At 64.1% G+C, this 219,397-nt stretch carries 243 protein-coding genes, 4 tRNA genes, 3 pseudogenes and 1 riboswitch (2 of these 251 only partly in view); of the genes and pseudogenes, 129 read left to right on the top strand and 121 right to left on the bottom strand.

Annotation, left to right across the window (positions count from 1 at the left end; translation table 11 throughout):
* Both KTQ36_RS05360 and KTQ36_RS05365 read left to right on the top strand, forming a co-directional pair.
* Positions 1-945 carry the 3' end of an alpha-ketoacid dehydrogenase subunit alpha/beta gene (locus tag KTQ36_RS05360; protein ID WP_218632686.1) on the top strand. It extends 1,104 nt beyond the left edge of the window, so only the last 945 of its 2,049 coding nucleotides appear in the window; the start codon falls outside the window, past its left edge; its stop codon occupies positions 943-945.
* Complete coding sequence (locus KTQ36_RS05365; protein ID WP_218632687.1) at positions 945-2,174, top strand: dihydrolipoamide acetyltransferase family protein; 1,230 nt, start codon at positions 945-947, stop codon at positions 2,172-2,174. The genes KTQ36_RS05360 and KTQ36_RS05365 overlap by 1 nt, the downstream gene beginning before the upstream one ends.
* On the opposite strand, the gene KTQ36_RS05370 is transcribed toward KTQ36_RS05365, so the two are convergent.
* The 11 genes from KTQ36_RS05370 to KTQ36_RS05415 form a co-directional block, all read right to left on the bottom strand.
* A complete protein-coding gene (locus tag KTQ36_RS05370; protein WP_218632688.1) occupies positions 2,171-3,007 on the bottom strand; it encodes a CPBP family intramembrane glutamic endopeptidase in 837 nt (278 codons plus the stop codon). The genes KTQ36_RS05365 and KTQ36_RS05370 overlap by 4 nt on opposite strands.
* 92 nt (positions 3,008-3,099) lie before the next feature.
* Positions 3,100-3,678, bottom strand: a complete 579-nt coding sequence (locus KTQ36_RS05375; RefSeq protein WP_218632689.1) for a DnaJ domain-containing protein — start codon at positions 3,676-3,678, stop codon at positions 3,100-3,102.
* A gap of 114 nt (positions 3,679-3,792) precedes the next feature.
* Positions 3,793-3,869 (bottom strand) — tRNA-Arg (locus KTQ36_RS05380).
* A gap of 50 nt (positions 3,870-3,919) precedes the next feature.
* Entirely contained in the window at positions 3,920-4,546 is a 627-nt protein-coding gene (locus tag KTQ36_RS05385; protein ID WP_218632690.1) for an NrsF family protein, read from the bottom strand.
* Position 4,547: 1 nt separating this feature from the next.
* Positions 4,548-5,072 (bottom strand): sigma-70 family RNA polymerase sigma factor, encoded by a 525-nt coding sequence (locus KTQ36_RS05390; protein WP_218632691.1) that lies wholly within the window; start codon positions 5,070-5,072, stop codon positions 4,548-4,550.
* The gene (locus tag KTQ36_RS11340; RefSeq protein ID WP_345777670.1) at positions 5,069-5,521 is read right to left on the bottom strand and encodes a DoxX family protein; all 453 of its coding nucleotides are present in this window, start codon (positions 5,519-5,521) and stop codon (positions 5,069-5,071) included. The genes KTQ36_RS05390 and KTQ36_RS11340 overlap by 4 nt, the downstream gene beginning before the upstream one ends.
* A complete protein-coding gene (locus KTQ36_RS11345) occupies positions 5,518-6,207 on the bottom strand; it encodes an HvfC/BufC N-terminal domain-containing protein (RefSeq protein ID WP_255554286.1) in 690 nt (229 codons plus the stop codon). Before KTQ36_RS11345 ends, KTQ36_RS11340 begins: the two co-directional genes overlap by 4 nt.
* Positions 6,197-7,099, bottom strand: a complete 903-nt coding sequence (gene bufB / locus KTQ36_RS05400; protein ID WP_345777671.1) for an MNIO family bufferin maturase — start codon at positions 7,097-7,099, stop codon at positions 6,197-6,199. Before bufB ends, KTQ36_RS11345 begins: the two co-directional genes overlap by 11 nt.
* Positions 7,068-7,358, bottom strand: a complete 291-nt coding sequence (locus tag KTQ36_RS05405) for a BufA1 family periplasmic bufferin-type metallophore (RefSeq protein ID WP_218632694.1) — start codon at positions 7,356-7,358, stop codon at positions 7,068-7,070. The genes bufB and KTQ36_RS05405 overlap by 32 nt, the downstream gene beginning before the upstream one ends.
* Positions 7,359-7,372: 14 nt before the next feature.
* Entirely contained in the window at positions 7,373-7,621 is a 249-nt protein-coding gene (locus KTQ36_RS05410) for a BufA1 family periplasmic bufferin-type metallophore (protein ID WP_255554760.1), read from the bottom strand.
* Between the two features lie 174 nt (positions 7,622-7,795).
* A complete protein-coding gene (locus KTQ36_RS05415) occupies positions 7,796-9,178 on the bottom strand; it encodes an amidohydrolase family protein (RefSeq protein ID WP_218632696.1) in 1,383 nt (460 codons plus the stop codon).
* Positions 9,179-9,301: 123 nt separating this feature from the next.
* Here KTQ36_RS05415 and phaR point away from each other — a divergent pair, with 123 nt between their 5' ends.
* From phaR to glmS, 5 genes are all read left to right on the top strand, one after another.
* Positions 9,302-9,841 (top strand): polyhydroxyalkanoate synthesis repressor PhaR, encoded by a 540-nt coding sequence (phaR, locus tag KTQ36_RS05420; protein ID WP_218632697.1) that lies wholly within the window; start codon positions 9,302-9,304, stop codon positions 9,839-9,841.
* Complete coding sequence (locus KTQ36_RS05425; RefSeq protein WP_218632698.1) at positions 9,838-10,248, top strand: hypothetical protein; 411 nt, start codon at positions 9,838-9,840, stop codon at positions 10,246-10,248. Before phaR ends, KTQ36_RS05425 begins: the two co-directional genes overlap by 4 nt.
* Positions 10,249-10,316: 68 nt before the next feature.
* Positions 10,317-10,907: a hypothetical protein gene (locus KTQ36_RS05430; RefSeq protein ID WP_218632699.1), complete on the top strand. Its 591-nt coding sequence runs from the start codon at positions 10,317-10,319 to the stop codon at positions 10,905-10,907.
* 39 nt (positions 10,908-10,946) lie between these two features.
* On the top strand, positions 10,947-12,281 hold the full coding sequence (glmU, locus tag KTQ36_RS05435; RefSeq protein WP_218632700.1) for a bifunctional UDP-N-acetylglucosamine diphosphorylase/glucosamine-1-phosphate N-acetyltransferase GlmU: 1,335 nt from the start codon (positions 10,947-10,949) through the stop codon (positions 12,279-12,281).
* Between the two features lie 5 nt (positions 12,282-12,286).
* Complete coding sequence (gene glmS, locus KTQ36_RS05440; RefSeq protein ID WP_218632701.1) at positions 12,287-14,110, top strand: glutamine--fructose-6-phosphate transaminase (isomerizing); 1,824 nt, start codon at positions 12,287-12,289, stop codon at positions 14,108-14,110.
* A gap of 1 nt (position 14,111) precedes the next feature.
* Here the strand turns inward: glmS and KTQ36_RS05445 are convergent, their stop codons facing one another.
* Positions 14,112-15,005 carry a LysR family transcriptional regulator gene (locus KTQ36_RS05445; RefSeq protein WP_218632702.1) on the bottom strand — a complete coding sequence of 298 codons (894 nt, stop codon included), beginning with the start codon at positions 15,003-15,005 and terminating at the stop codon, positions 14,112-14,114.
* A gap of 163 nt (positions 15,006-15,168) precedes the next feature.
* Between KTQ36_RS05445 and KTQ36_RS05450 the strand changes: the two genes are divergently transcribed.
* The 4 genes from KTQ36_RS05450 to alr all read left to right on the top strand — a co-directional run bounded on the left by KTQ36_RS05450 (position 15,169) and on the right by alr (position 18,219).
* Positions 15,169-15,450, top strand: a complete 282-nt coding sequence (locus KTQ36_RS05450) for a UrcA family protein (RefSeq protein WP_218632703.1) — start codon at positions 15,169-15,171, stop codon at positions 15,448-15,450.
* Positions 15,451-15,549: 99 nt separating this feature from the next.
* On the top strand, positions 15,550-16,767 hold the full coding sequence (locus KTQ36_RS05455; protein ID WP_218632704.1) for a bifunctional alpha/beta hydrolase/OsmC family protein: 1,218 nt from the start codon (positions 15,550-15,552) through the stop codon (positions 16,765-16,767).
* Positions 16,764-17,132: a GFA family protein gene (locus KTQ36_RS05460; protein WP_218632705.1), complete on the top strand. Its 369-nt coding sequence runs from the start codon at positions 16,764-16,766 to the stop codon at positions 17,130-17,132. Before KTQ36_RS05455 ends, KTQ36_RS05460 begins: the two co-directional genes overlap by 4 nt.
* 79 nt (positions 17,133-17,211) lie before the next feature.
* A complete protein-coding gene (gene alr, locus KTQ36_RS05465; RefSeq protein ID WP_218633840.1) occupies positions 17,212-18,219 on the top strand; it encodes an alanine racemase in 1,008 nt (335 codons plus the stop codon).
* Here alr and nth read toward each other — a convergent pair.
* Genes nth through KTQ36_RS05485 form a run of 4 tightly spaced genes read right to left on the bottom strand, consistent with a single transcriptional unit; the run spans position 18,216 to position 20,298 of the window.
* A complete protein-coding gene (nth, locus tag KTQ36_RS05470) occupies positions 18,216-18,869 on the bottom strand; it encodes an endonuclease III (protein WP_218632706.1) in 654 nt (217 codons plus the stop codon). The two genes, alr and nth, sit on opposite strands and share 4 nt — an antisense overlap.
* A gap of 3 nt (positions 18,870-18,872) precedes the next feature.
* Positions 18,873-19,559 (bottom strand): 4-hydroxy-tetrahydrodipicolinate reductase, encoded by a 687-nt coding sequence (gene dapB / locus KTQ36_RS05475; protein ID WP_255554293.1) that lies wholly within the window; start codon positions 19,557-19,559, stop codon positions 18,873-18,875.
* A gap of 22 nt (positions 19,560-19,581) precedes the next feature.
* Positions 19,582-19,977: an acyl-CoA thioesterase gene (locus tag KTQ36_RS05480; protein ID WP_218632707.1), complete on the bottom strand. Its 396-nt coding sequence runs from the start codon at positions 19,975-19,977 to the stop codon at positions 19,582-19,584.
* A gap of 57 nt (positions 19,978-20,034) precedes the next feature.
* Positions 20,035-20,298: a hypothetical protein gene (locus KTQ36_RS05485; RefSeq protein ID WP_218632708.1), complete on the bottom strand. Its 264-nt coding sequence runs from the start codon at positions 20,296-20,298 to the stop codon at positions 20,035-20,037.
* A gap of 104 nt (positions 20,299-20,402) precedes the next feature.
* Between KTQ36_RS05485 and KTQ36_RS05490 the strand changes: the two genes are divergently transcribed.
* On the top strand, positions 20,403-21,104 hold the full coding sequence (locus KTQ36_RS05490) for an NAD-dependent deacylase (RefSeq protein ID WP_218632709.1): 702 nt from the start codon (positions 20,403-20,405) through the stop codon (positions 21,102-21,104).
* On the opposite strand, the gene era is transcribed toward KTQ36_RS05490, so the two are convergent.
* Genes era through lepB form a run of 3 tightly spaced genes read right to left on the bottom strand, consistent with a single transcriptional unit; the run spans position 21,096 to position 23,501 of the window.
* Positions 21,096-21,989 (bottom strand): GTPase Era, encoded by an 894-nt coding sequence (gene era / locus KTQ36_RS05495; RefSeq protein WP_218632710.1) that lies wholly within the window; start codon positions 21,987-21,989, stop codon positions 21,096-21,098. The two genes, KTQ36_RS05490 and era, sit on opposite strands and share 9 nt — an antisense overlap.
* Positions 21,986-22,654, bottom strand: a complete 669-nt coding sequence (gene rnc / locus KTQ36_RS05500; RefSeq protein WP_218632711.1) for a ribonuclease III — start codon at positions 22,652-22,654, stop codon at positions 21,986-21,988. Before rnc ends, era begins: the two co-directional genes overlap by 4 nt.
* 4 nt (positions 22,655-22,658) lie before the next feature.
* Positions 22,659-23,501: a signal peptidase I gene (gene lepB / locus KTQ36_RS05505; RefSeq protein WP_218632712.1), complete on the bottom strand. Its 843-nt coding sequence runs from the start codon at positions 23,499-23,501 to the stop codon at positions 22,659-22,661.
* A gap of 78 nt (positions 23,502-23,579) precedes the next feature.
* On the opposite strand from lepB, the gene pgi reads away from it, so the two are divergent.
* From pgi to KTQ36_RS05525, 4 genes are read left to right on the top strand one after another with little or no spacing between them, the layout of a single operon-like run.
* Positions 23,580-25,106: a glucose-6-phosphate isomerase gene (gene pgi, locus KTQ36_RS05510; protein WP_218632713.1), complete on the top strand. Its 1,527-nt coding sequence runs from the start codon at positions 23,580-23,582 to the stop codon at positions 25,104-25,106.
* Positions 25,103-26,440 (top strand): glutathione-disulfide reductase, encoded by a 1,338-nt coding sequence (gorA, locus tag KTQ36_RS05515; protein WP_218632714.1) that lies wholly within the window; start codon positions 25,103-25,105, stop codon positions 26,438-26,440. The genes pgi and gorA overlap by 4 nt, the downstream gene beginning before the upstream one ends.
* Positions 26,440-28,026, top strand: a complete 1,587-nt coding sequence (locus KTQ36_RS05520) for a phytoene desaturase family protein (RefSeq protein ID WP_218632715.1) — start codon at positions 26,440-26,442, stop codon at positions 28,024-28,026. The genes gorA and KTQ36_RS05520 overlap by 1 nt, the downstream gene beginning before the upstream one ends.
* Positions 28,023-29,237: a CaiB/BaiF CoA transferase family protein gene (locus KTQ36_RS05525; RefSeq protein ID WP_218632716.1), complete on the top strand. Its 1,215-nt coding sequence runs from the start codon at positions 28,023-28,025 to the stop codon at positions 29,235-29,237. Before KTQ36_RS05520 ends, KTQ36_RS05525 begins: the two co-directional genes overlap by 4 nt.
* Here the strand turns inward: KTQ36_RS05525 and KTQ36_RS05530 are convergent.
* Positions 29,234-30,025, bottom strand: a complete 792-nt coding sequence (locus tag KTQ36_RS05530) for a hypothetical protein (RefSeq protein WP_218632717.1) — start codon at positions 30,023-30,025, stop codon at positions 29,234-29,236. The two genes, KTQ36_RS05525 and KTQ36_RS05530, sit on opposite strands and share 4 nt — an antisense overlap.
* A gap of 6 nt (positions 30,026-30,031) precedes the next feature.
* A complete protein-coding gene (locus KTQ36_RS05535; protein WP_218632718.1) occupies positions 30,032-31,246 on the bottom strand; it encodes a toxic anion resistance protein in 1,215 nt (404 codons plus the stop codon).
* A gap of 239 nt (positions 31,247-31,485) precedes the next feature.
* Between KTQ36_RS05535 and KTQ36_RS05540 the strand changes: the two genes are divergently transcribed.
* Genes KTQ36_RS05540 through KTQ36_RS05550 form a run of 3 tightly spaced genes read left to right on the top strand, consistent with a single transcriptional unit; the run spans position 31,486 to position 33,738 of the window.
* Positions 31,486-32,748: a pilus assembly protein TadG-related protein gene (locus KTQ36_RS05540; protein WP_218632719.1), complete on the top strand. Its 1,263-nt coding sequence runs from the start codon at positions 31,486-31,488 to the stop codon at positions 32,746-32,748.
* Positions 32,749-32,752: 4 nt separating this feature from the next.
* Positions 32,753-33,208: a TadE/TadG family type IV pilus assembly protein gene (locus KTQ36_RS05545; RefSeq protein ID WP_218632720.1), complete on the top strand. Its 456-nt coding sequence runs from the start codon at positions 32,753-32,755 to the stop codon at positions 33,206-33,208.
* An 8-nt stretch (positions 33,209-33,216) separates the two neighbouring features.
* Positions 33,217-33,738: a TadE/TadG family type IV pilus assembly protein gene (locus tag KTQ36_RS05550; protein ID WP_218632721.1), complete on the top strand. Its 522-nt coding sequence runs from the start codon at positions 33,217-33,219 to the stop codon at positions 33,736-33,738.
* Between the two features lie 37 nt (positions 33,739-33,775).
* Here KTQ36_RS05550 and KTQ36_RS05555 read toward each other — a convergent pair whose 3' ends face one another.
* Positions 33,776-34,534 (bottom strand): enoyl-CoA hydratase-related protein, encoded by a 759-nt coding sequence (locus KTQ36_RS05555; protein ID WP_218632722.1) that lies wholly within the window; start codon positions 34,532-34,534, stop codon positions 33,776-33,778.
* 84 nt (positions 34,535-34,618) lie between these two features.
* Between KTQ36_RS05555 and fsa the strand changes: the two genes are divergently transcribed.
* The 3 genes from fsa (at position 34,619) to KTQ36_RS05570 (ending at position 36,838) form a co-directional block, all read left to right on the top strand.
* Positions 34,619-35,272 (top strand): fructose-6-phosphate aldolase, encoded by a 654-nt coding sequence (gene fsa / locus KTQ36_RS05560; protein ID WP_218632723.1) that lies wholly within the window; start codon positions 34,619-34,621, stop codon positions 35,270-35,272.
* 85 nt (positions 35,273-35,357) lie between these two features.
* Positions 35,358-35,927 (top strand): DUF484 family protein, encoded by a 570-nt coding sequence (locus KTQ36_RS05565; protein ID WP_218632724.1) that lies wholly within the window; start codon positions 35,358-35,360, stop codon positions 35,925-35,927.
* Entirely contained in the window at positions 35,906-36,838 is a 933-nt protein-coding gene (locus tag KTQ36_RS05570; RefSeq protein ID WP_218632725.1) for a tyrosine recombinase XerC, read from the top strand. Before KTQ36_RS05565 ends, KTQ36_RS05570 begins: the two co-directional genes overlap by 22 nt.
* Positions 36,839-37,046: 208 nt before the next feature.
* On the opposite strand, the gene KTQ36_RS05575 is transcribed toward KTQ36_RS05570, so the two are convergent.
* From KTQ36_RS05575 to rsmI, 4 genes are read right to left on the bottom strand one after another with little or no spacing between them, the layout of a single operon-like run.
* Positions 37,047-37,670, bottom strand: a complete 624-nt coding sequence (locus KTQ36_RS05575) for a DedA family protein (protein WP_218632726.1) — start codon at positions 37,668-37,670, stop codon at positions 37,047-37,049.
* On the bottom strand, positions 37,667-38,623 hold the full coding sequence (gshB, locus tag KTQ36_RS05580; RefSeq protein WP_218632727.1) for a glutathione synthase: 957 nt from the start codon (positions 38,621-38,623) through the stop codon (positions 37,667-37,669). The genes KTQ36_RS05575 and gshB overlap by 4 nt, the downstream gene beginning before the upstream one ends.
* A 20-nt stretch (positions 38,624-38,643) precedes the next feature.
* Entirely contained in the window at positions 38,644-38,997 is a 354-nt protein-coding gene (locus tag KTQ36_RS05585; protein ID WP_218633842.1) for a YraN family protein, read from the bottom strand.
* Positions 38,994-39,833 (bottom strand): 16S rRNA (cytidine(1402)-2'-O)-methyltransferase, encoded by an 840-nt coding sequence (gene rsmI / locus KTQ36_RS05590; protein ID WP_218632728.1) that lies wholly within the window; start codon positions 39,831-39,833, stop codon positions 38,994-38,996. Before rsmI ends, KTQ36_RS05585 begins: the two co-directional genes overlap by 4 nt.
* Positions 39,834-39,848: 15 nt before the next feature.
* On the opposite strand from rsmI, the gene KTQ36_RS05595 reads away from it, so the two are divergent.
* Entirely contained in the window at positions 39,849-40,997 is a 1,149-nt protein-coding gene (locus KTQ36_RS05595; protein ID WP_255554324.1) for a penicillin-binding protein activator, read from the top strand.
* On the opposite strand, the gene hemW is transcribed toward KTQ36_RS05595, so the two are convergent.
* Complete coding sequence (hemW, locus tag KTQ36_RS05600; RefSeq protein WP_218632729.1) at positions 40,994-42,136, bottom strand: radical SAM family heme chaperone HemW; 1,143 nt, start codon at positions 42,134-42,136, stop codon at positions 40,994-40,996. The genes KTQ36_RS05595 and hemW overlap by 4 nt on opposite strands.
* Between hemW and KTQ36_RS05605 the strand changes: the two genes are divergently transcribed.
* Both KTQ36_RS05605 and KTQ36_RS05610 read left to right on the top strand, forming a co-directional pair.
* On the top strand, positions 42,098-42,715 hold the full coding sequence (locus tag KTQ36_RS05605; protein WP_218632730.1) for a CAP domain-containing protein: 618 nt from the start codon (positions 42,098-42,100) through the stop codon (positions 42,713-42,715). The genes hemW and KTQ36_RS05605 overlap by 39 nt on opposite strands.
* A 122-nt stretch (positions 42,716-42,837) precedes the next feature.
* Entirely contained in the window at positions 42,838-43,362 is a 525-nt protein-coding gene (locus KTQ36_RS05610) for a CAP domain-containing protein (RefSeq protein WP_218632731.1), read from the top strand.
* On the opposite strand, the gene rdgB is transcribed toward KTQ36_RS05610, so the two are convergent.
* Positions 43,359-43,967, bottom strand: a complete 609-nt coding sequence (gene rdgB, locus KTQ36_RS05615; RefSeq protein WP_218632732.1) for an RdgB/HAM1 family non-canonical purine NTP pyrophosphatase — start codon at positions 43,965-43,967, stop codon at positions 43,359-43,361. The genes KTQ36_RS05610 and rdgB overlap by 4 nt on opposite strands.
* Positions 43,964-44,680, bottom strand: coding sequence for a ribonuclease PH (gene rph / locus KTQ36_RS05620; protein WP_218632733.1), 717 nt, complete (start codon positions 44,678-44,680; stop codon positions 43,964-43,966). The genes rdgB and rph overlap by 4 nt, the downstream gene beginning before the upstream one ends.
* Before the next feature lie 77 nt (positions 44,681-44,757).
* On the opposite strand from rph, the gene KTQ36_RS05625 reads away from it, so the two are divergent.
* From KTQ36_RS05625 to KTQ36_RS05640, 4 genes are read left to right on the top strand one after another with little or no spacing between them, the layout of a single operon-like run.
* On the top strand, positions 44,758-45,231 hold the full coding sequence (locus KTQ36_RS05625; protein WP_218632734.1) for a DUF6438 domain-containing protein: 474 nt from the start codon (positions 44,758-44,760) through the stop codon (positions 45,229-45,231).
* Between the two features lie 33 nt (positions 45,232-45,264).
* The gene (hrcA, locus tag KTQ36_RS05630) at positions 45,265-46,296 is read left to right on the top strand and encodes a heat-inducible transcriptional repressor HrcA (protein WP_218632735.1); all 1,032 of its coding nucleotides are present in this window, start codon (positions 45,265-45,267) and stop codon (positions 46,294-46,296) included.
* Entirely contained in the window at positions 46,293-46,832 is a 540-nt protein-coding gene (gene grpE / locus KTQ36_RS05635; protein WP_218632736.1) for a nucleotide exchange factor GrpE, read from the top strand. Before hrcA ends, grpE begins: the two co-directional genes overlap by 4 nt.
* Before the next feature lie 54 nt (positions 46,833-46,886).
* Positions 46,887-47,285, top strand: a complete 399-nt coding sequence (locus tag KTQ36_RS05640; protein WP_218632737.1) for a hypothetical protein — start codon at positions 46,887-46,889, stop codon at positions 47,283-47,285.
* On the opposite strand, the gene KTQ36_RS05645 is transcribed toward KTQ36_RS05640, so the two are convergent.
* The 3 genes from KTQ36_RS05645 to KTQ36_RS05655 all read right to left on the bottom strand — a co-directional run bounded on the left by KTQ36_RS05645 (position 47,282) and on the right by KTQ36_RS05655 (position 51,593).
* Positions 47,282-48,532 (bottom strand): FAD-dependent oxidoreductase, encoded by a 1,251-nt coding sequence (locus tag KTQ36_RS05645; protein ID WP_218632738.1) that lies wholly within the window; start codon positions 48,530-48,532, stop codon positions 47,282-47,284. The genes KTQ36_RS05640 and KTQ36_RS05645 overlap by 4 nt on opposite strands.
* An 86-nt stretch (positions 48,533-48,618) precedes the next feature.
* Positions 48,619-50,877, bottom strand: coding sequence for a TonB-dependent receptor (locus KTQ36_RS05650; protein WP_345777672.1), 2,259 nt, complete (start codon positions 50,875-50,877; stop codon positions 48,619-48,621).
* 287 nt (positions 50,878-51,164) lie between these two features.
* Complete coding sequence (locus tag KTQ36_RS05655; protein ID WP_255554353.1) at positions 51,165-51,593, bottom strand: vgr related protein; 429 nt, start codon at positions 51,591-51,593, stop codon at positions 51,165-51,167.
* Positions 51,594-51,733: 140 nt separating this feature from the next.
* Between KTQ36_RS05655 and KTQ36_RS05660 the strand changes: the two genes are divergently transcribed.
* From KTQ36_RS05660 to mltG, 3 genes are all read left to right on the top strand, one after another.
* Complete coding sequence (locus KTQ36_RS05660; RefSeq protein WP_218632741.1) at positions 51,734-51,970, top strand: acyl carrier protein; 237 nt, start codon at positions 51,734-51,736, stop codon at positions 51,968-51,970.
* A 114-nt stretch (positions 51,971-52,084) separates the two neighbouring features.
* Positions 52,085-53,341 carry a beta-ketoacyl-ACP synthase II gene (fabF, locus tag KTQ36_RS05665; protein WP_218632742.1) on the top strand — a complete coding sequence of 419 codons (1,257 nt, stop codon included), beginning with the start codon at positions 52,085-52,087 and terminating at the stop codon, positions 53,339-53,341.
* A gap of 10 nt (positions 53,342-53,351) precedes the next feature.
* The gene (gene mltG / locus KTQ36_RS05670; RefSeq protein ID WP_345777673.1) at positions 53,352-54,314 is read left to right on the top strand and encodes an endolytic transglycosylase MltG; all 963 of its coding nucleotides are present in this window, start codon (positions 53,352-53,354) and stop codon (positions 54,312-54,314) included.
* Here mltG and KTQ36_RS05675 read toward each other — a convergent pair.
* The 4 genes from KTQ36_RS05675 to KTQ36_RS05690 all read right to left on the bottom strand — a co-directional run bounded on the left by KTQ36_RS05675 (position 54,311) and on the right by KTQ36_RS05690 (position 57,106).
* On the bottom strand, positions 54,311-54,637 hold the full coding sequence (locus tag KTQ36_RS05675) for an SH3 domain-containing protein (RefSeq protein ID WP_218632743.1): 327 nt from the start codon (positions 54,635-54,637) through the stop codon (positions 54,311-54,313). The genes mltG and KTQ36_RS05675 overlap by 4 nt on opposite strands.
* Position 54,638: 1 nt before the next feature.
* Positions 54,639-55,028, bottom strand: a complete 390-nt coding sequence (locus KTQ36_RS05680; RefSeq protein ID WP_218632744.1) for a MarR family winged helix-turn-helix transcriptional regulator — start codon at positions 55,026-55,028, stop codon at positions 54,639-54,641.
* 136 nt (positions 55,029-55,164) lie between these two features.
* Positions 55,165-56,565, bottom strand: a complete 1,401-nt coding sequence (locus KTQ36_RS05685) for a leucyl aminopeptidase family protein (protein ID WP_218632745.1) — start codon at positions 56,563-56,565, stop codon at positions 55,165-55,167.
* A gap of 82 nt (positions 56,566-56,647) precedes the next feature.
* Positions 56,648-57,106, bottom strand: a complete 459-nt coding sequence (locus KTQ36_RS05690; protein ID WP_218632746.1) for a CHRD domain-containing protein — start codon at positions 57,104-57,106, stop codon at positions 56,648-56,650.
* A gap of 171 nt (positions 57,107-57,277) precedes the next feature.
* Between KTQ36_RS05690 and KTQ36_RS05695 the strand changes: the two genes are divergently transcribed.
* Positions 57,278-58,477, top strand: a complete 1,200-nt coding sequence (locus KTQ36_RS05695) for a hypothetical protein (RefSeq protein WP_218632747.1) — start codon at positions 57,278-57,280, stop codon at positions 58,475-58,477.
* Here KTQ36_RS05695 and rimO read toward each other — a convergent pair.
* From rimO to parE, 3 genes are read right to left on the bottom strand one after another with little or no spacing between them, the layout of a single operon-like run.
* Positions 58,474-59,826 carry a 30S ribosomal protein S12 methylthiotransferase RimO gene (rimO, locus tag KTQ36_RS05700; RefSeq protein WP_218632748.1) on the bottom strand — a complete coding sequence of 451 codons (1,353 nt, stop codon included), beginning with the start codon at positions 59,824-59,826 and terminating at the stop codon, positions 58,474-58,476. The genes KTQ36_RS05695 and rimO overlap by 4 nt on opposite strands.
* A gap of 54 nt (positions 59,827-59,880) precedes the next feature.
* Positions 59,881-60,924, bottom strand: coding sequence for a potassium channel family protein (locus KTQ36_RS05705; RefSeq protein ID WP_218632749.1), 1,044 nt, complete (start codon positions 60,922-60,924; stop codon positions 59,881-59,883).
* 52 nt (positions 60,925-60,976) lie between these two features.
* Positions 60,977-62,956 carry a DNA topoisomerase IV subunit B gene (gene parE, locus KTQ36_RS05710; protein WP_218632750.1) on the bottom strand — a complete coding sequence of 660 codons (1,980 nt, stop codon included), beginning with the start codon at positions 62,954-62,956 and terminating at the stop codon, positions 60,977-60,979.
* 250 nt (positions 62,957-63,206) lie between these two features.
* On the opposite strand from parE, the gene KTQ36_RS05715 reads away from it, so the two are divergent.
* Positions 63,207-63,683: an Hsp20 family protein gene (locus tag KTQ36_RS05715; protein ID WP_218632751.1), complete on the top strand. Its 477-nt coding sequence runs from the start codon at positions 63,207-63,209 to the stop codon at positions 63,681-63,683.
* Positions 63,684-63,815: 132 nt separating this feature from the next.
* Positions 63,816-64,352 (top strand): hypothetical protein, encoded by a 537-nt coding sequence (locus KTQ36_RS05720; RefSeq protein ID WP_218632752.1) that lies wholly within the window; start codon positions 63,816-63,818, stop codon positions 64,350-64,352.
* Positions 64,353-64,355: 3 nt separating this feature from the next.
* Here KTQ36_RS05720 and KTQ36_RS05725 read toward each other — a convergent pair whose 3' ends face one another.
* From KTQ36_RS05725 to KTQ36_RS05735, 3 genes are read right to left on the bottom strand one after another with little or no spacing between them, the layout of a single operon-like run.
* Complete coding sequence (locus tag KTQ36_RS05725; protein WP_218632753.1) at positions 64,356-64,574, bottom strand: hypothetical protein; 219 nt, start codon at positions 64,572-64,574, stop codon at positions 64,356-64,358.
* A complete protein-coding gene (locus KTQ36_RS05730) occupies positions 64,571-65,572 on the bottom strand; it encodes a hypothetical protein (RefSeq protein WP_218632754.1) in 1,002 nt (333 codons plus the stop codon). The genes KTQ36_RS05725 and KTQ36_RS05730 overlap by 4 nt, the downstream gene beginning before the upstream one ends.
* Before the next feature lie 42 nt (positions 65,573-65,614).
* A complete protein-coding gene (locus KTQ36_RS05735) occupies positions 65,615-66,313 on the bottom strand; it encodes a GcrA family cell cycle regulator (RefSeq protein WP_218632755.1) in 699 nt (232 codons plus the stop codon).
* Positions 66,314-66,364: 51 nt separating this feature from the next.
* Between KTQ36_RS05735 and KTQ36_RS05740 the strand changes: the two genes are divergently transcribed.
* The 7 genes from KTQ36_RS05740 (at position 66,365) to queE (ending at position 71,863) form a co-directional block, all read left to right on the top strand.
* Positions 66,365-67,189 (top strand): ABC transporter permease, encoded by an 825-nt coding sequence (locus KTQ36_RS05740; protein ID WP_218632756.1) that lies wholly within the window; start codon positions 66,365-66,367, stop codon positions 67,187-67,189.
* Positions 67,190-67,305: 116 nt separating this feature from the next.
* Complete coding sequence (locus tag KTQ36_RS05745; protein WP_218632757.1) at positions 67,306-67,800, top strand: hypothetical protein; 495 nt, start codon at positions 67,306-67,308, stop codon at positions 67,798-67,800.
* A gap of 146 nt (positions 67,801-67,946) precedes the next feature.
* Positions 67,947-69,143 carry an aspartate aminotransferase family protein gene (locus KTQ36_RS05750; RefSeq protein WP_218632758.1) on the top strand — a complete coding sequence of 399 codons (1,197 nt, stop codon included), beginning with the start codon at positions 67,947-67,949 and terminating at the stop codon, positions 69,141-69,143.
* Positions 69,143-70,048, top strand: a complete 906-nt coding sequence (gene hslO / locus KTQ36_RS05755) for an Hsp33 family molecular chaperone HslO (protein ID WP_218632759.1) — start codon at positions 69,143-69,145, stop codon at positions 70,046-70,048. Before KTQ36_RS05750 ends, hslO begins: the two co-directional genes overlap by 1 nt.
* A 50-nt stretch (positions 70,049-70,098) precedes the next feature.
* Positions 70,099-70,497, top strand: coding sequence for a DUF3617 domain-containing protein (locus tag KTQ36_RS05760; RefSeq protein ID WP_218632760.1), 399 nt, complete (start codon positions 70,099-70,101; stop codon positions 70,495-70,497).
* 33 nt (positions 70,498-70,530) lie between these two features.
* Complete coding sequence (gene queC, locus KTQ36_RS05765; RefSeq protein WP_218632761.1) at positions 70,531-71,220, top strand: 7-cyano-7-deazaguanine synthase QueC; 690 nt, start codon at positions 70,531-70,533, stop codon at positions 71,218-71,220.
* A 13-nt stretch (positions 71,221-71,233) separates the two neighbouring features.
* On the top strand, positions 71,234-71,863 hold the full coding sequence (gene queE / locus KTQ36_RS05770; protein WP_218632762.1) for a 7-carboxy-7-deazaguanine synthase: 630 nt from the start codon (positions 71,234-71,236) through the stop codon (positions 71,861-71,863).
* Here queE and KTQ36_RS05775 read toward each other — a convergent pair.
* Positions 71,860-72,060 carry a hypothetical protein gene (locus KTQ36_RS05775; RefSeq protein ID WP_218632763.1) on the bottom strand — a complete coding sequence of 67 codons (201 nt, stop codon included), beginning with the start codon at positions 72,058-72,060 and terminating at the stop codon, positions 71,860-71,862. The two genes, queE and KTQ36_RS05775, sit on opposite strands and share 4 nt — an antisense overlap.
* 8 nt (positions 72,061-72,068) lie before the next feature.
* On the bottom strand, positions 72,069-72,713 hold the full coding sequence (gene lipB / locus KTQ36_RS05780) for a lipoyl(octanoyl) transferase LipB (protein ID WP_218632764.1): 645 nt from the start codon (positions 72,711-72,713) through the stop codon (positions 72,069-72,071).
* Positions 72,714-72,802: 89 nt separating this feature from the next.
* Between lipB and KTQ36_RS05785 the strand changes: the two genes are divergently transcribed.
* Positions 72,803-73,654 (top strand): DUF7847 domain-containing protein, encoded by an 852-nt coding sequence (locus tag KTQ36_RS05785; protein ID WP_218632765.1) that lies wholly within the window; start codon positions 72,803-72,805, stop codon positions 73,652-73,654.
* Here the strand turns inward: KTQ36_RS05785 and hemF are convergent.
* Together hemF and KTQ36_RS05795 are read right to left on the bottom strand one after the other, a co-directional pair.
* A complete protein-coding gene (gene hemF / locus KTQ36_RS05790; RefSeq protein WP_218632766.1) occupies positions 73,651-74,502 on the bottom strand; it encodes an oxygen-dependent coproporphyrinogen oxidase in 852 nt (283 codons plus the stop codon). The genes KTQ36_RS05785 and hemF overlap by 4 nt on opposite strands.
* A complete protein-coding gene (locus KTQ36_RS05795; protein WP_218632767.1) occupies positions 74,499-74,951 on the bottom strand; it encodes a tRNA (cytidine(34)-2'-O)-methyltransferase in 453 nt (150 codons plus the stop codon). The genes hemF and KTQ36_RS05795 overlap by 4 nt, the downstream gene beginning before the upstream one ends.
* A gap of 158 nt (positions 74,952-75,109) precedes the next feature.
* On the opposite strand from KTQ36_RS05795, the gene petA reads away from it, so the two are divergent.
* The 4 genes from petA (at position 75,110) to KTQ36_RS05815 (ending at position 78,536) form a co-directional block, all read left to right on the top strand.
* Positions 75,110-75,682, top strand: coding sequence for a ubiquinol-cytochrome c reductase iron-sulfur subunit (gene petA / locus KTQ36_RS05800; protein WP_218632768.1), 573 nt, complete (start codon positions 75,110-75,112; stop codon positions 75,680-75,682).
* A gap of 12 nt (positions 75,683-75,694) precedes the next feature.
* Positions 75,695-76,984 carry a cytochrome b gene (locus tag KTQ36_RS05805; protein ID WP_218632769.1) on the top strand — a complete coding sequence of 430 codons (1,290 nt, stop codon included), beginning with the start codon at positions 75,695-75,697 and terminating at the stop codon, positions 76,982-76,984.
* 15 nt (positions 76,985-76,999) lie between these two features.
* Complete coding sequence (locus KTQ36_RS05810) at positions 77,000-77,923, top strand: cytochrome c1 (RefSeq protein ID WP_218632770.1); 924 nt, start codon at positions 77,000-77,002, stop codon at positions 77,921-77,923.
* A 73-nt stretch (positions 77,924-77,996) separates the two neighbouring features.
* Positions 77,997-78,536, top strand: coding sequence for an adenine phosphoribosyltransferase (locus tag KTQ36_RS05815; protein ID WP_218632771.1), 540 nt, complete (start codon positions 77,997-77,999; stop codon positions 78,534-78,536).
* Here KTQ36_RS05815 and KTQ36_RS05820 read toward each other — a convergent pair.
* A complete protein-coding gene (locus tag KTQ36_RS05820; protein ID WP_218632772.1) occupies positions 78,505-79,860 on the bottom strand; it encodes a hypothetical protein in 1,356 nt (451 codons plus the stop codon). The two genes, KTQ36_RS05815 and KTQ36_RS05820, sit on opposite strands and share 32 nt — an antisense overlap.
* A 241-nt stretch (positions 79,861-80,101) precedes the next feature.
* A complete protein-coding gene (locus tag KTQ36_RS05825) occupies positions 80,102-80,632 on the bottom strand; it encodes a MaoC family dehydratase (RefSeq protein WP_345777674.1) in 531 nt (176 codons plus the stop codon).
* 26 nt (positions 80,633-80,658) lie between these two features.
* On the opposite strand from KTQ36_RS05825, the gene KTQ36_RS05830 reads away from it, so the two are divergent.
* Positions 80,659-82,254, top strand: a complete 1,596-nt coding sequence (locus tag KTQ36_RS05830; RefSeq protein ID WP_218632774.1) for a M20/M25/M40 family metallo-hydrolase — start codon at positions 80,659-80,661, stop codon at positions 82,252-82,254.
* A 47-nt stretch (positions 82,255-82,301) separates the two neighbouring features.
* Here the strand turns inward: KTQ36_RS05830 and ychF are convergent, their stop codons facing one another.
* The 9 genes from ychF to KTQ36_RS11350 all read right to left on the bottom strand — a co-directional run bounded on the left by ychF (position 82,302) and on the right by KTQ36_RS11350 (position 87,683).
* Positions 82,302-83,402, bottom strand: a complete 1,101-nt coding sequence (gene ychF / locus KTQ36_RS05835; RefSeq protein WP_218632775.1) for a redox-regulated ATPase YchF — start codon at positions 83,400-83,402, stop codon at positions 82,302-82,304.
* 115 nt (positions 83,403-83,517) lie between these two features.
* Complete coding sequence (locus tag KTQ36_RS05840; RefSeq protein ID WP_218632776.1) at positions 83,518-84,108, bottom strand: TIGR02466 family protein; 591 nt, start codon at positions 84,106-84,108, stop codon at positions 83,518-83,520.
* The gene (pth, locus tag KTQ36_RS05845) at positions 84,105-84,671 is read right to left on the bottom strand and encodes an aminoacyl-tRNA hydrolase (RefSeq protein ID WP_218632777.1); all 567 of its coding nucleotides are present in this window, start codon (positions 84,669-84,671) and stop codon (positions 84,105-84,107) included. Before pth ends, KTQ36_RS05840 begins: the two co-directional genes overlap by 4 nt.
* A gap of 78 nt (positions 84,672-84,749) precedes the next feature.
* Entirely contained in the window at positions 84,750-85,445 is a 696-nt protein-coding gene (locus tag KTQ36_RS05850) for a 50S ribosomal protein L25/general stress protein Ctc (RefSeq protein ID WP_218632778.1), read from the bottom strand.
* Positions 85,446-85,595: 150 nt separating this feature from the next.
* The gene (locus KTQ36_RS05855; RefSeq protein WP_218632779.1) at positions 85,596-86,477 is read right to left on the bottom strand and encodes a TraB/GumN family protein; all 882 of its coding nucleotides are present in this window, start codon (positions 86,475-86,477) and stop codon (positions 85,596-85,598) included.
* Positions 86,478-86,518: 41 nt separating this feature from the next.
* Positions 86,519-86,941 carry a hypothetical protein gene (locus tag KTQ36_RS05860; RefSeq protein WP_218632780.1) on the bottom strand — a complete coding sequence of 141 codons (423 nt, stop codon included), beginning with the start codon at positions 86,939-86,941 and terminating at the stop codon, positions 86,519-86,521.
* 8 nt (positions 86,942-86,949) lie between these two features.
* Positions 86,950-87,369: a hypothetical protein gene (locus tag KTQ36_RS05865; RefSeq protein WP_218632781.1), complete on the bottom strand. Its 420-nt coding sequence runs from the start codon at positions 87,367-87,369 to the stop codon at positions 86,950-86,952.
* A complete protein-coding gene (locus KTQ36_RS05870) occupies positions 87,356-87,550 on the bottom strand; it encodes a helix-turn-helix transcriptional regulator (protein ID WP_218632782.1) in 195 nt (64 codons plus the stop codon). Before KTQ36_RS05870 ends, KTQ36_RS05865 begins: the two co-directional genes overlap by 14 nt.
* Before the next feature lie 7 nt (positions 87,551-87,557).
* Entirely contained in the window at positions 87,558-87,683 is a 126-nt protein-coding gene (locus tag KTQ36_RS11350; RefSeq protein WP_255554390.1) for a hypothetical protein, read from the bottom strand.
* 156 nt (positions 87,684-87,839) lie between these two features.
* On the opposite strand from KTQ36_RS11350, the gene KTQ36_RS05875 reads away from it, so the two are divergent.
* Both KTQ36_RS05875 and glyS read left to right on the top strand, forming a co-directional pair.
* A complete protein-coding gene (locus tag KTQ36_RS05875) occupies positions 87,840-88,697 on the top strand; it encodes a glycine--tRNA ligase subunit alpha (protein ID WP_218632783.1) in 858 nt (285 codons plus the stop codon).
* Positions 88,694-90,778: a glycine--tRNA ligase subunit beta gene (gene glyS / locus KTQ36_RS05880; protein WP_218632784.1), complete on the top strand. Its 2,085-nt coding sequence runs from the start codon at positions 88,694-88,696 to the stop codon at positions 90,776-90,778. Before KTQ36_RS05875 ends, glyS begins: the two co-directional genes overlap by 4 nt.
* 6 nt (positions 90,779-90,784) lie before the next feature.
* On the opposite strand, the gene KTQ36_RS05885 is transcribed toward glyS, so the two are convergent.
* The 8 genes from KTQ36_RS05885 to KTQ36_RS05920 form a co-directional block, all read right to left on the bottom strand.
* Entirely contained in the window at positions 90,785-91,069 is a 285-nt protein-coding gene (locus KTQ36_RS05885) for a hypothetical protein (RefSeq protein ID WP_218632785.1), read from the bottom strand.
* A gap of 134 nt (positions 91,070-91,203) precedes the next feature.
* On the bottom strand, positions 91,204-92,226 hold the full coding sequence (locus tag KTQ36_RS05890) for a type II secretion system F family protein (protein ID WP_255554394.1): 1,023 nt from the start codon (positions 92,224-92,226) through the stop codon (positions 91,204-91,206).
* A gap of 6 nt (positions 92,227-92,232) precedes the next feature.
* The gene (locus KTQ36_RS05895) at positions 92,233-93,207 is read right to left on the bottom strand and encodes a type II secretion system F family protein (RefSeq protein WP_218632786.1); all 975 of its coding nucleotides are present in this window, start codon (positions 93,205-93,207) and stop codon (positions 92,233-92,235) included.
* Positions 93,208-93,266: 59 nt separating this feature from the next.
* On the bottom strand, positions 93,267-94,535 hold the full coding sequence (locus KTQ36_RS05900) for a CpaE/TadZ family protein (protein ID WP_218632787.1): 1,269 nt from the start codon (positions 94,533-94,535) through the stop codon (positions 93,267-93,269).
* A gap of 1 nt (position 94,536) precedes the next feature.
* Positions 94,537-95,169 carry a CpaD family pilus assembly protein gene (locus tag KTQ36_RS05905; RefSeq protein WP_218632788.1) on the bottom strand — a complete coding sequence of 211 codons (633 nt, stop codon included), beginning with the start codon at positions 95,167-95,169 and terminating at the stop codon, positions 94,537-94,539.
* Positions 95,170-95,191: 22 nt separating this feature from the next.
* Positions 95,192-96,634 carry a type II and III secretion system protein family protein gene (locus KTQ36_RS05910; RefSeq protein ID WP_218632789.1) on the bottom strand — a complete coding sequence of 481 codons (1,443 nt, stop codon included), beginning with the start codon at positions 96,632-96,634 and terminating at the stop codon, positions 95,192-95,194.
* A gap of 1 nt (position 96,635) precedes the next feature.
* The gene (cpaB, locus tag KTQ36_RS05915) at positions 96,636-97,646 is read right to left on the bottom strand and encodes a Flp pilus assembly protein CpaB (protein ID WP_218632790.1); all 1,011 of its coding nucleotides are present in this window, start codon (positions 97,644-97,646) and stop codon (positions 96,636-96,638) included.
* Positions 97,647-97,691: 45 nt separating this feature from the next.
* On the bottom strand, positions 97,692-98,162 hold the full coding sequence (locus KTQ36_RS05920) for an A24 family peptidase (RefSeq protein WP_218632791.1): 471 nt from the start codon (positions 98,160-98,162) through the stop codon (positions 97,692-97,694).
* Between the two features lie 51 nt (positions 98,163-98,213).
* Between KTQ36_RS05920 and KTQ36_RS05925 the strand changes: the two genes are divergently transcribed.
* A complete protein-coding gene (locus KTQ36_RS05925) occupies positions 98,214-99,317 on the top strand; it encodes an NAD(P)/FAD-dependent oxidoreductase (RefSeq protein WP_218632792.1) in 1,104 nt (367 codons plus the stop codon).
* Here the strand turns inward: KTQ36_RS05925 and rnhA are convergent.
* Entirely contained in the window at positions 99,314-99,760 is a 447-nt protein-coding gene (gene rnhA, locus KTQ36_RS05930; RefSeq protein ID WP_218632793.1) for a ribonuclease HI, read from the bottom strand. The two genes, KTQ36_RS05925 and rnhA, sit on opposite strands and share 4 nt — an antisense overlap.
* Before the next feature lie 5 nt (positions 99,761-99,765).
* Positions 99,766-100,713 carry a 4-hydroxy-3-methylbut-2-enyl diphosphate reductase gene (ispH, locus tag KTQ36_RS05935; protein WP_218632794.1) on the bottom strand — a complete coding sequence of 316 codons (948 nt, stop codon included), beginning with the start codon at positions 100,711-100,713 and terminating at the stop codon, positions 99,766-99,768.
* A gap of 87 nt (positions 100,714-100,800) precedes the next feature.
* Between ispH and KTQ36_RS05940 the strand changes: the two genes are divergently transcribed.
* The 9 genes from KTQ36_RS05940 (at position 100,801) to KTQ36_RS05980 (ending at position 108,672) form a co-directional block, all read left to right on the top strand.
* Positions 100,801-101,433 carry a hypothetical protein gene (locus tag KTQ36_RS05940; protein ID WP_345777675.1) on the top strand — a complete coding sequence of 211 codons (633 nt, stop codon included), beginning with the start codon at positions 100,801-100,803 and terminating at the stop codon, positions 101,431-101,433.
* A gap of 108 nt (positions 101,434-101,541) precedes the next feature.
* Positions 101,542-101,641, top strand: a riboswitch (glycine riboswitch).
* A gap of 147 nt (positions 101,642-101,788) precedes the next feature.
* Positions 101,789-102,886 carry a glycine cleavage system aminomethyltransferase GcvT gene (gene gcvT, locus KTQ36_RS05945; RefSeq protein ID WP_218632795.1) on the top strand — a complete coding sequence of 366 codons (1,098 nt, stop codon included), beginning with the start codon at positions 101,789-101,791 and terminating at the stop codon, positions 102,884-102,886.
* Positions 102,887-102,906: 20 nt separating this feature from the next.
* On the top strand, positions 102,907-103,278 hold the full coding sequence (gene gcvH, locus KTQ36_RS05950; protein WP_218632796.1) for a glycine cleavage system protein GcvH: 372 nt from the start codon (positions 102,907-102,909) through the stop codon (positions 103,276-103,278).
* Positions 103,278-104,027 carry a class I SAM-dependent methyltransferase gene (locus KTQ36_RS05955; RefSeq protein ID WP_218632797.1) on the top strand — a complete coding sequence of 250 codons (750 nt, stop codon included), beginning with the start codon at positions 103,278-103,280 and terminating at the stop codon, positions 104,025-104,027. The genes gcvH and KTQ36_RS05955 overlap by 1 nt, the downstream gene beginning before the upstream one ends.
* Complete coding sequence (gcvPA, locus tag KTQ36_RS05960) at positions 104,027-105,394, top strand: aminomethyl-transferring glycine dehydrogenase subunit GcvPA (protein ID WP_218632798.1); 1,368 nt, start codon at positions 104,027-104,029, stop codon at positions 105,392-105,394. The genes KTQ36_RS05955 and gcvPA overlap by 1 nt, the downstream gene beginning before the upstream one ends.
* The gene (gcvPB, locus tag KTQ36_RS05965) at positions 105,391-107,070 is read left to right on the top strand and encodes an aminomethyl-transferring glycine dehydrogenase subunit GcvPB (protein ID WP_218632799.1); all 1,680 of its coding nucleotides are present in this window, start codon (positions 105,391-105,393) and stop codon (positions 107,068-107,070) included. Before gcvPA ends, gcvPB begins: the two co-directional genes overlap by 4 nt.
* Positions 107,070-107,510 (top strand): ABA4-like family protein, encoded by a 441-nt coding sequence (locus KTQ36_RS05970; protein ID WP_218632800.1) that lies wholly within the window; start codon positions 107,070-107,072, stop codon positions 107,508-107,510. Before gcvPB ends, KTQ36_RS05970 begins: the two co-directional genes overlap by 1 nt.
* Positions 107,507-108,163: a DUF938 domain-containing protein gene (locus tag KTQ36_RS05975; RefSeq protein WP_218632801.1), complete on the top strand. Its 657-nt coding sequence runs from the start codon at positions 107,507-107,509 to the stop codon at positions 108,161-108,163. Before KTQ36_RS05970 ends, KTQ36_RS05975 begins: the two co-directional genes overlap by 4 nt.
* A 95-nt stretch (positions 108,164-108,258) precedes the next feature.
* A complete protein-coding gene (locus KTQ36_RS05980) occupies positions 108,259-108,672 on the top strand; it encodes a PilZ domain-containing protein (RefSeq protein WP_255554769.1) in 414 nt (137 codons plus the stop codon).
* Positions 108,673-108,750: 78 nt separating this feature from the next.
* Here KTQ36_RS05980 and KTQ36_RS11490 read toward each other — a convergent pair whose 3' ends face one another.
* The 3 genes from KTQ36_RS11490 to folK all read right to left on the bottom strand — a co-directional run bounded on the left by KTQ36_RS11490 (position 108,751) and on the right by folK (position 110,137).
* On the bottom strand, positions 108,751-109,392 hold the full coding sequence (locus KTQ36_RS11490; protein WP_218632803.1) for a PilZ domain-containing protein: 642 nt from the start codon (positions 109,390-109,392) through the stop codon (positions 108,751-108,753).
* A 154-nt stretch (positions 109,393-109,546) separates the two neighbouring features.
* Positions 109,547-109,622, bottom strand: a tRNA-Lys gene (locus KTQ36_RS05990).
* Positions 109,623-109,645: 23 nt separating this feature from the next.
* Positions 109,646-110,137: a 2-amino-4-hydroxy-6-hydroxymethyldihydropteridine diphosphokinase gene (folK, locus tag KTQ36_RS05995; protein WP_218632804.1), complete on the bottom strand. Its 492-nt coding sequence runs from the start codon at positions 110,135-110,137 to the stop codon at positions 109,646-109,648.
* A 26-nt stretch (positions 110,138-110,163) separates the two neighbouring features.
* Here folK and KTQ36_RS11365 point away from each other — a divergent pair.
* Together KTQ36_RS11365 and KTQ36_RS11370 are read left to right on the top strand one after the other, a co-directional pair.
* Positions 110,164-110,820 (top strand): annotated as a pseudogene (locus tag KTQ36_RS11365) (uracil-DNA glycosylase); the annotation flags it as partial.
* A 48-nt stretch (positions 110,821-110,868) separates the two neighbouring features.
* Positions 110,869-111,333, top strand: coding sequence for a GNAT family N-acetyltransferase (locus KTQ36_RS11370; protein WP_425600737.1), 465 nt, complete (start codon positions 110,869-110,871; stop codon positions 111,331-111,333).
* Here the strand turns inward: KTQ36_RS11370 and aguB are convergent.
* From aguB to rpsD, 3 genes are all read right to left on the bottom strand, one after another.
* Positions 111,330-112,181 (bottom strand): N-carbamoylputrescine amidase, encoded by an 852-nt coding sequence (gene aguB, locus KTQ36_RS06005; RefSeq protein WP_218632806.1) that lies wholly within the window; start codon positions 112,179-112,181, stop codon positions 111,330-111,332. The two genes, KTQ36_RS11370 and aguB, sit on opposite strands and share 4 nt — an antisense overlap.
* Positions 112,178-113,140: an agmatine deiminase family protein gene (locus KTQ36_RS06010; RefSeq protein ID WP_218632807.1), complete on the bottom strand. Its 963-nt coding sequence runs from the start codon at positions 113,138-113,140 to the stop codon at positions 112,178-112,180. The genes aguB and KTQ36_RS06010 overlap by 4 nt, the downstream gene beginning before the upstream one ends.
* Before the next feature lie 70 nt (positions 113,141-113,210).
* Positions 113,211-113,825, bottom strand: a complete 615-nt coding sequence (rpsD, locus tag KTQ36_RS06015) for a 30S ribosomal protein S4 (RefSeq protein WP_218632808.1) — start codon at positions 113,823-113,825, stop codon at positions 113,211-113,213.
* Between the two features lie 170 nt (positions 113,826-113,995).
* Between rpsD and KTQ36_RS06020 the strand changes: the two genes are divergently transcribed.
* A complete protein-coding gene (locus KTQ36_RS06020) occupies positions 113,996-114,304 on the top strand; it encodes a chorismate mutase (RefSeq protein WP_218632809.1) in 309 nt (102 codons plus the stop codon).
* Here the strand turns inward: KTQ36_RS06020 and KTQ36_RS06025 are convergent.
* Positions 114,301-115,272 carry a TauD/TfdA family dioxygenase gene (locus KTQ36_RS06025; protein ID WP_218632810.1) on the bottom strand — a complete coding sequence of 324 codons (972 nt, stop codon included), beginning with the start codon at positions 115,270-115,272 and terminating at the stop codon, positions 114,301-114,303. The two genes, KTQ36_RS06020 and KTQ36_RS06025, sit on opposite strands and share 4 nt — an antisense overlap.
* Positions 115,273-115,337: 65 nt before the next feature.
* Between KTQ36_RS06025 and KTQ36_RS06030 the strand changes: the two genes are divergently transcribed.
* Positions 115,338-116,384 (top strand): hypothetical protein, encoded by a 1,047-nt coding sequence (locus tag KTQ36_RS06030; protein WP_218632811.1) that lies wholly within the window; start codon positions 115,338-115,340, stop codon positions 116,382-116,384.
* On the opposite strand, the gene KTQ36_RS06035 is transcribed toward KTQ36_RS06030, so the two are convergent.
* Genes KTQ36_RS06035 through rpiB form a run of 4 tightly spaced genes read right to left on the bottom strand, consistent with a single transcriptional unit; the run spans position 116,381 to position 119,292 of the window.
* Entirely contained in the window at positions 116,381-117,094 is a 714-nt protein-coding gene (locus KTQ36_RS06035) for an RNA methyltransferase (RefSeq protein ID WP_218632812.1), read from the bottom strand. The genes KTQ36_RS06030 and KTQ36_RS06035 overlap by 4 nt on opposite strands.
* 9 nt (positions 117,095-117,103) lie before the next feature.
* Positions 117,104-117,553 (bottom strand): transcriptional regulator NrdR, encoded by a 450-nt coding sequence (gene nrdR, locus KTQ36_RS06040; protein ID WP_218632813.1) that lies wholly within the window; start codon positions 117,551-117,553, stop codon positions 117,104-117,106.
* Between the two features lie 3 nt (positions 117,554-117,556).
* Positions 117,557-118,858 (bottom strand): serine hydroxymethyltransferase, encoded by a 1,302-nt coding sequence (gene glyA, locus KTQ36_RS06045; protein ID WP_218632814.1) that lies wholly within the window; start codon positions 118,856-118,858, stop codon positions 117,557-117,559.
* Positions 118,859-118,866: 8 nt separating this feature from the next.
* A complete protein-coding gene (gene rpiB, locus KTQ36_RS06050) occupies positions 118,867-119,292 on the bottom strand; it encodes a ribose 5-phosphate isomerase B (RefSeq protein WP_218633847.1) in 426 nt (141 codons plus the stop codon).
* A gap of 79 nt (positions 119,293-119,371) precedes the next feature.
* Here rpiB and KTQ36_RS06055 point away from each other — a divergent pair, with 79 nt between their 5' ends.
* Complete coding sequence (locus KTQ36_RS06055) at positions 119,372-119,809, top strand: DUF3429 domain-containing protein (protein ID WP_218632815.1); 438 nt, start codon at positions 119,372-119,374, stop codon at positions 119,807-119,809.
* Between the two features lie 9 nt (positions 119,810-119,818).
* Positions 119,819-120,214: a hypothetical protein gene (locus KTQ36_RS06060; RefSeq protein ID WP_218632816.1), complete on the top strand. Its 396-nt coding sequence runs from the start codon at positions 119,819-119,821 to the stop codon at positions 120,212-120,214.
* On the opposite strand, the gene hemA is transcribed toward KTQ36_RS06060, so the two are convergent.
* On the bottom strand, positions 120,211-121,431 hold the full coding sequence (gene hemA / locus KTQ36_RS06065) for a 5-aminolevulinate synthase (RefSeq protein ID WP_218633848.1): 1,221 nt from the start codon (positions 121,429-121,431) through the stop codon (positions 120,211-120,213). The two genes, KTQ36_RS06060 and hemA, sit on opposite strands and share 4 nt — an antisense overlap.
* 93 nt (positions 121,432-121,524) lie before the next feature.
* On the bottom strand, positions 121,525-122,307 hold the full coding sequence (gene murI, locus KTQ36_RS06070; RefSeq protein WP_218632817.1) for a glutamate racemase: 783 nt from the start codon (positions 122,305-122,307) through the stop codon (positions 121,525-121,527).
* A gap of 76 nt (positions 122,308-122,383) precedes the next feature.
* Here murI and plsY point away from each other — a divergent pair, with 76 nt between their 5' ends.
* From plsY to topA, 3 genes are read left to right on the top strand one after another with little or no spacing between them, the layout of a single operon-like run.
* The gene (gene plsY / locus KTQ36_RS06075) at positions 122,384-123,019 is read left to right on the top strand and encodes a glycerol-3-phosphate 1-O-acyltransferase PlsY (RefSeq protein ID WP_218632818.1); all 636 of its coding nucleotides are present in this window, start codon (positions 122,384-122,386) and stop codon (positions 123,017-123,019) included.
* Complete coding sequence (gene dprA, locus KTQ36_RS06080; RefSeq protein WP_218633849.1) at positions 123,004-124,086, top strand: DNA-processing protein DprA; 1,083 nt, start codon at positions 123,004-123,006, stop codon at positions 124,084-124,086. Before plsY ends, dprA begins: the two co-directional genes overlap by 16 nt.
* 55 nt (positions 124,087-124,141) lie before the next feature.
* Positions 124,142-126,625 (top strand): type I DNA topoisomerase, encoded by a 2,484-nt coding sequence (topA, locus tag KTQ36_RS06085; RefSeq protein WP_218632819.1) that lies wholly within the window; start codon positions 124,142-124,144, stop codon positions 126,623-126,625.
* Here the strand turns inward: topA and KTQ36_RS06090 are convergent.
* From KTQ36_RS06090 to ubiE, 5 genes are read right to left on the bottom strand one after another with little or no spacing between them, the layout of a single operon-like run.
* Entirely contained in the window at positions 126,622-127,359 is a 738-nt protein-coding gene (locus KTQ36_RS06090) for a HesA/MoeB/ThiF family protein (RefSeq protein WP_218632820.1), read from the bottom strand. The two genes, topA and KTQ36_RS06090, sit on opposite strands and share 4 nt — an antisense overlap.
* A complete protein-coding gene (dut, locus tag KTQ36_RS06095) occupies positions 127,356-127,799 on the bottom strand; it encodes a dUTP diphosphatase (protein WP_218632821.1) in 444 nt (147 codons plus the stop codon). The genes KTQ36_RS06090 and dut overlap by 4 nt, the downstream gene beginning before the upstream one ends.
* Positions 127,796-128,986, bottom strand: a complete 1,191-nt coding sequence (gene coaBC / locus KTQ36_RS06100; protein WP_218632822.1) for a bifunctional phosphopantothenoylcysteine decarboxylase/phosphopantothenate--cysteine ligase CoaBC — start codon at positions 128,984-128,986, stop codon at positions 127,796-127,798. Before coaBC ends, dut begins: the two co-directional genes overlap by 4 nt.
* A gap of 4 nt (positions 128,987-128,990) precedes the next feature.
* Complete coding sequence (gene ubiB / locus KTQ36_RS06105) at positions 128,991-130,523, bottom strand: 2-polyprenylphenol 6-hydroxylase (RefSeq protein WP_218632823.1); 1,533 nt, start codon at positions 130,521-130,523, stop codon at positions 128,991-128,993.
* A 6-nt stretch (positions 130,524-130,529) separates the two neighbouring features.
* The gene (ubiE, locus tag KTQ36_RS06110; protein ID WP_218632824.1) at positions 130,530-131,264 is read right to left on the bottom strand and encodes a bifunctional demethylmenaquinone methyltransferase/2-methoxy-6-polyprenyl-1,4-benzoquinol methylase UbiE; all 735 of its coding nucleotides are present in this window, start codon (positions 131,262-131,264) and stop codon (positions 130,530-130,532) included.
* A 57-nt stretch (positions 131,265-131,321) separates the two neighbouring features.
* On the opposite strand from ubiE, the gene mutM reads away from it, so the two are divergent.
* The 3 genes from mutM (at position 131,322) to dnaA (ending at position 134,333) form a co-directional block, all read left to right on the top strand.
* Positions 131,322-132,134: a bifunctional DNA-formamidopyrimidine glycosylase/DNA-(apurinic or apyrimidinic site) lyase gene (gene mutM, locus KTQ36_RS06115; RefSeq protein WP_218632825.1), complete on the top strand. Its 813-nt coding sequence runs from the start codon at positions 131,322-131,324 to the stop codon at positions 132,132-132,134.
* Positions 132,135-132,244: 110 nt separating this feature from the next.
* Positions 132,245-132,508, top strand: coding sequence for a 30S ribosomal protein S20 (gene rpsT, locus KTQ36_RS06120; RefSeq protein ID WP_218632826.1), 264 nt, complete (start codon positions 132,245-132,247; stop codon positions 132,506-132,508).
* 421 nt (positions 132,509-132,929) lie between these two features.
* On the top strand, positions 132,930-134,333 hold the full coding sequence (gene dnaA, locus KTQ36_RS06125) for a chromosomal replication initiator protein DnaA (protein ID WP_255554397.1): 1,404 nt from the start codon (positions 132,930-132,932) through the stop codon (positions 134,331-134,333).
* Positions 134,334-134,443: 110 nt separating this feature from the next.
* On the opposite strand, the gene KTQ36_RS06130 is transcribed toward dnaA, so the two are convergent.
* From KTQ36_RS06130 to secB, 4 genes are all read right to left on the bottom strand, one after another.
* Positions 134,444-135,166, bottom strand: a complete 723-nt coding sequence (locus tag KTQ36_RS06130; RefSeq protein ID WP_218632828.1) for a DUF4136 domain-containing protein — start codon at positions 135,164-135,166, stop codon at positions 134,444-134,446.
* Between the two features lie 100 nt (positions 135,167-135,266).
* Positions 135,267-136,262 (bottom strand): tryptophan--tRNA ligase, encoded by a 996-nt coding sequence (gene trpS, locus KTQ36_RS06135; protein ID WP_218633850.1) that lies wholly within the window; start codon positions 136,260-136,262, stop codon positions 135,267-135,269.
* A gap of 20 nt (positions 136,263-136,282) precedes the next feature.
* A complete protein-coding gene (murJ, locus tag KTQ36_RS06140) occupies positions 136,283-137,851 on the bottom strand; it encodes a murein biosynthesis integral membrane protein MurJ (protein WP_218632829.1) in 1,569 nt (522 codons plus the stop codon).
* Between the two features lie 22 nt (positions 137,852-137,873).
* On the bottom strand, positions 137,874-138,425 hold the full coding sequence (gene secB / locus KTQ36_RS06145; protein ID WP_255554398.1) for a protein-export chaperone SecB: 552 nt from the start codon (positions 138,423-138,425) through the stop codon (positions 137,874-137,876).
* A 209-nt stretch (positions 138,426-138,634) separates the two neighbouring features.
* Between secB and KTQ36_RS06150 the strand changes: the two genes are divergently transcribed.
* From KTQ36_RS06150 to KTQ36_RS06160, 4 genes are all read left to right on the top strand, one after another.
* Positions 138,635-139,279, top strand: coding sequence for a Tim44/TimA family putative adaptor protein (locus tag KTQ36_RS06150; protein WP_218632830.1), 645 nt, complete (start codon positions 138,635-138,637; stop codon positions 139,277-139,279).
* A 2-nt stretch (positions 139,280-139,281) separates the two neighbouring features.
* Positions 139,282-140,412, top strand: coding sequence for a murein transglycosylase A (mltA, locus tag KTQ36_RS11375; RefSeq protein WP_255554399.1), 1,131 nt, complete (start codon positions 139,282-139,284; stop codon positions 140,410-140,412).
* Entirely contained in the window at positions 140,393-140,923 is a 531-nt protein-coding gene (locus KTQ36_RS06155) for a Smr/MutS family protein (protein ID WP_345777676.1), read from the top strand. The genes mltA and KTQ36_RS06155 overlap by 20 nt, the downstream gene beginning before the upstream one ends.
* Before the next feature lie 139 nt (positions 140,924-141,062).
* Positions 141,063-142,736 (top strand): putative bifunctional diguanylate cyclase/phosphodiesterase, encoded by a 1,674-nt coding sequence (locus KTQ36_RS06160; protein WP_218632832.1) that lies wholly within the window; start codon positions 141,063-141,065, stop codon positions 142,734-142,736.
* On the opposite strand, the gene dapE is transcribed toward KTQ36_RS06160, so the two are convergent.
* Both dapE and KTQ36_RS06170 read right to left on the bottom strand, forming a co-directional pair.
* Positions 142,733-143,854, bottom strand: a complete 1,122-nt coding sequence (gene dapE, locus KTQ36_RS06165; protein ID WP_345777677.1) for a succinyl-diaminopimelate desuccinylase — start codon at positions 143,852-143,854, stop codon at positions 142,733-142,735. The two genes, KTQ36_RS06160 and dapE, sit on opposite strands and share 4 nt — an antisense overlap.
* Positions 143,851-144,516, bottom strand: a complete 666-nt coding sequence (locus KTQ36_RS06170) for a glutathione S-transferase family protein (RefSeq protein WP_218632834.1) — start codon at positions 144,514-144,516, stop codon at positions 143,851-143,853. The genes dapE and KTQ36_RS06170 overlap by 4 nt, the downstream gene beginning before the upstream one ends.
* 34 nt (positions 144,517-144,550) lie before the next feature.
* On the opposite strand from KTQ36_RS06170, the gene KTQ36_RS06175 reads away from it, so the two are divergent.
* Complete coding sequence (locus tag KTQ36_RS06175; protein ID WP_218632835.1) at positions 144,551-146,074, top strand: glycosyltransferase family 39 protein; 1,524 nt, start codon at positions 144,551-144,553, stop codon at positions 146,072-146,074.
* Here the strand turns inward: KTQ36_RS06175 and yihA are convergent.
* From yihA to KTQ36_RS06230, 10 genes and pseudogenes are all read right to left on the bottom strand, one after another.
* Positions 146,071-146,700 carry a ribosome biogenesis GTP-binding protein YihA/YsxC gene (gene yihA / locus KTQ36_RS06180; RefSeq protein ID WP_218632836.1) on the bottom strand — a complete coding sequence of 210 codons (630 nt, stop codon included), beginning with the start codon at positions 146,698-146,700 and terminating at the stop codon, positions 146,071-146,073. The genes KTQ36_RS06175 and yihA overlap by 4 nt on opposite strands.
* The gene (gene yidC / locus KTQ36_RS06185; protein ID WP_218632837.1) at positions 146,700-148,421 is read right to left on the bottom strand and encodes a membrane protein insertase YidC; all 1,722 of its coding nucleotides are present in this window, start codon (positions 148,419-148,421) and stop codon (positions 146,700-146,702) included. Before yidC ends, yihA begins: the two co-directional genes overlap by 1 nt.
* An 18-nt stretch (positions 148,422-148,439) precedes the next feature.
* A complete protein-coding gene (gene yidD / locus KTQ36_RS06190; protein WP_218632838.1) occupies positions 148,440-148,652 on the bottom strand; it encodes a membrane protein insertion efficiency factor YidD in 213 nt (70 codons plus the stop codon).
* Complete coding sequence (gene rnpA, locus KTQ36_RS06195; RefSeq protein ID WP_255554400.1) at positions 148,652-149,005, bottom strand: ribonuclease P protein component; 354 nt, start codon at positions 149,003-149,005, stop codon at positions 148,652-148,654. The genes yidD and rnpA overlap by 1 nt, the downstream gene beginning before the upstream one ends.
* Positions 148,975-149,109, bottom strand: coding sequence for a 50S ribosomal protein L34 (gene rpmH / locus KTQ36_RS06200; RefSeq protein ID WP_218632839.1), 135 nt, complete (start codon positions 149,107-149,109; stop codon positions 148,975-148,977). Before rpmH ends, rnpA begins: the two co-directional genes overlap by 31 nt.
* Positions 149,110-149,198: 89 nt before the next feature.
* Positions 149,199-149,519 carry a hypothetical protein gene (locus KTQ36_RS06205; protein WP_218632840.1) on the bottom strand — a complete coding sequence of 107 codons (321 nt, stop codon included), beginning with the start codon at positions 149,517-149,519 and terminating at the stop codon, positions 149,199-149,201.
* A 65-nt stretch (positions 149,520-149,584) separates the two neighbouring features.
* Positions 149,585-150,504: pseudogene (locus tag KTQ36_RS11380) on the bottom strand (homocysteine S-methyltransferase family protein).
* A 63-nt stretch (positions 150,505-150,567) separates the two neighbouring features.
* Positions 150,568-150,652 (bottom strand) — tRNA-Leu (locus KTQ36_RS06220).
* A gap of 57 nt (positions 150,653-150,709) precedes the next feature.
* Positions 150,710-151,354: an SGNH/GDSL hydrolase family protein gene (locus KTQ36_RS06225; protein WP_218632843.1), complete on the bottom strand. Its 645-nt coding sequence runs from the start codon at positions 151,352-151,354 to the stop codon at positions 150,710-150,712.
* 44 nt (positions 151,355-151,398) lie between these two features.
* Positions 151,399-152,898, bottom strand: a pseudogene (locus KTQ36_RS06230) (YifB family Mg chelatase-like AAA ATPase).
* Between the two features lie 109 nt (positions 152,899-153,007).
* On the opposite strand from KTQ36_RS06230, the gene KTQ36_RS06235 reads away from it, so the two are divergent.
* From KTQ36_RS06235 to KTQ36_RS06245, 3 genes are all read left to right on the top strand, one after another.
* Positions 153,008-154,189 (top strand): AI-2E family transporter, encoded by a 1,182-nt coding sequence (locus KTQ36_RS06235; RefSeq protein ID WP_218632844.1) that lies wholly within the window; start codon positions 153,008-153,010, stop codon positions 154,187-154,189.
* A 78-nt stretch (positions 154,190-154,267) separates the two neighbouring features.
* Positions 154,268-154,344, top strand: a tRNA-Asp gene (locus KTQ36_RS06240).
* A 138-nt stretch (positions 154,345-154,482) separates the two neighbouring features.
* The gene (locus KTQ36_RS06245; RefSeq protein WP_218632845.1) at positions 154,483-155,484 is read left to right on the top strand and encodes a cytochrome D1 domain-containing protein; all 1,002 of its coding nucleotides are present in this window, start codon (positions 154,483-154,485) and stop codon (positions 155,482-155,484) included.
* Here KTQ36_RS06245 and KTQ36_RS06250 read toward each other — a convergent pair.
* The 4 genes from KTQ36_RS06250 to KTQ36_RS06265 form a co-directional block, all read right to left on the bottom strand.
* Entirely contained in the window at positions 155,481-155,702 is a 222-nt protein-coding gene (locus KTQ36_RS06250) for a DUF2842 domain-containing protein (RefSeq protein WP_218632846.1), read from the bottom strand. The genes KTQ36_RS06245 and KTQ36_RS06250 overlap by 4 nt on opposite strands.
* Positions 155,702-156,280 carry a 5-formyltetrahydrofolate cyclo-ligase gene (locus KTQ36_RS06255; protein ID WP_218632847.1) on the bottom strand — a complete coding sequence of 193 codons (579 nt, stop codon included), beginning with the start codon at positions 156,278-156,280 and terminating at the stop codon, positions 155,702-155,704. Before KTQ36_RS06255 ends, KTQ36_RS06250 begins: the two co-directional genes overlap by 1 nt.
* 151 nt (positions 156,281-156,431) lie before the next feature.
* Positions 156,432-156,758: a cell division protein ZapA gene (locus tag KTQ36_RS06260; protein ID WP_218632848.1), complete on the bottom strand. Its 327-nt coding sequence runs from the start codon at positions 156,756-156,758 to the stop codon at positions 156,432-156,434.
* The gene (locus KTQ36_RS06265) at positions 156,755-156,943 is read right to left on the bottom strand and encodes a hypothetical protein (RefSeq protein ID WP_218632849.1); all 189 of its coding nucleotides are present in this window, start codon (positions 156,941-156,943) and stop codon (positions 156,755-156,757) included. Before KTQ36_RS06265 ends, KTQ36_RS06260 begins: the two co-directional genes overlap by 4 nt.
* Positions 156,944-157,098: 155 nt before the next feature.
* Between KTQ36_RS06265 and tkt the strand changes: the two genes are divergently transcribed.
* The 4 genes from tkt to KTQ36_RS06285 are packed head-to-tail and all read left to right on the top strand — an operon-like array spanning position 157,099 to position 161,710.
* Entirely contained in the window at positions 157,099-159,072 is a 1,974-nt protein-coding gene (gene tkt / locus KTQ36_RS06270; RefSeq protein WP_255554401.1) for a transketolase, read from the top strand.
* The gene (gene gap, locus KTQ36_RS06275; protein ID WP_218632850.1) at positions 159,065-160,069 is read left to right on the top strand and encodes a type I glyceraldehyde-3-phosphate dehydrogenase; all 1,005 of its coding nucleotides are present in this window, start codon (positions 159,065-159,067) and stop codon (positions 160,067-160,069) included. The genes tkt and gap overlap by 8 nt, the downstream gene beginning before the upstream one ends.
* Positions 160,070-160,073: 4 nt before the next feature.
* Positions 160,074-161,276, top strand: coding sequence for a phosphoglycerate kinase (locus KTQ36_RS06280; protein ID WP_218632851.1), 1,203 nt, complete (start codon positions 160,074-160,076; stop codon positions 161,274-161,276).
* 5 nt (positions 161,277-161,281) lie between these two features.
* Positions 161,282-161,710, top strand: coding sequence for a hypothetical protein (locus KTQ36_RS06285; protein ID WP_218632852.1), 429 nt, complete (start codon positions 161,282-161,284; stop codon positions 161,708-161,710).
* Here KTQ36_RS06285 and KTQ36_RS06290 read toward each other — a convergent pair.
* Positions 161,707-162,471, bottom strand: a complete 765-nt coding sequence (locus KTQ36_RS06290) for a flavodoxin family protein (protein WP_218632853.1) — start codon at positions 162,469-162,471, stop codon at positions 161,707-161,709. The genes KTQ36_RS06285 and KTQ36_RS06290 overlap by 4 nt on opposite strands.
* Positions 162,472-162,594: 123 nt before the next feature.
* On the opposite strand from KTQ36_RS06290, the gene KTQ36_RS06295 reads away from it, so the two are divergent.
* From KTQ36_RS06295 to KTQ36_RS06450, 32 genes are all read left to right on the top strand, one after another.
* The gene (locus tag KTQ36_RS06295; protein ID WP_218632854.1) at positions 162,595-163,482 is read left to right on the top strand and encodes a fructose bisphosphate aldolase; all 888 of its coding nucleotides are present in this window, start codon (positions 162,595-162,597) and stop codon (positions 163,480-163,482) included.
* Positions 163,482-164,159, top strand: a complete 678-nt coding sequence (gene thiE, locus KTQ36_RS06300) for a thiamine phosphate synthase (RefSeq protein WP_218632855.1) — start codon at positions 163,482-163,484, stop codon at positions 164,157-164,159. The genes KTQ36_RS06295 and thiE overlap by 1 nt, the downstream gene beginning before the upstream one ends.
* 53 nt (positions 164,160-164,212) lie before the next feature.
* Positions 164,213-165,334, top strand: a complete 1,122-nt coding sequence (locus tag KTQ36_RS06305) for a L,D-transpeptidase family protein (protein WP_345777678.1) — start codon at positions 164,213-164,215, stop codon at positions 165,332-165,334.
* A gap of 50 nt (positions 165,335-165,384) precedes the next feature.
* On the top strand, positions 165,385-166,008 hold the full coding sequence (locus KTQ36_RS06310; protein WP_255554402.1) for a M23 family metallopeptidase: 624 nt from the start codon (positions 165,385-165,387) through the stop codon (positions 166,006-166,008).
* A 71-nt stretch (positions 166,009-166,079) separates the two neighbouring features.
* Positions 166,080-166,643: an elongation factor P gene (gene efp, locus KTQ36_RS06315; protein WP_218632856.1), complete on the top strand. Its 564-nt coding sequence runs from the start codon at positions 166,080-166,082 to the stop codon at positions 166,641-166,643.
* Positions 166,643-167,224 carry a DUF302 domain-containing protein gene (locus KTQ36_RS06320; RefSeq protein WP_218632857.1) on the top strand — a complete coding sequence of 194 codons (582 nt, stop codon included), beginning with the start codon at positions 166,643-166,645 and terminating at the stop codon, positions 167,222-167,224. Before efp ends, KTQ36_RS06320 begins: the two co-directional genes overlap by 1 nt.
* Complete coding sequence (locus tag KTQ36_RS06325) at positions 167,224-168,036, top strand: inositol monophosphatase family protein (RefSeq protein WP_218632858.1); 813 nt, start codon at positions 167,224-167,226, stop codon at positions 168,034-168,036. The genes KTQ36_RS06320 and KTQ36_RS06325 overlap by 1 nt, the downstream gene beginning before the upstream one ends.
* A 15-nt stretch (positions 168,037-168,051) precedes the next feature.
* The gene (locus tag KTQ36_RS06330; RefSeq protein WP_218632859.1) at positions 168,052-169,329 is read left to right on the top strand and encodes an NHL repeat-containing protein; all 1,278 of its coding nucleotides are present in this window, start codon (positions 168,052-168,054) and stop codon (positions 169,327-169,329) included.
* Between the two features lie 91 nt (positions 169,330-169,420).
* Entirely contained in the window at positions 169,421-169,798 is a 378-nt protein-coding gene (gene ndhC / locus KTQ36_RS06335; RefSeq protein ID WP_218632860.1) for an NADH-quinone oxidoreductase subunit A, read from the top strand.
* Positions 169,789-170,370, top strand: a complete 582-nt coding sequence (locus KTQ36_RS06340; protein WP_218632861.1) for a NuoB/complex I 20 kDa subunit family protein — start codon at positions 169,789-169,791, stop codon at positions 170,368-170,370. The genes ndhC and KTQ36_RS06340 overlap by 10 nt, the downstream gene beginning before the upstream one ends.
* Entirely contained in the window at positions 170,367-171,239 is an 873-nt protein-coding gene (locus KTQ36_RS06345) for an NADH-quinone oxidoreductase subunit C (protein WP_218632862.1), read from the top strand. The genes KTQ36_RS06340 and KTQ36_RS06345 overlap by 4 nt, the downstream gene beginning before the upstream one ends.
* Positions 171,236-172,519, top strand: a complete 1,284-nt coding sequence (locus KTQ36_RS06350) for an NADH-quinone oxidoreductase subunit D (protein ID WP_218632863.1) — start codon at positions 171,236-171,238, stop codon at positions 172,517-172,519. Before KTQ36_RS06345 ends, KTQ36_RS06350 begins: the two co-directional genes overlap by 4 nt.
* A complete protein-coding gene (locus tag KTQ36_RS06355) occupies positions 172,519-173,184 on the top strand; it encodes a complex I 24 kDa subunit family protein (RefSeq protein ID WP_218632864.1) in 666 nt (221 codons plus the stop codon). Before KTQ36_RS06350 ends, KTQ36_RS06355 begins: the two co-directional genes overlap by 1 nt.
* Positions 173,181-173,405 carry a hypothetical protein gene (locus KTQ36_RS06360; protein ID WP_218632865.1) on the top strand — a complete coding sequence of 75 codons (225 nt, stop codon included), beginning with the start codon at positions 173,181-173,183 and terminating at the stop codon, positions 173,403-173,405. The genes KTQ36_RS06355 and KTQ36_RS06360 overlap by 4 nt, the downstream gene beginning before the upstream one ends.
* Positions 173,405-173,551: a hypothetical protein gene (locus KTQ36_RS06365; RefSeq protein ID WP_218632866.1), complete on the top strand. Its 147-nt coding sequence runs from the start codon at positions 173,405-173,407 to the stop codon at positions 173,549-173,551. Before KTQ36_RS06360 ends, KTQ36_RS06365 begins: the two co-directional genes overlap by 1 nt.
* Entirely contained in the window at positions 173,551-174,855 is a 1,305-nt protein-coding gene (gene nuoF / locus KTQ36_RS06370; protein ID WP_218632867.1) for an NADH-quinone oxidoreductase subunit NuoF, read from the top strand. The genes KTQ36_RS06365 and nuoF overlap by 1 nt, the downstream gene beginning before the upstream one ends.
* A 68-nt stretch (positions 174,856-174,923) precedes the next feature.
* Positions 174,924-175,565, top strand: coding sequence for a hypothetical protein (locus KTQ36_RS06375; RefSeq protein WP_218632868.1), 642 nt, complete (start codon positions 174,924-174,926; stop codon positions 175,563-175,565).
* 113 nt (positions 175,566-175,678) lie between these two features.
* Positions 175,679-176,476, top strand: a complete 798-nt coding sequence (locus tag KTQ36_RS06380) for a hypothetical protein (RefSeq protein WP_218632869.1) — start codon at positions 175,679-175,681, stop codon at positions 176,474-176,476.
* 112 nt (positions 176,477-176,588) lie between these two features.
* Complete coding sequence (locus KTQ36_RS06385) at positions 176,589-177,326, top strand: hypothetical protein (RefSeq protein ID WP_218632870.1); 738 nt, start codon at positions 176,589-176,591, stop codon at positions 177,324-177,326.
* Between the two features lie 28 nt (positions 177,327-177,354).
* Positions 177,355-178,233: a hypothetical protein gene (locus KTQ36_RS06390; RefSeq protein WP_218632871.1), complete on the top strand. Its 879-nt coding sequence runs from the start codon at positions 177,355-177,357 to the stop codon at positions 178,231-178,233.
* 119 nt (positions 178,234-178,352) lie between these two features.
* The gene (gene nuoG, locus KTQ36_RS06395; protein ID WP_218632872.1) at positions 178,353-180,368 is read left to right on the top strand and encodes an NADH-quinone oxidoreductase subunit NuoG; all 2,016 of its coding nucleotides are present in this window, start codon (positions 178,353-178,355) and stop codon (positions 180,366-180,368) included.
* Positions 180,365-181,420: an NADH-quinone oxidoreductase subunit NuoH gene (nuoH, locus tag KTQ36_RS06400; RefSeq protein WP_218632873.1), complete on the top strand. Its 1,056-nt coding sequence runs from the start codon at positions 180,365-180,367 to the stop codon at positions 181,418-181,420. The genes nuoG and nuoH overlap by 4 nt, the downstream gene beginning before the upstream one ends.
* On the top strand, positions 181,417-181,899 hold the full coding sequence (nuoI, locus tag KTQ36_RS06405; RefSeq protein ID WP_345777679.1) for an NADH-quinone oxidoreductase subunit NuoI: 483 nt from the start codon (positions 181,417-181,419) through the stop codon (positions 181,897-181,899). The genes nuoH and nuoI overlap by 4 nt, the downstream gene beginning before the upstream one ends.
* Positions 181,900-181,908: 9 nt before the next feature.
* Positions 181,909-182,511, top strand: coding sequence for an NADH-quinone oxidoreductase subunit J (locus KTQ36_RS06410; RefSeq protein WP_218632874.1), 603 nt, complete (start codon positions 181,909-181,911; stop codon positions 182,509-182,511).
* A complete protein-coding gene (nuoK, locus tag KTQ36_RS06415) occupies positions 182,508-182,813 on the top strand; it encodes an NADH-quinone oxidoreductase subunit NuoK (protein ID WP_218632875.1) in 306 nt (101 codons plus the stop codon). The genes KTQ36_RS06410 and nuoK overlap by 4 nt, the downstream gene beginning before the upstream one ends.
* The gene (gene nuoL / locus KTQ36_RS06420; RefSeq protein ID WP_218632876.1) at positions 182,813-184,873 is read left to right on the top strand and encodes an NADH-quinone oxidoreductase subunit L; all 2,061 of its coding nucleotides are present in this window, start codon (positions 182,813-182,815) and stop codon (positions 184,871-184,873) included. Before nuoK ends, nuoL begins: the two co-directional genes overlap by 1 nt.
* Positions 184,873-186,384, top strand: coding sequence for an NADH-quinone oxidoreductase subunit M (locus tag KTQ36_RS06425; RefSeq protein ID WP_218632877.1), 1,512 nt, complete (start codon positions 184,873-184,875; stop codon positions 186,382-186,384). Before nuoL ends, KTQ36_RS06425 begins: the two co-directional genes overlap by 1 nt.
* Positions 186,381-187,823: an NADH-quinone oxidoreductase subunit NuoN gene (gene nuoN / locus KTQ36_RS06430; RefSeq protein WP_218632878.1), complete on the top strand. Its 1,443-nt coding sequence runs from the start codon at positions 186,381-186,383 to the stop codon at positions 187,821-187,823. The genes KTQ36_RS06425 and nuoN overlap by 4 nt, the downstream gene beginning before the upstream one ends.
* A gap of 21 nt (positions 187,824-187,844) precedes the next feature.
* Positions 187,845-188,552: a biotin--[acetyl-CoA-carboxylase] ligase gene (locus KTQ36_RS06435; RefSeq protein ID WP_218633857.1), complete on the top strand. Its 708-nt coding sequence runs from the start codon at positions 187,845-187,847 to the stop codon at positions 188,550-188,552.
* A 9-nt stretch (positions 188,553-188,561) separates the two neighbouring features.
* On the top strand, positions 188,562-189,332 hold the full coding sequence (locus KTQ36_RS06440) for a type III pantothenate kinase (RefSeq protein WP_218632879.1): 771 nt from the start codon (positions 188,562-188,564) through the stop codon (positions 189,330-189,332).
* Positions 189,329-190,969, top strand: a complete 1,641-nt coding sequence (locus KTQ36_RS06445; protein ID WP_218632880.1) for a ribonuclease J — start codon at positions 189,329-189,331, stop codon at positions 190,967-190,969. The genes KTQ36_RS06440 and KTQ36_RS06445 overlap by 4 nt, the downstream gene beginning before the upstream one ends.
* Positions 190,969-191,229 (top strand): DUF1467 family protein, encoded by a 261-nt coding sequence (locus KTQ36_RS06450; protein ID WP_218632881.1) that lies wholly within the window; start codon positions 190,969-190,971, stop codon positions 191,227-191,229. The genes KTQ36_RS06445 and KTQ36_RS06450 overlap by 1 nt, the downstream gene beginning before the upstream one ends.
* On the opposite strand, the gene KTQ36_RS06455 is transcribed toward KTQ36_RS06450, so the two are convergent.
* Positions 191,226-193,451 carry a coiled-coil domain-containing protein gene (locus tag KTQ36_RS06455; RefSeq protein WP_218632882.1) on the bottom strand — a complete coding sequence of 742 codons (2,226 nt, stop codon included), beginning with the start codon at positions 193,449-193,451 and terminating at the stop codon, positions 191,226-191,228. The genes KTQ36_RS06450 and KTQ36_RS06455 overlap by 4 nt on opposite strands.
* A gap of 97 nt (positions 193,452-193,548) precedes the next feature.
* Between KTQ36_RS06455 and KTQ36_RS06460 the strand changes: the two genes are divergently transcribed.
* Both KTQ36_RS06460 and KTQ36_RS06465 read left to right on the top strand, forming a co-directional pair.
* Complete coding sequence (locus KTQ36_RS06460) at positions 193,549-194,721, top strand: hypothetical protein (RefSeq protein ID WP_218632883.1); 1,173 nt, start codon at positions 193,549-193,551, stop codon at positions 194,719-194,721.
* Between the two features lie 80 nt (positions 194,722-194,801).
* On the top strand, positions 194,802-196,073 hold the full coding sequence (locus KTQ36_RS06465; protein WP_218632884.1) for a sensor histidine kinase: 1,272 nt from the start codon (positions 194,802-194,804) through the stop codon (positions 196,071-196,073).
* A 48-nt stretch (positions 196,074-196,121) separates the two neighbouring features.
* Here the strand turns inward: KTQ36_RS06465 and KTQ36_RS06470 are convergent, their stop codons facing one another.
* Together KTQ36_RS06470 and gltX are read right to left on the bottom strand one after the other, a co-directional pair.
* Entirely contained in the window at positions 196,122-197,408 is a 1,287-nt protein-coding gene (locus tag KTQ36_RS06470) for a citrate synthase (protein ID WP_218632885.1), read from the bottom strand.
* A 30-nt stretch (positions 197,409-197,438) separates the two neighbouring features.
* Entirely contained in the window at positions 197,439-198,854 is a 1,416-nt protein-coding gene (gene gltX, locus KTQ36_RS06475) for a glutamate--tRNA ligase (protein WP_218632886.1), read from the bottom strand.
* Positions 198,855-198,879: 25 nt separating this feature from the next.
* Here gltX and KTQ36_RS06480 point away from each other — a divergent pair, with 25 nt between their 5' ends.
* Positions 198,880-200,991 (top strand): ComEC/Rec2 family competence protein, encoded by a 2,112-nt coding sequence (locus tag KTQ36_RS06480; protein WP_218632887.1) that lies wholly within the window; start codon positions 198,880-198,882, stop codon positions 200,989-200,991.
* 3 nt (positions 200,992-200,994) lie between these two features.
* Here KTQ36_RS06480 and KTQ36_RS06485 read toward each other — a convergent pair whose 3' ends face one another.
* From KTQ36_RS06485 to KTQ36_RS06500, 4 genes are read right to left on the bottom strand one after another with little or no spacing between them, the layout of a single operon-like run.
* Positions 200,995-201,462 carry a VOC family protein gene (locus KTQ36_RS06485; RefSeq protein WP_218632888.1) on the bottom strand — a complete coding sequence of 156 codons (468 nt, stop codon included), beginning with the start codon at positions 201,460-201,462 and terminating at the stop codon, positions 200,995-200,997.
* Positions 201,463-201,465: 3 nt separating this feature from the next.
* Positions 201,466-202,116 (bottom strand): transcriptional repressor LexA, encoded by a 651-nt coding sequence (gene lexA, locus KTQ36_RS06490; protein ID WP_218632889.1) that lies wholly within the window; start codon positions 202,114-202,116, stop codon positions 201,466-201,468.
* Positions 202,117-202,176: 60 nt separating this feature from the next.
* The gene (locus tag KTQ36_RS06495; protein WP_218632890.1) at positions 202,177-202,764 is read right to left on the bottom strand and encodes an anthranilate synthase component II; all 588 of its coding nucleotides are present in this window, start codon (positions 202,762-202,764) and stop codon (positions 202,177-202,179) included.
* A 12-nt stretch (positions 202,765-202,776) separates the two neighbouring features.
* A complete protein-coding gene (locus tag KTQ36_RS06500) occupies positions 202,777-204,726 on the bottom strand; it encodes a peptidylprolyl isomerase (RefSeq protein WP_218632891.1) in 1,950 nt (649 codons plus the stop codon).
* Between the two features lie 142 nt (positions 204,727-204,868).
* Between KTQ36_RS06500 and tpiA the strand changes: the two genes are divergently transcribed.
* From tpiA to trxB, 5 genes are all read left to right on the top strand, one after another.
* Entirely contained in the window at positions 204,869-205,615 is a 747-nt protein-coding gene (gene tpiA, locus KTQ36_RS06505; RefSeq protein ID WP_218632892.1) for a triose-phosphate isomerase, read from the top strand.
* A gap of 64 nt (positions 205,616-205,679) precedes the next feature.
* Complete coding sequence (locus tag KTQ36_RS06510; protein WP_218632893.1) at positions 205,680-206,276, top strand: hypothetical protein; 597 nt, start codon at positions 205,680-205,682, stop codon at positions 206,274-206,276.
* Positions 206,277-206,409: 133 nt separating this feature from the next.
* Entirely contained in the window at positions 206,410-206,754 is a 345-nt protein-coding gene (gene secG, locus KTQ36_RS06515; RefSeq protein ID WP_425600729.1) for a preprotein translocase subunit SecG, read from the top strand.
* A 115-nt stretch (positions 206,755-206,869) separates the two neighbouring features.
* The gene (pyrG, locus tag KTQ36_RS06520; protein WP_218632894.1) at positions 206,870-208,507 is read left to right on the top strand and encodes a CTP synthase; all 1,638 of its coding nucleotides are present in this window, start codon (positions 206,870-206,872) and stop codon (positions 208,505-208,507) included.
* A 38-nt stretch (positions 208,508-208,545) separates the two neighbouring features.
* A complete protein-coding gene (gene trxB, locus KTQ36_RS06525; protein WP_218632895.1) occupies positions 208,546-209,511 on the top strand; it encodes a thioredoxin-disulfide reductase in 966 nt (321 codons plus the stop codon).
* Here trxB and KTQ36_RS06530 read toward each other — a convergent pair whose 3' ends face one another.
* A complete protein-coding gene (locus KTQ36_RS06530; protein WP_218632896.1) occupies positions 209,512-209,916 on the bottom strand; it encodes a hypothetical protein in 405 nt (134 codons plus the stop codon).
* Between the two features lie 63 nt (positions 209,917-209,979).
* Positions 209,980-210,279 carry an acyl carrier protein gene (locus tag KTQ36_RS06535; protein WP_218632897.1) on the bottom strand — a complete coding sequence of 100 codons (300 nt, stop codon included), beginning with the start codon at positions 210,277-210,279 and terminating at the stop codon, positions 209,980-209,982.
* Between the two features lie 77 nt (positions 210,280-210,356).
* Here KTQ36_RS06535 and KTQ36_RS06540 point away from each other — a divergent pair, with 77 nt between their 5' ends.
* Both KTQ36_RS06540 and KTQ36_RS06545 read left to right on the top strand, forming a co-directional pair.
* On the top strand, positions 210,357-211,817 hold the full coding sequence (locus KTQ36_RS06540) for an AMP-binding protein (RefSeq protein WP_218632898.1): 1,461 nt from the start codon (positions 210,357-210,359) through the stop codon (positions 211,815-211,817).
* Positions 211,814-213,034, top strand: coding sequence for a pyridoxal-dependent decarboxylase, exosortase A system-associated (locus KTQ36_RS06545; RefSeq protein ID WP_218632899.1), 1,221 nt, complete (start codon positions 211,814-211,816; stop codon positions 213,032-213,034). Before KTQ36_RS06540 ends, KTQ36_RS06545 begins: the two co-directional genes overlap by 4 nt.
* Here the strand turns inward: KTQ36_RS06545 and truA are convergent.
* Both truA and fmt read right to left on the bottom strand, forming a co-directional pair.
* On the bottom strand, positions 213,031-213,777 hold the full coding sequence (gene truA / locus KTQ36_RS06550) for a tRNA pseudouridine(38-40) synthase TruA (protein WP_218632900.1): 747 nt from the start codon (positions 213,775-213,777) through the stop codon (positions 213,031-213,033). The genes KTQ36_RS06545 and truA overlap by 4 nt on opposite strands.
* Positions 213,774-214,679, bottom strand: coding sequence for a methionyl-tRNA formyltransferase (fmt, locus tag KTQ36_RS06555; protein WP_218632901.1), 906 nt, complete (start codon positions 214,677-214,679; stop codon positions 213,774-213,776). Before fmt ends, truA begins: the two co-directional genes overlap by 4 nt.
* A gap of 57 nt (positions 214,680-214,736) precedes the next feature.
* Between fmt and recR the strand changes: the two genes are divergently transcribed.
* Positions 214,737-215,333 carry a recombination mediator RecR gene (gene recR, locus KTQ36_RS06560; protein ID WP_218632902.1) on the top strand — a complete coding sequence of 199 codons (597 nt, stop codon included), beginning with the start codon at positions 214,737-214,739 and terminating at the stop codon, positions 215,331-215,333.
* Between the two features lie 31 nt (positions 215,334-215,364).
* Positions 215,365-215,910, top strand: coding sequence for a peptide deformylase (def, locus tag KTQ36_RS06565; protein ID WP_218632903.1), 546 nt, complete (start codon positions 215,365-215,367; stop codon positions 215,908-215,910).
* A gap of 35 nt (positions 215,911-215,945) precedes the next feature.
* On the opposite strand, the gene KTQ36_RS06570 is transcribed toward def, so the two are convergent.
* Positions 215,946-216,344: a four-helix bundle copper-binding protein gene (locus tag KTQ36_RS06570; protein ID WP_218632904.1), complete on the bottom strand. Its 399-nt coding sequence runs from the start codon at positions 216,342-216,344 to the stop codon at positions 215,946-215,948.
* A gap of 129 nt (positions 216,345-216,473) precedes the next feature.
* On the opposite strand from KTQ36_RS06570, the gene KTQ36_RS06575 reads away from it, so the two are divergent.
* Positions 216,474-217,877: a DNA recombination protein RmuC gene (locus KTQ36_RS06575; protein WP_218632905.1), complete on the top strand. Its 1,404-nt coding sequence runs from the start codon at positions 216,474-216,476 to the stop codon at positions 217,875-217,877.
* Here KTQ36_RS06575 and KTQ36_RS06580 read toward each other — a convergent pair.
* The 3 genes in view from KTQ36_RS06580 to KTQ36_RS06590 are tightly spaced (at most 24 nt apart) and all read right to left on the bottom strand, a layout consistent with a single transcriptional unit that may run on beyond the window.
* A complete protein-coding gene (locus KTQ36_RS06580) occupies positions 217,874-218,272 on the bottom strand; it encodes a hypothetical protein (protein ID WP_218632906.1) in 399 nt (132 codons plus the stop codon). The genes KTQ36_RS06575 and KTQ36_RS06580 overlap by 4 nt on opposite strands.
* Positions 218,273-218,283: 11 nt before the next feature.
* Positions 218,284-219,105, bottom strand: a complete 822-nt coding sequence (locus tag KTQ36_RS06585; RefSeq protein ID WP_218632907.1) for an META domain-containing protein — start codon at positions 219,103-219,105, stop codon at positions 218,284-218,286.
* Positions 219,106-219,129: 24 nt separating this feature from the next.
* Positions 219,130-219,397: the end of a TrmH family RNA methyltransferase gene (locus tag KTQ36_RS06590; protein WP_218632908.1), read on the bottom strand. Its footprint extends 536 nt past the window's final position; the window shows 268 of its 804 coding nt (coding positions 537-804); its start codon lies beyond the right edge, outside the window; its stop codon occupies positions 219,130-219,132.

Consider the following 219,397-nt stretch of genomic DNA (forward strand, 5'->3'; position numbering starts at 1 on the left):
GCGATCCGCCGCGTGCTCGACCAGGAGCTCGAGGCCAATCCGAAGATGAGCGTCTTTGGCGAGGATGTCGGTCCCAAGGGCGGCGTCCATGCGGTGACACTCGGTCTCCAGGAGAAGTTCGGGCACGACCGCGTGTTCGACACCTCGCTCAACGAGGAAGGCATCGTCGGCCGTGCGGTCGGGATGGCGATGGCGGGTCTGCTGCCCGTGCCCGAAATCCAATTCCGCAAATATGCCGAGCCTGCGACGGAGCAGATTAACGATTGCGGCACGATCCGCTGGCGCACGCACAACCGCTTCGCCGCGCCGATGGTGCTGCGCATCCCGGGCGGCTTCTTCAAATGCGGCGACCCGTGGCATTCGCAGACCAACGAGGTGCAGTTCGTGCACAATCCCGGCTGGAAGGTGGCGGTGCCGAGCAATGCCGAAGATGCGGTCGGTCTCCTTCGCATGGCGCTGCGCGGTAACGATCCCACCATCTTCTTCGAACATCGCGCGATGCTCGACGACAGCTGGGCGCGGCGGCCGTATCCGGGCGACGGCTACGTGCTGCCGTTCGGCAAGGCGAAGAAGACGATGGAAGGCGACCAGATTACCATCGTGACCTGGGGCGCGATGACGCCGCGCTGCGAGGCGGCAGCCAAGGATGTCAGCGCCGACGTCATCGACCTTCGCACGCTGATGCCGTGGGACGAGGAAATGGTGCTCGAAAGCGTCGCCAAGACCCATCGCTGCCTTATCGTCCACGAAGATCTGCGCACCGGCGGCTTCGGTGCAGAGATCGCAGCTGTCGTCGCCGACAAGGCTTTTCTCGACCTCGATGCACCGGTCGAGCGCGTGACGATGCCCGACATCCCGTCACCGCATCATCCCAAGCTGCTCGAGGCGGCGGTCCCGTCGGTCGAAGATATTAAGGCGAAAATCATCGAAATGCTGGAGTTTTAATGTCCGTGATCGACGTCATCGTTCCCGACGAGCAGGAAGGCACCAAGGCGGTCGTCCGCTCGTGGCTGGTCAAGGTCGGCGAAGCGGTCGCCGAGAACGATCCGCTGGTCGAGCTGGAAACCGACAAGGTCACGCAGGAAGTGCCTGCGCCCGCCACAGGCGTGCTGAGCGAGATCATCCTCGATACCGATGCCGAGGCCGAACCCGGCGCATTGCTCGGAAAGATCGACGCCGATGCATCTGCGACCGCTCGTCCTGAGCCTGTCGAAAGACCGTCACCGTCTGGCGGAGAAGATGAAAAACTGGACACAGACAAGCTCGGCCCGAACAGCGTAAAAAAGGCTGAAGTCTGCAAGGAAACACGCCTGTCTCCCGCCGTGAAACGCGCTGTCCTGCAGCACGACATCGACCCCACGCATATCGAAGGCACCGGCAAGGGCGGGCGCGTGACGCTCGAGGATGTCGACCGCGCCGTGGCCTCCGCCACGGTCAGCCATGTCGGCAAGCCCAAGACCGCGCAGCCGCGTGTGATCGAGCCATTCAACGCGACCGATATTCCGCACGACCGAATGCGCAAGACGATTGCCGAAAACATGGTCAAGGCGGTCACCGACGCGCCGCATGTCACCGCGCTGTTCGAATGCGATTTCTCCGCTGTCGCCGCGCACAAGGCGGCGATGAAGGCCAAGGGCAAGATGCTCAGCTACACCGCCTACATCCTCAAGGCGGCCGCTGACGCGATGGCGGTCGCTCCCGCGATCAACGGGCGCTGGGAAGAGGATCGTATTGCGGTTTCGCCCACGATCGACATCGGGGTCGGCACCGCGCTGGGTGACAAGGGCCTCGTCGTCCCCGTCGTGCGCGACGTCGGCTCGCTCAGCCTCGAAGAGGCGGGTGCCTCGCTTGACGCGCTGACCGGCAAAGCGCGCGACGGCAAGCTCGATCGCAAGGATGTGAGCGGGGGCAGCTTCACCATTTCCAATCATGGCGTGTCGGGCAGCCTGCTTGCCTCGCCCATCATCCTGCACCAGGGGCAGGCCGCAATCCTCGGCGTTGGCAAGCTGGAAAAGCGCGTTATCGTACGCGAGCTGGACGGTCAGGATGTGATGGTCATTCGTCCAATGGCCTATGTCACGCTCACCATCGACCACCGCGTCGTCGACGGCCACCAGACCAACGCATGGCTCAGCCGTTTCGTCGAGATCCTCGAGACCTGGCCCGCGGCCTAGGCCGGGGTCGGCGTGATCCGCGCCTGTCGCTTGGACCAGCGCAGGAAGCTGATCAGGATGAGGATGCCGATAATCGGCTCGAAATAATGCACGGCAAAGCTCAGCACGGGCGAGGGGCCTGACGCCTCGTCCGGCAATCCCGTATTGACGCCCAGCAGCACCGCGTTGCTGGCGACCGTGAAGTCCCACAGCGCGTGCAGGAACACGCCCGGCCAGATGGAACGGGTGCGCAGCGCGATCGCGCCGTAAAGAATGCCGGCCAAACCGGCGTGGATGACCTGCTGGTGCGTGCCTGCCAGCGTCTGACCGCCAATGAAATTGACGTAGTGCATGATGCCGAACAGGAAGGACGAGACCAAAAGCGCGATGACCGGCCCCCATTTGATTTCGAGGCCGCGCAGCGCGATGCCCCGAAAAAGCGTCTCTTCGAAGATGCCGACGAAGATCACCAACAGCAGCGCGTTCTGCGGAATGCCGCTTTCCCAGAGAACGCCGAAGGAGACGTCATTCTCGATGGCGACGGCAAATCCGATGGCGAGCAGGCCGCCGGTAATGATTGCCGGGACCAACGCCCACCGCAGCCCCGACCAGATCGGTCGACTGGTCACGCGGGCTTCGCGCGCCCAGCCCAGCAGGAACACCAGCGCAAGGACCGAGGCGGCGAGACCGACCTCGAAGGGCAATTGCCCGAGGGGCAGTTGCTGCGGCGATTTGCCGGGCTTGTTGCCGAAGGCTCCGCTTTGGAAGAGCAGCGGGGCGGCAAGGATTGCGAAGTAGAGTAGGGCGATGCCGATGGCCGTCGCGGCGGAACGCTTCCTGAAGAACTGACGCATGATTACCCCGGCCGTTACGAGCTCGATCCCCAGACTAGCAGATGAGGGTCGATGTCCAAGCCCACGCCGCGCGAGCAGGCGCGCGATGGATTTTAGGCCAGATCGCCGTCCCCGATATCCTCTTTTTCATTTCGCTCCGTGATGAGCTTGACGGCCTTGCTGGTCTTGCTGGTCGAGATGACGTGATCCACACCCGCGACCGTGACCGCGATGGTGCCGTCCTCGATCGTGTCGATCAGCCCTTTCGAGCGCAGATACCAGACGTGGAAATCGAACTCCTCCTTCGAACAGCCCAGCATGTCCTGAAGCATCCAGGGGCCAAGGCCGGGCTCCTTCGCGCTCTTCCGACGCTGCTTGTAAAGGTTTGAAAGGATCAATTCATGCGCTTGTGCGTCGCCGAGCGCTTCATCTTCCTGCAGGCCGCTTGACGAGGCGCCGCCGCCATTAAGCGCTGCATAGGTGCGATCATACTTTGCCCGCCGCTTGGGATCCTTGAGCACCTTGTAGGCGGCAAGGATCGTCTTGAATTTTTCCGGGTCGGCCGTGTCGGCGTGATCGGGATGATATTTCTTGAGAAAGTGATGGTAGGCCGCCTCAAGGATGCGATCATCGCATCCTGGCGTGACATGCAGCAGTTCGTAATAGTCGACGAACTTCTCGTCGTCTTCCATCGCTATCCTCCTCGCGTCGCGCATTTACTTTGCGTTCATGCAAAGCGTCAGTGCAAGGCGAAATTGTCACCGTAATGACAAAAGCCCTCCGCGTGCGCGAAGGGCCTTTGGGAATGGCGCACCCGACAGGATTCGAACCTGTGGCCTCTGCCTTCGGAGGGCAGCGCTCTATCCAGCTGAGCTACGGGTGCCTGAAGCCGGTTCGAGAGCGCCTAACCCAAGCGCTTGAGTGGAGCAAGTCTTACCAGCGCAGCAGGCGCGAGACGCCCCAGCGGCCGATGGCGGCCCACAGCGCGACGATCCCGACATGCCAGATGGCGAGATGGGCGAGCGCGGTCCCCGAGCATTCGAGCGTGACTGCGAAGGCGCCGACGCTACCCGCGGCGAGGCCGGTGAGCAGCCCCGCCTTTTCGGGCAGGACCGGCGCGCCACGACGAAGGAACAGGGTGATGGCGCTTGCTGTGAAGATGCTGCCGATCAGGCCGAATGTCAGGCAACGTGCGCCGAACTCGGCGTTTATGCCCACACCATGGCCAAGCGCCAGTTCGATCGCACTGACGGCGGGCAGGATCAGGATCGCACCGAACAGCCACAGCGCGCCGGTCTGGTTGGCGCTGCCGACGGCAGGGCGGGCGAGGCGCGTTGCGGCCCAACCGGCGGCGATCGCGGTGAGGAGGAACAGGCCTGCCGTGACGAGGATCAGCGGGGCGGGGCGTCCTGCGGCAAGATCGGGGCGAATGCCGTACAGTGCGACGACACCGATGGTGGTCGCAAGCGCCACGCTGGCCGCGGCGATGCGTCCGCGCGTGAGCGACAGGATCGACGTCGGTTCGAGGTCGTCGGCGAGGGTGTCGATGAGATTGGTCATGTCAGTCGCTTTCAACGAGCGCGGCGAGTTTCTTGAGGCCGCGATGGATGTTCACTTTGACCGCGGATTCGGATTGGCCGGTCATTGCGGCGGTTTCCTGAATCGACATCCCCTCGACCTTGGTGAGGGTGATGGCGGTGGCTTGTTTTGTAGGAATGTGGGTGAGCAGGCGGTCGAGGCTGAGGCGCGCAAGAACCGGCTCTTCGGCGGAAGGGACGGGCAGGTCGGCGTCTTCGGCGGCGTCGGGTGTCCGCTGCAGTTTCCGAAGCGCGTCGATCCAGCGGAAGCGGGCGATGGCGGCGAGCCAGGGATAGAAGGGCCGCGTGGCGTCGTAGGTCGCGCGCTTGGCGTGGAGCGCCATCAGCGTTTCCTGGACGAGGTCATCGACCGACTGGGGCGCGATCCGCTTGGCGAAATAGCGCGCCAGCCAGTCCTGCGCACCGGCAAGCGCGACTCGATAGGAGGACTTGTCGCCCTCCTGCGCCCGCGCCATCAGCCGGCGAATATCGTCATCGGCGAGGATCATCTGTCGGCCAGTCTACCTGAAATGGCATGATCGAACGAGACCCGCCCGGGGCCTTGTGTCAGGATGACGAGGCCGAGGGCGATCCAGCTCATGTGCGGGCTCCACCATGCGTCGGGATAGACGAACAGCTGGATGACCAGCGTCATGGCGATGAGGCCGGCCGCAGCAAAGCGGCTGGCGAGCCCGAAGACGAGCAATAGCGGAAGCACGTGCTCGGCGGCTGTCGCAGCATAAGCGGAAAATTCCGGCGGCAGCGGCACGCCCGAATATTCATTCTCGAACAGGAAGAAGGTCGTTTCCGAAATGTCGAACCACGTGCCCTCTTCGATCTTGGTGCGCCCCGATCGCCAGAAAATGGCGGCCAGCGCGATGCGCACGAACAGGAGCACGATGTCGCGGATCAGCGGCCGCGCTGCGAATTCGGTCAGTCGGTCATACAGTCGGGTCACAGGACAAGCTCCAGCAGGGGGCGTAGCGCTCCGCTGCGCACGAGATGGGTGGCCGCCTCCGCATTGCGGGCGAGGAGGCGACCAAAAGCGATCGGCGTGGCGGCAAGCTCGAGGAGGTGGGCCTCGGCGCTGTCCGCCAGGTTGACGAGGACATCGGCCTCGGGCCGCGTGATCAGGACGTGCGTGCCCTTGCCCGAAAGGTCGGGGAAAAGCTGTTCGCCAGGCTGTTCGAGCGCGACGATGCGCGTGGTGGGATGGATCAGCACCTTGGCCTCGACAAGCTTTTCCGGGCTGACGCCCTTCAGTCGCTCGAGCAGCATGGCGGGCGCGTCGGCCGCGCCATGACTTTCGAGCCAGGCCCATTCGATACCGGCAAGATCGCGCGCCGCCGCCTCATCGAGCGTTTCGGGAAAACCATCGCCGATCAGGCGCAGCGCGTGCGAGCGCGGGTGGGGGCCTTCGAGAAAGCGGGTCGCTGCCGCGTGGAAGGCTTCGTCGCCAAGATGCTGGCGGGTGAGCGGGTAGGTATCCTCGAGCGCGACATGACGCGCGTGGCTGATCGTGTTGGCATAGGCCTTGAGCGCGCGAAATTGCGACGGGCGCGAACCTGCCAGCAGCGTGTCGGGCAGGAATGCGGGGCCGCCACGGATCGCGGCCGCCATCTGTTGCTGGAGGTCAGGCGACATATGCAAGCCTCCGCGTCAGCATGGCGTCGGCGCGCTCGGCCTCGCCGAGCAGTTCGTCGAAGTCCGGAATGTCGTTGTCGCGTTCGAGCAAGACGGGGCGCGGGCCGATGCGATCGAGCAGTCGATCAAGCAAGGTCCAGCATTCCTCGCTGACCGGCGATCCGTGATCGTCGACCGCGAGCATCTCGCCATTGCCATGATCCTCGACGCTGTGGCCGGCAATGTGGATCTCGCCAATGAGGCTCCCGTCGAGCGCGCCGACATAGTCGTTGGGGTCGATCCCGAGATTGGTGCGCGACACGAGGAGATTGTTGACGTCCATGAGGAGGCCGCAGCCGGTGCGCCGCGCGAGTGCGTGAAGGAAGTCGACCTCGCCATAGGTGTCGCCCTGGAAGGCGGTCATGCGGCTGGGATTTTCGACCAGCATGGGTCGTCCGAGCTTTTCCTGCACCAGATCGACCTGATCGGCGAAATGATCGAGCGTTTGGTCGGTCATCGGGAAGGGGAGGAGGTCGGGAAATTGTTCGCCACCCAGGCTCGACCAGCTCAGATGATCGGAGACCAGAGCGGGCTGGTACCGGTCACAGAGGGAAACGAGCTGGTCGAGTTCGGCGCGGTTGACGCCGCCCGGGTCGCCCATGGACAGGCCGACCGAATGGAAGCTGACCGGCAACGCGTCGCGTATCTGCGCCAGCCAGCGATGCATCGGCCCGCCGTCCATGAAGTAATTTTGCGGGTGGACTTCCACCCAGGTAGGAGCGGCGCCCCGCGCCGCGCAGTCCATGACAGCCTCAAAGAATGCGGGCTTGAGGCCTAGACCTGCGCGCTTTGGGGGCAGTGGCGGGACGCCGTCCATCTCGTCAGCCCTTCTTCTTGGCAACGGGCTTGGCATTGCCCTCGCGAGGCTTGAGCGACCCGCCCATCTCTTCGCAGGTGCCGGCCTCGACATATTTCCAGGCGTTGCCCTGGTAATCGACCTTGGAGGTGCCGGCACAGCTGGTGCCGGGGCCTGCCGCGCAATCATTCTTGCCGGCCTTGGCCACGCCGTAGCATTTTTCCTTGCCGGCGATGCTGGCGTCGGCGGGGGCGGCGGCGATGCCGGCCAGCGCGACCAATGCGGTCGCGGCCGAGAGAGTGGTGATGCTATTCATCGAACGATCTCCGCCTAGGCTTGGTCGGCCGGGCTGCCGACGCCGTCAAAGGCCTCGAGCTTGCCGCCCATGTCTTCGCATTCGCCCGTCGGGACATATTTCCAGGCATTGCCCTGGTAATCGACGGTCGAGGTGCCCGCGCAGCTGGTGCCGGGACCGGCGGCGCAATCATTCTTGCCCGCGAGGCTGACGCCGTAGCATTTTTCCATTTCGCCATCGGCGGCGGCTTCGGCGAGTTCGGCGTCGACCGGTTCACCGGCCATGGCGGTATCTTCCGCAGCCGTTTCGGTCGTGCCGCTGTCGCTACAGGCGGCGAGCGCGAGCAGCGCCGTCGCGGCACCAAGCGTGGATACTGTCTTCATGATGTTCTCCCTATTTACGTCGTGGGGAGCATCGGCCCGCCACTGCCCACTGGTTCGGGAGAGGGTGGTAGAAGGTTACTGGCCCTTGGAATTTTCTTTATCGAGCGCGGCGGCAAGCGCCGCGTCGAGTTCGGCCTTGGGCTTGTAGGTCCCGGAATGGACGACGCCCGCGATCGAGCGGACGTTCGAGATTTCGGCGAGCGGATCGTGGTCGAGGAGGACCAGGTCGGCAATACAGCCGGCGGCGATGCAGCCGAGGCCCTCAATCTCGAACACGCGCGCAGGCTCCGTCGTCGCGGAGGCGAGGGCCTCTCGCGGCGTCATCCCGAATTCGGTCAGATACTCGAGTTCGCGTATCAAGGAGGCACCCGGAGCAATGAAGGGATTGCCGACGTCCGTCCCCGCAAGGACGGTGACTCCGGCGTCTCGAAAGTAGTCGATGTTGCGTCCATAATACTGGAGTTCGGAAGCGCTCAATTCGCTCACGGCGCGTCCCAACGGACTGGCGGCCATTTCCATCCAACGCTCGTATAGAGGGCGGGGAAGCGAGTTCTCCTGACCTTGTGTGGCCATTGCGGTTAGTGCCATCCGGGACGCCGTATTGACGATGGTGGGGACTGAAACCGTTCCGTGCTCAGCCATCAATTCCGCGACGGCTGCGCAGCGTTCCTCGTTCCGGCTCGCATTGTCGGCGCGGCTCATGATCGCGAATTCGATGGGTCCGGAGGGGCCATCGACTTCAGGTCGCTCCGCGGCGGCGACCAGCGCATCCGCTTTATCCCAATCGCTGCAGCCATGAGACATTTCGATGCCATGCTCGATCGTGCGCTGGCCCAGTTTCACCGCTTCTTGCGTCTTGATGTCTCCAGGCAGATGTCCGTCGACCGGGAGCCCTCGCTCGTCGGCATATGCGATCAGTGCGCGATACTGTTCGGCCCGCATGCTATGATAGACCTTGATGAGATCCATGCCATTTTCGATGTGGGCATCGACCGCCGCGCGCGCATCCTCGGCGTCGAGCACCTTGATCATGCCGCCCCACTCAGACTCTTCGCCGCCAACGATGAAGCCGTTGGCGATTATGCGGGGTGCCTCGCCGCGCTCGCCCTGCGCCTTGATGTCGCGGATCAGCGCGTAGCCCTCGGCCTCGCTGGTGTGCAGGTTGCGGACGCTCGTGATGCCATAAGCGAGGAAGGCAGGCGCGTGCCAGCTCCAGTTGGTGACCGAGTGAACGTGCGTGTCCCACAGGCCGGGAATGAGATAGCGTCCGCCGGCCTCGACGATGGTCGTTTCGCCATCGGTGTCCGAGGCCGTGTCGCCGACCGACACGATCTTGCCGGCGTCGATTGCGACATGGCCCATGACGTGGGTGCCGCTGTCGACGTCGACGATACGCGCGTTGCGGATGACGAGGTCTGGCGCGGTGCCCGCCAGTGCAAGTGTGACGAGTCCGATCATCTGGATTCCCCTGCTGTCACCACCACCATAATGCTGCACCCATGTTGCGCAACATAAGTCAATGTTGCGGTGCGGCATGGGCGGGTGCTAACGATGGACAACCGCGTTTTGAGGGAGCCCTCCATGGGTAAGGACAAGGGCGACAAGGTCGTCATCAAGAAATACGCCAATCGCCGTCTCTATGACACCGAACGGTCGGCTTACATCACGCTCGACACGCTCGCCGGGATGATCCGCGAGGGGCGCGATGTCGAGGTCTTGGATGCCAAGTCGGGCGACGACATTACCCACCAGGTGCTGACCCAGATCATCGTCGAGGAAGAGGCCGGCGGGGCGGGCATGCTGCCCGTATCTTTCCTGCGCCAGATCATCTCCATGTACGGTGGCAACATGCAGGGCGCGGTGCCCAACTATCTCGAAGCCGCGATGGACGCGTTCAAGAAGCAGCAGGCGGCGATGAGCGGGGCGATGGGCGCGGGTGCGTTCGACCCCAACGCCTTCACCGAAATGGCCAAGAAGAACATGCAAATGTTCCAGTCGGCAGCCTCCGCCTTCTCGGGCGGCAGCGGCGCGTCGAAAGCGGCCAAGGCGAGCGAGGGCGATGACGTCGAAGCGCTCAAGGCCGAGTTGGCGGCGCTCAAGGCAAAGGTCGACAAGCTTTGATCCTCGCCGCGCTGTCATTGCTGGTGCAGCAGGTGCCGATGCTGGAGACGGCGAGCGGCGTGCCGACCGCCAACGGCCAGTGGCGGATCGTCGAGCAGGGGAGTGTCGTCTCGGCGCGCTTCGGCAACCTGGTCGACCTGTCCTGCTATCGTTCGAACAAGGTGCTGCGGCTGGCGGTGAGCGATCCTGCGCAGCCGCTTGCGCCGCTGCCGACGCGGCTGCTCGTCTCGACCACCTATGGCGACCGCTGGGTCGAGCATCCCGCGCCGCTCCATGTGCGCGACCCGCTGGGTGACTGGATGGCCTATTCGCGCGGACGCATCCTGCTCATGCCCGAGGGCGCGGCGCCGGTGATCGTCCCCAACCATGCCGAGGTCGCGCGCGTGATCGAGGCCTGCCGAAGCTGAATTTCGGGAACATTTCGCCAGCGTATTGGTCCTATCCTGACAGGAGTAATCGAACAGGGAGCCGGGTGATGGCGAAGGCGAAGAAAACCACGACGCGCAAAAGCACTGCCAAGAAAACGACCGCCAGCAAGGCGGCGGACAATCTGATGGGCTCGCGGGTCAGCAAGGAAATGCTTGCGGCCGGGCTCGCGGCGGCAGCGGCAATGATTGCGGCCAGCCCCAAGGCGCGCGCCAAGGTCAAGAAAGCTAGCAGCGATGCTGCCGACCAGATGAGCAAGGCGACGCAGGCGGCCGCGGAAAATGCGGCGACGCTGGGCGGTGCGATTGCCGAGGCGGTGGCCGATGCGGCGCAGCGCTTCATGTCGGGCGACTGGCTCGACGAGGACGATGCGCCTGCCAAGAAGAAACCGGCAGCGAAGAAGAAGCCCGCCGCGAAGAAGGCTGCGCCCAAGAAGAAGGCGGCGACCAAGAAGGCGCCTGCCAAGAAGAAGGTCGCGACCAAGAAGGCGGCGACGACTGCGAAGAAGGTCGCGGTTGCGAAGGCGACCGCCAAGACGGCGCGCGCGACGGCGAAGAAGCCCGCTGCCAAGAAGCCCGTTGCGAAAAAGGCTGCGCCGAAGAAGAGCACGGCCCGCAAAACGCCGCCCAAGAAGAGCTGAACGCTTGACATGCGTTAGGTGTCGGGAGACAGCGCGCGCATGAGTTTTGCAGTCGTCATCCTCGCCGCGGGGCAGGGTTCCCGCATGAAGTCGCGCACCCACAAGGTGCTCCACCCGATCGCCGACAAGCCGATGCTGATGCATCTGCTCGATACGGTCGAGGCGATGGGTTCGGCGCGTAATGTGGTCGTGGTCGGCCAGTCGCGCGAGCAGGTCGAGGGCGCGCTGGCGGATCGCGATGTCGCGATCGCGGTGCAGGAAGAGCAGAAGGGCACGGGGCACGCGGTGCTGATGGCGCGCGATGCGCTGGCCGATTATTCCGGGCCGATCGTGGTGCTGTACGGCGATGTGCCGTTCGTGGGGCGCAAGACGCTCGAGACGATGGTCGCGCGCCTGGGCGAGCGCGATGCGCCGGGCGTGGTGGTGCTGGCATCTTCGCCCGAAGACCCCAAGGCCTATGGCCGCGTCATCCTGGGCGAAGGCGACCGCATCGCCAAGATGGTCGAATATAAGGACGCCAACGAGGCCGAGCGTGCCTGCCGTCTGTGCAATTCGGGCATGATGGCGGTCGAGAGCGCTTCGTTGTGGGGCTGGCTCGACCGTGTCGGGAACGACAATGCCGCAGGCGAGTATTATCTGCCCGACGTCGTGATGCTGGCGCAGAAGGACGGGCGCACGCCGGTGGCGGTGGAGGCGGATCCTGTCGAGACGACGGGCATCAACAGCCGCATCGAGCTGGCCGAGGCCGAAGCGCAGTTCCAGCAGCTGGCGCGCGAGGATGCGATGGCGGCGGGGGTGACCTTGCGCGATCCTGCGAGCGTCTTCTTCAGCCATGACACCAAGCTGGCGCCCGACGTCATCGTCGAGCCCAACGTCGTCTTCGGCCCGGGCGTGAGCGTGGGAGCGGGCAGCCGCATTCGTGCCTTCTCGCACCTCGAGGGGGCGAGCGTCGGCGAGGGCTGCGAAGTCGGACCCTATGCGCGCCTGCGCCCCGGTGCGGTGATGGAGACCGGCTCCAAGGTCGGCAATTTCGTCGAGATGAAGAAGGCGACGCTGGGCGAGGGGGCGAAGGCCAATCACCTGACCTATCTGGGCGATGCGACGGTGGGTGCCGGCGCGAATATCGGCGCGGGCACGATCACCTGCAACTATGACGGTTTTGGCAAATACAAGACCGAGATTGGCGAAGGCGCCTTCATCGGATCGAACAGCTCGCTTGTCGCGCCGGTCACGATCGGTAAAGGTGCCATCGTTGGCGCGGGCAGCGTCATTACGAAAAATGTGGACGAAGATTCGCTGGGCGTTGCGCGCGGCGATCAGCGCGGACTGGCCGGCTGGGCCGCCAAGTTCCGCGAGAAGATGAAGAAAGAGTAGCGTACATGTGTGGGATCGTCGGGATTGTCGGCAAGGAACCGGTCGCCGAACGTCTGTTCGACGGGCTCAAGCGGCTCGAATATCGCGGTTATGACAGCGCGGGCATCTGCACGCTGACCGAGGACGGATTCGACCGTCGCCGGGCCGAGGGCAAGCTCAACAATTTGCGTGCCGAGCTCGACGCCAAGCCGCTGTCGGGCGACATCGGGATCGCGCATACGCGCTGGGCGACCCATGGTGCGCCGGTCGAAAAGAATGCGCACCCGCACATCGTCGGCAAGGTCGCGATCATCCACAACGGCATCATCGAGAATTTCAAGCCGTTGCGCGAAGAGCTCGCCGCTGAGGGGCGCGAGTTCCAGAGCGATACGGACAGCGAAGTGGTCGGCCACTTGGTCGACCGCGAGATCCAGGCGGGCAAATCGCCGCGCGATGCGGTCGCCGCTGTCCTCAGCCGCCTGCAGGGCGCGTTCGGCATGGCGTTCCTGTTCCTCGACCATCCCGATCTGATCATCGGTGCGCGCCACGGCTCGCCGCTCACGGTCGGTTTTGGCGAAGGCGAGAATTATCTCGGGTCGGACGCGATCGCGCTTGCGCCGCTGTCGCAGCGCATCGCCTATCTCGATGATGGCGACTGGGTTGTGCTGACCCCCGATGCCGTCGAGATTTACGACAAGGACAATGAGCGCGTCGAGCGCGAGATCGTCAATTCGGGCGCCAGCGCCGCGGCGGTCGAAAAGGGCAATTATCGCCACTACATGCAGAAGGAAATCTTCGAACAGCCGATCGTGGTCGCCCAGACCCTTCAAAGCTACGTTCGCCCGTTCGAGGGCAAGATCGCCTTGCCCGATATCGATCTCGATCTCGCCGGGGTCAATCGCGTGACGATCGTCGCGTGTGGGACCAGCTTCTACGCCGGGATGGTCGCCAAATACTGGATCGAGCAGTTCGCGCGCGTGCCGGTCGACATCGATGTCGCCTCCGAATTCCGCTATCGCGATCCGGTGATGGAAGATGGCGGGCTCGCGCTCTTCATCTCTCAGTCGGGCGAAACCGCCGACACGCTCGCGGCTCTGGCTTATGCCAAGGAGCAGAAGCAGGTCATCGCGGCCGTCATCAACGTTCCGACGTCGACCATGGCGCGCGAGGCGGACATCGTTCTGCCGACGCATGCCGGCCCCGAAATCGGTGTCGCCTCGACCAAGGCCTTCACTTGCCAGCTTGCCGTGCTCGCCGCGTTCGCCGCCAATCTCGCGCGTGCCAAGGGGAAGATGAGCGAAGAGGAGGAGGCCGACCTGGTCGCGCATCTTCGCGAAGTGCCCGAAACGCTCAACCAGGCGCTCGATCATGACGAGGATATCGCCTCAATGGCGCACCTCGTCGCCCCGGCGCGCGATGTGCTCTATCTCGGTCGCGGGCAGGACTATCCGCTGGCGATGGAAGGCGCGCTCAAGCTCAAGGAAATCAGCTACATCCACGCCGAAGGCTACGCCTCGGGCGAGATGAAGCACGGGCCGATCGCACTGATCGACGACAAGGTGCCGGTGATCGTGCTCGCGCCCTCGGGACCGCTGTTCGAGAAGACGGTCAGCAATATGCAGGAAGTCGCCGCGCGCGGTGGCAAGATCATCCTCATCTCCGACGCGAAAGGCATCGCGGAGGCCGGCGAAGGCTGCATGGCGACGATCGAGATGCCCGAGGCGCATCCGCTGATCCAGCCGATCGTCTATGCCGTCCCGGTGCAGCTGCTTGCCTATCACGTCGCGGTTGCCAAGGGCACCGACGTCGACCAGCCGCGCAACCTCGCCAAGTCGGTAACGGTCGAATAGGCTAGGCCGCGCCGGTTTCCTTCGCGCGCTCGATCAACAGGTCTCCCAGCCCCGTCATGACCGCCTTGATGTGCGGTTGGCGGCGGATACGGTCGTGCGTGATCAGCCAGGTGCGGTAGCCGCGCGGGTGGGGCGGGAAGAGCTGCACGAGGTCGGGAAAATGTGAAGCCGTCATCGTCGAGATGAAGGTGATGCCAAGCCCGGCGCGCGCCGCCGAAATCATGCCGGTCAGCGTATCGTAATGCAGGTCGGGTTCGACGCCCGGCGCGTATTTCTCGAGCCAGGCGTCGAAGATCCCCTCGATAGAGGCGCCGCCCCCGGAGATAAAATGGTGCCCCGCCAATTGCTTGAGCGTTTTGGGGCGCCCATGCTCGGCGGCATACTCCTCGCTGCAGTAGCAGGTCCAGGCATCGTCAAAGAGGTGTCGGACAACCAGCGCGTCGCCCTTGGGGTCCTTGGTGAATCGAAGCGCGACATCGGCCTCGCCCTTGGCGAGATCGCGATTGGTCTGGCTGTGATCGACCTCGATGCGAACGTCGGGATATTGGCGCCTGAACTTGGCGAGCAGCGGCGGCAGCACGATTTCAGCGTAAGTCTCGTTGGTGGTCAGGCGGACGACGCCGGCGACTTCGCGCGTCGCCGCATTGGCCTCGGCCTCGACCGCCGCCGCAGCCTTCGCCGTCGCGCGGGCCTTTTCGAGCAGGTCCTGTCCCGCCGAGGACAGGCGATAGCCTGACTGCCGCTTTTCAAAGAGTTCGAGGCCCAGCGCCGCCTCGAGCGCGGACACGCGACGCGCCACGGTGGTCTGGTTCGCGCCCAGCAGGCGTGCCGCCTTGAGCGTGCTGCCTTCGTCGGCAACCGCGAGGAAATATTTGACGTCGTTCCAGTCGAACATGGGTGTGAGCATAGCCTAAGCGATGCGCGATAGCTTCTGCAAATTTGCAGAATGAAAGCGCGTTCTTGTGGCTGCCGGGGGCGAAAATGTGCGCCTATTGAGAGGTTCGTCGAGACGCCGGACCTGCTCCGCGTCCACCCCAAGAACCGAAGAGGGACGAACCATGACCAAGACTTTCCTGACCGCCGCCGCATTGGCCTTTGCCACCCCGGCGTTTGCCGAACCCGTTACCGTCATCGTGCCGACCGCAGGCTATGACCTGTCGACGCCCGAGGGCCGCGCCGCGCTCTACGACCGCGCCGCCCGTCTCGCCGAGAAGGAATGCGGCGATGCGTCCGCATTCGACCTTAAGGGCAAGAAGGCGGTGCGCGAATGCCGTGAGACCGTGATGACCGCGGTTCAGCGCCACGCCGCCCAGTCGCGGCTCGTCGACGCCGCTCGCTGATCACGAACCCGCGCCGAGGGTCGCTGCCCAAGACGGGCGGCGGCCCTTGTTCGTAACTATCGCCGCCGCCATGCGTATGTAGAGGCAAGGAGGGCGGCGATGATCACGACCGAACCATATCGATTTACCGGTGCCGGCGGGATGACGCTCGACGGACGTCTCGAAAAGCCGCGTTACGGCACCCCGCGCGCGGTCGCCATTTTCGCGCATTGCTTCACGTGCGGGAAGGACAGTCGCGCGGCGACTTTCATCACGCGCGCGCTGGCGGCGCAGGGCATAATGGTATTGCGCTTCGACTTTGTCGGCCTGGGCGGCTCGGCGGGCGACCTGTCGGGTTTTGCCAGCCAGGTCGCCGATCTCGAGGCTGCAGCGAATGCGCTCGAGGCCGACGGGCACGCGCCCTCGCTGCTGATCGGGCACAGCCTGGGCGGCGCGGCGGTGATTGCGGCCGCGGGCCAGTGCGAGACGGTGCGCGCGGTGGCGACGATCGGCGCGCCGTCGGACACCGATCACGTGCTCACGCACTTGGGAGACAGTATTGAGGAGATCGAGGTCGAAGGCGAGGCGGTCGTCAAACTCGCGGGGCGCGATTTCTGCATCAAGAAGGACTTCATCGAGGATACGCGCGGGCAACGGCAGGAAGATGCGATCCGCAACCTTGGCAAACCGCTGCTCATTCTCCATTCGCCGACCGACGAAATCGTCTCGGTCGAGCATGCGCGCACGATCTACGAGACGGCGCGCCACCCCAAGAGCTTCATCGCGCTCGATGGCGCCAGTCATTTGCTCACCGATGACGAAAACGCCCATTATGCCGCCGACCTGATCGCGGCGTGGGGCTCGCGCTATGCCGAGGGCGATCGCGTGGAAGAGGAGGAGCGCCCGCTCGAGGGCGTGGTGCGCGTGACGACGGCTGGCGGCAAATTCGCGCAGCATGTGATGACGGGCACTCACGACTTCATCGCCGACGAACCCAAAAGCTATGGCGGGGAGGATGACGGGCCGACGCCCTACGACCTGCTGCTCGCCTCGCTCGGCACCTGCACGTCGATGACCATGAAAATGTATGCCGACCGCAAGGGGATGAAGCTCGACAAGGTGCGCATCGAGCTGGAGCATAGCCGCGACCACGCCAAGGATTGCGCCGATTGCGATTTCGAGAATGGCAAGCAGATCCAGGCGATCGATCGCGCGATCGAGCTGGAGGGCGAGTTGAGCGACGAAGAGCGCGCGAAATTGCTCGAGATTGCCGACAAGTGCCCGGTTCACCGGACGCTCGAAAGCGAGCTTCACATCCACACGACGGAGGTCAAATGAAGGGGGGATGCCATTGCGGGGCGGTGCGCTACGAATTTGCGGGCGAGCCACCGTTCGAGGTGCTCAAGTGCAACTGCTCGATGTGCGCACGCACGGGCTTCCTGCACCTGATGGTGCCGCATGAGGAGTTTACGCTGCTCAAGGGCGAGGATTCGCTGACCAGCTATCGCTTCGGCACGGGCGCAGCGAACCATCTCTTCTGCAAGCATTGCGGGGTGAAGAGTTTCTACCAGCCGCGCAGCCATCCCGAGGCGTGGAGCGTCAACGCCAATTGCCTCGGCGAGGAGGTCGAGCTGCGCGTGACACCGTTCGACGGAAAGAACTGGGAAACAGCATTCAAGAAACTTCCGGGGGAAGATTCTTGAAGTTGTTCGAAGGCTTCGCTCGACGACGAGGCTGGCGCTGGCTAGTCCTGAGCGCGTGACCCATCGACCGCTCCGCCTGATGCTCAACAAGAGCGCGCTCCAGTCCAACTGGCGCTGGCTGAACGACCGTGGCGGCGCGCCCGCCGGGGCGGCGATCAAGGCGGACGGATACGGGCTCGGCGCGCGCGAGGTGATGGCGCATCTCTACGAGGCGGGTTGCCGCGATTTCTTCGTGTCGACCTGGGCCGAGGCCAAGGCGCTTGGGGAGGTGCCGGAGGGTGCTTCGCTCGCGGTGCTGCATGGTCTAGGCCCCGACGACGGTGCGGCGGCGGCGGGGAGCGAGGCGCGACCCGTCCTGTGCAGCGCGGCGCAAGTGCAGCGCTGGCGGATCGCCTTTGCGGATCGCCCCTGCGACGTGATGGTCGATACCGGCATGAACCGGCTTGGCCTGTCGCTGGACGAGCTCGATGCGCTCGACGGGCTGACAATCGACACGCTGCACAGCCATTTGGCCTGCGCGGACGAGGACCATCCGCTCAACGGGAAGCAGCTGGAGCGCTTTCGCGCTGTGCGTGAGCGGGTCCCGGCGAAGCGCTACTCGCTGGCGAATAGCGCGGGGATTTTCCTTGGTGACGAATACGGGTTCGACCTGACGCGCCCGGGGCTGGCGCTTTATGGCGGAATTCCGCGCGAGGAGGCGCGTTGTAATATCACCGGCGTGGTGACACCCGAGGCGCAAATCTTGCAGCTCAGGACGCTCAAGGCGGGCGAGGCGATCGGCTATGGCGCGAAGTTCACCGCAGAGCGCGACATGCCGGCCGCGATCCTCAACATCGGCTATGCCGACGGATACTGGCGCAACCTGACGGGGCAGGGGCATGCGCGCGTGGGCGCCACGCTGCTGCCGCTGGTCGGGCGGGTCTCGATGGACCTCGTCGCGGTCGATGTTTCGCGCATGCCCGACTGGCGCGAGGGCGACTGGATGGCGCTCGATTTCGATCTCGAGCAAGTCGCGCGGCAGGCGGGGCTGTCGCAATACGAGGTGCTGACCGGGCTCGGCAGCCGCTTCGAGCGGGTGTGGCGCTAGGCTTTCTTGCGCTTGGGCGCGGGGGATTTCTTTTTGTAGGCGCACAAGTCGGCGACGACGCATCGCCAGCACTCGGGCGTGCGCGCCTTGCACGTGTAGCGACCGTGAAGGATCAGCCAGTGATGCGCGCCGAGCCTGAAGGGTTGGGGCGTGACCTTATCGAGCTTTTTCTCGACCGCGAGCGGAGTCTTGCCGCGCGCAAGGCCGGTGCGGTTGCCGACGCGAAAAATGTGGGTGTCGACCGCGAAGGTTTCCTGCCCGAAGGCGCAGTTGAGGACGACGTTGGCGGTCTTGCGCCCGACGCCGGGCAGCCGTTCGAGTGCGTCGCGGTCCTGCGGCACCTCGCCGTCATAATCGTTGACCAGGATCTGCGCGGCCTTGATTACGTTCTTGGCCTTCTGGTTGAACAGGCCGATCGTCTTGATGTGCTCCTTGAGCCCGTCCTCGCCCAGCGCGAGCATCTGTTCGGGCGTCTTCACCTTGTCGAACAGCGCGCGCGTGGCCTTGTTGACGCCAACATCGGTGGCCTGCGCCGAGAGCGCGACCGCGACGACCAGCTGGTAGGGATTGCCATATTCCAGCTCGGTCTCGGGGTTGGGATTGTCCTCCGCGAGCCGCGAGTAGAATTCGAAAATGTCGTCCTTTTTCATGGACTAACCGATGACATCTTTCATCGAATAGAGGCCGGGCTTCTGGCTGGCGAGGAAGCGAGCGGCGGCGATGGCGCCGCGAGCGAAGATGGCGCGGCTCTCGGCGCGATGCGAGAGAATGAGCCGTTCTTCGGGGCCCAGGAACATCACGTCATGGTCGCCCGCCACGGTCCCGCCGCGCACCGCGCTATAGCCGATCGAGCCAACTTCGCGGCGCAGGTCCTTGCCGCAGCGTCCCATATCGTCGAGCGCGTCCTCGTCGCGGCCCCGTTCTGCTGCGAGGCCGAGATGGAGCGCGGTGCCGGAAGGGGCGTCGGCCTTATGCTTGTGATGCGCCTCGACGATCTCGATGTCCCAGTCTTCGCGTCCCAGCACCCTGGCAGCGCGTTCGACGAGGTCGGAAAGGAGTGCGACGCCCACCGACGTATTGGGGGCGTAAAGCAGGGGGATGTCGCCCGCCGCCTCGCGCATCATGGATTCATGTCCTTCATCGAGCCCCGTCGTGCCGACCAGCAGCGCCTGCCCGGCGTCGAGCGCGCGGCTGATGCTGGCGCGAAGGCCCTCGGGCGAAGAGAAGTCGATCAGCACGTCGCCGCCGCTGTCCACGACGGCAAGATCGCCTTCGTCCTTGGCAGCATCGGCGATGGCACGGCCCATGCGGCCGTCGGGTGCGAAGAGTTCGATGTTCATGAGGGCCTTGATGGCCCAGCGGCTAGAGGTCCGGCAAGAACTTCTTTGCCACGTCACGGGCGAGGCGGGCAGGACGCTGGCTCGCCGCGTCGAGGCAGCACCAGACGCTCTTCGCCTCGGCAACCACCTGGTCGCCGCGCTTGATCACGGTCGTGAAGAAGACGCGCGCGCCCTTCATCTTGTCGGCGATCACGTCGGCGACGACATCGTCCTCGAGAAAGGTCGGGCGGCGGTAGCTGATCTCGTGCTTAAGCGCGACCCACAGGTGCTTGGCCACCGCCTCGGGCGGGGCAAGGCTCTCCCAGTAGCGAACGACCGCATCCTGCACCCATTTGAGGTACACGGCGTTGTTGACATGACCCATATGGTCGATGTCGCCTTCGCTAATGCCGATCGTATGATGATACGCGCTACCCATGATGCGATCATGACATAACTGACATTGATGTCAACAGTATGACAGCGTTCCCGGTCTTCAGCGGCTGACCGGCGGATCCGATTTCAGCCCTGCCAGCGCGACGCCGGCAGCGGCGGCGGCAGCGACCGGCAGGATGATGATCGTCTTGCCCGATGCGCCGGTTGCCGGAATGGCCAGCGCCTCGCGACACTTGCGCACGATGAGATCGGGCTGGCCGGTCAAATCATCGGGGCATTCGAACTCGACGGTGTCGTCGCGCTCGTCGCCCGCCGCGGGGTCGGGAGCGATCGCCAGAAGGGAGAGGAAAATTTTGGTCCACATGTGAGACAACCCTTGGGTTGTGGGACCGAGCAAGGCGGGACTAACATCGTTACGCGCGGCGAACAACAGCTTGCGTTGCGGCATCTCGCAGGCGACAGGATGGCATGGCCAGCGACATCTCGAACATCGTCATTCTTACCGGCGCCGGGATCAGCGCGGAAAGCGGATTGGCGACGTTTCGCGGCCCCGAAGGGCTTTGGGAAGGGCACCGGGTCGAGGATGTCGCCACGCCCGAAGCCTTTTCGCGCGACCCTGCACTGGTCCAGCGATTTTACGACGCGCGACGGGCCAACTTGGCGACGGTCGAGCCCAATGCGGCGCACGAGGCGCTCGCGCGGCTCGACGCGGGATGGGACGGCGAGCTGCTGATCGTTACGCAGAATGTCGATGATCTTCACGAGCGGGCAGGGGCGAATCGCGTGCTTCACATGCATGGCGAGCTTAACAGCGCCTGGTGCCTTGAATGCGATACTCGCACCGCGAGCCCGGCGGCATTGCTTGAGGAGCCATCATGCCCCGAATGCGGCGAGGCTGCGTTGCGCCCCGACATCGTCTGGTTCGGCGAAATGCCCTACGGCATGGACGCGATCGAGCAGGCGTTGATGGACGCCGACCTGTTCGTGTCGATCGGGACGTCGGGTGCGGTCTACCCCGCCGCCGGCTTCGTCCAGACCGCGCGCTACCGCGGCGCGCGAACGCTCGAGCTCAACCTCGACCCCAGCCAGGGAAGCATCTTCTTCGACGAAAGCCGGATGGGGCCGGCCAGCGAGCTGGTGCCCGCTTGGGTCGACGAAGTCCTAGGCTGACCAGTCGAGCCCGACTTCCTCGTAAATCTCGCGATCTTCGTCCCACTTGGGATCGACCTTCACGTGGAGGAAGAGATGGACACGGCGGCCGAGATGTTCCTCGATCTCCTTGCGCGCGGCCTCGCCAATCGACTTGAGTTTCTGCCCGCCCTTGCCCAGCACGATGCCCTTCTGGCTGTCGCGGGCGATGCGGATCTGCTGGTGGATCGAGGTCGAGCCGTCCTTGCGTTCTTCCCACTTCTCGGTGACCACTGCGCTCGCATATGGCAGTTCCTGGTGGAGCTGCGTGTAGAGTTGTTCGCGGGTCAGTTCGGCGGCGATCATGCGGTCTGTAGCGTCCGACAGCTGGTCCTCGGGGAAGTGCCACGGTCCTTCGGGCATCACGGCGGCGAGATGTTCCTTGAGGTCCATCACGCTGTCGCCATTCTTGGCCGAAATCATGAAGACCTGCTCAGGATCAAGCGTCGTGGTCAGTTCCTGCGCGAGCGCCAGCAGCTCCGCCTTGTTGGCGATATCGACTTTATTGAAGACGAGGATCTTGGGCTCCTTGCGGCCTTCCAGCCCCTCGACCAGCATCCGCGCCTTCTTGTTCATGCCAGTCGAGGCATCGATCATCACGACGAGGCGATCGGCGTCTTCGGCGCCTTCCCAGGCGGCCTTCACCATCGCGCGGTCGAGCCGGCGGCCAGGCGCGAAGATGCCCGGCGTGTCGAGCAGCAGGATTTGCGCCTCGCCATGGATGGCGATCCCCATCAGGCGGGTGCGGGTGGTCTGCGCCTTGGGGCTGACGATCGCGACCTTCTGGCCGACCAGCGCATTGACGAGGGTCGACTTGCCCGCATTGGGCGCGCCGAGGATCGCGACGAGGCCGCAAGTCTTGGTCATTTCAATTGTCCTAATAGTGTGGCGGCAGCGGCGCTTTCGGCTTCCTGCTTGGTGGTGCCTTCGCCTTCGGCCTCGCGATCACCCGCTAGGGTGACCCTGACGACGAAGGACGGGGCATGGTGGGGGCCCGAGCGGCTGACCAGTTCGTAGCGCGGGGTGCCGATCCGCATGGCCGCGGCCATTTCCTGCAGCGCATTCTTGGGGTGGACGGGAGCACTGCGCTGGGTCTCGAGCAGGTCCTTCCAGTGTGCGCGCACGAATGCGTCGCAGGTCGCGAGCCCCTCGGTGAGATAGAGCGCACCCAGAAGCGCTTCGACCACGTCGCCGACGACATTGTCGGACAGTTCGGCGCGGGCCTCGCGCGCCTGCTTGGAGAGACGGATATGGTTAGGCAGACCGATCGCGCGCCCGACCTCGGCGCAGGTTTCGCGCGCGACAAGCGTGGACAGTCGGCGGTTCATCTTGCCCTCCGGCTCGCGCGGGAATCGCTCGTAGAGCCATTGGGCGACGATCAGCCCGAGGACGCGGTCGCCGAGAAATTCGAGCCGCTGGTAATTGGCATCGTCCTGGCGGCTGCCATGGGTCAGCGCGCGTTCGAACAAGGTCGGGTCTTCGATCGTGATGCCGAACAGGCTTTCGGCGAACTGCTTCGCGTCGCGATTCATCGGGCTAGTAGCCCACGCCGATGCGGCTCCCGCGGAGCGAGGTGAACCAGGTCCAGGGCAGGAAATAATTGGCGCTGCCGTCGGTCGACCAGAAATTGAACATCGCCTTCCCGACGAGATTGTCGACTGGCACGAAGCCGACGCCGCCAAGGGCAGGACCGAAGCGGCTGTCGAGGCTGTCGTCGCGATTGTCGCCCATCACGAACACGAAGCCTTCGGGCACGGTGACAGGGCCGAACTCGTCCGCGGGCGGGACGAAGGTCTGGTCGATCGTGACGTAGGATGCGCCGCCCGGAAGCGTTTCGCGATAGGCCGGGTAGCGGCACAGGCGATTGCCGTCTGCGTCGGTCTCGATCCGCTGCTGCGCGGGCGGGATGACGCGGCAGACGCTGTTGGGCGACATGGGCAGCGCAAAATCGGCGAGCCGTTCGCGCTCGATGTTTTTGCCGTTGAGCACCAGCTGGCCGCCGCGGACTTCGATGCGGTCGCCCGGCAGGCCGATGACGCGTTTGACATAGTCCATGTCTTCCTTGCCCGGGGGGCGGAACACGACGATGTCGCCTCGCTCTGGCAGGCTCTCCATCACGCGGCCGTCGAAGCTGGGGATGCCGAAGGGAAAGCTGTATTTCGAATAGCCATAGGGCCACTTGGCGACGAACAGGTAATCGCCCACGAGCATGGTGGGCAGCATCGATCCCGACGGGATGACGAAGGGCGCGACGATGAAGCTGCGCAGGACCCAGGCGAAGACGGCGAGCCCGAGCAGGAACCGCCAGATCGAGCCCTTGGGCTTTTCCTTGGTCTCGACCTCCGGTTCGACCGGCGTTTCGTTCGTCGCTTCGTTCATTCGAGGCGCTTTCGGGCAGGGGGCGCGCAAGGTCAAGCGGGGATGGCAATTGCGGCCTGCAAGGCTAAGAGGGGGGCGATGAGCGATTCACCCAAAGCCAAAGCCGATTCCGACGCCGCGTGGAGCGCGATCGAGGATTTCGATTCACCGCCGATCGAGGCGCTGTTTGCTGCCGAACCCGACCGGGTCGAGAAGCTGGTGACCGACGTCGCCGGCATTCGTTTCGACTGGTCCAAGACGCATCTCGACAAGGACCTGGTCGACCTGTTCGTGGCGCTCGCGGATGCGCAGGGCCTGAAGGAAAAGCGCCGCGCCCTGTTCGCGGGCGAGGTGGTCAACGCATCGGAGGGACGCAGCGCCACCCATGTCGCCGAACGCGGCGAGGGCGCGCCCGAGGATAACGACCTCGCCAAGGCATTTCGCGGCCGCATGCGCAGCCTGATCGACGCGATCGAGGCCGAGGCGTTCGGAGAAATCGACGCGGTACTGCACATCGGCATCGGCGGATCGGCGCTGGGGCCGGCATTGATCGTCGACGCGCTGGGGCGTGGCGGGACGCGGCTCGACCTGCGCACGGTCGCCAACATCGACGGCGAGGCGATGGACGAGGCGCTCATCGGTCTCGATCCGGGTACCACGCTGATCGTCGCGGTCTCGAAAACGTTTTCGACCACCGAGACGCTGTCCAATCTCGAAAGCGCGCTCGACTGGCTCGACGGGGCGGGAATCGAGGATCCGATGGCGCAGGTCATCGCGGTGACCGCCAACCCGGACAAGGCGATCGGGTTCGGCATCGACGAGACGCGCATCCTGCCTTTCTCGGAAAATGTCGGCGGACGCTATTCGCTCTGGTCGTCGGTGGGCGTGTCGATCGCGCTGGCGCTGGGATGGGATGCCTACGAAGCGCTGCTCGAAGGCGCGGCCGAGATGGACCGGCATTTCAAGCTCGCGCCGCTGCACGAAAATGCGCCGGTGCTCGCCGCGTTCAGCGACCTCTATTACGCGCAGAACCGAGGCGCGGAGACGCGCGCGCTGTTCGCCTATGACGAGCGGTTGCGGCTGCTCGTGCCCTACCTCCAGCAGCTTGTGATGGAGAGCAATGGCAAGAGCGTGACTGCCGAAGGGCAGCCGCTCCAGCGCAATACCAGCGCGGTCCTGTGGGGCGGGGTCGGGACCGATGCGCAGCATGCCGTGTTCCAGCTGCTCCACCAGGGCAGCCATCTCGTCCCGCTCGAATTCGTCGCGGTGACCGAGAATGAGGACAGCCAGGACCCGCGCCAGCATCGCCAGCTTCTGCTCAATGCCTTCGCGCAAGGCGCGGCGTTGATGACCGGGCGCGATCATGACGATCCGGCGCGCGCCTATCCGGGCGACCGTCCTTCGGCGACCGTGCTGCTCGACCGGCTCGATGCCCGGACCCTCGGCGCGCTGATCGCCTTTTACGAGCATCGCACCTTCGTCGAGGCGGCGCTCCTCGGCATCAATCCATTCGACCAGTTCGGGGTCGAGCTGGGCAAGGAAATGGCGCGCGCGGTCGACGATCCCGAAGCGCGCGGCGAGTTCGACGCATCGACCCGGGCGCTGATCGAGAAGGCCGAGCTATGAGCTACGATCTGGTCGTCATCGGTGCCGGTTCAGGCGGCGTCCGCGCGGCGCGGATTGCCGCAGGGCACGGCGCGAAGGTCGCCATCGTCGAGGAATTTCGCGTCGGCGGCACTTGCGTCATTCGCGGCTGCGTGCCCAAGAAATTGCTGATCTACGGCGCACACTTTGCCGAGGATATCGAGGACGCGGCGCGCTTTGGCTGGGATATTCCCGAGCGCAAGTTCCACTGGGAAACACTGCGCGACAATGTTCTTGCCGAGGTCGATCGGCTCGAGGGTCTTTATCGCCAGACGCTCGCCAACAACGACGTCGACATTTTCGAGGCGAGGGGCGTCCTGAAGGGCGATGGCAAGGTCGAGCTGTCCACCGGCGAGACGATCGAGGGGAAGAAGATCCTCATCGCGGTCGGCGCGCGGCCGAACATGCCCGAGATCGAGGGCATCGAACACGCCATCAGCTCGAACGAAGTCTTCCACCTCGAAAAGCTGCCCAAGCGCGTCGCGATTGCGGGCGGGGGCTATATCGCCAACGAGTTTGCCGGCATTTTCAACGAGCTCGGCGCGCGCGTGTGCATCATCAACCGCTCGGACCAGATTTTGCGCGGTTATGACGAGCAAGTGCGTGATCGGCTGCTCCAGCTCTCGCTCACCAAGGGCATCGTTTTCCATTTCAACACGACCTTCGAAAGAATTGAGAAGCAGGAAGACGGCTCGCTCAAGCTCATCATGAATGGCGCCGATGACATGGTCGTCGACCAGCTGCTGTTCGCGACGGGTCGCAAGCCCAACATCGAGGGGCTGGGGCTTGAAGACGCCGGCGTCGAGATCGAGGACGGTGCAATCAAGGTCGACGACTATTCGAAGACCAGCGCCGACAATGTCTGGGCCGTGGGCGACGTCACCGACCGTATCCAGCTGACCCCGGTCGCGATCCGCGAGGGGCATGCCTTCGCCGACACCGAGTTTGGCGGCATGGACCGCAAGGCCAGCCACGACTGCGTGCCCAACGCGGTCTTTTCGCACCCGCCCATCGCGGCCGTCGGCCTGACCGAAAGCCAGGCGCGTCAGAAGTTCGGCAACGAGGTGAAGACCTACACGTCCGACTTCCGCGCGATGAAAAACGTGCTGGCCGACCGTAACGAACGCTCGCTCTACAAGCTGGTCGTCAACCCGCTCAACGACAAGGTGGTCGGAATCCACATGATCGGACCCGAGGCGCCCGAAATCCTGCAGGCCGCAGCCATAGCGGTGAAGGCGGGGCTCACCAAAGCGCAGTTCGACGACACGGTCGCGCTGCACCCGACCATGGCCGAAGAACTGGTGTTGATGCGCTGATGCCCAAGGCAGTCATTATCGGCGGCGGGCATAACGGCCTCGTCTGCTCCTACTACCTCGCCAAGAAAGGCTTCGACGTCACCGTCTACGAAGCCGCGGGCACGGTCGGGGGCGCGGCGGTCACCGACGAGTTTTCGCCCGGATTTCGCAACAGCGCCGCGAGCTACACGGTCAGCCTGCTCAATCCCAAGGTCATCGCCGATATGCAGCTCCAGGCCCATGGGCTGGAGGTGGTGCTACGCAAGATCGATAATTTCCTCCCCGGAAAGGGGCATGACTATCTGCTGGCGGGACGTGACGGGCTGACCCGGTCGGAGCTGGTGCGTCACTGCGCTGCCGATGGTCCGGCCTACGACCGCTACGTCGCCGATCTGGAAGGCATCGTCGCGCTCATCCGCAAATGGTTGCTGCGAAGCCCGGTGGAGGCAGGCGCGGGGCTTCGGGGGCTGCCCAAGCTGCTGTCGTTGGGCAAGGATTTGGTCGGGCTCTCTACCAACGAGATCGCGAAGCTCCATCGCTTCGCGACGCGCAGCGCGGGCGACATTCTCGACGAATATTTCGAAGGGGAAATGGCCAAGGCGCTGTTCGGCTTCGACGGCATCGTCGGCAATTTCGCCTCGCCCTACCAGCAGGGCACGGCTTACGTGCTGCTCCACCATTTATTCGGCGAGGTGAACGGCGTCGAAGGGGCATGGGGCCATGCCATCGGCGGGATGGGCGCGATCACGCGGGCGATGGCCAAGGCGGCGCGCGGCGCGGGCGTGGACATCGTCCTCAATAGCAAGGTCGAGGAAGTCATCGTCGATCGCGGCCGCGCGACCGGCGTGGTCGTCGGCGGCAAAGGCGTTCACGCCGACACCGTCGTCGCGGGGGTCAATCCAAAGCTATTGTTCGACCAGCTCGTGCCCGAAGGTGCGGTCGAAAGGCGGGTCGAGCGGCATTTCGCCAACTGGTCGTGCGAAAGCGCGACTTTCCGCATGAACGTCGCGCTGTCGCGCTTGCCCAATTTCACCGCCATCCCGGGACGGGGCGATCACCTGACCGCGGGCATCATCATCGCGCCGAGCCTCGACTATATGGACCGCGCCTATGCGAGCGCGTCGCTCGACGGCTGGTCGAGCGAGCCGGTGGTCGAGATGCTGGTGCCCTCGACGCTCGATCCGACGCTGGCGCCCAAAGGCAAGCATGTCGCCAGCCTGTTCTGCCAGCATTTCCGCTACAAGCTTCCAAATGGCCGATCCTGGGACGACCTGCGCGAGCAGGCGGCCGACCATGTCATCGCGACGGTCGACGCCTATGCGCCGGGCTTTGCCGAGAGCGTCATCGACCGCCAGATCCATTCGCCACTCGATCTCGAACGGCGCTTCGGGCTGGTCGGCGGCGATATTTTCCATGGCAAGATGGGGCTCGACCAGCTCTTCTCGGCACGGCCGATGATCGGTGCCGCCGATTATCGCATGCCGCTCGACGGGCTCTATCTGTGCGGGTCGGGCGCGCATCCGGGGGGCGGGATAACCGGCGCGCCCGGGCATAATGCAGCGCGGGCGGTCATTGCCGACAAACGCAAGCTGGGGAAAGTGGCATGAGCGCGCAGCCGTTGAAGGGCCTGAAAGTGCTCGACCTCTCGCGCGTGCTGGCGGGGCCGTGGTGCACGCAGCTGCTCGCCGACATGGGCGCCGAGGTGATCAAGATCGAGCAGCCGGGCGCGGGCGACGATACGCGGCACTGGGGGCCCCCCTGGCATGAGCATGGGGACGAGCGGGTCGCGGCCTACTTCCTTGCCGCCAACCGCGGGAAGAAGAGTGTGGCGCTCGATTTTTCTAGCGAGGAAGGCGCCGACATCGTGCGCCGGATGGCCGCCGAGGCCGACGTACTGGTCGAGAATTTCCGGGTTGGCGGGCTGGAAAAATACGGGCTGGACGCGGCGAGCCTGCGCAACGCCAATCCGCGCCTGATCTACGCTTCGGTGACGGGGTTCGGACAGGATGGGCCGTACGCCAGCCGTGCGGGCTACGACTATATCATCCAGGCGATGGGCGGGATGATGAGCGTAACCGGCCTGCCCGACGGCGAGCCGGGCGGTGGGCCATTGAAGGTCGGGGTCGCGATCGCCGACATCTTCACCGGCATGTACACGGCCAGCACGATCCTCGCCGCGCTGCACGAGCGTGAGCGGACAGACGAGGGTGCTCATGTCGACATGGCGCTGTTCGACACACAGCTTGCGGTGCTCGCGAACCAGGCGTCGAACGCAATGGTGTCGGGCCGCGACCCGCAGCGGCTGGGCAACGGTCACCCAAACATCGTGCCTTACCAGCCCTTCACCGCGAGCGACCAGCCGTTGGTGATTGCGGTCGGCAACGACCGACAGTTCGCCAAGCTTGCCGCTTTATGCGGCCACCCCGAATGGGCCGAGGACGAGCGGTTCGCGACCAATGCGGCGCGCGTCGCCAATCGGGACGCGATCGTCGCCAAGGTGGGGGCGGTGATTGCCGACCAACCGGCTGCATACTGGCTTGAGAAGCTGCTCGAGGCAGGCATCCCCGCCGGGCCGATCAACAAGATCACGCAGGCGCTGGACGATCCGCAGGCAACGCATCGCGGTGCCAAGCAGAAGCGTGGGGCAGGGGCGTTGGGTCCGGTGCCGATGGTCGGCTCGCCGATCCGTCTTGACGGCGTGCGCGCCGACGCCGACCTCGCGCCGCCCGCGCTTGGCGAGCATAGCGACGAGGTCTTGTCTGACTGGCTCGATGCGAATGCGCTTGCCGCGCTTCGCGACAAGGACGTCGTCGGCTAGAGCGCTTCTTCGTCCTTGCCGTAGCGCGACTGGATGAAGCGGCCTTGCGTTTCGAAGGCCTGCATGTCCGCCTTGGCGATCGTCTCGGCGAGCTCGGACAGCGCCTTGCGCCCTGCCTTGAGGCCGTCCACCAACCGTTCGTCAACGCTCATGCCTTCACCGTCGATACTGTCGCGCAAGCCCTCGGGAACATGCTCGTAGCGCTCGATCAGGCCGGGCAAATGCTTGCTCATCAAGCGCCGGGCTTCCTGCGCGTTGGGATCGAGCGTGGGAACGCGTGACAGGCTCTTCTTGAAGTCGGGCACCATCTTGTGGATCGCGTCGATCTCCGCGCGCGCGGCCTGCGGGAGGCGATTGCGCTTGCGGGTCAGGTAGCTGTCGAAGCGCGCAATCATGATCGCGTTGGAGACATCCTGCGGAAGGTCGGAAAGGCGCTCGACCTTGGGCCCGCCCCACATCGCCGCCATCGCGGCGAGGCCGATAGCCAGCCCGACTGCGCCAACGAAGCCGAGAATGCCGAGCGGAAAGAACCAGCCGAGGATAATCGCCAGGATGCTGACCGCGCCAACGGCGATGCCGGCGCGAATGAGCTTGGCGCCAAAGCCTCCCATGACGCGCTCATATTCGCGGCGGCGCGCCTCGCGGGCGGCGCCGTCATGCGCGTCGACCCGCTCCATCACCCGCTCGTAGCGGGCAAGCGTGCGGTCGGTCTTGGCCGCGACCTCGACGGCACGGTCCATTTCCAGGTTGTGCCGCTCGATCGTCTTGGTGAGGTCGGAAACGCTCATTGGAGACTACTGGCTTTCGATGGCTTCGAAGGGCGAGGGCTCGGGCGAGGTCTTGTTCTGTTCGACCCCTTCGGCGCGGGCGATGTAACCCTTCGACTTCTCGACCTCGTTTTCGAGCACGTCGACCGTCTGCTTCATATTGCCGAGCGCCTGCAGCTTGAACTGGTCGATCGTGTCCATCGTGTCATAGATGTTCTGGAATGCGCGCTGGAGCGTTTCGAGCGGGATGGTTGAACTCGCCGCCTGCTCGTGGATCTGCGCGGTGTTGGTCTTGAGCATCTCGCCAGTGCTGTCGATCATTCCGGCGGTCGTCGTGTTGAGCGCGTTGACCTGTTCGAGCACCAGCTTCTGGTTGGTCATCGCGCTGGCGACGGTTACTGCCGTGCGCAGCGCCGAGACGGTGGTCGTTGAGGCGCGGTCGACGCCCTTCACCAGCTCGACATTATTCTTCTTCACCAAATCGAGCGCCAGGTAGCCCTGCACCGTGACCGCCATCTGCGTCAGCAGGTCTTGCGTGCGCTGGCGCGTATAGAAGAGCGCGGTTTCGCGCAGCGCCTTGGCTTTGGCAGGCTCGGTCGCGTCGAGCTCGTTGGCCTTCGCCTCGAGCTGGGCATCGAGCGTCTTGGAGATGTGGATCATTTGCTCGAGCTTGTGCATCGTCTTCCACAGCCCGGCGCGCTCGGTGTCGATCGAGGCGTTGTCCATCAGCAGCTCGTCCTTGCCGTTCTGCAAGGCGGCGAGCACCGCGCTGATGTGGCTCTGGCTGGAGCGATACTTGTCGAAATAACGGTCCATCTTGCGCCCGAACGGGATGATCCCGAGGAATTTGCGTTTCGACATCCGCTTGCTGTTCTCGCTCGGATCGAGATCCTCGACCACGCGACGCAATTCGGTGAGGTCGGCGCCGATGCCGGTTTCCTTGTCGATCGCCTTGACCGGGCGGTCGAGAAAGCGCGAACTGGCCCCCGCGGCCTCGGCGATCTCGCGCCGGCCCATTGCGGTAAGCTGGTCGACCTTCTTGCCATATTCCGGGCTGTTGGGATCGAGCGCGGTCAGTTCGTCGATGAACTTGTCGACCTTGCCCTCGAGCTCGGTCTTCTCTTCGGTCTTGAGCGGGACGAGCCCGGCCGCCTGTTCGGCCTCGAGCGGCTGGAGCACGTTAGGCGGGTCCAGCGTCAGCTTGGTCTTGGTTTCGGTCGTGGTCTCGGTTTCGGTGGCCATGAAAACCTGTCCTTCAACTATCTGTGTCGTGGAACGTGGCGTGCCGAGGCACTCGGCGCAACCATTTCCGCTGTATTATCGATGTAATACGCAAGTGCTGTGTCTGCAAGTCCCGCGACCCGTTTCGGGACAGATTTCATGGTCAGTATCCCGTTAACCATGGGGCGCAACGGTTCGCTCACCCTGTTCGGTATATTCGGCCCAATGATTTGCGGCAATTTCGCCAGGAGGCAACGCGTATGAAAAGCCTGTTCAAGCGCATCTGGAATGACGACCGAGGGAATATGCTGGTGCTGGCAGGCGCCACCATGCCCATCATCGTTGGGGCCGCGGGCCTCGCGACCGATACCGTGCAATGGACCGTCACCAAGCGTCAGTTGCAGCGCGCAGCGGACTCGGCGGCCTTCGCGGGCGTCTATGCCAATATGCAGGGGCAGACTGTCAACGACGCGGTCGCGGACGATCTGGGTCATAACAACACGACTGGGCTCGCACCGGTCGGTGGGGCGCAGATTACCTATCCGGCGGATACTGCGGACTACAGCAACGCCGTGCGCGTCGAGCTCACGGTGCAGCGCCCGCTGAGCTTTACGTCGATGTTCCTGACCCGGCCGGTGTCGATCACTGCGGCAGGGACGGCGGCAATCACGCCTACTGGCGAATATTGCGTAATCAGTCTGGAAAACTCCTCGGCGACAGGGATCACCGCGTCGGGGTCGACCGGTGTCGATCTGGGCTGCGGGATGATCACCAATTCCACCTCGCTTGATGCGGCGGTGGCGCAGGGCGCCTCGTCAGTGAATGCCAGCCCGATTGCGGCAGTCGGCGGGATCGACACGACGGGGAACTGGGGCGAAGACACGCAGTTCCTACCGTTCACGCTGGCACAAGAAGATCCGTTTGAGGACGTGACGGCTAACCCGCCATCTAGTTGCGACGGTGGCCAGCTGAGAGTCAATCCGGGGGTCACCAAGAACGTCTCACAGGAGGAGGACCCGGAAGACAATTGCTACACGCTGATGGACCTCAAGGGTAATGTTACTTTCGAACCCGGTGTCTACTACATCTCGGGCGGGGACATGAAGATCAACTCGGGCGCAGTCGTGAATGCGACGGGCGGCGTAACCTTCATCCTGACCAACGTGTCGACCGCAACTAGCGCCTCGATCGGCAATACTGACTGGAACGGTGGCGCTACCATCAAGATCGAAAGTCCCGACACGGGCGATTATGCAGGTATTGCAGTCTACCAGGATCGACGAGCTACTGACTCCGGTACCGGGCCTAAGATCAATGGCGGGAGCGGAAGTGAGCTGGAAGGCGCTTTTTACTTTCCGTCGCGCGAACTTACATTCAACGGCAACGCGGGAATGACAACCAACTGCGTGCAAATGGTTGCACGTCGCGTCAAGTTCACCGGCAACAGTAATATCTCAAATTCATGCGACTCTTCGGGCGGAGCCCAAGCCTTCGAAGGTCAGCATGTTCGGTTGGTGGGGTAAGGCCATGCGTAATCTCAATACACTTCGTCGCGACGAGCGTGGGACCTCGGTCATCGAACTGGCACTTATCGCGCCGATCCTCGCAACAATGATTATCGGTACCATCGACCTGTCCACCGCTTACTCCGAAAAGCTCCGCCTCGAGCAGTCGGCACATCGAGCGGTTGAAAAGGTTCAGGCACTATCTGCCAATGGGACGACCGCAGGCACCTTGAAATCTGAGGCAGCGGAAGCCGCCGAAGTAGAAGAAGAAAACGTTACGGTGGAATATTGGCTGGAATGTGATGGTGTTAAGCAGGCTGATTACGACACGACCTGCGGAGATGGCGAAACGTACGCACGCTATCTCTCGGTCGAGATCGTTGACGAGTTCACTCCATTCTTTCCGCTCAAAACGTTCGGCGCGAATGACAATGGAAAATACGACATTTCAGGCAAGGCAGGGATCCGCACGCAATGATAAAATTCTTGAAAAAGCTACACCGCGACCATCGCGGTACCGCAGCAGTCGAATTTGCGTTCGGCGTGCCGATCTTCGTGACCTTCGTCATGGGCTTTTGGCAGGTGGGCCTGATCTATTGGGCCAATGCCGGCGTCCACAACGCACTGGGTGAAGCCGCGCGCTTCGCGACGGTTTGGCCGGTTCCCAGCACCGACGAAATCGAAGACATGGTCGAAGAGAAGGATTTCGGAACCCATAACGGGACGCTTACGACCGTCGATGCCGATCCGCGGGGCGATGGGACGATCCTGCTCAGGATTGTCTATTCGCAGCCGACCGACTTCATCTTTTTCGAAGGCCCTACCATTGAGGTCGAACGCGAAAAACTGATCTACACGCCCGACGCGACCGCGGCTGACGCCGATGACGACGCTGATGAGGGTTCGGGTGGGACTGGCGGCACCGGCGGTGACGGCGGCGATACCGGTGGCGACACGGGTGGCGATGACGGCACCTGCTGGCACCCCAATCCGAAGAAGTGCCAATAGCCAAATTGGAAAGGCGGGTCTCGGCCCGCCTTTTTTTTTATTTCTTCGCGCGCGCCGCAAAAAAGGCGGTGATGACCTCGCGCACTTCGTCGGACGTCAGGCGTTCGGCAAAGTGGCTGTTCTCCAGCGACATTCGCTCCTTCACCGCCTCGCGATCGACCTTGCGCAGCAGTGCCTGCGTCAGGCGCATCGACTGGGGCGGGCGCGAGAGGAACAGCGACTTCAGTCGATCGAATTCGGCATCGAGCCCGCCCTCGTCGGCGACATGGCTGGCGATGCCGTAGGACAGCGCTTCGTCGGCGCCGAAACTCTCGCCCAGAAGCAGCACCTTTGCCGCCACACGACGACCGGCAAAGCCCGGGATGATCATCGAGCTGGCGGCTTCGGGAACCAGGCCCAATTCGGTGAACGGCATTTTGAAGCGGCAGCCACGCTCGGCGACCACCAGGTCGCTGTGCAGCAGCATGGTGGTTCCGATACCGACCGCATTGCCCTGAACGCCGGCGAGGATTGGGACCTCGTTGTCCGCCAAGGCGCGCAGAAACCGCCAGACGGGAATGTCGCTTCCGTCGCGCGGCATTTCAGCCATGAAATCCATGAGATCGTTGCCGGCGGTGAAGTCCTGGCCCTCGCCGCGCAGGGTAATCAGTCGAATGTCGTCATTGCCCTGCGCGCTCTCGACCGCCTCGGCGAGCTTGGTGTACATTGCGACCGTAATCGCGTTGCGCGCCTCTAGACGGGCGAAGGTGATCGCCATCACACCATCGGAAATGTCGACCTTCACGTGTTCGGTCACGAATTTTCTCCTCGAATCGGGTGACGGCACTGCTTCCCCTCGCTATCGCTTGGGCGACCACAGCGCCAGACCGGGAGCCCCGAAATGAAATTCTTCGCCGACACCGCCGACACCGATGCCATCCGCGAACTTGCCGCGACCGGTCTGCTCGATGGCGTGACGACCAATCCGTCGCTGATCAAGAAGTCGGGACGCGACATCATCGAGGTCACGAAGGAAATTTGCGGCATCGTCGACGGGCCGGTGAGCGCCGAAGTCGTCGCGACCGAGCATGACGCGATGATGAAGGAAGCCGAAGCGCTCCGGAAGATCGCCGACAATATCGCGATCAAGGTACCGCTGACCATCGACGGGCTGAAGACCTGCAAGAAGCTGACCGACGACGGCACGATGGTGAACGTCACGCTTTGCTTCTCGGCGAACCAGGCGTTGCTCGCGGCGAAGGCGGGGGCCTCATTCATCTCGCCCTTCGTGGGGCGGCATGACGATATCGGCTATCCGGGGATCGAGCTGATCGCCGACATCCGCATGATCTACGATAATTACGACTTCCCGACCGAGATCCTGGTCGCGTCGGTGCGCAGCCCGATCCACATTCACGACAGCGCGAAGCTGGGTGCCGACGTCATGACTGCGCCGCCCGAAATCATCTGGAAGATGTTCAACCATCCGCTCACCGACAAAGGCCTCGCCGCATTCCTCAAGGACTGGGAAGCGACCGGCCAGAAGATCGGCTGAGCGCGGTCCGTTAAATCGCGGGAAACTGCCATCCGCGTTAACCGAAGCGACGAAGTATTAACCCCGTTCGGCCACCATGATGGCCATGGCAGAAGTGATTCGCTTTGAAGAGGTGGCCGTCGCCAAATTGCGCGATCGGCTCGGGGCGGTGGAGACGGCGAATGCCGACCTCATCGCCTATGCCCGCGGCCACCACCGCGCGACCAATGCCATCCACGATGCGGTCCTCGCCATTCTCGCCGCCGAGGGCGTCGAGGACGCGCTCCAGATGATCGTCGAGTTATGGCCGGGCCTACTCGGCATCGACCGCGCGACGGTCGCGCTAGTGATCGGCGACACGGCCTATCGCGTCGATGTTGACGGCACCTATTCGCTGGAGCCGCAATGGGTGGAGCGGGCCTTCGCGCTCGCCGATCCGGTCGCGCTGCGCACGGGCGACCACGGCGACGCATTGTTCGGCGCTGCAGCGCGCGACATGAAGAGCGAAGCGATCATCCGTATCGGTGATCGTCATTCGGGCAGCCCTTTCGGCGTGTTGCTGCTGGGTGAAGAACGCCGGCGCGAATTGCCGGGCGGCGAAGGCACCAGCCTTCTCGCCTTTCTCGGACGCTCTCTCGGCGCTATGATCGGCGGGTGGACGGGGACCAACCGCTAGAAGAGCATCCGGCTCGCGCACTGGCAGTACGCTGGGGCGATCATCTCGCGCATAATCTGAGGCGTAGTCCGCACACGGTGCGCGCCTATGTCGCCACCGCTCATCGCTTCATTGACTTTCTCGGCCGCTATCGGGGCGAGGAAATCGGCAAGTTCGGCCTGTTGGCGCTGAAGGCGCAGGATCTGCGTGCCTTCCTGTCGGATCGGCGATCGGAAGGGCTGGGCGCTTCGTCGGCGGCGCGCGAGATGTCGGCAGTGCGCGCCTTCCTGACTTTTGCCGCCGAAGATCAGGGCCATGTCCCGCAAGTGCCCAAGACGCGCGCGCCGAGGCGCCCCAAGACCCTGCCGCGCGCGGTCGCGCCCGACGAGGCGACCGCGCTCGCCGACGAAGCCGAGGCACAGGCGCTGGTCGATTGGATCGGCAAGCGCGATCTGGCGGTCCTGCTGCTGCTCTACGGCTCGGGCCTCCGCATTGCCGAAGCCTGCGGCTTGACCGGCTCGAGCGTGCCGCTCGGTCGGACGCTGCGCGTGACGGGCAAGGGCGGCAAGATGCGGGTCGTACCGATCGTGGAGAAGGTGCGCGAGGCGGTCGATGCCTATGCTACGGCCTGTCCCTATCCGATCGAAGCCAGCGAGGCGCTGTTCAAGGGCGCACGCGGCGGGCCGCTGTCGCCCGACATGGTACGCCGCTCGGTGCGCAAGGCGCGCGACATGCTCGGCCTTCCCGATACGCTGACGCCGCACGCGCTACGCCACAGTTTTGCGACGCACCTGCTCGCGGGCGGTGCCGACTTGCGCTCGCTCCAGGAACTGCTCGGCCATGCCAGCCTGTCTTCGACCCAAATCTATACGAAGGTCGATGCCGCGCGCCTGCTCGACGTTTATCGCAACGCGCATCCACGCGCTTCTTAGTGGTAAAGTTGGCCCCGATGCGCGGGGGGAGAGTGCGACATCGGGGCCTTGTTGGACACCGCCGGGACCAGCAGCGATGCGAGGAGCCCTGGACCATCGCTCGGAAGCGTCGGGCTCCTGCACATCGCGATGGCGCGGCGTGCTTAACGCGGACTTAAATGCCGGAAATGGAGGGTTTCGGACGTGATCGGCTGACGCGAGAGCGCGGCTATTCGCTATCGTTCCGGACCTTTTTCCCGACATTGCGGTGGGTCCAGAGCCGCCAGACATAGCCGACCACGAGCACCGCGATGACCGTGTTGGACACCGGACCGAGATAGGCGTCGATCTCGTCGATATTCTCGCCCAGCTTGTAACCGGCATAGGCGAGCATCGCGGTCCAGCCGAAGGTGCCGATGGTGGACGCGATGAGGAAGCTCTTCATGCGCATCTTGAGCAGGCCCGCGGGCACCGACACGAGGCTGCGCACGGTCGGCAGCATCCGGCCGAGAAAGACGAAGAAGGTGCCGTGCTGCTCGAACCAACGCTGCGCGCGTTCGACTTCCTTCCACGTGACGGTCAGCCAGCGGCCCCAGCGATCGATGAATGGCTTGAACCGCTCGATGCCCAGCGCGCGGGCGAACAGGTACCAGAGGAAATTGCCCGCCATCGCCCCGAACGTGCCGGCGACGACGACGAGCCAATAGTCGAGCTCGCCCTGGCCGGTGCGGATGCCCGCGATCGACATGATCAGTTCGGACGGGATTGGCGGGAACACCGTCTCGATGAACATCAGGAAGGCGATGCCCAGATAGCCCGCCCCGTCGATCAGGTTGACGACCCAGTCGCTCATTGTTCGGCGAGCGCCAGCCGCGTTTCGACCGCATCCCAGATTGCGGCCGCGCTATTGATGCCATCGAACTTGTCGAGCGCGACGATGCCGGTGGGGGAGGTCACATTGATCTCGGTGAGCATGCCGCCGATGACGTCGATGCCGACGAACAGCAGCCCGTTGTCCTTGAGCGTCGGCGCCAACGCGTCGCAGATTTCCTGTTCGCGCACCGTCAGTCCGACTTTTTCCGCTCGACCGCCCGCGGCGAGGTTCGAGCGGATTTCGCCCTTGCCCGGAAGACGGTTGATCGCGCCGATGGGCTCGCCGTCGACGAGAATGATGCGCTTGTCGCCCGCGGTGACGGCAGGAAGGAACGCCTGCACGATGAAGGGTTCGTCGCCGAGCGACTGGAACATTTCGACCAAAGCAGCGAGATTGGCGCCGTCGTCGCGGACGCGGAACACGCCTTCGCCCGCCTTGCCATGCAAGGGCTTGATGACGATGTCGCCATATTCGTCGTGAAACTCGCGCACCTGCGGCAGCGAGCGGGTGATCAGGGTCGGCGGCATATAGTCGGCGAAATCGAGCACCATCAGCTTCTCGGGCGCATCGCGCACGGCACGCGGGTCGTTGAGCACGAGGGCTTCACCCTGCACGCGTTCGAGCAGGTAGGTGGCAGTGATATAGCCGATGTCGAACGGCGGGTCCTGCCGCATCCAGACGACGTCGGTCTCGCGCCCGAGATCGACCATCCCGCGATGCCCCGCCTTAAAGTGGCTCTCGCCGCCCGGCGTGACGGTCACGTCGCGCGCTTCGGCGACTACGCGACCGTCGACATAGGACAGGTGGCGCGGCTGGTATTCGAGCAGGCGGTGCCCGCGCTCCTGCGCTTCGACCATCAGTCGATAGGTGGAATCCCCGGCGACCTGGATCTGCTTGATCGGGTCCATCTGAAAAGCGACGGTGAGGCTCATGGGGAGGAGGTAGCGGGGCCTCAGCCGCCTTGCCAGACATTTTCGAGGTGGCGGGGCAGGCGGCCCGGCGCGACGTAGACCGCGTCGATGCGAACGTCTTCGCCATTTTTCGCATATTCGTGGACTAGCGAACGCGCGGCATCGGCAACCCGGCGCAAGCGATATTCGTCGAGCGAGCGTTCCGCCTCGTCCATCGTCCGGCGCGCTTTCACTTCGACGAAGGCGACGATCTTGCCGCGCTTGGCAATGAGGTCAATCTCGCCGTGCGGCGTCTTCACGCGGCCATCGAGGATGCGCCAGCCCTTGGCGCGCAGCCAGGTCGCGGCATAGAGTTCGGCGCGGCGTCCGCGCGCTTCGGCTTCGCGGCGTTTCAGTGGCCGCTCCGTTCGAGCGCGCGGGCATAGGCGCGCTTTTTCTTGATGCCGAGCCGCTCGGCGACTTCGGCCGCCGCTCGGCTGGGCGAGAGGCGGGTCAGCGCTTCGTCGATCGCGGCGTCGAGATCGTCCTCTGTGGCTTCCGAGGGCGCCGCCGGTGGCCCGACGACGATCACGATCTCACCCTTTGGGCCTGTCTCGGCATAGCGCTCCGCGAGCTGCAAAAGCGACCCCGTGACCGTTTCCTCGTGCAGTTTCGAGATTTCGCGCACGACCGCGGCGTCGCGTTCGCCTATTCCCTCGGCGAGCGCTGCAAGACTTGCACCGAGCCGGGGACCGCTCTCGTACAAGATGAGGCTGGCGCGGATCGGTGCGATCTCCGCAATCACCTCTGCGCGCGCCTTGGCCTTGGCAGGTAGGAAGCCCACGAAAAGAAAACGATCCGTGGGCAGACCCGCCAGCGTGAGCGCCGCAATGGCCGCAGACGGGCCGGGAACAGTATGCACCGCGAGCCCCGCCGCCCGCGCGGCACGCACTAATTTGTAGCCCGGATCGGAGATTAGCGGCGTTCCCGCATCGCTGACCAGCGCGATCCTCTTGTCGCCGAGATCGGCCAAAACCCTTTCTCGCAGCGTGCCGTCGCTATGGTCGTGATAGGCGGTCATCGGCGTGTCGGCGCCGATATGGCGGAGCAGCTTGGCGGTGACTCGCTTATCCTCCGCAAGAATGCGATCTGCATTCTTGAGTACATCCGACGCCCTCGGGCTCAAATCGGAAAGATTGCCGATTGGCGTGGCCACGATATAGAGGCCTGGGGGGAACGTAGAATCGGACATAGGGTCAAGGACATCATGGCAATCACCCCCAAAAAGCAAGCACGGCGCAATTTCATGAAGGGTGCGCTTGCCGCGGCAGTCCTGGCATTGGGCGCCTGTACGACATCTCCCGCTCCGCGCGGCCCTGCACCCAGCGAGCCCGCGACGGCGCCGACGCCCGCACCGACGCCGGTGGCCGAGCGCAACGGCGTGGCCGTGCTTGTCCCGCTGACCGGTGACAACCAGGCGGTAGGCAACTCTATTGCCAATGCCGCGAAGATGGCGCTGCTGGACAGCGAGGTCGATACGTTGCGCCTGACCATCTACGACACGGCGGGAGGCGCAGAGGCCGCCGCACGCCAGGCGCTGGCCGAAGGCAACAAGCTGATCCTCGGGCCGCTCCTGTCGGAGAATGTCCGCGCGGTAGGACCGATCGCCGCAGCTGCAGACGTGCCCGTGATCGCCTTCTCGAATGACGAGGGCGTTGCAGACGACAATGTCTACATCATGGGATTCACCCCGACCCAGTCGATCGCGCGCTCGGTGGCCTTTGCCGCCGACAATGGCGTTTCGACCTTTGCCGGGCTCATCCCGAACAGTCTTTACGGCCAACGCGCGATCAATTCGCTGATCGTCAGCGTTGAGGATCATGACGGACGTCTGGCCGCACTGGAAACGTACGAACGCAGTCGAAGCGCGCTCGAAGCCGCGATCGGCAAGATCAACGCGCGCGACGGCATCGACGCGGTCGTGATCGGCGACGGCGGGCAGATCGCCAAGCTGGTCGCACCGCGCCTGACCCATGGCGGGTGGAAGATCGGTAACGAGCTCTGGGCCGCCGAGCGAGACCTTGGCCAGACTGCCGCGCTGCGCGGGGCAATCTACTCCGCCGTACCCGACGGGCGGTTCCAGACCATGTCAAACCGTTATCGCAGCCGCTACGGCAATGCGCCTTACCGCCTGTCGAGCCTTGGCTATGACGCGGTCCTATTAGCGGCACGCCTGTCGCGCGATTGGGAGTCGGGCGGTGATTTCCCGACCCGCCTGCTGCGCGCCGATGATGGGTTCGGCGGCGTCGACGGCATCTTTCGCTTTGAAGACAACGTAGCGATCCGCGCGCTCGAAGTTCGCCGCGTCACGCCCGGCGGGACCGAGATCCTCGATCCGGCGGCGCGCGCTTTCTAGGCCGCGATTTCCGCGAGGATCGAGTCGAGCAGGAGCCGCCCTTCGTCCGTGAGGCGAAGGCGCGGCTCTTCTCTTTCCAGCAGACCCTGCGCAATCAAGCGGTCGACGGCTGCCTCGTCGACGACCCGTTCAACGCCCAGTCGAGAGGCGAGGGCGTCGGGATCGATCCCTTCATTGAGTCGCAAGCCCATGACCAGTGCTTCGTGGGCAGCCTCGGTGGCGCTAAGCGATTCTTCCTCGCGCATGCCGTGGCCATTGCGCTGCACGGCGGAAAGGAAGTTTTCGGGCTTCTTGTGACGGAAGGTGCGCATGCCGGTGCGCCGCCCGTGCGCGCCCGGACCGATGCCGATATAGTCGCGATAGCGCCAATAGGTGAGGTTGTGACGGCTTTCCGCGCCTCGTCTGGCGTGATTGGAGATCTCGTAGGCGGGAAGGCCGGCCGCAGTGGTCTTCGCCTGTGTCATCTCGAAGATGTCGGCAGACGTCTCCTCGTCGAGCGGCACGAAACTGCCCTTTCGAACATCCGTCTCGAAGCGCGTGCCCGGTTCGATCGTGAGCTGGTAGATCGAAAGATGCTCGGTGCCCTTCGCGATGGCTCGGTCGAGCAGCGATGATACGCTGTCGACCGTATCGCCAGGCAGCGCGACGATCAGGTCGAAACTCACACGCTCGACGGCGCGCTGGGCAGCGTCGAGCGCGTCCTGCCCTTCGGCAGCGTCGTGCGCGCGGCCAAGGAAGCGTAGCGACGCGTCGTCGAACCGTTGGAGCCCAAGGCTCAAACGATTGACGCCCGCGCTTGCAAGGTCGGCGAAGCGTGCCGCCTCGGCGCTGTTGGGGTTGGCTTCCAGCGTGATCTCGACGTCCTCGGCTTGCGCCCAGAGTGTCCGCGCATCCGAGATCACGGCTTCGACGGTGCGCGGATCCATCAGGGACGGTGTGCCGCCGCCGAAAAAGATACTCGTGAGGTGATGGTCGGGCGTCAGCGCCGCCTCGTACCGCAATTCGTCGAGCAGGGCTTGCCGCCACGCCACCTCATCGACACTCTCGCGGACATGGGAGTTGAAGTCACAATAGGGACATTTGACCACGCAGAAGGGCCAGTGGACGTAAAGCGCCAGCTGGGATCGGTCGTCGGTCATGGCGTGGCGCTCTTCTTGCTCCTCTCGCTTGCGGCGTGCAGCCCTTCGCGCGTGGCGCCCGAGCCGTCAATCACCATCCCGCGCATGGGCGCACCCGAACCGCTGGTCGAGGATGGGAGCATTCGCCGTGTCATGGTAGCTCGCCACAACGAAGAACGCGCGCGCTGGGGCGCAGCACCGCTTGGTTGGGACGATGCACTGGCGGCGGACGCCAAGGCCTATGCGACACGGCTGGCGGTGCGCGAGGAAATGGTTCACGACCAGTCGATCCGCGGTGTGCAGGGCGAGAATTTGTGGAGCGGGACGCGCGACGCCTTCGGCTATGAGCAGATGATCCAGGCGATGATCGACGAACGCGCGATGTTTCGCCCGGGCCTGTTTCCCGACGTGTCGACCAGCGGCCGATGGCAGGACGTCGCGCACTATACGCAGATGATCTGGCCCACGACGACGCGGCTGGGCTGCGCGACAACGCGGGGCTTGTTTCGCGAGTATCTCGTGTGTCGCTATGCCCCCGCCGGAAATATTCGCGGTCGCCCCGTCGGCGGATTCGTTCCGCCTGCGCCCGACGAGGAATAGGCACGCTTCGTCGGTAACGGTCGTTCACCTTGTTGAATTAACCCCTCGGCGAGGCTGAAATTGTCTCAATTCGGGCCGTCGGGGGCAGGGTTTTGTTAATGCGTATGCGCCAGAGTGGCGCCATGTTTTCTCGTCTTTTCATGGGGTTGGCGGTTGTCGCGATGGTCGCGCCCGCGACCGCATCCAGCACTGCAGCGCGGGGCGAAAAGCAGTTGAGAGCAGCCGTCCTCGACAACCATAATCGCGCCCGCGCACAGCATGGCGTGCGTCCACTCGCCTGGGACAATCGGCTTGCGGCCAGCGCAATGGAGCATGCGCGCTACATGGCCCGCACCGGGCGCTACCACCATGACCGGACGCCGGGCCGCCGCAAATATCAGGGCGAAAATATGTGGCGCGGCCAGCGCGGCTTGTTCAGCTACGAAATCATCGTCGGCACGATGACCGACGAAGTCCGCCATTTCCGGGCCGGCACCTTCCCCCATGTGAGCCGGTCCGGATCTTGGCACGATGTCGGCCACTACACGCAGATCGTGTGGCCATCGACGACGCATGTCGGCTGCGCGATGGCAAGCAGCGCCACCACCGATTATTTCGTCTGTCGTTATTCGCCGCCCGGCAACAAGGACGGCGTGCGGCTCAGCTAGGCCTCGAGCCAGGCCACCAGCTTCGCGAAGGCATCGGCGCGGTGGCTCATCGCGTGCTTCTTCGCCGGCTCCATTTCCCCGAACGTAACGTCATGGTCGGTCGGCACGAACATCGGGTCGTAGCCGAACCCCTTGTCGCCGCGCGGGGGCCAGGTGAGCGTGCCGAACACCTTGCCTTCGAACGTCTCGACCCGCCCGTCGGGCCATGCAAGCGACAGTGCGCAGACGAAGTGCGCGTCGTGGCCCGCGTCGGGCCCTTCGGCCTCGACCGCGGTCCAGACCTTCTCCATCGCGCGTCCGAAGTCGCGATTTCCCTCGCTGTCCTCGGCCCAACGTGCCGAGCGGATGCCCGGATCGCCGTTGAGCGCATCGACCGCCAGCCCGCTATCGTCGGCGAGCGCGGGAAGCCCCGACAGATCGGCTGCCTGACGCGCCTTCAGCTCGGCATTGTCGACAAAGGTGACGCCCGTTTCCTCAGGATCGGGGAGACCGGCCTCGGCAGCGCCGACACACTCGATCCCGAACGGTTCGAGCAACTCGCGGATTTCGCGAAGCTTGCCGTCATTATGCGTGGCGATGACCAGTTCGTCCCCGATTTTCTTCATTTTCCGACTGCTTTCAGCTGGGCCGCGAAAATTTCCTTGCAGCCGATATCGGCCAGCCGCATCAGCCGCAGCAGGCCTTCCTGATCGAACCGGTCGCCCTCGGCACTGACCTGTGCTTCGACGATCTTGCCGTCGCCGGTCAGCACGAAATTGCCGTCCGATCCGGCATTGCTGTCTTCGGGATAGTCGAGGTCGAGCACCGGCGTCCCGTCATAGACGCCGCAGCTGACCGCCGCGACCTGTGTCTCGATCGGATCCTCCTCGATCTTGCCCTCCGCCATCAGCTTGTCGACCGCGATGCGCAGCGCGACCCACGCGCCCGAGATGGAGGCGGTGCGGGTGCCGCCATCGGCCTGGATGACGTCGCAATCGACCGTGATCTGGCGCTCGCCGAGCTTTTCGAGATCGACGACCGCGCGCAGCGAGCGACCGATCAGGCGCTGGATTTCCTGCGTGCGCCCCGACTGCTTGCCGCGCGCCGCTTCGCGATTGCCGCGCGTGTGGGTCGATCCCGGCAGCATGCCATATTCGCCCGTGACCCAGCCTTTGCCCTGGCCGCGCAGCCACGGCGGCAAGCGATCTTCGACGCTGGCGGTCACGAGCACGCGCGTATCGCCGAAGCTGATGAGGCAGCTACCCGCCGCATGCTTGGTAAAGCCGGGCTCGATCGTGAGGGTACGTAGTTCGTCGGGGGCGCGGCCGGATGGGCGCATAAAAATCTCTCCTGGGTGCAACATGATTTGACGGGGGGACTAGCCGCGCTAGGCTCGCAAGGGAAGGGAGAGGCGTCATGGTGAGGAAACTTCTGGTCTTGGGGATGGCAGCCGCGTTGGCGGGATGCGTGGGCCTTCCGGGCAGCAAGGCCCCGGTCGAAACGATCCGCTACGTCACCGGACCGTGTCTTGGCCCATGCCCCGTTTATGTCGTGACTGCGGCTTCCGACGGCATCGGCGTCTATGACGGGCGCCAGAACGTGCTCGTCACAGGCAAGCGGACGTTCGCGATGAGCCAGGCCGAATGGGAGGCCTTCAAGGCCGCGCTCCAGCCCTATCGCCCGACCGGCAACATGGAATATCGCGGCGCCAACTGCACGACCATCGCTACCGACCTGCCCAGCGTCGAGGTCGCCTGGGGCGGCGACGGACAGCAGGACATTCTCCACGCCGATTTCGGGTGCGACATGGAGAAGAACCAGGCGATGTACAACGCACTCGCCGCCGCACCGCGCCACCTCCCGATCGACATCTTCGTGGGCAGGCGTTGAGCACCGGCACCGCGCTACCTACATAAGGCAGCGATGAGCGAGACGATCCCCGACCTGACCGACCGCATGCGCGAGATTTTCGCGCAGGTCGTCGAGGCGTATCTCGACAGCGGGCAGCCGGTCGGGTCGAAAGCGCTTGCCGGCAAGGTCCAGCTTTCGCCCGCGTCGATCCGCGGGGTGATGAGCCAGCTCGAGAGCCAAGGCCTGCTCACCCATCCGCATACCAGCGCGGGGCGTCTGCCGACCGAATTCGGCCTGCGCCTGTTCGTCGACGGCATCATGCAGGCGCGTATGCCGGGGAAGCGGACGCGAGAGACGATCGCGCGCGAGCTCGACGATCGTCCGGTCGAAGAAATGCTCGAGGCGGCGACGACGACCCTGTCGGGCCTGTCCGCCTGTGCTGGCGTTATCACCGCTCCGACGCAGGAGCTGCGCCTGCGCCAGCTCAGTTTCGTCCAGCTTGATGCCACGCGTGCGCTGGCAGTGCTGGTGGGCGAAGGCGGGGAGGTCGAGAATCGCATCCTCCCGATCACGCCCGGCATGTCGCCCATGGCGCTGGACGAGATCGCGAACTTCGTCTCCGCGCGCCTTGCGGGCCTGACCTTTGCCGAAGCCGGCCGACGGCTGGTCAGCGAGATCGAAAATCGCGAGCAGGCGCTCGACCAGGCGGCCGGGAAGCTGGTCGCGCAGGGGCTTGCCGAATGGCGCCGCGACGGAGACGAGCGCCCCGTGCTGATCGTGCGTGGGCAGGCCAACCTGCTCGACGAGACGGCGACCGCCGATCTCGAACGCGTGCGCCAGCTGCTCGACGAACTCGAAAACCGGCAGGAAATCGCCAATCTGCTCGGCGCCGCGCGTGAAGCGGAAGGCTGCCGTATCTTCATCGGGTCGGAAAACCGCATGTTCGCGCTTTCCGGCTCTTCGGTCATCGCCGCGCCCTATCGAGGGAGCGATGGCAAGGTCATCGGCGTTGTCGGGGTCATCGGCCCCACGCGCCTCAATTATGCGCGGGTGGTCCCGATGGTGGACTTTACCGCCGAAGCGCTTACGAGACGGATGCAATGACAGAAGAACATCACGAAGAAGCCGAGGAAATCCGCGAGGAAACAGCGGAGGAATCGCCCGAACTGGCCGAGCATGACCGCGTGGCCGAACTCGAATCGCAGCTGGAGGAAGCGCACCAGAAGGCGCTCTATGCCGCCGCGGAAGTCCAGAACGTCCGCCGCCGGCTGGAAAAAGAGAAGAGCGACGCCGCCTCCTATGCGTCGGCAGGATTCGCTCGCGAAATCCTGTCTGTGAGGGATCATCTCGAGCGCGCGCTGGGCCATGTGCCGGACGAGGCACGCGAGGGGCGTGCCGCCAATTTCATCGAGGGCATCGAGGCGACCCTGCGCGAGATGGATGCGATCTTCGAGCGACAGGGCATCACGCGCGTCGAAGCCAAAGGGCTCGAACTCGATCCCAATCTTCACCAGGCGATGGTCGAAATCCCGACCGAGGACGCCGAGCCCGGCACGATCGTCGAAGAGATGCAAGTCGGATACCGCCTTAAGGACCGGCTCCTGCGCCCCGCGCTCGTCGGCGTCGCGAAAAAGCCCTAGGCGCTTTCCCTGACCCCGGAACTTGTCACCAGCCTGACGCGCGTCGCCGACCTAATGGAAGGCGCGCGGCAGGACTGGTGGATCATCGGCTCAACTGCCGTCGCGTTGCACGGGCGTGACCCTGGCGGGATCGCCGATATCGACGTGATGCTGTCGGTCGAGGATGCCGAACGGCTGCTCGAGCCGCGCGCGATCCTGCCCGAGAACAAGCCGCCGCATCCGCAATTTCACAGCGCATGGTTTGCGCGCTGGGACGGCACGCCCGTGCCGGTGGAGTTCATGGCGGGCTTCAGCATGTATGAGGACGGCGATTGGCAGCGGGTGACACTGGAAACCCGACAGGAGATCGATCTCAACGGTCATCGCCTGTTCGTGCCGTCGGTGGACGAGTTGCGGTCGCTCTTCCTGCGCTTCGGACGCGGCAAGGATTTGCAGCGGGCAGCCTCGCTTTAGATGACGCTGCGCGCTTGCGTGGTTTCCTTGGTGGCAAGCGTGAAGCGGGGCTGGTCCTGCTCGCCGCCCATTGCGATCTGCGCTGCCAATCGTCCGAGTGACGGCCCATGCTTGAAACCATGTCCCGAGCCCGCGCCGACCAAGGTTACATTCGGATGGCCGGGATGCCGGTCGATCAGGAAATCGCCGTTGGAGCTATTCTCATACTGGCAGACGCGGGTCTCGAGCAATTGGGCGCCGCGCAGTGCCGGGAAGACGCGATCGCGGTAGGCGACGATCTCGGCTAGGCCCTCTTTGGTGACACGGCGCGGATTGGTGTCGGGGTCGACCTCCGGTCCATGATTATCGAAGCAGATCTTGGCTCCCCGCGCCTCGATGTCGGGGAAACCGTAATGGAGATCGCCACTCTCGAAATGCGCCCAACCGGGTAGGCGTTGCGGCGCGAAGCGATCATCGCCTTCCGGTGGTGCGAAGAAGAATACCTCCTGGCGCGATGTAACGATCCGGCGATCGAGAACGTCCGGAAAACCCTGTGGCAGCCATGGGCCGAGCGCATAGATGTAGGCATCACCTTCCACCCGTTCGCCGTCCATCAGGTCGACGCCAGGGAGCGGTGAGGGACCGCGCGGCATGGGAACCGGTTTGGCCTGTCCGCGACGCCAGACAAGCCCCTCCTTGACCATTTCGGCCACAAGGGTCTGGACCGAACGGCGCGCCATGATCGCCCCGAAGTCGGGCTCGAACATGCCGATCGCCACCCCGTCAAAGTCGATCATCGGATAGCGCCGCGCCATTTGCGCGGGCGTCAGAACTTGTGTCGGGAGCCCCATCTCGCGATGGACGCGGATCGTGTCGGTGAAATAGTCGATCTCTTCGTCGAAAAAGAACAGCACGCCGTGCGGGTGGAATAGGGGCAACGCGGCGCGGTCACTGAGTGCTTTCCAGTCCTTAAGGCTATCGAGCGCCATCTTCGCATAGATGGCGTCGGCACCGTAGCCCGCCCGTGTCATGCGCGTTTCACCGGCGCTTGAAGCTCGCGCGTTGGCGGGCCCATGCTTGTCGATCAGGGTGACCCGCATACCTGCGTCCATCAGAGCCCTGGCAGTCCATGTGCCGAAGACTCCCGCGCCCACGACCACCGCGTGCCCGTCGCTTCCCAAGCTTCGTGCACGAACGATCGAGGGGGCAAGCGCCCCCGCACCGATGCCGCCGAGAATCTGGCGGCGGGTCAGCGGCCAGGTATTCATGTGCTGACCGTAGCGCACGTCCAACGCAAAAGAGAAGGGCCGGGTCCTCACAGACCCGGCCCCCACTTCTTTTCGCGATGTACCGATTAGTCGTTACGGAAATCGCGCCGTAGCGTGATGCCGATCACGCGCGGTTGGCCGATGTTGTAGGCCCGGCGCGCGAGACCGCTCAGTTCGCGATCGAACGACAACAGCGGCGTCTTGTCGAAGATGTTGTTCGCGTAGAGCGACACTTCATATCCACGGTCGAGCCTCAGGCCGAACGACAGGTTCACCAATTCGTAGCTCGGCAGCGTCAGGTCGATCGTCTCGCTATCTGCAGTGGTCGCTCCACGATAATCGAAGAAGACTGGGAAGGTGCGCGGGTTGTCTTCCTGGTCGGTGGGTTGCGTCAGGCGCGAACCGACATGTTGGACGCTAGCCTGAACGAACCAGTCCGTGTTGCGATTGAGGCGACCCTCATAATAAGCGGTCGCCGCCATCTGGAATTTCGGCACGGTCGGAAGTCGGTTTCCGTCGCGAATACCGGTACGGGCCGCAAGGTCGCCCGGCAGGGTCGTGTCGAATTCCGCCTCGACGTAACTGCCCGATACGGACACGTCGAAGTTATCGGTGATCCGAGCCGCAAATTCGGCTTCAAGACCCATGGTGTGGGCCTTCTCAGCGTTGAAAACGACGCGGCTCGAACACGTACCGGCGTCGACAGTCGTCTGCAGGTTCGAGATGTCGGAATAGAACGCTGCGGCGTTGAACGTGATGCGGCGGGTCGAATATTTCGCGCCCGCTTCATAGTTCCAAAGCGTCTCGTCATCGTAGGTCTGGAAGCCCCCGAACGCAGCGAGATCCTCATCTTCGCAGAGCGGTACGTTCAGTGGATCGTTGACGCCACCGAGACGGAAGCCCTTCGAAGCCTGAAGGTTCAGGTTGAGATCCGGCGTTGCCTCATAGGTCACGATGAGACGCGGCGAGAAGCCGTCTGAAGAGGTGGAATCCCCGATAAAGGTATCAACGCCCGAGAAGACGCCACCCGAGACAAAGTCACGTTCCTCTTCGAAGTCGTAATACCGACCACCAGCGGTGACAATCACGGGGCCGAAGGCATAGCTCGCCTCTCCGAACAACGCATACTGGGTGAAGTCGTAGGTGAGGTTCGCGGCATATGGGCTGTCCATGATGTACGGGAAACCCGAGAAGCTGCCTTCGGAAGCGCCAGCTCCAAGCGCTGCATCCACGATCGCGTCATAACCTTCCGTTGGTAGGCGTTGCGTATAAGCGCGATCGACCTTCGAGTAGAATCCTCCGATGACCCATTGCAGCGGACCGAAGCCCGTCGAACCGAGGCGGACCTCTTGCGTAAACTGCTCGAGATCCGTCGTGTCGACGAGGTTCGAAGGAATGTCCACCGTGTCTAGATCGAGACCAAGGATCGCACCGCTGACGGAGCCGGTAAGCGCTGACGCGTCACGCGAAACCACGATGTCTCGTTCAGTGTAGCTCGAAACGCTGGTCAACTCGACGCCGCCGAGGTCGTAGCTGGCCGTCAAGTCGATGATCATCGTTTCATCATCGAACCCTTCCTGTAGCAGCAAATACTGCTCGCGTTCACGAAGTCCGCCCCCGGTAAACTGGTTGTCGAAGATGATAAAATCGTCCTGACGGTTGAAACCGTTGGTCGAAATGTCCTGATACACGATGCGCGGTGTCAGGTTCAGACCTTCGGTGGGCTCCAAGAGGAACGACATACGGCCGCCAATACGCTGGCCATCATTCGTACTCTTACGACCAGCCGGACCGACATCATCAATGAACCCCGGGAAGTGGGTGAAGTAGCCAACGAATCGTCCTGCGGCATGGTCGCCGAGATCCATGTTCACCATGCCCTTGAGGCTACCGCCAAAGTCGTCTTCTGCGGCCATGTTGGCGTTGATTTCGAAGCTTGCAGCATTCACCCCGATCTCGGGCTGGTTTGTAATGTAGCGAAGCGTTCCGCCGACACTACCCGAACCGAAGAGCGTGCCCTGCGGTCCGCGAAGCGTCTCGATACGGTTGAGGTCGTAGAGGTCGACGTCGGGGGTGAACAGCGAGAGCGAGATGACGCTTTCGTCGAGATAGACGCCAACCTGTTCCTTCACGCCCGGCTGGTCGCGGACGATCTGCCCCGCGGACACGCCGCGAACCGAGACTTGGCTCTGCCCCGGCCCGAGGTTTTGCACGGTGAGACCAGCGATATTTCTCGATAGTTCTTCGGCATTTGCTGCGTTCGAGCGCTGGATGTCTTCTTGCGTCTGGGCGTTGATCGAGAAGGGGACGTCCTGAACGGTCGAGGCGCGCTTGGTCGCGGTCACGACGATTACGTCCTCGTTCGTCTCCGGCTGGACGTTGGCAGCCTGGGCTTCCTGCTCTTCGGTGGACTGGGCGAAAGCCGGCTGCACCATGAGCGCGGCACCCGCGGCTCCGACCAGCAATTTGGCGGCAAAAGCTTCACGACGTTGCATGTGAACCCCCTTTGGTTGTGTGCGTATCACGAGAGAGGGTGAATCATTCGCCCGCCCCCGGAAAGGAAAAAAGCTTAACCCTCTTTGCTTCCAATGGCGAGCGTGACTTTTGGGTGACAGTAGATTTTCGCTGGAAATCAGGCGTTTTCAGTGTCTTGGGCGAAAGGCAGGAGGCTAGCTTCGGGCGTCTCGGCCACCGCGCCCTTTCGTCGTGCGATGAACGCCCTACGCACGATTTCCGCCTGTTGCTCGAGTCCATAGCGCGGAAAGGATTTTCCGGGTTTCAGCGCATAGCCGTAGCGACAGAAAGGGTGACGCATCAGCGGCAGGTACCATTTGCCGCCCTTCTGCGCCTGCCAGACATGGGTCATCTCGTGGATGAAAAGTCCCTGGAGCGGGAGTGTGGCCTGACTGAAATCCTCCCGGTAGGCCATTGATTTGGGATGGAAATGAATGTTGCCCGATGGGGCCATGACGATCCCGCGCGGTTGGAACGGCCACCATTTGCCAAGCACGATCTCGACCGCGTCATAGTCGATGGCATTCCCGAAGACGCTGCGCGCCATCTCGATCTCGCCGGGGGTGAGGGGGCGCCGTTGCGACATCCCGCGACGCTAGGGAATCCGCGCCATGCTGTCGACAGGCTTGCCCAACGCTGCGCGTAACGCTAGGGCAGCGTCAAATTCTAACGAAAGGGAATATTTCTATGAGCGAGACCGCAGATCGGGTGAAGAAGATCGTAGTCGACCATCTCGGCGTCGATGCCGACAAGGTGACCGAAGATGCGAGCTTCATCGACGACCTGGGCGCGGACAGCCTCGACATCGTCGAGCTGGTGATGGCGTTCGAAGAAGAATTCGGCGTGGAAATCCCCGACGATGCCGCCGAGAAGATCACGACCGTCAAGGACGCGATCCAGTATATCGAGAACAACAAGGGCTAACGCCTTTGACCCTTTGCCCGGAGCTTGTCGAAGGGCCGTCCCGTTCGGGGCGCGGGGAAATCGACAGGCTCGGCCCGTAAGGGCTGGGCCTTTCGTGTTTTTAGGAGTGACAAGATGCGTCGTGTCGTTGTGACAGGCCTCGGACTGGTAACGCCGCTTGGCGGCGATGTCGAAACCAGCTGGAAGAACATCCTCGCCTCGAAATCGGGTGCGGGTCCGATCACCAAATTCGATACCGAAGGGCACAAGTGCACCATCGCGTGCGAAGTGAAGCCCAAGGATCACGAATATGGCTTCGACCCCGACAAGCGCGTCGACCACAAGGTCCAGCGTCAGGTCGATCCGTTCATCGTCTACGGCATCGATGCCGCGGGCCAGGCCATCGAAGACGCCGGCCTCGAAGACATGAGCGAAGAAATGAAGCTACGCGCGGGCTGTTCGATCGGCTCGGGCATCGGCGGGCTGCCGGGCATCGAGAGCGAAAGCCTCGTGCTTGAAAATCGCGGCCCCGGCCGTGTTTCGCCGCACTTCGTGCATGGCCGTCTCATCAACCTCATCTCGGGCCAGGTCTCGATTAAATACGGGCTGAAAGGTCCGAACCACGCGGTCGTCACTGCCTGCTCGACCGGCGCGCACTCGATCGGCGACGCCGCGCGCATGATCAAGGACGGCGATGCCGACATCATGCTCGCTGGCGGCGCGGAAGCGACCGTCTGCCCGATCGGCGTAGCCGGCTTCGCGCAGGCGCGCGCCCTCAACTCCAGCTATAACGATCGCCCCGAACAGGCCTCGCGTCCCTACGACAAGGACCGCGACGGATTCGTCATGGGCGAGGGCGCAGGCGTCGTCGTGCTCGAGGAATATGAGCACGCCAAGGCGCGCGGCGCGAAAATCTATGCCGAGGTCGTCGGCTATGGTCTTTCGGGCGATGCCTATCATGTCACCGCCCCCCACCCCGATGGCGACGGTGCATTCCGTTCGATGAAGGCCGCGCTCGACAAGGCCGGCATGGAGCCGGGCGACATCGACTACATCAACGCGCACGGTACCTCGACCATGGCCGACACGATCGAACTCGGTGCGGTCCGTCGCCTGTTCGGTGACGATATTGGCGGCGCATCGATGAGCTCGACCAAGTCGGCGATCGGGCACTTGCTGGGCGGCGCGGGCGCGGTGGAGAGCATCTTCTGCATCCTCGCCATTCGCGACCAGATCGTGCCCCCGACGCTCAACCTCGACAATCCCGACGAGGGGACCGAGGGCGTCGATCTCGTCCCGCACAAGCCGCGCGAGCGCGAGGTGCGCGCGGTGCTCAACAACAGCTTCGGCTTTGGCGGGACCAACGCCTCGCTGATCATGAAAAAGGTCTAGGGCGGGCGCCGTGAGGAAGTTCGTCTTCCTCCTCCTCGTTTTCGGCGCACTGGCCGGGGCGATGTTCGTCGCGCCGTGGTGGGGCGCGGGACCGTCCGATGAGGATGGCAGCGTCGTCGTCACGCCCGGAACGAGCGTGGCCGCGCTCGGGGCGCAATTGGAAGAGCAGGGCCTGATCGACCTGTCGCCCGAGCGCTGGAGCCTGCTCGCACGCGTGTTCGGCGGCAGCGATCCCATCAAGGTCGGCGAGTTCGAAGTACCCGCAGCCGCAAGTCCCGCCGACATCATGGACATCGTGCAGCACGGACGACCACTGCAGCGCTTCGTGACGATCCCCGAGGGTCTTCCCTCGATCCTCGTCAAGGAGCGCATCGACGCGCTGGAACAGCTGACCGGCGAAACGCCCTTGCCCGAAGAAGGCAGCATCCTGCCGCAGACCTACGACTATCAGCGTGGCGAGACCCGGGCAGCGCTCATCGCGCGCATGCAGGCGGCAATGGAAGAAGCGCTTGCCAAGGCGTGGGAAGAACGCAGCGAGCGCGCGGTCGTCAACACGCCCGAAGAAGCCATCATCCTTGCCTCGATCGTCGAGAAGGAAACCGCGCTGCCCGAGGAACGGCGTATGGTAGCGGGGGTGATGTCCAACCGCGTCCGGTTGGGCATGATGCTCGGCGCCGATGCGACGACCATCTATCCGATCACCAAGGGCAAGCCGCTCGGTCGGCTGATCCGGCGCAGCGAGCTGGACGATCCCAATCCCTACAATACGCGCGCCATTAGCGGCCTGCCGATCGGCCCGATCACCAATCCGGGAATCGAGTCGATCCGCGCGGTCCTCGATCCGGCGGACACGGACGCGCTCTATTACGTGGCGGATGGCAGTGGCGGGCACGTCTTCGCCAAGACGCTGTCCGAACATAATGAAAATGCCGCGCGATGGCGGCAGATCAGGCGAGAGCGAGGTGAGCTTTAGGCGAGGACGCTGACCGGCACGTAGCCGACCAGACGGTCTTCACCGCCATAGCCCCACGCCCAGTCGCCGCGGCTATCGAGCAGCGCGAACGTCGCGCCTTCACCCAACTGGCAGATCACCTCGGCGCTCGCGTCGGCCTCTTTCGTCAAGGGCGAAGCTTTGCTGAGCGTGCGCGCAACCGGCGCGGCATAATGTGGACTGATCACCTTTCCCGCGAGCGCGACGTCGGCGAGATCTTCGCGCCAGGCATGGGTCTGCGGATCGGGCGGATCGCCCGCGTCGGCGAGCGCGAACTGGAAATGGGCGGGGTCGCGACCCTGCAAGTCAGCCGATGAAGGCAGGCTCGCGTTGCCGTTCGTTGCTGCTCCGGTCGTAACGGCCGTTCGCGCTTCCGTTTCCGGCCGGCCGGAGGAGTCGTTCGAATTGGTCAAGAAACTGCTGCCCGTCCTCGGTCTTCACGATGAAGATGTTTCGGCGATCGTCCTGATCGCGTTCGCGGCGCAGATAGCCGTAACCACCAAGCGTATTCAAGGCCCTCGTGACGACCGGCTTCGACACGTCGAGTGTCTTGGCAAGACCGCGCACGGTGTGCGGACCGGGATTCATGTAGACCTGCATGAGGATGGCCATCTGGCGGTTGGTGAGGTCAGGGCTACCCGACCGGACATATCCCGTCAGCGCACGCATCCACTGGGCCAGCGAAAGATCTTCCATCGCTTCCTCTTCAGTTCACGTCGCGTATGCTCAATTAACCCCCTAAACTGCGGATCGTTGCGGGCTTGGCGCAATTTGGACGAAAAAAACCAACGGCTTAGCGACGAAGCGTCGGGATGCCGACTCTAACTACCGACTAAAGCCCGTAGCGCTCTTCCAGCATCGCCCAGGCCGCGCGCAGGCCATAGGCCTCGCCGCCTTTAGGACGTCCCGGCTGGGTCGACGGCGACCAGCCATAGGTGTCGAAATGCACCCAAGGCGTTTCGGCCGGCACGAACTTGCGCAGGAACAGGGCGGCGGTGATGCATCCCGCGAAGGCGCTCGACGCGCTATTTGCCATGTCCGCAATGTCCGACTTGAGCATCTTGTCGTAACCATCCCAAAGCGGCATCCGCCACACCGGATCGCCCTCCGCCTTCGCGCCTTCTTCGAGCGCGCCGGCCAGTTCGTCGTCATTGACGAACATCGGCGGCAGGTCGGGACCGAGCGCCACGCGCGCCGCGCCCGTCAGCGTCGCATAGTCGATGATAAGGCCCGCCTCGTCCTCGCCAGCCTTGGCAAGCGCGTCGCCCAGGATCAGCCGCCCTTCGGCGTCGGTATTGTCGATCTCGACTGAAATACCCTTGCGGCTGTCGATGACGTCGCCCGGCCGCAGCGCGCGTCCGTCGATGGCATTCTCGACCGTGGGGATGAGGAGGTGTAGGCGGACCTTGAGCCCGAGCTTCATGACGAGCGAGGCGAGGGCGATCGCGTGCGCCGCGCCACCCATATCCTTTTTCATGATGCGCATGCCCTTGGCGCCCTTGATGTCGAGCCCGCCGCTGTCGAACACCACCCCCTTGCCGACGATGGCGAGGCGCGGATGGTCCTTGTTGCCCCATTCTAGCTCCACAAGCCGCGGCTCGCGCCCTTCGGCGGCGGCTTTACCGACCGCGTAGATCATCGGATACTCGTCGGCAAAACCGTCACCCATGTGGGTGGTGACCTCAGCCTTGTATTCGTTCGCCAGTTCCTCGATCGCCCGTTGCAGGTCGGCGGGGCCGAGATCTTCGGCGGTCGTGTTGATCAGGTCGCGCACCATGATGGTGGCCTCGGCCAGCGCGACGGTGCGATCGATCCGCGCCGCCTTGCCGGTCAGCAGGACGCGCGGGCCGGCATCTTCGGGCTTTTGCGAGAGATAGCGGTCGAACCGGTGCTGCCCGAGCAGCCAGCCGAGCTTGGCGGGGCCGGGTTCGAGATCGTTAGCGAGGCGATAGGTGCCGGCGGGCAGGACCTCGCCCAGCTTGGAAAGGCACCAGGGAGATAATTCGTCGACATTGGCGACGGTCGACACGACCGACCAGTCCTCGTCATTCTCGCCCGGCAGGATCATCGAGGCGTAGCCCGACTTGCCATCGTAACGCCGCGCATCGAGCAGGTTGCGAATGGCCGGCGACTGGCCCTTTCGCCATTCGGCAAAGCTTTTTTCGTCGACAAGATGGATGGTCGTAGCGGCTTGGCCGGTATCGGGCTGCAGGCGGTCGGAAAGATCGGTCATATCGTCTCAATGAACGGCACGAACTTTCGGTTCAACCGCGAAATGGGTGGCGACCCGCCCGCATGGGGCCACCCAATCGTGCTTACTTGTCGCGCAGCCCTTCCAACTGACCGCGAACGGCGCCCGCGGGATTACCGGCGCTGTGGACGTTGACGTAATATCCCGACGGATTGCGGAGGATCGCGGTGATGCGCGAACGCATGTCCTCGACGCATTTCTCGGTCATGCCGTCATGGCTCGCATCGACTTGGAGGCTGATGGCGATACCGCCGGCCTGGCCTTCCTCGCCGACATGGATATGCGCGGCATTCACGCCTTCGACGTTCATTGTCATCAGCGTGTAGCAGACCTCGCCCTGACCCGGATTTAGGCGCATCTGGATCATTCCGGTGCCATCGGGATCACCGGGGCCTGGCACCTCGGCAGCACCGGTCAGCGAGGCTTCGAGCTTGGCGCCGCCGCCGCCCGGATGGTCTGCGAACGCGGCCAGGGAAATGGCCAATATGGGCGTTATCGCCAGTCCTAACATATTGCTATTCATGGGGTTTCTCCCTGTCGGCTTCCGGGAGTGGAAGCGGCGGCTTTTACCATATCGCCCGTGGACTGTCGAAAACCGATCCTGTCATTGTCCCAACCGGCCTTTCAGGATCGAGACAAGGACATGGCTCTAGCTTGTCGCCCGAACGCTGGGAGAATCATGGTGTGGAAATCAGTGAGCCTGTCTGCCGTGCTGGCGTTGTCGCTTATCCCGGCGACCGCACAGGGCTGGAGCAGCGCTTCATCGAACCAAGCGCGCGCGGCTTCGTGCAATATCGCACCCGGCAGCGCGCGCGACACGTGGCACTTCTTTTCCGGTTGCACGCGCTCGATGCGCAACGGGTGGCGGCAACGCGCCAACGATCCCGCCCGGCTGGCGCCTTACGCCGCGAGCGTGCGAGCGCAAATCGTCGAGGCGATGAGCCGCAACGACGTCGCCTTCATCGCGCCCGGCGGAACGCGCCGAGGAAGCGCGGGGCTCGCGCGATTCGAGAGCGACCTGGCGGCGGGACGCGATAGCGATACGCGGTTGGCAGAGGTCAATCGGCTGGGCGAACCCTATAGCGGCATGGGGCAGACCGGCCTCGCTTATTTCATCCTGCAATTTTCGCGACTGGCCGAACAGGCGAGCTATCGCGGGCACGAGGACGACGCCGCGCTCTATCGTGCGCTCGGCGAGGCGATGCTGCGAACCGTGGTCACCGACGGGCGACAGGGCGGGCTGGCCACCGTTTCGAATTGTCGCGGCAGCGGGCGCAGCTGTGCCTTCTTCCATTCGGTTACGCGCAAGGACCGCCCTGCGGACTTCGGCGCGACGCTCAACCAGAAGCTGCACGTCCTGCGCGATCTGGGGCTGATTTCCGAACTCTATCGCCGCAATGGTTGGCGCGAACCGTTCGACATGGATCGCGCGATCGCGGAAGGCCTCAACCAGCTTTTCGCGCAAGGTCCGCGCCAGCGCGTGGGCGACGAGCCGTCCTTCGCCGACTATCTCGCGCCGCCCGTCGGACGCGATCGGGTGCAGTGGCTCTATTACGGGTACAATGCCGAGCGGGCGCCGGGCGAGGGCGGCTATTTCCTTCCGCGCGCGGGCAAGAATTGCAATTACCAGGTGCACAGTCTCGGGCTGATCGCGCGGATCCTCGAGGACGCGCAGAAGACGCGGCGCTGGCCGGTGCGCGAAGCGCTGTCATGCGACGGCGCGCTTGCCAAGGCCTATCGCGCCACGCGCGTGCGGCTGACCGTGAAGCAGAAGTCGCGCTGGTCCGACGGCTCGACGCGCTTCAACACGGTTTGCGAACCGGACGAAGCCACCAAGTTCGCCGCGATGCAGCGCGATTTCTACAATCAGGCGTTCGCCGGCTGCGGCCGCTAGGCAAGCGGCGCGCCGAAGAGATCATGCTCGTCGGCGTCCTCGATCTCGACGCGGGCGAAGTCGCCAGCCTTGAGGTGGCCCGCGTCGCGTAGGTGGACTTCGCCATCGATTTCGGGCGCGTCGGCCTTGGAGCGGCCGGTCGCTCCGCCGGTTTCCTCGTCGACCGCGTCGATGACGACGTCGATCGTCTTGCCGATTTTCGCCTGCAGCTTGGCGGCCGAAATTTCGGCGCAGTGCTGCATGATGCGCTGGTAGCGTTCTTCCTTGATTTCTTCGGGCACCGCGCCCGGCAGGTCGTTCGCGGCCGCGCCCTCGACGGGTTCGAAGCGGAAGGCACCGACGCGATCGAGCTGGGCTTCGGTGAGCCAGTCGAGAAGATATTGAAAGTCTTCCTCGGTCTCGCCCGGGAAGCCGACGACGAAGCTCGAACGCACCGCGATGTCGGGACAGATGTCGCGCCACTTTTTAAGGCGCTCAAGCACCTTCGCCTCGTTGGCGGGGCGGCGCATGGCTTTGAGCACCTTGGGGCTGGCGTGCTGGAAGGGGATGTCGAGATAGGGGGTCAGCTTGCCCTCGGCCATCAGCGGGATGACCTTGTCGACATAGGGGTAGGGGTAGACGTAATGCAGGCGGACCCAGGGCTGCTCGCCCTCGGGCGTGCGCAGTTCGCCGAGCGCGGCGGCAAGATCGACCATGTGCGCGCGGCGATCCTCGCCCCGCCACGGCCACGCGGCATGCTTGAGGTCGAGGCCGTAGGCGCTTGTGTCCTGACTGATGATCAGCAGTTCCTTGGTGCCACCCGCGACCAGCTTTTCGGCTTCGCGCAGGACAGCGTCGGGGCGGCGGCTGACGAGGTCGCCGCGCAGGCTCGGGATGATGCAGAAGGCGCAACGGTGATTGCAGCCCTCGGAGATCTTCACATAGCTGTAGTGCTTGGGCGTCAGCTTGACGTCGGGCTGCGGGACCAGGTCGACATAAGGCGACAGCGCGGGCGGGACGGCGTCATGGACGGCTTCGACCACCTGCTCATACTGCTGCGGACCGGTAATCGCGAGCACCTTGGGGAATTTCTCGCGGATCAGGTCGGCCTCGTCGCCCATGCAGCCGGTGACGACCACGCGGCCGTTTTCCGCCATCGCCTCGCCGATCGCCTCGAGCGATTCTTCCTTCGCGCTGTCGAGGAAGCCGCACGTGTTGACGAGCACGACGTCGGCCCCGTCATAGTCGGGGCTCATCTGGTAGCCGTCGGCGCGCAGCTTGGTCAGGATGCGTTCGGAGTCGACCAAAGCCTTGGGACAGCCGAGCGAAACCATGCCCACGCGGGGCGGATTGGGAATTTTCGTTGCCATGATTGCGCGCGCCTTTAGCGCCCAATCGCGGCTAAATCTAGGCGAATGAAGCGGTTAGGCCGGGGGGCAGGGCGGGAAGGCATGGCCCGGAATGATCTCGATGATGCGGTCGCCCGCCTCCAGCTTCTTCGCGCCGTCCTGCCAGAAACCGATCGGCTTGCCGTCGCGAAGAATGCGGACGCCGAGCCCGACGGCGACCTCGGCGAGCGATTTGCCGACCTCGAAATTCTCGATCACCCGCTCGTGCAAGCGCACACGGCCCGTCGCCGAGGCCAGGTCGGCGAGATAGTCGGAAATGCCCGCGCCATGCGCCGAACCGGCAAGCAGAAGCCCTGCGAAGCTGACCGGGTTGATGACCGTCGTGGCCCCCGCGGCGCGCGCGGGAAACTCGTTATCCTCAGCGCGCACGGCAAGGCTGATCGGCAGGTCGGGGCACAGGTGCCGCGCGGTCAGGCAGATCAGGATCGACGTGTCGTCGCGGCCGGCCGAGATGATCATCGTCGCCGCCTGGCGGATGCGCACCGCCTCCAGCGTTTCGTCGCGCGTCGCGTCGGCCTGCATAATGATGCAGCCCATGCGCTCGGCCTTGGCGAGGCTTTCGGTATTCTGGTCGATGACGACGATCTTGCGCGGGTCTTCGCCGCGCGCGACCAGTTCGTGCACGGCCTCGGAACCCGAAGTCCCGAAACCCGCGACCACGATATGGTCTTCAAGGGTGCGTTGCAGTCGGCGCATGATCCACTTGTCCCAGCTTCTCTTGATCACGAACGAATAGGCGGTGCCGGCAAGGATCAAGATGAAGAAGATCCGCGCCGGCGTCACCACGAGCGCGTCGAACAGTCGTGCGCGCTCGGTCACGGGGACGATATCGCCATAGCCCGTGGTGGTCGCCGAGATCATGGTGAAATAGATGACGTCGGCGAAGCTCATCTCGCCGTCGACATTGTCGACGAAGGCATCGCGCTCGATCCAGTGAACCAGGATGATCACCGCGAGCAGGGCCAGCAGCAGCAAAAAGCGGATCGCGAGCTGGGCACCAACGCTCAGCGGCGATTTCTGCTTGAGGAGTGCGATCTGTGGCGGACGCCGTCGTTCCATGGCTTAATGCCCTAGACCGTTTGTAGCGGAAGGCAAGCTTCGACGGCCTGCATCACGCGTCGATGGCGTCCTCTTCCAACCCTGCCGCATTGGCCTGGATGAACTGGAAGCGGTGTTCGGCATTCTTGCCCATCAGCTTGTCGACCAGTTCCTTGACCTGGTGACGGTCCTGATATTCGGGCGGGAGGGTGATGCGAATGAGGCTGCGCGTCTCGGGGTCCATCGTGGTTTCCTTGAGCTGCCCCGGGTTCATCTCGCCGAGACCCTTGAAGCGCGAGACCTCGACCTTCTTGCCCTTGAATTCCTTGGCCTCCAGCTCGGCGCGATGCGCATCGTCGCGCGCGTAGAGCGACTTGCCCCCGGCGCTCAAGCGATAGAGCGGCGGCTGCGCGAGGTAGAGATGCCCGCCCAGCACCAGCTCGGGCATTTCCTGGAAAAAGAAGGTCATCAGCAGCGTCGCGATATGCGCGCCGTCGACGTCGGCGTCGGTCATGATGATGATCTTGTCGTACCGAAGCGCGTCCTCGTCATACTGGTCGCGCATCCCGCAACCCAGCGCGAGCGAAAGGTCGGCAATTTCCTGGTTGGCGCGGATCTTGTCGCGCGTCGCGCTGGCGACGTTCAAAATCTTGCCGCGGATGGGCAGGATTGCCTGCGTCTTGCGATTGCGCGCCTGTTTGGCGCTCCCGCCCGCGCTGTCGCCCTCGACGATGAACAGCTCGGTATCGTTGTCGTTGTTCGAACAGTCGGTGAGCTTGCCGGGCAGGCGGAGTTTCTTCGCGCTGGTCGCGGTCTTGCGCTTCACCTCGCGCTCGGCTTTGCGCTTCAGCCGCTCGTCCATCCGCTCGATGATCGCGCCCAGGAGCGCGCGGCCGCGGTCCATATTGTCGGCGAGATAATGGTCAAAATGATCGCGCACCGCAGTCTCGACGAAGCGGGTGGCTTCGCGGCTCGTCAGGCGGTCCTTGGTCTGCGACTGGAAGTGCGGGTTGCGGATGAAGACGCTCAGCATCGCCTCGATCCCGCCGAACACGTCGTCGGCAGTAATCTTGGCCGCCTTCTTGTCGCCGATCAGCTCGCCGAACCCGCGAAGCCCCTTGGTCAGCGCATTACGCAGTCCCGCCTCGTGCGTCCCGCCGTCGGGCGTCGGGATGGTGTTGCAGTAATAGCTTTGCGAGCCTTCCGACCAGACCGGCCAGGCGACCGCCCATTCGACCTTGCCTTCGCCGTCGGGAAAATCCTGGGTGCCGGTGAAGGGCGGAGTGGTGATACAGTTGCGGCCTTCGAGCTGCTCCTCGAGATGGTCGGCAAGTCCGCTATCGAACTTGAAGGTCGCGGTTTCGGGCACTGCTTCGCTGGCGAGTGACGGCGCGCATTTCCAGCGAATCTCTACGCCCGCGAACAGATAGGCCTTCGATCGCGCCAGCTTGTAGAGCCGCTCGGGATTGAACTTGGCATCCTTGCCGAAAATTTCGGGGTCGGGGGTGAAGGTGATGGTCGTGCCGCGCCGGTTGGGCGTCGTGCCGACCTCTTCCAGCTTGCTCGTCGCATGGCCGCGCGCAAAGCTCTGGCGATAGACCTTCTTGTCGCGCGCGACTTCGACGATCGTCTCGGTCGACAGGGCATTGACGACGCTGACGCCGACACCGTGCAGGCCGCCCGACGTGGCGTAGGCCTTGCCCTCGAACTTCCCGCCCGAATGAAGCGTGGTCATGATGACCTCGAGCGCCGACTTGTCCTTATATTTGGGATGCGGATCGACCGGGATGCCGCGCCCGTTGTCGACCACGGTCAGGCGATTGCCTTCCTCCAGCGTGATTTCGATCCGGCTGGCATGCCCTGCGACCGCCTCGTCCATCGAGTTGTCGATAACTTCGGCCGCAAGGTGATGGAGCGCACGCGCGTCGGTTCCGCCGATATACATGCCGGGGCGGCGACGTACGGGCTCGAGACCCTCGAGCACCTCGATGGCGCTGGCGTCATAGTCTTCGGCGGTGGCGGGAGATTTGGAATCGAAAAGATCGTCGGACATTTGATGATAGCTATAGGCGGGGCGTCACCATGTGCAAAGCGAGAGATTAAGCCTTCTACGCGACCCTAGATTGCGCGGTGCGATAACCTGCAAATTTTTTTCGACGACTCGTGTCCCAAACCCTTGAAAACAAGTGACGAAAAACCAGATCGCGCGTGCCGGACGCCTTCGGGGCCCGGTGACGGGTGGATCGGCTTTCACTCGCAGGCCTTTCCTCCCGCCATGTTGCTCAAATCAGGAGGACACAACCATGCGTAGTGCATTTGATTTTTCGCCTTATCGTCGTTCGACCATCGGGTTCGACCGGCTGTTCGACCTGCTGGAGAACAGCAGCAGCGAAACCAACGAAAACTTCCCGCCTTTCGACCTCGTGAAGGTTCGCGATGACGAATATCGCATCGACCTCGCGCTTGCCGGATTCCGTCGCGATGACCTCGAAATCACCGCGCAGCAGAACCAGCTGGTGGTGAAGGGCAAGAAGGCGGCCGACGAAGGCCACGACTATATCCATCGCGGCATCGCGCTGCGTGGGTTCGAGCGCCGCTTCGGACTTGCCGACCATGTCCAGGTGACCGACGCCGACATGGACAACGGCATCCTGTCCATCTCGCTCAAGCGCGAGATTCCCGAGGCGATGAAGCCCAAGACCATCGAGATCGGTGGGGGCGAACGCCGCACCGAGACCAAACAGATCGAGGCGTCGTCGAAGGAAACCGAAGACGCCTAAAGGGCGCGACTAGGATTGGGGCTCCGGAGGCATCGGCTTCCGGGGCCCTTTTTCTTGCCCGTGGCCGCACGACCCGAGAAAGTGTATAGGACCCGCAGTTGCGTACCTGACATCAACTGCAGGGGGCATTTCATGAAAATTCGCTATCTGATGATCGCAGGCGCTGCATGCGTACCGACATGCGGCTGGGCGCAGGATGCCGACAGCCAAGCACTGATCGACAGCGCGCTGTCGGCCGGACCGCCATCGGTTACCGATGCGGCGACCGTGGTGGACGCGGACGGCAATGTGCTTCGCGAGGGAAGCAATGGCTGGACCTGCCTGCCCGAGGGGCAGATGGGCGCCATGTGCAACGATGCGGTCTGGATGGAGGCGTTGGGCGCAATGATGGCCGGCGAACCCTTCCCTACCGGCAAGTTCGGCGTGTCCTACATGCTGGCAGGTGAGGGCGACACGTCGGGCGTAAGCAATCTCGATCCCACTGCGACCGAGCCGACCGAGGACAATATGTGGATCAAGGACGGGCCGCACATGATGATCATCCTGCCCGACCCTGCCATGTATGCGGACATGACCAACGACACCGCCGCGCCGGTCTACGTCATGTGGAAGGATACGCCCTACGCGCACCTGATGGTCCGGATCGAGGAAGCCGACTACGGCGACTGAGCCTTAATCTTGCTCGGCGTTTTCGATCCGTGCGCGTCCACGAAGATAAGCTTCTCGCAGTTCGCGACGATCAAAGATGAGCGCGCGCTCGACTTCATCCGCCTCGGCTTCGAAGCGGCGCGCGAGCATCCCGAGGACGCTCCACTGACGATAGGCCCTCCAAGCGAAGAATACCCCGACTCCGATTGAAGGGCCAAGCAAAAAGGCGAGCCATGGGTTCACGCTAACTTTCCCGGGGCGTCGCGCTCGCGCTTGGCGTGAAGCACGCCAATCAGTTCGTAGAGCTCAGCCTTGGTGAACGCTTCGGGGGATCGACTTGGCGGCAGGCAAGAGTCGACGCGAAATGCGCGCTCGTGCCATTCGGGAATGAGGTCGGCGATAAGGTGGGGGCGAATTCGGCCATAGCGTTCGAAGTCTTGCAACATGACCTGCGTGAGCTTTAGCGTTTGATCTTCCCACTCGGCCCGCTCCTGTACAAGAAGCTCGGCGCTGCGCGCGCGCGTTTTCTCGTCAGCCTCGATGAGCGGGCACTCCAGCAGGACGCGGTAGTCGGGGCGCGCGGCGAACATGCCTTCGGGGCCGGAAATTGTCTCGCCGCCTGCGTGCAGTGCGCATTTGAAGGGAAGTCCGTACTTTGCCGCCGCCAGCGCGACTGCCTCGATAAAGCGCAGCACGACAAGATGCGAGATGAGGATACGGGTTTGGCGTTTATGCTCGTCGAAGCGCTGCCCGACTTTCTGCTGGAAGGTTTCAGCGCACATGAGAAGCGGGTCGATCGGATCGTATCTTAGGAATTGGCCGAACCTCGCGACATGGTCCCTTGAACCTGAACGCTGGCGGTCGGGGTTCGACGTCTTGGGCGCGGCAGCGGGGTAGGTTTCGAGACGATCGTAGGTTCGCACGATCAGGCTACGTTGGCTTGGCGCATTGGACAGGCTGAGACCGACCCCGAGCAAGGCCGTCTCGCCGAGGCTGCTTCGAGCCGCGATTGCGTCCGCGCAAATTGCGCCCCAGTCGAGTGAGCCCGCTCGCGCTGTTTCGTCGGCAGCAAGTAACTCAGGCGTCGCAAGCGGTGCCAATTGCGACAACACGACCTCCAACGCGGCATCCAGTCCCTCCTCTCGAAGGACTGGACGGAGATCGCCTTCAAATCGGTCGATGTCGGTCCCGACAAGCAGCGGTGACTTTGGAGGCGATCCCGAGAAGTCGGCCAGGGCCAATCGCGATACGCTACCGGACGTCATGCCGCTGGTCGTAGGCTCCTAGCGAACCCGCGGGCCGCCGAAGGGCAGCGGGGGCGGGGGCTTGCGGTCGCGGCGGGGTAGCTGGGCCTGGTAGGCGACGCCGCAATGCTCGACGCAATAGGGGAAGCCCGGATTGCTCGGCTGGCCGCAGAAGTGGAAGTCGGGCTCGCCCGGATGCCCCATCGGCCAACGGCAAATGCGCTCGTTGAGGTCGAGCAGGCTGGTCTTGTCGGCCACTTCCTCGCTCGGCTTGGCCGGAATGAGGCGGCGCGGGGGCGCGGGCGGGATCGGGGCCTGCGTATCGGACGGACCCTGGCGGATGAAGCCGCCCGGACCCACGCTGCGATACTGCAAATTGTCCTTCTTGCCGTCGCCATCGGCCTTCGCCGGCGTCGGGTCGGCCTTGGGCGCGGCGGCGGGCTTGGCAGCCGCAGCCTTGGGCTTCGCCGCCGCCTTGGGCGCAGCCTTCGCCTTGGGCGCGGCCTTGGGCTTGGCAGCAGCCTTCGCCTTGGGCGCAGCCTTCTTCTTGGGCGCCGCCTTCTTCTTTTTATCGGCGGCCTTCACCGGGCTCGGACGCGATTCGAGGCCGAGGCGGTGCGCCTTGCCGATCACGGCGTTGCGGCTGACCCCGCCAAGCTCTTCGGCGATCTGGCTGGCGGTCGAGCCTTTGGCCCACATCTTCTTCAGACGGTCGATCCGTTCTTCGGTCCAACTCATGTGAATTTCGTCTCCGTTGTGTCCGGCGCCAATCGCGGTTAGGCGAGGCGCATGAACGAGTATCCTTCCTGGAACAACCCCCCGCCCGGCGAACCGATCCTCGGGTCCGTGAACTGGGGAGGTCTCAAGACCCTCTATATCAAGGAGGTGAGGCGTTTCTTCAAGGTCCAGCTGCAAACAGTCTGGGGCCCCGCCATCACCACCCTCCTGTTCCTTGTCATCTTCACCGTCGCGCTGGGCCGCGGCGGGCGCGAAATGCTGGGCGTGCCCTTCGCCGATTTCCTCGCCCCGGGCCTCATCGTCATGGCGATGATCCAGAACGCCTTCGCCAATGCCAGCTTCTCGCTGCTCGTCGGCAAGATCCAGGGCACCATCGTCGACTATCTCATGCCCCCGCTTTCGATCGGCGAGCTGATCGCCGCGCTTACCGGCGCCGCCGTCACCCGCGCCTTCCTCGTCGGCGGCGCAGTCTGGCTGGTGATGAGCTTCTACCCCGACCTGTCGGTGAGCCCCGACAATCTGCTGGTCATCCTCTTTTTCGGCCTCATGGGCAGCCTGATGCTCGCCTTCCTCGGCATTCTCACCTCGATCTGGGCGGAGAAGTTCGATCATGCCGCGGCGGTCACCAACTTCGTGGTCGCCCCGCTCGCGCTCCTGTCGGGCACATTCTATTCCATCGAAGCGCTCAGCCCGACCTTCCAGGCGCTTAGCCACGCCAACCCCTTCTTCTACGTCATTTCGGGCTTCCGCTATGGCTTCCTCGGCGTATCCGACAGCGACCCCACACTGGGCGCTATCGTGCTCCTCGCTATCAACGCCGTGCTGTTCCTGCTCTGCTACGCGCTTCTCAAGAGCGGGTGGAAGATCAAGAACTGATCGCCCCGGCCGCGTAACCCCAAAGTAAATGAACCCCGCCTAACGCGCGCATTCAGTGTCGCCTCAGCGGCCGCACCCCATCCTGTGTTCACGAATCGACCACAGGAGAAGTTTTCATGCGTACCCGCTTCGCCACCAAGACCATGCTCGCCGGTGCCGCGCTGGCCGCAGGCCTCGCCGCCGCGCCCGCCACCGCCGATGCACAGCAGCGCTACAACCATTATGGCTACGAGCGCTACGACGACCGCTACGATCGCTACGATCGCCGCGGCTACAATCGCGACTATGTCGACCCGCGTCGCCTCTATCGCTTCAACCGCGAACTGAGCCAGATCCGCCACGACATTCGCGACCTTCGCTATCGCGGGCTGATCGACCGCAAGGAAGCGCGCAAGCTGCGCAAGAAGACCGATAAGATCCAGCGCAAGATCCAGCGCATGAGCTATAACGGCGTTACCCGCTGGGAAGTCCGCGAAGCGCGCCAGAACGTGCGCGGCCTGCGCCAGCAGATCCGCCATGAAATTCGCGACGGCCGTCACCGTTGGGGCCGCGATGCGCGCTACGACCGCCGCTATCGCGACTGGGACGATGACGATCGCTGGGACGATTAAGCTTCCCGCCCTCGTCCAGTGAGCCTGGGCGGGAGATTGAAGGGCGTCCGGCCTCCCCCTTGGCCGGGCGCCCTTTTCCTTTTGACCCGCGCACCCACCTTTGCGAGAAGCCGCCCGAACAATCTCACCCAACGGAGTCTCTCTTTATGTCGATCACGCCGCTCATGCCCGTCTATCCGCGCTGCGACACGCGCCCGGTCGAAGGCGACGGAGTCTATCTGATCGGCGAGAGCGGCAAGCGCTATCTCGACTTTGCCAGCGGGATCGCGGTCAACCTGCTCGGTCATAGCCATGAGGGCCTCATCAAGGCGGTGCAGGACCAGGCGGCCAAGCTGATGCACGTCTCCAACCTTTACGGTTCACCGCAGGGCGAAAGCCTCGCGCAGCGCCTCGTCGACAACAGCTTTGCCGACACCGTTTTCTTCACCAATTCGGGCGCCGAGGCGGTCGAGTGCGCGATCAAGGCCGCGCGCCGTTACCACCATGTTGCGGGCAACCCGCACAAGACCGACATCATCACCTTCAACAACGCCTTCCACGGCCGCACGATGGCGACCATCTCGGCCGCCAACAGCGCCAAGATGCATGACGGCTTCACCCCGTTGCTCCCGGGCTTCAAATATTGCGATTTCGACGATCTCGAAGGTGCCAAGGCGCTGATCGACGAAAACACCGCCGGCTTCCTCGTCGAGCCGGTGCAGGGCGAGGGCGGTATCCGCCCGGCCAGCAAGGAATTCCTCCAGGGGCTGCGCCAGCTCGCCGACGAACATGACCTCATGCTCGTTCTCGACGAGGTGCAGTGCGGCATGGCGCGCACCGGTACGCTGTTCGCCTACGAACAGTACGGTATCGAGCCCGACATCCTCGCCTCGGCCAAGGGCATTGGCGGCGGCTTCCCATTGGGCGCCTGCCTTGCCACCGAAAAGGGCGCGCAGGGCATGGTCATCGGCACGCACGGCTCGACCTATGGCGGCAACCCGCTTGCCATGGCGGCGGGCGAAGCAGTGCTCGACGCGGTGCTCGCGCCCGGATTCCTCGATCACGTCAACGAGATGGGCGAGCGGCTGCGCGGCGCGCTCCAGCAGATGATCGGCAACCATCCCGACATGTTCGAAAGCGTGCGCGGCATGGGCCTGATGCTTGGCGTCAAGATGAAGCCCGAGTTCGAATCGCGCCCCTTCGTCAACTGGATGCGCGAGGGCGCAGGCCTGCTCGCGGTTGCCGCCGCCGACAATGTCATGCGCGTGCTGCCGCCGCTGATCATCACCGAAGAGCATATCCACGAATTCGTCTCGAAGCTGTCGGCTGCGGCGGACGAGTATAAGGCGCAGGCGAACGACTGATGTCCGAATTGCCGGTCCCCACCATGGACGTCGTCCTGCGCGCGATGATTCCGTCGCGCGATGCGCGCGGTCGCGTCGCGCGACTGGGGCCGGTGATCGACGTCATCCTCGCCAATCACAATTACCCGCCCGCGATCGAGAAGTTGCTCGCCGAGGCGCTGGTGCTGACCGCATTGTTCGGGTCGTTGCTCAAGGATCCCAATGGCCAGCTCACCATGCAGGCGCAGACCGAGAACGGCATCGTCGATCTCATGGTGTGCGACTACAAGGCGGGCGAATTGCGCGGCTATGTCCGCCACGATGCCAGGAAGCTGGCCGAGGCGCCTGCCGACCCCAACCTCTTCTCCTTGTTCGGCAAGGGCTATCTCGCGGTCACCTTCGACCAGCCCGCGACCAACGACCGCTACCAGGGGGTCGTCGCGCTCGAGGGCGAAAGCCTCGCCGAAGCCGCCCAGAGCTTCTTCGCCCAGTCCGAGCAGATCCCCTCGATCGTTCGCCTCGCGACCAAGAAGGACGATGACGGCTGGATCGGGGGCGGCATCATGTTCCAGCACCTGCCCGAAGGGGAGGAAGGGCGCGAGCGGCTTCACACCAAGCTCGACCACCCCGACTGGCCCCATGTCGCAATCCTCGCGGGCTCGGTAAAGGAAAGCGAACTGGTCGACCCCGACCTGTCCCCGGACCAATTGCTCTGGCGCCTGTTTCACGAGGAAGACGAGATCAGGGTCCATGAGCCGACGAGCCTGTCGAAGGGGTGCCGCTGCGACATGGACTATATCCGCTCGGTGATCGCGCGCTTCCCGGCGGACGAGCGCAAGGAGATGGTCGGCGAGGACGGGATGATCAGCGTCGACTGCGCCTTTTGCGCGACCAGTTTCCCGATCGATCCGGAAGCGGTCGATTAATCGTTTTCCGTTTAACTTCTGTTAATCGGGAAATGTGGTAAGCTGTCGTCATGAACAGGCGGAAACTCGTTGCAGGACTGGCGATTCTCGCTGCGCCGGCGCTGATCGCGGCGTCGCAGGCGCTTCCGCGCGCGCTGCAACAGGCACAGCCGGGATTGTGGGAAATCAGCGATCCGTCGGGCGACCGCCGAACCCAGCGCATCTGTTTCCGTGATCTCTCCGCTATGGCCCAGGTCGAACATCGCGGCCGCCAATGCACCCGCGTCACGATCAAGGACGATCCGCGCCTCGCCCAAATCCACTACACGTGCGTCGGCGGCGGCTTCGGCCGCGCCACGCTGGAACCGGTTACGCCGCGCAACTTCCGGCTGGTGACGCAGGGCATCGACGGCGGTCTCCCCTTCCACCATACGCTCGCGGCACGCCGGGTGGGGAATTGCAGCAACTAGCGTCTGGTTCGCACAGGCGCTAAGGGCGCGCCCATGAGTAAGAAACGCGCCGTCATCCTCCTGTCGGGAGGACTGGATTCGATGGTCTGTGCTGCGCTGGCGCGTGAGCAGGGCTATGAAGTGCTCGCGCTCACCATCGATTATCACCAGCGGCACCGCGTCGAGCTGGAGGCGGCCAAGCGGGTCGCGGCCGCGCTCGCCGACCGGCACATCATCCTGCCGCTCGACCTGTCGGCGTTCGGCGGCAGCGCGCTGACCGACGATATCGATGTGCCCAAGGACGGGGTGGGCGAGGGCATTCCGGTGACCTACGTCCCCGCACGCAACACTGTATTCCTTTCCCTCGCGCTGGCGTGGGCCGAAGCGGCGGACGCGCACGACTTGTTCGTCGGCGTCAACGCGCTCGACTATTCGGGCTATCCCGACTGCCGCCCTGCGTTCGTCGAAGCCTTCGAGAATCTCGCCAACCAGGCGACCAAGGCGGGCGTCGAAGGCAACGGCTTCACCGTCCACGCACCTTTGCTGCACATGACCAAGGCCGACATCGCGCGCGAAGCCGACCGCCTCGGCCTGGACGCGAGCATGAGCCACAGCTGTTACGATCCGCTGCCCGACGGCGGTGCCTGCGGACGCTGCGACGCTTGCCGCCTGCGCCACAAGGGCTTCGTCGAAGCCGGCCTCGCCGACAGCACCTGCTACGGCGAAGGCGTAGAGCCCGCGTGATGGCCCCCCTCCGATGACATACGCCGTCAAAGAGATTTTCCTGACCCTTCAGGGCGAGGGGGTGCAGCAGGGTTCGCGCGCGGTTTTTCTGCGCTTCGCGGGCTGCAACCTGTGGACCGGGCGCGAGGAGGATCGGCACAAGGCGATCTGTCAATTTTGCGATACCGAGTTCGTCGGTACCGACGGGGTCAATGGCGGGAAATTTGCAGACGCTACGGCGCTGGCCGCGCGCGTTGCCGATATCTGGGGTGAGGGGCGGGGCGACCGACTGGTCGTCATCACCGGCGGCGAACCGCTGCTGCAGCTCGACAGCCCGCTCATCGATGCGCTCCATGCCGAGGGCTTTCGCATCGCGGTCGAGAGCAACGGCACCATCGCCGCGCCCGAGGGCATCGACTGGCTGTGCATCAGCCCCAAATATGGAAGCGAACTGGTGCAGTCCTCGGGCGACGAATTGAAGCTCGTCTGGCCGCAGCCCTTCGATCTCGACGCGCTGGAGGCGCTCGATTTCGACCATTTCCTGATCCAGCCAATGGACGGGGAGGAGGTCGAGGCGAACACCGAGGCCGCGATCGCCCTCGTCATGGACCGCCCCAACTGGCGCCTGACGTTGCAGGCGCACAAGCTGCTTGGCCTCGCCTAGTCCTCGTCGTCGCTGCCGCTGTCCGGTGCCATGTTGGCGTCGGCGCTGGTCGCGGCGTCGATTGCGGTGACGTCGCCCGCTTCTTCTTCATTCTCCAGGCTGACTTCCTCGGCCTGGACGGTTTCTTCGGCCGCTTCTTCCTGTCCGCAGGCGGCAAGGGTGAGGGCGGCGGCGGTGGCGATGACTATGGTGTGCATAGGGTCTTCTAATCCTTTTTGAGCCGCTGGAGGAAGGCCGGAAATGTCTCCTTCAACGCAGCGTCCATCCCGTCCATCCCGGCATCGATACCCAGCGCCTTGAGGCTGGTCACGCCAAACTCCTCGATCCCGCACGGGATGATCCCGCCGAAATGCGACAGGTCCGGATCGACGTTGATCGAAAAGCCGTGGAGCGTCACCCATCGCTTTACGCGCACGCCGATCGCCCCGATCTTGGCTTCCTCGGCACCCTGGCCGGTCCAGATGCCGATCCGCCCCGCCTCGCGCCGCGCCGAAACGCCAACCTTTTCAAGCGCTTCGATCATCCACCCTTCCAAGTCGTGGACAAAGCAGCGGATATCCTTCCCCCGCTTGCCCAAATCCAGATTCAGGTAACCGACGCGCTGACCGGGGCCGTGGTAGGTATAGCGCCCCCCGCGTCCCGCATCGTGCACCGGAAAGCCTTGTGGGTTCATCAATTCGACCGGGTCGGCGGAGGTGCCGGCGGTGAAGAGCGGTGGATGTTCGAGCAGCCATACCCGCTCATGCGCCTCGCCCGCCTGGATGTCGGCTACGCGCTGCTCCATGTCGCGCAAAGCAACATCATAAGGGACCAGCCCCGGCGCGACCTGCCATTCCACTCCGTCGATCATGGCCAGCCATGTGGCGGGTCGAAGCCATGTTGCCAAGAGGGAGCGCTTGCGCTTTGATGCGGCAAAGAGGGGTATAACAGGGGAGTATCATGTCCAATCTTTCGATTAGCAAAGCCTGGGACGACGCGCGTCCGATCATCGCGCGCGACGGCAAACTCATGTTCATGGTCGCGCTCGTCACCGTCGTGCTGCCCGGCACGCTGATGATGCTGATTTCACCCGAGCAGGCCGCCGTCGGCCAGATCGACGCCGAGGAGCAGAGCGGCTGGGTGGTGCTTTTGTCGCTCGTCTTCGCACTGATCGGGATCATCGGCTCGATCGCGATCAGCTACCTCGCACTATTTCAGGGCGCGAGCGTCGGCGACTCGCTTCGCCGCGGCCTCAAGCGGTTCTGGACCGTGCTCGGCATCGCGCTCGTCTTTCTCGTGCCGGCCATCATCCTCGGCGTCATCGTCGCGTTGGTCTTCGTCGGCGCGGAGAATATGGCGGATCTCGACAATCCGGAAAACGTACGCGCCATCGCGGGACCCGCGCTGATCGCGTTTCTCCTGCTGTTCGTGCTCATGATCTACGTCAGCGTCAGGCTTCTGCTGACCACGCCCGTGGTCGCCGCACGTGATCTGGGTCCGATCGAAACGATCAAGGCGAGCTGGAACCTGACCAAGGGCAATTTCTGGCGCCTGCTTGGCTTCCTGATCCTGTTCATTGTCGTCGTGCTGGTGCTGATGATCGTGGTTGGAATCATCGCCGGGCTGATTACGAGCCTCATTTTTGGCGAGCCCGAACCGTTCACCATGGCAGCGCTGGTCATGGGGCTCTTCTCGACCCTCGTGCAGGCCGGGATCACGATCGTCTATTCGACGGTCATCGCGCGCATCTATCACCAGCTGGCCGGCAATCCTGCCGACCCGACCGTCGCGAGCGTGCCGCCGACCGCCTAGGTCCAGCGCGCGAGCGGGGGCAGGCTCATCAGGATGGCGTCGATATTGCCGCCGGTCTTGAGTCCGAACAGCGTGCCCCGGTCGTAGAGAAGGTTGAATTCAACGTAGCGGCCTCGGAAGTCCAGCAGGCTTCCGAGGTCGGCTTCGTCATACTCCTCGTTCATGCGGCGGCGCACGATCTGCGGGAAAATGTCGAGGAATGCCTCGCCGACGTCGCGGGTGAAGGCGAAATGAGGCTCGAACTTGTCGCCCTCCGCCTCGAGGCGGTCGTAGAAGATGCCCCCGACCCCTCGCGCGACATTGCGATGCGGAAGCCAGAAATAGTCCTCCGCCCATTTGCTGAAGCGATCGTAATAGGTCGGGTCATGCGCCGCACAGGCAGCACGCAGGCGCGCGTGAAAATCCTCGGTATCTTGCGGTTTGGGCAAAGCGGGATTGAGGTCCGCACCACCGCCGAACCAGCGCTTCGTGGTGGTAAGGAAGCGCGTGTTCATGTGCACCGCTGGGACATGAGGATTCCTCATGTGCGCAACGAGGCTGATGCCGGTGGCGAAGAAGCGGGGATCCTCTTCCGCGCCGGGAATCGCCTTGGCGAATTCTTCCGAAAAGGTGCCGCCGACTGTCGAGACATTGACGCCGACCTTTTCGAACACATCGCCGGTCATCTGGCCGCGCACGCCACCGCCGCCCGGTTCGCCGCTTTCGTCGGTGCGATCCCACGGGATATAGTCGAACGAGGCATCGCTGCCGGCCTCGCGCTCGATCGCCTCGAATTCCGCACAGATTCGGTCACGGAGCGATTCGAACCAGTCGCGAGCGGCTTGCTGCTGGGGATCGAGCGGGGTCATGCGGGAAGGTCTCCGGTCTGTCTCAGGGCCTCGGACGTGGCGATCGCGACCGAGATGGCAAGGTTGAAAGAGCGCACTTCGGCGCGGATCGGAATTCGGTAGGAGGCGTCGGCTTCCGACCGGACATGCGGGGGCACGCCGGCGCTCTCTTGCCCGAACAGCAGGATGTCGCCTTGCGCGAAGTCAAAGTCGTAGAGGCTTTTAGTCGCCTTGGTGCTGCCGAGAACAAGCCTTGCGTCGCCCTTGGCTTCGAGGAAGCTGATCCAGCCCTTGTGCCGCGTCACGTCGACGGCATCGATATAGTCCATCGCCGCGCGGCGCACGCGCTTGTCGTCCCAGTCGAATCCGAGGGGTTCGATCAGGTCGACCGGCACGCCAAGGCACGCCGCAGTACGCATGACGGCGCCGACGTTTCCGGCGATTTCAGGACAATAGAGGGCGATCCGCATGGCCCGCGCGATAGCGGGGAGGGGCCGCGAAGCCAAGCGGGGGCAGCCCAAAGTCCAAATTGACCATTTGCATTGCAGGCACGAGACGCTATCAGGCGCGCCAAGCCGGTCCGGTTCTGCCGGGCCTCCTTTACGCGTGAACCTGAAAAAGGATCATCATGGCAACGGTCGAACAGGCTGACCCGCTCCTCAAAGAAGGCGACAATCCGGACGGTGTCCGTCGCCGCGACTTCATCAACATCGCCGCCGTCAGCTTTGCTGGCGTCGGGGCCGCCGCAGTTGTCGGACCGCTGGTCGTCCAGATGGGCCCGCCGGCCGACGTGCTGGCGCTCGCCTCGATCGAGGTCGACATTTCCAAGGTCCAGCCGGGCCAAGCGATCAAGACCAGCTGGCGCAAGCAGCCCGTGTTCATCCGTAACCTGACCGAAGCCGAAATCGAGGAGGCCGAGAGCGTCGACGTTTCGAAGCTTCGGGACCCCGAGACGCTCGACGAGCGTACCGCCGAGGGCAAGGAAAACTGGCTGGTGACGCTGGGCGTCTGCACCCATCTCGGCTGCGTCCCGCTGGGTGTCGGCGAGGGTGAGAACAAGGGCGAATATGGCGGCTATTTCTGCCCGTGCCACGGTTCGCACTACGACACTGCTGCGCGCATCCGTAAGGGCCCGGCCCCGACGAACCTCGTCGTGCCGGAATTCGAATTCATGTCCGATACCGTCATCCGGATCGGTTAAGGGGAACATTCAATGAGCTTTGCCTGGGCAAAACCCTACGAACCCAAGACCGCGCTGGGGCAGTGGATGGACGACCGTCTGCCGCTGCCGCGCCTCGTCTACGGCGCTGTCGGCGGTGGCTATCCGGTTCCGCGCAACCTCAACTATTTGTGGAACTTCGGGGTCCTCTCGGGGATCTTCCTGACCATCCAGATCGTCACCGGCATCGTGCTCGCGATGCACTACAACTCGAACGTCGGAACGGCCTTCTGGTCGATCGAGCATATCATGCGCGACGTGAACGCCGGCTGGTTCCTGCGCTATGCGCACGCCAACGGCGCGAGCTTCTTCTTCATCGTGGTCTATATCCACATTTTCCGCGGCCTCTTCTACGGAAGCTACAAGGCGCCGCGCGAAATGGTCTGGATGCTGGGACTCGTCATCTACCTATTGATGATGGCGACCGCCTTCATGGGCTACGTTCTGCCCTGGGGCCAGATGAGCTATTGGGGTGCACAGGTCATCACCGGCTTCTTCTCGGCCTTCCCGGTCATTGGCGAGCCGTTGCGTGTCTGGATCCTGGGCGGGTTTGCGCCTGACCAGGCCGCGCTGACCCGATTCTTCTCGCTCCACTATCTGCTGCCGTTCGTGATTGCGGGCGTGGTTGTCCTGCACATCTGGGCGCTGCATATCCCGGGCTCGTCGAACCCGACCGGCGTCGACGTGAAGAACGAGAAGGACACGCTGCCCTTCCACCCGTTCTACACCGCGAAGGATGGCTGGTTCGCGCTGCTGTTCCTCGGCGCCTATGCCGCCGTGCTGTTCTTCCTGCCGAACGCGCTGGGCCATGCCGACAACTATATCGAGGCCAACCCGCTGGCGACGCCGGCGCACATCGTGCCCGAATGGTATTACTGGCCGTTCTACGCGATCCTGCGCGCCTTCACCGTCGACTTCATCCTGCCCGCGAAGCTGTGGGGCGTGCTGGCGATGTTCGCATCGATCCTGCTGCTCTTCTTCCTGCCGTGGCTGGACCGTTCGCCGGTTCGCTCGGGCCATTATCGCCCGGTGTTCAAGCGCTTCTTCTGGCTGCTCCTCATCGCCATCTTCTTCCTCGGCTGGGCCGGGGGTTCGGAAGCGACGCCGATGTGGATCGCGATCAGCCAGATCGCTTCGGCCTACTATTTCGCCCACTTCCTCATCATCCTGCCGCTGATCTCGAAGTTCGAGAAGCCGCTCCCGCGCCCGAGCTCGATCTCGGCATCGGTGCTGCATGGCGAGGAAGAAGAAAGCGCGCCCTACGGGCTCGCCAAGAACGCTTAAGGGGACGCACTACCCATGGTTCGTATTCTCGGATTTCTGGTCGGTCTCGGCTTTGTCGGCGTCCTCCTGATCTCGCTGGTCATCAACGGCATCGCCGCGATCAACGAGCCGGCTGCCGAAACGGCTGAGCACAAGTTCTACAAATACCCGAAAGAGGTCTCCTTCTCGTCGGACGGGCCGTTCGGCAAGTATGACCGCCAGCAGTTGCAGCGCGGCTACCAGGTCTACAAGGAAGTGTGCGCGGTCTGTCACGGCATCAACTATGTCGCGATCCGCAACCTCGAGGACCTTGGTTACAATGACGCCGAGATCAAGGCGGAGGCCGCCAACTGGCAGATTGCCGACCTCGATCCGGAAACCGGTGACGACATCACGCGTCCGGGTATCCCCGCCGACCGTTTCCCGCCGGCCTATCGCAACGAAGTCGCGCGTGCGGCTGCCGGCAGCCCGCCCGATCTTTCGCTGATTACCAAAGCGCGTGAAGGCGGTGCTCCGTATATCTACTCGCTGCTGACGGGCTATCAGGAACCGAGCGCGGAAATGCTCGCCGAGCATCCCGAGATCGCGCCGGGTCCGGGGCTCTACTTCAACCCCTATTTCAAGAACCTCAACATCTCGATGCCGCCGCCCATCACCGCTGATGGGCAGGTGAGCTATGCCGATGGCACCGAAGCGACCGTCGAGCAGATGTCGAAGGACGTCAGCGCCTTCCTCGTGTGGACTGCCGAGCCCAAGCTCGAGCAGCGTCATCGCGCGGGCTGGGCGACGCTGATCTTCATTCTGTTCGCCACCATCTTCGCCTATTTCGCCTATCGCAACGTGTGGGCCGAGGCGAAGCGCAAGGTCGCGCCCAAGGGCGTGCTCGACCCCGAGCATCAGGCCAAGGTCGACCATGCGGAAGCCGAGGCAGCAGAAGACGGACGTCCGGTCGACGGCTAAGTCGACAAGCGACCGAACGAATGGAGCGACCTGCCCCCTTGGGGTGGGTCGCTTCGTCGTTTAGGGGTGGGAAATGAGCCAAGCCCATGACGAGCTGCGCGACCTGGTGCGCACCATCCCCGATTTTCCGAATCCCGGCATCCAGTTCCGGGATGTCACGACGCTGCTGCTCGACCCTGCGGGGCTGCGCGGAACGATCGATGCGCTGGTGGCCAGCGTCGATGGGCCGGTCGACCTGATCGCCGCAATTGACGCGCGCGGCTTTGCCGTTGGCGGCGCGATGGCGACCGCGATGGGGGCGGGACTGATGCTGATCCGGAAGGACGGCAAATTGCCGGGTGCGACGATCGCGGAGGACTATGCGCTCGAATATGGCACCGACCGCCTTGCCGTGCATGTCGATGCCTGCGCGCCGGGCGCCCGGGTCCTGTTGGTCGACGACTTGATCGCGACAGGAGGCACGGCCATGGCGGCCGCGCGGCTCGTCGAGCGGGCAGGGGGCAGACTCGTGGGCGCACGGTTCGTCATCAACCTGCCTGACCTCGGCGGAAGCGCAAAGCTGCGCGAGGCGGGGATCGAGGTCAGGTCTCTGCTAGAGTTTGAGGGCGATTAGCCTCGGTCTCCCTGGGGCGGAGTAGTTCCAGCCTGTCGGGGGGCGTCGGAAATGTCCGACCGCGGAAGCGAATCCCGTTTTTGAGTTTAATCACCCCCTCGGCACCGATGGCCACGGCGGACAGCCAGGCGCGGCGACCCTTCTCCATCGTGCAGATCGTTCGATCTTCATAATGTCGCGCATCGTAGAGCGCGGTCAGTTCGTGGGTGAAGAATTGCACGAAGGGGACTCCATCGCCCTTCACAACGACCTGGTCGATGACGACCAGATAGTCCTCGACCAGATGCAGGTCTCGAACGTGTAGTTCCACCCGCGTCGGGCAGCCAGCGTAGGAGCGAGGCGCAATGGCGCGCCAATGTCCGTCTCCGATCCTCTCCACCCTGCCATCGACCACGCGACGATCGAACGGGTCGGGGCCCGGGCAGTTGGGAAATCCCGGCGCATCGCTGAGCAGGATGCCATTATGCTTGTAGGCCTCGCGTCCAAATCGCTTACCCACGAACAGCCGTGGATTTTCGAACAGGAACGACGCCATGTCGTGAGCGCGATTGTGTGTCATCTGCCGCTTCGACCCGAGGATCCAAAGCGCGGTGTCGCCCCGCTTGTCGACCACGAATTCATTGGGAAAATGCACTGTCTCGGGAACTGGGCGGGAGCCTCCGGATGGGAGATGGCCTACTAAAGGCTCAAGGCGATAGTCGGGTAGCTTGAACTGGTTCGCGAGCGTCTCGATAAGCGCGCCTTCGTCCGACAGGCTGTCGGCGAAGCGCAGGCCGTTTTGAAAGACGCGCAGATCGCTCATGTCGCCCCACATGAAGCGCACGCTGCCCTCAAGGCCGGCAGCGAGCATCAGTGTCCGCTTCGCCATATCGAGACCGGGGAAGGTCTCCGCGATGAATGTGCGCCAATCCTGCTCATTTTCCCACAATGCCACGGTGAGCGGGAGGAGTTCGCTCAGAATGAAGTTGAGGTAGTTGATGCCCTCGGCATAGAGCTGTTCGCCGATTGCACGGCGGACGATTTCGCGAAGTGTGTCGAGGTGCGAAAGATCTTCCCCAAGAGCCTTCGCGCCCACCAGATAAGTCGCATAGATCACAGCGCCATGGTTGGTCGAACGACGAACCCAATGGGTCACGCTGGGGAGCTTGTCGATATAGGCGGTGCCGCGTTCCCTGAAAGTCTCGACGTCGCCGCCCATCAGTCCCCAGCAGCCCGGCAGATATCCATTTGACCAGTTATTGCGATCGAAGCCCTTTTCGGACTCCGGCCTCCAGTCTTCCATATCGCGCAGCACTTCGAGAACGCGATCACGAAATTCGAACACGCGCGGGTCCTCGAAGCCCATATCTAGGCAGATGCGAACGGCCAGGGCGTCGTGGTACAGGCGGCTCGCCTTCTTTTCCCACTGCAGCGTTGCCGCCGAGGGCAGCGGATGATCGCTTCGTGGAAAATTGAAGTTCGATTGCCGGATACGCCGAAGCGTCCAGTCCCGGTATTTCCGGTTGGGTGTTACGCGAAACAACTGGTTACTCCTCACTCGCCCCTTACGTTGGGGCGGTGCGATCTTAAGCGTCTAGCTGTGGGGCGCCAGCAGTCTTTCTGAGCATCATCACGATCGACCGGAATTTCAGCACCAGCTCGCCATGCTGGTTGGTGACCAGAATGTCGCTCCACATCGAGCCGATATGGGGCTTCGACCGGGACGGCTTCTTCTCGACGACCTCGCTGGCGACATGAAGCGTGTCGCCCGGGTAGACGGGCTTGAGCCAACGAAGTTCGTCAAGGCCGGGCGAGCCGAGGCCCATCGCCTGCTGCTCCTTCCAGCTATCGACAAGCACGCGCATCGTGAGCGCGCAGGTATTCCAGCCCGAGGCCGCGATCTTTCCAAAGGGCGTCATTGCTGCTGCCTCATCCGACAAATGGAAGGGCTGCGGATCGTATTTGGTCGCGAAGTCGATGATTTCCTCGCGCGTCACCGTGACCGATCCGTGCTCAGTGCGCGTCCCGACATCGATGTCGTCGAAAAAAATCATGGCTTCCTTCTCCGTTCGTCGAGTGGGTCTAGACAAAGCGCGGGTCGCCGTCGAGCGTTGCAATCGACAACCGATTTTCTGGGGGACTCATGAAGACTTTTTCCATCGCCGCCGCGCTTGCGCTCGTCCTGTCCGCACCCGCGAACGCCCAAGATCGCGACATCGCCAAGATCATCGACCAGGGGCTGACCCAGTCAAGGGTCATGAAGACCGCGCACGAACTGGTCGATCGCATCGGCCCGCGCTTGACCAACTCACCCGGAATGCGACGCGCGGAGGCCTGGGCCATCAATCACATGCGCGGCCTTGGCCTCGACGATGTGCGGCAGGAAGGGTTCGATTTCGGTCGTGGCTGGGAAATGGTCGACATCGAAGTCGACATGCTCACGCCGCGCCCGATCGAGCTCACCGCGATCGCTACGGCTTGGACTCCCGGCACGAACGGGCCGGTCGAATCGGAGATCGTTGTTGCGCCGATGCGCGGGCCTGAGGATTTCGCTGCCTATCGCGGCAAGCTGAACGGCAAGATCGTCTTGATTACGCTGCCGGGGACCGGTGACGAGCCGACGCGGCCGGCATTCCGCCGCTGGGAAAACAGCGATTTCGCCCGGATGGACGAATATCGCCAGCCGACCTACGACCCGCACGCTATCGACCGTCGCGTGACGCGGATCAGCGGGCCGCGCGCCATCGACGATTTCCTTGCCAGCGAAGGCGCGGTCGCCGTGGTGAAGAAGAGCTATCGCGACGGCAAATTGCTCCACGGCTCGGGTTATCGCCATCGGGTCGGCGACACGCCCAAGCTCCCGCACATCGAGATCGCGGCGGAGGACTATCGACGCCTCGCGCGTCTGGCGAAGACCGGCGATGCGCCGCGGCTTCGCATCGACAGCCGCGTCCGCTGGCATGACGAGGACACGAACGCGTACAACATCATCGGCGACATTCGCGGCACCGATCCCAATGCAGGCTATGTGATGGCCGGCGCGCATTTCGATAGCTGGGCAGCGGGCGATGGTGCCGTCGACAACGGCTCAGGCAGCGTCGTGGTGCTCGAAGCGGCGCGTATCCTCAAGACGATGACGCGACCCATGCGCACGATCCGCTTTGCGCTGTGGGGCGCCGAAGAGCAGGGGCTCCACGGCTCGAAGGCCTATATCGACCGCCATTTGGCGCGCCGCCCGATCCCGGCCGAGGCCACGCCCGACAATGAACGCACCTATTGGGGCAACGGCTACCCGATCGAGAAGCTCGCGGGCTACGACCAGATGAAGGCCTACTTCAACATGGACAATGGTTCGGGACGCTTCCGCGGCATTTATGCCGACAACAATACCGCCGCGACCTCGCTCCTCGGAAAGTGGCTAGGCAAGTTCCGCGCGCTCGATGCGCATCGCGTCGTCATTCGCGAGGCAGGCGGGACCGACCACGTCTTCATGCAGGATATCGGGCTTCCAGCGTTCCAGTTCATCCAGGATCCGCTCGACTATGGTGCGCGGCTTCACCACACCAACGTCGATACGCTCGATCACATGCGGCCAGAAGACCTGCGCCAGGCCGCGGTCGTAATGGCGGGCATGTTGTGGCAGGCCGCGAACAGCGACGAAACTCTGCCGCCCGAGCCGCTCCCGCAGCAGCCGACGGTGACCGATCCGTTCGCGTACGACTATCCTGACAAGGACTAGTCGCTTCGGCAAAATGAAAGGGCGCCCCCAGAGGCGCCCTTTTTACGTCAGACGTTGAACTTGAACAGCATCACGTCGCCGTCCTTGACGACATAGTCCTTGCCTTCCTGGCGCAGCTTGCCGGCATCGCGCGCGGCGGCCTCGCCACCCAGCGCGACATAATCGTCATAGGCGATCGTTTCGGCGCGAATGAAGCCACGCTCGAAGTCGGTGTGGATTTCGCCCGCCGCCTGCGGGGCCTTCGCGCCCTTGGCCACCGTCCACGCGCGCGACTCCTTGGGACCGGCGGTGAAGAAGGTGTGGAGGTTCAAAAGGTCGTATCCGGCACGGATGATGCGGTTGAGACCGGTTTCCTCGAGACCCATTTCGGCGAGGAATTCCATGCGCTCGTCCATGTCCATGCCGACCATGTCGGCCTCGATCGCGGCCGAGACGATCACTGCCTCGGCATTCTCCGCCTTGGCCTTCTCGAACACTCGCGCGCTGTAGTCGTTGCCGTTCGCGGCGTCTTCCTCGTTGACGTTGCAGACGTAGAGCACCGGCTTGGCGGTCAGCAGCTGCGCCTGGCGGAAATGCTTGGCCTCTTCTTCATCGTTGATGTCCGTCAACCGCGCGGGCTTGCCGTCGCGCAGGAGGTCCAGCGCCTTGCCGAGAACGGCGGCCATGATCTTGGCGTCCTTGTCGCCGCCCGTTGCGCGTTTCTGAGCATTGGGGACGCGCTTTTCGAGGCTTTCGAGGTCGGCGAGGAGCAATTCGGTCTCGACCACTTCGGCATCGGCGATCGGGTCGACATGGTTCGACACGTGCTGGATGTCGTCATCCTCGAAACAGCGCAGGACGTGGACGATGGCATCGACTTCGCGGATGTTGCCGAGGAACTGGTTGCCGAGCCCTTCGCCCTGGCTTGCGCCCTTTACCAGGCCGGCAATATCGACGAAGGCCAGCTGGGTAGGGACGACCTTCGCAGACTTCGCGATGTCGGCAATCTTGTCGAGCCGCGCATCGGGCACGCCGACCTGCCCGACATTGGGCTCGATCGTGCAGAAGGGATAGTTGGCCGCTTGCGCCGCCTGTGTTTCGGTGAGCGCGTTGAAGAGCGTGGACTTGCCGACGTTGGGCAGCCCGACGATGCCGCATTTGAAACCCATGAGAAAATTCTTTCCGTTCGCCCCGAGCAAAGTCGTAGGGCAGTTTTTTCTTCGCGCCGGCCCTAAAGAAATGACGGTCCTTCGACAAGCTCAGGACGAGCGGATTTTCCAGTCGTCAGGCGAAGTTGAAGCTAATCGAAAGCCGTTCGGTCTCGCCGCGATGAGGAAGCACTTCGTGGCGCACGAAGCTCTCCCACAGCAGGAGCGTACCGGCCTTGGGCGCGATGTCGACGAAGGGGCGCAGATGCTCGGGCGCTTCCTCATCTCGCATGGGTGCAGCCATCATCATGGGCAAGCGCGGATCCTCGAAGCGGATCGCACCGCTATCGTCGGGAATGTCGATGTAGAGCGTGCCCGACAGGATCGAATGCGGGTGGATATGCGCGCTGTGGACGGCGCCCGGTTCCATCAGATTGACCCACAGGCTGTCGAGCTTGGGTTTGACGTCCCAGGCCAGTTCCTTCGCAAAGGTGCGCGCATGCTTCTGGAGGATGGGCTTGAGGTCCCCGAACGCCGGATCGCGCATCGGAAGATCGTCGAGCGAAGCGTAACTCGTATAGCCGTGATAGGCCTTTTCCTCGCACCAGCGCTGCCCGGCCTCGTCATCTTCCGCGAGCACGTGGATGGAATGGGCGAGCTCGTTGAGGTCGATCTTGCCGGACAGGTCGGCTTCGTAGAGCGGGGTGGCGAACAGGGTGCGGGTCATTGTTGTCTCAGCGCGACGTCGTTCATGAAGCGCACGTCGTCATTTTCGGCGAGGCGAGGGGCTTCGCTACCGATTGCGGCGATCATGACACCGAGGTCGTCAATCTCGGTCTTGTGATAATTGCCGAGCACATGACCGGTGACACGGTCTTTCGAGCCCGGATGGCCGATCCCGATCCGTACGCGGCGGAAGTCCTTGCCGAGATGCTTGTCGATCGACCGCAGGCCGTTGTGACCAGCAAGACCGCCGCCCATGCGCACCTTAACCTTCATCGGCGCGAGATCGAGTTCGTCGTGAAAGACGGTCACATCGCCAAGGTCGAGCTTGTAGAAATCGAGCGCGGCGCGGACCGAGCCGCCGCTCTCGTTCATGAAGGTCTGGGGTTTCAGCAGCACGATCTTGTCGCCGCCGATGCGGCCCTCGCTCGTGAGGCCGCGAAACTGCTTCTTCCACGGCGAAAACCCATGGACCTCGGCGATCTCGTCGAGCGCCATGAAGCCGACGTTATGGCGGTGTGCCTGATATTTCTCGCCCGGATTTCCGAGCCCGACCCAGAGTTGCATGGGGGGATCCTTAGCCAAGAAAAAGGCCGCCGCCCAGCGGGGCAGCGGCCAGATTCTGGTTAGCGGAAACGAAGGGGATTATTCGTCGCCCTTGGCTTCCTCGCCACCTTCGGCGGCTTCGTCGCCGCCCTGTTCGGTGGCCGGCACTTCGTCGGCACCGACTTCTTCTTCGCCTTCGGCTTCTTCTTCCTCGGCGTCGGACTTCATGGCCGACGGGGCGGTGACGCCCGCGATGGTGAAGTCACGGTCTTCGATCGCCGACTTCGAACCTTCCGGCAGGTCGACGGCCGAGATGTGGACCGAGTCGCCAATGTCGAGGCCATCGAGGCTGATCACCACTTCATCGGGGATCGCGCTGGCATCGCAGACAAGTTCGAGCTCGTGACGGACCACGTTGAGCACGCCGCCACGGGTCAGGCCCGGCGACTTGTCCTCGTCGACGAAGCGGACCGGGATCGCGACCTGAACCGTCGCACCTTTGGCGAGACGGAAGAAGTCGACGTGCAGCGGGCGGCTCGTCACGGGATGGAACTGCACGTCCTTAGGAAGGGTGCGGTGCTTGTCCTTGCCGACGGTCACTTCGACGACCGAATTCATGAAGTGCCCGGTCTGGAGCATCTTCACGAGTTCCTTTTCCTCGAGGTGGACCGAAACGGGGTCCTTCTTGTCGCCGTAAATCACGGCGGGTACCCGGCCTTCGTTGCGCAGTGCACGGGAGGCTCCCTTGCCTAGCCCTTCGCGCAGCTCGGCGGGCAGCGTCAGCTGATCGCTCATCTACTTGTCTCCAAAAGAAAATTTCTCACTTCGACCGACACCCGCAGCGCCTCCAGGGATGACCATTGCGGCGGTCGACCGCGCGCCTATAGGCAAGGGCGCCGCTTCATGCAAGCGACGCCCTTCCTTTTTCACGCGTTTTTCCGGTGCTTACTGCACGCGGGCGACGGTGAGGCCGCGGTCTTCGAGCATCTTGAGGACGCTATGTTCGCCCATGAAGTGACCCGTCCCGCCCGCGACCAGCACGGTGCCGGGCGTATCGAGGCGCGTCTGGATCCAGTCGGCCCAGTGCGGGTTGCGGTTGGCGAGCATGGCTGCGGTCGCCTCTTCCGACATCTCGTCGAAGCCCATGCTGGCGTAGAGCCCGTCGAGATCGCCTGCAGCCCAGAAGGCGAGGCCCTTGTCGAGTTCGGCGGCCATGTCGTCTTCGAACATGGTCATCAACATTTCCTGCTGCGCTTCCTCGTCGGCATCGTCGAGGAACTTGACCTGCGCAACGAGGCCTTCGAGTTCACCGACCGGCTTGCCGGCGTGGACGAACTGCTGGAACAGCGTCATGTCGATGCCTTCGGTGGCGCTGAACCCGGCCTGCTGGAGCAGCGGCGCGGCGAGCGCGGGGAGGAGGAACCAGGTTTCGAACTGGTCGAGCGCCTGGATGGGAACGCCCATTGATTTGGTACCGGCTTCCAGCTTGGCATACTCTTCGGCGTCGAAGCGGACCGAGAGCGGCTCGACTTCTTCGTCCATCGCCATCTGCTGCATGATCGGTGCCTGCGTCGCGAGCAGTTCGGGGTCCATGCTGATCTCGAGGATCAGCTCTTCGGAGCTCTCGATCGCTTCCTCGATCAGCGGGGTGCGCCATTCCATGCCAGGGCGCACGACGTGGAAGGTGCCGAGGATATAGACGGTGGTGTCCTCGTCGGCGACTTTCCACATGGCGGGGGCGACGGTCGCAGCGTCGGTTTCCTGCGCGAGCGCCGGGGTGGCGAAGGCGGCGGCGAGGGCGGTGGTGGCGGCAAGCAACTTTTTCATATGATTATTCTCTTTCTTTCAACAAGTTAGTTGGAGTTGTATCAGCGAAACCGGCTGTAGCAATAGCCAATTGTCGTCGCGATGAGGGTGCCGAGGAAGACGGCCTCGTGCGAGGGTTCGGGAAGGAGGTCGCCTTTCCACAGCGCGTACCAGGAGGGGTAGGCGAAGAAGAGCGTCCACACGCCGAATTCGAAGCCCCTGCGCTGGTGGCAAAGCTCCATCTCGTCGGCGGTCTTGTTGGCGACGATGACGAGCGCGGGGACGATGGTGAGGAAATAGGCGACCGCGGCGACGGCGAGGGTCGGCGGCCATGCCGTGTCGGGATCGAACAGGTCGCCTTCGGTAAAGAAGGCAAGCCCGAAGCCGAGCCCGAAACCGCCGATGAAACCGGCGATGATGAGCGCGATGGTCAGCCGTTCGCGGCGTTTGAGGCGGTTTTCGCCCGAGAGGGTGTTGTCGGTCATGTCAGGGCCTATCGGTTGAGGAGTTTACGGATGAGGTAAGCGGCGAAGGTCACGCCGGCGGTGCCGAAATAGATCGGCCACTGGTCGATCGGGGGGATGATGCCCGCCTGGTTGAGGAACCACGCGGTGGGCACCGCCGCGAGGTAGAAATAGAGGCCGAACAGGCTCGCCCAGAGATTGTCGGCGAGTTCGAGCTCGTCGACGGTCGTGAAAAAGTGCCAGCTCAAGAGGACGAAGGCGGTAAAGAAGATCGCGACGAACCCGATCGCCAGCGCGGGGCTGACGGCGGCGCCATTGCCGCTGGTGAAGGCACCCGAGGCCGCGCCCGTGATCCCGCCGCCAACCATGAACGCGATCATCATCATCCAGAATTTGCGGCGTCGGCGGCGTTCCTGTTGCTCGCCGGTGAGCGTGTCAGTCTTGGTCATTGAAAATCTCTTCGATGGGTTTGTCGAACAGCCTTGCGATCTTGAAGGCGAGGGGGAGGGAGGGGTCGTGCTTGCCGGTCTCGATGGCGTTGACCGCCTGGCGCGAGACGTCGAGGCGTCCGGCCAGTTCGGCCTGGCTCCAGCCATTGATAGCGCGAAGGACCCTGAGCTGGTTTTCCATCGCCAGCCTACCCGATCACGATCCCGGCCAGCAGCATCACGATCGCGGTCCACATCAGGTCGCGGTCGGCATCGGTCTGGGGTTTCAGGATACGGCTGATCACATCGTTGATCCGGTCCGTGTCGAAAGTCATGTTGTCATTCCCTTTTGTCATGTTGTCCTGACATATAGTCACGATTCGCTGACAATGTCAACATAACCTGACAAAAAGTCGTCATGACCTTCCAAATGCGCAGATTTGCAGGGCCTGCTTGACCCTCGGCCCGCGTCCCTGCAAAGCGCGTTCATCATGCTGAGTTTCCAAGACCTGATCCTGACCCTGCACCGCTATTGGGGCGAGCAGGGGTGTGCCATTCTCCAGCCTTACGACCTGGAAATGGGTGCGGGGACGTTTCACCCTGCGACGGTGCTGCGCGCGCTGGGTCCCGATCCGTGGCGCGCCGCCTATGTCCAGCCGTGCCGCCGCCCGACCGACGGACGCTATGGCGAAAACCCCAACCGGCTGGGCCATTATTATCAGTATCAGGTGATGCTGAAGCCCGCCCCCGAGGACTTGCAGCAGCTGTATCTCGGCTCGCTCGACGCAATCGGGATCGATCCGCTCAAGCACGATATCCGCTTCGTCGAGGACGACTGGGAAAGCCCGACGCTGGGCGCCTGGGGCCTTGGCTGGGAAGTGTGGTGCGACGGGATGGAAGTCACCCAGTTCACGTATTTCCAGCAGGTCGGCGGTTTCGACTGCAAGCCGGTATCGGGCGAGCTCACCTACGGGCTGGAGCGGCTGGCAATTTACATTCAGGGCGTCGACAACGTCTTCGACCTCAAGTTCAACGATCACGGTACGACCTATCGCGACGTGTTCCTCGAGAACGAAAAGCAGATGTCGAAATGGCATTTCGAGATCGCCGATACCGACGCGCTGTTCGACCAGTTCAAGAAGGCGGTCGCCGAAGCGCAGAACAGCCTCGAGCACCAGGTGCCGATCGCGGCCTATGAGCAAGCGATCAAGGCAAGCCACATCTTCAACACGCTGCAGGCGCGTGGCGTGATCTCGGTTGCCGAGCGCCAGGCCTATATCGGCCGGGTTCGCGATCTGGCGAAGGGCGCCTGCGCGGCATGGATCGAGCATATGGGGTACGCGAAATGAGCGATTTCCTGCTCGAACTGTTTTCCGAAGAAATCCCGGCACGCATGCAGGCCGGAGCGCGGCGCGACCTCGAACGACTGTTCAAGGCGCAGCTGGGCGAGGCGGGGCTGAAGGCCGACGCCGTCATCACTTATTCCACGCCGCGCCGGCTGGCGCTGATCGCGAGCGGGCTGCCCGAGCAAACCGAGGCCGTGAGCGAGGAGGCGAAGGGTCCGCCCGAGGGTGCGCCCGATGCGGCGGTCGACGGCTTCTGTCGCAAGCAGGGCATTTCGCGCGACCAGCTGGAAGTGCGCGAAGTGAAGGGGCGAAACACCTATTTCGCGGTGATCGACAAGCCGGGCCAGCCGACGACCGACATTCTCGGGCCGGCGGTTGCGGCCATCGTGCGCGATTTTCCCTGGCCCAAGTCGATGCGCTGGGGCGCCGCGTCTTCGTCGAGCGAGAGCCTGCGCTGGGTACGCCCGCTGCACCGGATCGTCGCCATGCTTGGCGAGCAATTGGTGCCGGTCGACATTGAAGGCGTCGCCTGTGGTGCGGCGAGCCTGGGGCATCGTTTTCACCATCCGGGCGAGATCACCTTTGGCGGGGCGCACGACTATGTGGACAAGCTCAAGATGGCGCATGTGCTGGTCGATCATGAAGAGCGCGAGGCGATCGTGCGCGAGGGCGCACAGAAACTTGCCAAGGATGCGGGCTACGAGTTGGTCGAGGATGAAGGGCTCGTCGTCGAGAATGCGGGCCTGACCGAATGGCCGGTGCCATTGCTCGGCAAGTTCGATCCCGACTTTCTCGATGTGCCCGAAGAGGTGATCCAGAAGACCGCACGCGCCGACCAGAAATATTTCGTCATGCGCGATGGCGACAAATTGGCGCCGGCCTTTGTGTGCACGGCGAATATCGAGAGCAGCGACCCGCACGCGGTTGTGGCGGGCAACGAGCGCGTGCTGGCCGCACGCCTGTCCGACGCGCGCTTCTTCTGGGAGAATGATCTCAAGGTGCCGCTGGAAAGCCTTGGCGACCAGCTGGCCGATATCGTCTTTCACGAGAAGCTTGGGACGGTGGCCGACAAGGTCGACCGCGTGGCCAAGCTGGCGCGCTGGCTGGCCGAGGAAAATATCGTTGACGCCGATCCCGAGAAGGTCGAGCGCGCCGCGCGCCTGTCGAAGAACGACCTCGTCACCGGACTGGTCGGCGAGTTTGGCGAGTTGCAGGGCATTGTCGGGGGACACCTGGCGCGCGCGCAGGGCGAGCCGGATGATATCGCCGATGCGGTGCGCGATCATTACAAGCCGGTGGGGCAGGGCGACGACGTCCCGACCGCGCCTGTGTCGGTGGCAGTGAGCCTGGCCGACAAGCTGGACAGCCTTCGCGAATTCTTTCGTATCGACGAGAAGCCCACGGGGTCGAAGGACCCGTTCGCGCTTCGTCGCGCGGCCCTGGGCGTCATCCGCCTTGCGACCGAAAACGGGCTGCGGCTACCGGTGGCCGAAGGCGACCTGCTCGACTTCTTCGCCGACCGTTTAAAGGTGCAGCAGAAGGAAGCGGGGGTTCGCCACGACCTGATCGATGCGGTGTTCGCCAAGGAAGGCGAGGACGATCTCGTGCCCATCCTGGCGCGGGTGAAAGCGCTACAGGCGTTCATGGACAGCGAGGATGGCGCGAACCTTCATGCCGCCTACAAGCGCGCCGCGAACATCCTCAAGAAGGAGGGGTTCGAAGGCGCGGGCGAGGTGCCCGGCACGCTGATCCAGGACGGCGAGGAAGACCCCCTCGCATTGGTCGATGAGGGCCAGGCGAGTGCTGCGGCGGCGATGGGCGACGGCGAACTCGAACCGGCCGAGCGCGCGCTGGCCGATGCGCTGGTGACGGCAGCGCCGGTGGCGGCACAGGCGCTCGAAGACGAAAACTTCACGAAGGCGATGGAAGCGCTCGCCTCATTGCGCGCGCCGATCGATGCCTTCTTCGACGAAGTGACCGTGAACGCCGACGATGCGAACGTGCGCCAGCGGCGGCTTGCGCTCCTCGCGCGGTTCCGCGGGGCGGTGAACCAGGTCGCCGATTTCGGCCGGATCGAGGGCTAACAGAGCCTAGCGCGGGGTTTGCGTGCCCGGCTCGATACGGTCGTCGATGCCGTCATCGTCGACGTCGACCTTGCCGGTCTTGAGCGCGGCGGCGCGAAGGCTGTCGCGTTCGCGCCATTCGGTTTCGGCCATCTTATATTCGGCCTCGACCGCTTCACGGCGGGTAACCTCCTCCTTGTAGAGCGTCTTCCACTTCTTTCCGCGGCCGGAAAGCAGGAACAGGCCGACGAGGATACCGAGGACGAAGACCAGGCCGATGATGATCCACTGGTCGGGGGTGAACTGGGTCATGTGAATACTCCCGCTGTTTCGTGAACCAGCGTTTTGGAGCCGCACGGGTTCCCAAACGGAAATCGCCGCCGTCCACATACTCGGGACGGCGGCGATCCTTCCCCCCACCAGGGAAGTGCGGTTGCGTGCGCTTCCTACTGCTTGTCGAGGAAGTTGTCGGAAATCGCACAGGCCGCCGGGCCGAGGATGACGACAAACAGCACCGGCAGAATGAACATGATGAGCGGGATGGTCATGATGGCCGGAAGGCGCGCGGCCTTTTCCTCGGCGCGCATCATGCGCTCGTTGCGGAACTCGGCCGAAAGCACGCGCAGCGCGCTGGCGATCGGGGTCCCGTATTTCTCGGTCTGGATCATGGTCGTGACCACGCCGCGAACGGCTTCCAGGTCCACGCGTTTGGCGAGGTTCTCGAACGCCTGGCGGCGCTCGTTGAGGAAGCCGAGTTCGATGGCGGTCAGGCCGAATTCGTCACCCAGTTCGGGATAAGCCTTGCCGAGTTCCTTCGACACGCGGTCGAACGAGGCGTCGACGGTGAGGCCGGCTTCGGCGCAGATGACCAGGAGGTCGAGCGCATCGGGCAGGCCCTTTTGGATCAGCGCGCTACGCTTATCGACCTTGTTCTTGAGCCAGATGTCGGCGCCCTTGTAGCCGCCCACAAGCGCACCGGCAGTAACGCCGTATTTCTTGAACCAGCTCCAGTCGGGATACATGTCGAGGATGTAGATCATCGTGACCGCGATGCCGCCGAGCACGATCGGCCCGACGAAGCGCGCGGCGATGACGAACACCGCGAGGTCCTTGTTGCGGATACCGGCCTGCATGAGGCGGACCTGCGCCTTCTCGACCTGCTCTTCCTGCAGCATCTTGAAGTTGGCGAGCAGGTCGCGAACCTTGTCGGCGGTGTGGTTTTCCTTGCGCAGCGACTTGCGCTTGTTGGTCGAGGCGACGATGCCGGCCTTGAGCTGTTCGCGGCGGGCATTGAGCGCTTTCACGCGCTTGGCCATCGGGTCCTTAACCGTGGTCGCGGCGTAGATGGCGGTCATCACCGCGAGCGCGGCAACCGCCGAGAGCATGGTCGCGACCCAGATCACATCGACGCCCATCAGCGTCGGTCCGGAAGCGGCCGCAAGGAGGAGGTGGGTTAGGATCGTCATCATGTCCCCCTAGATCTCGAAGTTGACCATCTTGGCCATCATGAAGGCGCCGATCGACATCCACACGAGGCCGCCCATGCCGGCGATCATCAGACGCTCGTCGACGAAAAAGCCGCCCATGTAGCTCGGATTGATCATCCAGATGAGGCCGAAGACGATGAAGGGCAGCGAGCCCACGATCAGCGCCGAGGCCTTCGATTCCGAGCTCATCGCGCGGATCTTGAGCTTCATCTGCGCGCGCTTGCGCAGCACGTCGGCGAGGTTCGACAGCGTCTCGGCGAGGTTACCACCCGTCTCGCGCTGGATCGCCAGCGTGATGACGAAGAACTGGAACTCGGCGGTGCCGAGGCGGTCGGCGGTTTCCTGGAGGGCGGCCTCCATGGTCTTGCCGATCTTCATCTTGTCGGACACGTTCCCGAACTCGTCGCCGACGGGGCCGGGCAGTTCGTTCGACACGATGCCGAGCGTTTCGGTGATCGGGAGACCCGAGCGCAGGCCGCGCACCATCAGCTCGATGGCGTCGGGGAAGTTATCGTTAAACTGCTTCAGGCGCTTCTTGATCAGGAAGCCGATCGCGAAGTGCGGGATGCCTGCACCGGCGAGCAGGCCGACGAAGAAGGCGAGCGAGAAGGGCGCGCCGCGGATCATCAGCAGGCCCGCGACCACAACCGCAATGCCGAGCGACGCCATGGCATATTGCTTGAGCGTGATGACCTTGCCCGTCTGCGACATGCGCAGCTTAAGCTGGGCAGGGCGCGGCAAGAGGCGGGCGATGCCGCCTTCGTCGTTATCCTTGCGCTTGGCCATCAGCTTGCGGATCTGCATCTGCGCGTTGGCCTTAAGCGCGCCGCCCTCTGCGTGGCGGTTGCGCACGACTTCCATGCGGCGCTTGACCGACTTCTTGGGGCTGGGCCCGCTCATCATCTTGTATCCGACCAGGCCGAATACGAGGACGAGAATGGCAAGTACGGCGTAGAACATCATGCTTCCTTGCTAGGAAGGTGGGGCAGGGGACGCTTGCCCCCCACCGTCACCATCGTCGGTTACGCAGCTTCGGCCTTGGGCTTGGACAGCATCGACTTGATGCCGCTGAGCATCGACTTGCTGCTGCCGCCCGGCGCATCGGCCAGCGCTTCTTCCTCGTCGCTGGCATGGCTGAGCACCATGTTCGACAGGGTGGCGAAGGGCTGCGCGATCTTGCCGGTGGCGATTTCCGCCAGCGGTTTGCCGAGCTTGGCGGCCTGCGCGGTGGTCTTGGGATCGAGCGGGAAGACGATGTCCACGCCGCGTTCGATCGACTGCTCGAAATCCTTCTTGGAGATTTCGAGCGCACCACCACCGGGCACCTTGTTGGCGACCACGATGACCTTGGTCTGCGGCGCGTTCGACTTGAGCCAGGCGAGGACACGGATGGTGTCACGCGTGGCGGCAAGCGTCAGCTCGCTGACGACCACCGCGACATGGGCATCATGCACCATGTGCGGATAGTTGATCAGCATGTTGCGCGGCAGGTCCATGACGCACGATTCGAAGGCATTCTTCATCTCTTCCTGGAGCTGGAAGAAGGCCGTTCCATCGGTCATCATCGGCTGGTTGATCGGCGCTTCGGCCGAGAGCACCGAAAGACGCTCGTTGGCGCGAACCATGGCGCGTTCGATGAACAGGCCGTCGATACGCGACGGGTTCTCGATCGCGTCGGTCAGACCGCGACCCGGTTCGAGATCGAGGCTGAGCGCCCCGGTACCGAAGTGGATGTCGAGGTCGAGCAACGCAGTCGAGCGATGCGCTTTTTCACCGAACATCCACGCCATGCTGGTAGCCAGCGTCGAGGCGCCGACACCACCGCGCACACCGATGACCGCGGTCATGATGTGGGGCTTTTCCTGCTGCGCTTCAGCGCGCGGACCCGACAGCATGGCCTGGGCCTGCGCGAAAACGTCGCGCACCTGGTCGACCGTGAACGGCTTGACCAGATAATCGTGGATGCCGCTTGCGACGAGGTCGCGATAGAGGCGGACGTCATTGACCTGGCCGGCGGCGATCACGATCGTGCCCGGCTCGCAGACCTCTGCGAGGCCATTGATGTCGGTCAGCGGATCTGCGCTTTCGGACAGGTCGATGAACAGCACGTTCGGGCTGGCCGAGACCGACAGGGACTGGACCGCATTGCGCAGGCCGCCCTTGTTCACTTTCTCGGCAGACCAGCCATATTCGACCGCGACGGGACCGATCAGGTCTGCGGTTTCGTCGTCACAAACGAATGCGGTGAACGGCTCGCGAAGGCCCGCACGGGCTTGGAAAGGCGCGTTCATGTTATTCTCCCTCGCTGGTCGAGATTTCCATCAGCCCGCCTTCACCGGTCAGCGGCTGTTCGCGATAGCTGCGAACGGCGCGGGCCGAGGTGCGGGCGTCGACGGTGGCGGCACCCGGGCGACCGTGAACCAGGTCTTCCGGATTGGCGATCATGGCCGCCAGGTTGCCGTTTACCGCGCAACCGAAGTTGGGCATGGACTCGTTGGCCGGGTTGCCGTGGCTCTCACCTTCCCAGGCAGGGCAGGTAGGCATGCTGGCATGCGCACGGGTCACGACCACGCGGGCCATGCCAGGCTCGATCGATCCCTGCGTCACCGGCGCGCCGTCGGCCAGAAGAAGGCCGTAGCGACCCGCCAGGCGGGCAACGTCGTTGCGTGCATAGGCCGCGTTGGCACCGTCGATATAAACTCGGTCACCGTAGCGCAGGCCGAGCGATCCGAACCAGGCGTCGAGCGCCTGCATGCCGGACGCCGGGACACCCGAGGCCGAAGCCGGGATATCGTAGGCGAAGTTCTGGCGCTCCACGACGGGGACGTGCACCGGCGCGAGGCCGCGACGATCGTCGGACGGATAGCCGGTCGAGCAGGCCGCGGTGCCGCAAGCGACCAGCAGAAGGGCGATGGTCTTTTTCATGTTTTCTCTCCCAATCCGCCAGTTACATCGAGAAGCCAGGCTGCGCGGCACCGGCGTCGCTCGAAACACCCGGGCTGGCCGGGGCTTCGTTGACGACGGCATTGCCGTTGGCCGAAGGCTGGTTGGTGCCGTCATAGGTCGAGCCGAGGAGATAGCGATCGGCATCATAGGGTGCGCGATAGCCATCGACCGGAGTGGCGAGCTGGGTCGAGACCGGCTTCACCAGATACGGCGTGACGACAATGACGAGTTCGGTTTCGTTGCGACGATAGCTGGTCGAACGGAACAGCGAACCGATGATCGGGATGTCGCCGAGGAACGGCGCTTTCTCGATATTGTTCGTGCCCGTGTTGCGCAGCAGGCCGGCAATCATGAAGCTCTGCCCCGAGCCCATTTCGACCGTGGTTTCGGCACGGCGAGTGGTGAGGGCGGGAACGTCGAAGCCGTTAAGACGGATCGACCCTTCGGTCGACAGTTCCGACACTTCCGGCGCGACACGCATCGAGATGCGACCATCGGCAAGGACGTACGGCGTGAAAGCGAGGCCGACACCATATTCCTTATACTCGATCGCAACGTTGCCGAGCGACTGGCTGACCGGGATCGGGAATTCACCACCGGCCAGGAAGCTGGCGGTTTCACCCGATAGCGCGGACAGGTTGGGTTCGGCGAGCGTGGTCACGAGACCGTCGGTCTCCGCAAGGTCGAGCGAACCCAGGATGTCGAGCCCGAACAGGCTGGTCAGTCCCGAGAAGGTCGTACCGATCGGCGAGCGAACGACGTTGCCGACGCCTCCGGTCAGTTCGGCGGAACCCTGACCGATCCCGAAGATGAAATCACCCCCGGTCGGATCGTCGACGTCGAGGTTCATTCCCATCGACTTGAGCATCGTGCGGTTGATCTCGGCGATGCGAACCTTGAGCAGCACCTGCAGCGGGGTTGCCATCTGCAGGCGGCTGACGACCTGGGTGCCTTCACCGACATAGGCCTGGACGAGGCGCTCGGCCTCCTCGGCATCGTCGGGATCGGCAACCGTGCCGGTCAGCAGCATCAGGTTGTTCATCGGCGTCGCCTGGATGTTGGCTTCGGGCATGGCGAGGCGGAGCATTTCTGCAACTGACCCGACATTGTTGCCGACGCGAACATTGGCGGCGTAGACGACGTTGCCGCTGGGCCCCGTCGCGTAGATGGTGGTCTCACCCGCGGCCTTGCCGAATATGTAGAGCTGGCGGTTCGAACGCACCTGAACATCGGCGATGCCCGGGTTGGCGACGAACAGGTCGCTCATGCTGCCCGGCAGCTGCACCAGCGTACCGGTGTTGGCCGAGATATTCAGCGTTTCGGAAGGCTGGACGGCACCCGACTGGGCGGCGGCCGGCGCGGCGAAGCCGACGGGGGCCATGGCGACCGCGATGGCGGCAAGCCCGGCGCCCAGCAGGCGTTTATGTGCTTTGAGTTTCGTCATCTTAGCGTGCTCCCACGGGAACGACGGTCACGGCATTGCCGCGAGCGACACGAACGGACGGACCGGCCGACACATAGCCACCAGCCGGCGCGGCAGGCGCGCTGGGCTGGGCGTTCGACGAGCCACCGCTACCCTGCGACGGGATTGAGCTGCGCTGGAAGCGCGAGACCTGGCCGCCGGTGGTGTAGGTGATGTCGGTGTCGATCGGCTTGTTGGCGACGGCGAGAAGCAGCTTGCGCTCTTCGCCGGGCGTTGCATCCTCGGGCACTTCCACTTCGCCACTGGCGATGGCGCGCTCGAGTTCGGCAGTGTTGTCAACAAGCGCGCGAAGCGACAGGCTGAGCTGGCCGATGGTCTGTGCAACGGCAACCTTTTCCGCAATCTTGGGAGTGGCTTCGACGGTGACGGTCGAGAAGGTCTTCACTTCGACCTGGCCGTCCTCGTTCTTGTCCGTGATCCGCTGGTCGGTGGCCAGCACGCGTAGGTTGCGCACGATGGTTTCCGATGCCTTGAGCGAGGGACCGTCACCCGAAACTTCCTGCGTGAGCACGAGGTCGACGCGGTCGCCCGGGAAGATGAAGCCCGCAACACCCGAAGTGTTCGAGACCGGGATCGTCACGGCGCGCATGCCCGGGCCGAGCGCCGCGGCAAGGAAGCCACGATCTTCGGGACCTACGAGCGAACCGCGCGTGATCGGCTGGCCCGCCGCAATGGCAGTGCGCACTACCGTACCGTAGAGGGCGGTCGGATCGCTGTCCTCCTCGTCTTCGGTATAGTAGGTGCCGTCCAGCAATTCCTTCGGCCATGCCTGGAAGACCAGGTCATCGGCTTCGATGATGGTGCCCACCGGAAGCGGTTTGCGTGCGATCAGCACTTCGGGCCCGGCCGGGACGACCGGCGCTGCCTGTGCCTGGTTCGCACCCGAACCGGAGAACATGTTCTTGGCCATGATCGCCGTGACGACCGCGATGACCAGCGCTCCAACGAGCAGGATCAGTTTTTTTCCATTCATGGCGATTTCGCCTCCCCAAAGGGTCCCCTCAACTGTGCCTAGTGATCAGGCAAAATGGTTAAGAAAGCGTTGGGCGACATTCCACAGCCCGCCCACTGCAATCGCGACCCCGTACGGGATCTTCGGATCGCCCGGTTTTCCGCGAATTTTACGAAGGATGATGGCGCCGATCGTGACCAGACCGCCGGCCAGCGCCATGACGACGATGAAGCGCAATGTCTCGCCCGGCGTAAACCAAAGCGCGATCGCGGCGGCCAGTTTGACGTCTCCGCCGCCCATCATCCCGAAGCGATAGAGCAGCGCGAGACCGCCGAACACGGCGCCTGCGACGACGAGTCGAATCAGCATGTCGCTCAGCGCCACCGCGTCGACGATCCACCACAGCGGGGCGAGGGCCGCGACTACCAGCACCAGCCGGTTGCGGATCAGGTAGGTCTGCACGTCGCGCACGGCCGCGTAGATGAGCAGCAATGCGTGCGCGCCGAGCAGCAACAGGGTGAAAGTGTCGTCAATCATGACCGAGCGGTCTAGACGCGGCGCCTTGAGAAACCGTAACCAGCCCAGCCGATGAGTGAGTTTCCGGACAGAATCGCGATCGTAGGCGCCGGTATCGCTGGTGCGAGCGTTGGCGCGCGGCTGGCAGCGGCGGGCGCGAACGTCGTGCTGCTCGAGGCCGAGTCGCAGCCGGGAATGCATGCGACGGGGCGCTCGGCCGCGTTCTGGCAAGCGAGCCTGGGCGGCGACACGCCCGAACGGCAGCTAAGCCTGGCGTCCAAGCCGATGTTCGATGCGCGCTGGCCGGGGAGCGAGGTGCCGTTGCTGCGCAAGCGCGGGGCGATCCACCTGACCGGGCCGTGCGGCGAGGAGTTCCCCGCGCCGGGGGATTTGGCGGGCGAGGATGTGCCGGTGCGGCTCGATCGGGCAGCGCTCGATGCCCGGATCGAGGGGCTACGCGACCATTGGTCGGGCGGCTGGTGGGAAGCCAGCTGTTCGGACATCGATGTCGCGGCCTTCCACGCGGCGTGCCTTGCGGCGGTCCGGCGGCACGGGGGCGAGATCGTCACCGATGACGAGTTGGAGAGCGCAACGCGTCTGGACGGTCGCTGGGTGATCGAGGCAGGCGGGCGCAGGATCGAGGCGTCGGTGCTGGTCAACGCCGCGGGCGCCTGGGGCGATGTGGTGGCCGAGCGGGCAGGGGTGAAGCCGATGGGGCTGGTGCCCAAGCGGCGCACAGTGGCTCAATTGCGCGTCGGCAAAAGCGGATTGCGCGACACGCCCTTCGTCACCGACCTGCACGCCAGCTTTTACTTCAAGGGCGAGGGCGACGATACGGTGTGGGTCTGCCCGCTCGACGAAAGCGAGAGCCCTCCCTGCGACAGCGCACCTGAAGAGATTGACGTCGCGACGGCGGTCGATCGGTTCGAGAAAGCGATCGATTGGCCGGTCGAAGCGGTGGAGCGCAAGTGGGCAGGGCTGCGGACCTTTGCGCCCGACGGGCGGATGAAATTCGGGTTCGACGAAGAAGCGGACGGTTTCTTCTGGTGCGTGGGGCAGGGCGGCATGGGGATCCAGACCGCTCCGGCCTACTCGCTGCTTTGTGCGAACTTGATCCTCAAACAGCCGCTCGATGACGCGCTGGAGGGCATTTCGGCGGAGAATTTCGCGCCCTAGTCGGCGGCCCAATTCTTGGCTTGCGCGGTGGCGAGCTCGTCGGCGCGTTCGTTCTCCGGATGACCGGCGTGGCCCTTTACCCAATGCCAGGTGACGTGGTGGCGGGCAGCGGCTTCCTCGAGCGCCATCCACAGGTCGGCATTCTTGACCGGTTTCTTGGCGGCATTTTTCCAGCCATTCTTCTTCCAGCCGTGGATCCACTTGGTGATCCCGTCGCGGACGTAGACCGAATCGGTGGTGACTTCGACCGTGCAGGGGCGTTTGAGCGCGTTCAGCGCCTCGATCGCCGCCATCAGCTCCATGCGGTTGTTGGTCGTCTCGATATCGCCGCCCGAGAGCTCGCGTTCCTCACCGTTCCAGCGGAGCACGGCACCCCAGCCGCCGGGGCCGGGATTGCCCTTGCACGAGCCGTCGGTGAAAATCTCGACCTTGTCCCCCTGCATGCGGATCAGGCGACCAGCTTGCGGGGAAGCTTGAAGATCATGCCTTCGGGCTCGTGCTCTGCTTCGCTCTCGTTGACGTTGAAGCGTTCGCCCAGCGCATCGATGACTTCGCGGACGAGGATTTCGGGTGCCGATGCGCCGGCGGTGACGCCGACCGATCGCGGCTGTCCCAGCCAATCCCAGTCGATGTCGCCCGCCCGTTCGATCAGGCGCGCAGGGATGCCCTTGCGCTCGGCGACTTCGGCAAGACGGCGGCTGTTGGAGCTGTTAGGCGCGCCGATGACCAGCATCCGGTCGCATCGTTCGCTGATCGCCTTGACTGCAGCCTGCCGGTTGGACGTGGCGTAGCAAATATCCTCGCTTTTGGGCTCCTGGATGCCCGGGAAACGCTCCTTGAGGACGGCGATGACGGCAGCTGTGTCATCGACCGACAAGGTGGTCTGGGTGAGGAATCCGGTCTTCTCAGGGTTAGCAATCTCGACCGCGCGAGCGTCTTCTTCGGTCTCGATCAGTGTCATCTTGCCTTCGGGCACCTGTCCGAAGGTGCCGATGACCTCGGGATGGCCTTCGTGACCGATGAAGAGGATCTGATAGCCCTTTTCGACCATGCGCTCGGCCTGGCGGTGGACCTTGCTGACCAGCGGGCAGGTCGCGTCGAGATAGTCGAGCCCGCGCACTTCGGCGGCATTGGGCACTGCCTTGGGCACGCCATGGGCGGAAAAAACCACGGGGCGACCGTCGGGCACCGAATCGAGTGTTTCGACGAACACGGCGCCCAGGCCGCGCAGCCGGTCGACGACAAAGCGGTTGTGGACGATCTCGTGGCGCACGTAGACGGGCGGGCCGTAGCGTTCGAGCGCCAGTTCGACGATCTTGATGGCGCGATCGACGCCGGCGCAGAAGCCGCGCGGCGCGGCGACGAGGACGTCGAGGGCAGGTTTGCTCGCATTCATGAAAGCCCATGTAGGACTTCTCTTGCAGGGTTGAAACCCGCTTCCTATGGAAAGGCGACAACGATGAGACCTGAAGGAACACGCCACGTGAAGAACGCCATCCTGCCGCTTGCAACGATCCTGGCGCTGAGTGCCTGCAGCACGGGCGGCCAGCTCGACAGTCTTGGCGGGGTCTATTCGGAACGTTCGCTCTGCCCGCAGCTGGGCATTCCCGCCGGCACCGGCGATGTCACCTTGTTCCACCCGGGCGGGGTTGCGGCCGACTATCTCGATGTCACCGCGACGATCACGAACCTCCGGTCGGAATGTTATGAAAGCGGTGGCCAGCTCATCTCGGTCGCGACCTATGACGTGGTGGCACAGCGCCGCGCCGCGGGCCCGCCGCGTGCAGTGAGCCTGCCGGTCTATAATGTCGCGATGCAAGGCGGGAGCAATGTCGTCGCCAAGCGTGTGGCGCCGGTGACCGTGAATTTCGAGAATGGCCAGTTGATGGGCCAAGCCACCGGAACGGCGACGATCCGCGTCGATCGGGCGGCGGTGACCCTGCCGGACAATGTCCGCGCCGAGCTGACTCGCAAGCGCAAGGCCGGCGAAGTCGATGCCGCGATCGACCCGCTGACCGTCCCCGCGATTCGCGATGCGGTGAGCCGCGCGACGTTCGAGCATCTGGTCGGTTTCCAGCTGACGCAGGACCAGCTGCGCTACAACGCGACGCGTTGATCCGCGCACCAGCGCGAAATCTTCACCGCTTCGCCGCTTAGGCGATTGACGCCTTCAGGAGGGTGGGCCATGGCTGCGCCTGTCTTCGGCAGGGGGCGACTCCTGCCGGGGTGCCGCGCGGGAGAGTGTGCGCCTCAGAAAAGGGGTTCACCGCCGAAGGAGCAAGCCGCCCCCGGAATCTCTCAGGCTTCAGGACCGCGCGGGGCCTGGACACTCTGGAAAGCGCTGTCCCCGAGGCGGCCACCGAAGGAGTAACCCCGTACGTCCCACCACGGGGGAAACTCTCAGGTCATCGCGACAGATGGGGGCCTTGATTACGCCAGCATGGTGCCGGCGCACGAATTGAGGACCGGCGATGACGAAGAAACTACCCCTCGACCAGTGGCACCGCGACCAGGGCGCGCGCATGGTGCCCTTCGCCGGTTACGAGATGCCGGTGCAATATGAGGGGATCATCGCCGAACATCAGTGGGTGCGCGAGAAAGCGGGCCTTTTCGACGTCAGCCACATGGGCCAGCTTTCGGTCAAAGGCGAAAATGCCGCACAAGCGCTCGAAAGCCTGATGCCCGGCGACTTCCAGAACCTTAAGGACGGTCGCGCGCGCTACTCGATGCTGCTCGACGAGAATGGCGGGATTATCGACGACCTGATCGTCACCAACGCGCATGAGAGCTTCCTGCTGGTCGTCAACGGCGCGACAAAGGACGGAGACATCGAGATTCTGAAGACCCGACTGCCCGCCGGCGTCGAGCTCCTGCATCACGAGGACCAAGCGTTGCTCGCGCTGCAGGGGCCGATGGCGGAGGAAGTGATGACGCGTCACATCCCGGGCGCCAAGGACCTGGCATTCATGCAGGCCGGGCTGACCGACTGGCGGGGCAGCTATCTTTGGATCAGCCGCACGGGCTATACCGGCGAAGACGGGTTCGAGGTCTCGATCCTCAACGACCGAGTGGAAGAATTTGCCGATGCCTTGGTCGCCGACAAGCGGGTCAAGCCGATCGGGTTGGGCGCGCGCGACTCGCTTCGTCTCGAGGCCGGATTGCCGCTCTACGGGCATGATCTCGATACCGAGACGACGCCGGTGATGGCCGACCTGGGTTTTGCCATATCGAAACTTCGCCGCGAAGATGGTGGCTTTCCGGGGGGCAAACGCATTCTCGATGAGCTGGAAAACGGCCCCGCCGTCAAACGCGCCGGTTTCCTCGTCGAAGGGCGCCAGCCGGTTCGCGAAGGCGCGAAGCTACTCGACGGTGAGGGCAATCTCGTCGGCAAGATTACCAGTGGCGGCTTCTCGCCGACGCTCGAGCGGCCCATCGCCATGGGCTATCTCGCCACGCACCTGACCGACGAGGGCACAGGCGTGAAGGCGGAACAGCGCGGCAAGCTGTTCGACCTGACCGTGACGCCGATGCCGTTCGTGCCGCATCGCTATCATCGCAAGAAGAAATAAGGCCAACAGGGAGGCTGAACATGACCACCTATTATTCCGAAGACCATGAGTGGGTGCGGGTGGACGGCGATGCCGCCACCGTGGGCATCACCAAGCACGCCGCCGACGCGCTGGGCGACATCGTCTTCGCCGAAGCGCCCGAAGCGGGCCGCAGCCTATCGAAGGGCGACGACGCGGCGGTGGTGGAGTCGGTCAAGGCCGCCTCCGACGTCTATGCCCCGGTCGATGGCGAGGTCACCGAGGGGAATGACGCGATCGCCGACAATCCCGGGCTGATCAACGAGGACCCGGAGGGCGAAGGCTGGTTCTTCAAGATGACCCTGTCGGACAAGTCGCAGCTCGACGGGTTGATGAACGAGGACGCCTACAAGGCGCACTGCGAGAGTCTCTAGTGAGTGCGGCGGCCTCTTCCGGTCACTGGAAGGCCTCTGACTATGCCGGGGCGGGTGCGTTCGTACCCGCGCTCGGAGCGCCGGTCGTGGAGTTGCTCGCGCCGAAGGCTGGCGAGCGCATCCTCGACGTCGGGTGCGGGGACGGGGCGCTGACTGTCGGGATCTGCGATGCAGGCGCGGATGTGCTGGGGATCGATCCCAATGCCGAACTTCTTGCGGTGGCCGAGGGGCGAGGGCTCGAAACCTATCTCGTGCCAGCGCAGTCGATGCAGTTCGAGAGCGAGTTCGATGCAGCTTTTTCCAATGCCGCGCTGCATTGGATCGGGGCGCACCGCGACGAGGTCGCAAAGCGCATCTTCGCGGCAATCAAGGCCGGCGGGCGCTTCGTCGGAGAGATGGGCGGCGAGGGGAATATTGCGGGCCTGCTGGCGGCGATCGAGGCCGAAGCTCGCGCGCGGGGCTACAAGGTCGGGAAGGGGGCCTCCAACTGGTACCCAAGCGTCGCAGAATTCTCCGATACCTATGCCCGCGCGGGATTCACCGATATCGAGGCCGAATTGTTCGACCGCCCGACTCCGCTCGAAGAAGGGGTTGAGGGGTGGATCCGCACCTTCCGCTCGGGCTGGCTCGATACGATCGGGATGCCGACCGAAGAGCGTACTGACTTTGCCGTAGCCGTCGCCCAGCGATGGCCCCACGACTTTGCCGATTACAAGCGCCTGCGCTTTGCCATGAGGAAACCGAACTGATGCGTTATCTGCCGCTGTCCGACGGGGATCGGACCGAAATGCTCGCCAAGATCGGCGCGAAGAGCATCGACGACCTGTTCGTCGATGTGCCCGCGGAGGCGCGGCTGTCTGGTCTGATCGAGGGGCTCCCGACCCATGCCAGCGAGATGGCGGTCGAGAAGCATATGCGCAAATTGTCGAAGAAGAACCTGGCCGCGGCGGACGCGCCCTTCTTCCTCGGCGCGGGGGCGTATCGGCATCATGTGCCGGCCAGCGTCGATCACATCATCCAGCGCGGCGAATTCCTGACCGCCTACACGCCTTACCAGCCGGAAATCGCGCAGGGCACGCTGCAAATGCTGTTCGAATTCCAGAGCCAGGTAGCGCGCCTCTATGGCTGCGCTGTCGCAAATGCCTCGATGTACGACGGCTCGACCGCCTGCTGGGAAGCGGTGGCGATGGCGAGCCGCGTGGCGCGGGGCAAGAAGAAGAAGGTCGCGCTCTCGGGCGCGCTCCACCCGCATTATGCAGAGGTCGTCCGGACCATGGCCAAGTTCACCGACGACGAGATTGCAGGTGCGCCGCCGAGCCTCACGCCGCGGCCTGACGACGACGGGCTGATCGCGCGGATCGACGACAATACGAGCTGCGTCGTGGTGCAATATCCGGACATTCTCGGGCGGCTACCCGACCTGAAGCGGATTGCTGACGCGGCGCACGAGAAGGGCGCGTTGCTGATCGCGGTGAATACCGAGCCGGTCGCGCTGGGCGCGATTGCGGCGCCGGGCGATTTGGGTGCCGACATTGTTGTGGGCGAGGGACAGGCTATCGGGGTCGGGCTGCAGTTTGGCGGGCCGTATCTGGGCCTGTTCGCGGTGCGCGACGAGAAGCATGTTCGGATGATGCCGGGGCGCCTGTGCGGCGAGACGGTCGATGCCGAGGGCAAGCGCGGGTTCGTGCTGACGCTCTCGACCCGCGAACAGCATATTCGCCGCGAGAAGGCGACGAGCAATATCTGCACCAACTCGGGGCTCTGCGCGCTGGCGTTCAGCGTGCATATGACGCTGCTGGGCGAGAAGGGATTGCGGTCGCTGGCGGCGGAGAATCACCGGCTGGCCTGCATCGCGGCGGATCGGCTCTCGGCAGTGCCGGGCGTCACGCTGCTCAACGAGCATTTCTTCAACGAATTCACGCTCCAAGTCGGGCGCGATGCGCGCGAGCTGGTGCGCGATTTGGCCGACAAGGGCATTCTCGCGGGCGTGTCGCTCGGGCGGCTCTATCCCGACAGCGAGGGGCTCGACGATGCGCTGTTGGTCGCGGTGACCGAGACGACGACCGAAGAGGATATCGAAGTCTTCTGCGATGCGTTGAAGGAGGCGCTGTCATGAGCAATCCCAACGCATCCGGCTGGAAACCCGGCACGCCCGTCGAGGGACATAACGCCATGAGCGGGCCCGACACGACGACGGGCAACCGCGCGCTGATGCTCGAGGAGCCGTTGATCTTCGAGATTGGCGATACCGAAACGACGGGTGTCGATTTCGAATTCGCGAGCAAGCTGGACCTTGCGGGCGTGGAGCAGCCGGCCAAGCCGACGCCTGCGAGCGAGACGACGAGCCGGCTCGGTGATTTTGCGCGCAGCGAAGCGATCGGCCTGCCGGGCCTGACCGAGCCGGAGACGGTGCGCCACTATACGCGGCTCAGCCGTCAGAATTACGCCATCGATCTTGGGCTGTTCCCGCTGGGCAGCTGCACCATGAAGCATAATCCGCGGCTGAACGAGAAGGTCGCGCGGATGCCTGGTTTTGCCGATGTGCACCCGCTGCAGCCGGTCGACACGGTGCGCGGGGCGCTGGAGGTGATCAACGAACTGGCTTTCTGGCTGATCGAGCTGACTGGCATGCACTCGGTCGCGATGAGCCCGAAGGCGGGCGCGCATGGCGAATTGTGCGGGATCCTGTGTATTCGTGCGGCGCTGGAGGCGCGGGGCGATGCGCGCGAAGTGGTTCTGGTGCCCGAAAGCGCGCATGGGACGAACCCGGCGACGGCGGCCTTCGCAGGCTACAAGATCGAGGACATTCCCGCGAACGAGGATGGTCGCGTCGATCTGGAGGCTTTGAAGGCGCGGCTTGGACCGGATGTCGCGGGGGTGATGATCACAAATCCGTCGACGCTGGGCCTGTTCGAGCGCGACATGAAGGCGATCTCGGACGCGGTGCACGAGGCGGGCGGGTTCGTCTATTGCGACGGCGCGAATTTCAACGCGATCGTCGGCAAGGTGCGCCCGGGCGACCTCGGTGTCGATGCGATGCACATTAATTTGCACAAGACTTTCTCCACCCCGCATGGCGGAGGCGGACCGGGTTCGGGCCCGGTGGTGCTGTCGGAGGCGCTGAGCGCCTTTGCGCCATTGCCGTACACGGCGCGGACCAAAGACGGCGTCGTGCACCTGGTCGAGGAAGAAACCGCCGACAGCTTCGCCGAGGAGCATTTCGGCGGAAAGCTGCACAGCTTCGGCCGCATGACCGCCTTCCATGGACAGATGGGCATGTTCACCCGCGCGTTGACCTATATCCTGAGCCACGGCGCGGACGGATTGAAGCAGGTCGCCGAGGATGCGGTGCTCAACGCCAACTACATCCTGCGCAGCCTGGAGGACGTGCTCCACGCGCCCTTCGCCCATTCTGGCCCGTGCATGCACGAAGCGCTGTTCGGGGATAAGGGGTTTGCCGAAGGCTTGTCGACGCTCGATCTCGCCAAGGCGCTGATCGACGAGGGCTATCATCCGATGACCATGTATTTCCCGCTGGTTGTGCATGGCGCGATGCTGATCGAGCCGACCGAGACTGAGAGCAAGGCGGCGCTCGACCAGTTCATCACGGCGCTGCGGAGCGTCGCGGAACGCGCCAAGGGGGGCGATGAAAGCATGAAGGCCGCGCCCTACTATGCGCCGCGCCGGCGCCTCGACGAGACGCAGGCCGCGCGCAAGCCGGTGCTGGCCTACCAGGAAGCGGTCCCCGAAGCCTCGAGCACGGGAATGGCGGCGAAATACGGAGGCGGTTGATGGACTGGGATAGCGCATTTTCGTTCGCCAACGGGTTCGCGCTCGTCGCCTGGGCGGCGCTGATCCTCGCGCCGAGAGGTCCCAAGGTTCATGCGCTCATCTTCTATCTCGGGATCGGCCTGCTCGCGCTGGCTTACTCGGTGGGGATCGTGTGGCTGACCGCCGAGAACGGAATGGCGGACTTCGGATCGCTGGCATCGGTCCAAGCGCTGTTCAAGGATGACGGGATCACCGTGATCGCGTGGATCCACTATCTCGCTTTCGACCTCTTCGTGGGCCAGTGGATTGCCAAGGATGCTGACCACAAGATGGTCTCGCGCATCGTGCAGGCGCCGATCCTTGTTCTGACGCTGATGGCAGGGCCGCTCGGCCTGTTCATCTGGATGCTGGTTCGCGAACGTCGCGCGCGGGCGATGGCGGGTATCCACCAGGCGCGATGAGCGACCCGCTTCCTCCTTACGAGATGGGCGACCTTGGCAGCGAGGTGAAGCGCCATGCACCCGCCGCTGCGCGCAACGTGGGTCCGATCGGCGAGGTGCTCACCGACTGGCTGCCGCGCTCGGGAACCGTGCTCGAAATCGCCAGTGGAACCGGGGAGCATGCGCTCGCCTTTGCGCGCATCTTCCCCGATCTCGACTGGCAACCGAGCGACCGCGACCCCGAGGCGCTGGCCTCGATCGCGGCCTGGCGTGAGGAGCACGGCACGCCCAACCTGTTGCCGCCGGTCGAGATCGACGCGGCCAGCACCGATTGGCCGATCATGCAGGCTGACGCGATTTTGTCGGTCAACATGGCGCATATCTCGCCTTGGCCAGCCACACTCGGGCTTCTCAAGGGAGCGAAGCGCCTCTTGCCGGAGGATGGGGCCTTGATCTTCTACGGCCCCTGGATCGCGTCCGATGTCGAAACGGCGCCGTCAAACATGTCTTTCGACGAGTCGCTCAAGGTGCGAAACCCCGCGTGGGGTCTTCGAACGGTCGAAAAGGTGGAGGAAGCCGCGTCGGCGCAATCGCTCCAACTGATCGAGCGTCGTTCGATGCCGGCGAATAACATGATGCTCCTGTTTCGCCGCCGAAATCATAACCAAGGTTAATTTCGGTGGTTTTTCGGCTTTTTTACATCCGATCTTCACGCGTCCTTAACGCTTTTCGTTGAACCCTGAACGGCAAATTCGGGGAGAATGTGCGTATGTACCACGACAATGTCGCCAAGAATCGCGCAGAAAAGCGCAGCCACGTCCTCATGACGTGCGAGCTGGAAGCTGGCGACACCTGCAAAACGGTGAAGTTACGCAACCTGTCGGCACATGGCGCCATGGTCGAGGACGACACTCTTCCGCTGGTCGGGACGCAGGTCCTGTTCAAGAAAGGCGATATCCGGGCGACCGGCACGGTGGTCTGGGCACGCATCAAGCGCGCCGGCATCAAGTTCGATACGCTCGTGCCCGCAGACCAGATCAAACGCCACGTCCCCAAGGCGCGCCCCAAGCCCCAGCCCAAGAGCGACCGCCCGGGGTTGAAGGCAAAGCCGCTGACTGCGGCCGAGCGCCGCGCTGCCGAACATTATTTCTGGGGCGACCCGCTTATTCCCCCCACCAGGTAGCCCGCCAAAGGGTGAGACGAGAAAAGGCGGCTCCGGGACGGGCCGCCTTTTCTTTTTTCGTGGGTGATCGGTCGCGGCTCAGCCGGTCTTGCGCATGCCGTCGCGTTGTTCGTGCAGCCATGCAACCAGGCCCGAGAGCGGCATCAGTCGATTGAAGACGATCCCGGCATGGTCGTCGCGCTTCCAGCGGATGGTCCCGGCCTCCGGCGCGAGGCCGGGCAGGTTGACCGTGACGTCGCAATCGATCGGCAGGTCCTTTTCGAGACGGATCTTCATTCCGCCCTGGCTGATGTCGCTGGCATAGGCGCGGATCGGATAGCCCTCGACATAGAGCGTGACGGGCGTATCCACTTCGACGCGCGGCATGCGCGGGCGGGGGCCATCTTCGTTGGTTGCGAGCAGGTCGACGACGTCAATCTGCTGGTCGAATTCGACGCCGGCATTGTTGCCCTTGACCCAGCTCACCTTGCCGCGAACGGGCTCACCGTTCTTGAGTTCGACTGCGAGCTGCTGGCCTTCGGCAACGTCCGAATAGAGGCGGATCATCATGCCGCCTGCCGAGATATTCTTGATGAGGCACAACTCGCGCCTGTCATCGACGATGAGCGAGCCGACGCGGAAGAGCGTCATGTGGCGTTCGCCGTCGCGGCGTTCGGACGGCGCGGCGGGCGCTTCGTCCTTGAGCGAATAGACCGTCGTTTCGACCTGGCTTTCTTCCACGTCTCACTCCTCGCTTCCCACCTGCGCCTCGGTCCAAGGTGCAGGCGGACTTCTCCCCTTGACGCTCAGGATAGCGACAAGAGCGTTACCAATCGGTTGACGATTGTTCCGCAGCCACTTGGGGGATTGTCGGAATGTCTGAAAAGCGCCCGGATGGTGAGCCGTGCAGGGGTCGAACCTGCGACCTACTGATTAAAAGTCAGTTGCTCTACCAACTGAGCTAACGGCCCATCCATCCGGGTCGGGAGGGGCATTAGCGAGGCGCGAGGCGCTTGCCAACCCGCTCTTTAAGGTGACGCACGCGCAATCCGTCCGGAAGCGGCCAATTGGGCGCGATCGCAGCCGCGGGGATGACGGCCGACGGGCGATCGGCGAATGCCGGATGCGGGATCGTCAGGCCTTGCGAGTGGTGACGTCCCCCGCTCCAGGCGAGAATGTCGAGGTCGAGGACACGGTCGCCCCAGCGGCGTCCCGGCTTGCGACCGAAGTCGCTTTCGATGGCCTTGAGGGCCGAAAGCATTTGCCTTGGAGCCAGCGGCGTCTCGATCATCGCAGCTGCATTGGCGAAATCGCGGCCGGCATTGCCGAAGGCGGGATTGAGCAGGATTGGAGAGGCGTCGAACAGCATGAAGTCGGTGTCGAGCCGTGCGATCGCGGCCTCGACCACGCCCTGCGGTCGACCGTGGCGGATATGTCGCCGGTTGGAACCGATGCCGATCAGGTAGAGGTGGGGCGTTGCGTTCATCTCGTGCGAGCGCTTAAGCCCTTTGCATGCATGATGTAAGCCCTGCCGATCTCTCGCCGCTACCCGCCGCGGAGCCGCCGCGCGACTGTCCGCTCTGCCCGCGTCTGGTGGCGTTCCGGCAGGAGTGCCGCGAAGAATATCCCGATTGGTACAATGCTCCGGTGCCAGCATTCGGGGATCCCGAGGCGCCGATCGCGATCGTGGGCCTAGCGCCCGGAAAACACGGGGCGAACCGGACGGGTCGGCCCTTCACGGGCGATTTTGCCGGCGACCTGCTGTTCGACACGCTGCGGAAGCTGGGGCTGTCGACGGGCGATTACGACCAGCGGATCGACGACGGGGTCGAGCTCAAGGGCGCGATCATTTTGAACGCGGTCAAATGCCTGCCGCCGGAGAACAAGCCGACCGGGCAGGAAATCCAGCATTGCCGACCTTTTTTCGAAGAGCAGCTGTCGATGCTCCCCAACGTGAAAACGCTGTTTGCGCTGGGGAAGATCGCGCATGACGCGGCGTGCCGCGCGCTGGGGATGAAGATCAGCCATGCCAAGTTCGGGCATGGCGCGGTGCATCGGGCGCCGAACGGGATGACGCTGGTCGATAGTTACCATTGCAGCCGCTACAACCAGAATACCGGTCGGCTGACCGACGAGATGTTTGCAGACGCCTTGCAGACGGCGTGCGCGCAGTCGTTGACAGGGAAGCGGGCCGAACGGCTGGAGACCGAGCGACTGGTGCTGCGGCGCGCGACGATGGACGATGTCGATGGATTTCATGCGATCTTCACCGACCGCGAGGCGATGGCGCACTGGTCTACGCCGCCTCATGGTTCGCGCCAGGAAACCGAGGACTGGGTGCGATCGATGGTCGAGGCGGACCCGACGTTGGGTGACGATTTTGTCATCGAGAAGGACGGCGAATTGCTCGGCAAGGTCGGACCGTGGAAGCTGCCCGAGTTTGGGGTCCTCGTGCGCCGGGATCATTGGGAGCAGGGCATTGGCACCGAAGCGATGAGCGCGCTGGTGGACTATTTGCGCGGAAGGGGCGTGCCGCATCTGGTCGCAGACGTCGACCCGGCGAACGGCGCGTCGCTGAGATTGATGGAGAAGCTTGGCTTCGTGCGGTCGGGCTACAAGAAGGACGCGATGCTGTACGAGGGCAAGCCGGTCGACAGTGTCTATCTGAGGCTCGAACTTTAGAGGTCTTCGGCGAGGCGTTTGTACAAGTCGGGGCGGCGGTCGCGGAAGAAGCCGAAGGCGGCGCGGTGCTTCTTGGCGGCCGCGAGGTCGAGTTCGGCGACGAGGACGCCCGTTTCGTCAGCGCCAAATTCCGCCAGCAGGTCGCCACGTTCGTCGGCGATGAAGCTGTGGCCATAGAAGCGCTGGCCGCATTCGGTGCCGATGCGGTTGGCGGCGACGACGGGCACGACGTTCGACACTGCATGGCCAATCATCGCACGGCGCCACATACGGCTTGTGTCGAGGTCTGGATCGTGCGGTTCGGTGCCGATCGCGGTCGGGAAGAAAAGGATGTCGGACCCCAGCAGCATGAGGCTGCGCGCGGTTTCGGGGTACCACTGGTCCCAGCAGATGCCGATGCCGAGCTTCGACTTGTCGGGTCCTGCGAAGGTCTTGAAGCCGGTATTGCCGGGGCGGAAGTAGAATTTCTCTTCGTACCCCGGGCCGTCGGGGATGTGGCTCTTGCGGTAGACGCCCTCGATCTTCCCGTCGGGGCCGATCATGGCGAGCGAGTTGTAATGGTGCGGGCCATCGGCTTCGAAAAAGCTGGTCGGGATGTAGACGCCAAGTTCAGTGGCGAGCTTCTGCATCGCCTGAACGCTGGGATGCTCGTCGGTCGGCTTGGCGGTCGCGAACAGCTCCTCGTCCTCGACGCGGCAGAAATAGGGGCCTTCGAACAGTTCGGGAGGCAGGATGACCTCAGCGCCCTTGCTCGCGGCCTCGCGCACGAGCTCGGTCACGGCGGCGATATTCTCGTCCACGCTTCCGCCGAGGGTGAGCTGGAGGGCAGCGACTTTCACTTTGGTCATGCGGGCACCTGTTGCGAAATGCAGTGGAATGAGCCGCCGCCAGTCAGGAGGTGGTCGGCGCGCAGGCCAACGGCCTTGCGGTCGGGGAAGAGGGCGGCGATGGCCTCGACGGCGGCCTCGTCATTAGCTGCGCCATAGATCGGCACGACGACGGCAGCGTTGCCGATGAGGAAGTTCATGTAGCTGGCGGGCATGATTTCGCCGTCCCGCTCGACCTTACCGGGCGAGGGAATGGCGGTGACCTCGAGATCGGCGTCGAGAAGGGCGGCCGCTGCGTCACCGAACGCGTCGGCGTTGGGATCGTCCTCGTCGACGGCCTCGGGGATGGCGACGCGACCTGGCGCCACAAAGCGAGCGAGATTATCGACGTGGCCGTCGGTGTGGTCGTTCTGGAGCCCATCGCCGAGCCAGACGATGCGGGTTGCGCCGAGATCGCGCTGGAGGCGCTCCTCGATGTCTTCGCGCGACAGGCCGGGATTCCGGTTTTCGTTAAGGAGGCACTCTTCGGTGGTGATCAGTGTGCCGGTGCCGTCGCCGTCGATGGCGCCGCCTTCGAGGATCCAGTCGGCCTTAGCATAGGGGAGTGACGCGGTCGCTGCGAGGCGCTCGCCGATGCTGTCGTCACCCTCGAGTTCGTACTTCCCGCCCCAGCCGTTGAACCCGAAGCCCTGCGCCTTGCCATCGAGGACGATCGGTCCGGTATCGCGCAGCCAGACGTCGCCGAAAGGTTCGACGATTACGGTCGCGAAGGGGCACAGCGTGCGGGCGCGCGCCGCCGCGTCTTCGTTGGCGGCGACCAGGCGGATTTCCTCGCCTTTGCCGTCCTGCCAGAGCGCAGAAGCGAGGGCAGCGACTTCTTCCTGCGCGGGAGCGAGGTCGACTTCCCACAACTCCGCATGGCTCGGAAAACCGATCCACATGGCCTCATGCTCGGCCCATTCGGGAAGGGGTGCACTCATTGCAGGGCTCCATGAAACAAAAAGGGCGACCCGGAAAGGGCCGCCCTCTTGAACGCGATCGCTAGTTGGATCAGCGCGAGTAGAATTCGACGACCAGGTTCGGTTCCATGCGGACCGGGTAGGGCACCTCGTCGAGCGTCGGAACGCGCGTGAAGGTGACCTTGTCGGTGCCATCGGGAACGACATAGTCGGGGATGTCACGCTCGGCGAGGCTCTGCGCTTCGAGGACGAGGACCATTTCCTTGGCCTTGTCGCCCAGCGAAATGACGTCATTCACGTCGCAGCGACGCGAGGCGACGTTACACTTCACGCCGTTGACGCGAATGTGGCCGTGGCTGACGAGCTGGCGCGCGGCCCAGATGGTCGGCGCGAACTTGGCGCGATAGACGATCATGTCGAGACGACGCTCGAGCAGGCCGATCAGATTGACCGAGGTGTCGCCCTTCATGCGCGAGGCGTCGGTGAAAGTGCGCTTGAACTGCTTTTCGGTGACGTCGCCGTAGTAGCCCTTGAGCTTCTGCTTGGCGCGCAGCTGCAGACCGAAGTCCGACATCTTGCCCTTGCGGCGCTGGCCGTGCTGGCCGGGACCATATTCGCGGCGGTTGACCGGGCTCTTGGGACGTCCGAAGACGTTTTCGCCCATGCGACGGTCAAGTTTATACTTGGCGCTCGTGCGCTTCGACATGCTGTTTCTCCAATTAGCTCAGTACTTTGTCCGGAGCGCTCCGCCAGAAGTTTCTGACGCGATCACCGCTTCACCGGACGTGCGGGATCCATTGCGAGGGCGCGCCTACTAGAGAGTGGGTTATCAGTCAAGCGTTGCGGTGCACAAAAGGCTTTGGCAATGAGCCGCTTATGACCGACACGATCGACCCCGAAGCCTGCCAGTCCATGACCGACGTCCGCGAAGGGGTCGACGCCGTCGATCGCGAGTTGGTCGCGCTGCTCAAGCGTCGCTTCGGCTATATGGAAGCCGCAGCGCGGATCAAGCCGGACCGCGCGGCGATTCGGGACCAAGGTCGCAAGGACGATGTGCATGCGAAGGTGGCCGCTGCCGCGACGGCGGCGGGTTTGCCTGCCGAGAGGCTGTGGCCGGTGTGGGAAGAGTTGATGGAGCAGTCCATCGCCTACGAGTTCGAACGCTACGATCAGACGCGTGGCTAAACGCTGACGTTGTCTTTCCTAGGGATACTGGGAGGCTTGAAGCTTTCCTGTCGCCAGACCGGACGGTCGGGCTCGCCGGGCATCGGGTCTGCGTCTTCCAGATAGCCGAAATAGGTCGCGATCATGCGATTGTCGGGATCGGTGATCGCCCGGCGTCCGTGCATGAAACGGCTATTGTCGAGCATCAGGATATCGCCCTTTAGCCATTCGACCTGGCGAGTGTTCTTCTCGGCAGCTTCACGGACCGCCTCCATCCAGTGCGCGGGCACGGGCTTGCCGTCGTCGAGGCACGGGAAGTTGGGCAATTCGAGATAGTCGCGCGCGAACAGGAGGAAGTTGGCGAAGGCGAGCCCGTCTCCGAAACGCGTCGGCGACAATATTGGACGGGTGAAATAGCGGACAACGCGGTTTCCGACCGCCCGGAAAGTGTAGGGCCCGTCGGTCGGCTGCTCTGACAGAAGCTGCGGCGTAGCCAGCGCGCTGCCGAGCCAATATTTGAGCGTCTCCGAAGTCGCCGGCTGGATGTAGAGTAGCTGGCGCCCCTCCATCGCGGCGCGGATGTCGGCGGGGAGCGCGTCGGCGATCGCGATGCCGTCGCAATAGGTCGTCTGCCCTTGTGCGGCAGGTGGTTCGAGGCAGGCGAAAAAGCAGGCATCGGGACGCCATGGTTCGCGCGAAAGTTCGGGATGCAAGGGGAAGGCATCCGCGCCCAGATTGACGCTCTGCACTGCCCCATGCTCTTCCAGTTCGAGTCGGTCGGGACTTTCGTTGAAGACCGACAAGGGGCAGAAATGCTGTGCGAAATCGCGGAAGTCGTCGACCGTGAAGTCCGCGCCGCGGATCAGGACTGCCCCATCTTCCTCGAACGCAGCCATCACCGCATCGTGGTCGATCGAAGCCAAGGGGGCGCGGTCGCCTTCGAAGACATGCGCGGGGCGTTCGTCGGTGGGAGGGTGCGCGGTGAACATGCAACAGTGTTCCGAAACTTGAGGTGGGGACTGGCGGTCGGGCGCGATCATGCTAGGAGCCGCGCATGGACGTCAATCTTGAAACGCTGTTCGGCAATCCGGACCTCTATTTCCACGCCTTTGGCCCAGAAGACAAATTGTCCTTCCTGCCGATGGATCGCGACCATTTTGCGCAGTCGATCTTCTGCGACCAGCGGATCGAACCGGCGACGCGCGAAGTCTATCGCGTCCCCATCCAGACATTGATGCAGGCCTACGAGCAGCGCGGCTATCTTGCACCGCAGTTGTCCTATATTCACCAGATCGCACAGACCGGCTCGACCATCCTATCGCGCGCGCTCGACATCGTCGGCAAGAGCCTCGCAATTCGCGAACCGGCGCATCTTCGCCAGGTCGGCATGATGGCTGGTGCGGGCTTCGATCCCGCCAATCCGCCCAAAAATTTCGGACCGATGCTGGGCTTTTCGCTGTCGATGCTGGGCAAGCGCTACAAGGACGCGCAGCCGATCATCATCAAGGGCAACGTCCCGACGAGCTTCATCGCCGAGGCGATCAACAAGGCCGATCCGGGCCGCCCGACAATTTTCCTGCATTACAATCTCGAGGAATATCTCGCAGCGGTGCTACGCACGCCCAACCACATGCAGTGGGTCGAGAATGTCGCGAGCGAGATGCGCCTTTCGGAGGCGCCGCATTTCGCCGATCTCGCCGATGCCTCGACCCCGCTCAAGGCTGCGGGGCTCTGGCTCGGCATGTTGAAGGCGTTCCAGGCCGTCGAGGATGCCAATGGCAATGCCCGCGCGCTCGATGCCAACTATTTATTCGAGGAGCGCGTGCCGACGCTGATGGCCGCCTCCAAGCTGATGGAAATGCCGCTCGAGCAGGCTGAAGCCGAAGCGATTGCGGATGGCGAGCTGTTCACGCGCTACGGCAAGAATCCTGACCAGCCCTATGATCCCGAAGCGCGCCTTGAACGGCGCAAGGCGACTCTTGCGGAGATTCCGGACGAGCTGAAGGCGGCGCAGGACTGGGCAGCGAAGAAAGCGGCGGACATGGGGCTGCGCGACGAGTTCTACTCGCCGCTGGTCGGTGACGGCGGAAAGCTGCTCTAGCCCTTCGACAGCGCGCGGATGACTCCATGCAGGGCTTTCAATTCGCGTTCCGACCAGCCCGGCTTGGTCAGGATCGAGCGTAGCGTCTGCTGTGTCGCCTCGGTGCGCTCTGGGGGGAAGAAATAGCCCTTCTCGTCGAGGGCGCGGTTGAGGTGGTCGACCAGCGAATCGAGTTCGATCTTGGTGGCTGGCGGTTCCAGATCCTTGGCGGTCGGCTTCTCGAGCCCCGCGTCGGCGCGGCGCGACCATTCATAGCTAAGCAGAATTACCGCCTGTGCGAGGTTAAGGCTGCCGAATTCGGGATTGATCGGCACGGTGACGATCTTGTCGGCGAGGCTCACATCCTCCGCTTCGAGTCCTGAGCGCTCGGGTCCGAAGAGGATGGCAGCGCGGCCTTGGGGGAGCGCGTGGATTTCGTCCGCCATTTCATCGGGGCCGACGACGGGCATGACCTGTTCGCGGCGGCGCACGGTCGAGGCATAGACGAGGTTGCAGTCGGCGAGCGCGTCCTTGGTCGTCTCGAACACTTGCGCCTTTTCTAAAACGATGTCCGCACCGCTCGCAGCCGGACCGGCTTCTGGGTTCGGCCAGCCGTCGCGCGGGGCGATGAGGCGCAATTCGGTGAGGCCGAAATTGAGCATGCCGCGCGCGGCCTTGCCGATATTCTGGCCGAGCTGCGGCGTGACGAGAACGATGATGGGCTTGGTCATGCGACGCCCTTATTCGTCGTCGACCGAACCTGCAATCTCCGCAAAGTCGCCCGCTTCCTTGAAGTCGCGATAAACGCTGGCGAAGCGGATATAGGCGACACTATCGAGCGCCTTGAGCCCGTCCATGACCGCTTCGCCAATGGCGTGGGCCTTGACCTCGTCGCCCTGCGTCTCGAGCTGTCGCTGGATCGAGTTGACGAGTCGTTCGATCTGACCTTCGGTGATGTCGCGCTTGCGACAGCTGTGGCCGATCGCGGCGATGAGCTTGGCCTGCTCGAAGGGCTCGCGCTTGCCGTCTTTCTTGACCACGGTGAGGTCGCGAAGCTGGACGCGTTCGAAGGTCGTGAAACGGGCCCCGCAGCCTTCGCATTGGCGACGCCTACGGATGGCTGCGCCGTCCTCGGACGGGCGACTATCTTTCACCTGGCTCGATTCGTGGGTGCAGAAGGGGCAGCGCAACTCTTAGCCCTCGTAGATCGGGAAACGGGCGCAGAGCGCTTCGACGCGGCTTTTGACTTCGGCCTCGATCGCCGGGTCGCCTTCGCCATTAGTCTTGGCGACTCCGTCGAGGACGTCGGCTACCATGTGACCGATTGCTTCGAATTCGGCCTTGCCGAAGCCACGCGTCGTGCCGGCGGGGCTGCCGACGCGGATGCCGCTGGTCTTCATCGGCGGCAGCGGATCGAAGGGCACGCCGTTCTTGTTGCAGGTAATACCCGCGCGTTCGAGCGCTTCGTCGGCGTCCTTGCCGGTGATGCCCAATGGACGCAGGTCGATCAGCGCGACATGTGTGTCAGTGCCGCCAGCGACGAGGTCCGCGCCGCGCGCCTTGAGAGTCTCTGCAAGCGTCTGGGCGTTCTCGATGACCGCCTTGCTGTAAGTCGTGAAGCCCGGCTCGAGTGCTTCGCCGAAGGCCACCGCCTTGGCAGCGATGACGTGCATCAGCGGACCGCCCTGGAGCCCGGGGAAGACGGCGCTGTTGAATTTCTTGCCCAGCGCCTCGTCGTTCGAGAGGATCATGCCGCCACGAGGGCCGCGTAGCGTCTTGTGCGTGGTCGTGGTGACGACGTGCGCATGCGGCAGCGGCGAGGGGTGCAGGCCGGCCGCGACCAGCCCTGCGAAGTGCGCCATGTCGACCTGGAAATAGGCGCCGACCTCGTCCGCGATCGCGCGGAAGCGGACAAAGTCGATCTGGCGCGGATAGGCGCTTCCGCCCGCGATGATCAGCTTGGGTTTGTGCTCGCGCGCCAGCGCCTCGACTTCGTCGAAATCGATCAGGTGTGTGTCCTTGTCGACGCCGTACTGGACGGCGTCGAACCACTTGCCCGACAGTGCGGGCTTGGCACCGTGGGTGAGGTGGCCGCCGGCGTCGAGGCTCATGCCGAGGATCGTGTCGCGCGGCTTCACCAGCGCGAGCAGCACTGCCCCGTTGGCCTGTGCACCCGAATGCGGCTGCACGTTGGCATAGGCGCAATCGAACATTTGTTTCGCACGATCGATGGCGAGCTGTTCGACCGAGTCCGACGGCGCGCACCCCTGATAATAACGCCGGCCCGGGTAGCCCTCGGCATATTTGTTAGTCAGCACGCTGCCCTGCGCCTCGAGCACCGCCTGGCTGACGATGTTCTCGGACGCGATGAGCTCGATCTGCGATTGCTCGCGCGTCAACTCGGCCTTGATGGCCTTGGCGACGTCGGGGTCGCTCTGTGCCACGCCGGCGGAAAAGAAATCGTCGGGGCGGATGTCGCTGGTGGCGGTGGCCATGATGTTCCTTAGCTGAGCTTGTCGACGCGACGCTGGTGGCGTCCGCCTTCGAATTCGGTGGTGAGGAATGCGGTGACGATGGCCTTGGCCATGTCGACGCCGGTCAACCGTTCGCCGATGGCGACGACATTGGCGTCATTATGCTGGCGGGCAAGCGCAGCGGATAGTGGCTCCGACACGCGCGCGCAGCGGCAGGCTGGGTTGCGATTGACCGCAATCGAAATGCCGATGCCCGATCCGCAAATGGCGATTCCCATCGTGCCCTCATTCGAGGCGATGTGGTCGGCCAGCGCCTTGCCATAATCGGGATAGTCGACGCTGTCGGTGCTGTTCGGGCCAAGGTCGGTGACATCATGACGGGCGTCTTTCAGCCAGTCGGTGAGCGTCGATTTCAGCTCGACGCCGGCATGGTCGGAAGCAAGGGCGATGCGCATGCCCTCGGTGTAGGCGAGGGGGGCGCGATTCGCCACCCTTGCTTTACCTTGTTCGCGCTCTTCGATAGCCCTGCGTGTCATGTCCGACACGTCACCTCCCCGTATCGTCCAATGGCTCGGCTATGGCGGACTCATCCCGCCTGCCATCATGGTCGCGGCCGACTATCTCCTGCCGCCGGGTCCGGTGCGGTTCGGCGGGCTCGTCGTGCCCTATGCGGGGCTGATCTTCGCCTTCCTCGGAGGCACTTGGTGGGCGTTCGCCAGCCGCGAGAAAACGCCCGAGCCGAGTCTGATGGCGCTCGCGGTCGCGCCGCCACTCATGGCGTTCCTGATTTTCTTCACCGGATCGATGGCCGCCAGCCTGCTGCTCGCCGCACTGATCGCCATTTCGCCGCTGGTCGACAAGTTGCTGGCGGCACAGGTCACGCTTCCACCCTGGTGGATGCACCTGCGTTTTCGACTGTCGATGGGGCTTGCGGGACTAACGGCATTGTCCACCTATCCACTGTTGCTCTAGGCTCGCGCGATGGATCGTTTGCTTGCTTTCGCGTTGATCGTGCCTGCCCTGGTGCTGGTCGGCATTGGCCTCGTCGATAGTCCAGCTACACACGGTTTCGCATTTTACGGCGTAATGTACGGCCTGTTCGTCCTGGTCTTGCGTTCGGGACTATGGCTGTCGGTGCCGCACGCCTCGCGCCTCGTCGCGGCGATGCTGCCTATCGTTGGCGTCTTCGCGTTGATCGCGTCCTACAGCTTTCTTGCCGTCGATCCGTTAATACTCGCAGCAATCATCGCCGCGCTGCTGTTCGGGTCCACGATGCTCGACAAGACGCTCCACATGTCGCCGGCACAACATCGCACCATCACCGTCGTTTCAATTGCAGTGGCGGTGACGACATTAATCAGCGGGTTCGTCGCTTAAGCGGCCTTCACCAGCTCGAGCTCGAGACGTTCCCAGATCTCGACCAACGCCCCGACCAACTCGGCCATCATTGCTTCGCTGTGGCACGGGCCGGGCGTGAAGCGCAGGCGTTCGGTGCCGCGCGGGACAGTCGGGAAGTTGATCGGCTGCACGTAGAGCCCGTATTCGGCAAGCAGGATGTCGCTGATGCGCTTCGCCTTCACCGGACAGCCCACGAGCAGCGGGACGATATGCGTGACGCTGTCCATGACCGGAAGGCCATTTTCGCGCATCTTGTCCTTGAGCATCGCGGCAGCGGCCTGCTGCGCATCGCGCTCTTCGCTCGAAGCCTTGAGATGGCGAACGCTCGCGAGCGCGCCGCCGACAAGGACGGGCGAGAGCGACGTCGTGAAGATGAAGCCGGGTGCATAGGAGCGAATGCAGTCGATGATCGTCTTGTCAGCCGCGACGTAGCCGCCCATCACTCCGAACGCCTTGCCCAGCGTGCCTTCGATCATCGTGACGCGGTGGGCGAGCCCATCGCGCTCGGAGATGCCGCCGCCATGCGCGCCGTACATGCCGACCGCATGGACTTCGTCCAGATAGGTAAGCGCACCATACTGGTCCGCAAGGTCGCAGATCGCCTCGATCGGAGCGATGTCGCCGTCCATCGAGTAGACGCTTTCGAACGCGATCAGCTTGGGCGTGTCGGCAGGGACTTCCATCAGCAGCTGTTCGAGATGCTCGAGATCGTTGTGGCGGAAGACGCGTTTCTCGCAGCCCGAGTTGCGGATGCCCGCGATCATGGAGGCGTGATTGAGTTCGTCCGAAAAGATGACGCATCCGGGGAGTAGCTTGCCAAGCGTCGACAGCGCCGCCTCGTTCGAGACGTAGCCCGAGGTGAAGAGCAGCGCGCCTTCCTTGCAATGCAGGTCGGCGAGCTCTTCCTCGAGTTGGACGTGGAGGTGGGTGTTGCCGCAAATATTGCGCGTGCCGCCAGAGCCCGCGCCAACATTGTGGAGCGCATCTTCCATGGCAGCGACGACCTTGTCGTGCTGGCCCATGCCCAAATAGTCGTTCGAACACCAGACGGTGATCGGCTTGGGGCCATTGTGGCCGTGAAAGCAGCGTGCGTTGGGGTAGGCGCCCTTGGTGCGCAGGATGTCGATGAATACGCGGTAGCGGCCCTCGTCATGGAGCCGGTCGATCGCAGCCTTGAAGATGCCGTTATAGTCCACGCTTCGCTCTTCGCTATTGCTCGCCAATATCCCCTGCGCGAGGCCCTTTATCGCCTTCCCGCCGGATTTTCCACACCCCTAGAGGGTAAAAGATCATAGCGGTTTGATATCAGTCAAACCGAAACGGGCGAGAGCGGGACGGATGCCCTCGGGTGGCGGAGCGGTAAAGACTGCCACTCCTTGGCTTGCCGTGTCGGGCCAAGACTGGCCTTTCGTCAGATAGGCGATACGGCGAGCAATTCCTTCGCCGCCATCAATAAAGTCGACGTTTGGGTGCGCCTCTTCGAGCCAGTCGGCGAGCAGCGGGAAATGCGTGCAGGAAAGGACGACCGTGTCGATTTCACGGGCCAGGTCAAACAGCGGCTGCGCGGCGGCGACCACCTCGGCCTTGTCGACTTGATCGCCGGAAAGACGACGTTCAGCCAGCTCCACCAATCTAGCCGAGCCGTGGCGGACGACCTTGCAGTCGGCGGCGAATTTCTCCGCGAGCCGGTCGACATAGGGCTGGCGAACGGTGGCCTCGGTGCCCAGAACGCCGATCACACGGCTTTTCGACCGCTCGCCCGCAGGCTTGATGGCCGGGACCGTGCCCACGACAGGAACATCGAGCGCCGCGCGGACGTGGTCGAGCGCGATGGTGCTGGCGGTGTTGCAGGCAATGACCGCAAGGCGAGGACGGAAGCGTTCGACAAGACGGCCGAGCAGAGCGGGAACGCGCGCGGCAATTTCCGCTTCGCTGCGAGTGCCGTAGGGAAATGCAGCATTGTCGGCACAATAGACGACCGGTGCGTTTGGAAGCAGAGCCCGCGTGGGGCCAAGGATCGACAGGCCGCCGATACCCGAATCGAGGAAAAGGAGGGGGGCGTCGGCCTTCATCGCGTGAGTGCTAGCCGCTTGTCGGGGGCACAGGCAATGCTTGCCGATGTCGTTCGACCTGCTATCGAAAAGCGCAATGCTGGACGCACTTCAACATTGGCCGCTCTTGATCGGCTACGTGCTGGGCTCGATCCCGTTCGGGCTCATCCTCGTCAAAGCGATGGGGAAGGGCGATATTCGCGAAACCGGCTCGGGCAATATCGGGGCGACCAATGCGGTTCGTGCAGCGGGCAAGGGGATAGGTGCGATCGTCCTTGCACTGGACGTGCTCAAGGCGGTCGCTGCCATCCTGATTGCTCGCGCCTACTTTCCCGAGGGAGCGGACATCTTTGCCGCCTTCGGGGCCTTTGTCGGACATCTCTATCCCGTCTGGCTCAAGTTCAAGGGTGGCAAGGGTGTTGCGACATTGTTCGGGATTCTTTTTGCCCTCACGTGGCAGCTCGGCGCGATTGCTCTCGCAGTCTGGCTGCTTGCCTTCCTCATTACCCGCATGTCCTCTGCCGGGGGCCTGCTAGCCGCGGCCAGCGCGCCGATCGCTGCCGCCGTCTTGGGGGAGACGCAATATATCCCCCTCCTGCTCGGTATCACGCTTCTCATCTGGTGGAAGCATCGTCAGAATGTCGCCCGGATCCTGTCCGGTAGCGAGCCGCGCTTCGGCGCAAAGAAGGCTGACGAGGAACCGGGACAGGACACCCCATCGACGACCTTATAGATCGCATCCGCCTGCTGCGCACGCCGCGCATCGGGCCCGTCACCTACCGCCAACTGGTCTCGCGTTTCGGAAGTGCGGGCGAAGCGTTGCAGGCGCTGCCCGAGCTCGCCGCGCGGGGCCGGGGAAAGGCGCCGCGACCCTGCGACCCTACCACTGCCGAGGCCGAAGCCGATCGCGTAGACGCTGCAGGCGCGCGTTATGTTGGGTTGGGTGACGATGACTATCCACCGCTGCTCGCGCAGTGCGACGATGCGCCACCCTTACTAACGGTATGCGGCCATATTGAACTGTTCGCACGGCCAAGCGTCAGCATCGTCGGCGCGCGCAACGCCAGCGCCATCGGGCTTCGTTTCGCTCGTGAACTGGCGGGCGCCATCGGCGACGAGGGCAGGGTAGTCGTGTCCGGCCTTGCACGCGGGATCGATGCTTCGGCGCATATCGGGTCGATGGCGAGTGGGACGATCGCGGTGATCGCGGGCGGTATCGACGTCGTCTATCCCCGCCAGCACGAGACGCTACAGGCCGAAGTCGCGGAGAAAGGCTTGCTGGTCGCCGAGATGCCGCCCGGTACCGAGCCGCAGGCGCGTCATTTCCCCAATCGCAACCGTATTATCGCCGGGCTGACGGCGGGCACGATCGTGGTCGAGGCCGCGGTGCGGTCGGGATCGCTTATCACCGCCCGGCTGGCGGGGGAAATGGGGCGTGAAGTGATGGCAGTGCCCGGCCATCCGCTCGACCAGCGCGCCGACGGATGCAACAAGTTGATCCGAGAGGGAGCGACGCTTGTGCGCGGTGCCAGCGACGTCGAGGACTGCCTTGGCTCAATCGACCGACGGATGGAGCGAGTGGCCAGCGGGCGCGATCTGTTCGAGGGGTTCGATGAGGTCGAAGAGGTCCCCGCGAGCGTTGTCGAGGGACTGCTTGGGCCGACTGCCGTGGGGATCGACGAGGTCATCCGGCAATCCGGGCTGAGCGCGGCCCAAGTGCAATTGGCGCTACTTGAACTCGACCTCGCCGGAAGGCTTCAGCGTCACGCCGGCGGCAAGGTAAGCTTGATTCCGGCTTGACGCATCCCGATCTGGCCCGATCATCGCGCGTACACACGTATAGGGGCCTCTCCACTTGAAACTCGTCATCGTCGAATCGCCTGCCAAAGCGAAAACCATCGAGAAATATCTGGGCGCCGGGCACAAGGTGCTCGCCAGCTACGGTCACGTCCGCGATCTGCCGCCCAAGGACGGGTCGGTCGACCCGGACAAGAATTTCGCGATGAAGTGGACCGCCAATCGCGACAAGTCCAAGCAACTCAAGGCCATTTCCGACGCCGCCGCAAAGGCCGAAACGCTCATCCTCGCGACCGACCCCGATCGCGAAGGGGAGGCGATCAGCTGGCACGTCCAGGAAGTGCTTGCGAAGAAGAAGGCGCTGCCCGAGAGCGTCCAGCGCGTGACCTTCAACGCCATCACCAAGAACGCGGTGACCGAAGCGATGGAGCATCCGCGCGAACTCGATCGCGACCTGATCGACGCCTATCTCGCGCGGCGCGCGCTCGATTATCTCGTCGGCTTTACTCTATCGCCAATCCTCTGGCGCAAGCTGCCCGGTGCGCGTTCGGCAGGGCGCGTGCAGTCGGTGGCATTGCGCCTGATTGTCGATCGCGAACGTGAGGTCGAACTCTTCAAGCCGCAAGAATATTGGCAGGTTGGCGCGACCTTCGAGCAGGGCGGGACCCCGTTCAAGTCGCGCCTCGTGCGCTTCGACGGCAAGAAGATCGACCGCATGACGCTGGGCGCCAAAGGCGAGGCGGATGCGGCGAAAGCGGCGGTGGAAGCGGGCCATTTCACTGTCGAAAGCGTGGAACAGAAACCGCTGTCGAAGAACCCGCCGCCGCCTTTCACGACTTCGACACTGCAGCAGGAAGCTTCTCGCAAGCTCGGCTATTCGGCGAGCCACACGATGAGCCTCGCCCAGCGGCTCTACGAGGCAGGTGCGATCACCTATATGCGTACCGACGGCGTGCAGATGGCGGGCGAGGCGCTGAGTGCCGCGCGCCGCGCGATCGCCGAGCGCTACGACCAGGGCTATCTCCCCGAAAAACCACGCCAATACAAATCGAAGGCGAAGAATGCTCAGGAAGCGCATGAAGCGATCCGCCCGACCAATTTCTTCGCCCAGCGCGCCGGTAGCGGCGACGAGGCCAGGCTCTACAAGCTGATTCTCAACCGCGCGCTGGCAAGCCAGATGGCCGCCGCACGGCTGGAGCGCACGACCATCGATCTGGTCGACGGTGCAGGCCGGTGCGCGCTGCGCGCGACGGGCCAGGTCGTGAAGTTCCCGGGCTTCATCGCGCTCTACGAAGAAGGCCGCGACGACAAGGGCGACGAAGAAGACGGCCGTATGCCCGACCTCGCGGTGGGCGATGCGCCCGCCAAGACCGGGGTCGAGGCGACCCAGCACTTCACGCAGCCGCCGCCGCGTTTTTCCGAAGCCTCGCTGGTCAAGCGTCTCGAAGAGCTTGGCATCGGGCGCCCGTCGACTTATGCCGCGACGCTGCAGACGCTCAAGGACCGCGACTATGTCCGTCTTGAGAAAAATCGTTTCATTCCAGAGGAATCGGGCCGGTTGGTCACGGCGTTTCTAGAGCGCTTCTTCGAGCGCTATGTTTCGTATGACTATACCGCCTATCTCGAAGAAGAGCTGGACGATGTGTCGGGCGGGCGGCTCGAATGGCAGAAGATGCTGGACGAGTTTTGGCAGGACTTCGAACCCAAGGCGGGCGAAGTCATGGAGCAGAAGCCCTCGGACATCACCGCGGCGCTCGATGACTTCCTTGAACCGTTCCTTTTTCCCGAAAAGGAAGACGGGAGCGATCCGCGCGAATGCCCCAAGGATGGGGGGCGTCTGGCGCTGCGCGGCGGCAAGTTCGGCGCGTTTATCGCCTGCGCGAACTATCCTGAATGCGAGTACACCCGACCGTTCGGCGTGCGCGGGGCGGAAGCTTCCGACGGCCCGCAGGAACTGGGCGAAGGCATCGAGATGAAGGTCGGTCGCTTCGGCCCTTATCTCGAGCAGGAAGTCGACGGTGAGAAGAAACGTGCGTCGATCCCGAAGGATGTCGACCGCTCAACGCTCGATCTCGACATGGCCAAGAAGCTGCTCTCGCTGCCACGGACGCTTGGCGAGCATCCCGAGGATGGCAAGCCGGTCGTGGCGTCGATCGGTCGCTATGGTCCCTATCTGCTGCACGAAGGGCAGTATGCGCGGCTGAAGACGACCGCCGACGTCTTCGAAACGGGAATGAATCAGGCTGTCATGCTGCTCGCCGAAGCCAAGGCGACCAAGGGTCAACGAGGGCGCGGCAGCCGCGAACCGATTGCGGTGCTGGGCAAGCATCCGACCAGCGAGGGCGAGGTCAAGGTGATGGACGGCCGCTATGGACCGTACGTGACCGACGGCAACGTCAATGCGACCCTCCCCAAGGGTACGGAGCCCAAGGGGGTCACGCTGGAGGAAGCGGTCAAGCTGATCGACGAGCGCGCGGCCAAGGGGCCGGCGAAGAAACGGCGCAAGACGACCAAGAAGAAGCCCGCGAAGAAGAAGACTTAGCTAGCGCAGGTCTGGCAGTTGTGGTCGGCGGGCATGGCGTTGGAGCGCCATTGCCCACGCATATGATCGTACCAGTGAAGCTTGCCCGCGTCGCCCATGCCGAGACCGACGATGTGGCGGACGGCGAGGAGGGCGGCGAATTGGCCGGCCATGCCCACGAGCGCGCCGAGCGCGCCGAGCTCTGCGCAATTGTCGCAATCCTCGGCGTCAAACGCGTCGCCGACGACACAGCGATAGCAGGGCTTGGCGGTGAAGATGCCGACCTGAGCATGTAACTGCGCCGACTGGGCCGCGATGAGCGGGATGCCGAGTGCTACCGCAGTATCGCCGACGAGCAGTCGGGTCGCGAAATTGTCGGTCCCGTCGATGATCAGGTCATGGCCTGACAGGAGGTCTTCGGCATTCTCTTCGGTGAGACGCTTGGCCTCGGTCTCGATCTCGATGTGCGGATTGCGGCTTTGCGCCCAACCCTTGGCAAGGCCGGTCTTGGCCTTCCCGACATCTTCAACGCGGTAAAGCGGCTGACGCTGCAGGTTCGACAGGTCGACCGTGTCGTCGTCGATGAGGGTCAGGTGACCGACCCCTGCACCGACCAGCGCCGGCAGCGCGCCTGCGCCGATGCCGCCAAGCCCGACCAGTGCGACCTTCGCCGCTTTCAACTTTCTCTGCCCGACCCCGCCAATCTGCGGCAGGACGATGTGCCGGGCGTAATAGTCGAGCTCGTCGTCGTTCACTTGGTACCGGTGCTTCCGAACCCGCCATGGCCGCGATCGGTATCGTCGAGCGCGTCGACTTCCTCGAAACTCGCCAGCGTGACAGCGGCGGGGACGAGCTGCGCGACGCGTTCACCTCGCTTGACCTCGAACGGGTCGGGGCCATGATTGATGAGCAGCACCTTCAGCTCGCCGCGATAGTCACTGTCGATCGTGCCCGGCGTGTTGGGCACGGTGATGCCGTGCTTGAAGGCAAGGCCCGAGCGCGGGCGCACCTGGATCTCGTAGCCCTCGGGGATCGCAACACGAAAGCCGGTGGCGACCGGATGGCGCTCACCGGGCTCGATTGTCACGTCCTCTGCGCTCACCACGTCCATGCCGGCGGCACCGGGGGTCGCGTAAGCGGGGAGGGGAAGGCCTTCGCCATGCGGCAGGCGATTGAGGCGAATGGCAATGGTCATGAAATGCTTTCTGCGATTTTGTCGATCAGGTGGGAGGCGACGTCGGCCTTGGACGCTTCGTCCCAATCCTCGACGCCATCGGCGGTGACGAGGTGAATACGGTTGCGATCGCCGCCCATCACATCGCCCGAGACGTCGTTGGCGAGGATCCAGTCGGCCTTCTTGCGCTCGAGCTTCGAGGTTGCATTGGCGACGACATCGTTGGTTTCGGCGGCGAACCCGATGAGGAGGCCCGGGCGTTCGGGATGTTCGCCCAGCGTGGCGAGGATATCGGGGTTGCGCTCGAACTGGAGGTCGGGTGCGCCCGCGTCCTTCTTAAGCTTGACGTCCGACGGAGCGACGCGCCAGTCGGCGACGGCGGCAACCATGATCGCGATGTCGGCGGGCAAGGCGCCGGCGACCGCGTCAGCCATCTCGTTGGCCGTCTGGACGTCGATGCGATTGACGCCTGCCGGTGTGGCGAGGCTGACCGGGCCCGCAACTAGGGTCACGCGTGCGCCTGCCTTGACAGCGGCGGCAGCGATGGCAAATCCTTGTTTGCCGGACGACTTGTTGGCGATGACGCGCACCGGGTCGATGGGCTCGTGGGTCGGACCTGCGGTAACAAGCACATGCTTGCCGACGAGACGCTGGTCGTTGCTCAGCGCGGGCGTGGTCGGCGCCTCGAGCGGCAGCGCGGCGAGGATCGCTTCGGGTTCGGGCAGGCGGCCGGGGCCAAATTCGCCGCACGCCATCGCGCCTTCGTCGGGATCGAGCACGGTGATGCCGTCCGCGCGAAGCTGGGCGACGTTGCGCTGCGTCGCGGCGTGCTCCCACATGCGCACGTTCATGGCAGGGGCGATGGTAACCGGCTTGTCGGTGGCGAGCAGCAGTGTCGTTGCAAGATCGTCGGCAATGCCCGCCGCAATCTTAGCGATGAGGTCGGCAGTGGCTGGGCAAACGAGGACGTGATCGGCGGCGCGCGACAATTGGATATGCCCCATCTCCGCTTCGTCCTTGAGGTCCCAGAGCGAGGTGTAGACAGGGCTCTCCGCGAGCGCAGCAAGGCTCATCGGCGTGACGAAGTGCGAACCGCCCTTGGTGAGTACTGGCGTGACTTCGTGGCCAGCCTTGCGCGCATGACGGATCAGCTCGGCAGCCTTGTAGGCGGCGATCCCTCCTCCGACGATGAGCAACAGGCGAGCCATAGGGCTAGCCTAACCACATCATCAGCGCCGCGCCCAGTCCCCCGGCGACGAGCGCGGTGACGGTGTAGCCGAGCCAGCCGACGCCCTCGATCACCTGCACTTCGGGAAGCGGCGGCGCGGGCGGTGCGGCCCCGGGTTCGGGGTAGCTCGCGTCGATCTTGTCGATCAGGTGCGGGATCTTCTTGATGGTGCGCACAAACTCGATGATGCTGTCGGCGGCGTAGGCTTCGGGGCCGAGTTCGCTGCGGATCCATTCCTCGAGGAAGGGGCGCGCGGTTTCCCACATGTTGATGTCGGGATCGAGCGCGGTCGCGACGCCTTCCTCCATCACCATCGTCTTCTGCAGCAGCAGCAAATGAGGCTGGGTCGCCATCTCGAAGTCGCGGGTGATCGCGAACAGCCCTTCGAGCATGCGCCCGACGCTAATCTCTTTGACGGGAAGCCCACGGATCGGCTCGCCCACAGCCCGCAGCGCGGTCGCGAACTCGTCGATGTTATGATGGCTGGGCACGTATTGCGCCTCGAAATGGATTTCGGCCACGCGGCGATAGTTGCCGGTGATCAGGCCGTAGAGGATTTCCGCGAGCCAGAGACGCGCGCGGCGGTCGATGCGTCCCATGATTCCGAAGTCGACTGCGGCGAGGCGACCGTCGGGAAGCGCGAACAAATTTCCCTGGTGCAGGTCGGCGTGGAAAAAGCCGTCGATCACCGCCTGGCGCAGGAAGGCGCGCACAAGGATGCGGGCGAGCTGCGGCAGGTCGTGACCGGCCGCAATCAACTCGTCGCGCTTGGTCAGCTTGATGCCATCGATCCAGTCAATGGTGAGCACGCGGCGCGCTGTGCGGCGCCAGTCGACCTCTGGCACGCAAAAGCCAGGCTCGGCGGTCATCGCCTCGGCGAGTTCGGACGCAGATGCGGCTTCCCGCTGGAGGTCGAGCTCGCGGCGGGTCCACTGCTTGAAATAGGCGATGACCTGGCGCGGGCGCAGGCGCTCTGCCTCGCCGCCGAGCGTTTCGACATGGGCGGCGGCCCATTCGTAGGTTTCGATGGCTTCGGCGAAGACTTCGTCGATGCCGGGGCGCAGGACTTTGACTGCAACGTCCTTGCCTTCGGTGGTCTTGGCGCGGTGCACCTGCGCGATGGAGGCGGCGCCGACCGGTTCTTCGCTGAATTCCGAGAAGAGCGCTTCGAGCGGAGCGCCGAGCGCCTTTTCGACGGCCGGCTTGATCTGCGCGAAGGGTGCGGGCGGCAGGTCGTCCTGCAGCTGCAACAGGTTGGCAGCCGCAGCTTCACCGACAAGGTCGGGGCGCGTGGCGAGCGCCTGTCCGAGCTTGATCGCGGCCGGCCCGATTTCCTGGAGCGCGGCGGCGTAGTCGGGGTTCTCCGGCTGGCGCGTCCCGAAGCGTGCGATGCGCACCAGGCGCTTGACGTTGGGCGGGGTGAGCGGATCGCGCTCGATCCCCCGCAGCGCGCCGTGGCGGGCAAGGGTGCGGCCCCACTTCAGGAGGCGGAACAGGTGAGTGACGCGACTCGCCATAAGTGCCTAGATCTTCCAGCCCGAATGGATTGCGACGAGCCCGCCTAGGATCGGGCGGTGCGAGGTCTGCACGAAACCGGCATCGGCAATCATCGCCTCGAACTCGTGCATGCGCGGGAAGCGTCGGATCGATTCGACGAGATACTGGTAGCTTTCCTCGTCGTCCGCGACGGCCTTGCCGACCTTGGGGATGACGTTTTCCGAGTAGACCTCATAAGCCTTGCCGAAGCCGGGCCATTCGCTGGTCGAGAATTCGAGGCAGAAGAAACGGCCGCCGCGCTTGAGGACGCGGTGCGCCTCTCGCAGCGCAGTCGGGATATCGGTCACGTTCCGGATGCCGAAGGCAATGGTGTAGGCGTCGAAGCTATTGTCCTCGAAAGTCAGCTTTTCCGCGTTCTCGACCTGCCATGCGAGCGGCAGGTCGTCGAGCGTTTCGGCACGCTCCATACCGACTGCGAGCATGTCGGGATTGATGTCGGAAACGGTGACGTGCGCGCCCTTGCGCGCCATGCGGAAGGCGATGTCGCCAGTTCCGCCCGCCATGTCGAGGATCTTCTCGCCGGGGCGCGGCTGGACACACGCGACGAAGCGATCCTTCCAAAGCCGATGCATGCCGCCCGACATGAGATCGTTCATCAGGTCGTAACGCCGCGCGACGGAGCTGAAGACTCCGCCGACCAGCTTCTGTTTCTCGTCCCGGTCGACCACGCGGTCGCCGAACTGGACTTTTTCGTCACTCATGGAGGCAGGCCCTAGCAGGGGTTGGCGGGTCATGGAACGGGCCTTATGGCCTAGTGCGTGCCCGAGCTTCCCGAAGTCGAAACCACCGTCCGCGGCCTTTCCAGGGTGCTGGAGGGCCAGCGCATCGATAGTGTCGAAGTGCGCCGATCCGATCTTCGCCGCCCTTTTCCGGACGGGTTGGGCCAGGTGCTCACCGGCGCGACGGTCATGCGTCTCGGTCGCCGCGCCAAGTTCGGGATCATCGAAACCGACCGCGGCGATGCCGTGATCTTCCACCTCGGCATGTCGGGTCGCTGGCGGATCGATCCCGAGGAGATCGGCAAGCACGACCACCTTGTACTGACGAGCGGGGATCGCGTCCTGTCGCTCAACGACCCGCGGCGTTTCGGGTCGGTCGACCTGGTGCGGAACGATGCGCTTGCCGAGTTCGAGCCGTTCGTCGGGCTGGGGCCGGAGCCGGTCGCGGGGGAGGTTAGCGGCAAGCAGTTGAGGAAGGCGCTGGCTGGTCGCAAGGCCGCGATCAAACTGCTGCTGCTCGACCAGCGGGTGATCGCAGGGCTGGGCAATATCTACGTGTGCGAGGCGCTGTGGCGCTCGAAAATCCATCCCAAGCGGGCAGGGGGGCGCATCTCTCTCGAGCGGCTCGACCGGCTGGCAGGCGACATTGTCGACGTGATCGCCGAAGCGATCGAGGCGGGCGGGTCGAGCCTGCGCGACTTTGCGGCGCCCGATGGCGAACTCGGCTATTTCGCCAAGCGGTTCGACGTCTATGGGCGCGAGGGAGAAGACTGCCGGCGATGCGATGGTACGATCCGGCGCATCGTGCAGGGCGCAAGATCGACCTTTTTCTGCCCCTCCTGCCAGACCTAAGTGGTTGACCTCGACGGGCAAGCCCATTAAGGGGAGCGCCAATCCGGTGTGCGGGGAAACGCCGCGCGCCGATTTTCTTTTTGATTTTAGAGATTTGACGAGGTCATCCTATGGCGAATACGCCGCAATCCCGTAAGCGCATCCGTCGCAATGCGCGTCGTGCCGATGTCAATGGCGCGCGCGTTTCGCGTATCCGTACCTTCATCAAGGCGATCGAAACTGCCATTGCCAGCGGCAAGAAGGACGAAGCCGAAGCAGCGCTGAAGGCCGCGCAGCCGGAAATCGCTCGCGGCGTGGCCAAGGGCGTGATGCACAAGAACACTGCGGCGCGTAAGATGAGCCGCCTGACGAAGCGCGTTAACGCCTGCGGCTAACGCCTCTTCGCTTGATTTACCCGCGCTTCAACGCGGGTCAGTAACAGGCCGTCGGACCCCCGGCGGCCTGTTCCTTTTTGGGCTGTCACAAAAAGTCCATGTTTTCCCGCGATTCGCGATGGCGGTCCTTTCGGCACCTTATCAAAATCGGCGGAAAACCGTGCCGGAAACAATTTTTCCCAGCTTTTCAGTGTCAAGACGATTTATTTCAGTTTTTTCAAATTTAGACCCTTGAACAGACTCCGAAACCACCCTTAAAAAAGAGGCTTCCGGAACGCGATTCTGCATCCGGATGGGGGTTAGTCAGAGCGGAAAGCTCCGGCGCAATTCGCCTATGCGATTTGCGCAACGGCACGGCTTTGTCTGGTCCAAACCATACTCCAGAGGAGGGCGCAAGCCAGTGCAGGGCAGGGACGACGTTTTGCGCCAGGGGGGCATCGAGCAGGTCGCCGGACCACTCGAAGCGGCATGGGAAACCATCCGCGCCAACCTCAAGCGCGATTGCGGTGCCCGCACCTTCGACGGTTGGCTCAAGCCCGCCACGCTTGGCGACTTCGATGCCGAACAGGGCATCCTCGATATCGTCATGCCAAGCCAGTTCATGGCCGATTGGGTCCGCTCCCATTTTGGCGACCGGCTCCAGCTTGCGTGGACCAGTGCGCTTCCGATCGTGTCGGAAGTCCGCGTCGTCGCCGACGCGACCGGCCCCAAGCCTTCACCCCTTTTGATTCTCGAGGACACGCCTTCGGAAGAGCCCGCCAGCTCTCCCAGCGCGAGCGCGGGCGCCAAGCGTGATCCTTCCGCGCCCAAATTCGACCCTCGCTACACGTTCGACAGCTTCGTCATCGGCAAGGCCAACGAAGTTGCCGCCACCGCCGCCAAGACGCTGGCCGGTTCGGACCGCGTAGGGTTCAACCCGCTGTTCATCCATGGCGGCACCGGCCGCGGGAAAACCCACCTGTTGCACGCCATCGGCCACAGCTTCCTCGATGCCCATCCGGGCGCGAAGGTCGTGTCGATGTCGGCCGAGAAGTTCATGGTCGAGTTCGTCCGCGCGCTGCGCGAGAACGACACGATCGGCTTCAAGCAGCGGCTGCGCAACGCCGACCTGTTGCTGATTGACGACGTCCAATTCATCGCCGGCAAGGATTCGACGCAGGAAGAATTCTTCCACACGATGAACGAAATCATCAATGCGGGTCGCCGTCTGGTCATAACTTCCGACCGTGCACCGCAGGATCTCGACGGCATCGCGCCGCGCATCCTCTCGCGTCTGTCGTGGGGCCTGGTCGCGGACATCAACCCGGCCGATTACGAGCTGCGCCTCAACATCGTGCGCACCAAGCTTGATGCGCTGCCCGGGGTCGAGATGCCGCCCGCCGTCATCGAGTTTCTCGCGCGCCGGATCACCAACTCGATCCGTGAGCTCGAAGGCGCGCTCAACCGCATCGCCGCCTACGCAATGATGACCGGCCGCGACATCGATGTCGCATTCGTCGAGGAAGTGCTCGCCAACGTGCTGCGCGCCAACCAGCGCCGCATCTCGATCGACGAGATCCAGACGCAGGTCGCCGAACATTTCCGCATCCGCAAGGCCGAGATGACCTCGGCGCGCCGCGCACGCGACGTCGCGCGCCCGCGCCAGGTGGCCATGTATCTTTCGAAGCAGCTGACGCCCAAGTCGCTACCCGACATCGGTCGCCGCTTCGGCGGTCGCGACCACACGACGGTCATTCACGCGGTCAAGCAGATCGAGCGGCTTCGTGCCGCCGATGCCGAGCTCGATGCCGATATCCGTTTGCTCCAACGGCAATTGGAAGGCTGAGCCGCCAAGGCTCACGGGTTCGATCCCAAGACCAGTCCCCAACTGGCAAAATGAAAGCCCCGCCCGGTTCGACACGAGCGGGGCTTTTTTATGGGTGGCCGAAGTGAGGACTATTCCTCGTTTTCGGGCTTCACCGTAATCTTGATCGTCTCGCCGGAGCGGCCCGGGAAGTCGGTGAACATCGCGGTTACGAGGTTCGGGACCAGCGTGCCCAGGTCGTCGGTGCGGCTACGCGCCTTGGCAGTGCCCTCGAACAGCATCGGGCCGCCATCCTTGCGGACGATGTCGATGTCGAGGTCCGAGCGATACTCGGTGTAGCTGCGGATGCGATTGCGGCCGCTGGCGAACCAGAACGGATCGTCCCAACCGCGATAATAGCCGTAGCGCGAACCGTAGCCGAAGCCCAAGCGAACGTAGGTGCGGCGCACGTTGCCATAGCGATCGCGATAATAGACCGGACGGACATAGCCGCGCCGATAGAAGGGATCGCCCCAATAGCTGTTCCAGCCATAGCGGTCGTAGAAGGGATCCTGAACGATGCGTTCCCTCCCTTCATCGACGCCATAATCGAGCTGGACGACCATGGTCGCGTCCTCGATCGAGCTGGCGGGTGCATAGCCCTGCGACGCCATTTCGGCCGCGACCATTTCGCCGAAGCGCTGAAATTCGAGCGTGCCCTGCTTGGCGGGATCCTGCGCCACGACAACGAAGCTTTCGCCGGTGGTCGCGGGCATCTGGTGATAGCGGCTTACCTTGGACGGCATGCCGGTCGTACATGCGCTCAGCCCCGCCAAGGCGGTTGCGGCCAGCGCGACTTTGAAAAATTTACGCATGAAACTGTTCCTCGCACAAAATCCGTTATCGTGCGGGGCTTATAGCATAAGTGACCGTGAACTGCGCCTTAAGCGGCTAAGTCGGATTTCCGACGTTGGATCAGCGGCTTAGACCGACAGCTTTCTTCGCTTCCGCCAAGGTCGGCGCGGCGAGCTCGCGCGCCTTCTGGGCACCGCTATCGAGGATCGAGTCGAGCTGTGCGGTGTCTTCGCGCAGCTCCAGCAGGCGGGACCGCAATGGCGACAGTCGGGCGATCAACGCGTCGGCCAGCGCCGGCTTGAACGCACCGAAACCCTGTCCTTCGAAGTCGCCGAGCACCTCGTCGATGTCGCGATCGGTCAGCGCCGCCATGATCCCGACGAGATTCCTGGCTTCGGCGCGACCTTCCAGGCCCTCGGCGTTACCGGGTAGTGGTTCGGGGTCGGTGCGCGCCTTCTTGATCTTCGTCGCGATCGTGTCGTCATCGTCGGTGAGGTTGATGCGCGTCATGTCGCTTTCGGCCGACTTGGACATCTTTTCGGTCCCGTCGCGCAGGCTCATCACGCGCGCAGCGGTGCCGCCACCTATATAGGGCTCGGGCGCGGTGAAGAGTTCGACGTTGAAGTCGTTGTTGAACTTCATCGCGATATCGCGCGCCAGCTCGATATGCTGTTTCTGGTCGTCGCCCACGGGAACATGGGTGGCGTTGTAGAGCAGCACGTCGGCGGCCTGTAGCACGGGGTAGGTGAACAGGCCCACCGAAGCGGCCTCCTTGTTTTTGCCCGACTTGGCCTTGAACTGGGTCATGCGGTTGAGCCAGCCCATGCGCGCGGTGCAGGAGAGAATCCACTGCAGCTCGGCATGTTCGGGCACATGGCTGTGCGCGAAGACGGTCGATTTCTCCGGGTCGATTCCGCTTGCGATCAGCGCGGCGGCCATCTCACGCACATTCCGTCGCAGCTGGGCGGGTTCGCCCTCGATCGTGAGCGCGTGCATGTCGGCCAGGAAGAACAGGCATTCGGTCTCATCCTGCATCTTCACCCAGCGCAGGATCGCGCCCAGCAGGTTGCCGAGATGAAGGTCGCCGGTGGGCTGGATGCCCGAAACTACTCGCATCTTGTCGGGGCGCATGTCCGTCATTGGGGCGATTCCGATACTTTCTTCTTGCGCAGGAGGATGAGGATGTCGTCCTTGGCCATCGCGCCGATGGTCCAGGCGAGGGTGAAGTAGACGATCGCGCCCGCACCGACCAGTGCGCCCATGGCGACGATGCGACGACCGGCGCCCGCGGCGAACCAGTCATCGAAGACGCCCATGAGCAGGTAGAGGATAGCTGCCATGGCTGCAGCGCAGAACAGCTGCTTTATGAGGCGCCTTCCAAGCCAGCCTTCGACCCGGAAATGACCGCGCGCGTGGAGCAGGACGTAGAGACTGATCGCATTGAGCCATGCGGCCAGCGCGGTCGAGATGGGAAGGATGACGATCCCCATCTCCTCGATGAAAGCGAAATTGATACCGACGCCGATGGCGAGCGTGACCAGCGTGATTATCGCCGGTGTCTTCATGTCCTTGCGCGCAAAGAAACCGGGCGCGAGCACCTTGATCGCGACGTAGGCGGGAAGTCCGATCACCAGGAGCGAAAGGACGAGGCCCGACATGGCCGCGTCGGCTTCGGTAAAGCGCCCGCCTTCGAAGATTACGGTCATCACCGGCCCGCCGACGACGACCAGCGCGACGGTGGCAGGGATGGTGAGCAGCATGGCAAGCTCGATCGCGCGACCCTGTACGTTAGCGGCCTGGCGATGCTTTTCCTGTCCGATATGCCGGCTGATCGCGGGCAAGATGGCCACACCGATTGCCGAGCCGATTAGGGCTAGTGGTAGCTGGTTGAGACGGTCGGCCTGCTGGAGGAAAACGAAGCTCCCCTCGGGCAGGCGAGTGGCGAAATAAGCGTAGAAAAGCTGGCTGATATAGTAGCCGCCCGCCGCGATCGTGGCGGGCACCATTAGGATCAGCAGCTCCTTCACGCGCGGGGTCATGCGCGGTGGCAGGAAGCGGAGCTTCAGTCCGGCGCGGCGTGTCGCGTGCCAGGTGAGCCAAAGCTGGAAGACGCCGCCGATGAGCACTGCCCATGCCATCGCCCGCGCCGTGGTCTCGCCGCCCTGTTCGTAGAGAAGAAGCGCTCCCACAAGCGCCACATTGAGCAGGGCAGGGGCGAACGCTGCCGCCGTGAAACGGGTCAGCGAATTGAGGATGCCGCTGAACAACGACACCATTGCGATGAAGATCAAATAGGGGAAGGTGATCCGCGTGAGGTCGATCGCGAACTGCGTCTTCCCCGGATCGTCCTGCCACCCGGCCCCGACGGTCGCCACGACCAACGGCATGGCGACCATGAACGCGGCTGTGATGACGAACAGGACAGGCAGGAAGACGGCCTGAACCTCTTCGGCGAAGCGTTTGGCATCGGTGAGATCGCCATCTTCCCCGATCCGCCGCGCAAATAGCGGGACGAAGCCCTGGCTGAAACTGCCTTCGCCGAGCAGGCGACGCAGCTGGTTGGGGAGCATGAAGGCGAAATAGAAGACGTCGGCGGCCGCCGACGCCCCCATAACGCGCGCGAACACCATTTCGCGCACGAAGCCGAGGATGCGGCTGACGAGCGTGAGCCCGCCGATCGTGCCGCCTGCCTTGACGAGGTTCATCGCGCCCCGCCCCCCAAGTGCCTTAGGCCTTCGCTTCGTCGGTCGGCGCGTCGGCCGGAGCCTCGCCCGCCGGTGCGGTCGCCGCGCCATTGGCTTCGGCGGCCTTGCGCATGTTGGCGATATACTGCGCGGCGAAGTCGATCGGCTCGAGCATCAGCGGCGGTGCGCCGCAATCCTGCGATGCGTTCATGATGGTCTGGCGCGCGAACGGGAAGATCATGCGCGGCGCTTCGATCATCAGCAGTGGCTGGACCTGGTCCTGCGGGAAACCGCGGACGCCGAACAGGCCGGCATAGGTCAGGTCGATCAGGAAGTGCTGGCCCTCGTCCGACTTGACGCCGGCCTGGATCTTGAGCGCGACCTCGAACACGTCTTCGGCCTGCGGGGTCACTTCGAGCTCGTACTGGAGCTGGACCTGCGGCTGGGTCTTGAACTGGAAGACCTTGGGCGCATTCGGGTTTTCGACCGAGAGGTCCTTCATATATTGCGCGAGCACGCTGAACTGCGGCATCGCGGGCGCATCGTCCTGCGGGGCGCCTTCGGGCTGCGGCGGGGTCGGGGTTTCGTCGGCCATTTGGATTATCCTGATTCGATTTGAAAATGGGTGGCGGTCGTCCCGCCACGGGTCGTCGCCGCGACTAGCAGGGGCGCGTGCGCGAAGCAACTTCGGCGCGTTGTGAAACGTTCACTTGTATCGTGGCATGGAAAGAGGCTTTGAAATGCCATGGTGCGACGCCTATGTTGGGTCGGATAAGCACTTGTTCCCAAGGATTGGAAGTACCGTTGACCGCCATCGTGATCCTCGCCCTCATCGCCCTGTTCGTCGGGCTGCGCCTCTATAGCGTGCTTGGGGAGCGCACGGGCCACGAGCAGGAATTGCTCAAGGCGCCGCCTGCGCCCGCAACGCCGCCGGGTGTCGATGTGGAAACCAAGGAAGCGGGTGCGATCGACGAAGCGTCGATGAATTATCTCCCGCTCGCCGGCCCCGGCGTGCGCAAGCTGCTCGCCGCCGATCCGGGCTTCAGCGTGGCGGAATTCCTGAGTGGCGCCGAAGCGGCCTACCGCATGACGCTCGAAGCATTCTGGAAAGGCGACCTCTCGGACGTCGCCGACTTCCTCGACGACAATGTCGAGGATGCTTTCGCTAGCGCCATCGAGGCGCGTAAGGAGCAGGGCCTGACCCTCGACAATCGCTTAGTGGCCATCGACCAGTCGGTCATTGCGGCCGCCGATCTCGACGGCACGATTGCCGAGCTGGTTGTGCGTTTCGAGGCCGACATCGCCGCCGTGACCCGCAATGCCGATGGCGAAGTGGTTGCCGGCTCGATGAGCGATGCGGTGCAGACCCGCGATCGCTGGACCTTCCGCCGTGATATCGCCGCTGGCGATCCCAACTGGATGCTGGTCGAAACCGACGAGGAAGAATGAGGATGCGCTGGGCAGCCACGGCTGCCGCCGCCCTGATCCTGTCATCCTGTTCGACGACGCGCGAGGTCGAGGCGCCCGCGGCACCTGTGGCGACCACGGCCGCCATGCTGGGGTTCGTACGCGCGCCTGTAGTCACCGTCCTCCAGTCGGAGGCCGAACCCGCACTCGCCGCATTCAGCAAGAGCTGCGAGAAGCTAATCCTGCGTGAAGACGCGTCGGGGCTGACGACCGGGCAGGACTGGATACCGCTGTGCGCAATGGCAGCCTCGCTCGATCCTAGCATGGCCGCCAACTTCTTTGCGTCCCAATTCACCTATGTCCGTGTCGGCGACGGAACAGCATTTGCAACCGGCTATTTCGAGCCCGAGATCGAGGGCTGCCGCGAACCGCGCCCGGGCTGCGACATCCCGATCTATGCCGTTCCCGACGATCTGACGCGCGGTACGTTCAGCGATGGGTCCGGAGAAGGGCGCGGGCGCACCAACGAAGCGGGCGAATTCGTCCTCTTTCACGACCGTGCCGCGATCGAAGCCGGCGCGCTCGCTGGACGCGGCCTCGAAATCGCCTACGCCAAGGATGCCGCCGACCTTTTCTTCCTCCACATCCAGGGCTCCGGGCGCGTGCGTATGGACGACGAAAGCGTGCTGCGCATCGGCTATGCCAGCCAGAATGGCCGCGAATATATCGCCATCGGCCGCTTGTTGCGTGAGCGTGGCATCATGGCGCGCGAAGAGATTTCCATGCAGTCGATCAAACAGTGGATTCGCGACAATCCCGAAGCCGGCGCGGCGCTGATGCGCGAAAACAAGTCCTACATCTTCTTCCGCGTCCTCGAAGGCGAGGGGCCGTTGGGTGCGATGGAAGTCGCGGTCACGCCCGGCGTCACGGTTGCGGCCGATCCGAAATTCGTGCCCCTGGGCGCGCCCGTCTTTCTCGACCTCGATGACGACCGCGCGGACGGCTTCTGGATCGCGCAGGACACGGGTGGCGCGATCAAAGGGGCCAACCGCTTCGACACGTTCTGGGGCGCGGGCGCGGAAGCGGCGGAAATTGCAGGCAGCTTCGCGCAGAACGGCACCGCGCTCGTCCTTATTCCCAAGTCAGCCTACGCCCGTGCGCAAGCTCAGCGCTGAGGAACGAGAGCTCTGGGCGAAGGTCGCCGAGACCATCGAGCCGCTTTCGCGCGACCCGGCCGACCAAGTGGCGCCGACTTTATCAAAACGTCCCAAACCGATCCTGCGGCGGCCGCCGACGCCCGAGCGTCCGGTCCACATCGCGCCGCCTTCGCGTAGTCACTTCGACGCTACGCTCGACGGAGGCTGGGACCGACGCCTGAAGTCAGGAAAGGTCAGTCCTGACCGCGTGATCGATCTTCACGGCCATCGGCTCGATGATGCCTGGAATGCCATCGACCGGGGTCTTGAACAGGCGATCGCGGCGGGCGACCGTCTCGTTTTGCTCATCACGGGTCACCCGCCAAAGGGTGAGCCGCCAGTCGCGCGGGGCAAGATTCGCGATGCGGTCGAAGGGTGGCTTAGCGCGTCACGCCATTCCAGTGCTATTGCCGCGGTTCGCAAGGCACATCAGCGCCATGGCGGGCGGGGCGCTCTTTACCTTGTTTTGAGGCGCTCGCGTTCCCTCTGAAACGGCCCCAATTCCTCACCCTTTCTTAACCCTCATTCTTTAAGCCTGAACCCTGAGATCAAGGGGGGTCAGCGCTCGGCGCCTCTGCACATGTGGGAACCGACTGAAATACATGGCGAATAAGGGAACAGCGCAAAAAGTGTCGAACGCGATCCTTTCGGGGCTCGCGGGGATCGCGTCGTTCATCTTTTCGCTCGGAGCCTTTCTCTACCTGACCGAATTCAACGAGCAGGTGCTCGCATCGATTGTTGCGGGCGCCTTCTGTTTGCTGGTCAGCTACATCGCGTCGGAACGTCCCAACAGCGAGAGCGCGCGTGCCATGAACGCGCTCGGCGACCGCCTGCTTGCCGTGGAAGACGGCGACTTCACCACGCCGGCTCCGGCGATCGTCCAGCGCGCGATGCCCGACGTCGCCAAGGCGGTCGATCACCTGTTCGCCGAAGTGCGCGCCTCGATCGAGAATGCGCAGGCGCTCGGCATGTACGATCCGGTGACCAGCCTTCCCAACCGCCTCCATTTCCGCGCCGAAGCCGACCGTGCGCTCGGCATGGTCGCCAACGACCAGCCTGCCGCCATGCTGTTCGTCGACCTGGACCGGTTCAAGGCGGTCAATGACGGACTTGGCCATGCGCGTGGCGACCAGCTGCTTACCATGGTCGCGAACCGCTTGCGCGTTGTCGTGACGGCAGAGATGGACGGCGAAAACGGCGCGCGTCCGTTGCTCGCCCGCCTTGCCGGCGACGAATTCACCATTTTCTTCCCCAAGATTCGAGACCGCGAACATATCGGGCGCATCGCCCGTCGCATCGCCCTCGCGATCTCCGAGCCGTTCGAGCTGCACGGTCACTCGATCGACATCGGTGCTTCGATCGGCGTCGCGGTGGTGCCCGATGACGGCACCACGATCGAGAAGCTCATGCGCGCGGCCGATATCGCCATGTATCGCGCCAAGGCGCTGGGCGGCTCGCAGCATGTCATGTTCACCCCCGAACTGCTGGCGGAGCATGAAGCCAAGCTGGCCACCGAACACGCCCTGACCGCAGCGCTCGAGCGCGACGAATTTTCGATCGAGCTCCAGCCGCAGCTCGACCTGGTGACTGGCGACGTCACGGGTGCAGAGGCGCTGCTCCGTTGGACCCACCCGACCGATGGGCCGCGTCGTCCGGACAGCTTCATCAAGGTGGCGGAGAAGTCGGGGCTAATCGCCGAGATCGGTGACTGGGTCATCGAAGAGTGCGCCGCGATCATGGAGCGTTGGCAGGAGCGGGGCAACGCTCGCCGTATGGCGTTCAACATCTCGCCGCGCCAACTCGACCGCCCGGACTTCTTCAATCGCATGCGCGCCGCATTCGCAGCGCACGACGTGCCGCTGTCGCTGGTCGAGCTCGAATTCACCGAGACGACAGCGATGCAGGCAAGCGAGCACCATATTGACGAGATTCGTGCGCTGCGCGACGCAGGCGCGACGGTCGCGATCGACGATTTCGGGACAGGCTATTCGAATATTGCACGCTTGCGGACCATGCCGCTCGACCGCGTGAAGCTCGACCCCACGCTGATCCACGATATCGAATCGTCAGAGACTGCGCGCGAGGTCGTGCAGGCGGTCATCACACTCGTGCATTCGGTCGGTGCGGAGGTCGTTGCCGAGGCCGTGGACAGCGAAGAACAGACCGATATCCTGCGCGCCATGGGCTGCCACACGGTGCAGGGCTACATGTTCGGACGGCCGATGCCGCGCGACCGCTTCTTCGACTGGGTCGGGGAGCGCGACGAGGCCAACAAGAAGGATCGCGGGCGCAGCGTCGCCTAGGCGAAGACCTTCTCGAGCAACCGGCGGTAAATTTCCGACAGCTTCTCGATGTCCGCGATCGCGGCATGTTCGCCGACCTTGTGCATCGAGGCGTTGGGGAGGCCGAAGTCGATCACCGGGCAGATCTTGTGGAAGAAGCGCCCGTCCGAGGTGCCGCCTTTGGTCGAGAGTTCGGGCGAGACGCCTGTCACTTCTTCGATGGCCTCGGATAGCATCTGCGTCAGCGGTCCTTCGGGCGTCAGGAAGGCCTCACCCGAAATCCGCGCTTTCACGTGCGTATCGGGTTCGATCGTGTGCGCGATCTCGCGCACGCGGTCGACCAGCTGCTCTCCCGAATGCAGGTTGGTGAAACGGATATTGAGCTGCGCGGTGGCCTTGCCCGGAATCACGTTTGACGCGTGGGTCGGCGTGTCGATGCCGGTAAATTCCAGATTTGTGGGCTGGAAGATGTCGGTTCCCTTGTCCCAGACCTCGGCCTCGACCGCGTCGATGATCTTCGCCAGCTTGGGCACTGGATTGTCGGCGAGGTGAGGGTAGGCGACATGGCCCTGATGCCCCGGCACTTCGATCCACATGTTGACCGATCCGCGCCGGCCGGGTTTGACCGTATCGCCCAGCCGGTCGACCGAGGTGGGCTCGCCGATCAGCATCATGTCGGGACGAATGCCGCGCTCTTCGATCCATTCGATGATCTTCAGGCTGCCATAGGTGGCATAGCCCTCTTCGTCGCCCGTGATCATCAGGCTGAGCGTGCCCTTATGCTCCAGTCCATCGAGCGCCGCGACGAAGGCCGCGATCGCGCTCTTCATGTCGGTCGCCCCGCGCCCGGTCAGGATCCCGTCGGCGATGACCGGTTCGAACGGGTCCGTGTCCCAGCCGTCGCCCGGCGGAACGACGTCGAGATGTCCGGCAAAGGCGAAATGCGGTCCGGCTCCCGCTTCCCGGATTGCCACGAGGTTTTCGGTCGGCCCATCGGGCTCTTCGCCTAGAACGAACCGATGGACGGCAAAGCCATGCGGTTTCAGCGCGTCTTCCAGGACGTCGAAGACTTCGCCGCGCGCTGGGGTGATGCTTTTTGCCGCGATCAATTTGGCGGACAGGTCGATGGCAGCGCTCACTTCGAACCCTCCGGTTCGTAGGCCTCGATCACCCATGGCTCGTCCTGTGCCAGTTCGATCCACTCGACCACGTGCGGATGGTGGATCACTGCCTCGGCGTAGGCGATCGCAAACGGCGGCAGCGGAACCATGTAGGTGACGAAACGCGTGACGACCGGCGCGAACATCATGTCCACCGCGCTCCACTGGCCGAAGAGATAATCGCCGCCCGACCCGTAGCGCGCGCGGGCCTGCGCCCAGATCGTCAGGATGCGCTCGATATCAGTCTTTACTGCGTCGGACAGGTGGTGATCGTCTACCCGGCGGCGGACATTCATCGGCAGCTCGGCACGGAGTGCCATGAAGCTTGAGTGCATCTCGGCAGCCATCGAGCGCGCCATGCCGCGCGCCGCATCGTCTTCGGGCCAATATCTCTCTCGACCATGCGCTTCGGCGCAGCTCTCGATGATCGCAAGGCTGTCCCAGATGACGGTATCGCCGTCCCAGAGCACCGGCACCTTGCCGCCTCCGGCCGCAAATTCATTTCCTTTGCGCTTGGCGTCCCAATCCTTGTCGAACAGGGGGACGACCAGTTCCTCGAACTCCTGGCCGGAGGCCTTGAGCGCAAGCCACCCGCGCATCGACCAGCTAGAATATGCGCGGTTGCCGATGACGAGTTTCATGCGATAGTCGCTCCTGAAGGGGGGAAATGGGGCTATGGACGATCACGTCCGCACGAACAAGACGCCGTGGGCGCTGCTGGCACTGATCGGTATCGTCATCGTCGGCGCCGCGCTCCGTTGGATGAACATCGGGCGCGAGGCCCTTTGGGTCGACGAGGCCCTGACATTCATCGTTGCGCGTCACGAGATCTCCCGCCTGTTCCTCGAACCGATCGATCCCAGTGGGCCGATTTACTATGTCGCGCATAAACTCCTCGTCGGCGAGGTGGCGAGCGCGGTTGAAGCACGGATGGTGAGCTTTGTTGCCGGTGTCGCCCTGATTCCCGTCGTTTATGCGCTGGCTTGTCAGGTAATGGCCGTTCGCTCCGGACTGGTTGCCGCCGCAATGGTCGCGATTTCGCCCGTGCTGATCGACTATTCGCAGGAGGCACGCGCATACAGTCTCCTCCTTCTTTTTTTCGCCCTGATCGGGCTGAGTCTCGTCGCTGCAGATCGTTGTGCCGACCCGCATCGTCGGAGATGGTGGCTAGCGGGGTTGGCCGCAGTCTCGACGCTTGCACTCTTCACTCACCTGATCGCTTTCCCTTTCGTTGGACTGGCGATGCTTTGGCTCAGGCTGGGCGCCGATCGGGAGGGTGCCAAGCTCACGCCCGAAGAGGCATGGGCGGTCTGGATAGCGGTCGGCGTTCTTGGGCTGGTCGAGGTCAGGAGACTGTTTCTCTACGCCTCCGATGCCAATGAATTCGGCTGGTTGAGAGAGCCTGCCGTCTATGAGGCGCTTACCCTTCTCGGAGGGCAGTGGCTGCCCGCTGCCGCCTCGGTCCCTTGGCTGGCGGCTTTCGTCGTTCCCGCTGTCGCGATCCTGATGGTCCTGTGCTGGCGTCAGCAAATCGCGAGAGACCGGGTCTTCCTGCTCTTGTTGGCCGGTTGGCTGGCGCAGCCCCTAGTCCTTTGGCTGGTCAGCATCACGCTTCAGCCCGTGCTGATGTCCCGGACGTTGATGCCAACCTGGCCGGCCTTCGCGCTCTTGCTGGCCTTTGCATCGGAGCGTCTCCTTAGGCGCCACGCCCATATTGTTCGACTGGCGGCGGTCGTTTTGACTGCCACGGGCTTGGCGATTTCGGGAACGACCCGGCCAAAAACCGACTGGAACGGGATTGCCCAATTGCTCCGCAGCCTCAACGGCGAAGTTCTCGTTTGCCCCTTCTGGCGCGCGCCCGCCTTGCTCCAGGCAATGGAGCCGGAGCATCGCAGGATCTGGGTGCTCTACAATAGCGGCGCCCCCGCCTTGCTCGATGCGCGGAGTGACGGCGACTGGACGGCAGAATTCCTGTTCAACGCGAACGGTCGCAAGGATCGCGATGCGCAGGATCGGCTTAAGCATCTTGTTCTGGTGAGGGCTGATTGCCCCGAGCAGGAGCAGGTCCATCTCGACCAGATGATCGCAGGACGTGTTCCCGCGCGTACGGTTCGCATCAATGCGCCACCGTCGCGCGATCCACTGTCGCCAGGCGTGGTCGACGTGGTGATCGAGGAATATTTGCCGGTCGAGGACTAGGTCCGGGCGGCGTCGAGGATGGCGGCGCGGAGCATGGCGATGCCTTCGCCTTTTTCCGCGCTGGTTACGTAAAGGTCGGGGTGGGCGGCGGCGTGCTTGGCGGCTTCGGCGGCGACAGCGTCGGTTACCTGTGAGAGCTCGGTGGCCTTCACCTTGTCGGACTTGGTGAGGACGATGTTGTAGGACATCGCCGCCTTGTCGAGCATGTCCATGACCTCGCGGTCATGCTTGCCGATGCCGCGGCGCGAATCGATCAGCACCATCGTGCGCTTCAGCACGCTGCGGCCGCGCAGATAGTCGAACACGAGATGCTTCCAGCGCTCGACGGTCTTCACCGGTGCCTTGGCGAAGCCGTAGCCCGGCATGTCGACGAAGCGCAGCTCGGTCGGGTTGCCGATTTCGAAGAAATTCAATTCCTGCGTGCGCCCCGGCGTCACCGAGGTGCGCGCGATGGCGCGGCGGCCGACCAGCGCGTTCAAGAGCGAGGACTTGCCGACGTTGGAGCGGCCCGCGAAGGCAATCTCGGGCACGGTGGGCTCGGGAAGGAATTTCAGCTCGGGGGCCGAGAGGAGAAACTCCACCCGGCCCGTCATGAGCTTGGTCGCTTCCTTCTCGAAAATGTCCATCAGGACTTCTTCGCTTTCGCCTCGACCACCGTGTCACCGGCATGCTGCATGTCGTAGCGGTGATAGAACCACTTCTGCTGCGCCATGGTGAGGATGTTCGAGGTCACCCAGTAGAGCTGCAGGCCCGCCGCGAAAGGCGCCATGATGACCATGAGCACCCACGGCATGATGCCGAAGATGGTCTTCTGCGTCTCGTCCATGGGCGCGGGGTTGAGCTTGAACTGCAGCCACATGGTGATGCCCAGCAGGATCGGCAGGATGCCGATGGCAAGGAAGCCCGGGGGCGTGAAGTCGAGCAGGCCGAACAGGTTGACCGGGGTCAACGGGTCGGGTGCGGAGAGATCCTGCAGCCAGCCGAAGAAGGGCTGGTGCCGCATTTCGACCGACACCATCAGCACCTTGTAGAGGGCATAGAAAATCGGAATTTGCAGAAGGATCGGAAGACAGCCCGCGGCCGGATTGATCTTCTCGGCCTGATACATCTTCAGCATTTCCTGCTGGAGACGCGGCTTGTCATCCTTGTAGCGGTCCTGCAGCGCCTTCAGCTTGGGCTGGATGCGGCGCATGCCGGCCATCGATTTGAACTGCTTGTTCGCCAGCGGGAAGAGCGCGAAGCGAACGAGGAAGGTCAGGATCAGGATGGCGACACCGAAGTTGCCGACCATTTTGAACAAGACGAGCAGCAGCGCGAAGATCGGGCGCATGAACCATTCGAACCAGCCCCAGTCGATCGCCTTCGAGAGACGCGGGACGCCCGCATCCTCGTAGTTGTCGAGCCAGTCCTTTTCCTTTGCCCCCGCGAACAGGCGGGTCGTCGTGGTCAGCTGGCGACCGGAATTGAGAATCTGCTGCTGACCGACATATTGCGCCTGGTAGGTGCCCGGGCGCTGGCCCTTGCGGAGCGAGGCCTCGACCCGTTCGCCGCTGCTCGGGATGAGCGCGGTGAGCCAATATTTGTCGGTAAAGCCGACCCAGCCACCGGTGCTGTCGCGCGTCTCGCCGGCGGTGCCGGCCTCGTCGAGGTCGTCCCAGTCAATGTCGTAGTCGGCTTCGTCGTTGAACACGCCCATCGGGCCGAGGTGGATGAAGCCGAACGTCTCTTCGCCCTGGCCGAAACCGCGGCTGGCAAGCGCATAGGGGCTGAAGCCCACCGCGCCGTCGCCGCGATTGACGACGCGCTGGTCGACCGTGAACAGGTAACCTTCGTCGATCGCGATTTCGAGTTCGAACGTCTGGCCGGTCTCGTTCGACCAGCTCAGCGTGACGGGGTTGCCCGGCGTCAGCGTGTCGCTGCTGGCGCTCCAGACGGTATCGGCGCCCGGCGTCTCGATGCCTTCGCCGGCCCAGCCGAACTGCGCAAAATAGCTGTTTTCGACACCAGCGGGCGTGAACAGGCGGACCGGCGGGCTGTCCTCGCGCATGTCCTGTTTGTGATTGGTGAGGGTAAGGTCGTCGATGCGCGCACCGGCAAGGTTGATCGAGCCGGAGAGGTTGGGCGTCTCGATGTCGACACGGCCGCCTTCGACCAGCACTTCGTTGAGCTCGCGCAGCGCCTGCGGGCTGTCGGGGCCGGGGTCGGCCTCGGGCACTGCAACCGCTTCGACCTCGGCATCCTCGACCACGGTGGTCTCCGGTCCCGAGGTCGGGAACAGGATGCTCCAGCCGATCAGCACGATCGCGGACAGGACGATCGCGAGGATCATGTTGCGGTTGTCGGTCATGAAATCTCTTCTCTTACCCTACGGGACAGGATCGTGGCCCTGTCCCCCCCACGGATGACAGCGCATGATGCGCTTTAACGCCAGCCAGCCGCCTTTCAAGGCCCCGTACCGCTCGATCGCGGTAATGGCATAGGCGGAACAGCTCGGCTGATAGCGACAGGTGGGCGGCAGGATCCGGCTCGGACCTTTCTGCCAGCCCTTGGTGGCGAGAATCATCAGCTTGCCCAGCATCAGGCCTTCACCTTCGCCAGCGCGGACTTAAGATCCTCGCCCAGTTTCTCGAATTCGCGCTCGATCCCCGACTGGCGACCGATGAGGACGTGGTCGGCACCCGGCACGCCCTGGTCGGGCAGGACGGCGCGGCAAAGCTCGCGGAAGCGGCGTTTCATGCGGTTACGTACGACAGCACCGCCAACCTTGCGGCTGACGGTGAGACCGTATCGCATTTCGGGATTGCCGTCCTTGCGGTCGCGGACCAGGAGCACGAAGCCCTTGGTCGGTGCGCGCCGCCCGCGATTGGCGGCGAGAAAGTCCGACCGCTTCTTCAGGCGGGTTAGGCGGACAGCTTCTTGCGACCGCGACAACGACGTGCGTTCAGGATCTGACGACCCGACTTGGTTGCCATGCGGCTGCGGAAACCGTGACGCCGCTTGCGGACGAGATTGCTCGGCTGGAAGGTGCGCTTCATCGCTCATGCCTCTAGTAAATCAAGAAAAAAGCCGCTTCGAGCGGCCCGTTGGGGGCGCCAATAAGGGGGAGGGGCGACAAAGTCAATTGTCATGCCCCGTCATTTTGACGCTGCGCGGCCTTTTTCTGCTCTTTGAGCAGCTTCTCACGGCGAAGCGCGGAACGACGGCGCAGGCCCCAGTCGGTCCAACGGCCCGCCTCGGGCTGCCAGCGCTTGAACCGCACATATTGGCGGCGCGCCCAGCGGCTGGTGCGCAGAGTGAGCGCGAGACCCGCTGCCGCGACGAAGACGCCGCCCGGGCCCGGGAGGGCGCCGACGACGGGTGCAGCGAGCAGCAGCAGGACGCCAATGAGGAACACGACCGTGCTGGCCGGTTCCCGATCGATCCACTTCTTGCCGCTTGCGCCCATAGGAGTTCATTTGGGGAGCGCCGCGAGTCGAGGCAAGGGCGTGAACGCGCTCATGCGAAGAAATTTCAGTCGGCGCAGGCCTTCGCGATCTCCGCGACATGGCGATGGTCGGTGCCGCAGCAGCCGCCCATGACGGTCAAATGCGGCAGGCGATCGCGCAGCGCGCGATATTGTGCGCCCAATTCGACGGGGTCGCCATCGTCGAGCACGTCCATATTGTCGAGTTCCTCGTGGCTCATGCGCGAGGCATTGGCGCGCACGCCCTTGAGCCGCGGCGCCCAGGGCGCATCAGGGTCGAGCACGGCGTCGAAATGGTCAGGGTGGGCGCAATTGACCATGAAATAAGCGGGCGCGCCGCCTGTCGCCTCGTCGACCTGTGCGATGGCATCGCCCAGCGCATCGCCGGTCGGGAGCCTGCCGTCGGTTTCAACCGTGAAGCTGATCGCGCAGGGGAGACCGGCGTCGGTCGCTGCCTGAACGACCCCGATGGCCTCGGGAATATTGGTCATCGTGATCGCGGTGATCATGTCGACGCCTTCTTCGGCGAAGATGCCACCTGCCATGCGTGATAGTCGCGCGCTTCCTCCACGCTCATCGCGCTGCCCGGATCGTATCCGTCGCCGCGCGGGCCGATCTGGCCCGAGACGACGATCGCATCGTTGTCGTCGCGTTCGCGCAGGCTTTTCATCAGCTTGATAGCGTCCCTATTGCGCGTTTCCAGCTCGTCCACGCTCATGTCGAGCGGGATTGCCCAGTCGCAACTGCCGCGCCAGGTGGGGCTTTCTAGGATGAAGCCGGCACGATGTTCGCGCGCGGTCTTGAGGTAAGGCAGGTAATAGGCGGCGAGCGCGGCGAACTTCTCCGGCGTGTCGAACAGGGTCGACGAGGAGAAATGCGGCAGGTCGATATCGTGATTGAACAGGAGGTCGGTCTCGAGCCCTCCATCGGTCAGGAAGAAACGCGACAATTGCGGCAGGTCGGCCATGATGCCCTCCTTCGACCGCACGAAGATACGCTGCACGAGGCCATCTGGCAAAGAGGGTGGCTGTGGTACCTCCGGTCGGACTCGAACCGACACTTCTTTCGAAACTCGATTTTGAGTCGAGCGCGTCTACCAATTCCGCCACGGAGGCACTGCGCAGGCTGACTAGTGGGAAGGCGCGCGCGGTGCAAGCGCCTTGCATTTCGCGTCAGGTCAATTTGCCACGGATGAAGGTGGCGACCTGCTCGCCAAGGCGGCGGTAGCCTTCCTCGGTATAGTGCACATCGCCCGGCGCAACGAACATGTCCTCGTCGAATTGCTGAGACAGGCTGCGCAGGTCGTTCACGGGAAGGCCGTGGCGATTGACCACCTCCAGCGCTGCCTCGTGGTAGGCGGCGCAGTCCGACACGAAGCGTCCCGGCTCGTTCTCGGGGACGATCGTCGTGGTTGCCCATGTCAGGCGGTCGGTGGCTTCGCCGAGGCGGCGGATCAGGACTTCGAGATTCTCGGCGTAGCCGGCGACGGGCACGATCTGTTTGCCGTTGATCTTGTCGAGCTGCGTCTCGGTATCGAGCTCGGGGTTGCGGTAGGCGAGGTCATGGAGGCCGAAATTGAAATGGATGAGGTCCCAATGCGTGTCGTTGAGCCAGCGCAACAGCCATTTGCGTCCATAGATGGTGTGCCGGCAGTTGGTGCGCGGGCGGTAGACGGTCGCGATGTCCGCGAGGCGCTCGGCAACGGTCTCAGCATAGGCGGTCACGATCGAATCGCCGATCAGGAGAACCTTGATCGGACCGCATTCGCGGTCGAGGACCGGGTGCGTGATGTTGGGGCGCTGCAACGGCGGTGACATGGGCGCTGCCTAACGCAATCGGCGGCCCGGGGGCAACGATGCGTTCAGGCGCGCGGCGCTTGGTGGCGGTAGCTGAGCGCTTCGGCGACGTGGATGCGGCCGACGTCGTCTGCGCCTGCCAGGTCGGCGATGGTGCGCGCGACCTTGAGCGTGCGGTGGTAGGCGCGGGCGGACAGGCCCATGGCGGCGGCGGCCTGGGTGAGGAGCTTGCGGCCGGCCTCGTCCGGCGTCGCGTGCGTTTCGAGCTCTTCGCCATTCAATTCGGTATTGATGCGCGCCTTGCCCTGGCGCTGCGCCTGTCGCTGCCGGGCCGAGGCGACGCGGTGCGCGACATCTTCGCTGCCTTCTGCGGGCGGAGGGAGCGAGAGGTCGGCGGCGCTGACGGGCGCGACTTCGACGCTGAGATCGATGCGGTCGAGGAGGGGCCCCGAGATCTTCGACTGATAGTCGGCGGCGCACCGCGGGGCGCGGCTGCAGGCGCGTGAGGGATCGCCGAGATGACCGCAGCGGCAGGGGTTCATCGCGGCGACCAGCTGCACGCGCGCGGGGTAGGAGACGTGGGCGTTGGCGCGGGCAATGTCGACGCGGCCGGTTTCGAGTGGCTGGCGGAGGCTGTCGAGCACGCTGCGCTGATATTCGGGGAGCTCGTCGAGGAACAGCACGCCGCGATGGGCGAGGCTGATCTCGCCGGGTTTGGCCTTGTGCCCGCCGCCGACGAGCGCGGGCATTGAGGCGCTGTGATGCGGGTCGCGTTAGGGGCGGCGGCGCTTGAGGCGACCGTCGAGCGTGCCTGCGATCGAGGCGATCATCGATACTTCGAGCGCCTCGGCGGCATCGAGTGGCGGGAGGATGGAGGGGAGGCAGGCGGCGAGCATCGATTTGCCCGCGCCGGGCGGGCCGCTCATCAATAGCGAATGCCCCCCGGCTGCCGCAATCTCGAGCGCGCGCTTGGCGGTTTCCTGGCCTTTCACCGCCTTGAGGTCGGCGCCGCCGGTAAGCGGTTCGGCTTCGCCGGGCGCGGGCTTGGCGAGGAGGGCTGTGCCCTTGAAATGCGCGGTGAGGGCGAGGAGGTCGGGCGCGGCCAATACGTCGAGCTCGCCCGCCCACGCAGCCTCTGCGCCCTGCGCGGCGGGGCAGATCAGGCCGAGCTCGTTTGCGCTCGCGTGGAGCGCGGCGAGCAGGACGCCCGGGCTGGGCATCAGGCGGCCGTCGAGACCCAGCTCGCCGACCGACACGTAGCCGCTGAGCATCTCGGCATCGAGCGCGCCGAGCGCGGCCAGCAGGCCGAGCGCGATGGGCAAGTCATAATGCGAGCCTTCCTTGGGCAGGTCGGCGGGCGACAGGTTGACGGTGATCCGCTTGGGCGGAAGGGCAAGGCCGACCGACTGGAGCGCGGCGCGGACGCGCTCACGGCTTTCGGCAACCGCCTTGTCGGGCAGGCCGACGATGACGAATGCGGGAAGGCCGGTCGACAGCTGGACCTGGACCTCGACGCGGCGCGCCTCCAGCCCGAGATAGGCGGTGGTGAAACAGGTGGCGACCATCACGCGGTCGCTTTCGGGTAATTCAACAGGCCCCCTGGCTTCGGCGCACCATCGTTAGACCGCGCACGTAACGATTGGCAAGAGACTGCGGATTTCCTAGGGTGCGGGCATGGACGGGGCACCGCAGAAACCGGATGACGTAATCGCCGAGCGCCGGCGTCTTGGCGCCGAGCAGCATACGCTCGAGGTCAAGCGCGTGCGGCTGCTCGCCGCGCTGGCGCTGTTCGCCGGGGTTGGGCTGGCCGTGGCGCTGCCCTTTGCGTTGCGTGCTGGGGCCGAATTCTTCCTGCCCGTGACGGCGGCTTTGGTCATCGCGATCGCGCTGGTGCCGCTGCTTGAGTGGTTCGAGCGGCGTGGATTGCCAAGCCTGCTCGCGGCGCTGGCCAGCGTCGTCGCCTTCATCCTGTTCATGACGTTCGTGGTGGCATCGATCGTGCTGCCCGCCATCGACTGGTTCGCGCTCCTGCCCGAGCGGATTGGACGGGTGAAAACCGCGCTGGCGCCGGTGATCGACTTCTACAATGCGATCGAGGCGTTCATCGAGAATAGCGTCAGCCAGGTCGCAGGGCTCGACGAAGGCGAACGCGTCTTTCTCGATACGCCCAACAGCCTGCTCGACCTGTTCACCGCATCGGCACCATTCGCCGCGATCCAGACTTTCTTCGCGCTGCTCGTCGTCTTCTTCTTCCTCGCCGGCTGGACCAGCATGCGCGAGCGCACGATTACCAGCCGCGGCAGTTTCGAAGGGGCGCTGACGACTGCACGAGTCATCCAGCAGGTCGTCGATGCGACCTCGACCTATATCGGCACGATCACCATCGTGAACCTGCTGCTCGGCACGCTTACGGCTACCATCCTCTGGATGCTCGGCATGGACAGTCCGGTCATGTGGGGCGGCATCGTCGCGGTGCTCAACTTCGTGCCCTATATCGGCCCGATCTTCTCAACCGTGCTGCTGTGGTTGGGCGGGTTGATGAGCTTCACCGACCCCTTCACTGCGCTGCTCCCCCCGCTCATCTTCGTCGGTCTGCATACGGTCGAAGCCAACGTCATCACCCCGATGATCGTGGGCAAGCGCGTGCGCATCTCGCCGCTGCTGATCCTGCTCTCGCTCAGCTTCTGGGCGTGGATCTGGGGCACGACCGGCGCGCTGCTCGCCATTCCGCTGCTGATCATCATTCGCACCGTCTTTGCGGCGGCCGGAACGCCGGATATTGCCGGCTTCCTATTCGAGCACGGCACGCTCACGCATATCGGCGAAGATGACGAGGACGACGAAGAGTCCGGTTAGCGCGAAAAAATCGCCGTCGGGTCATTTGCGTTGTTGACAGGGCGAGGCCCCTTTTCTAATTGCCCCGCCACACACCAAGCGGGTGTAGCTCAGTTGGTTAGAGCGCCGGCCTGTCACGCCGGAGGTCGCGGGTTCGAGTCCCGTCACTCGCGCCACTTTCTTCTTGAAAGTGAAGTGGATAGAGACGCCTCGGCAATTGCCGGGGCGTTTTTCGTTTCGGCCAATGGTCGAAGCTTGCTGGCCCGCCGAACCGCTTGCGCGTAGCGTCATCCCCGAACCATGGGAGAATGACGATGCGCCTTCCTCTGATCGCCAGCCTCGTTGCATTCGCTGCGCCCGCCGAGGCGCAGACGCTCGTTGTCGGCAACAAGGCCGAACATACGGTTAGCTTCGTCGACCTGGAGAGCGGGCAGGAGGTTGCTCGCCGAGAGACCGGACGCGCGCCGCACGAGATCGCGGTGTCGCCCGATGGCAAGACCGCGGTGCTCGTGAGCTATCGCGAGCCGGGCTATAACGGCAACACGCTGCACGTCTTCGACGTCGCGACCGGCGAGAAGCAGCGCGTGATCGACCTAGGCGAACATCGCGGCCCGCACGGGCTCAAATGGATCGGCGGCACGAACCGCGTGATCGCAACCACCGAAGTCACGCAGGATGTCGTCATCGCCGATATCGCGACGGGCGAGGTCGTCGAATCGATCGATACCGACATGCAGGGCACTCACATGGTCGCCCTGAGCCCGAACCAGAAGACCGCTTATGTGGCCAGCATCGGATCGAACAATTTTTCTGTCCTCGACCTCGAGGCGATGAAGAAAGTCGCCGACGTGCCGGCGGGGCTGCAGTCAGAGGCGATCCAGGTATCGCCCGACGGACGCGAAATCTGGGTCGGGTCCAATGGCGACAAGACGGTCACCGTCTACGACGCGCACAGCCTCGAGCAAGTCGCCCAGTTCGAGACTGACGGCGTGCCCATTCGCGTCGAACCGAGCCCCGATGGCAAGCATGTCGCGGTCAGTCTCGCCAACACCGACAAGGTGCTGATCGTCGACGCCGCGACCCGCGAGGAAGTCACGACCATCGACCTCGCCAGCGTCGAGAAGAAGACGCCCGTCACCATGCTCTGGCGCCCCGACGGCCAGCAGCTGTTCGTCGCCACGACGCAAAGCGCGAGCGTGATCGAGATCGATCCGTCGGACTGGTCGATCAGCCGCATTTTCGCGGTCGGCGCGGGGTCGGACGGACTGGCTTATTCGCCGCTCGATACGGCGACGCGCGATGGCGAGGCGGGTTAGGCCTTGAACTTGCCCGTCTGCATCCAGCGCAGCGCGGGTTTGAGCGGCGCGATCCAGATCAGGCCGACGACGAGGTAGAAGACCGCCTGCAAGAGCATGTGCCACTGCCCGATCGTGCTCGAAAAGCTGGCGACGATACCGGCCCAAACGATGATCCAGGCGATGATACCGAAAATGCCGACCAGCTGACGGCTATTGGGTTCGTGGACGGGCTGCATCAGAATTCCTCGAGATAGCGGGGGCAGGCGAAGGCGTGCAGGGGCACGTCCCAATCTTCTGCCGGGATGTCGGTGTCGAGCCGCTGGACCTTCCATCCGAGGCCGATGAGTCTGGCGCCTGCCTCTTTCTGGGCTGCGAGGACGCGGTCGTAATGCCCTTTGCCCTGGCCGAGCCGCGTGCCGCCATTGCCGCAAGCGACCAGCGGGACGAGGATCAGGTCGGGCGTAACGACGGGCGCGTCCGTCGTCGGCTGCATGATCCGGTGCGGGCCCGGCATGGAGGGCTCACCCGCGCGGAAGCGGAACATCTCGTCGCCTTCCTCGAAAGCCGGATAGGCGATGGTCTTGCCCAGCCGCCGAGCGCGGACGATTGCGCGGGCGGGCGACAATTCGCTGCCGATCGGGCTGTAGGTGCCGATGATGCGCGCGCTGGCGAGGACAGGGGCGAGCAGCTCGGCGAGATTTTCCTCGAGCGCATGACGCGTCTCGTCCTCGAGCCGCGAGACGAAGCGCATGCGGGCCGCGCGCGCTTCCTTACGAAGTTTCGCCTTGATCGGGTGGGGTGACGGGACCGCCATGGTCGTTTGCCTCCGTATCCTCTGACGCCAAAACGTCAGGTGGGCGCCATATGATCCGAACCAGGGTCCGGGCAGGGACAGCTCCCTAGGATGATGAAAGCCTCAGGGATAGTAGATTGCTCGTGCCAGGCAGTACCCGTCGCGAGGCGATTTAGGCGCTGACGCTCGCATTCTCAAGGGAATTGGCAATCGCTTCGAGGCGTTCGGCCAACGCTTCGGCGGCTTCGACCTGCGCCTCGTCGATCGAGGCGGGTGCCGCGACGGGCACGGCATTGCCTTCGCCGTTGAGCATCTGGTCGGCCATGAGCAGCGCCGCGAAGAAGAACTGGCGGGCCTCGGACAGATTGCCGAGACCGGCAATCACTTCGCGGCTCTTCTGGTCGACCAGCCGCCCGGCCGCGCGCAGATTTTCCTCTTCGCCATCACGGCAGCGGACCTGGTAGGGGCGACCGCAGATGGTGAGTTCGATATCGCTCACGAGGCTTTCTCCGCATCGGCGATCAGCTTGTCGAGTTCCGCGAGGATCGGCGTGATCGCGGAACGAATCGCCGCACCGCCGTCGCCTTCGCCGCCTCCGGAGGGGAGGTTGGCGCTCGCCTTGTCGATCCTGTCGGCGGCGAGACGGGCGCGGGTGAGCGCGTTTGCGAGGCGTTCTTCACTCATCGTGTGAAGTTGCTAGCGCACGCCGCTGGCCATCTCAAGCATGACTTCACGCGGGCGCGCGGTTGACGCCCCGCGTCAGGCTTTCCATAGGCGATGCAAAGGGGCCTCCGGGGCGATTCTCGGGCGGGCCCTTCGCCATACCCAAGGAGGCCGATTTGCCCACCCAACGTCGTCTCGCCAATGCCATCCGGGCCTTGTCGATGGATGCGGTCCAGGCCGCCAATTCAGGGCATCCCGGCATGCCGATGGGAATGGCGGACGCGGCGACGGCGCTGTTCACGAATCATCTCAAGCACGATCCGAGCGATCCGCACTGGCACGATCGCGATCGCTTCGTCCTGTCGGCGGGTCACGGCTCGATGCTGATCTATTCGCTGCTCTACCTCACCGGGTATGACAAGCCGACGATCGAGGACATCAAGAATTTCCGCCAGATCACTTCGCCCTGCGCAGGGCATCCGGAAAACTTCCTGCTCGACGGCGTCGAAGCGACGACCGGTCCGCTGGGCCAGGGGTTCGCGCAGGCGGTCGGCATGGCGATCGCCGAGCGGCACCTGAACGCGATCTACGGCGACGATCTGGTCAACCACCACACCTATGTCGTGGCGGGCGATGGCTGCCTGATGGAAGGCATCAACCACGAGGCCGCGGGGCTGGCGGGGCATTTGAAGCTCGGCCGCCTGATCGTGCTGTGGGACGATAACGAGATCACGATCGACGGCCCGACCGACCTGTCGCGCAAGGAAGACGTGCTCGGCCGCTTCGAGGCGATGGGCTGGCACACGCTCGAATGCGACGGCATGCGCGCCGACAGCGTCACCAACGCGATCGAGGATGCGAAGGGGCATCAACGCCCGACGCTGATCCGCTGCAAAACGATCATCGGCTTCGGTGCGCCCAACAAGCAGGGTACTGCGGCGACGCACGGCGCGCCGCTCGGCCCCGACGAGATCGAAGCCGCGCGCAAGGAACTGGGCTGGGATGCCGAGCCCTTCGTCATTCCCGACGACGTTCTGTCCAAGTGGCGTGTGGCGGGCAAGCGCTCGGCGGACGACAAGGCTGCATGGCAGGAGCGGCTCGACGCGCACCCGAAGAAACAGGAGTTCCTCGACCGCATGGCGGGCAAGATGGACCGCCGCTGGCTCCACGACCTGACGACCAAGCTGGTCGAGGATCAGCCCAAGATGGCGACCCGCAAGGCGAGCGAAGTCGCGCTCGACGCAATCAACGCGGCGATCCCCGCGACCATCGGCGGTTCGGCCGACCTCACCGGCTCGAACAATACCAAGGCTGGGGGGATCGAGCCGCTGACCGCCGACAATTATGGCGGGCGTTACATCTATTACGGCATCCGCGAATTCGGCATGGCCGCGGCGATGAACGGCATGGCGCTGCACGGGGGCGTGATGCCCTATGGCGGCACCTTCCTCGTCTTCTCCGACTATAGCCGCGGCGCGATCCGCCTCGGCGCATTGCAGGGCGCGAAGGTCGTCCATGTCATGACCCACGACAGCATCGGGCTTGGCGAAGACGGGCCGACGCACCAGCCGATCGAGCATCTCCAGTCGCTGCGCGCGATGCCGGGTCTCACCGTCTATCGCCCCGCAGACGCGGTGGAGACGGCGGAGGCCTGGGCCGACGCGCTGGCAGGCGAGGGCGCTGCACTGATCGCCTTGTCGCGCCAGGGCCTGCCCGCGGTGCGCACCGAGAATGCCGAGCATAACCTGACGTCGAAGGGCGCCTATCGCTTGAAGGATGCCGAAGGCGAGCGCCGCGTCATCCTGATCGCGACGGGCAGCGAAGTGCATCTCGCGCTCGAAGTCGCGGCCAAACTGGAAGAAGCGGGCGTCGGCACCGAAGTCGTTTCGATGGTCTCGACCGACAAATATGACGCGCAGGATGCGGACTATAAGAACGACATCCTGCCCGACGTCTCGAACACCGAAGTGCTGCGCGTTTCGATCGAGGCGGGCACGACCTACGGGTGGGAGCGCTATACCGGCATCCACGGCATGAACATCGGTCTCGACCGGTTCGGGGCGTCCGCGCCCGCGCCGGTGCTGTTCGAAAAATTCGGCTTCACCCCGGAAGCCATCACTGAAAAAATCCAGGAGCGTTTGAATGACTAAAGTCGCCATCAACGGGTTCGGCCGCATCGGTCGCCTCGTCGCCCGTGCCATCCTCGAGCGGGACGATCACGATCTCGACCTCGTCGCGATCAACGACCTTGCCGACGCCAAGGCCAACGCGCTCCTGTTCCAGTATGACAGCTCGCACGGCCGCTTCCCGGGCACGGTCGAAGTCGACGGCGATACGATCACGGTCAACGGCAAGGCGATCAAGGTCACCTCGGAGCGTAATCCGGGCGACCTGCCGCACGGCGACATGGGCATCGACATCGTGCTCGAATGCACCGGCTTCTTCCAGTCGGACAAGGCCGCGCGCCCGCATATCTCCGCGGGTGCCAAGAAGGTGCTGATCTCGGCTCCGGCCAAGAATGTCAGCAAGACGATCGTATTCGGCGTCAACCAGGACACGCTGACCGCCGAGGACGATGTCGTCTCGAACGCCAGTTGCACCACCAACTGCCTCGCGCCCGTCGCCAAGGTCCTCAACGACACGGTCGGGATCGAGCGCGGTTTCATGACCACCATCCACAGCTACACCAACGACCAGCGCATGCTCGACCAGATGCACAGCGACATGCGCCGTGCACGTGGCGGTGCGCAGAACATGATCCCGACGACGACGGGTGCGGCCCGCGCGGTCGGCCTCGTGCTCCCCGAACTCAACGGCAAGCTCGACGGTTCGTCGGTGCGCGTGCCGACGCCCAACGTCAGCCTCGTCGATCTCGTCTTCACGCCGGGTCGCGACACGAGCGCCGAAGAACTCAACGCCGCGCTCAAGGCGGCTGCAGAGGGCCCGATGAAGGGCGTGCTCGACTATACCGACCAGCCGCTGGTCTCGAGCGACTTCAACCATCATCCTGCGTCGTCGACCATCGACAGCCTCGAAACCAGCGTGATGGAGGGCAAGCTCGCCCGCGTCGTCAGCTGGTACGACAATGAATGGGGTTTCTCGAACCGCATGATCGACACGGCCGGCGTGATGGCGAAGTTCCTCTAAGCCGATGGCCGCATTCCAGACCCTCGACGACCTCCCCGCCGACCTGACGGGCAAGAAGGTCCTCGTTCGCGCGGACCTCAACGTGCCGATGGCCGACGGGGACGTCACCGACGACACGCGGCTGCGTGCCGTGCTGCCGACGATTTCGGAACTGGCGGAGAAGGGCGCGATCGTGCTCCTCCTCTCGCACTTCCGGCGTCCCGAGGGTCGGGTGCGGCCGGACATGTCGACTGCCTTGCTGGTCACCCCGCTGCACGAGCTGACCGGGCGGAGCGTCAAATTCATCGAGGATTGCCAGGGCGAACATGCCGCGCGGGCGATCTCGATCATGCTGCCGGGCGGGATCGGCATCCTGGAAAACACGCGTTTCCACGATGGTGAGACGGCGAACGATCCGGAACTGGCCAAGGGGATGGCGGCGCTCGGAGACTATTACGTCAACGACGCCTTTTCGGCGGCGCACCGCGCGCATGCCTCGACCGTGGGCGTCGCGCAGCACCTGCCGTCATTCGCGGGACGTGCGATGGAGGCCGAGCTGAAGGCGCTAGACGCCGCGCTCGGCAATCCCGAGCATCCGGTGGCGGCGGTCGTGGGCGGAGCGAAGGTCTCGACCAAGCTTTCAGTGCTCCACAATCTCGTTTCCAAGGTCGACCGCCTGATCATCGGCGGCGGCATGGCCAACACCTTCCTTGCCGCGCGCGGGGTCGACGTCGGCAAGTCGTTGTGCGAAAAAGACCTGATCGGCGAGGCGAACGAGATTTTCGAGAAGGCCGAAGCCGCCGACTGCACCATCCACTTGCCGTACGATGTCGTCGTGGCCAAGGAATTCGCGGCGAATCCCGACAGCCTGCGTACGGTCAACGTGCACGAGGTGGCCGGGGAAGAGATGATCCTCGACGTCGGGCCTGCGGCGGTCGAAGCGCTCGGAGATGCGATCAAGAACTGCAAGACTCTGGTGTGGAACGGGCCGCTCGGTGCGTTCGAGACCGAGCCGTTCGATGCCGCTACCGTGGCGCTCGCGAAGACCGCGGCGGCGCTGACCGAAGGCGGTTCGCTGATCAGCGTGGCGGGCGGGGGCGACACGGTCGCAGCGCTCAACCATGCAGGGGTCGCAGACGATTTCACCTTCGTCTCGACTGCGGGCGGCGCTTTCCTCGAATGGATGGAAGGCAAGGCGCTTCCCGGCGTGGAGGCCCTCAAGGCGTAACTCCCATGGCAGACATTGCTTCGACCATCGAAACGCTCGAGCACAAGCTCATGCGCGGCTGGATCCAGCGCGACACGCGGGTGATGCGCAAGCTCACCGAACGCGACCTCATGATCATCGTCGGGGCGGGCAAGAGCCTGCTGCTCGACCGCCCGAGCTGGCTCGATGCGGGCGCGGCGCGCTGGACCGCCAGCGGCTACCGCTTCCGCGACGTGTTCGTGCGCAAGCATGGCAGCACCGTCTGGTTCGCGGCGGCGTGCGATCTGGAAATGAAGCTCGACGGCGGTGACTGGTCGGGCCAGTTCTGGATCACCGACCTGTGGAAGCGCGGCACGGTGACCCGCAAATGGAACCTCGCCGAACGCAGCCTCTCGCGCGTCGACAACGACGACAGCGTCCCCGGCGCGATCCGCCAGCTTCAGTTGTGGCGTTAATCGCCTAGCCGATATTCCGGGTTGGGCCAGCCGGGCTTGGACCCGTCATCCCATTCCGTCCTGACATTGCCGACCGCGGGGATGCCGCCTGCGTCCTTCAGCATCTTTGCCATGTGCATGCAGTTGAAGGCCATGAAGGTCGTGTTTCGCTGCGTGAATTCGTTGTCGAAGCCCGCGCGCGACCCGTCGTCCTGCTCGTCACCATAGCTCGGGCCGGGCCCGGCCTCGCCGATCCAGCCGCAATCGGCCTGGGGCGGGATGGTGTAGCCGACATGCTGCATTGAATAGAGCACACCCATGCCGACATGCTTAATGCCGTCCTCGTTACCGGTCACCACGCAGCCGCCGACCTTGCCATAGAAAAGATATTGTCCCTTCTCGTTGGTCTGGCCGCTATGCGCATAGAGCTTCTCGATAAAAGCCTGCGCGAGGCTCGATTTCTCGCCCAGCCAGATGGGCGTGCCGAGGATGCAGATGTCGGCGCCGATGACCCGGTCGCAAATTTTCGGCCAGTCGTCATGGTCCCAGCCATGCTCGGTCATGTCGGGGTAAACGCCGGGCGCGAGCCGATGTTCGGACAAGCGAAGCCGGTCGACTTCGACTTCGCAGCTGGTGAAGATCTGCTCGACCACGTCGAGCAGCGTGTCGGTGTGGCTGTCCACGCCGGGATGTTTGAGCGTGGCATTTACCAGCACCGCCTTCAATCCGGCGAAACAGCCGTCGGCAGCGCTCGAGAGCTGCTCGATTCGCTCGCTATCCATGTCGCCCTCCATCCGGTGATCGTTCACCAACCAATGGGCGGGCTCGAAGGGGGTTCCGCAGCGCGGCTGCGCAGGGTAGGGCGTGCCATCACTTTCCACACAGCGCACGAGGGACGAATCACCATGAACCGCGACCAGATGACCGCACAGATCCGAGGCGGAAACGGCTTCATCGCCGCATTGGACCAGTCGGGCGGTTCGACCCCCAAGGCGCTCGCCGGCTACGGCGTGGGCGAAGACGCCTGGAGCAGCGAAGAAGAGATGTTCGCGCTGATCCACCAGATGCGCAGCCGCGTGATCACCTCGCCGAGCTTCTCGAGCGGCAAGATCCTCGGCGCGATCCTGTTCGAACGCACGATGGACGGCGACATCGACGGCACGCCGGTCCCCGACAAGCTCAAGGAACTGGGCATCGTTCCCTTCATCAAGGTCGACCAGGGCCTCGCGCAGGAAGAAAATGGCGTCCAGCTGATGAACCCGCTGACCAAGCTCGATGCGCTGCTCGAAAAGTCGGTCGCCAAGGGCATGTTCGGCACCAAGATGCGCTCGGTCATCAACCATGCCGACGAAGACGGCATCCGCGCCATCGTCGACCAGCAGATGGAGGCCGCCAACAGGATCCTCGACGCCGGGCTGATCCCGATCGTCGAGCCCGAGGTGAACATCAAATCGGAAAGCCGCGCCGAAGCCGACATGCTCCTCTTCCAGGAGCTGATGCGCGCCGTGGCCGGCATGGAAGGCGACCGCGAGATCATGCTCAAGCTGTCGCTGCCCAAGCAGCCCGACCTGTTCGCGCCGCTGGTCGCGCACGACAAGATTATGCGCGTGGTCGCGCTCTCGGGCGGCTACAGCCATGACGATGCGGTCGCCGAGCTGAAGAAGAATCGCGGCATGATCGCCAGCTTCAGCCGCGCGCTCCTGCAGGACCTTCGCGCCGACATGGACGATGGCGAGTTCGACAAGACGCTCGGCGGCGCCATCAACTCGATCGCGGACGCTTCGGCGACCTGATGAGCGGCAGCGGGCTTATCGACGAATTCGACTTTTCGGTGTTCCCGCCGCCCGAGCGGGAACATCCCTGCCAACTATACCTGATCAGCCCCGAGGACATCGGCGGCGATTTCCCCGACCGGTTGCGCGCGGCGCTGTCCGGCGGCGACGTCGCCGCGTTCCAGCTGCGCGTCAAAGGACTGCAGAGCCACGACCTGGCCAATGCCGCAAAACCGCTGCTCGAGATTTGCCGCGAGCATGACGTGGCTTTCATCGTCAACGACAGCGTGTCGATGGCGAAGCGCCTCGATGCCGACGGCGTGCACCTGGGACAGGGCGATGGCGACGTGAAGGACGCGCGCCGCGAGCTTGGCCCGTCGAAAATGATCGGCGTCACCTGTCACGCCTCGCGCCATCTCGCGATGGAAGCGGGTGAGGCAGGCGCCGACTATGTTGCGTTCGGGGCCTTCTATCCCAGTGAGACCAAGGCCAGCGACCACCGTCCCGAGCCGGGCATCCTGAGCTGGTGGGCGAGCCTGTTCGAGCTTCCCTGCGTCGCGATTGGCGGCATCACGCCGGCTAACGCAAAAGAGCTCGTCGAAGCCGGCGCGGACTTCCTCGCCGTCTCGGGCGCGGTCTGGAATGCCGACGACCCTGCGGCGGTCGTCAAACGCTTCGGCGAAATGCTCAACGGATAAAAGCGGGCACTTTGGCGTTGGTGGCGTAACGAACTGCCAACAGGAGGGCTCCAGTGCCGCGTTTTCCCATTCTTTCGACCTTTGCCGCCGCCATCGCGCTTAGCGCGGGCGGCGCCTTGATGATTGCCCAGCCCGCCGATGCGCAGGCGAGCAAGGAAGCTTCCGAAAAGCCCGACGCCACCGAAGCCAAGACCAAGCCGGGGCGCACCTACGGCTCGACCGCGCTCGACGAGGGAGAGGGCAACGAGCGCAAGATGGAAGACATCGACAACGACGTGTTCCACGCCATGGTCCTGCTCGACCGCGCCAACTTCTCGCCCGGCGTGATCGACGGTCGCTCGGGCAAGAATTTCGAATGGGCGCTCAAGGGCTACCAGGAAGCAAACGGGCTCGAAGTTACCGGCCGCCTCGATACGCCGACCCGCAAATCGCTGCTTAAGGACGGCCGCGCGCCCACGCGCTTCCTGCGCATCGACGAGACCAGCTTCGGTTCGCCGCATAAGGAAATCCCCGAAGACGCGGAAGAGCAGGCCGAAATGGAGGCGATGCCTTACGAGAATTTGTTCGAGGAAGTGGCCGAACGTTTCCACACTACCAGTGAGACGCTGATCGCGCTCAATGGCGACAAGGCACGCAATGTCGAGATCGGCACCGTGCTACAGCTTCCCAACGTGCTGCCTTCGAGCCGCGATTATGGTGATCTCGAGGGCACGCAGCGTGACATGTTCAACGCGCTTAACGTCCAGCCCGACGGCGGCGCCAAGGGCACGCGCATCGTCGTCGACGAAAGCGACGGGCAGATGCGCGTCTATGACAATGACGACAAGCTGGTCGCGCAGTTCCCGGTCACCACCGGAAGCGAGAACGATCCGCTGCCGCTCGGTAAGTGGAAGGTGCAGGCTTACAGCTTCCTGCCGCCTTTCCATTACCAGCCCGACCTCTTCTGGGACGTCGACGATAGCGAAGAGAGCCAGATGCTTCCGCCGGGTCCCAACGGGCCGGTGGGTGTCGCGTGGCTCGACCTGACCAAGGAGCATTACGGCATTCACGGCACGCCCGAGCCGCAGACCATCGGCTATACCGAGAGCCATGGCTGCCTGCGCATGACCAACTGGGACGTGCTCACCCTGTCGCGCATCCTCGATGAGGGCTTCGAGGCGGAGTTCGTCGCCTGAAGATCCTCGTCACCTTCATCCTGACCAGCGCCTTCTGGCTGGTCGCCTTCATGTCGGGAATGATCTCGACGCCATTGGGCGAAGAGACGCGGTCGGAAAATCCGATCCACGATCCCGAAGTCGGCGACCGGATTGACGGTAAGGTCGACGGCGCGGGCGACAAGGTTACGCTCGACCGCGAGGCGAAGCCGCCCGTGACGATCGCCGAGTCGGTCGAGGTGGGTCCCTCGGGTCTCGCCATCCCCGTCGTCGGAAAGACTGCCGACGACCTGGTCGACACTTTCACCCAGGCGCGTGCCGGTGGCGCCCGCCGTCACGACGCGATCGACATCATGGCCGATACCGGCACACCGGTCGTCGCCGCGTCCGAGGGCCGGCTCGAAAAAATCTATTTCTCCGAAGGCGGGGGCGGCAAGACGCTCTACGTCCGCTCCGACGACGGGCGCTGGATCTATTATTACGCCCATCTCGACGGCTATGCGCCGGGGCTCGAGGAAGGACAGCGCATCCGGCTTGGACAGCGGCTGGGCACGGTCGGCTATTCGGGCAATGCCAGTCCCGACGGCCCGCACCTCCATTTCGCGATCCATCGCATGGAGCCCGAAGAGGATTGGTGGGAAGGCCGGCCGATCAACCCCTATCCATTGCTTGCGGGACGGCGCACGGGCGGCTAGTGGCCATCTCGAAGGAACGGTTTCGCTCCTTTGGCTCTTTCATTCGTACACAGCATATAGGCGGATCACTCATGAAGATCAGCGGCGTCGACATTCGTCCCGGCAACATCATCGAATATGAAAACGGCATCTGGAAGGCCGTGAAGATCCAGCACACCCAGCCCGGCAAGGGCGGGGCCTATATGCAGGTCGAACTCAAGAACGTCATCGACGGTCGCAAGACCAACGTCCGCTTCCGCAGTGCGGAAACGGTCGAAAAGGTGCGCCTCGACACGGTCGAATATCAGTTCCTATTCGCCGACGGCGATGACCTGACCTTCATGCACAAGGAAAATTACGAGCAGATCATCGTCAATCGCGACATGCTCGGCGACCAGGCGGCGTTCCTGACCGACGGCATGGACGTAATGCTCGAAATGTATGACGAAAAGCCGATTTCGGTGCAGCTGCCGCAGTTCAGCGAGCATGAAATCGTCGAGGCCGATGCGGTCGTGAAGGGGCAAACCGCCTCGTCCAGCTACAAGCCCGCAGTGCTCGACAATGGCGTGCGCATCATGGTGCCGCCGCACATCACCACGGGCACGCGCGTTGTCGTCGACACGGGGGAAGTGACCTACGTGAAGAGAGCCGACTGATGATCAAAGCCGTCCTGCCGCTTGCCGCTGTCCTGACCCTCGCCGCCTGCGCCGAGGACTCGGACCCGTTCGTCCAGGAGAGCGCGACCAGCAACCAGATGACCGAAGGCGAGGAGCGCGCTGGCTCTGCCGTGGCTGGCTTTGGCGACGGCATGATCACGCGCGTGGTCGACGGCACCGTCGACGAAGCGGTCGAACGGCTCGAGGACGCGCTCGAGCAGAAGGGCTTCAACATTGTCGCGAAGCTCGACCACCGTGCCAATGCCGAGAAGGTCGAGCTCGAGCTGACCCCGGCGACCGTCATCTTCTTCGGCAAGCCCGACGTTGGCACGCCGCTGATGAAGGCTGCGCCCAGCGCGGCGCTCGACCTCCCCCAGCGCATGGCCATCTATCGCGACGCGAAGGGCGAGGTGGTCGTTGCCTATAACGACCCTCGCTACATCGCGACGCGTCACAACATCACCGGCGAGGACCAGCGGCTCGAAAAAATCGCCGAGGCGCTTTCCAGCCTCGCCTCGATCGCGGCGGGCGAGATGCCCGAGGCCGACGACACCAATTCTGATCAGGACGAAGAAAACTAATGGTTTCCCACTCGGGTCTCATCACCGTCATGCAGCGCGCCGTGCACAAGGCCGCGCCGCGCCTGCGCCGTGACTTCGGCGAAGTCGAACAGTTGCAGGTCTCCAAGAAGGGGCCGGCGGACTTCGTATCGATGGCCGACAAGCGTGCCGAGCGCACGATCGTCGAAGAGCTGCAGCACGCGCGCCCCGACTGGGGCCTGCTGCTCGAGGAAGGTGGCGAGGTCGAGGGTAATCCCGACAAGCCGCGCTGGGTTGTCGATCCGCTCGACGGTACTTCCAACTTCCTCCACGGCCTGCCGCACTTTGCCATCTCGATCGCGGTCGAGGACAAGAAGCCCAACGGCGAGCCCGAGATCACCCACGCGATGGTCTACCAGCCGCTGACCGACGAGACCTTCTGGGCCGAAAAGGGTCGCGGGGCCTGGCTCCACGATCGCCGCCTGCGCGTGTCCTCGCGCCGCTATCTCGACGAAAGCCTGATCGGCACCGGCATGCCGCACATGGGGCGCGGCAATAGCGGCGAGTGGACCAAACTATACAACGCCATCGCCCCCGAAGTGTCGGGCATCCGCCGCATGGGCGCGGCCAGCCTCGACTTCGCCTATGTCGCCGCAGGTCGTCTTGACGGTTTCTGGGAAGACGATCTCGACTGGTGGGACGTCGCGGCCGGCCTGTTGCTGGTGAAGGAAGCCGGCGGCTTCATCACCGACTATCGCGGCCAGGACCGCATGGCCGCCCGTCGACAATATCTGGCGGCTAATGGAGAACTCCATAGCAAGCTGCACAAGCTGGTGGCACGCTCCCTTCGTTAGTTCGAAGGGGGGCGCATGAAGCAGTTTTTCGCAGTCACGTTGGCGCTGGGCGCGTGCGCGCCTGCTTTACCGCCCGCAGAGCCCGCCAGCATCGCGCCCACCGCCGACGAGCGCTGGCGCAGCCTGCCCGATTGGTCGACCGTCGACCGATTGAGGGCATCGGCAGACATCGACGCCATGCGTGCGCTCGTGTCGGCCAATCCCAACAGCGCCATCGCCCAGCGCCGCCTGCTAGTCGCAGCATTCCAGGCCGGCGACGCCGACGTCGCGCGCGACGCGCTGGCGCAGATGTCCGCGATGGAATTGCTGCTCCAGCCCGCTTCCAACGAACAGCTTTCGAAGCTCGTGGACACCGCTCAAGAAACGTCGCGCGAGGTCGAGCCCCTGCGCGCCGCCGTGACCAACAGCGTGGCGCTGTTCTCCATCCCCGCCGACATCCGCCTGTCCGAGGCGATCGCGCATGACCCTGCAACAGGGCGCTGGTTAACCGGCTCGGTCGTCGACCGCACGCTTCACGTCAGCAGCGACGGTAGCAATTGGCAGCGCGTGCCCACCCGCACGCTCGGCAGCGTCATGGGCATTCTCGTCGACGAAGAGCGCCGCACCCTCTGGATTTCGTGCGGGCGGATCGAACAGACGCGAAGCCCGCAGACAGGGTTCGTCGGCCTCGTCGCGCTTGATCTCGACACACTCGAAGAGAAACGCCGTATCACCGCCCCACGCGAGGTCGAAGCGCTCGGCGACCTGGCGCTTGCGCCTGACGGCGCGGTGCTGGCGAGCAGCCCGACGAGCGGCGAAGTCTGGCGGCTGGGGCCGGGCAGGGGGCAGCTCGCGCCGCTGATCGCCAAGGGCCATCTCTCAAGCCCGCAAGGCATCGTCGTCCACCCGTCGGGCCGTTTCGCCTACGTCGCCGACTGGGCCTACGGCATCGCGATGGTCGACATCGACAGCCGCTCGCTCAAGCGCCTGTCGGGCCCCGCAAATCTCGCGCTCGACGGCACCGACACGATGTTCTGGCACGACGGCGACCTCATCGCCGTCCAGAACGGCCTCGCTCCCAAGCGGATCGTGCGTCTCTCGCTCGACGAGGACGGCACCACCGTCACCGGCGCGACCCTACTCGAACGCGCAGTGCCCGAATGGGGCGAACCCACCACCGGACAAATCGTCGGCAATGCCCTCGTCTACGCCTCCGATCCGCAGTGGGAACGCTACGGCGAGGAAGGCGCGATCGAGGGCGAGGAGACGCTGCGCCCCAGCGTCGTGCGGCGAATGGTGCTGGGCGCGCAATAAAAGCGCCGATTTTGCGCCTCTAGGCGGTTGCCCCTCACGTCTTGCTGTCCTAAAGCCGCGCCAAGCCTGACCACTAGCTCCGGAGCATCCCTTGGCAGACGTCGCCGCCGGATATCTACCGATCCTCATTTTCCTGGCCATCGCGCTGGTGCTGTCGACTGCATTCGTCGGCCTGCCGATGATCGTTTCGCGTCTCACCGGCGCGCACCAGCCGGACGCCGAAAAACTCAGCGAATATGAGTGCGGTTTCCCCGCCTTCGAGGACACGCGCGACCAGTTCGACGTGCGTTTCTATCTCGTCGCGATCCTGTTCATCATCTTCGACCTCGAAGCGGCCTTCCTCTTCCCGTGGGCGGTCACCGTCGTCGGGTTGGGCTGGGCGGCGTGGATCGCAATGATGATCTTCCTCGTCGAGCTGACTCTCGGCCTTGTCTATGCGTGGCAAAAGGGAGCGCTCGAATGGGAGTAGTACTCGACCCCGCAGCGAACCCGCATCCGACCGAGGAAGAGCTGGCGCGCGCCGCCGGTCTCGTGCCCGGCGGCCCCGACATGCAGAAGTTCGAGGAGATGCGCAAAGAGCTCGACGAGAAGGGTTTCCTGGTCACCACGACCGAGGACCTGTTCAAGTGGGCGCGCACCGGCTCGCTATGGTGGATGACCTTCGGCCTTGCCTGCTGCGCGGTCGAGATGATCCACGTCAACATGCCGCGCTACGACCTCGAACGCTTCGGCGTCGCACCCCGCGCGAGCCCGCGCCAGTCCGACGTCATGATCGTCGCCGGCACGCTCTGCAACAAGATGGCCCCCGCGCTGCGCAAGGTCTACGACCAGATGAGCGAACCGCGCTACGTCATCTCGATGGGCAGCTGCGCCAATGGCGGCGGCTATTATCACTATAGCTACAGCGTCGTTCGCGGCTGCGACCGTATCGTGCCGGTCGACATCTACGTGCCCGGCTGCCCGCCGACTGCGGAAGCCTTGCTCTACGGCATCATGCAGCTGCAGCGGAAAATCCGCCGTGAGGGGACGATCGAGCGATGAGCAGTCCTGCCCCGAAGATCGCGGAGCGCGACGGCTTCGCGGACGACTATGCCAAGGCGATCGGCAGCGCGCTGGTCGACACCAAGGATCATGTCGGCGAGCTGACCTTCACCGTCACGCGCGACGGGCTGGTCGAGGCGGCCAAAACGCTGCGCGACACGTTCGGCTACCAGCAACTGATGGAAATTGCCGGCGCCGACTATCCCGATCGCGCCGAACGGTTCGAAGTCAATTACCACTTCCTTTCGGTTACGCATAACCATCGCGTGCGGCTGAAGGTGCTGACCGACGAGGCGACGTCGGTGCCCTCGCTGACGGGCCTGTGGCCGGTCGCGGGCTGGCTCGAACGCGAAGTGTTCGACCTTTACGGCGTCGATTTTTCGGGCAATCCCGACCTTCGCCGCATTCTCACCGACTATGGCTTCGAGGGCCATCCGCTGCGCAAGGACTTCCCGATGACGGGCCATGTCGAGCTGCGCTATTCGGAGAGCGAGAAGCGCGTCGTCTACGAGCCGGTCAAGCTGCCGCAGGACTTCCGCACCTTCGATTTCCTGATGCCGTGGGAAGGCGCCGAATATCGCCTGCCGGGCGACGAGAAGGCCGAAGGCGAGGCGCCGGGCGCGCCGACCCCGGCCAAGGCCCCGACCGGCGAAAAGGTCGAGCCCAAGGCACCGCCGCCTGCGCCCAAGACCACCGACGAGCCCAGCGACACGGGCGCGGGCGAGCCGACCGACGAGAAAGCCAAGGAAGAAGCGCGCGATCCGGTCGCCGACAAGGCCGATCATGCCGGCGGCGAAGACACTGACGTGCCGTCGCCCGAAACGCGCGAAGATGCGCCCGTCGATCCGCGCAAAGGTGACAGCGAATGACGACCAAGGTGGAAATCCAGACCTTCCCGGACGAGCGCGCCAAGGCGTTCGACGAGCTTCGCAAGGTCGATCACGAGGTCGTCCTTGACCAGCCGCATACCGCGGGCGACGAGACAATCTCCAACTACACGATCAACTTTGGCCCGCAGCATCCTGCTGCGCACGGTGTGCTGCGCCTGATCATGGAGCTGGACGGCGAAATCGTCGAGCGCGTCGATCCGCATGTCGGCCTGCTCCATCGCGGCACCGAGAAGCTGATCGAGTACAAGACCTACGCGCAGGCGCTGCCTTACTTCGATCGCCTCGATTACTGTTCGCCCATGTGCATGGAGCATAGCTACGTGCTCGCGGTCGAAAAATTGCTCGGGCTCGAAGTCCCGCTGCGCGCGCAATATATCCGCGTGCTGATGGCGGAATTGACCCGCATCTCCAACCACATGCTCAACCTCGGCAGCCACGTCATGGACGTGGGCGCGATGACGCCCAACCTGTGGCTGTTCGAAGTGCGCGAAGACACGATGAACTTCTACGAGAAGGTGTCGGGCGCGCGCATGCATGCCAACTATTTCCGCGTCGGCGGCGTCCACCAGGACATCCCCGAGAGCGTGCTCGCCGAAATGGGCGAGTGGCTGGACACGCGCATGCACCTGTTCGAGGACGCGATGAGCCTCGTCGTCGACAACCGCATCTTCAAGCAGCGCAACGTCGATATCGGCGTCGTTAGCAAGGAAGATGCGCTGGCATGGGGCTTCTCGGGCCCGATGATCCGCGCCTCGGGCATCGCCTGGGATTTGCGCAAGTCGCAGCCCTACGAAGTCTATGACCGCATGGACTTCGACATTCCGGTGGGGACGAAGGGCGACTGCTACGACCGCTTCATGGTCCGCGTCGAGGAAGTGCGCCAGTCGATGCGCATCATGAAACAGTGCCTCGCCGAAATGCCCAAGGGGCCGATCGGCAGCCTCGACCGCAAGGTCTTCCCGCCCAACCGCGGCGAGATGAAGCAGTCGATGGAAGCACTGATCCACCACTTCAAGCTCTACACCGAGGGCTATCATGTGCCCGCGGGCGAGGTGTATGTCGCGACCGAAAGCCCCAAGGGCGAATTCGGCGTCTATCTCGTCGCCGACGGCACCAACAAACCCTATCGCTGCAAGATCCGTCCCACGGCGTTTTCGCACCTGCAGGCGATGGATTTCATGATGAAGGGCCACATGCTGGCCGACACGACGGCGGTGCTTTCCGCGATCGACGTCGTCTTTGGGGAGTGTGACCGCTAATGGCCGGCCGTCATTTTGCCGCTGATACGCCCGAACTGCGCGCGCAGTGGTCGGACTTTGCCTGGGACGATGTCGCAGCTCCCGAGGCGAAGCGTATCCTCGCCAAATATCCCGAGGGTCGCCAGGCGTCGGCGTGCCTGCCTTTCCTCGATCTCGCCCAGCGGCAGGTCGGGCGGATGACCGAAACGCAGGGCTGGCTGCCGATCCCGGTGATCGAGTTCGTCGCCGCCCAGCTCGACATGCCCGTCGTGCGCGTGATGGAAGTCGCGAGCTTCTACACGATGTACAATCTTGTGCCGGTCGGGAAATATCACGTCCAGGTGTGCGGCACGACGCCGTGCATGCTGCGCGGCTCGGACGATGTCATGAAGGCCTGCAAGGCGAAGGGCATGGTCAAGGGTCACACGACCGAGGACGGCCTCTTCACCCTGACCGAGGTCGAGTGCATGGGCGCCTGCGCCAACGCGCCGATGGTCCAGATCAACGATGACAATTACGAGGATCTCACCGAAGAGCGCACGCTCCAGATCCTCGACGCGCTCGCCGAAGGCAAGGAGCCGCCGGTCGGCCCGCAGACCGGTCGCCAGGCCAGCTGCCCCGAAGGCGGCCCGACCAGCCTCAAGAAAATGGCCGAGCGCAATTACGACTATCGGGGACAGTGGTGACCGAGAGCCGCCGGAAGGATTTTGCGCGCGAGCATCCGATCCTCAACGGATTGGTGTGGGGCGTGCTGTTCTTCCTCGTCATGAATTTCCTGCGCCCGCTGGTTGGCCGTCCTGTCGAAGGTGACGCGCAATTGGCGCTCGGCGTCGGTGCGATCGTGGGCGGGTTCGTCTACGGCGTCGTCATGATGCTGCTGTCGAAACCTAAGGACGGAGACGCCTGATGCACACGGTTATCAAGGTCATCGTCGCCATTCTCGCGATTGTCATCGCCTGGAATATCTTCAAGAGCCTGCTGGGCCTCCTGCTCGGCGTGGCGCTTGCCGCCGGCCTCTATGTCGGCGCGACCAAATTGCTGGAGAAGAAGTAATGGGCAGCACCACGCCCCTTGCCGACAAGGACCGCATCTTCACCAACGTCTACGGCTTCCAGGGCGCGGACCTGAAGTCGGCGCAGGCGCGCGGCGACTGGGACAAGACTGCCGACCTGATGAAGCTCGGCCAGGACACCATCATCGAGATGGTCAAGGATAGCGGCCTGCGCGGTCGCGGCGGCGCGGGCTTCCCGACCGGCATGAAGTGGGGCTTCATGCCCAAGGAACCGACGCCCGGCCGTCCCAACTTCCTCGTCATCAACGCCGACGAATCCGAACCCGGGTCCTGCAAGGACCGCGAGATCATTCGCCACGACCCGCAAAAGCTGGTCGAGGGCGCTTTGCTCTCCGCCTTCGCGATGCGCGCGCGTGCGGCCTACATCTACATCCGCGGCGAATTCATCCGCGAGGCGCAGGTGCTCGAAGACGCCGTCGCCGAAGCATACGCCGCCGGCCTGCTCGGCAAGAATGCCGCGGGCTCGGGCTACGACTTCGACCTGTTTGTTCACCGCGGGGCAGGGGCCTATATTTGCGGCGAAGAGACCGCGATGCTCGAAAGCCTCGAGGGCAAGAAGGGGCAACCGCGCCTCAAGCCTCCTTTCCCGGCGGGCGCAGGTCTCTACGGCTGCCCCACCACCGTCAACAACGTGGAATCGATCGCGGTCGTCCCGACGATCCTTCGCCGCGGCGCCGAATGGTTCAAGAGCTTCGGCCGCGAAGGCAATGCTGGCACCAAGCTGTTCCAGATCTCGGGCCACGTGAACAAGCCGTGCGTCGTCGAGGAATCGATGAGCATCAGCTTCCGCGAACTGATCGACCTCCACGCCGGCGGCCTCAAGGGCGGGTGGGACAATCTCCTCGCTGTCATCCCGGGCGGCTCGTCGGTCCCGCTGGTCCCGGCCGAGCAGATCATGGACGCGCCGATGGATTTCGACGGGCTCAAGGAGCTGGGCTCGGGCCTCGGCACCGCTGCCGTCATCGTCATGGACAAGTCGACCGACATCGTTCGTGCCATTTCGCGCATCAGCTACTTCTACAAGCACGAGAGCTGCGGCCAGTGCACGCCGTGCCGCGAAGGCACGGGCTGGATGTGGCGCACCATGGAAAAGCTGCGCACCGGCGACGTCGATGCCGGCACGATCGACCGCCTGTTTGACGTCACCAAGCAGGTCGAAGGCCACACCATCTGCGCGCTCGGCGACGCGGCGGCCTGGCCGATCCAGGGCCTCATCCGCCACTTCCGCCCGGAACTCGAGCGCCGCATCGCCGAAAATGGCGGCCAGCTCGAAGCCGCTGAATAGCTTCAGCTTGTAAACCCCCGTCGTCATTGGCTAAGCCGATGACGAATTTGAACAATCCGGGGGTTGGTATGCGTATTTTTCTGGCAGCGATGATGGGTGCGGCGAGCCTGGCGGCAGCGCCGATGGCGTTCGCCCAAGGTCAGGAGGCGGTGGCTTCCAAATCGAGCGTGCGCGGGGTGCAGGCGTTGCAGCAGGTCGGCCATTGCCTCGCGAACGATCGCGAGGCGCTCGGCCACGAACTCGTCACGATCGATTATCGCAGCGATCGCTATAAGGTGGTCGCCGAGCGGCTCGGCGAATATGCCCCGCACTGCAACGAATTCCGCCGCGGCCTGCGTACCTCGGGACTGATCTTCGCCGGTACCATCGTCGAGGGTCTGCTGCTCAAGCATGCGTTGCTCGACGACCTTGCGGCCCACACCGCTTACGACCCCGACATGCCGCCGGTCGAGGCGCGCAGCGGCGAAGACGTCATGGCCTATTGCGTGGTTCGCAAGGCGCCCGTCGAAGTCTCCGACCTCCTCCGCACGACCATGACGAGTGACGAGGAGATGACAGCCTTGAAGGCGCTCGCGGGCGTACTCCCGACCTGCGTTCCCGAAGGTCAGCAGCCCAAGTTCACCCGCGAAGCGTTGCGCGCCATCATCGCGCTCTCCGCCTATCGCCTCTACGCGCATAATCTCGACCACCGGGCCGACAACCCGCAATAAAATTAAACAGTTGATCAAAAAAGTCGTGCATTCGGGTTTCGTTGGCGTTATGACTGGCGCATCACGACGGGGCGCGTGATGCTTGCGCGCCTCTCGCCTGAGGGAGCGCAACCATGTCGATCCTCGACTTCAAGACTTTCATCCTCGTTGGCGCGGGCGTCGTCTTCGGCGCGAGCCCCGCTATGGCGCAGCATGCCACGTCGCCCGCGCCGACCTCCCCGACTGAGAATCTCCACCGCGGGTATGACCAGCGGCAGACGACATTCTCTGCGCAGCGGTTCGGCCGCAGGACATCGGGGGAAGACTTGCGGCGCATGCTTTTTTCCGAAGAAGCGATCATCGACGCCAACATGATTACGCCGTCGCTCGATGCCGACATCTATCGCTATGCGCGCGAAATGGGCGATTGCCTGATTGAGTCGATGGGCGACGAGGTCGAGCGCATACTCGGGCGCGCCTATACGGACGAGGATGGCACCATCCGTATCGAGGCAGGTGACGTCGAGTTGCGGACCGCCTGCATCATGCAGCGCGGCCACCTCGTCCCGCGCGAAACGTTGAACGCCGCGTTGGCCGAGGCATTCATCGCCCGCGCCGAGGCGACATTTGAGGACCGTGCCATGTCCGTCGACGTCAACGAGGCCGAAGATTTCACCGGCCTCGTGCCGGGCGCCGCGCATGACTTCACGATGGTCGGGCGCTGCGCTGCGGTCTATTCGCCCGGCCTCGTTCAGGACGTGCTCGCCACCGAGCCCGGATCGAGCGACGAACGCGATGCTCTCAACCGTCTCTACGCCGCAACACCCGAGTGCGGACTGGCCAAGTCGCCGCGCAAGGTCCCGACCAGCTATCAGCGCAGCGTTTTCGCGACCGGTCTTTACCACTGGTGGCGCCGCGGCCGCGCGGGGTAGTCCTTCGCGCTAGGCTTCAAAACGAGCCTTTTCGACGAAGGGGCAGACGGCGGCTTGCAACGCGACACTCTCAAGCGCACAATCGTGCGGTCTTGTAGAAGAGGGAAGTCGCATGACCAAGTTCACGTCCGCCACCGGCGCAGCGCTGCTGCTGTGCGCCGCCGCCCAGCCCGCCATGGCGCAGGATGCGTCACCGCCACCGCCGCCTCCGCCCCCCGTCGCCGGCTCGGGCCTGACGCAGAGCGGCAATGACGACACGTCGCTCCGTTTTGAGCGCGAGTGGTCGATCCGCGAAATGCTGGCGTCCCCCGAATCCTACACGCGCGCGCATCGCCTCGCGTCCGGCGTATCGCGCTGTGTGGTCGAGCGGGCAGGCGCCGAAGCCGGTTCGTACCTCGGTGGCCCGATGACCGGCGACGAAGGATTCGAAGCGCTTACCGAGGCGCTGACCAAGGATCACCGCCGCTGCATCCAATCCGATGCACAGGGCATCCCCATGACGATCGTTAACGCGGCGCTTGCCGAACAGGTCATCCTCGCGGCCGGCCCGGAGCTGGAACCGCGCGCCATGAGCCTCAATCAGGACGAGGCCGACGCTTTCACCACGATGGGCCCCAACGTGAAGGTGAATTTCGATATCATCGGTCGCTGTGCAGCAGTCTATTCTCCAGGCCTTACCTACGAGGTGCTGAAGACCGAGCCGGGCTCCGACGAAGAATTGTCGGCGCTGAATAAGCTCTACACCAACACGCCCGAATGCGGCCTTCGCGAGTCGCCCGATGGCGCGCCCACGGGGTATCAGCGCGGCGTGCTCGCGGCGGGCCTCTACCACTGGATCAACCGCGGCTGACGCGGGCGAATAGAAAGACCAGAACGACATGATTGTGACGTATCGCGTGAAGTCCGCTCTTCTCGCGGCGGGAGCCGCTTTTCTTGCCTTCCCCGGCGCCGCCGAGGCGCAGGACCAGGGCCGACCGCAACAGGACGAGGATGATCGCGCGATCGTCGTGGAGGGCGAACGCGAGGAGGTCGAGGAACGTCGCCCCGTCCGCCAGTACAAGGGACGCCGATCGGTCGACCAATATGGCGTCCAGACGGGCGGCGAGGGGCTGAACGGCGAACTCAACGTCGATTGGCAGCTGATCGGGATGCTCCGCCAGCTCGAAACCAACTCGTTAATGTCTCGCTACGGCCATGCGGGTTTCATGGCCTATTGCGTCATCACCTCGGTCGGCAACGGCGCGGCAGCCTATGTCGATACGTCGAGCGAACCTGATTACCAGGAATTGCTGCGCGCCTATCGCTACAAGCATATGCAGTGCGCCAATGCCGCCGAGCGCGCCGCGCCCGCCATGCTGGTCAACGCCGCGATCGCCGAAATGCTGGTCGTCCGCAATGTCGCGCCGCCGCCGTTGCGCGCGAAGAAGGACGAGATCGACATGGTCAAGGCGTCGGTCTTCCTGCGCGGTCCCGAGGGCGACAGCAACATCGCGACAGTGGGTCGCTGCGCCACGATTTTCTCGCCCGGCTACGCCTATGACGTGCTCTACACCGAGCCGGGCAGCGATGAAGAGGAAGAGGCGCTCAACGACCTCTATGCAAACACGCCCGAATGCGGTTTGAGCGAGGCGCCCGACGGCCTCGATACCATCTTCCAGCGCACCGCGCTGGCAATGGGGCTCTTCAAGTGGCGCGGGATCAGCCCCGAGACCGTCCCGGACGAGGGGCCGACGCTCAAGGGCCTGTCGGACCGCTAGGCAAAAAAACCGGCGATTCCTCACGCTGACGGGTTGCACTTCCACGCACGCTTGGCCAAAGAGGCGCCAACCGTGCGTGGGGGTCCTCACGCGCTTCGTTTTGGCTAACCGGATTGCACATGCCCACAGTCACCGTCGACGGCGTTGAAATCGAGGTTCCGGACGGCGCGACCGTCCTCCAGGCCTGCGAGCTGGCAGGCAAGGAAATTCCGCGTTTCTGCTATCACGAGCGCCTCAGCATCGCGGGCAATTGCCGCATGTGCCTGGTCGAGGTGAAGCCCGGGCCGCCCAAGCCGCAGGCAAGCTGCGCGCTACCCGCTGCCGACAATCAGGAAATCCGTACCGACACGCCGATGGTCAAGAAGGCGCGCGAAGGGGTGATGGAGTTCCTCCTCATCAACCATCCGCTCGATTGCCCGATCTGCGACCAGGGCGGCGAATGCGACCTTCAGGACCAGGCGATGGCCTACGGGCGCGGTTTCTCGCGTTTCGACGAGAATAAGCGCGCGGTCGAAGACAAATACATGGGTCCGATCGTCAAGACGGCGATGACCCGCTGCATCCAGTGCACCCGCTGTGTGCGCTTTGCCGAGGAAGTGGCGGGCACGCCCGAACTCGGCATGTATTATCGCGGCGAAGACGCGCAGATCACGACCTATCTCGAAAAGGCCGTGTCGAGCGAATTGTCGGGCAACCTCGTCGACCTGTGCCCGGTCGGTGCGCTGCTGTCGAAGCCGACGGCGTTCGAGGCGCGGCCCTGGGAGCTCAAGAAGGTCCCGGCCATCGACGTAATGGACGCGGTCGGCACCAACATCCGCCTCGACGTGCGCGGACGCCAGGTGCTGCGCGTGCTTCCGCGCATCAACGACGACGTCAACGAGGAATGGGCGCACGACAAGACGCGTCACCATGTCGACGCGCTGGTGCGTGGTCGCCTCGACCGCCCGTGGATCCGCAAGAACGGCAAGCTGGCCGAAGCCAGCTGGGAAGACGCGCTCAAGCTCTTCGCCAAGAAGCTCGACGAAGCCAAGTCGAAGGTCGCAGGCATCGCCGGCGATCTCGTCGATGCCGAGACGATGTATGCCGCCAAGGCGCTGCTTAGCGCCCAGAAGGGCAAGCATTTCGAAGGGCGCCAGACCGGGCTCGACTATGATGTCTCGAACCTTGCCGCGGTGCGCTTCAACACGCCGCTCGCCGACATCGAGAATGCCGACGCGATTTTCCTCGCCGGCACCAACGTCCGTTGGGAAGCCCCGCTGGTCAACACACGCATCCGCAAGGCCGTGCGCCGCGGCGCCAGGGTGTTCGCGGTTGGGCCGCAGGTCGACCTGACCTATCCGGTCGAATGGCTGGGCGACGACCTGTCGCAGCTCGGCAAGCTGCCCTCGGCTGTCACTGACGCGTTCAGGGATGCCGAGAAGCCCGTGTTCATCGCCGGTCCGGGTTTGCTGGCCGCGGGCGGGCAGGGTGACGCGCAGGCCGCCGCGCATGCGCTGGGCGTCATCAAGGATGGCTGGAACGGCTACAACGTCCTCCACACCGCCGCCTCGCGCATGGCGGGCCTGATCCTCGGCTATTCCAGCGACGGCGGCATCCGCGCGATCGCGGCCGCCAAGCCCAAGCTGGTGCTGATGCTCGGCGCCGACGAGATGGCGGACGACGCCTTCGCGTCGGCCTTCAAGGTCTATGTCGGCCATCACGGCGACAAGGGCGCCAAGCAGGCCGACCTGATCCTTCCGGGCGCTGCTTACAGCGAAAAGCACGGCACCTACGTCAATATCGAGGGCCGGGTGCAGCGCGGCGAACGCGCGACCTTCCCGCCTGGCGATGCCCGCGAAGACTGGACGATCTTCCGTGCTGTCTCAGATATGCTCGGTAAGCCATTGAAATTCGATCGTTTCGACCAGCTGCGTGCGGCGATGGTCGCCGACCATCCCGAACTGGGCATCGATGACGGCACCGTAATCGACATGCCGTTCGGTTCGCCCGAACTGGCGGTGAAGGGAAGCGGCAAGTTAGGCTATCCGATCGCCGACTTCTACCTCACCAACGCCATCACCCGTCACAGCCCGACCATGCACCGTTGCTCGAGCGAACTGGTCCACGGCGAGGCCTTCGAGGAGGCGGCCGAATGACCGACTTCTTCATGGATCTGGGCATGAGCTACGAGTGGGCGTGGTTCACTGCGACCATTGCGGGCATCCTGCTTATCGCGCTGCCGCTGATGCTGGCGGTCGCCATGATCATCTATGCCGAGCGCAAGATCTGGGCCGCCATCGCGCTGCGTCGCGGTCCCAACGTGGTCGGCCCCTTCGGCCTGCTCCAGAGCTTTGCCGACGGCCTCAAGGTCTTCTTGAAAGAAACGATCATCCCGGCCAGCGCCAACAAGGCGCTGTTCCTGATCGCCCCGATCATCACCTTCACCATCGCGCTGATCGTGTGGGCGGTGGTGCCGTTCGACGTCGGCGTCGTGCTCGCGGACATCAATATCGGGCTGCTCTACATTCTCGCGGTGGGCTCGATCGGCGTCTATGGCGTGATCATCGCGGGTTGGGCGTCCAACTCGAAATATCCCTTCTTTTCCGCGCTTCGCGCCGCCGCGCAGATGGTCAGCTACGAAGTGTCACTTGGCTTCGTGATCATCTCGGTCGTCCTGTGGGCCGGCACCTTCAACATGACCGAGATCGTGCTCGCACAAACCGGCCACGTCCTCGGCGTCCTCAACGGCTTCGGCTTCAACCCGCTCATCTTCCCGATGGCGGTGGTCTTTCTGATCAGCTCGATGGCCGAGACCTTCCGCACCCCGTTCGACCTGGTCGAGGCGGAAAGCGAGCTCGTCGCGGGCCACCAGACCGAATACAGCTCGATGAGCTTCGCGCTCTTCTGGCTCGGCGAATATGCCAATGTCCTGCTGATGTGCGCGCTCAATGCCATCCTCTTCTGGGGCGGCTTCCTGCCCCCGATCGACTGGGCGCCGCTCTACGCCGTTCCCGGCATCATCTGGCTGTTCGCCAAGATCCTGCTCTTCTTCTTCATCTTCGGTTGGGTGAAGGCGACCGTGCCGCGCTATCGCTACGACCAGCTGATGCGCCTGGGCTGGAAGATCTTCCTGCCGCTCTCGCTGCTGTTCGTCTTCCTCGTCTCGCTTTACCTGATGCTCACCCGCACCACTGGAGGCGCGCTGTGATCGCACGCACGCTCAAGGCCTTCACCCTCTGGGAATTCCTGAAGGCGCACGCCCTGACTTTGAAGTATTTCTTCAAGCCCAAGGCGACCATCAATTACCCGTACGAAAAAGCGCCGCAGTCGCCCCGCTTCCGCGGTGAGCACGCGCTGCGTCGCTACCCGAACGGCGAAGAGCGCTGCATCGCGTGCAAGCTGTGCGAGGCGATCTGCCCCGCGCAGGCCATCACCATCGAAGCCGAACCGCGCGAAGACGGCAGCCGCCGCACCACACGCTACGACATCGACATGGTCAAGTGCATCTATTGCGGCTTGTGCCAGGAAGCCTGCCCGGTCGATGCCGTGGTCGAAGGGCCCAACCTCGAATTCGCGACCGAAACGCGCGAGGAACTGCTCTACGACAAGGCCAAGTTGCTCGAAAATGGCGACCGCTGGGAAAGCGCGATCGCTGCCAACCTCGCTGCCGACGCGGCGTATCGATAGGGGCCAGCAGTGATCGGAGCCATCGCCTTTTACCTGTTCGCCACGCTGACCATCCTGTCGGCGATCCTCGTCGTGTTCGCGCGCAACCCGGTCCACAGCGTGCTGTGGCTGATCACCGCCTTCTTCAACGCGGCGGGCCTCGTCTTCCTCCTGGGCGCGGAGTTCATCGCGATCATGCTGATCCTCGTCTACGTGGGCGCGGTCGCGGTCTTGTTCCTGTTCATCGTCATGATGCTCGACATCGACTTTGCGAAATTGCGTAGCGGCTTCACCGCCAACCTGCCGTTCGGCATCCTCATCGCGCTCGTGCTGCTGGCCGAGATCATCATCGCGGTCACTGCCAGCAAGGCCGGCCCGATCATCGGCGACAAGCCGGTCGACACCGCGCAGCCCAACATCGTCGCGTTCGGCGAGCTCATGTTCACGCGTTATCTCGTGCCGTTCGAGCTGTCGGGCCTGATCCTGCTGGTCGCCATGATCGGCGCAATCGTGCTGACCCACCGCGACCGCGGCGACAATCGCGGCCAGAAGATCTCGCGCCAGGTCGACCGCGATCCGGACGAGGCCGTCGTGCTCAAGCAGCCCGAAGTCGGAAAGGGGGTCGAGCTGTGATCGGTCTCGCACACTATCTCGCCGTCGCCGCGATCCTCTTCACGATCGGCGTGCTCGGTATCTTCCTCAATCGTCGCAACATCATCCTCATGCTGATGGCGATCGAGCTCATCCTTCTCTCGGTGAACATCAACCTCGTCGCCTTCAGCGCCTTCCTCGGTGACCTGACCGGCCAGGTGTTCGCCATGTTCGTGCTGACCGTTGCCGCCGCCGAGGCCGCGATCGGGCTCGCGATCCTTGTCATCTTCTTCCGTCGCCGCGGCTCGATCGCGGTCGACGACGTCAACCGGATGCGCGGCTAATGGATCTCTCGATCAAGCTTATCGTCTTCCTGCCGCTGCTTGCTGCGCTGGTCGCGGGCCTCGGCGGCCGCGTCATCGGCAAGCTGCCGTCCAAGCTCGTCACCACCGGCGCGCTGTTCATCAGCTGCGCATTGAGCTGGCCGATCTTCATCGGCTACCTGACTGGCGCGAACGCTGCGACCGTGGTTCCGGTGCTCGACTTCATCAATTCGGGCGCGATGAGCGTCGACTGGGCGCTTCGCGTCGATACGCTGACTGCGGTCATGCTGGTGGTCGTCACGACCGTCTCCAGCCTCGTCCACCTCTATAGCTGGGGCTATATGGAGGAAGATCCTTCGCAGCCCCGCTTCTTCGCCTATCTTTCGCTCTTCACCTTCGCGATGCTCATGCTCGTGACGGCGGACAGCCTGGTGCAGATGTTCTTCGGTTGGGAAGGGGTCGGCCTCGCCTCGTACCTCCTCATTGGCTTCTGGTATCACAAGCCCTCGGCCAACGCCGCCGCGATCAAGGCCTTCGTGGTCAACCGCGTCGGCGATTTCGGCTTCTCGCTCGGCATTTTCGGCGCCTTCCTCGTGTTCGGCACCGTCTCGATCCCCGCCATCCTCGATGCGGCCCCCGACGCGGTCGGCACCACGATCGGTTTTGCGGGCACGCGCGTCGATACGCTCACGCTGATCTGCCTGCTGCTGTTCGTCGGCGCGATGGGCAAGTCGGCGCAGCTCGGTCTCCACACTTGGCTCCCCGACGCGATGGAAGGTCCGACCCCGGTGTCGGCGCTGATCCACGCCGCGACGATGGTCACCGCGGGCGTCTTCATGGTCTGCCGCCTGTCGCCACTGTTCGAAGCCGCGCCGGGTGCGCTGACCGTCGTCACTTACGTGGGCGCAGCCACCGCGATCTTCGCGGCGACCGTCGGCACGGTGCAGAACGACATCAAGCGCGTGATCGCCTATTCGACCTGTTCGCAGCTCGGCTACATGTTCTTCGCCGCGGGCGTGGGCGCCTATGGCGCGGCCATGTTCCACCTGTTCACGCACGCCTTCTTCAAGGCGCTCTTGTTCCTCGGCGCGGGCGCGGTCATCCACGCCATGCACCATGAACAGGACATGCGTTTCTACGGCAACCTCAGGAAGAAGATCCCGATCACCTTCTGGACCATGATCGCGGGCACGCTCGCCATTACCGGTGTCGGCATCGTGGGCGTCTTCGGCTTTGCCGGCTTCTATTCGAAGGACGCGATCCTCGAGAGCGCGTTCGCTGCGGGTACCACTGCGGGCGGCGTCGCCTTCTTCCTTGGCGTGGTCGCCGCGCTGCTGACCAGCTTCTACAGCTGGCGCCTCATCTTCATGACCTTCTTCGGCAAGGCACGCTGGGCAGGCTCGGAGCATATCCAGCACGCCGTCCACGACGTCCACGAGGACGAGAGCGAGATGGCCGCCGATCATGACAGCGCAGACGACCATCCGGTCGCAACGGTCGAGGGCACGGCGGGCTACAAGCCGCACGAAGCGCCCTGGACGATGCTCGTGCCACTAATCGTGCTGACCATCGGCGCGATCTTCGCCGGCTTCGCCTTCTACTATCCCTTCTTCGGGACCGAGGAAGGCGCCGAATTCTGGGCTGGCAGCCTCGTCCACAATGCCGAACTGGTCGAAGCCGCGCATCACGTGCCGATGTGGGTGAAGCTCACGCCGGGCGCCGTTATGCTGATCGGCCTCGCCATCGCCTGGAACAATTATATCCGCAATCCGGACCTGCCGCGCCGCTTCGTCGCGATGTTCTCGGGCCTGCACACCTTCCTGATGCACAAGTGGTATTTCGACGAGCTTTACGATGCGATCTTCGTGAAGCCCGCCATGGCCATCGGCCGCTTCTTCTGGAAGCGCGGCGACGAACAGACGATCGACCGTTTCGGACCGCACGGCACCGCCACGGTGGTGGGTTGGGGCAACCGCCTCACGACCCGCCTGCAGTCCGGCTATGTGACTAGCTACGCCCTTGTCATGCTGCTCGGCCTGATCGCTGCGGCAAGCTGGGCCTTCTGGTGGGCGAGCCACTAATGGAGTTTCCCATTCTTTCGACCCTCATCCTGGTCCCGCTGATCGCGGGCATCGCGGTGCTGTTCATGAGCGCCAACGCCGCGCGCTGGACCGCGCTGGTGACGACGCTGGTCTGCTTCGGCCTCGGGATCATGCTGTGGATGGGCTACGAAGTCGGCGGCGACCGCTGGCAGTTCGTCGAATATGTCGGGCTGGGCGAGGGAACGCTGGTTCCGGCCTGGGCGCTCGGCATCGACGGCATCGCCATGCTGCTGATCATGCTGTCGGTCTTCCTGATGCCGATCTGCATCGGGGCCAGCTGGCGTGCCATCACCAACCGCGTCCCCGAATACATGTCGGCTTTCCTCCTGATGGAAGCGCTGATGATCGGCGTGTTCGCGGCGCAGGACCTGCTGCTCTTCTACATCTTCTTCGAAGGCGGCCTCATCCCGATGTACCTGATCATCGGCATCTGGGGCGGCGCGGACAAGATCAAGGCCGCGTACAAATTCTTCCTCTACACGCTCGCGGGCTCGGTGCTGATGCTCGTCGCCATGCTCTACATGGTGATCGACGCCGGCACGACCTCGATCCCCGAGCTGATGGCCTACGACTTCCCCGCCGGGGTGCAGTGGTGGCTGTGGCTCGCCTTCTTCGCCAGCTTCGCGGTGAAGATGCCGATGTGGCCGGTCCACACCTGGCTTCCCGACGCGCACGTCCAGGCACCGACCGCCGGTTCGGTCATCCTTGCCGGCGTGCTGTTGAAAATGGGCGGCTACGGCTTCGTCCGTTTCTCGCTGCCGATGTTCCCGGACGCCAGCGCCGACTTCGTGCCGCTGGTCTTCGTCCTGTCGGGCATCGCCGTCGTCTACACCTCGCTCGTCGCCCTTGTGCAGAAGGACATGAAGAAGCTGATCGCCTATTCGTCGGTCGCGCACATGGCGTTCGTCACCTTCGGCCTGTTCGCCTTCAACCGGCAGGGGATCGAGGGCGGCCTGATCGTCATGCTCAGCCACGGCCTCGTCTCGGGCGCGCTCTTCCTGTGCGTCGGCGTCATCTACGACCGCCTGCACACGCGTGAGATCGCGCGGTACGGCGGGCTCGCCGACAACATGCCGATGTACGCCTTCTTCTTCCTGCTCTTCACCATGGCCTCGATCGGCCTTCCGGGGACCAGCGGGTTCGTCGGCGAATTCCTCGCATTGGTCGGCACCTATGAAATGTCGAGCTGGGCAGCAATTGTCGCGACCACCGGCATCATCCTCGGCGCCGCCTACATGCTCTATCTCTACTGGCGCGTCTGCTACGGCACGCAGCGCAATGCGGACGCGGCGGCCATGCCCGACCTCGACGCACGCGAACTCTGGCTGCTCGCCCCGATCGCGGCGGCGGTCATGTGGATGGGTATCTATCCTGAGAGCTTCCTCGCGCCGATGCGCGACGATGTCGGCCTGCTGCTCGAACGGCTCGAGCCGGCCGCGCCCGCAGGTGACGCCATGCTGTCCGAAGCCGCAGGGGAGGCGGCGCAATGACCTATAATTTCCCGGCCATCGCGCCCGAACTCATCCTCATCTTCGGCGAACCGGTCCTGATGCTCACCGCATCGACCATGGGTCGCCGTGCGACCAAGATCACCACTTGGGGCACCGTCGCGCTGCTGGCTGCGGCTAGCGCCGTGCTGCTCCTGACCAGCGCTCCGTCGGACGGCGGCGCGCTCTTTGGCGGCATCCTCGTCGCCGACAGCTTTGCCGTCTTCGGCAAGCTCTTCATCTTCCTCGCCTCTGCCGTCGCGATCATCGCTGCGGACAAGTGGTTCGGAGGCGATGACGAGCACGGACCCGAATATCCGGTGCTCATCCTGCTGGCGACGGTGGGCATGTCGGTGATGGTCTCGGCGACCAGCCTCATCACCCTCTATGTCGGTCTCGAGCTCAACAGCCTCGCCGCATACATCCTAGCCTCCTACCGCCGCACCGACGCGAAATCGGCCGAGGCGGGTCTGAAGTACTTCCTGCTGGGCGCGCTTGCCTCGGGCATCCTGCTCTACGGCATGAGCCTGCTTTACGGCTTCACCGGCACGACCAGCTATTCGGGTATCGCCGCCGCCTTCGCGCGCGAAGAGCTGTCGATCGGCCTCCTGTTCGGTCTCGTCTTCACCTTCGCAGGTCTCGCCTTCAAGGTCAGCGCGGTGCCTTTCCACATGTGGACGCCCGACGTCTACGAAGGCTCGCCGACCCCGGTCACCACATTCTTCGCCTCCGCACCCAAGGTTGCGGCCATGCTGATGACGTTGCGCATTGCGATGGAAGCGCTCGGCCCCGCCATCGACGCGTGGCGCCAAATCGTCATCTTCGCGGCGTTGGCTTCGATCATCCTCGGCGCGGTTGCTGCCTGGGGACAGGTCAACATCAAGCGCCTGCTGGCCTATTCGTCGATCAACAATATCGGCTTCGCCTTGATCGGTCTCGCCGCCGGCGGTCCGCAGGGCGCGAGCGCGGTGCTGTTCTACATGGCCGTCTACGTCGTCATGACGCTCGGCGCCTTCCTGTGCGTCCTGGCGCTCAAGCGCGAGGATGGCGAACCGCTTGAACTGCTCGACGAATTGAAGGGCCTGTCGCGCACCCGTCCGGGGCTCGCCGCTGCATTGGCCGTCTTCATGTTCTCGCTCGCGGGCATCCCGCCGCTGTTCGGCTTCTGGCCCAAGCTGCTGGTCTTCAACGCCGCCGTCGACGCCGGCCTGATCTGGCTCGCCGTGGTCGGCATCCTCGGGACGGTCGTCGGCGCCTTCTACTATCTCAAGATCATCAAGCTGATGTATTTCGACGATCCTGTAGGAAACGCCCAGACCGCAAACCACATGCTCGGCAACGCCTTCATCGCCCTCTTCGCGCTGATCGTCAGCCCGCTCGGCTACCTCCTCATCGGCCCCCTCGGCGCCGCCGCCGACACCGCCGCCGCGGCCCTGTTCTAGGAAACCGACGCTATCTCCAAGATCCGCCTCGTCGAAGTCACCGGGTCCACCAACACCGACCTCATCGGCATGGCCGAAGCGGTCGAGGGCGACTGGCTGGTAGCACGCCGACAGAATGCGGGACGCGGTCGCCAGGGCAGGGCGTGGGAAACGCTCGACGGCAACTTCTTCGGCTCGACGCTGGTCACCTTGTTCGACCGCGACCCCAATCCCGCAAGCCTCTCGCTGGTCGCCGGCCTCGCGCTCTACGACGCGGTCGAGACGCTCGCGCCCGACGCCGACTTGCAGCTCAAATGGCCCAACGACCTCATGCTCGGCGGCGCCAAGCTCGCGGGCATTCTCACCGAACGGTCGGGTGACCGGGTGGTCGTGGGCTTCGGTGTCAATCTTGCTGCAGCGCCCGAGATCGAAGGGCGCGACACTGCCGCCCTGGCACCGCAGGTCGAGATCGCGCCCCAGGCGTTCGCGCCGATTCTCGCGGGATCGTTCGCGCGCTTGCTGGGTGCCTGGCGCGGGGCCGATCCGGCGTCGCTGGCGATGGCGTGGATGCAACGTGCCCACCCGGTCGGCACGCCGCTGACCGTCCACGGCGGCGACGGCGAGGCCGTCAGCGGCTCGTTTGCGGGGCTGGAGGAAGATGGCACGCTGAGGCTCGAGACGCCCGACGGCAACATCCAGACCGTGCGGGCGGGCGACGTCATGCTCGCCAGCCCGAGCGAAACGCGCTAGGGCGGCGTCATGCTGCTCGCGATCGACGCCGGGAACACCAATATTCTCTTCGCGCTGTGCGACGGGGACGACATTCTCGCTCGCTGGCGCACCGCGACCGATCCGAACCGCACGGCGGACGAATACGCCGTGTGGCTCAAGCAGCTGCTCGCGCTCGAAAACCAGCAGCTCACCGACATCGAAGCCGTGATCATCGGCACCGTGGTCCCGCACGCGCTCCACAATCTCCAGACGCTCGCGCGTCGCTATTGCGAAGTAGAGCCGCTGGTGGCTGGGCATGGGGATGCAGCATGGCCGATGACCCTCGACGTGCCCGAACCCGACACGCTAGGCGCGGATCGCGGATTGAACGTCATCGCCGCGCATGCTGCGCACGAGGGCGATTGCGTCGTGATCGACTTCGGCACGGCGACCACGTTCGACGTCTGCGACTATACCGGTGCCTATAAGGGCGGCGTGATCGCGCCGGGGATCAACCTGTCGCTCGACGCACTGACCGGCAAGACGGCGCAGCTGCCCAAGATCGCCATCAAGAAGCCCGAGGGCGACAGCGTGGTCGGCACGACGACGCAGAGCCAGATGCTGATTGGTGTCTACTGGGGATACGTCTCGATGATCGAAGGCCTGCTCGAGCGGACCCGCAAGGAAATCGGGCGCCCGGTCACGGTGATTGCCACCGGTGGCCTGTCGGCGCTGTTTCCCGAAGGATTGTTCGACCACATCGACTTCGATCTGACCATCAAGGGCCTGATCCTGCTTCACAAGAAAGCCACCGCATGACGACACCGGGCGACGAACTGCTTTTCCTTGCGCTCGGCGGGTCGGGCGAGATCGGTATGAACGTCAATCTCTATGGTTGTCGCGGCAAGTGGCTGATGGTCGACCTGGGTTTGACCTTTGCCGATCCGTGGTATCCCGGGATCGATCTGGTGCTTCCCGATCTCGAATTCATCGAAGAGCGGCAACAGGATCTAGTCGGGATCGTGCTCACACATGGTCACGAGGACCATATCGGCGCGATTCCCTATCTCGCCGACGAACTCAAGGTTCCGCTCTACGCGACACCCTTCACCGCAGGATTGATCCGCGAGAAGCTTGAAGCGGAAGGACTGACGGGGCAGCTCAAGGTCAAGACCATCCCGCGCGACGGTGGGATCGACCTGTCGCCGTTCAACGTGCGCTTCGTGGCGCTGTCGCATTCCATCCCGGAAGGGAATGGCGTGTTGATCGACACGCCGCACGGCAAGATTTTCCACACGGGCGACTGGAAAATCGACGAAAAGCCCGTGCTGGGCACGACAACCGGCGACGAGGCGATGCAATTGATCGGGGACGAAGGCGTTCGCGCGCTCGTTTGCGACAGCACCAATGCTTTTCAGGACAGCGTGTCGGGCACCGAAGAGGGCGTGCATGACGGCCTCTTGAAGGCGGTCGAAAGCGCGGAAGGCCGCGTGCTGGTCACGACCTTCGCGTCGAATGCTGCACGGCTCGAAACGCTCGGCAAGATCGCGACCGAAACAGGGCGCACGCTCTGTGTCGCGGGACGCAGCCTCGACCGGATCATCCGCGTCGCGCAATCCACCGGCTACCTGATGGATTTTCCCGAAACCGTCCGTTTCGACGAAGCGATGGACATTCCCAAGCGCAACCTGATGATCATCGCCACGGGCGGCCAGGGCGAGCCGCGTGCCGCGCTGGGCCGGATCGCGCGTGGGGAACACCAGCTGAAGCTTGCGGCCGGCGACACGGTCATCTTCTCGTCCAAGCAGATTCCGGGCAACGAGCTCGCCATCGGCCGCATCATGAACCAGCTCAGCGATATGGGCGTGACCATGATCACCGAGAAGCAGCATCACGTGCACGTTTCGGGTCATCCGGGCCGGCCGGAACTCAAGCAGATGTACGATTGGATCCGCCCCGATATCCTCGTGCCCGTGCATGGCGAGATGCGCCATATGCGTGAACAGGCCAAGCTGGGCCTCGAACACGGCATCCCGCATGCGGTGGTGCAGCGTAACGGCGACGTCATTCGCCTCGCGCCCGGCGACCCGAAAAAGGTCGACGAGGTGCGGACGGGACGCCTGATTCTCGATGGCGACGTCATCCTTCCCGCCGACGGCCTGACGATCAACCAGCGGCGCAAACTGGGTCACCAAGGTGTGATCGCGGTCGCATTGCCGATCGATGCCAATGACGAGCTCGCTGGCGAGGTCGAGGTGAGGGCGCTGGGCCTTCCGGTAGAGGCTGACGCCGAAGACTTCGTCGCCGATCTGGCGGATGCGGCGGCCAAGAACTGGCAGAGCGGCATCAAGGAAGAGAAGGCGCGCGAGAAAGTCCGCCTTGCCGTGCGCCGCGCAGCCAACCTCTGGACGGGCAAGAAGCCAATCGTCGAAGTGATGCTGGTCGCGGTCGACTGATGCAGATCGGATCGATCTTCGCGATCTATTTCCTCGTCTGGGTCGCCGTCGCCTTCGTCATGCTGCCGTTCGGGGTGAAGACCGACGAGGAAGTCGGCGCCGAGACCGTCGCCGGACAGGCCGAGAGCGCGCCCCATCGCTTCGATCTCAAGCGGCATCTCTTGCGCGCCGCGATGATCGCCGTGGTCGTCACCGCGCTGTTCGTCGCCAATTACGTCTATGGCTGGATCGAGGCCGAGGACCTCGACTTCTACAACTAGATCCTGCGCTCGACCGCCTGCGCCAGCGCGGCATAAAGCTTGCCCATATCGCTCGACATCAACGTCACCGCGATCATGTCCCCGTCGCGCGTGGCGAGCAGGCGACGCAGCATCGCTTCGAAGTCGTGAATGTAGCGATTGGCACCGTCACGGAATTCGGGGTCGTTCTCCCAATGCTGTCCGATCGCCTTCGCGTCGGCATTGGAGATGAGCTTGACGGCCCGGCGCGTGAAGACACCGCGTTCGCCCTTGAGATAGGCGTTCCAGCTCTTCTCATCGACGTCCTCGGCGAGGATCTTGCCGACGTCGATCGCGGCGCTGTTCATCGATTCCATCAGGACCGCGACACGACGAGCAAACTCTTCGCTGGCGTCCTCCTTGGCCTCGATCTCGGTCATATGCTCCTCGAGCGCTGCCGCGGTCTGGCCGATCGAGATCATCTGCGCCGACAGGCGGTCGCTCGCCGCGCGCGCAGCCTCGATGGCGCGCGCGGCCTGCGCGTCGACATTGGCGAGTTGCTGCGAAATCTGGGCCTCGAACGCCTGCTGCAGCGCCTGGCTCGTGGCGTCACCCAGCTGGTTGGCGCTCTCGGGAATGGCCTGCGCGATTGCCTCGCGGGCACGCTCGCCCGCCTTGCTCGCCGCTTCGCGCACGCGCACCAGCGCGTCGACGAGGGCAGGGCCGGTCTCGCCGGTCAACGCGTCGGCATCCTTCCGGGTGGCTGCGACAAGCTCGCGCAGTTCGGTCAGGCGCGCCTCGCTGCCCCCGACATTCTCGTCGAGATCGGCAAGCGCCGCGCGCGCCTTCTCGATTGTCGCTGCACTGGCTTCGATCCGCTGGGCCGCCATTTCGGTCGCGTCCTTCATAGCGTCGGCCATCGGACCTGCCGCCTGGCTGGCGGCGAGCAGGCGCCCGGCACCCGTTTCTGCCTCGTGGAGCGAGGCGACTAGGCGATCCTGGATCTGGCTGGCAAGCGCATCGACCTGCGATTTCACAGTCTGCGTACGCTGCGACAGCCCGTCGAGCGCATCGGTCTGGGCGACATGATCGCCCGCAATCTCGTTCAAACGCTCGCGCACGCCGGCGAGCGCCTGGCTGATGGCTTCGGCTCGCTGGTCGCCTTCCTCGGCAAAGCGCGCATAGCTCGCGTCGAGCGCGGCAAGTCCGCTTTCAAGGTCGGCCAGCATCTGCCGACCCGACGCATCCTGCGCGGTGATCCGCTCGGACAGCGCTGCAAGTGCGGCGTCGCTATTGCCGATGCTCTTCGTCAAGCGGTCGGCGGCGTCTGCACCCGTACGCTCGATTCCAGCCTGCGCCTGGCTGACGAGCGCGGCGACGGCGGCAGCCTGCGTGTCGATGCCGCTCCGGATTTCCTCGAGCGCGTCGGCACTGGTCGTCATCAGCGTCTCGACACTGCCGCCGGCATCCTGGAGCGCACCCAGCCGCCCTTCGAGCGAATGGGCGGCGGTCCGAACTTTCTCTTCGGCCTCGACGCTAGCCGCGCCGATCGCCTCGATGGTCGCCTGCATGGCCTCAAGCCGCGAGTCGGTCGCAACGCCGGTTTGCTCGAGCCGCTCGGCAAGCGCGTTTGCGCGGGTCTCGGCCTGCGGCATGCCTTCGAGGATGGCATCCATGTCGCTGCGCGCACGGGTGGTGGCCGTATCGAGCTTCTCGCCCTGCGCGGCGAGGGTCCGGGCATCGCTCGCCATGCTGGCCGTGACCGTGGCGAGCTTTTCGGCGCGTTCGGTCGAGCTGCGGTCAACCTCGCTCATCATCTGCGTGAGTTCCGCCTTGCCGTCGGCGATCGCCTGGGTCAGCGCGAGCAATTGCACTTCGAGTGCGCGCGCCTCGCCCTTCATGGAAACGACCGAGCGAGTGAACGCTTCGCTCTCACGGCGCCGGGTCCGGCCGAACATGATCCAGACGAGTGCGAGCAGCGCCAGCGGCCCGCTCGCGATCGCGACCCACTGCGCGATCGACGTCGGCGAAAATTCGCCCGACGAGCCGGCGAGCCATGCCGTGAAGCCGACCCATGCAAGCCCAAGTACGCCGAGTGTCACCGAGAGCAACTGGCGCGCGCCCGGTTCCGCGGGCGTCTCTTCCTGCACGGTTTCGCGCCACGCGGCGGCGTCGAAAGCTTCGGGCAATTGCTCTTCTTCGGAGAGGAGCAGTTCCTCGTCGAGGTGAGGGGAGTCGGTTTCGCGGATCGGATGGGCACTCATAATCAGGGAGTTTACCAACTTATCGCTTGAGGCAAAGTCTTTTCCCCGCGCGCAAGACGGTCCATGGTCGCCGCCAGAGTTTCAAGGGAGGGAGTGCATGGCGCTCGCGGCGCTGGTCGGTGCTTACGAGACGAGTTCGGATGGCGGGCTGCGGGCGCTGGTGCCGCTCGCAGGCCGCCCGCTGGCCGATTTTCAGGTGCGGTCGCTGGTTGCGGTGGGGGCAGCACCGATCGTGCTGTTGGGCGACGATCCACCGGAAGACCTCGTGCGCCTGACCGACCAGTTGCGGAGTGAGGGCCTGCCGGTCGTCCTCGCGACTAATGCCAGCGAAGCCGCCGCGCGCTTCGAATCGGGCCATGCGTTGCTGCTGGTCGCGGACGGCATTGCACCCGACCTCGCCGATCTGCACCGGCTTGCCGAGGCGAGCGCGCCAATGATCCTGACCGTGCCCGACGACGAGGCGCATGAGGAATATGAGCGGATCGACCTCGAGAGCCGCTGGTCCGGCCTCGCGCGGCTAACCGGCGAGGATGTCGGCGCGACCGCGGCGATGCTTGGCGATTGGGACCTTCCATCCACGCTCTTGCGACGCGCGGTCCAGGCGGGTGCGCAACAACGGCCGGTCGGGGAAAACGAGCCGGTACTGGTCGATGGCGCGGCGGACGCGACGCGGTTCTCGGACGGACTGCTGGCCGCCTCGCGCAAGGCGCGGGTCGACTGGGTCGCGCGCTGGGTCACGACCACGATCGAGGAGTGGCTGACGGTCAAATTGTCGGGCATGCGCGCAAGGCCGGCGCTGGTGGCGATGCTGACGCCGGCGTTGCTTGCTGCAGCGACCGCTGCATTCGTGATGGGGCAGGGGGTGCTGGCAGTGCTGTTCATGCTGCTGTCGATCCCCTTCGATCTCGTGGGACGACGGATTGCGAGCCTTCGCCTGAACCCGATCCTTCCCGGAAAGGCGGGAGAAGTCGCGACATGGCCGCTCTTCCTCGCGTCGCTCGCCGCCTTGTCGCTCTTCGTCGCGGGCCGCGAAGAAGGCTATTGGCCTTTCGCAGTCGGTGTCGGGCTGGTCGCCATCGCGCATTTCGGCAAGGTCATCCGCAGCCTTCGCGGCGTGGTGACCGGCGATGTGTTCGCCTTCCGCCGACGGCCTGCTTGCCTGCTGCTCGTGCCGTTCGCGCTGGGAGGCTGGTGGACGGCGGGGCTCCTGACGCTGGGCGGCTATGCGCTGCTATCGGCACTCTGGCTGGCGCATGGCCGGGAAAGTTGACGCGTCGTTAACCATTTTTCGGCACAAGAATGAGCCATGATGACGATGACTGTCACCGAGGGGCGCGCATGAGCCCGCAAATGCCCGTGAGTGCACGGCTTAATGCGGAGCTGTGCCTGGTTGAGGCGGATGCCGCGGTGCAGGCGCTGCAGCTTGCGGCCGGTGCAGATCCCAACGGGCCCATTGCCCCGCCGCAAATGGCGGCGATCGCGCGTCTCGCCCGCGAACTGGGCGAGCCCGTCTCGCGACTGGCGCATGTCGCCACGCCGAGCGGTGACGCACAATTGTGGGTGAGCATCGTGCCCGAAGGCGACGGATTCAAGCTGGATGTCGAGCAATGGCGGGAAATGGTGTCGACCGGCCCCCGTTTCGAAGCTGTAGAGCTGCCAGAAGAAGCCGAAGATTTCGACGGGATCCTGATCGACGAACGTTTTCGCATCGTTTCGGTCCACGGGTCTGCGGTGCCGTGGTTCGAAAAGCATGTCGGACAAAGTCTCGTCCTCGTCGTCCAATTTTCCGAAGATTCGGGCGGAATACCAGCCGTCGAAGCGATGTCGGCCCGCGAAGCCTATAATGGGCTGCCGGGACGGCTTCGCGCCGACAAACGCCCGCTGACCCTTTCGGGCGAGCCGCAACATGATGGCGATCGCTTCACGGGCTATCGGATCGAGGTGTCAGTCGAGGAGGAAAAGACTTCCGAACCCGCGCCTTCCGACGCTGGCGGGCTCGACGCCACGCTGCGATCACCGCTCGACCGCATTATCAAGGCCGCCGACCAGATCGTCGACCGGTCCGACGGGCCGATCCGATCCGACTATGCCGATTATGCCGGCGATATCGCGACCGCGGGGCGCCACCTCCTTTCGGTGATCCGCTCGATGAGCGAACAGGTCGGCGTCGAGCGCGAGAAGGTCAAGTTGTCGGTTGTCGCGCGCGAGGCGGCGGGGCTGGTCGCTGCAAAGGCGCAGGACAAGCGGATCGATATCGAAATCGAGGATGACGTCAGCGTCGTGGCGATCGCCGAACGACGCGCGACGGTCCAGATCCTCGTCAACATTCTTGGCAATGCGATCCGTCATTCGCCCGACGGCGGCACGGTGGCCATCGTGTTCGACCAGGACGATCGGCACGCCATGGTGACGATTGCGGACCAGGGGCCCGGTATTGCTCGCGCCGACCAGAAAAAGATTTTCGAAAAGTTCGAACGGCTCGATGCCGAAGAGGGAACGGGGGCCGGGCTCGGACTCGCCATTTCGCGGCGCCTCGCCAAGTCGATGGACGGAGACATCGAGCTGGAGAGTGCTTCGGGAGAAGGCGCGCGCTTCACGCTCTGCCTGCCGGCCGCCAAATAGAAAAGGCCCGGCGTTTCCACCGGGCCTCCTCAGCAATCGTAGATAGTCTTAGCGCTCGCTGACCGGCACGAAGTCGCGATGCGTCGCGCCGACGTAAAGTTGGCGCGGGCGACCGATCTTCTGCTCGGGGTCAGAGATCATTTCGTTCCACTGCGCGACCCAACCGGTCGTGCGGGCGAGCGCGAAGAGCGCGGTGAACATCTCCGTCGGGAAGCCGATCGCATTGAGGATGATGCCCGAATAGAAGTCGACATTCGGGTAAAGCTTCTTCTCGATGAAATAGTCGTCGTTCAATGCGATATGCTCGAGCTCGCGCGCGACATCGAGCACCGGATCGGAGATGTTCAGTTCCTTGAGCACTTCCTCGGCCGTGGTCTGCATGACCTTCGCGCGCGGGTCGTAGTTCTTGTACACGCGGTGCCCGAAGCCCATCAGGCGGAACGGGTCGTTCTTGTCCTTAGCGCGGTCGACATATTTCTTGACGTTCTTGCTGTCGCCAATCTCGCGTAGCATGTTGAGCGCGGCTTCGTTGGCGCCGCCATGCGCCGGACCCCACAGGCAGGCGATGCCTGCCGCGATGCACGCGAACGGGTTGGCACCCGACGAACCGGCGAGGCGCACGGTCGAGGTCGAGGCGTTCTGTTCGTGATCGGCATGGAGGATGAAAATGCGGCGCATCGCATTTTCGATGACCGGGTTCACTTCGTAATTTTCTGCCGGGACCGAGAAGGTCATGTGCAGGAAGTTGCCGGTGTAGCTGAGGTCGTTGCGGGGATAGACGAAGGGCTGGCCGACCGAATATTTGTAGGCCATCGCCGCGATCGTCGGCATTTTCGCGATCAGTCGGTGCGAGGCGATCAGGCGCTGGCGCGGATCGGTAATGTCGGTGCTGTCATGATAGAAGGCCGACAGCGCGCCGACGACGCCGCACATCACGCTCATCGGGTGCGCGTCGCGGCGGAAGCCGCGGAAGAATTGCGCCAGCTGCTCGTGAACCATCGTGTGATAGGTGATCGAGTTGACGAACTCGTCCAGCTCGCTCTGATTGGGCAGGTCGCCGTGAAGCAGCAGGTAGGCGACCTCGAGGAAGCGTGCTTTCTCCGCCAGCTGGTCGATCGGATAGCCGCGATGCAGCAGCACGCCTTCGCCGCCATCGATATAGGTGATCGCACTCTGGCAGCTGGCCGTCGAGGTGAATCCGGGGTCGTAGGTGAATTTGCCGGTGGTACCGTAAAGCTTGCGGATATCGATCACGTCGGGGCCGACCGAGCCGGGCAGGACGGGATACTCGCTAGTGCCGCTTTCAAGGTCGAGCTTGGCGGTCTTGTCGGTCATTCAGTTCACTCCAGCAATATTCTGTTCGGCTCAGTTGCTCGCCTGGTCGGCGATGCGGGCGAGGGCTTCGTCGCGTCCGAGCAGGACGAGGACGTCGAAGATGCCCGGCGATGTGTTGCTGCCCGTGAGCGCCGCGCGCAGCGGCTGGGCGAGCTTCCCTAGCTTCAAATCATGGCTCTCCGCAACCGTCCGGATGATGTTTTCGACGGTTTCGATGTCCCAACGCGGGGCGTCGGACAAGGCTGCATGCGCATGCGCGAGGTTGGCGCGGGCATCCGCATCGAGCATGCCGGCCGCCTTTTCGGTCATCTCGAGCGGCCGCGACTTGAACAGGAAGGTGGCGCCTTCGGCCAGTTCGTCGAGGTCGCGGGCGCGCGCCTTGATCTCGGGCATCGCGCGGATCAGCAGGTCGCGGTCGGCGCCCTCGAAGCCCATTGCGGCGAGGCGCGGGAGGACGAGATCGGCGAGGCGCCCGTCATCGGCCTCGCGGATATAGTGGGCGTTGAGGTTGAGCAGCTTCTTCGTGTCGAAGCGCGAGGGGCTCTTGCCAATGCCTGAAAGATCGAACCATTCGATGGCCTGCTCGCGGCTGATGATCTCGTCATCGCCATGACCCCAGCCCAAGCGCAGCAAATAGTTGAAGACCGCTTCGGGAAGCAGGCCGAGCTCGTCGCGATAGGCATCGACCCCCATCGCGCCGTGACGCTTCGACAGCTTGGCACCGTCCGGCCCATGGATTAACGGGACGTGCGCATAGGTCGGTTCTTCCCAACCCATGGCACGAATAAGCGGCAATTGCCTGAAAGCATTGTTCAAATGGTCATCGCCGCGCATGATGTGCGTAACCCCCATGTCGTGATCGTCGACGACAACCGCGAGCATGTAGGTGGGTGTTCCGTCCGAGCGCAGCAGGATGAAATCGTCGATTTCCTCGTTCTTGACCGCGATGCGGCCCTGCACTTCGTCCTCGATGACGGTTTCGCCCTCGTTGGGCGTTTTCAGGCGCACGACGAAGGGCTGGCCATCTTGCTCGGGGCCGGGCGCACAATCGCGCCATTCCGAATTGATGCGGAACGGGCGTTTTTCCGCCTGCGCCTTCTCACGGAGCGCCTGCAACTCCTCCTGCGTGAGGTAGCATTTGTAGGCCGCGCCCTTGTCGAGCAGCTGCTGCGCAACCTCGGCATGGCGCTCCGATCGCTGCGACTGGAAAACGGGGTCTTCGTCGCCCAGGAGACCGAGCCAGTCGAGCCCGTCGTGGATCGCCGCGATCGCCTCGGGGGTCGAACGCTTCTTGTCGGTATCCTCGATGCGGACGAGATATTTGCCGCCCCTCGCGCGGGCGTAGAGATAATTGAACAAGGCGGTGCGGGCGCCGCCGATATGCAAGTAGCCGGTGGGCGAGGGGGCGAACCGGGTGACGACAGGTTTGTCGGTGCTTGCGCTCACGCGCTGATCCTCTCAAACAGGGGGTATGGACTTTGGTGGCGCCCCTAACACGGACGCTGCCGCGTCGCTACCGGGAAGTCAGCCTTCCCGGCTGCGCCTGCTCGGGCGGCAGATCGACGACTTTATCGAGGCCGAGCGGGCCCAGCTGCCGCTGTGGGCCGTCGTCGCCTTCGCGGCGGGCATCGGCTGCTGGTTCTGGCTTCCCCGATCCGATCAATGGATGGCCGTCATCGGCATGGCCGGGGCCGTCGCGGCGGTCGGCGTGGCCTCGGAGGGGCGACGGCGACAGGTGCTCGTATGGGGCGGTCTGCTGTTTGCGCTGGGGACGGGCTGGATTTGGCTCAGGAGCGAGAGTGTCGCCGCGCCGGTCATCGAGCGAGTCATGGTCGAAACGTTCGAGGGCGAAGTCGAACGTGTCGAGCCGCTGGTCGCGAAGGGCAGGGTGCGGCTGACGCTGGCGCCTTCGGACGCTGTCTTGCCGCCGCGATTGCGCGTGAGCCTGCGCGAGGCTCAGATGGTCGAGGGGATCGGCGAAGGCGCGGTCGTCAGGATACGCGCGCGGCTGATGCCACCCCCCGGTCCGGCGCTACCGGGCGCCTACGATTTTTCGCGCAAGGCGTGGTTTGCCGGAATTGGCGGAGTAGGCACTGCACTCGGCGATGTCGCCGTCGTCCGGTCGTCACCCGGCGGTTCGCTCGACAAGGTCAGGGCCGCACTGGGCGCCCATGTCCGCGAACGATTGCCGGGCGAAGGCGACGGAACCGCGACTGCGCTCGTGACGGGTGACAAGAATGCGGTCGCGGCTGAGCGCGCCGACCAGATGCGACGGTCGGGCCTTGCGCACCTGCTCGCCGTGTCGGGCCTGCACATCGCGGCGGTGGTCGGGGCAGCGATGCTGATCTCGTTGCGGCTGCTTGCGCTCTCGGAGCGGCTCGCGCTGCGCACCAATCTCGTGATCGTGTCGGCGGGGGTCGGGGCGCTTGCGGGCATTGGCTATACGCTCCTGACCGGCATGCAGGTGCCGACGGTTCGGGCGTGCATTGCGGCTTTGCTCGTCCTTGGCGGGCTCGCGATCGGGCGCGAGGCGCTGAGTTTGAGGCTGGTGGCGGTCGGCGCGCTGATCATCCTGCTAGTGCGACCCGAATCGCTGGTCGGTGCGAGCTTCCAGTTGAGCTTCGCGGCGGTGACGTCGATCATCGCGCTCCACGCCCATCCGCGCGTGCGCCAGTTGATCGGGCCGCGTGAGGAGGGGACGGTGTCGCGCTTCGGTCGCGGCCTGCTTGCGCTCGCGATCACCGGCCTGATCGTCGAGGTCACGCTGATGCCGCTCGCGCTCTACCATTTCCACAAGGCCGGGCTGTACGGGGTCATCGCAAACCTGGTCGCGATTCCGCTGACGACCTTCGTGATCATGCCAATGCTGGCGCTCGCTTTACTATTCGACCTGGTCGGGCTGGGCGCGCCTTTCTGGTGGGTGGCAGGCATATCGCTCGACCTGTTGATGTGGGTCGCCGAGACCGCGTCGGGAGCCAAGGGTGCGGTGGCGATGGTGCCGACCATGCCGACATGGGCATTCGCCGCCTGCATCCTGGGCGGGCTGTGGGTGTTCCTCTGGCGACATCGGGTGCGCTGGCTGGGGATCTTCCCGATCGTGATCGGGCTGCTGACCGCCGCCGTCCAGAGCGCGCCGGACCTCCTGATCACCGAAGACGGCCGCCATCTTGCCGTGGTCGAGGACGGACAACCCGTCATGCTGCGTAGCCGCAGCGGCGACTTCATCCGCGACATGCTGTCCGAGGCATCGGGTTATGATGGCAATCCCACCGCGCTGGACGACAGCCGTTTCGCCCGCTCCAATGGCGACGCCTGTGTGGCCCGGATCGAGCGGGAAGGCGACCAGCTCGACCTGCTCGCGATCCGGAGCCGCGATTTCATCCTGTGGAGCGAATTGGTCGCTGCCTGCGAAGCTGCCGACATCGTCGTGGCAGACCGGCGCCTGCCCGAGGCCTGCACGCCGCGGTGGCTCAAACTCGATCGCGCCGCGCTCGAAGAGACGGGCGGGATCGCAATTTCGCTTGGGCACAAGCGGCAAGTCGACACGGTCCATGCAGTCCGCACCGACCATCCCTGGCGCTAGGCGCTACTCCTCGGCTTCCTCGACGACGTAGACCGCAAACTCGTTTCCGGCGGGGTCGACTGCGTGGAAGCGGCGCCCCCCGGGAAAGGCGAAGATCGGGCGCACGATACGTCCACCCGCGGCTTCGACATCCGACAAAGCTGCCTCCAGGTCTTCGACGCGGATCACCGGCAGCGGTTTGTCGATCGCGTCGTCACCGGTGACGCCCGACAGGCCGACATCGGTATCGCCGGTCGTAGTCGCGCTATAGTCGGGACCGAAATCGGTGAACGTCCAGCCAAAGGCGTCGGCATAGAAGTCGCGGGTCTTGCCGACCGTCTCGGGATCGGCGGCAGGCAGTTCGAAATAGTCGAGGCGGGCAGTCACGTCTTTCTCCACCGATACGAGCGCGTCCGTGTCGTCATCGGGCACATGCTCGACGCTGCAACCGGCGAGAAGGCCGGCTGCAGCAGCAAGGAACAGTTTTTTCATCGGTCAGTAGCGGCGGATGATGCCGGCAAGGCGGCCCTGTACGCGCACCCGGCCTTCCTCGTAGCGCTGCGCCTGGTGGGTCGGGTTGGCCGGGTCGAGCCGGATGGTCGCGCCCTCGCGCCGCCACGTCTTGAGCGTCGCTTCCTCTTCGTCGACCAGGGCCACGACGATCTCGCCATCGCGCGCGCTGTCGACCTTGCGGATCAGCGCGAAATCGCCGTCGAGAATGCCTTCCTCGATCATCGAATCGCCCGACACTTCGAGCGCATAATGTTCGCCCGGTCCGAGGAGGGCGGCAGGGACCTGGAAACCTTCGGTACCCTGCAGCGCCTCGATGGGGGTGCCCGCCGCAATCCGTCCGTGAAGGGGGATCTCGATCACGTCGTTCGCGGGGGCGGGGACGACAGGCATCGCGGCGGGGGTCGGTGCCGCTTCCATGCCGTCGGGAAGCTTGATGACTTCGAGCGCGCGTGCGCGATTGGGGAGGCGGCGAATGAATCCGCGCTCCTCCAGCGCACCGATCAGGCGATGGACACCCGACTTGGACGCCAGCCCCAAGGCCTCGCGCATTTCATCGAAACTGGGCGAAACGCCGTCGTCGTTGAGACGCGAATTGATGAAGGCGAGCAATTCCTTCTGCTTGGCGGTCAACATGTGCACCCCTCGTCACTGGTAAACGAATAGGGAACAGTTAGAGAACGTATTGCGCCTCTGTCAAGTCGTTTTGCTATCGCAAATGCGCAAGAAAGCGCTCAGCATGGCGTGACCATGTTCGCTCGCGACGCTTTCGGGATGGAATTGAATACCATGCGCCGGCGCGTGCTCGTGACGCATGGCCATGACCAGCCCGTCATCGCTCCACGCATTGGGTCTTAGCGGTGAATACGGTTCCGGGACGGCCAGCGAATGGTATCGCGTTGCATCTAGCGGGCTGGGGAGTCCTTCGAAGACGCCGCTCTGATCATGACACACGCGCGCGACCTTGCCGTGCACGGGAGCCACGCGGTCGACCTTCGACCCGCAAGCCAGCGCCAGCGCCTGATGACCCAGGCAAATCCCGAGATAGGGGCGGCGGTCGTCGACGGCCGCGGCAGCGAGCGAGACGCTGATCCCGGCGTCTTGCGGCGTACCGGGCCCGGGGGATACGAGAATGCCGTCGTCACCTCGAGCCATCGCCTGCTCGACGCTCAGCGCATCGGCGCGGACGACGTCGACCTCAGCGTCCAGCGACCGGAGATAGTCGACCAGCGTGAAGGTGAAACTGTCGTAATTGTCGAGGACCAGGATCGACGGCGCAGCCATAAGCGCGGCGCCTTACTGGCCCCCGCCGGTGATGCGCTGGCGCGTTGCGGCAATGACGCTTTCATTGCGGCTCACCCCGACATCCTCGCGCACGGCGCGAAGGAACTGTTCGGTCAGCTCGTTCCCGAACACCTGGCGGAAGCCTTGCGACGTCTGCGAGACGAGTCCGGGATTGGTCGTCGCGTCGCCGCGCTCGATCCCGACCGTCTTGACGACGTAGATGCCTTCGTTGGTAGCGCCGCCCGTCACCCGCGACTGACCCTCGGTGAGGTTGAACATCATCTGCACCGGCGCGGGGACATTGCCCTGGAATTGCGCGAGGTCCATGCGGCGGAATTCGATTTCGCGAACGGCGGGCAGGTCGATGCCTTCGTCCGCCTCCGCCTTGGCGACGGCATCGCTGGTGGACGCGCCACCGGCCATGGCCTGCTGGATCGCGGTGGCCACGCGGCGGGCAGCGGCCAGCGCCTCGCGCTCGATAAGGTCCTGGCGAACCCGATCGCGAATTTCGGCCAAGGGAGCGGGCGCGGCCTCGATGATGTCGCCGACCGCAACCATGACGAAGCCCTCATCCTCTCCGACCACGGCGACTTCTGGATCGTCGCCCGCGAACATCTGGAACCCGTTGGTCAGCGCCTGCTGATAGCCATCGGGCAAGCGATAGTCCGGGTTGTCGAGGTCGCGGCCGCTGGCGGTGATGGCCGGGGTCTCGGTGATCGTCAGGCCGGTTTCGGCAGCGGCTTCGGTGAAGCTCGCTCCGTCGCGGATCAGGTCTTCGAAGTCGGCGACCTTTTCGGACAGCGACGCCTGGCGCTGGGCGGCGCGTAAATCCGCGATCACCTGCGCGCGGGCTTCGGCAGGCGAAGTGCCTCCCTCACTGCGGATCGAGTCGACGCGAACCACGTGCCAGCCGAACGACGAACGGACCGGGCCGACGATCGAGCCGGCGTCGACGCTGTTGGCAAAGACGGCTGCCGCCACACCCTCGGAGGTAAGGTCTTCGAACTGCTCACGCGTCTGCGGTCCGACCGAGACGTCGGCAGCCGAAAAGCCCTGCGGGGCCACGGCGTCGGCAAAGCTGCCCTCGCGCGCGGCATCGGCCACCATGACCGCCGTCGCTTCGTCGGGAAGCACGACCTGGCTGATCACGCGGATGTCCTGCGAGGAGAATTCGGAAGCGCGCGCATTGAGCGACGCGGTGATTTCCGCTTCGGACGGCTCGGCGACCGACACGCTGTCGGGCGTGATAGCCGCAAAGCGCAGGACGCGCTGTTCGGGCACCATGTAGCGGACCGCCTGCGCGCGGTAGAAGCCCTGGATCTGTTCGTCGGTCGGATCGATCCCGGCCGCGAACGGTGCGGCGGGGACCATGACCACCTCGGCCTCGCGACGCTCGAGCAGCATCGACGCGTAGGGACGCGCGATGCCGTTGGGGACGCGCACCTCGGCCGCCACCGGCACCAGCATCAGCCGGTTGAGCAACTGTAGTCGGAATTCATCACGGATCTGCGCATCGGTCAGGCGGGCCTGCGACAGGAAGGCGCGATAGGCCGCGTCGGAGAATTTGCCGTCCGCGCCAGTGACGTTCGGAAGGCGCGCTATCTCGGCGTCGATCAGACGCTTGGACAGGATGAAGCCGTTATCCTTGGCGAACGCCTGCAGCGCTCGTTCGGTGATGAGGCTTTCGAGGATGGGGTCGAAGAGCGGGTCGAGATCGGGATAGTCGGCCTCAGGGTTCTGCTGACGCTGGCGCGCGAGTTCCTGCTCGAGCGCGTCGCTCATCTGGCGATCGGTCACCGGTTCGCCGCCTGCTTCGGCAAGGTTGCTCGTCCGCGCGCCGCCGCCGACACCCACATTGCTGATATCCGCCATCGCGAAAGAAAAGACGATAACGGCGCCGATCACGATGATGATGGCCATGCCGACCTTGCTGTTCGACATGTTGCGGAAAGCTGAAATCATGGCAGGGGGCGACTTTCGCGGTTCTGGAAGTTGGCGACCGCTTTAGAGAGCGGCCATTCGAGTTTCAACCGAACTGGCACTTGGCCCGTCAAAATCAAGATGCTAGGCCCCCGCGGTCCGATTTCGAAGGGGAGGCTGGGACATGGCGCGGCGCAAGCTGATCGCGGGAAACTGGAAGATGCACGGGATCGCGGGCGATCTCGGTGAAATCACGCGAATCTCGATGGCGTCGGAAACGCTGTCCGACATCGATACGGCCATCTGCGTGCCGGCGACGCTGATCGAGCGAGCCTCGGAAGCCGCGCCGGGCTTCGTTATTGGCGGGCAGGACGTTCATGCCGAACCGCGGGGAGCCTTCACCGGATCGATCTCGGCGGCCATGCTGGTCGATGCCGGGGCCGAAACCGTCATCGTCGGTCACAGTGAACGGCGCGAGGCCTTTGGCGAGACCGATGCGCAGGTCGCTGCCAAGGCGGCCGCCGCGCTCGCGGCAGGGCTCGATGTCATCGTCTGCTGCGGCGAGAGCCTCGACGTCCGCGAGGCCGGAAACGCGCTGGAGACGGTCGGCAAGCAGATCGTCGCGTCGCTCCCGGGTGAAATTCCTGAGGGAAAATTGTCGGTGGCCTACGAACCGATCTGGGCGATCGGCACCGGAAAGGTCGCCGGTCCGGACGAGATTCGCGAGATGCACGCTCACCTTCGCGGCGAGTTGGGCAAAGCGCGCGGCGAAACGTTCGCGAACGAAACGAAAATCCTCTATGGAGGTTCGGTGAAAGGCGAGAATGCGGGGGACATTCTGCATCTCGACCATGTCGACGGGGCGCTCGTGGGTGGAGCGAGCCTCACCGCCGACCAGTTCATCCCGATCATGAATGCAGCTGCACGGTAACGTTCAGCTAGGTTTCATGTCGAAACTGTATAAAAGACCTAATGAATTCAAAGGGAAGGGTTACATGAAGAAGATTATTACTGCACTTGGTGTTGGCGCGCTCGTCGCCGTGGCTCCGGTTTCGCCTGCGTTCGCACAGGCTCTCGAAATCGTCGATCCGCAGGGTGAAAAGGTTGGCCACATGGTCAGCATGGACACCGAAACCGGCATGATCACGCTCAAGACCGACAAGTATGAAATCGTCCTGCCGAAGACGAGCTTTACGCCCAATGGCGAGACGATGATGATCGCGATGACGCAGGCCGAGCTCAACGCCGAAGTCGAGCGTGGCAAGAAGGAACTCGCCGACACGGTCTCGATCGGTCGCGACGTTCGTGACGCCGACCTCGTCGCTGCCGGCACCATCGAAGCGATGACTGCCGATGCCGCGATGATCCGCCTGACCAACAACACGGTCGTGGCTGTGCCGCTCAATGGCATCACGCCGCACCTCGAAGGCGCGATCCTTGGCTACCGCGTGGCCGACCTTGCCCCGCACGGTGTCGAACTGACCCCGGAGCAGGTGCAGGAGCAGGTTGCCGCTGCGGCTGAAGCCGCCGCCGAAGCCGAAGCCGATGCCTCGGCAGGTGCGCCGGCCGCCGGTGACGCCGCCGCCCAGTAAAGCGACGCACACAGTGAAAGATGAGGGCCGGGTCGTTCGCGAACCGGCCCTTTTCTTATGATCGATTGAAATATTCGGTGAGCGGCCCTAGATGGCTGCCGATACGGAAACTTCCTAAGACGAGACCCAAGACATGCTGTTCACCTTCCTCCTCATCGTCCAAACGCTGGTTGCGCTTGCGCTGGTGTCGGTCATCCTGATGCAGCGCTCGGAAGGCGGCGGGCTTGGTGTCGGCGGATCCTCGTCGGGCCTCATGACGGCGCGCGGCGCGGCAGACTTACTGACCCGTTCGACCGCGATCTTGGCGACGATCTTCGTCGGACTCTCGATCACGCTTGCCGCGGTCGCCAGCACGCGTGGCGACACGCAGACGATCGACACCTCGCTGGTCGGTGAAACCGCGCCGACACAGCAGACTGCGCCGCAGCCGGCTCCGGCCGAGCCGGTCGACGAGAATGGCGTGCCGCTGGCCCAGTAGGTCGGCCGACCCGTCAAATCTTCACTCGGGGTCCTGCGGGGCCCCGATTTTTTTGCGTTTTCGATGATTTGGGTGCTTGCCAGCAGGGGCCAACCGCCCCTAAGGCTCGACTCCCATGGCGCGGTTCATTTTCATCACCGGCGGCGTGGTCTCCTCGCTTGGCAAAGGTCTTCTCGCAGCGTCCCTCGGGGCGCTTCTCCAGGCGCGTGGCTACAAGGTCCGCATCCGTAAGTTCGACCCGTATCTCAACGTGGATCCGGGCACGATGTCCCCTTACCAGCATGGCGAGGTCTACGTGACCGACGACGGGGCGGAAACCGACCTCGACTTGGGCCATTACGAACGCTTTACCGGCGTCTCTGCGCGCCAGAGCGATAACGTCACTTCGGGCCGCATCTACTCTGACATCATCGCCAAAGAGCGCCGCGGCGACTATCTGGGCGCGACGGTGCAGGTCGTTCCGCACGTCACCAACCAGATCAAGGAATTCGCGCAGAACGATATCGATGGCCTCGACTTCGTCATCTGCGAAATCGGCGGCACGATCGGAGACATCGAAAGCCTGCCCTTCATCGAGGCGCTGCGCCAGCTTAAGAATGATCTCGGCACTGGCCAGACCGTCTTCGTCCACACGACCCTGGTCCCCTACATCGCGGCGGCGGGCGAGCTGAAGACCAAGCCGACCCAGCACAGCGTACGCGAGCTGACCAGCTACGGCATTCAGCCGCAGGTGCTGCTGTGCCGTTCCGAGCATCCGATTCCGGACAATGAGCGCCGCAAGATCGCCTTGTTCTGCAACGTGCCCGAAAGCGCGGTTATCCAGGCCTTGGACGCGCGCTCGATTTACGACGTGCCGCTCTCCTACCATCGCGAAGGTCTGGACGGCGAAGTGCTCAAGGCGTTCGGGATCGACCCGGCCAAGACGAAGCCCGATCTCACGCGCTGGACCGATATCATGGAGCGTGTCGACCATCCCGAGGGCGAGGTCACGATCGGCGTGGTCGGCAAATATGTCGCGCTGCCCGATGCCTACAAGTCGCTTCGCGAAGCGCTGGTCCATGGCGGCTTTGCCAACAAGGTGAAGGTCAACATCAAGTGGCTCGACGCCGAGATGTTCGAGGGTGAGCCCGAAGATCTCGCTGCCGAGCTCGAACCGCTCCACGGCATCCTCGTGCCCGGCGGGTTCGGCGAACGTGGGAGCGAAGGCAAGATCGCGGCGATCAAGTTCGCGCGCGAACGCAAGATCCCGTTTCTCGGCATCTGCCTCGGCATGCAGATGGCGTGCATCGAAGCCGCGCGCCACCAGGCGGGGATCAGCGACGCGACCACCACCGAATTCGGTGAGGAAGGCGAGCCGATCGTCGGTCTCATCACCGAATGGATGAGCGAAGAGGGCCTCCAGAAGCGCAGCGCGACGACCGATCTAGGCGGCACGATGCGTCTCGGCGCCTATGACGCCAAGCTCTCGCCCAATTCGAAGGTCGCCGCGCAATATGGCGAGACCGACATTTCGGAGCGTCACCGCCACCGCTACGAGGTCAACTCGCATTACATTCCCAAGCTCGAGGAAGGCGGCCTGATCTTCTCCGGCATGAGCCCCGATGGCGAGCTTCCCGAAATCGTCGAACGGCCGGACCACCCCTGGTTCATCGGCGTCCAGTTCCACCCGGAGTTGAAGAGCCGCCCGTTCGACCCGCATCCCCTGTTCACCGGCTTCATTGGCGCCAGCCTCGAGCATAGCCGCCTGATGTAGTCTTGAAGGGCCACGGCCCGTTACCTAGGTTCCGAACCATGTCCGATATCAAGCACACCAAACTTCTCGTCCTCGGGTCCGGCCCCGCCGGTTACACCGCCGCCATCTATGCCGCGCGTGCGGGGCTCAAGCCCATCGTCGTGCAGGGTGTCCAGCCCGGCGGCCAGCTGACCACCACCACCGATGTCGAGAATTATCCCGGCTTCCGCAACGTCATCCAGGGTCCCTGGCTGATGGAAGAGATGAAGGCGCAGGCCGAGCATGTCGGGACCGAGACGGTGTGGGACCACATCAACGAGGTCGACCTGGAATCGCGCCCGTTCCGCCTGAAGGGCGATGCGGGCGAATATACGTGCGACACGCTGGTCATCGCGACGGGTGCGCAGGCCAAGTGGCTGGGACTGCCGAGCGAAGAACACGCCAAGGGCAAGGGCGCGAGCGCCTGTGCGACCTGTGACGGCTTCTTCTATCGCGGCAAGAAGGTCGCGGTCATCGGCGGCGGCAATACTGCGGTCGAGGAAGCACTCTACCTCACCAACCATTCGGACGACGTCACGCTGATCCATCGCCGCGACGAGCTGCGCGCGGAGAAAATCCTGCAGGATCGCCTTTTCGCCAACGAGAAGATCAAGGTGCTGTGGGATCATACGGTCGAGGAATTCGTCCTCGACGGCGATCCCGAGGGCCTCGTCGGTCTCGACGTGAAAAGCACCAAGACGGGCGAGGTCAGCCGCGTCGAGTGCGAAGGCGCCTTCGTGGCCATCGGCCATGCGCCGGCGACCGAGCTATTCCAGGGCAAGCTCGCGATCGACAGCGACGGCTATATCGAGGTCGAACCCGGCACACCGCGCACCTCGATCCCGGGCGTCTATGCCTGCGGCGATGTCATGGACAAGCATTACCGCCAGGCCGTGACCGCGGCGGGCACGGGCTGCATGGCCGCGCTCGATGCCGAGCGCTACCTTGCGGAACTGGAGTTCGCCGAGAAGGAAGCGGCCGAGTAGCTACTCGCTGGAGCGCGACACGATCCAGCGGTCTTCGGGGTCCGTGACATTGGTCGCGGTCCAGCTGCCGTCTTCGCGAAGGTCGCTGTAGGCGTAACAGGCTTCTTCAGCACCTTCGTTCGTGATGCAGAAGCCTTCGTCGGTCATCGAATAGGTGCCCTCGACGCTATTCCCGTCACCGTCGACGCTCGTCACCTTGCCGTCGCCCGTCGTGGTCTGGGTCAGCACGGTGCCGTCGTCCGACGTCGCAGTGTAGGTGCCCACGACCGGACCGCCGTCAAAGGTCGTCGCCTCGGCCTCGGCCTCGACTTCGGCCTCCATGCTGGCGCCCGGCTCGACGGTTGCTTCGGGCTCGGCTTCGCAGGCCACAAGGCACAAGGCCATCGGAACGATGAGATAACGCATATCTGGTCTCCCCTGTTGAAGGAGAGGGCGTAACAGCATTCGAGAGGGTTCGGAAGGTGAGCGCTAAACTGCGCCGAGCGCTTTGCGATGCGCAAAAGCGACAAGGCGTCCGTAGGTCATCAGGTCTTCGGCCTCGAGATCGTCATCCTCGATCAGGATGCCGAGCCGCTCTTCCATGGCGGTGAGCAATTGCGCGACGGCCATCGAATCGAATTCGGGGAGCGCGCCGAACAGCTCGGTGCCGGTGTCGAATCGCGCGACCCGCGCGGCGTCGATGCCGAGCGTGTTGGCAAGCAGGATGCGCAGCGTCGCATCGACCGTGTCCTCGTCGCTCTTGGCGGCCATGATGTCGTCTCGTGCCATGGTTTCGCGCCCCTAGAAAACCCTAGGGGAAAGCGCAAGCTTTTGCGCTGCGACATGCGAGCGGCTAGGGCGGGGCGATGATCAAGCCGATCGACCACCTCCCGCAGCAAGGTGCACCTCAGGCCATCGCCATCGTCGTGGGCGAGGAGCGGCTGGACTATGCCGGGTTGGAGGAGCGGGTCGGTCGCGTTGCGGCAAAACTCCGCGCGCTCGGTGTCGAGCCGGGCGACCGGGTGGCGAGCTGGGACAAGAAGACGATGCTCGCCGCGATCCTGCCGATGGCGGTGGCGCGGGCAGGGGCGATTCATGTCCCGATCAATCCGCTGCTCAAGGCGGCGCAAGCGACGCACATCCTCGAAGACAGCGGCGCGAAGCTGCTCATCGCCAACAAGGCGCGGTTCGAGAGTGTCGAATGGGAAGGAGTAGCGAGCGAGGACTGGGAGGATGGCGAGGACGCGCTTGAGCCCTCCGCCGCCAACCCCGATACGCCTGTCGCGCTGATGTACACGTCGGGCTCGACCGGAAGACCCAAGGGCGTGATGCTCAGCCATGCCAACCTCTGGCTCGGCGCGGACAGTGTCGCGACCTTCCTCGGGCTGGAGGCTCATACGAAGAGCCTGTGCGTCCTCCCGCTCTCCTTCGACTACGGTCAGAACAACCTGCTCGCCACGCTCTATGCGGGCGGGACGGCAGTGCTGTTCGACTATCTGCTGCCGAGAGATGTCGCTCGGGCCATCCAGCGCTACGAAATCACCTATCTGGGCGGAGTGCCGCCGCTCTGGCACCAGCTGGCGCGGCTGGACTGGTCGAGCGGCGCGGGCACGAGCCTCGAAACGCTCGCCAATAGCGGGGGCCATGTGCCCGAGCCCCTTTACCGAACGCTGCGCGAAACATTCCCGCAGGCGAAGCTGCACTTGATGTACGGGCTCACCGAAGCTTTCCGCGCCGCCAGTCTCGATCCGCTGCTCGCCGACACGCATCCCGATAGCGTCGGCACCGCCATCCCCCATGCAGAGCTGATGATCGTGCGCGAAGATGGCAGCCTGTGCGACGCGGATGAGGAGGGGGAGCTGGTCCAGGCCGGCCCGCTGGTCGCGCAAGGCTACTGGAACCAGCCCGAAAAAACCGCCGCCCGCTTCCGTCCCGCGCCCGAGGCGAGCGAGATGGGCGGCACCGCCGTCTGGTCTGGCGATCGCATGGTGCGTGGCAAGGACGGACTCCTGCGCTTTCGCAGCCGCGCTGACGCGATGATCAAGGTGTCGGGCAACCGCCTGTCGCCTACCGAAGTCGAGGAGATCGCGCTCGAAAGCGGGCTGGCGAGCGAAGCGGTCGCGATCGGAAAGCCCGACGAGGAACTCGGCCAGCACATCGTGCTCCACGTCGTCGCTGCAACCCAAGAAGATGACGACACGATGCGGAAATACTTTCGTGAGCAGGCGCCGTCCTACATGATGCCGCACATGATCGTCTGGCACGCACAAATGCCCACGGGACCGAACGGCAAGGTCGACCGCGTCCGGCTGGAGAAAATGGGATGAAGGCAAATGGACCGATCCCGCCTTTCTTCGAAAGCACCCGCGACGGCCAGCTGTGCATCGGCGGCAAGGCGGCGGGCGACTGGATGGGCGAAGGCGATGCGCCGATGTTCGCCTATGCGCGCCCGGTGATCGAGGAGAAGATCGCGCAATTTCGCGCCGACATGCCCGAGAGGCTTCGGCTCCATTATGCAGTAAAAGCAAATCCTTACCGGCCTTTGCTCGATTTTATGGCAAGTCGCGTCGACGGCTTCGATCTCGCTTCGCGCGGCGAGCTGAGCCGGGTGGAAGGCATCGACCTGCCGCTGTCGATGGCAGGACCCGGCAAGAGCGATGCCGATCTCCACGCGGCCATCCTCGCAGGCGTCACGATTCATCTCGAAAGCGAGGGCGAAGCCGATCGCGCGCTCGCCGTAGCCGAGCAAGTGGGCATGACTCCCAAGCTCGCCGTGCGCGTCAATCCGCCCTTCGCGCTCAAGGGCGCGGGAATGAAAATGGGCGGCCTGTCGAGCCAGTTCGGCGTCGATGCCGAGCGCGTCCCGGCGCTGGTCACATCGCTGATCGAACGCGGTGCCGATTGGCAGGGCTACCATCTCTACGCCGGATCGCAGTCGCTGAGCGCCGACGCCATCGTCGAAAGCCAGCGCGAAAGCCTCAAGCTGGTGGTGGAAATCACGAACGCCACTGGTGAGATGCCGTCGGAAGTGAACTTGGGCGGGGGATTCGGCATCCCTTACTTCCCGGGCGACGAACCGCTCGATACGAAGGTCGTCGGCGAAGCGCTCGAGAACGAATTCAACACGTTATCGGACGACTTTGCGAAGACGCGATTGATGCTCGAACTGGGTCGATGGCTGGTCGGCGAAGCGGGCGTCTATCTGACCCGCGTCATCGACAGGAATGTCAGTCACGGTCGCACCTACCTGGTCACCGATGGCGGGCTCCAGCACATGCTCGCCGCGTCGGGCAATTTCGGACAGCTGCTGCGGCGCAACTACCCCGTCGCGAACGCTACGCGATTTGCCGCCGAAGCGACGGAGGAAGCGAGTGTCGTCGGCCGTCTGTGCACGCCACTCGACCTGCTCGCCGACGAAATCATGCTGCCGAAGACCGAGGTCGGCGATGTGATCGCGATCTTCTGTGCGGGGGCCTATGGACTGACGGCCAGCCCCAATGGTTTCCTGTCGCAGCCGATGGCGGGCGAGGCGCTGACCGACTAGTCGTCGGGGTAGAGCGCTTCGAGGAAGTAGAGACCCTCGGGCGGCGCATTTAGCCCCAATTCCTGCCGATCCTTGGCCTCTAGCGCGCGACTGACGTCAGTTTTGGTCCACTGGCCTCGACCAACCAGCGAAAGCGTGCCGACCATCGATCGCACCTGGTGATGCAGGAAGCTGCGCGCGGCGGCGTGGACCAGGATTTCGTCGCCATCGCGCTCGACGTCGAGCCGGTCGAGTGTTTTGACCGGGCTTTGCGACTGGCAATGGACCGAGCGGAAGGTGGTGAAATCGTGCCGCCCGACCAGCGCCTGTGCCGCCTCGTGCATCGCCTCGACGTCCAATTCCTGCGGAATGTGCCAGACGTGACCGCGGCGCAGCGCTGCCGGCGCGCGGCGATTGAGGATGCGATAGAGATAGCGCCGCCCGATGCACGAGAAGCGCGCATGCCATTCGTCGTCGACCTCGCGCGCTTCGGTGACCGACACGGGGGCAGGGCGCACCAGCGCGTTGATCCCTTCGCGCAAGCGGTGCGCGTCGAGCGGCTTCTCGATATCGACATGGGCCGTCATCGCCAGCGCGTGCACGCCTGCATCGGTCCGTCCGGCAGCGTAGAAACGCACCTCTTCGCCCGTCATGCGCTCCACCGCTTCTTCGAGCGTCTGTTGGACCGAAGGGCCATGGTCCTGCCGTTGCCACCCCATGAAGGGCGCGCCGTCAAATTCGATCGTGAGCCGCCAGCGCGTCATCCGAGGCGTGTGCCTTCGGGCAGGGCAAAGCCGCGCAGCAAATCGTCGGCGTCGGCGGCAGGCTTGCCGGCACGTTGGGCCCGCGTGACGCGGATGGCCCCGTCGCCGCATGCGACCGTCAGTCGATCGTCGAGGACCGTGCCTGCATCTCCGTCACCGTCGCTCACCTCGCAGGCGAGAATCTTGAGCCGTTCGCCCTTGGCCTCGGTCCAGGAGCCGGGGAAAGGGGCGAGCCCTTGCACATGGCGCGCCACGTCTTTCGCAGGGCGCGACCAGTCGATCCTGGCTTCGGCCTTGTCGATCTTCTTGGCGTAGGTCACGCCCTCTTCAGGCTGTTCCTGAGGGGTGCAGGCGTCCGGCGCCTTGGCCCATGTCGCAACCATCGTTGCACCGAGAACCGCAAGTTCCTCAGTCATTTGCGCGGCATTCTTGTTTTCAATCGGCAAGGCAATTTTCATCAGCATCGGGCCGGTGTCGAGCCCGGCCTCCATCTGCATCAGCGTGATGCCGGTAATCTCATCACCCGCCATGATCGCTCGCTGGACCGGCGCTGCCCCGCGCCAGCGCGGGAGGAGCGAAGCGTGGACGTTGACGCAGCCGAGACGCGGCGCATCGAGGATGGCCTGCGGCAGGATCAGCCCGTAGGCGGCAACGATCGCGACGTCGGCATCGAAGGCAGCGAACTTGGCCTGCTCTTCTGCGCTTTTCAGGCTGGTGGGCGTGTGCGCAGGGATGCCCAATTCCTCGGCGCGCGCGGCGACCGGCGTGGGCTGCAGCTGCTTGCCGCGCCCTGCACGACGCGGCGGCTGCGAATAGACGGCGACGACGTCATGGCCGGCCTCGACGAGGACATTGAGGGTGGGGACCGCGAAATCGGGGCTGCCCATCATGATGATCTTCATGGTGACAGCCCATAGCCGTCTCTTGCGCGCCTCGCCAACACCCCTATGAGAGAAGCCATGGCGAGCCAGGAAATTGATGCGTTGACGCAGGCGCTTGCGCGGCTGCCGGGGTTGGGGCCCCGGTCGGCGCGGCGCGTCGTGCTACATCTCATCAAGAAGCGCGATACCTCGCTCGAACCGTTGCTCACCGCGCTCGCCGAAGTGGGCGAGAAACTCACCGAGTGCTCGAATTGCGGCAATGTCGACACGAAAGATCCGTGCACCGTCTGTTCGGACCCGCGCCGTGACGAGAGCATGCTGTGCGTGGTCGAGGAAGTCGCCGACCTGTGGGCGCTCGACAAATCACGGTTGTTCCCGGGGCGCTACCATGTGCTTGGCGGCCGGCTGAGCGCGCTCGATGGCGTGCGCCCCGAAGACCTGTCGATCGATCGGCTGCTTGAGCGGATCGAGAAAGGCGGGGTCGACGAGGTGGTGCTCGCGATGAACGCTACGCTCGAAGGGCAGACCACCGCGCATTACCTTGCCGAACGGCTCGAGGGCTTTCCCGTGCGGATCACCCAACTGGCCACCGGCCTGCCGGTAGGTGGCGAACTCGACTATCTCGACGAGGGCACGCTCGCGCAGGCATTGCGCCTTCGTCGTCCCGTCGCTTGAACCCATTCAATTGAAAGACTAAATAGCCCCCATGGCCATTTTGAAGATTTACGAGACGCCCGACGACATGTTGCGGCAGATTAGCAAGCCGGTCGAGGAAGTGACCGACTGGCACCGCAACCTGATCAAGGACATGTTCGAAACGATGTACGACGCGCCGGGCATCGGCCTTGCCGCCGTGCAGGTGGGCGAACCCATCCGCCTGATCGTCATGGACTTGCAGGAGCCTGAAAATCCCGACGATCCGGAAAGCCCGGTCGTCAAGGAGCCGCGCGTCTTCATCAACCCCGAGATCCTCGAGAGCAGCGACAGCGAGGTGCCCTACACCGAAGGCTGCCTGTCGGTGCCCGAGCAATATGCCGACGTCATGCGCCCCGACCGTATCAAGGCGCGCTGGCTCGACGAGAATGGCGAGCAGCACGAGCAAGAAATGGACGGCCTGTTAGCTGTCTGCCTGCAGCACGAGATGGACCATCTCGAAGGCGTGCTGTTCATCGACCATTTGTCGAAGCTCAAGCGCGACATGGTGCTAAAGAAGCTCGCCAAGCAACGGAAGTTGCAGAAGAAAGCCGCTTAAAGCGAAGGCCCCGGGATTTCCGGGGCCTTTCCATTTTACGGGGTGATGGTCTCGGCGGCCTTGCGGCAGTCTTCGGCGCATTCGCGGCAGATCTGCGCGCACAGCTTGCAATGATCGTGGTCGTGCTTCTCGCATTCGGCAGCGCAGGCTTCACAGACACGGGCGCAGAATCCGAGCATTTCGATCAGGATCTGCTCGTTCGACCCGGTACGCCGCAATCCGAGGCGCGTGGTCGCTTCGCACACGTCCGCACAGTCGGAACAGGTGCGGACGCACTGGCTCATGTCCATCCGTTCCGCGGCGCAGGCGTCGGCGCAGCTCAAGCACATTTTCGCGCAGTACATGGCATGGTGGACGGCGTCGCCCAGCGGGTCGTTGACGTGCCCCGACTTCTTCACGTCGGGATGCAGCGCGATCATCTTGCGAATGGACATGGGACTTCTCTCCTGTTGGACCTTCAAGAAACCCGACGAATGGGGTCGCGCTCGGTTCCGATCATGGTAAGCTTTGAGTAACGATGCCGTCCTAGCCTCGCCGGCGGGGACATGAGGGGAAGCGTTCAAATGGACTTGGTTACGATTGCGTTGTTGGTGGTGGCGGTGATCGCCGCGCTTGGTGCAGGACTCTTCGTGGGCTGGAAGGCTGCGCAGAAGAGCACCGAGGGGCTGCGTGACGACAACCAGTTCCTGCGTCAGGCCAAGGAAGCGGCCGCCAACGACCTCGCCGCCGAAAAGCAGCGCGCCGCGCGCGCCGACGAATATAAGGCGCTGCTCGAGGAAGTGACGAAGGAGCGCGATGAAGCCAACAAGGCACGCGCCGCGATGGAGGCCGATGCGCGCAACTTCGAAACGCGGATCAAGGACGTCGAGGCGATGCGCAAGGATCTCGCCGTCGAATTCTCCAAGGTCGGCGACGAGATGCTCGCCAAAGCCAACAAGGAATTTCTCGAGAAGGCCGGGCTCAAGTTCGGCGAACTCGACAAGGAAACGCAGGCCAAGATGCAGGCGCTGGTCGGGCCGCTGCGCGAATTGCTCGACCGACAGGAAAAGAAGATCGCCGAGGTCGAGAAAGAGCGCGTCGATCAATATTCGGGCCTTAAAGCCGTGATCGAGGAAGTGAAGCAAGGGCAGGGCCAGGTCCGCGACGAAGCACGCAACCTCGTCAATGCGTTGCGCTCCGGGCCCAAGCAACGCGGCCGCTGGGGCGAAAAGACGCTTGAGAACGTGCTGCAGCAGGCCGGGCTCGCCGAGCATATCGATTACCAGACCGAAGTTTCGGTCGACACGGATGACGGGCGGCTGCGCCCCGACGCGATCGTCAACCTCCCGGGCGGGCGCAAGCTGGTGATCGACAGCAAATGCGCGCTCAACGCCTATCTCGACGCGGTCGACGAGGTCGATGAGGAAAAGCGAAGCCGCCACTTCGCCGCCCACGTCGCAGCGCTCAAGAAGCACGCGCAGGACCTGGGCTCGAAAAGCTACTGGGCGCAATTCGACGATGCGGCGGACTATGTCGTGATGTTCGTTCCGGGCGAGCATTTCCTCAACGCCGCGCTCGAGCAGGATGCAGGCCTGTGGGACTGGGCGTTCGAGAAGAAGGTCCTGCTCGCGACGCCCACCAACCTCGTCGCCATCGCGCGTACGGTCGCGAGCGTCTGGAAACAGGAGAAGCTTGCGGCAGAGGCCGGCGAGATCGCCGCGCTAGGCCGCGAATTGCACTCGCGCCTCGCAACGATGGCCGATCATGTCGCCTCGATGCAGACCAACCTGTCGCGCACCAACAACGCGTTCAACAAGATGGTCGGCAGTTTCGAGAGCCAGGTGCTGACGCAGGCCCGGCGCTTCGAGGATTACGGCTCGGGAAGCGCCAAGGAGCTACCCGACCTCGGCACGGTCGAGAGCGTGCCCCGGCAGCTCACCAAGATCGTCAAGAAGGAGGGCGCCAACGACGCCGACGACGCGGCCTAGTAAGGCTCGCGATCGTTGCCGTTGGGCGGGCCGCCACAGCCGGTCAGCGTCTGGTTGTTGACCGTCACCGTCACCGTGTGCGGGTAGGTGGTCGTGTCGTAGCCTTCGAGTGCGCATCCCTGACGGTTCACGATCGCAGTGATCTTGCTCCCCTGATAGGTGTCGCCGTTGGGGCTGGGCAGGAAATCGACATAGGGGTCGGACGTCGCCAGGCCCTGCGTCGTCTGGAACGTCATACCGCTGTCGCGGATCATGAGCTGCCAGCCATCGCCGACTGCATTATAGGCCAACGGCGTCGGTGCCGACGTCGACGGGCCGGTCGTGGGATAACGATCCTCGGTCGAGGCGCAGGCGGTCAGCACAAGGGCAGCGCCCAAAGTCAATATGGTCTTCATGGGTCCTCCGGTTAGCGGATGCGGCGGGCTTCGATCCGGCCCGAGCGGTTGGATAGGGTGAGGCGGTCGCCATCGACGCGCACGTTGAGCGGCTGCGACAGGACATTGGAGCCCGACGTCTCCCAGCTCATGTCGGGACAACCCATGCGCGTCATCATCTGCGCGCCGACGGTCAGCCGGTCTCCATTCTGCTGGTATCCCGCATTGATCGTGTTGCAGCCGAACTTGGCCTGCAGGCGATTGTCGGGGAAGAAATTGAGGTAGAAGTCGCGCTGGGGCGTCTGGCGACCGTTGAGCGCGGTGACCTGCCAGTTGGTGCGTTCGAGCATCGCGCTGCCGCCATAATTGTCGCCGGGATAGCCTTGCTCCCATCCCTGGCCGTACATGCTCTGCGGTGCGCCGCAGCCGCGATAATAGCGGCCGTCGACACGGACATCGACGCGGTCGGGATAGATGCGATCGCTCATGCCGTCGCTGCAGCGTTCGCGGCGGATCGTCACCTCGATCCGACGTCCACGAAATTCGTCGCCATAGCGCGAGGGTTCGACGGGCGGCGTTCGTTCGACCACCGAAAAACCGTTCATCTCCTCGAAGCGCATATCGCGGCGGTCGATGGTGAGCGACCAGAACGGCTCCGTCCCGCTCGCCTTGTAGGGCTCCTGCACGCCGGGCTGATTATTGGGATAGGGCGTGGGGTAGGGGGCCGGATAGGGCTGCGGGTAGTCCTGCGGACGCTGTGGATAGGGCGAGCCGTAGGGGTCGCCATACTGGCCGTACTGCGTACAGGCGGCGAGCGAGAGGGCCAGGAGCGCGGCGGGAAGCAACTGTTTCATGGGCAGAACAACCGCCCACGAGGGCTAGCGGTTCCGCCAGGCGTGACGCACTTCGAAGGCGGTAACGGCGGCGGCAATGGCCGCATTGAGGCTGTCGGCCTTGCCCGACATCGGAATTTTTACGAGCAGGTCGCACTCGGCCTCATAGGCGTCGGGCAGGCCCTGGCTCTCATTGCCGATGAGAAGGAAGCAGGGCGCTTCGTAGGGCGCGTCGCGATAGTCATGCTCGGTCTGGAGGCTGGTGCCGACCAGCTGGCCCGGACCCGAGCGCAGCCACGGGAGGAAGTCGTCC

The organism is Sphingomicrobium clamense (assembly GCF_019264355.1).
Lineage (GTDB): Bacteria > Pseudomonadota > Alphaproteobacteria > Sphingomonadales > Sphingomonadaceae > Sphingomicrobium > Sphingomicrobium clamense.

Coding starts and splice junctions, on each gene's coding strand:
- KTQ36_RS05365 (WP_218632687.1), top strand. CDS start 945: ATGTCCGTGATCGACGTCATCGTTCCCGACGAGCAGGAAGGCACCAAG.
- KTQ36_RS05370 (WP_218632688.1), bottom strand. CDS start 3,007: ATGCGTCAGTTCTTCAGGAAGCGTTCCGCCGCGACGGCCATCGGCATC.
- KTQ36_RS05375 (WP_218632689.1), bottom strand. CDS start 3,678: ATGGAAGACGACGAGAAGTTCGTCGACTATTACGAACTGCTGCATGTC.
- KTQ36_RS05385 (WP_218632690.1), bottom strand. CDS start 4,546: ATGACCAATCTCATCGACACCCTCGCCGACGACCTCGAACCGACGTCG.
- KTQ36_RS05390 (WP_218632691.1), bottom strand. CDS start 5,072: ATGATCCTCGCCGATGACGATATTCGCCGGCTGATGGCGCGGGCGCAG.
- KTQ36_RS11345 (WP_255554286.1), bottom strand. CDS start 6,207: ATGTCGCCTGACCTCCAGCAACAGATGGCGGCCGCGATCCGTGGCGGC.
- bufB (WP_345777671.1), bottom strand. CDS start 7,099: ATGCCAAGCCCGTTGCCAAGAAGAAGGGCTGACGAGATGGACGGCGTC.
- KTQ36_RS05405 (WP_218632694.1), bottom strand. CDS start 7,358: ATGAATAGCATCACCACTCTCTCGGCCGCGACCGCATTGGTCGCGCTG.
- KTQ36_RS05410 (WP_255554760.1), bottom strand. CDS start 7,621: ATGGCCGGTGAACCGGTCGACGCCGAACTCGCCGAAGCCGCCGCCGAT.
- KTQ36_RS05415 (WP_218632696.1), bottom strand. CDS start 9,178: ATGATCGGACTCGTCACACTTGCACTGGCGGGCACCGCGCCAGACCTC.
- phaR (WP_218632697.1), top strand. CDS start 9,302: ATGGGTAAGGACAAGGGCGACAAGGTCGTCATCAAGAAATACGCCAAT.
- KTQ36_RS05430 (WP_218632699.1), top strand. CDS start 10,317: ATGGCGAAGGCGAAGAAAACCACGACGCGCAAAAGCACTGCCAAGAAA.
- glmU (WP_218632700.1), top strand. CDS start 10,947: ATGAGTTTTGCAGTCGTCATCCTCGCCGCGGGGCAGGGTTCCCGCATG.
- glmS (WP_218632701.1), top strand. CDS start 12,287: ATGTGTGGGATCGTCGGGATTGTCGGCAAGGAACCGGTCGCCGAACGT.
- KTQ36_RS05445 (WP_218632702.1), bottom strand. CDS start 15,005: ATGTTCGACTGGAACGACGTCAAATATTTCCTCGCGGTTGCCGACGAA.
- KTQ36_RS05450 (WP_218632703.1), top strand. CDS start 15,169: ATGACCAAGACTTTCCTGACCGCCGCCGCATTGGCCTTTGCCACCCCG.
- KTQ36_RS05455 (WP_218632704.1), top strand. CDS start 15,550: ATGATCACGACCGAACCATATCGATTTACCGGTGCCGGCGGGATGACG.
- KTQ36_RS05460 (WP_218632705.1), top strand. CDS start 16,764: ATGAAGGGGGGATGCCATTGCGGGGCGGTGCGCTACGAATTTGCGGGC.
- alr (WP_218633840.1), top strand. CDS start 17,212: ATGCTCAACAAGAGCGCGCTCCAGTCCAACTGGCGCTGGCTGAACGAC.
- nth (WP_218632706.1), bottom strand. CDS start 18,869: ATGAAAAAGGACGACATTTTCGAATTCTACTCGCGGCTCGCGGAGGAC.
- dapB (WP_255554293.1), bottom strand. CDS start 19,559: ATGAACATCGAACTCTTCGCACCCGACGGCCGCATGGGCCGTGCCATC.
- KTQ36_RS05480 (WP_218632707.1), bottom strand. CDS start 19,977: ATGGGTAGCGCGTATCATCATACGATCGGCATTAGCGAAGGCGACATC.
- KTQ36_RS05485 (WP_218632708.1), bottom strand. CDS start 20,298: ATGTGGACCAAAATTTTCCTCTCCCTTCTGGCGATCGCTCCCGACCCC.
- KTQ36_RS05490 (WP_218632709.1), top strand. CDS start 20,403: ATGGCCAGCGACATCTCGAACATCGTCATTCTTACCGGCGCCGGGATC.
- era (WP_218632710.1), bottom strand. CDS start 21,989: ATGACCAAGACTTGCGGCCTCGTCGCGATCCTCGGCGCGCCCAATGCG.
- rnc (WP_218632711.1), bottom strand. CDS start 22,654: ATGAATCGCGACGCGAAGCAGTTCGCCGAAAGCCTGTTCGGCATCACG.
- lepB (WP_218632712.1), bottom strand. CDS start 23,501: ATGAACGAAGCGACGAACGAAACGCCGGTCGAACCGGAGGTCGAGACC.
- pgi (WP_218632713.1), top strand. CDS start 23,580: ATGAGCGATTCACCCAAAGCCAAAGCCGATTCCGACGCCGCGTGGAGC.
- gorA (WP_218632714.1), top strand. CDS start 25,103: ATGAGCTACGATCTGGTCGTCATCGGTGCCGGTTCAGGCGGCGTCCGC.
- KTQ36_RS05520 (WP_218632715.1), top strand. CDS start 26,440: ATGCCCAAGGCAGTCATTATCGGCGGCGGGCATAACGGCCTCGTCTGC.
- KTQ36_RS05525 (WP_218632716.1), top strand. CDS start 28,023: ATGAGCGCGCAGCCGTTGAAGGGCCTGAAAGTGCTCGACCTCTCGCGC.
- KTQ36_RS05530 (WP_218632717.1), bottom strand. CDS start 30,025: ATGAGCGTTTCCGACCTCACCAAGACGATCGAGCGGCACAACCTGGAA.
- KTQ36_RS05535 (WP_218632718.1), bottom strand. CDS start 31,246: ATGGCCACCGAAACCGAGACCACGACCGAAACCAAGACCAAGCTGACG.
- KTQ36_RS05540 (WP_218632719.1), top strand. CDS start 31,486: ATGAAAAGCCTGTTCAAGCGCATCTGGAATGACGACCGAGGGAATATG.
- KTQ36_RS05545 (WP_218632720.1), top strand. CDS start 32,753: ATGCGTAATCTCAATACACTTCGTCGCGACGAGCGTGGGACCTCGGTC.
- fsa (WP_218632723.1), top strand. CDS start 34,619: ATGAAATTCTTCGCCGACACCGCCGACACCGATGCCATCCGCGAACTT.
- KTQ36_RS05565 (WP_218632724.1), top strand. CDS start 35,358: ATGGCAGAAGTGATTCGCTTTGAAGAGGTGGCCGTCGCCAAATTGCGC.
- KTQ36_RS05575 (WP_218632726.1), bottom strand. CDS start 37,670: ATGAGCGACTGGGTCGTCAACCTGATCGACGGGGCGGGCTATCTGGGC.
- gshB (WP_218632727.1), bottom strand. CDS start 38,623: ATGAGCCTCACCGTCGCTTTTCAGATGGACCCGATCAAGCAGATCCAG.
- rsmI (WP_218632728.1), bottom strand. CDS start 39,833: ATGTCCGATTCTACGTTCCCCCCAGGCCTCTATATCGTGGCCACGCCA.
- KTQ36_RS05595 (WP_255554324.1), top strand. CDS start 39,849: ATGGCAATCACCCCCAAAAAGCAAGCACGGCGCAATTTCATGAAGGGT.
- hemW (WP_218632729.1), bottom strand. CDS start 42,136: ATGACCGACGACCGATCCCAGCTGGCGCTTTACGTCCACTGGCCCTTC.
- KTQ36_RS05610 (WP_218632731.1), top strand. CDS start 42,838: ATGTTTTCTCGTCTTTTCATGGGGTTGGCGGTTGTCGCGATGGTCGCG.
- rdgB (WP_218632732.1), bottom strand. CDS start 43,967: ATGAAGAAAATCGGGGACGAACTGGTCATCGCCACGCATAATGACGGC.
- rph (WP_218632733.1), bottom strand. CDS start 44,680: ATGCGCCCATCCGGCCGCGCCCCCGACGAACTACGTACCCTCACGATC.
- KTQ36_RS05625 (WP_218632734.1), top strand. CDS start 44,758: ATGGTGAGGAAACTTCTGGTCTTGGGGATGGCAGCCGCGTTGGCGGGA.
- hrcA (WP_218632735.1), top strand. CDS start 45,265: ATGAGCGAGACGATCCCCGACCTGACCGACCGCATGCGCGAGATTTTC.
- grpE (WP_218632736.1), top strand. CDS start 46,293: ATGACAGAAGAACATCACGAAGAAGCCGAGGAAATCCGCGAGGAAACA.
- KTQ36_RS05640 (WP_218632737.1), top strand. CDS start 46,887: ATGGAAGGCGCGCGGCAGGACTGGTGGATCATCGGCTCAACTGCCGTC.
- KTQ36_RS05645 (WP_218632738.1), bottom strand. CDS start 48,532: ATGAATACCTGGCCGCTGACCCGCCGCCAGATTCTCGGCGGCATCGGT.
- KTQ36_RS05655 (WP_255554353.1), bottom strand. CDS start 51,593: ATGGCGCGCAGCGTCTTCGGGAATGCCATCGACTATGACGCGGTCGAG.
- KTQ36_RS05660 (WP_218632741.1), top strand. CDS start 51,734: ATGAGCGAGACCGCAGATCGGGTGAAGAAGATCGTAGTCGACCATCTC.
- fabF (WP_218632742.1), top strand. CDS start 52,085: ATGCGTCGTGTCGTTGTGACAGGCCTCGGACTGGTAACGCCGCTTGGC.
- KTQ36_RS05680 (WP_218632744.1), bottom strand. CDS start 55,028: ATGGAAGATCTTTCGCTGGCCCAGTGGATGCGTGCGCTGACGGGATAT.
- KTQ36_RS05685 (WP_218632745.1), bottom strand. CDS start 56,565: ATGACCGATCTTTCCGACCGCCTGCAGCCCGATACCGGCCAAGCCGCT.
- KTQ36_RS05690 (WP_218632746.1), bottom strand. CDS start 57,106: ATGAATAGCAATATGTTAGGACTGGCGATAACGCCCATATTGGCCATT.
- rimO (WP_218632748.1), bottom strand. CDS start 59,826: ATGGCAACGAAAATTCCCAATCCGCCCCGCGTGGGCATGGTTTCGCTC.
- KTQ36_RS05705 (WP_218632749.1), bottom strand. CDS start 60,924: ATGGAACGACGGCGTCCGCCACAGATCGCACTCCTCAAGCAGAAATCG.
- parE (WP_218632750.1), bottom strand. CDS start 62,956: ATGTCCGACGATCTTTTCGATTCCAAATCTCCCGCCACCGCCGAAGAC.
- KTQ36_RS05715 (WP_218632751.1), top strand. CDS start 63,207: ATGCGTAGTGCATTTGATTTTTCGCCTTATCGTCGTTCGACCATCGGG.
- KTQ36_RS05720 (WP_218632752.1), top strand. CDS start 63,816: ATGAAAATTCGCTATCTGATGATCGCAGGCGCTGCATGCGTACCGACA.
- KTQ36_RS05735 (WP_218632755.1), bottom strand. CDS start 66,313: ATGAGTTGGACCGAAGAACGGATCGACCGTCTGAAGAAGATGTGGGCC.
- KTQ36_RS05740 (WP_218632756.1), top strand. CDS start 66,365: ATGAACGAGTATCCTTCCTGGAACAACCCCCCGCCCGGCGAACCGATC.
- KTQ36_RS05745 (WP_218632757.1), top strand. CDS start 67,306: ATGCGTACCCGCTTCGCCACCAAGACCATGCTCGCCGGTGCCGCGCTG.
- KTQ36_RS05750 (WP_218632758.1), top strand. CDS start 67,947: ATGTCGATCACGCCGCTCATGCCCGTCTATCCGCGCTGCGACACGCGC.
- hslO (WP_218632759.1), top strand. CDS start 69,143: ATGTCCGAATTGCCGGTCCCCACCATGGACGTCGTCCTGCGCGCGATG.
- KTQ36_RS05760 (WP_218632760.1), top strand. CDS start 70,099: ATGAACAGGCGGAAACTCGTTGCAGGACTGGCGATTCTCGCTGCGCCG.
- queC (WP_218632761.1), top strand. CDS start 70,531: ATGAGTAAGAAACGCGCCGTCATCCTCCTGTCGGGAGGACTGGATTCG.
- queE (WP_218632762.1), top strand. CDS start 71,234: ATGACATACGCCGTCAAAGAGATTTTCCTGACCCTTCAGGGCGAGGGG.
- KTQ36_RS05775 (WP_218632763.1), bottom strand. CDS start 72,060: ATGCACACCATAGTCATCGCCACCGCCGCCGCCCTCACCCTTGCCGCC.
- lipB (WP_218632764.1), bottom strand. CDS start 72,713: ATGATCGACGGAGTGGAATGGCAGGTCGCGCCGGGGCTGGTCCCTTAT.
- KTQ36_RS05785 (WP_218632765.1), top strand. CDS start 72,803: ATGTCCAATCTTTCGATTAGCAAAGCCTGGGACGACGCGCGTCCGATC.
- hemF (WP_218632766.1), bottom strand. CDS start 74,502: ATGACCCCGCTCGATCCCCAGCAGCAAGCCGCTCGCGACTGGTTCGAA.
- KTQ36_RS05795 (WP_218632767.1), bottom strand. CDS start 74,951: ATGCGGATCGCCCTCTATTGTCCTGAAATCGCCGGAAACGTCGGCGCC.
- petA (WP_218632768.1), top strand. CDS start 75,110: ATGGCAACGGTCGAACAGGCTGACCCGCTCCTCAAAGAAGGCGACAAT.
- KTQ36_RS05805 (WP_218632769.1), top strand. CDS start 75,695: ATGAGCTTTGCCTGGGCAAAACCCTACGAACCCAAGACCGCGCTGGGG.
- KTQ36_RS05810 (WP_218632770.1), top strand. CDS start 77,000: ATGGTTCGTATTCTCGGATTTCTGGTCGGTCTCGGCTTTGTCGGCGTC.
- KTQ36_RS05815 (WP_218632771.1), top strand. CDS start 77,997: ATGAGCCAAGCCCATGACGAGCTGCGCGACCTGGTGCGCACCATCCCC.
- KTQ36_RS05830 (WP_218632774.1), top strand. CDS start 80,659: ATGAAGACTTTTTCCATCGCCGCCGCGCTTGCGCTCGTCCTGTCCGCA.
- ychF (WP_218632775.1), bottom strand. CDS start 83,402: ATGGGTTTCAAATGCGGCATCGTCGGGCTGCCCAACGTCGGCAAGTCC.
- KTQ36_RS05840 (WP_218632776.1), bottom strand. CDS start 84,108: ATGACCCGCACCCTGTTCGCCACCCCGCTCTACGAAGCCGACCTGTCC.
- pth (WP_218632777.1), bottom strand. CDS start 84,671: ATGCAACTCTGGGTCGGGCTCGGAAATCCGGGCGAGAAATATCAGGCA.
- KTQ36_RS05850 (WP_218632778.1), bottom strand. CDS start 85,445: ATGAGCGATCAGCTGACGCTGCCCGCCGAGCTGCGCGAAGGGCTAGGC.
- KTQ36_RS05855 (WP_218632779.1), bottom strand. CDS start 86,477: ATGAAAAAGTTGCTTGCCGCCACCACCGCCCTCGCCGCCGCCTTCGCC.
- KTQ36_RS05860 (WP_218632780.1), bottom strand. CDS start 86,941: ATGACCGACAACACCCTCTCGGGCGAAAACCGCCTCAAACGCCGCGAA.
- KTQ36_RS05865 (WP_218632781.1), bottom strand. CDS start 87,369: ATGACCAAGACTGACACGCTCACCGGCGAGCAACAGGAACGCCGCCGA.
- KTQ36_RS05870 (WP_218632782.1), bottom strand. CDS start 87,550: ATGGAAAACCAGCTCAGGGTCCTTCGCGCTATCAATGGCTGGAGCCAG.
- KTQ36_RS11350 (WP_255554390.1), bottom strand. CDS start 87,683: ATGACTTTCGACACGGACCGGATCAACGATGTGATCAGCCGTATCCTG.
- KTQ36_RS05875 (WP_218632783.1), top strand. CDS start 87,840: ATGCTGAGTTTCCAAGACCTGATCCTGACCCTGCACCGCTATTGGGGC.
- glyS (WP_218632784.1), top strand. CDS start 88,694: ATGAGCGATTTCCTGCTCGAACTGTTTTCCGAAGAAATCCCGGCACGC.
- KTQ36_RS05885 (WP_218632785.1), bottom strand. CDS start 91,069: ATGACCCAGTTCACCCCCGACCAGTGGATCATCATCGGCCTGGTCTTC.
- KTQ36_RS05890 (WP_255554394.1), bottom strand. CDS start 92,226: ATGATGACGATCCTAACCCACCTCCTCCTTGCGGCCGCTTCCGGACCG.
- KTQ36_RS05895 (WP_218632786.1), bottom strand. CDS start 93,207: ATGATGTTCTACGCCGTACTTGCCATTCTCGTCCTCGTATTCGGCCTG.
- KTQ36_RS05900 (WP_218632787.1), bottom strand. CDS start 94,535: ATGAACGCGCCTTTCCAAGCCCGTGCGGGCCTTCGCGAGCCGTTCACC.
- KTQ36_RS05905 (WP_218632788.1), bottom strand. CDS start 95,169: ATGAAAAAGACCATCGCCCTTCTGCTGGTCGCTTGCGGCACCGCGGCC.
- KTQ36_RS05910 (WP_218632789.1), bottom strand. CDS start 96,634: ATGACGAAACTCAAAGCACATAAACGCCTGCTGGGCGCCGGGCTTGCC.
- cpaB (WP_218632790.1), bottom strand. CDS start 97,646: ATGAATGGAAAAAAACTGATCCTGCTCGTTGGAGCGCTGGTCATCGCG.
- KTQ36_RS05920 (WP_218632791.1), bottom strand. CDS start 98,162: ATGATTGACGACACTTTCACCCTGTTGCTGCTCGGCGCGCACGCATTG.
- KTQ36_RS05925 (WP_218632792.1), top strand. CDS start 98,214: ATGAGTGAGTTTCCGGACAGAATCGCGATCGTAGGCGCCGGTATCGCT.
- rnhA (WP_218632793.1), bottom strand. CDS start 99,760: ATGCAGGGGGACAAGGTCGAGATTTTCACCGACGGCTCGTGCAAGGGC.
- ispH (WP_218632794.1), bottom strand. CDS start 100,713: ATGAATGCGAGCAAACCTGCCCTCGACGTCCTCGTCGCCGCGCCGCGC.
- gcvT (WP_218632795.1), top strand. CDS start 101,789: ATGACGAAGAAACTACCCCTCGACCAGTGGCACCGCGACCAGGGCGCG.
- gcvH (WP_218632796.1), top strand. CDS start 102,907: ATGACCACCTATTATTCCGAAGACCATGAGTGGGTGCGGGTGGACGGC.
- gcvPA (WP_218632798.1), top strand. CDS start 104,027: ATGCGTTATCTGCCGCTGTCCGACGGGGATCGGACCGAAATGCTCGCC.
- gcvPB (WP_218632799.1), top strand. CDS start 105,391: ATGAGCAATCCCAACGCATCCGGCTGGAAACCCGGCACGCCCGTCGAG.
- KTQ36_RS05970 (WP_218632800.1), top strand. CDS start 107,070: ATGGACTGGGATAGCGCATTTTCGTTCGCCAACGGGTTCGCGCTCGTC.
- KTQ36_RS05975 (WP_218632801.1), top strand. CDS start 107,507: ATGAGCGACCCGCTTCCTCCTTACGAGATGGGCGACCTTGGCAGCGAG.
- KTQ36_RS05980 (WP_255554769.1), top strand. CDS start 108,259: ATGTACCACGACAATGTCGCCAAGAATCGCGCAGAAAAGCGCAGCCAC.
- folK (WP_218632804.1), bottom strand. CDS start 110,137: ATGAACGCAACGCCCCACCTCTACCTGATCGGCATCGGTTCCAACCGG.
- aguB (WP_218632806.1), bottom strand. CDS start 112,181: ATGACCAAAGTGAAAGTCGCTGCCCTCCAGCTCACCCTCGGCGGAAGC.
- KTQ36_RS06010 (WP_218632807.1), bottom strand. CDS start 113,140: ATGAGTGCACCCCTTCCCGAATGGGCCGAGCATGAGGCCATGTGGATC.
- rpsD (WP_218632808.1), bottom strand. CDS start 113,825: ATGTCGAAGCGCACGAGCGCCAAGTATAAACTTGACCGTCGCATGGGC.
- KTQ36_RS06020 (WP_218632809.1), top strand. CDS start 113,996: ATGACCGACACGATCGACCCCGAAGCCTGCCAGTCCATGACCGACGTC.
- KTQ36_RS06025 (WP_218632810.1), bottom strand. CDS start 115,272: ATGTTCACCGCGCACCCTCCCACCGACGAACGCCCCGCGCATGTCTTC.
- KTQ36_RS06030 (WP_218632811.1), top strand. CDS start 115,338: ATGGACGTCAATCTTGAAACGCTGTTCGGCAATCCGGACCTCTATTTC.
- KTQ36_RS06035 (WP_218632812.1), bottom strand. CDS start 117,094: ATGACCAAGCCCATCATCGTTCTCGTCACGCCGCAGCTCGGCCAGAAT.
- glyA (WP_218632814.1), bottom strand. CDS start 118,858: ATGGCCACCGCCACCAGCGACATCCGCCCCGACGATTTCTTTTCCGCC.
- rpiB (WP_218633847.1), bottom strand. CDS start 119,292: ATGCGCATCGCCCTTGCTTCCGACCATGCCGGCGTCGAGCTGAAATCG.
- KTQ36_RS06055 (WP_218632815.1), top strand. CDS start 119,372: ATGTCCGACACGTCACCTCCCCGTATCGTCCAATGGCTCGGCTATGGC.
- KTQ36_RS06060 (WP_218632816.1), top strand. CDS start 119,819: ATGGATCGTTTGCTTGCTTTCGCGTTGATCGTGCCTGCCCTGGTGCTG.
- murI (WP_218632817.1), bottom strand. CDS start 122,307: ATGAAGGCCGACGCCCCCCTCCTTTTCCTCGATTCGGGTATCGGCGGC.
- plsY (WP_218632818.1), top strand. CDS start 122,384: ATGCTGGACGCACTTCAACATTGGCCGCTCTTGATCGGCTACGTGCTG.
- dut (WP_218632821.1), bottom strand. CDS start 127,799: ATGACCATTGCCATTCGCCTCAATCGCCTGCCGCATGGCGAAGGCCTT.
- coaBC (WP_218632822.1), bottom strand. CDS start 128,986: ATGGCTCGCCTGTTGCTCATCGTCGGAGGAGGGATCGCCGCCTACAAG.
- ubiB (WP_218632823.1), bottom strand. CDS start 130,523: ATGGCGAGTCGCGTCACTCACCTGTTCCGCCTCCTGAAGTGGGGCCGC.
- ubiE (WP_218632824.1), bottom strand. CDS start 131,264: ATGAGTGACGAAAAAGTCCAGTTCGGCGACCGCGTGGTCGACCGGGAC.
- rpsT (WP_218632826.1), top strand. CDS start 132,245: ATGGCGAATACGCCGCAATCCCGTAAGCGCATCCGTCGCAATGCGCGT.
- KTQ36_RS06130 (WP_218632828.1), bottom strand. CDS start 135,166: ATGCGTAAATTTTTCAAAGTCGCGCTGGCCGCAACCGCCTTGGCGGGG.
- trpS (WP_218633850.1), bottom strand. CDS start 136,262: ATGCGAGTAGTTTCGGGCATCCAGCCCACCGGCGACCTTCATCTCGGC.
- murJ (WP_218632829.1), bottom strand. CDS start 137,851: ATGAACCTCGTCAAGGCAGGCGGCACGATCGGCGGGCTCACGCTCGTC.
- secB (WP_255554398.1), bottom strand. CDS start 138,425: ATGGCCGACGAAACCCCGACCCCGCCGCAGCCCGAAGGCGCCCCGCAG.
- mltA (WP_255554399.1), top strand. CDS start 139,282: ATGCGCTGGGCAGCCACGGCTGCCGCCGCCCTGATCCTGTCATCCTGT.
- KTQ36_RS06170 (WP_218632834.1), bottom strand. CDS start 144,516: ATGAAACTCGTCATCGGCAACCGCGCATATTCTAGCTGGTCGATGCGC.
- KTQ36_RS06175 (WP_218632835.1), top strand. CDS start 144,551: ATGGACGATCACGTCCGCACGAACAAGACGCCGTGGGCGCTGCTGGCA.
- yihA (WP_218632836.1), bottom strand. CDS start 146,700: ATGGACATTTTCGAGAAGGAAGCGACCAAGCTCATGACGGGCCGGGTG.
- yidC (WP_218632837.1), bottom strand. CDS start 148,421: ATGACCGACAACCGCAACATGATCCTCGCGATCGTCCTGTCCGCGATC.
- yidD (WP_218632838.1), bottom strand. CDS start 148,652: ATGCTGGGCAAGCTGATGATTCTCGCCACCAAGGGCTGGCAGAAAGGT.
- rpmH (WP_218632839.1), bottom strand. CDS start 149,109: ATGAAGCGCACCTTCCAGCCGAGCAATCTCGTCCGCAAGCGGCGTCAC.
- KTQ36_RS06205 (WP_218632840.1), bottom strand. CDS start 149,519: ATGGGCGCAAGCGGCAAGAAGTGGATCGATCGGGAACCGGCCAGCACG.
- KTQ36_RS06225 (WP_218632843.1), bottom strand. CDS start 151,354: ATGTCACCGCCGTTGCAGCGCCCCAACATCACGCACCCGGTCCTCGAC.
- KTQ36_RS06235 (WP_218632844.1), top strand. CDS start 153,008: ATGGACGGGGCACCGCAGAAACCGGATGACGTAATCGCCGAGCGCCGG.
- KTQ36_RS06245 (WP_218632845.1), top strand. CDS start 154,483: ATGCGCCTTCCTCTGATCGCCAGCCTCGTTGCATTCGCTGCGCCCGCC.
- KTQ36_RS06250 (WP_218632846.1), bottom strand. CDS start 155,702: ATGCAGCCCGTCCACGAACCCAATAGCCGTCAGCTGGTCGGCATTTTC.
- KTQ36_RS06255 (WP_218632847.1), bottom strand. CDS start 156,280: ATGGCGGTCCCGTCACCCCACCCGATCAAGGCGAAACTTCGTAAGGAA.
- KTQ36_RS06265 (WP_218632849.1), bottom strand. CDS start 156,943: ATGAGTGAAGAACGCCTCGCAAACGCGCTCACCCGCGCCCGTCTCGCC.
- gap (WP_218632850.1), top strand. CDS start 159,065: ATGACTAAAGTCGCCATCAACGGGTTCGGCCGCATCGGTCGCCTCGTC.
- KTQ36_RS06280 (WP_218632851.1), top strand. CDS start 160,074: ATGGCCGCATTCCAGACCCTCGACGACCTCCCCGCCGACCTGACGGGC.
- KTQ36_RS06285 (WP_218632852.1), top strand. CDS start 161,282: ATGGCAGACATTGCTTCGACCATCGAAACGCTCGAGCACAAGCTCATG.
- KTQ36_RS06290 (WP_218632853.1), bottom strand. CDS start 162,471: ATGGATAGCGAGCGAATCGAGCAGCTCTCGAGCGCTGCCGACGGCTGT.
- KTQ36_RS06295 (WP_218632854.1), top strand. CDS start 162,595: ATGAACCGCGACCAGATGACCGCACAGATCCGAGGCGGAAACGGCTTC.
- thiE (WP_218632855.1), top strand. CDS start 163,482: ATGAGCGGCAGCGGGCTTATCGACGAATTCGACTTTTCGGTGTTCCCG.
- KTQ36_RS06310 (WP_255554402.1), top strand. CDS start 165,385: ATGTCGGGAATGATCTCGACGCCATTGGGCGAAGAGACGCGGTCGGAA.
- efp (WP_218632856.1), top strand. CDS start 166,080: ATGAAGATCAGCGGCGTCGACATTCGTCCCGGCAACATCATCGAATAT.
- KTQ36_RS06320 (WP_218632857.1), top strand. CDS start 166,643: ATGATCAAAGCCGTCCTGCCGCTTGCCGCTGTCCTGACCCTCGCCGCC.
- KTQ36_RS06325 (WP_218632858.1), top strand. CDS start 167,224: ATGGTTTCCCACTCGGGTCTCATCACCGTCATGCAGCGCGCCGTGCAC.
- KTQ36_RS06330 (WP_218632859.1), top strand. CDS start 168,052: ATGAAGCAGTTTTTCGCAGTCACGTTGGCGCTGGGCGCGTGCGCGCCT.
- KTQ36_RS06340 (WP_218632861.1), top strand. CDS start 169,789: ATGGGAGTAGTACTCGACCCCGCAGCGAACCCGCATCCGACCGAGGAA.
- KTQ36_RS06345 (WP_218632862.1), top strand. CDS start 170,367: ATGAGCAGTCCTGCCCCGAAGATCGCGGAGCGCGACGGCTTCGCGGAC.
- KTQ36_RS06350 (WP_218632863.1), top strand. CDS start 171,236: ATGACGACCAAGGTGGAAATCCAGACCTTCCCGGACGAGCGCGCCAAG.
- KTQ36_RS06355 (WP_218632864.1), top strand. CDS start 172,519: ATGGCCGGCCGTCATTTTGCCGCTGATACGCCCGAACTGCGCGCGCAG.
- KTQ36_RS06365 (WP_218632866.1), top strand. CDS start 173,405: ATGCACACGGTTATCAAGGTCATCGTCGCCATTCTCGCGATTGTCATC.
- nuoF (WP_218632867.1), top strand. CDS start 173,551: ATGGGCAGCACCACGCCCCTTGCCGACAAGGACCGCATCTTCACCAAC.
- KTQ36_RS06375 (WP_218632868.1), top strand. CDS start 174,924: ATGCGTATTTTTCTGGCAGCGATGATGGGTGCGGCGAGCCTGGCGGCA.
- KTQ36_RS06380 (WP_218632869.1), top strand. CDS start 175,679: ATGTCGATCCTCGACTTCAAGACTTTCATCCTCGTTGGCGCGGGCGTC.
- KTQ36_RS06385 (WP_218632870.1), top strand. CDS start 176,589: ATGACCAAGTTCACGTCCGCCACCGGCGCAGCGCTGCTGCTGTGCGCC.
- KTQ36_RS06390 (WP_218632871.1), top strand. CDS start 177,355: ATGATTGTGACGTATCGCGTGAAGTCCGCTCTTCTCGCGGCGGGAGCC.
- nuoG (WP_218632872.1), top strand. CDS start 178,353: ATGCCCACAGTCACCGTCGACGGCGTTGAAATCGAGGTTCCGGACGGC.
- nuoH (WP_218632873.1), top strand. CDS start 180,365: ATGACCGACTTCTTCATGGATCTGGGCATGAGCTACGAGTGGGCGTGG.
- nuoL (WP_218632876.1), top strand. CDS start 182,813: ATGGATCTCTCGATCAAGCTTATCGTCTTCCTGCCGCTGCTTGCTGCG.
- KTQ36_RS06425 (WP_218632877.1), top strand. CDS start 184,873: ATGGAGTTTCCCATTCTTTCGACCCTCATCCTGGTCCCGCTGATCGCG.
- nuoN (WP_218632878.1), top strand. CDS start 186,381: ATGACCTATAATTTCCCGGCCATCGCGCCCGAACTCATCCTCATCTTC.
- KTQ36_RS06440 (WP_218632879.1), top strand. CDS start 188,562: ATGCTGCTCGCGATCGACGCCGGGAACACCAATATTCTCTTCGCGCTG.
- KTQ36_RS06445 (WP_218632880.1), top strand. CDS start 189,329: ATGACGACACCGGGCGACGAACTGCTTTTCCTTGCGCTCGGCGGGTCG.
- KTQ36_RS06450 (WP_218632881.1), top strand. CDS start 190,969: ATGCAGATCGGATCGATCTTCGCGATCTATTTCCTCGTCTGGGTCGCC.
- KTQ36_RS06455 (WP_218632882.1), bottom strand. CDS start 193,451: ATGAGTGCCCATCCGATCCGCGAAACCGACTCCCCTCACCTCGACGAG.
- KTQ36_RS06460 (WP_218632883.1), top strand. CDS start 193,549: ATGGCGCTCGCGGCGCTGGTCGGTGCTTACGAGACGAGTTCGGATGGC.
- KTQ36_RS06465 (WP_218632884.1), top strand. CDS start 194,802: ATGCCCGTGAGTGCACGGCTTAATGCGGAGCTGTGCCTGGTTGAGGCG.
- KTQ36_RS06470 (WP_218632885.1), bottom strand. CDS start 197,408: ATGACCGACAAGACCGCCAAGCTCGACCTTGAAAGCGGCACTAGCGAG.
- KTQ36_RS06480 (WP_218632887.1), top strand. CDS start 198,880: ATGGACTTTGGTGGCGCCCCTAACACGGACGCTGCCGCGTCGCTACCG.
- KTQ36_RS06485 (WP_218632888.1), bottom strand. CDS start 201,462: ATGAAAAAACTGTTCCTTGCTGCTGCAGCCGGCCTTCTCGCCGGTTGC.
- lexA (WP_218632889.1), bottom strand. CDS start 202,116: ATGTTGACCGCCAAGCAGAAGGAATTGCTCGCCTTCATCAATTCGCGT.
- KTQ36_RS06495 (WP_218632890.1), bottom strand. CDS start 202,764: ATGGCTGCGCCGTCGATCCTGGTCCTCGACAATTACGACAGTTTCACC.
- KTQ36_RS06500 (WP_218632891.1), bottom strand. CDS start 204,726: ATGATTTCAGCTTTCCGCAACATGTCGAACAGCAAGGTCGGCATGGCC.
- tpiA (WP_218632892.1), top strand. CDS start 204,869: ATGGCGCGGCGCAAGCTGATCGCGGGAAACTGGAAGATGCACGGGATC.
- KTQ36_RS06510 (WP_218632893.1), top strand. CDS start 205,680: ATGAAGAAGATTATTACTGCACTTGGTGTTGGCGCGCTCGTCGCCGTG.
- secG (WP_425600729.1), top strand. CDS start 206,410: ATGCTGTTCACCTTCCTCCTCATCGTCCAAACGCTGGTTGCGCTTGCG.
- pyrG (WP_218632894.1), top strand. CDS start 206,870: ATGGCGCGGTTCATTTTCATCACCGGCGGCGTGGTCTCCTCGCTTGGC.
- trxB (WP_218632895.1), top strand. CDS start 208,546: ATGTCCGATATCAAGCACACCAAACTTCTCGTCCTCGGGTCCGGCCCC.
- KTQ36_RS06530 (WP_218632896.1), bottom strand. CDS start 209,916: ATGCGTTATCTCATCGTTCCGATGGCCTTGTGCCTTGTGGCCTGCGAA.
- KTQ36_RS06535 (WP_218632897.1), bottom strand. CDS start 210,279: ATGGCACGAGACGACATCATGGCCGCCAAGAGCGACGAGGACACGGTC.
- KTQ36_RS06540 (WP_218632898.1), top strand. CDS start 210,357: ATGATCAAGCCGATCGACCACCTCCCGCAGCAAGGTGCACCTCAGGCC.
- KTQ36_RS06545 (WP_218632899.1), top strand. CDS start 211,814: ATGAAGGCAAATGGACCGATCCCGCCTTTCTTCGAAAGCACCCGCGAC.
- truA (WP_218632900.1), bottom strand. CDS start 213,777: ATGACGCGCTGGCGGCTCACGATCGAATTTGACGGCGCGCCCTTCATG.
- fmt (WP_218632901.1), bottom strand. CDS start 214,679: ATGAAGATCATCATGATGGGCAGCCCCGATTTCGCGGTCCCCACCCTC.
- recR (WP_218632902.1), top strand. CDS start 214,737: ATGGCGAGCCAGGAAATTGATGCGTTGACGCAGGCGCTTGCGCGGCTG.
- def (WP_218632903.1), top strand. CDS start 215,365: ATGGCCATTTTGAAGATTTACGAGACGCCCGACGACATGTTGCGGCAG.
- KTQ36_RS06570 (WP_218632904.1), bottom strand. CDS start 216,344: ATGTCCATTCGCAAGATGATCGCGCTGCATCCCGACGTGAAGAAGTCG.
- KTQ36_RS06575 (WP_218632905.1), top strand. CDS start 216,474: ATGGACTTGGTTACGATTGCGTTGTTGGTGGTGGCGGTGATCGCCGCG.
- KTQ36_RS06580 (WP_218632906.1), bottom strand. CDS start 218,272: ATGAAGACCATATTGACTTTGGGCGCTGCCCTTGTGCTGACCGCCTGC.
- KTQ36_RS06585 (WP_218632907.1), bottom strand. CDS start 219,105: ATGAAACAGTTGCTTCCCGCCGCGCTCCTGGCCCTCTCGCTCGCCGCC.